At 41.9% G+C, this 185,300-nt stretch carries 137 protein-coding genes and 2 pseudogenes (1 of these 139 cut by a window edge); 83 read left to right on the top strand and 56 right to left on the bottom strand.

Features of this window, described 5'->3' with window-relative positions; translation table 11 throughout:
• Nucleotides 1-50 precede the first annotated feature (50 nt).
• The 6 genes and pseudogenes from RMZ95_RS01115 to RMZ95_RS01090 form a co-directional block, all read right to left on the bottom strand.
• A complete protein-coding gene (locus tag RMZ95_RS01115) occupies nt 51-209 on the bottom strand; it encodes a hypothetical protein (RefSeq protein WP_322685983.1) in 159 nt (52 codons plus the stop codon).
• Nucleotides 210-315: 106 nt separating this feature from the next.
• Nucleotides 316-483: pseudogene (locus RMZ95_RS01110) on the bottom strand (IS630 transposase-related protein); the annotation flags it as partial.
• Nucleotides 484-602: 119 nt separating this feature from the next.
• Nucleotides 603-1,844, bottom strand: coding sequence for a bifunctional phosphopantothenoylcysteine decarboxylase/phosphopantothenate--cysteine ligase CoaBC (coaBC, locus tag RMZ95_RS01105; protein WP_322685984.1), 1,242 nt, complete (start codon nt 1,842-1,844; stop codon nt 603-605).
• Between the two features lie 101 nt (nt 1,845-1,945).
• Complete coding sequence (locus RMZ95_RS01100) at nt 1,946-2,158, bottom strand: DUF2555 domain-containing protein (protein ID WP_094351471.1); 213 nt, start codon at nt 2,156-2,158, stop codon at nt 1,946-1,948.
• 155 nt (nt 2,159-2,313) lie between these two features.
• Nucleotides 2,314-2,919 carry an alpha/beta hydrolase gene (locus RMZ95_RS01095; RefSeq protein WP_409882124.1) on the bottom strand — a complete coding sequence of 202 codons (606 nt, stop codon included), beginning with the start codon at nt 2,917-2,919 and terminating at the stop codon, nt 2,314-2,316.
• 211 nt (nt 2,920-3,130) lie between these two features.
• On the bottom strand, nt 3,131-3,709 hold the full coding sequence (locus RMZ95_RS01090; protein ID WP_322685985.1) for a Uma2 family endonuclease: 579 nt from the start codon (nt 3,707-3,709) through the stop codon (nt 3,131-3,133).
• Between the two features lie 357 nt (nt 3,710-4,066).
• Between RMZ95_RS01090 and RMZ95_RS01085 the strand changes: the two genes are divergently transcribed.
• Both RMZ95_RS01085 and purH read left to right on the top strand, forming a co-directional pair.
• Nucleotides 4,067-4,936, top strand: a complete 870-nt coding sequence (locus RMZ95_RS01085) for a hypothetical protein (protein ID WP_322685986.1) — start codon at nt 4,067-4,069, stop codon at nt 4,934-4,936.
• A 162-nt stretch (nt 4,937-5,098) separates the two neighbouring features.
• Nucleotides 5,099-6,619: a bifunctional phosphoribosylaminoimidazolecarboxamide formyltransferase/IMP cyclohydrolase gene (gene purH / locus RMZ95_RS01080; RefSeq protein ID WP_322685987.1), complete on the top strand. Its 1,521-nt coding sequence runs from the start codon at nt 5,099-5,101 to the stop codon at nt 6,617-6,619.
• Between the two features lie 366 nt (nt 6,620-6,985).
• On the opposite strand, the gene RMZ95_RS01075 is transcribed toward purH, so the two are convergent.
• The 3 genes from RMZ95_RS01075 to RMZ95_RS01065 form a co-directional block, all read right to left on the bottom strand.
• Complete coding sequence (locus tag RMZ95_RS01075) at nt 6,986-7,486, bottom strand: PIN domain-containing protein (protein WP_322685988.1); 501 nt, start codon at nt 7,484-7,486, stop codon at nt 6,986-6,988.
• Between the two features lie 5 nt (nt 7,487-7,491).
• A complete protein-coding gene (locus RMZ95_RS01070) occupies nt 7,492-7,791 on the bottom strand; it encodes a hypothetical protein (protein ID WP_322685989.1) in 300 nt (99 codons plus the stop codon).
• Between the two features lie 105 nt (nt 7,792-7,896).
• On the bottom strand, nt 7,897-8,484 hold the full coding sequence (locus RMZ95_RS01065) for a DNA topology modulation protein (RefSeq protein ID WP_322685990.1): 588 nt from the start codon (nt 8,482-8,484) through the stop codon (nt 7,897-7,899).
• 129 nt (nt 8,485-8,613) lie between these two features.
• On the opposite strand from RMZ95_RS01065, the gene gatB reads away from it, so the two are divergent.
• The 5 genes from gatB (at nt 8,614) to RMZ95_RS01040 (ending at nt 17,223) form a co-directional block, all read left to right on the top strand.
• Nucleotides 8,614-10,089 carry an Asp-tRNA(Asn)/Glu-tRNA(Gln) amidotransferase subunit GatB gene (gene gatB / locus RMZ95_RS01060; protein ID WP_322685991.1) on the top strand — a complete coding sequence of 492 codons (1,476 nt, stop codon included), beginning with the start codon at nt 8,614-8,616 and terminating at the stop codon, nt 10,087-10,089.
• Nucleotides 10,090-10,765: 676 nt separating this feature from the next.
• Nucleotides 10,766-12,007 (top strand): bifunctional ornithine acetyltransferase/N-acetylglutamate synthase, encoded by a 1,242-nt coding sequence (gene argJ, locus RMZ95_RS01055; protein WP_322675482.1) that lies wholly within the window; start codon nt 10,766-10,768, stop codon nt 12,005-12,007.
• Between the two features lie 774 nt (nt 12,008-12,781).
• Nucleotides 12,782-14,164, top strand: a complete 1,383-nt coding sequence (locus RMZ95_RS01050) for a CmpA/NrtA family ABC transporter substrate-binding protein (RefSeq protein ID WP_322685992.1) — start codon at nt 12,782-12,784, stop codon at nt 14,162-14,164.
• 82 nt (nt 14,165-14,246) lie between these two features.
• Entirely contained in the window at nt 14,247-15,086 is an 840-nt protein-coding gene (ntrB, locus tag RMZ95_RS01045) for a nitrate ABC transporter permease (protein ID WP_322685993.1), read from the top strand.
• 130 nt (nt 15,087-15,216) lie between these two features.
• Complete coding sequence (locus RMZ95_RS01040; protein ID WP_322685999.1) at nt 15,217-17,223, top strand: nitrate ABC transporter ATP-binding protein; 2,007 nt, start codon at nt 15,217-15,219, stop codon at nt 17,221-17,223.
• Between the two features lie 343 nt (nt 17,224-17,566).
• Here RMZ95_RS01040 and RMZ95_RS01035 read toward each other — a convergent pair whose 3' ends face one another.
• Nucleotides 17,567-18,625, bottom strand: coding sequence for a serine/threonine-protein kinase (locus RMZ95_RS01035; RefSeq protein WP_322682966.1), 1,059 nt, complete (start codon nt 18,623-18,625; stop codon nt 17,567-17,569).
• A 125-nt stretch (nt 18,626-18,750) separates the two neighbouring features.
• A complete protein-coding gene (locus RMZ95_RS01030; RefSeq protein ID WP_322682965.1) occupies nt 18,751-19,644 on the bottom strand; it encodes an alpha/beta fold hydrolase in 894 nt (297 codons plus the stop codon).
• 186 nt (nt 19,645-19,830) lie between these two features.
• On the opposite strand from RMZ95_RS01030, the gene RMZ95_RS01025 reads away from it, so the two are divergent.
• Together RMZ95_RS01025 and RMZ95_RS01020 are read left to right on the top strand one after the other, a co-directional pair.
• Nucleotides 19,831-20,577, top strand: a complete 747-nt coding sequence (locus RMZ95_RS01025) for a Uma2 family endonuclease (protein WP_322682964.1) — start codon at nt 19,831-19,833, stop codon at nt 20,575-20,577.
• 137 nt (nt 20,578-20,714) lie between these two features.
• Complete coding sequence (locus tag RMZ95_RS01020) at nt 20,715-21,494, top strand: MBL fold metallo-hydrolase (protein WP_322674219.1); 780 nt, start codon at nt 20,715-20,717, stop codon at nt 21,492-21,494.
• 48 nt (nt 21,495-21,542) lie between these two features.
• Here RMZ95_RS01020 and RMZ95_RS01015 read toward each other — a convergent pair whose 3' ends face one another.
• Nucleotides 21,543-22,568, bottom strand: coding sequence for a mechanosensitive ion channel family protein (locus tag RMZ95_RS01015; RefSeq protein WP_322682963.1), 1,026 nt, complete (start codon nt 22,566-22,568; stop codon nt 21,543-21,545).
• A 113-nt stretch (nt 22,569-22,681) separates the two neighbouring features.
• Here RMZ95_RS01015 and RMZ95_RS01010 point away from each other — a divergent pair, with 113 nt between their 5' ends.
• Both RMZ95_RS01010 and RMZ95_RS01005 read left to right on the top strand, forming a co-directional pair.
• Entirely contained in the window at nt 22,682-23,599 is a 918-nt protein-coding gene (locus RMZ95_RS01010) for a histone deacetylase (RefSeq protein WP_322682962.1), read from the top strand.
• Between the two features lie 202 nt (nt 23,600-23,801).
• Complete coding sequence (locus RMZ95_RS01005; RefSeq protein WP_322682961.1) at nt 23,802-28,277, top strand: translation initiation factor IF-2 N-terminal domain-containing protein; 4,476 nt, start codon at nt 23,802-23,804, stop codon at nt 28,275-28,277.
• Between the two features lie 346 nt (nt 28,278-28,623).
• Here RMZ95_RS01005 and RMZ95_RS01000 read toward each other — a convergent pair whose 3' ends face one another.
• Nucleotides 28,624-28,998 (bottom strand): cytochrome c, encoded by a 375-nt coding sequence (locus RMZ95_RS01000; protein WP_322682960.1) that lies wholly within the window; start codon nt 28,996-28,998, stop codon nt 28,624-28,626.
• A gap of 209 nt (nt 28,999-29,207) precedes the next feature.
• Here RMZ95_RS01000 and petG point away from each other — a divergent pair, with 209 nt between their 5' ends.
• Nucleotides 29,208-29,321, top strand: a complete 114-nt coding sequence (gene petG, locus RMZ95_RS00995) for a cytochrome b6-f complex subunit V (protein ID WP_063721252.1) — start codon at nt 29,208-29,210, stop codon at nt 29,319-29,321.
• Between the two features lie 47 nt (nt 29,322-29,368).
• Here petG and rsmD read toward each other — a convergent pair whose 3' ends face one another.
• Both rsmD and hisH read right to left on the bottom strand, forming a co-directional pair.
• Complete coding sequence (rsmD, locus tag RMZ95_RS00990; RefSeq protein ID WP_322682959.1) at nt 29,369-29,959, bottom strand: 16S rRNA (guanine(966)-N(2))-methyltransferase RsmD; 591 nt, start codon at nt 29,957-29,959, stop codon at nt 29,369-29,371.
• A 105-nt stretch (nt 29,960-30,064) separates the two neighbouring features.
• Entirely contained in the window at nt 30,065-30,700 is a 636-nt protein-coding gene (gene hisH, locus RMZ95_RS00985; protein ID WP_322682958.1) for an imidazole glycerol phosphate synthase subunit HisH, read from the bottom strand.
• A 58-nt stretch (nt 30,701-30,758) separates the two neighbouring features.
• Here hisH and RMZ95_RS00980 point away from each other — a divergent pair, with 58 nt between their 5' ends.
• From RMZ95_RS00980 to RMZ95_RS00970, 3 genes are all read left to right on the top strand, one after another.
• A complete protein-coding gene (locus tag RMZ95_RS00980; protein ID WP_322682957.1) occupies nt 30,759-31,280 on the top strand; it encodes a peptidase C15 in 522 nt (173 codons plus the stop codon).
• 31 nt (nt 31,281-31,311) lie between these two features.
• On the top strand, nt 31,312-32,679 hold the full coding sequence (locus RMZ95_RS00975; protein WP_322682970.1) for a DUF3370 domain-containing protein: 1,368 nt from the start codon (nt 31,312-31,314) through the stop codon (nt 32,677-32,679).
• Nucleotides 32,680-32,850: 171 nt separating this feature from the next.
• The gene (locus tag RMZ95_RS00970) at nt 32,851-33,288 is read left to right on the top strand and encodes a response regulator (RefSeq protein ID WP_322674228.1); all 438 of its coding nucleotides are present in this window, start codon (nt 32,851-32,853) and stop codon (nt 33,286-33,288) included.
• A gap of 151 nt (nt 33,289-33,439) precedes the next feature.
• Here the strand turns inward: RMZ95_RS00970 and RMZ95_RS00965 are convergent, their stop codons facing one another.
• Nucleotides 33,440-34,771 carry a hypothetical protein gene (locus RMZ95_RS00965; protein ID WP_322682956.1) on the bottom strand — a complete coding sequence of 444 codons (1,332 nt, stop codon included), beginning with the start codon at nt 34,769-34,771 and terminating at the stop codon, nt 33,440-33,442.
• Nucleotides 34,772-35,285: 514 nt separating this feature from the next.
• On the opposite strand from RMZ95_RS00965, the gene RMZ95_RS00960 reads away from it, so the two are divergent.
• Complete coding sequence (locus RMZ95_RS00960) at nt 35,286-35,963, top strand: hypothetical protein (RefSeq protein ID WP_322682955.1); 678 nt, start codon at nt 35,286-35,288, stop codon at nt 35,961-35,963.
• A gap of 231 nt (nt 35,964-36,194) precedes the next feature.
• Here the strand turns inward: RMZ95_RS00960 and RMZ95_RS00955 are convergent, their stop codons facing one another.
• The 3 genes from RMZ95_RS00955 to hetZ form a co-directional block, all read right to left on the bottom strand.
• Nucleotides 36,195-38,498 (bottom strand): DUF3488 and DUF4129 domain-containing transglutaminase family protein, encoded by a 2,304-nt coding sequence (locus tag RMZ95_RS00955; RefSeq protein WP_322682954.1) that lies wholly within the window; start codon nt 38,496-38,498, stop codon nt 36,195-36,197.
• A gap of 355 nt (nt 38,499-38,853) precedes the next feature.
• Nucleotides 38,854-39,831: a PatU gene (locus tag RMZ95_RS00950; RefSeq protein WP_322682953.1), complete on the bottom strand. Its 978-nt coding sequence runs from the start codon at nt 39,829-39,831 to the stop codon at nt 38,854-38,856.
• Nucleotides 39,824-41,029 carry a heterocyst differentiation protein HetZ gene (gene hetZ, locus RMZ95_RS00945; protein ID WP_322682952.1) on the bottom strand — a complete coding sequence of 402 codons (1,206 nt, stop codon included), beginning with the start codon at nt 41,027-41,029 and terminating at the stop codon, nt 39,824-39,826. Before hetZ ends, RMZ95_RS00950 begins: the two co-directional genes overlap by 8 nt.
• A 205-nt stretch (nt 41,030-41,234) precedes the next feature.
• On the opposite strand from hetZ, the gene RMZ95_RS00940 reads away from it, so the two are divergent.
• Nucleotides 41,235-41,708 (top strand): hypothetical protein, encoded by a 474-nt coding sequence (locus RMZ95_RS00940; RefSeq protein ID WP_322682951.1) that lies wholly within the window; start codon nt 41,235-41,237, stop codon nt 41,706-41,708.
• Nucleotides 41,709-42,261: 553 nt separating this feature from the next.
• On the opposite strand, the gene sds is transcribed toward RMZ95_RS00940, so the two are convergent.
• On the bottom strand, nt 42,262-43,233 hold the full coding sequence (gene sds / locus RMZ95_RS00935) for a solanesyl diphosphate synthase (RefSeq protein WP_322682950.1): 972 nt from the start codon (nt 43,231-43,233) through the stop codon (nt 42,262-42,264).
• Nucleotides 43,234-44,200: 967 nt separating this feature from the next.
• On the opposite strand from sds, the gene RMZ95_RS00930 reads away from it, so the two are divergent.
• Complete coding sequence (locus RMZ95_RS00930; protein ID WP_322682971.1) at nt 44,201-44,353, top strand: hypothetical protein; 153 nt, start codon at nt 44,201-44,203, stop codon at nt 44,351-44,353.
• 72 nt (nt 44,354-44,425) lie between these two features.
• On the opposite strand, the gene murI is transcribed toward RMZ95_RS00930, so the two are convergent.
• The 4 genes from murI to RMZ95_RS00910 all read right to left on the bottom strand — a co-directional run bounded on the left by murI (nt 44,426) and on the right by RMZ95_RS00910 (nt 51,818).
• On the bottom strand, nt 44,426-45,292 hold the full coding sequence (gene murI / locus RMZ95_RS00925) for a glutamate racemase (protein ID WP_322682949.1): 867 nt from the start codon (nt 45,290-45,292) through the stop codon (nt 44,426-44,428).
• Nucleotides 45,293-45,421: 129 nt separating this feature from the next.
• Nucleotides 45,422-47,335, bottom strand: a complete 1,914-nt coding sequence (locus RMZ95_RS00920; RefSeq protein ID WP_322682948.1) for an N-acetylmuramoyl-L-alanine amidase — start codon at nt 47,333-47,335, stop codon at nt 45,422-45,424.
• 501 nt (nt 47,336-47,836) lie between these two features.
• A complete protein-coding gene (locus RMZ95_RS00915) occupies nt 47,837-49,711 on the bottom strand; it encodes an N-acetylmuramoyl-L-alanine amidase (RefSeq protein WP_322682947.1) in 1,875 nt (624 codons plus the stop codon).
• A gap of 628 nt (nt 49,712-50,339) precedes the next feature.
• Nucleotides 50,340-51,818: a cation:proton antiporter gene (locus RMZ95_RS00910; protein ID WP_322682946.1), complete on the bottom strand. Its 1,479-nt coding sequence runs from the start codon at nt 51,816-51,818 to the stop codon at nt 50,340-50,342.
• A 325-nt stretch (nt 51,819-52,143) separates the two neighbouring features.
• On the opposite strand from RMZ95_RS00910, the gene RMZ95_RS00905 reads away from it, so the two are divergent.
• A complete protein-coding gene (locus RMZ95_RS00905) occupies nt 52,144-52,887 on the top strand; it encodes an SIMPL domain-containing protein (protein ID WP_322682969.1) in 744 nt (247 codons plus the stop codon).
• Between the two features lie 138 nt (nt 52,888-53,025).
• Here the strand turns inward: RMZ95_RS00905 and RMZ95_RS00900 are convergent, their stop codons facing one another.
• Nucleotides 53,026-53,388, bottom strand: coding sequence for a single-stranded DNA-binding protein (locus RMZ95_RS00900; RefSeq protein ID WP_322682945.1), 363 nt, complete (start codon nt 53,386-53,388; stop codon nt 53,026-53,028).
• A gap of 375 nt (nt 53,389-53,763) precedes the next feature.
• On the opposite strand from RMZ95_RS00900, the gene RMZ95_RS00895 reads away from it, so the two are divergent.
• The 4 genes from RMZ95_RS00895 (at nt 53,764) to ribD (ending at nt 57,830) form a co-directional block, all read left to right on the top strand.
• Nucleotides 53,764-54,771, top strand: coding sequence for a rod shape-determining protein (locus RMZ95_RS00895; RefSeq protein WP_322674271.1), 1,008 nt, complete (start codon nt 53,764-53,766; stop codon nt 54,769-54,771).
• A 101-nt stretch (nt 54,772-54,872) separates the two neighbouring features.
• Nucleotides 54,873-55,667, top strand: a complete 795-nt coding sequence (mreC, locus tag RMZ95_RS00890) for a rod shape-determining protein MreC (RefSeq protein ID WP_322682944.1) — start codon at nt 54,873-54,875, stop codon at nt 55,665-55,667.
• Nucleotides 55,668-55,692: 25 nt separating this feature from the next.
• Entirely contained in the window at nt 55,693-56,310 is a 618-nt protein-coding gene (gene mreD, locus RMZ95_RS00885) for a rod shape-determining protein MreD (protein WP_322682943.1), read from the top strand.
• A 302-nt stretch (nt 56,311-56,612) separates the two neighbouring features.
• Nucleotides 56,613-57,830 carry a bifunctional diaminohydroxyphosphoribosylaminopyrimidine deaminase/5-amino-6-(5-phosphoribosylamino)uracil reductase RibD gene (gene ribD, locus RMZ95_RS00880; protein WP_322682942.1) on the top strand — a complete coding sequence of 406 codons (1,218 nt, stop codon included), beginning with the start codon at nt 56,613-56,615 and terminating at the stop codon, nt 57,828-57,830.
• Between the two features lie 130 nt (nt 57,831-57,960).
• On the opposite strand, the gene RMZ95_RS00875 is transcribed toward ribD, so the two are convergent.
• The 3 genes from RMZ95_RS00875 to RMZ95_RS00865 form a co-directional block, all read right to left on the bottom strand.
• Nucleotides 57,961-58,179 carry a hypothetical protein gene (locus RMZ95_RS00875; RefSeq protein ID WP_322674241.1) on the bottom strand — a complete coding sequence of 73 codons (219 nt, stop codon included), beginning with the start codon at nt 58,177-58,179 and terminating at the stop codon, nt 57,961-57,963.
• Between the two features lie 367 nt (nt 58,180-58,546).
• The gene (locus RMZ95_RS00870) at nt 58,547-60,361 is read right to left on the bottom strand and encodes a protein kinase domain-containing protein (RefSeq protein ID WP_322682941.1); all 1,815 of its coding nucleotides are present in this window, start codon (nt 60,359-60,361) and stop codon (nt 58,547-58,549) included.
• A gap of 270 nt (nt 60,362-60,631) precedes the next feature.
• Nucleotides 60,632-61,681 (bottom strand): hypothetical protein, encoded by a 1,050-nt coding sequence (locus RMZ95_RS00865; RefSeq protein ID WP_322682940.1) that lies wholly within the window; start codon nt 61,679-61,681, stop codon nt 60,632-60,634.
• A gap of 484 nt (nt 61,682-62,165) precedes the next feature.
• On the opposite strand from RMZ95_RS00865, the gene RMZ95_RS00860 reads away from it, so the two are divergent.
• From RMZ95_RS00860 to RMZ95_RS00820, 9 genes are all read left to right on the top strand, one after another.
• Nucleotides 62,166-64,094, top strand: coding sequence for an alpha-amylase family glycosyl hydrolase (locus RMZ95_RS00860; RefSeq protein ID WP_322682939.1), 1,929 nt, complete (start codon nt 62,166-62,168; stop codon nt 64,092-64,094).
• A gap of 154 nt (nt 64,095-64,248) precedes the next feature.
• Nucleotides 64,249-64,923, top strand: coding sequence for a hypothetical protein (locus RMZ95_RS00855; RefSeq protein ID WP_322682938.1), 675 nt, complete (start codon nt 64,249-64,251; stop codon nt 64,921-64,923).
• Between the two features lie 81 nt (nt 64,924-65,004).
• Complete coding sequence (locus RMZ95_RS00850) at nt 65,005-65,442, top strand: DUF29 domain-containing protein (RefSeq protein ID WP_322682937.1); 438 nt, start codon at nt 65,005-65,007, stop codon at nt 65,440-65,442.
• Nucleotides 65,443-65,723: 281 nt separating this feature from the next.
• Nucleotides 65,724-67,298, top strand: coding sequence for a type II CAAX endopeptidase family protein (locus RMZ95_RS00845; protein ID WP_322682936.1), 1,575 nt, complete (start codon nt 65,724-65,726; stop codon nt 67,296-67,298).
• Nucleotides 67,299-67,805: 507 nt separating this feature from the next.
• Nucleotides 67,806-67,931: a hypothetical protein gene (locus tag RMZ95_RS00840; RefSeq protein WP_322674248.1), complete on the top strand. Its 126-nt coding sequence runs from the start codon at nt 67,806-67,808 to the stop codon at nt 67,929-67,931.
• 144 nt (nt 67,932-68,075) lie between these two features.
• A complete protein-coding gene (locus RMZ95_RS00835; RefSeq protein ID WP_289798872.1) occupies nt 68,076-68,351 on the top strand; it encodes a TM2 domain-containing protein in 276 nt (91 codons plus the stop codon).
• Between the two features lie 179 nt (nt 68,352-68,530).
• Complete coding sequence (locus tag RMZ95_RS00830) at nt 68,531-68,791, top strand: hypothetical protein (RefSeq protein ID WP_322682935.1); 261 nt, start codon at nt 68,531-68,533, stop codon at nt 68,789-68,791.
• 159 nt (nt 68,792-68,950) lie between these two features.
• Complete coding sequence (locus RMZ95_RS00825; protein WP_322682934.1) at nt 68,951-71,440, top strand: heavy metal translocating P-type ATPase; 2,490 nt, start codon at nt 68,951-68,953, stop codon at nt 71,438-71,440.
• Nucleotides 71,441-71,694: 254 nt separating this feature from the next.
• Nucleotides 71,695-72,126: an FHA domain-containing protein gene (locus RMZ95_RS00820; RefSeq protein ID WP_322674251.1), complete on the top strand. Its 432-nt coding sequence runs from the start codon at nt 71,695-71,697 to the stop codon at nt 72,124-72,126.
• 80 nt (nt 72,127-72,206) lie between these two features.
• Here RMZ95_RS00820 and RMZ95_RS00815 read toward each other — a convergent pair whose 3' ends face one another.
• Nucleotides 72,207-72,554 (bottom strand): hypothetical protein, encoded by a 348-nt coding sequence (locus RMZ95_RS00815; protein ID WP_322665545.1) that lies wholly within the window; start codon nt 72,552-72,554, stop codon nt 72,207-72,209.
• 422 nt (nt 72,555-72,976) lie between these two features.
• Between RMZ95_RS00815 and RMZ95_RS00810 the strand changes: the two genes are divergently transcribed.
• A complete protein-coding gene (locus RMZ95_RS00810; RefSeq protein ID WP_322682933.1) occupies nt 72,977-73,897 on the top strand; it encodes a TIGR01777 family oxidoreductase in 921 nt (306 codons plus the stop codon).
• A gap of 149 nt (nt 73,898-74,046) precedes the next feature.
• Here RMZ95_RS00810 and RMZ95_RS00805 read toward each other — a convergent pair whose 3' ends face one another.
• The 3 genes from RMZ95_RS00805 to RMZ95_RS00795 form a co-directional block, all read right to left on the bottom strand.
• Nucleotides 74,047-74,292: a hypothetical protein gene (locus RMZ95_RS00805; protein WP_322682968.1), complete on the bottom strand. Its 246-nt coding sequence runs from the start codon at nt 74,290-74,292 to the stop codon at nt 74,047-74,049.
• Between the two features lie 149 nt (nt 74,293-74,441).
• Nucleotides 74,442-74,864 (bottom strand): hypothetical protein, encoded by a 423-nt coding sequence (locus tag RMZ95_RS00800; protein ID WP_322674253.1) that lies wholly within the window; start codon nt 74,862-74,864, stop codon nt 74,442-74,444.
• Between the two features lie 86 nt (nt 74,865-74,950).
• Nucleotides 74,951-75,307 carry an iron-sulfur cluster assembly accessory protein gene (locus RMZ95_RS00795; RefSeq protein ID WP_322665540.1) on the bottom strand — a complete coding sequence of 119 codons (357 nt, stop codon included), beginning with the start codon at nt 75,305-75,307 and terminating at the stop codon, nt 74,951-74,953.
• A 316-nt stretch (nt 75,308-75,623) separates the two neighbouring features.
• Here RMZ95_RS00795 and RMZ95_RS00790 point away from each other — a divergent pair, with 316 nt between their 5' ends.
• The 5 genes from RMZ95_RS00790 (at nt 75,624) to RMZ95_RS00770 (ending at nt 82,251) form a co-directional block, all read left to right on the top strand.
• Nucleotides 75,624-77,255 carry a DUF6930 domain-containing protein gene (locus tag RMZ95_RS00790; protein ID WP_322682932.1) on the top strand — a complete coding sequence of 544 codons (1,632 nt, stop codon included), beginning with the start codon at nt 75,624-75,626 and terminating at the stop codon, nt 77,253-77,255.
• A gap of 2,184 nt (nt 77,256-79,439) precedes the next feature.
• Nucleotides 79,440-79,616: a CopG family transcriptional regulator gene (locus RMZ95_RS00785; protein ID WP_322674255.1), complete on the top strand. Its 177-nt coding sequence runs from the start codon at nt 79,440-79,442 to the stop codon at nt 79,614-79,616.
• 276 nt (nt 79,617-79,892) lie between these two features.
• Nucleotides 79,893-81,332 (top strand): 9,9'-di-cis-zeta-carotene desaturase, encoded by a 1,440-nt coding sequence (zds, locus tag RMZ95_RS00780; protein WP_322682931.1) that lies wholly within the window; start codon nt 79,893-79,895, stop codon nt 81,330-81,332.
• A gap of 88 nt (nt 81,333-81,420) precedes the next feature.
• Nucleotides 81,421-81,864: an SRPBCC family protein gene (locus RMZ95_RS00775; protein WP_099100960.1), complete on the top strand. Its 444-nt coding sequence runs from the start codon at nt 81,421-81,423 to the stop codon at nt 81,862-81,864.
• A gap of 102 nt (nt 81,865-81,966) precedes the next feature.
• Nucleotides 81,967-82,251, top strand: a complete 285-nt coding sequence (locus RMZ95_RS00770; protein ID WP_322682930.1) for a hypothetical protein — start codon at nt 81,967-81,969, stop codon at nt 82,249-82,251.
• Here RMZ95_RS00770 and RMZ95_RS00765 read toward each other — a convergent pair.
• From RMZ95_RS00765 to RMZ95_RS00750, 4 genes are all read right to left on the bottom strand, one after another.
• Nucleotides 82,233-82,451, bottom strand: a complete 219-nt coding sequence (locus RMZ95_RS00765) for a type II toxin-antitoxin system HicB family antitoxin (protein WP_322682929.1) — start codon at nt 82,449-82,451, stop codon at nt 82,233-82,235. The genes RMZ95_RS00770 and RMZ95_RS00765 overlap by 19 nt on opposite strands.
• Nucleotides 82,452-82,508: 57 nt before the next feature.
• Nucleotides 82,509-82,745 (bottom strand): 2Fe-2S iron-sulfur cluster-binding protein, encoded by a 237-nt coding sequence (locus RMZ95_RS00760; RefSeq protein ID WP_322682928.1) that lies wholly within the window; start codon nt 82,743-82,745, stop codon nt 82,509-82,511.
• A gap of 145 nt (nt 82,746-82,890) precedes the next feature.
• Nucleotides 82,891-84,375 (bottom strand): cobyric acid synthase CobQ, encoded by a 1,485-nt coding sequence (gene cobQ / locus RMZ95_RS00755; RefSeq protein ID WP_322682927.1) that lies wholly within the window; start codon nt 84,373-84,375, stop codon nt 82,891-82,893.
• 319 nt (nt 84,376-84,694) lie between these two features.
• A complete protein-coding gene (locus tag RMZ95_RS00750; RefSeq protein ID WP_322682926.1) occupies nt 84,695-85,099 on the bottom strand; it encodes an Npun_F0494 family protein in 405 nt (134 codons plus the stop codon).
• 194 nt (nt 85,100-85,293) lie between these two features.
• On the opposite strand from RMZ95_RS00750, the gene RMZ95_RS00745 reads away from it, so the two are divergent.
• Nucleotides 85,294-85,731 carry a peroxiredoxin gene (locus RMZ95_RS00745; protein ID WP_289798885.1) on the top strand — a complete coding sequence of 146 codons (438 nt, stop codon included), beginning with the start codon at nt 85,294-85,296 and terminating at the stop codon, nt 85,729-85,731.
• A 77-nt stretch (nt 85,732-85,808) separates the two neighbouring features.
• On the opposite strand, the gene RMZ95_RS00740 is transcribed toward RMZ95_RS00745, so the two are convergent.
• From RMZ95_RS00740 to RMZ95_RS00715, 6 genes are all read right to left on the bottom strand, one after another.
• On the bottom strand, nt 85,809-86,207 hold the full coding sequence (locus tag RMZ95_RS00740; RefSeq protein WP_322674262.1) for a hypothetical protein: 399 nt from the start codon (nt 86,205-86,207) through the stop codon (nt 85,809-85,811).
• 39 nt (nt 86,208-86,246) lie between these two features.
• The gene (locus RMZ95_RS00735; protein WP_322674263.1) at nt 86,247-87,137 is read right to left on the bottom strand and encodes an ABC transporter permease; all 891 of its coding nucleotides are present in this window, start codon (nt 87,135-87,137) and stop codon (nt 86,247-86,249) included.
• Between the two features lie 158 nt (nt 87,138-87,295).
• Complete coding sequence (locus tag RMZ95_RS00730; protein WP_322682925.1) at nt 87,296-88,315, bottom strand: ABC transporter ATP-binding protein; 1,020 nt, start codon at nt 88,313-88,315, stop codon at nt 87,296-87,298.
• Nucleotides 88,316-88,450: 135 nt separating this feature from the next.
• Entirely contained in the window at nt 88,451-89,431 is a 981-nt protein-coding gene (locus RMZ95_RS00725; protein WP_322682924.1) for a choice-of-anchor A family protein, read from the bottom strand.
• 552 nt (nt 89,432-89,983) lie between these two features.
• Nucleotides 89,984-90,472: a DUF2059 domain-containing protein gene (locus RMZ95_RS00720; protein ID WP_322682923.1), complete on the bottom strand. Its 489-nt coding sequence runs from the start codon at nt 90,470-90,472 to the stop codon at nt 89,984-89,986.
• A gap of 121 nt (nt 90,473-90,593) precedes the next feature.
• A complete protein-coding gene (locus tag RMZ95_RS00715) occupies nt 90,594-92,075 on the bottom strand; it encodes an aminotransferase class I/II-fold pyridoxal phosphate-dependent enzyme (RefSeq protein WP_322682922.1) in 1,482 nt (493 codons plus the stop codon).
• Between the two features lie 260 nt (nt 92,076-92,335).
• On the opposite strand from RMZ95_RS00715, the gene RMZ95_RS00710 reads away from it, so the two are divergent.
• Complete coding sequence (locus RMZ95_RS00710) at nt 92,336-93,043, top strand: M15 family metallopeptidase (RefSeq protein WP_322682921.1); 708 nt, start codon at nt 92,336-92,338, stop codon at nt 93,041-93,043.
• Between the two features lie 205 nt (nt 93,044-93,248).
• Here RMZ95_RS00710 and RMZ95_RS00705 read toward each other — a convergent pair whose 3' ends face one another.
• Together RMZ95_RS00705 and RMZ95_RS00700 are read right to left on the bottom strand one after the other, a co-directional pair.
• Entirely contained in the window at nt 93,249-93,722 is a 474-nt protein-coding gene (locus tag RMZ95_RS00705) for a TspO/MBR family protein (RefSeq protein WP_322682920.1), read from the bottom strand.
• A 90-nt stretch (nt 93,723-93,812) separates the two neighbouring features.
• Nucleotides 93,813-94,286 carry a TspO/MBR family protein gene (locus tag RMZ95_RS00700; protein WP_322672498.1) on the bottom strand — a complete coding sequence of 158 codons (474 nt, stop codon included), beginning with the start codon at nt 94,284-94,286 and terminating at the stop codon, nt 93,813-93,815.
• Nucleotides 94,287-94,708: 422 nt separating this feature from the next.
• On the opposite strand from RMZ95_RS00700, the gene RMZ95_RS00695 reads away from it, so the two are divergent.
• Together RMZ95_RS00695 and RMZ95_RS00690 are read left to right on the top strand one after the other, a co-directional pair.
• The gene (locus tag RMZ95_RS00695; protein ID WP_322682919.1) at nt 94,709-95,287 is read left to right on the top strand and encodes a hypothetical protein; all 579 of its coding nucleotides are present in this window, start codon (nt 94,709-94,711) and stop codon (nt 95,285-95,287) included.
• A gap of 359 nt (nt 95,288-95,646) precedes the next feature.
• Nucleotides 95,647-98,370, top strand: a complete 2,724-nt coding sequence (locus RMZ95_RS00690) for a CHAT domain-containing protein (RefSeq protein ID WP_409882120.1) — start codon at nt 95,647-95,649, stop codon at nt 98,368-98,370.
• Nucleotides 98,371-98,483: 113 nt separating this feature from the next.
• Here RMZ95_RS00690 and RMZ95_RS00685 read toward each other — a convergent pair whose 3' ends face one another.
• A complete protein-coding gene (locus RMZ95_RS00685; protein ID WP_322682917.1) occupies nt 98,484-98,888 on the bottom strand; it encodes a four helix bundle protein in 405 nt (134 codons plus the stop codon).
• A gap of 179 nt (nt 98,889-99,067) precedes the next feature.
• Between RMZ95_RS00685 and RMZ95_RS00680 the strand changes: the two genes are divergently transcribed.
• The 19 genes from RMZ95_RS00680 (at nt 99,068) to RMZ95_RS00590 (ending at nt 152,441) form a co-directional block, all read left to right on the top strand.
• Complete coding sequence (locus RMZ95_RS00680) at nt 99,068-100,036, top strand: DUF1822 family protein (protein WP_322682916.1); 969 nt, start codon at nt 99,068-99,070, stop codon at nt 100,034-100,036.
• A 183-nt stretch (nt 100,037-100,219) separates the two neighbouring features.
• On the top strand, nt 100,220-102,562 hold the full coding sequence (locus tag RMZ95_RS00675) for a CHASE2 domain-containing protein (RefSeq protein WP_322682915.1): 2,343 nt from the start codon (nt 100,220-100,222) through the stop codon (nt 102,560-102,562).
• A 151-nt stretch (nt 102,563-102,713) separates the two neighbouring features.
• Entirely contained in the window at nt 102,714-103,517 is an 804-nt protein-coding gene (locus RMZ95_RS00670) for a DUF928 domain-containing protein (RefSeq protein WP_322682914.1), read from the top strand.
• A gap of 340 nt (nt 103,518-103,857) precedes the next feature.
• Nucleotides 103,858-104,640, top strand: a complete 783-nt coding sequence (locus RMZ95_RS00665) for a COP23 domain-containing protein (protein WP_322673541.1) — start codon at nt 103,858-103,860, stop codon at nt 104,638-104,640.
• A 391-nt stretch (nt 104,641-105,031) separates the two neighbouring features.
• Entirely contained in the window at nt 105,032-109,159 is a 4,128-nt protein-coding gene (locus tag RMZ95_RS00660; protein WP_322683102.1) for a choice-of-anchor I family protein, read from the top strand.
• 108 nt (nt 109,160-109,267) lie between these two features.
• A complete protein-coding gene (locus RMZ95_RS00655; RefSeq protein ID WP_322683103.1) occupies nt 109,268-114,718 on the top strand; it encodes a phytase in 5,451 nt (1,816 codons plus the stop codon).
• A 602-nt stretch (nt 114,719-115,320) separates the two neighbouring features.
• Nucleotides 115,321-120,093 (top strand): esterase-like activity of phytase family protein, encoded by a 4,773-nt coding sequence (locus tag RMZ95_RS00650; RefSeq protein WP_322683104.1) that lies wholly within the window; start codon nt 115,321-115,323, stop codon nt 120,091-120,093.
• Between the two features lie 340 nt (nt 120,094-120,433).
• Complete coding sequence (locus RMZ95_RS00645) at nt 120,434-123,109, top strand: alkaline phosphatase family protein (RefSeq protein WP_322683105.1); 2,676 nt, start codon at nt 120,434-120,436, stop codon at nt 123,107-123,109.
• Nucleotides 123,110-123,722: 613 nt separating this feature from the next.
• Nucleotides 123,723-125,750: a non-ribosomal peptide synthetase gene (locus tag RMZ95_RS00640; RefSeq protein ID WP_322683106.1), complete on the top strand. Its 2,028-nt coding sequence runs from the start codon at nt 123,723-123,725 to the stop codon at nt 125,748-125,750.
• A 3-nt stretch (nt 125,751-125,753) separates the two neighbouring features.
• Nucleotides 125,754-130,697 carry an aminotransferase class III-fold pyridoxal phosphate-dependent enzyme gene (locus RMZ95_RS00635; RefSeq protein WP_409882119.1) on the top strand — a complete coding sequence of 1,648 codons (4,944 nt, stop codon included), beginning with the start codon at nt 125,754-125,756 and terminating at the stop codon, nt 130,695-130,697.
• Nucleotides 130,698-130,779: 82 nt separating this feature from the next.
• A complete protein-coding gene (locus RMZ95_RS00630; protein ID WP_322683108.1) occupies nt 130,780-131,778 on the top strand; it encodes a cupin-like domain-containing protein in 999 nt (332 codons plus the stop codon).
• 240 nt (nt 131,779-132,018) lie between these two features.
• Nucleotides 132,019-133,161, top strand: a complete 1,143-nt coding sequence (locus RMZ95_RS00625) for an acyltransferase (RefSeq protein WP_322683109.1) — start codon at nt 132,019-132,021, stop codon at nt 133,159-133,161.
• Between the two features lie 66 nt (nt 133,162-133,227).
• Nucleotides 133,228-136,497, top strand: a complete 3,270-nt coding sequence (locus RMZ95_RS00620) for an amino acid adenylation domain-containing protein (protein ID WP_322683110.1) — start codon at nt 133,228-133,230, stop codon at nt 136,495-136,497.
• Nucleotides 136,494-140,786, top strand: a complete 4,293-nt coding sequence (locus tag RMZ95_RS00615) for an amino acid adenylation domain-containing protein (protein ID WP_322683111.1) — start codon at nt 136,494-136,496, stop codon at nt 140,784-140,786. The genes RMZ95_RS00620 and RMZ95_RS00615 overlap by 4 nt, the downstream gene beginning before the upstream one ends.
• A 268-nt stretch (nt 140,787-141,054) precedes the next feature.
• Nucleotides 141,055-143,334, top strand: coding sequence for a beta-propeller fold lactonase family protein (locus tag RMZ95_RS00610; RefSeq protein WP_409882118.1), 2,280 nt, complete (start codon nt 141,055-141,057; stop codon nt 143,332-143,334).
• A gap of 542 nt (nt 143,335-143,876) precedes the next feature.
• Complete coding sequence (locus RMZ95_RS00605; RefSeq protein WP_322683113.1) at nt 143,877-146,342, top strand: putative Ig domain-containing protein; 2,466 nt, start codon at nt 143,877-143,879, stop codon at nt 146,340-146,342.
• An 809-nt stretch (nt 146,343-147,151) separates the two neighbouring features.
• The gene (locus tag RMZ95_RS00600; protein ID WP_322683114.1) at nt 147,152-150,163 is read left to right on the top strand and encodes a peptidase domain-containing ABC transporter; all 3,012 of its coding nucleotides are present in this window, start codon (nt 147,152-147,154) and stop codon (nt 150,161-150,163) included.
• Between the two features lie 87 nt (nt 150,164-150,250).
• Nucleotides 150,251-151,834 (top strand): HlyD family efflux transporter periplasmic adaptor subunit, encoded by a 1,584-nt coding sequence (locus RMZ95_RS00595; protein WP_322673527.1) that lies wholly within the window; start codon nt 150,251-150,253, stop codon nt 151,832-151,834.
• Between the two features lie 109 nt (nt 151,835-151,943).
• Entirely contained in the window at nt 151,944-152,441 is a 498-nt protein-coding gene (locus RMZ95_RS00590; RefSeq protein ID WP_322683199.1) for a DUF427 domain-containing protein, read from the top strand.
• A 162-nt stretch (nt 152,442-152,603) separates the two neighbouring features.
• On the opposite strand, the gene RMZ95_RS00585 is transcribed toward RMZ95_RS00590, so the two are convergent.
• Complete coding sequence (locus RMZ95_RS00585) at nt 152,604-153,596, bottom strand: metal ABC transporter solute-binding protein, Zn/Mn family (protein WP_322683115.1); 993 nt, start codon at nt 153,594-153,596, stop codon at nt 152,604-152,606.
• Between the two features lie 772 nt (nt 153,597-154,368).
• Between RMZ95_RS00585 and RMZ95_RS00580 the strand changes: the two genes are divergently transcribed.
• The 6 genes from RMZ95_RS00580 to RMZ95_RS00555 all read left to right on the top strand — a co-directional run bounded on the left by RMZ95_RS00580 (nt 154,369) and on the right by RMZ95_RS00555 (nt 159,345).
• On the top strand, nt 154,369-154,704 hold the full coding sequence (locus tag RMZ95_RS00580) for a hypothetical protein (RefSeq protein ID WP_322673525.1): 336 nt from the start codon (nt 154,369-154,371) through the stop codon (nt 154,702-154,704).
• A gap of 324 nt (nt 154,705-155,028) precedes the next feature.
• Nucleotides 155,029-155,379 (top strand): YtxH domain-containing protein, encoded by a 351-nt coding sequence (locus RMZ95_RS00575; RefSeq protein WP_099101749.1) that lies wholly within the window; start codon nt 155,029-155,031, stop codon nt 155,377-155,379.
• A gap of 11 nt (nt 155,380-155,390) precedes the next feature.
• Nucleotides 155,391-155,930 (top strand): DUF948 domain-containing protein, encoded by a 540-nt coding sequence (locus RMZ95_RS00570; protein WP_322673524.1) that lies wholly within the window; start codon nt 155,391-155,393, stop codon nt 155,928-155,930.
• Between the two features lie 349 nt (nt 155,931-156,279).
• Nucleotides 156,280-157,089, top strand: a complete 810-nt coding sequence (locus tag RMZ95_RS00565) for a TPM domain-containing protein (protein ID WP_322673523.1) — start codon at nt 156,280-156,282, stop codon at nt 157,087-157,089.
• A gap of 109 nt (nt 157,090-157,198) precedes the next feature.
• The gene (locus tag RMZ95_RS00560; protein WP_322673522.1) at nt 157,199-157,828 is read left to right on the top strand and encodes a precorrin-8X methylmutase; all 630 of its coding nucleotides are present in this window, start codon (nt 157,199-157,201) and stop codon (nt 157,826-157,828) included.
• Between the two features lie 101 nt (nt 157,829-157,929).
• Complete coding sequence (locus RMZ95_RS00555; protein WP_322673521.1) at nt 157,930-159,345, top strand: right-handed parallel beta-helix repeat-containing protein; 1,416 nt, start codon at nt 157,930-157,932, stop codon at nt 159,343-159,345.
• A gap of 184 nt (nt 159,346-159,529) precedes the next feature.
• Here RMZ95_RS00555 and RMZ95_RS00550 read toward each other — a convergent pair whose 3' ends face one another.
• The 7 genes and pseudogenes from RMZ95_RS00550 to RMZ95_RS00520 form a co-directional block, all read right to left on the bottom strand.
• The gene (locus tag RMZ95_RS00550) at nt 159,530-160,216 is read right to left on the bottom strand and encodes a phosphate ABC transporter permease (protein WP_322673520.1); all 687 of its coding nucleotides are present in this window, start codon (nt 160,214-160,216) and stop codon (nt 159,530-159,532) included.
• 32 nt (nt 160,217-160,248) lie between these two features.
• Nucleotides 160,249-161,085, bottom strand: a complete 837-nt coding sequence (gene dapB / locus RMZ95_RS00545; RefSeq protein WP_322683116.1) for a 4-hydroxy-tetrahydrodipicolinate reductase — start codon at nt 161,083-161,085, stop codon at nt 160,249-160,251.
• 490 nt (nt 161,086-161,575) lie between these two features.
• Complete coding sequence (locus tag RMZ95_RS00540; protein ID WP_322683117.1) at nt 161,576-161,854, bottom strand: prevent-host-death protein; 279 nt, start codon at nt 161,852-161,854, stop codon at nt 161,576-161,578.
• A 170-nt stretch (nt 161,855-162,024) separates the two neighbouring features.
• Nucleotides 162,025-162,795, bottom strand: a complete 771-nt coding sequence (locus tag RMZ95_RS00535; protein WP_322683118.1) for an Rpn family recombination-promoting nuclease/putative transposase — start codon at nt 162,793-162,795, stop codon at nt 162,025-162,027.
• Nucleotides 162,796-163,033: 238 nt separating this feature from the next.
• Nucleotides 163,034-165,071 (bottom strand): annotated as a pseudogene (locus RMZ95_RS00530) (protein kinase domain-containing protein).
• 87 nt (nt 165,072-165,158) lie between these two features.
• Complete coding sequence (gene panB / locus RMZ95_RS00525) at nt 165,159-165,929, bottom strand: 3-methyl-2-oxobutanoate hydroxymethyltransferase (RefSeq protein ID WP_322683119.1); 771 nt, start codon at nt 165,927-165,929, stop codon at nt 165,159-165,161.
• Between the two features lie 94 nt (nt 165,930-166,023).
• Nucleotides 166,024-167,130 (bottom strand): two-component regulator propeller domain-containing protein, encoded by a 1,107-nt coding sequence (locus tag RMZ95_RS00520; RefSeq protein ID WP_322683120.1) that lies wholly within the window; start codon nt 167,128-167,130, stop codon nt 166,024-166,026.
• Nucleotides 167,131-168,006: 876 nt separating this feature from the next.
• Here RMZ95_RS00520 and RMZ95_RS00515 point away from each other — a divergent pair.
• The 5 genes from RMZ95_RS00515 to RMZ95_RS00495 all read left to right on the top strand — a co-directional run bounded on the left by RMZ95_RS00515 (nt 168,007) and on the right by RMZ95_RS00495 (nt 171,942).
• A complete protein-coding gene (locus RMZ95_RS00515) occupies nt 168,007-169,437 on the top strand; it encodes a form I ribulose bisphosphate carboxylase large subunit (protein ID WP_322683121.1) in 1,431 nt (476 codons plus the stop codon).
• Between the two features lie 137 nt (nt 169,438-169,574).
• Entirely contained in the window at nt 169,575-169,985 is a 411-nt protein-coding gene (gene rcbX / locus RMZ95_RS00510; protein ID WP_322683122.1) for a RuBisCO chaperone RbcX, read from the top strand.
• Nucleotides 169,986-170,030: 45 nt separating this feature from the next.
• Nucleotides 170,031-170,369, top strand: a complete 339-nt coding sequence (locus tag RMZ95_RS00505) for a ribulose bisphosphate carboxylase small subunit (RefSeq protein ID WP_322683123.1) — start codon at nt 170,031-170,033, stop codon at nt 170,367-170,369.
• Nucleotides 170,370-170,691: 322 nt separating this feature from the next.
• A complete protein-coding gene (gene psbP, locus RMZ95_RS00500; protein ID WP_322683124.1) occupies nt 170,692-171,237 on the top strand; it encodes a photosystem II reaction center PsbP in 546 nt (181 codons plus the stop codon).
• Nucleotides 171,238-171,345: 108 nt separating this feature from the next.
• Entirely contained in the window at nt 171,346-171,942 is a 597-nt protein-coding gene (locus tag RMZ95_RS00495; RefSeq protein ID WP_322683125.1) for a nucleoside triphosphate pyrophosphatase, read from the top strand.
• An 84-nt stretch (nt 171,943-172,026) separates the two neighbouring features.
• On the opposite strand, the gene RMZ95_RS00490 is transcribed toward RMZ95_RS00495, so the two are convergent.
• Nucleotides 172,027-172,254 carry a hypothetical protein gene (locus tag RMZ95_RS00490; protein WP_322683126.1) on the bottom strand — a complete coding sequence of 76 codons (228 nt, stop codon included), beginning with the start codon at nt 172,252-172,254 and terminating at the stop codon, nt 172,027-172,029.
• Between the two features lie 201 nt (nt 172,255-172,455).
• Between RMZ95_RS00490 and RMZ95_RS00485 the strand changes: the two genes are divergently transcribed.
• The 4 genes from RMZ95_RS00485 to RMZ95_RS00470 all read left to right on the top strand — a co-directional run bounded on the left by RMZ95_RS00485 (nt 172,456) and on the right by RMZ95_RS00470 (nt 177,595).
• Nucleotides 172,456-173,193, top strand: a complete 738-nt coding sequence (locus RMZ95_RS00485) for a phycocyanobilin:ferredoxin oxidoreductase (RefSeq protein WP_322673510.1) — start codon at nt 172,456-172,458, stop codon at nt 173,191-173,193.
• An 863-nt stretch (nt 173,194-174,056) separates the two neighbouring features.
• A complete protein-coding gene (locus RMZ95_RS00480) occupies nt 174,057-175,481 on the top strand; it encodes an HlyD family efflux transporter periplasmic adaptor subunit (protein WP_322673509.1) in 1,425 nt (474 codons plus the stop codon).
• Between the two features lie 123 nt (nt 175,482-175,604).
• Entirely contained in the window at nt 175,605-176,759 is a 1,155-nt protein-coding gene (devC, locus tag RMZ95_RS00475; RefSeq protein ID WP_322683200.1) for an ABC transporter permease DevC, read from the top strand.
• 128 nt (nt 176,760-176,887) lie between these two features.
• Nucleotides 176,888-177,595 (top strand): DevA family ABC transporter ATP-binding protein, encoded by a 708-nt coding sequence (locus tag RMZ95_RS00470; protein WP_322683127.1) that lies wholly within the window; start codon nt 176,888-176,890, stop codon nt 177,593-177,595.
• A gap of 10 nt (nt 177,596-177,605) precedes the next feature.
• Here RMZ95_RS00470 and RMZ95_RS00465 read toward each other — a convergent pair whose 3' ends face one another.
• Entirely contained in the window at nt 177,606-177,782 is a 177-nt protein-coding gene (locus tag RMZ95_RS00465; RefSeq protein ID WP_322673507.1) for a hypothetical protein, read from the bottom strand.
• 3 nt (nt 177,783-177,785) lie between these two features.
• The gene (locus RMZ95_RS00460; RefSeq protein ID WP_322673506.1) at nt 177,786-178,610 is read right to left on the bottom strand and encodes a hypothetical protein; all 825 of its coding nucleotides are present in this window, start codon (nt 178,608-178,610) and stop codon (nt 177,786-177,788) included.
• Between the two features lie 104 nt (nt 178,611-178,714).
• Here RMZ95_RS00460 and RMZ95_RS00455 point away from each other — a divergent pair, with 104 nt between their 5' ends.
• The 7 genes from RMZ95_RS00455 to recG form a co-directional block, all read left to right on the top strand.
• A complete protein-coding gene (locus RMZ95_RS00455; RefSeq protein ID WP_322673505.1) occupies nt 178,715-179,512 on the top strand; it encodes an HAD family hydrolase in 798 nt (265 codons plus the stop codon).
• A 50-nt stretch (nt 179,513-179,562) separates the two neighbouring features.
• Complete coding sequence (locus RMZ95_RS00450) at nt 179,563-180,303, top strand: Uma2 family endonuclease (protein ID WP_322683128.1); 741 nt, start codon at nt 179,563-179,565, stop codon at nt 180,301-180,303.
• A 360-nt stretch (nt 180,304-180,663) separates the two neighbouring features.
• A complete protein-coding gene (locus RMZ95_RS00445; protein WP_194042887.1) occupies nt 180,664-180,828 on the top strand; it encodes a hypothetical protein in 165 nt (54 codons plus the stop codon).
• 218 nt (nt 180,829-181,046) lie between these two features.
• On the top strand, nt 181,047-181,841 hold the full coding sequence (rpsB, locus tag RMZ95_RS00440) for a 30S ribosomal protein S2 (protein WP_322683129.1): 795 nt from the start codon (nt 181,047-181,049) through the stop codon (nt 181,839-181,841).
• Nucleotides 181,842-182,080: 239 nt separating this feature from the next.
• Complete coding sequence (tsf, locus tag RMZ95_RS00435) at nt 182,081-183,025, top strand: translation elongation factor Ts (protein WP_322683130.1); 945 nt, start codon at nt 182,081-182,083, stop codon at nt 183,023-183,025.
• A gap of 367 nt (nt 183,026-183,392) precedes the next feature.
• Entirely contained in the window at nt 183,393-184,253 is an 861-nt protein-coding gene (locus RMZ95_RS00430; RefSeq protein WP_322683131.1) for a hypothetical protein, read from the top strand.
• A 98-nt stretch (nt 184,254-184,351) separates the two neighbouring features.
• Nucleotides 184,352-185,300 carry the beginning of an ATP-dependent DNA helicase RecG gene (gene recG / locus RMZ95_RS00425; RefSeq protein ID WP_322683132.1) on the top strand. 1,595 nt of this gene lie beyond the right edge of the window, so only the first 949 of its 2,544 coding nucleotides appear in the window; the start codon lies at nt 184,352-184,354; its stop codon lies off the right edge, out of view.

The following is a 185,300-nucleotide window of genomic DNA, read 5'->3' as shown; positions in this document are numbered from 1 at the left end:
ATGCGATGGAAGCTGTGCTTCACACAGCGGCTTAACCGCCTTGGCGGTTGCTATATCACTGGTTTATTGGGAATATTTTGAATTGCCCATTTTATTCCTCTTTCTCTTAAATCAATATCTCCAGCTAAAACAACAATATCCGCATTTATATCAGGAGTATTAAAGGGTTTAAATTCAAGATGCAAATCACTTAATATGTGAATTTTCATGCTAATTCTATAATTGCATTGACAGAACGAAAGAAAATCATGATGCGTTTAAATCCCAATGCTATAGCAGCAGTCAGTAATTTTGCGACCATTACAAGAGTGGTTGATTTGGTAAGGCTTTATAATCTCCCGTGCTGACTTTTCGTTGAAGCCAAAGGTTGATTGTATTTCGACTGATTTGAAAAACTTGAGCCGCTTTACTCTTGTTCATCCCGTCTAACTCAATTGCCTGAATTACCTTCTGACGTAAGTCGTAACTGTAGGGTTTTGGCACGATCTGTTCTTGTACTGAATGTTTAGTCAGTATCCAATCGGACTTTAATCAGAGATTATACCGTTTGTCCTAACCATCTTGGCGGTTGCTATACCTCTACTTTCTGCAAAATTAAAAATCTAAAATTCGGTAATGACAAAATCAAATAATTGATGCGCCATTTCTAATTTAGAACAAGGTGCAATTTTTACCTGATTTCCTTGACTATCTAAAAATATCGCTTGATTATTATCGCTACCAAAACCACTATCAGCTCGATCGATAGGATTGGCAACAATAGCATCGAGTTTTTTATTGTGTAACTTTTCTAATGCAGGTTTGACAATATCGCCAGTTTGTGCAGCAAAACCAATTAATCTTTGATGCGGCTGTTTGAGTTGTGCTAACTGGGCAACTATATCCGGTACGGGTTCCAGGGGTAAGGCTTGGGGGAGCGATCGCTTGGGCAATTTCTCTGTACTATAATCTCGTGGCTTCACATCTGCCACGGCTGCTGACATCACAATTACATCAGCATTGGGTAAACATTCCACCATCACGTGCTGCATTTCGTCTGCACTAACAACGGGAATTGCTTGTACTCCCAATGGTACATCCCAATTAGCTGGGCCATGTACTAAGGTGACGTTTGCCCCTCGGTGAAATGCAGCTTGCGCTAAAGCCAATCCCATTTTACCTGTAGAAGGATTACCAATAAACCTCACCGGGTCAAGAAATTCTCGCGTTCCCCCAGCACTAATTAAGACTCGTTTACCTACTAAATCTCGTTTACCTTGAGTGTGTAACAGCGATTGGATGTGAGCCAAAATTTCTGGAGGTTCTGCTAATCTACCAGCACCGATGCGATCGCACGCTAACAATCCTGATGCTGTATTCATCCCATGATATCGGCTATCGATTAATAGCTGTTGCCAATTTCGCTGCACCGATCGCTGTTCCCACATATCAGTATTCATTGCGGGTGCTAACAGCACGGGACAAGTAGAAGCCAACACAGTATTTGTGAGTAAATTATCAGCCATCCCGTAGGCTAGCTTTGCTAATGTATTAGCTGTCAAAGGGGCAATTACCATAATATCTGCCCATTCACCCAACTCAATATGCAACGGACGAGAGTGAGTTGGTTGCCAAAAATCATCATCTGTGTAGGCGGGATGACGAGATAGGGTGGATATTGTCAGAGGCGTGATAAATTTTTGCGCCGAACGGGTGAGGATGACTCGGATTTCCACCCCAGTTTTAAACAGCGTCGAAACTAGTTCACAGATTTTGTAGGCGGCGATACCGCCACCTACACCAATGAGAACCCTGTTCAATTTTAGATTTTGGATTTTGGATTTTGGATTTAAAGGAGATTGCATTGGTACTTTCGGATTAAGCAAGTGAGACATTAACCCCTGATAATCTCTGATTGTAGCCAGTTGACCCCAATCTAAAATCTAAAATTTAAAATCCAAAATTGTTACGCTTCATCGTAGGGTTCCAAGTCTAAGAGGTAGATATAGGGTTCAACTAACTCTGGACGCTGAAATGCGATCGCTCGCAATAGATGCCAATCATTTAAACCCTCAAAAGCATTACTATAATTATCCAGTTCCAGACGTGTAGCTAGTTCTTCTACTTCTACTGCACTCATGGCAGCAATTTCTTTTTGGGAAATGCTTAGAGTTGTCATAATACTTGCCCCTCCCTTATGCAGCACTCGCCTTCAGCATGGGTTAAGTTGCGCTCTTTCGCAGCCACCCAATATATATTACTCATTAGAAGTCATTAAGTTCGTGAAAATTGTCAGAATTTGTACCAGAATTTATAAAAAATTCGTAATCCTGACTAAGCAATTGTATTTACAACGAAATTTCGTAGCACCTCTAACGTTTTTAGATCTATTTCATGCCCCATATCAAATTCGTGGTATTCTACCGCCACTCCAAGAGACTTGAGAGTTTCTCGTGCCTTCAAAGCAGCTTGCAGGGGCACAACTTCATCATATTTACCGTGAGTGATTAAAGTCGGCCCAATCCCACTTTTAGCTGCCGTTAGCGCGTCAGGATGTAAATACCCGCTCATGACAACTAAACCTGCTAAGGGCAATTTTGAGCCGACATCTAAAGTCATTGCTCCGCCTTGAGAAAATCCACTCAAAATGGTACGTGACAAAGGTATGCCAGTGGTACTTTCTAAAGATTCCAAGAAATCTGTTAGCAGTTGCCGACTTTCTGCCAAACCTTGATACATATTTTCCCCCCGCAGCTCATACCATGCCCTCCCTATCGGGGAATAGGGATAAGGATAAGGTGCATTGGGCAATACAAACTGGTAATCGGGTAAGTTGAGCAATGGTAACAAAGATGCTACATCCTCAGCATTAGCACCCCAACCATGCAAAGTGACAATTAAGCCTGCTGCGGGTTGAGAAGTTGCTGTGGGAACGGTAATGGCTTGTAAAGACAGAGGTTTACTCCTAAAATTCTACTTTTATACATAGATCCTATCTCTTTAAGCAGACTTAGTATTTAGTGGCATTTGCTGCTTTACATTAACTATTTGTTCTCTGCTTCATCTTCAAGTAGGATCGTATTGAGAAGATTCAGTTCGCTAGATGCCATAAAGTAGCGATCGCTAAAAACTGTTGATTCCTAATCAAATTTTAGGGAATTAATCCAGCTTGTTGAAAGATCGCGTGAGGGGTGATTTCCAATTCGGGTAGCAAATCATCAGTAATTATTTGATGAGATCGATAAGTAATCGGTAAGGAAGATGGCGCAAATCCAGTTACAGTTCTAGCTTTTGTATCAACCACCCAAACACGACAAACACCAGCTTTCAGATAATCAGTCGCAATTTCTGCAATTTCACCAAAAGTTTGACCAGGTGAAATGATTTCGATGATTAATTCAGGTGCGACAGGACAAGCTTCGTCTAACAGCCAATCAGCAGGAAGACGGTTATAAGAAATATAGGTCAGATCGGCCACAGGCATCCAATCTTGTTGATTTCGTGTTAGTTTAATTGCCCATTCAATTACAACCCGACCTTTTGCTTGTGCCCATGTAGACAGTAGTATAAATAAAGCACCAGTAGTCGAGCCATGAAAAAATTTTGGTGACATCTCATTATCTTTATATTTAGGTACAGCTTCACCATTAACAAACTCGTATGTAATATCTCCTTCGGGAAGTGCGAGAAATTCTTCTAGGGTGAGGCGTTGATTAGAAGACTGAACCATAAGTGTTATGTGGAAAAAGATGCTTACTTTTAGTTTAGGCGATCGCAAATATTAGAGACTAAGCCTACTTAGTCCTTATTTCCAGCATTTTCGACAGTGCTGACTTTGGAGGAATGTAAGCATATAAATTACACCAATCAATATAATGCAACAATTATTCATTACCAACAGAGCCAATTTTAACAATTTGTCAAGACAAGTATGTTTTACGTTTACAAGACTGACTTTTTCCAAGTTCTTACAAAAATAACTTGTTTTCATGCTAATGTATCTATTTCAAAAGATACAGGAGAAATTAATGAATATAATTTTACAAACATAACTAATATAATTTATAATTTTTTCTAAAAAACAGAAATGGATAAAAATAATTTTGAAGCATTTACTAACTTACCAGCATTGAAAAAAAATGCTATTCAAATCTGTGGTCAAGAATTTATTGATAGCTTGACTAAAAAAGGTATCTATGCAAAAGATAGTCAATTCTGGGCAGAGGTTAATAAAAAGCTAAATATTCCTGATGATGCTTATGAAAGCAAACAGGCTAGAGAACAAGCAGAACACGAACAAGTGCTATTGGAAAATAAAGCGAAAAAGCAAGCAGAAAATGAAAGATTGCTGGCAAATAAAAAAGAGGTACGCAGTGAAAATAGAAAAGATTGGAAAATTACTGTTTTTGAACTTACAGAATTAGATATTTTCGGCAAGAAGTTTATAGCAGAGTGTACTAAAGAACCAGACTTACAAGAAAAAACTTCGTTTTGTAATACTCAAGGAGATGCTTATAGTCAAGCTTGTAATCTTGTAGATAAATTTGAAATACAACAAGAAAACTTAAGTATTTTTATGGAGCATTACGCAGTAATGAAAGATTTATATCTCATGATTATATACCTTTCGAGTGGAGATCAACATAATCGCTACCTTAACAATAATCGTGAAAAGTCTAAAGAAAATTTTACTGGGGTTAGCTGTTGGAATGGATTTGAATTTAAAATAATTGATGAATTAGTGGCAGAGGGATTGTTAGAACTATCAGATAGCAAAACAACTCTGACAATGAATAAAAAAGGTATGAAATTTGCAAGAGAGGTTTTAAAAAAAAATAATATTAATGGAGCAGACAGACTTTTAGAACAGCGAGAATACCATGAAGAATATATTAATTATATAAGTGAATTAGATATTACGGAGGAGGAAGAAGAAGACGAAGAAGAGGAAGAATAGATGTAGAACTGGCATAATGCCTGCTATCTGTAGCAGTTTTAATTGACAAAAGTGATGCCATATAGTTATGAACGCTATTATCCTTAATGGTCTTGAAGTGAACCAAGGCTTATGCAAAACTTGAGATCCTTCGCTTCTAGCCTACTTTTAAGGAATCGATCAATGGCGCGTCTAGCCCTGCTGAGTGTATCTAACAAAACTGGTTTAATTGACCTCGCCCGTAGCTTGGTTGAAGAATTCGACTTTGATTTAATCAGCAGTGGGGGAACAGCCCAAGCACTCAAAGATGCTGGACTCCCAGTTACTAAGGTTGCTGATTATACAGGTTCGCCAGAAATTTTAGGTGGTCGAGTTAAAACGCTACATCCCCGAATTCATGGCGGAATTTTGGCACGGCGGGATATTCCTCAAGATATTACAGATTTGGAAAATAACCAAATTCGCCCGATTGATTTAGTGGTGGTGAATCTTTATCCTTTTGAGGAAACGATCGCTAAACCAGGGGTAACATTAGCCCAAGCTGTTGAACAAATTGATATCGGCGGGCCAGCAATGCTACGGGCATCATCGAAAAATTTCGCCCATTTGGCTGTATTATGCGATCCCGCACAGTATGACGAGTATTTAGAGGAATTGCGGCAAAATAACGCCGAAGCATCCCTAGAGTTTCGGCAAAAGGCGGCATTAAAAGGATTCTCGCACACTGCTAGCTACGATCGCGCGATCGCATCTTACCTAGCAGAAGCAGAGCAGTACACTCTTAGCGGCACACAATTGCAATCTCTGCGTTACGGCGAGAACCCTCATCAACCCGCCAGTTGGTATCAAACTGGTACTACCCCAACCGGATGGGCAGCTGCTACAAAATTGCAAGGCAAAGAACTTAGTTACAATAATTTAGTTGATTTAGAAGCTGCACGCCAAATTATTGCTGAATTCACTGATACCCCAGCTGCAACGATAATTAAACATACAAATCCCTGTGGTACGGCATTGGGAAATACTATTTCCGAAGCGTATCAAAAAGCTTTCAACGCCGATTCTACTTCTGCCTTTGGTGGAATTGTCGCACTCAACCGTCCGATTGATGCGGCTACAGCTAGCGAGTTAACTAAAACATTTTTAGAGTGTGTGGTTGCACCAAGTTGTGAAGCTGAAGCTCAAGAAATCCTAGCAAAGAAATCTAACGTGCGGGTTTTGACTCTAGCTGATTTGAGCAGTGGCCCTAAGGATACAGTGAAAGCGATCGCAGGTGGTTTTCTTGTCCAAACTAGCGATGATATAATTGCTGACACCAGTCAATGGCAAATAGTTACCGAACGTCAACCCACACCCGACGAATTAGCGGAATTGCTGTTTGCGTGGAAAGTTTGCAAACATGTTAAATCGAATGCCATCGTTGTCACAAGCGATCGCACTACACTAGGAGTAGGTGCTGGTCAAATGAACCGCGTTGGCTCAGTTAAAATAGCTCTAGAACAAGCTGGGGAAAAAGCCAAAGGTGCAACTCTCGCCAGCGATGGATTTTTCCCCTTTGATGATTCAGTCAAAACAGCCGCAGCCGCAGGAATTACAGCCATTGTCCAACCTGGGGGAAGTTTGCGCGATAAAGATTCTATCATTGCTGCCAACGAACTGGGCTTACTGATGGTATTAACTGGTGTACGTCACTTTTTACACTAAATCATTGCTTATTAGGTGTGCAGTTTACAAAGTGTCACACTAAATACTTTCTTTATAATTGAAGCAATGATATTATCTAATCGTGTGTGAGGAGCAAGTTAAAAATAAAAAGCGCCTGGGGTGGAAACACGGCAACACTCCCAAGCGCTTTTTAATTTGTCAGAAATTGGATTGCTTATGCAGTTTTGAAAATGTCACTCAATATACTTGCCATTTGATAGAAGTAGTGATATTATCTATTTGTGTGTGAGGAGCAAGTTAAGAATAAAAAATGTCTGGGGTGGAAACACGGCAACACTCCCAGGCATTTTTTAATTTCTATATAAAAATTATAGAAATTAACGCTTCCAAAATAATTTCATATTTTTACTTCCAGTTAAAGACACGAATATTGTTAAAGTTAATCACGTCGACTTCTACACTCGGAAGATAATTTGCTAGCTTGAAGTCATCAGTTAGGACAAGATACTTACCTTTAGATAAAGTTAGGATTCCACTGTCAGTAAGTCCAAATTTGATAAATTTTTCAGTATTAACAGCATCTAAACTCTTTATATAGTATTCATCCAACATATCAGCATTTTGAACAAATAGAGCAAATATTGTAAAGCACTGAGAACGTTCAGGTTCAACAAGTTTATCGACAAAGTTAGAGACTTCAGTCAAAATATTTGGGGTTGTTACAAGTTTCCGAAATTTGCTAATGATTCCTACCAGAAGATCGTAATCTTCTGGTAGGAATTGCTGCGTTCGATTAAATCGGGTTATTCTTTCTCGATTGACCGTCCCAACAAAGTAAAGAAGTAGGATATTTGTATCAATTAAAATTCCCTTTTGGTGATAACGACGAATTAGGGAATTAATCATATCTTTCATACTTGTCTAATTTTCATTGCTTCTACTTCGCCAGTTTGAGAATTCACTTTAAAAAGTTTATATTCTCGTTCATACAACACAGGGGTAGAAGCAAGAGAAGAAGGAATTAAGTCTTCCAATCGGCTTTTAGAAGCTTTTTTAGGAATATCAAACCCTAGAGTAATCAACCAGAAGCTTTTATCCTCAGAAAGTTCAACTTCTTCAAGTCTCAAATCTCCTAATGAAGAACCCATCATGTCTTGTATGGATTTTATGTATCCATAGGCAGCATTTACTGCTGTTTTGACATCAATCATAATTTTATTTGATCCCTGACATAAATTTGCCAATTTAATACCTTATTATAGTAATTTATCCTTGGGTACTGATAATTGGTTAGCACATAAATAGCAAGATCCACTCTACCTATAGCGTTTCTTTGCTAGTAAATGCAATATTCTTTCAGATAACTTTAATAAAAACCAATTGAGTAAATCTGAATTGTGGGAAATATTTTGCAAAAACTCTCTAACTTCTATTGGTTTGCAGAGAATAATAACTTGCTGGTTCGGTGTTACTTGACTAAGTTTTTCTAAAATTCCAGGGCGACGAGTAATTGGGTATGACCAGATATATTTGAGAAATTCCCAATTCAATCTTTCAAGACAATCTGATGCCATATCAGGTCTGGATTGTCCTGCATATATAAAGCGACGTTTAATTACTCGCGATAAACATAAAAGCCGGGGAAAGTCCAAAAAAATTACCGTATCTGCAACCGACAAACGAAGGTCGAGAGTACCGCCATAATTACCATCCATAATCCAAGATTCTCGTCGGGTTAGGTCTTGGATAATACTTTGCCATTCAGTTTTTGGAGTCTCAACCCAACCAGGATTCCAGTACCAAGCATCCAAGTGAATCACTTCTAAACTTAAGATGGTTCCCAATTCGCGGGCTAGGGTAGATTTACCAGCACCTCCAGAACCAATGATTAAGATTTTCTTCACTTTAGATGTGCATCTCCCTTTTCAAGCCCAAAAGGTAAGCATTGCTCACCCAAATAACCGTCTTCAGAGCAACTCAATACGCCGCTACAATAGTACCACTACAAGGATTATGCCCAAATTATTGATATTATGACCACTGCTACGACCGTAAAAACTGAGTATGAAGCGATTATTGGTTTAGAAACCCATTGTCAACTGAGTACCAATACCAAGATTTTCTCTAATAGCTCTACGGCATTCGGCTCTGACCCCAATACTAACATTGACCCAGTTTGTATGGGTTTACCTGGGGTTTTACCTGTACTCAATCAAAAAGTATTAGAATACGCCGTCAAAGCTGGTTTGGCACTAAATTGTCAAATCGCCAAGTATAGCAAATTTGACCGTAAGCAGTATTTTTATCCAGATTTACCGAAAAATTACCAAATTTCTCAATATGACCTACCGATCGCAGAACACGGTTGGTTAGAAATTGAGTTGGTAGATGCTGAGGGTAATCCGATTCGCAAACGCATTGGCATTACACGTCTGCACATGGAAGAAGATGCGGGAAAATTGGTACACGCAGGTAGCGATCGCCTCTCCGGTTCTTCCTATTCTCTGGTAGACTACAATCGCGCAGGTATCCCATTAGTAGAAATTGTTTCCGAACCCGATCTGCGTTCTGGACTAGAAGCGGCTGAATATGCCGAAGAATTGCGTCGGATTGTCCGGTATCTCGGCGTCAGTGACGGCAACATGGAACAAGGATCTCTGCGTTGCGATGTCAACATTTCCGTGCGTCCAGTAGGACGAAAGGAGTTTGGCACCAAGGTAGAAATTAAAAACATGAACTCCTTCAGCGCCATCCAACGGGCGATTGACTACGAAATTGAACGCCAAATCGCCGCCATCGAAGCAGGCGATCGCATTATCCAAGAAACTCGACTGTGGCAAGAAGGCGCTCAATGCACAAGTAGTATGCGCGTGAAAGAAGGTTCTAGTGATTACCGCTACTTCCCCGAACCAGATTTAGCACCAATCGAGGTGTCAAATGCACAATTAGAGCAATGGCGTAGCGAACTACCAGAATTACCAGCCCAAAAACGCCATCATTATGAAAATGAGTTGGGGCTTTCCCCTTACGATGCGCGAGTGTTAACAGAAGATCGTTCAATAGCCGAATATTTTGAAACTGCGATCGCATCTGGAGCAAATCCCAAAGCTGCTGCCAACTGGATTACTCAAGATATTGCCGCACACCTCAATAAGCAAAAACTCACTATTACTCAAATCGGGCTGACTCCAACCAATTTAGCAGATATTATCACTCGCATTGAAACGGGCAAAATTAGCAATGCTCAAGCTAAACAAAAGTTGCCAGATTTGCTTAGTGGTATTTCTCCTGAAAAAGCCTTTGCAGGTCAAGAGTTAATTACCGATCCTAGTGTACTGGAACCTATTGTCGATGAAGTCATAGCCGCCAATCCCAAAGAACTAGAAAAGTATCGCAACGGTAATATCAACCTCAAAGGCTTCTTTGTCGGACAAGTTCTCAAAAAGACAGACAAACGTGCCGATCCTAAGCTGACTAACGAATTGGTCGAGAAAAAACTGAACGCTTAGAGTTTCGGTCAAGCTAGCTTTGCTGGGTGAGGAAGTAGGAGGAGCAGAGGGGCAGGGGAGCAGGGGAGCAGGGGAGAAGAGTTTTCCCCTCAGCAAGAGCAGCACCCCGCCCCTCTGCCTCTTATGCCCAATCCCCCATGCCCAATTCCCAATTCCCCGACTAAGTATTTTCCCGGTCTTGCTTCACACAATCTTCATATAAAAGCTGGTGACAACCCTCATACGTAAAATGATATGCTGTGGTAAGTAGATGCACCCTGATGATCTGGAGAGCTGCCTAAGTAGCTCTCTTTTTTATTTTATTTTCGTGGTATTTACGGATAAATTTCAAAATTTTTAGAAATAGCCTCAATAAATAAGTATTAACCCTTAAAAAGTAAATGAGAGAGATTAGTAAGTAGATGTATCCTAACGATCTACAGAGCAACCCAAGTAACTCTCTTTTTTTTGTTTTAGTTTTTCGTCATAAGAAAGGTAAAAACAATTATGCCAATCGCCAACTGGTGCATTATTATTGCCATCAGCAAATAAACTCACAATAAAAAGGACTGGGGACTGGGGAAGTAGGGCAAAACTAATAACTCTTAACTCCTAACTCAGCACTGAGAACTTTTCCAAGGCACTTTTGTAAAGTACATATTGACCTATCTAACCTGATAGTTGTAAAGGAAGAATGATGGCAGATTGGCAAAAAATCACAGGTGGTATCACAGCACCAAGGGGGTATCAGGCGGCGGGAATTACCGCAGGGTTGAAACCTTCGGGGTTGCCAGATTTAGCTTTGATATTCTCAGAGGTGGAAGCGATCGCAGCTGGTGTATTTACCACCAGCCAAGTGAAAGCTGCCTGCGTAGAATATTGTCGCCAACGCTTGCAAGCCAAACAAAGCGCTCGTGCCATCCTCTGCAACGCTGGACAAGCAAACGCCGCGACAGGAACTCAAGGCAACCTTGATACCCTAGAATCTGCTCTAGCAGTAGCCCAAGCCCTGAACATCTCGTCTGAATCTGTGTTATTGGCTTCCACTGGTGTAATTGGTCAAAGAATTAAGATGGATGCTTTGCGAAGTGGAATTCCTAAAGTAGTAGCAGCACTATCAGCAACAGGTTCAGATGCTGCTGCTGGGGCGATTATTACTACAGACTTGGTAACAAAATCCATTGCTCTACAGACAACTATAAGCGATCGCCCGGTAAGAATTGGCGGCATTGCCAAAGGTTCCGGCATGATTCACCCCAATATGGCAACCATGCTGGCATTTGTGACTTGTGATGCCGTGGTTTCGCCTCATCTTTGGCAGCAGATGTTAGCCAGGGCAGCTGATAGAAGCTTTAATTCCATTACTGTGGATGGTGACACCAGCACCAATGACAGCTTAATTGCCTTGGCAAACGGTCAATCTCGCACCCCAGCAATTACAGAATGGGGCGCAGAAGCAGAGAAATTAGAGGCGATGTTAACAGCAGTTTGCCAGCATTTAGCCAAAGCGATCGCTCGTGATGGTGAAGGTGCAACCTGTCTAATAGAAGTAGAAGTAACAGGGGCCCATGATGAAATTTCAGCCCGACAAATAGCCAAAACCATCGCCGGTTCATCCTTAGTTAAATCTGCAATCTTTGGACGCGATCCAAATTGGGGACGCATCGCCGCCGCTGCCGGACGTGCAGGTGTACCCTTTGAGCAAGAAAACCTGCAAATTAAGCTAGGGAATTTCTTAATGTTAGAAAATGGACAACCTCTGCAATTTGACCGTGCAGCAGCAAGTGCTTATTTGAAAAAAGCATCAATGGGTGCTTATCTTCAAGAAGATACAGTGTCAATCTCCGTTAACGTTGGCAATGGTTATGGTGTAGGTAAAGCTTGGGGTTGTGATTTGAGTTATGACTACGTGAAAATTAACGCCGAATACACTACCTGAACTACTCCAATTGTTTGCCTTGTAGAGACGCGATTCATCGCGTCTTTAGCCAAGGATGTATTGCAATCATTAATTGAATTGGTATCAGAATAGTCTTACAGTCTCTTATGCTGTGGCTGGACGGGGAAAATGCCTAAGAAGCATATAGAACTTAGAAGGAAGAGATAGTTTCTTCGTGGTGTTTGAAAACGGCAGATAGTTGCGATCGCAAGATAATAAATACACCTATTTGGGGTATTTGCTTAGGTCTTCAACTTTCCCAGCCTTACCATCTTGCTCTCACCGCAGTGCGCTCCTAAATTATAGGGATAACATAATGGTTGTGATAAATAAAAACTTATATATGACAAATAACTATTAAAATTAAGTTACAAAAGAAGTGAAGACAGGAAATCATAAGGTAAACATAATACTCATCATAAATAAGAGTTTATATATTAGAAATTCTTCCTATAGTTAACTAAAATAGATAAACTTTTCCTTATACATCCAATCTAATATTTATTTAATAATCTCGACTCCAAGTTAACAATTTCGGCTTCAAAGGCTGTAAACTGATTTCAACAAGGTGAATGATACCTCTGCATCACACTAGAAAAGCAGAGCCAATAATTTAACCGAGTTTTTATATACCTAGCTATTTCATTGATGAGATGGCTGCGATCGCTTGGCAAAATATAGCTTGATTAATCATTAATAATGCAAGAAACCAAGATTTTTTGCCTAAATTGTCATAGCTATAAAAAATAACATTCACGTTTTCAGGAGATATTTATGACAGAATTTTTTAACCAAATTTCTCGCCGCAAATTCATCTTCACAGCCGGAGTATCTGCGAGTGCTGTATTGCTCAAAGGCTGTTTGGGTAATCCTCCTGAAAACCTGACTGGTGGAAGCTCTCAAGCACAGCCAACTGCTCAGTTGGTTGCTAATATTAGTCCCGAACAAACACCAGAAACTACTACAGTGAAGCTGGGATACATTCCCATTGTAGAAGCGGCTCCTTTAATTATTGCTAAAGAAAAAGGCTTTTTTGCCAAGTATGGGATGACTAATGTTGATCTTTCCAAACAAGCTTCTTGGGGTGCAGCCAGAGACAACGTAGAAATTGGTTCTGCTGGTGGTGGTATAGATGGCGGTCAATGGCAGATGCCAATGCCACATTTAATTACAGAAGGTTTAATTACCAAGGGGAATCAAAAAATTCCCATGTATGTATTATGTCAATTAATTACGCATGGAAATGGAATTGCGATCGCAAACAAGCACCAAGGCAAAGGTATTAGTTTACAACTCGCCAGCGCTAAGTCTTTGCTTAAGGAATTAAAATCTTCCACACCCTTCACAGCTGCATTTACCTTTCCCCATGTCAACCAAGATTTGTGGATTCGCTACTGGTTAGCAGCAGGCGGCTTAGACCCGGATGCAGATGTCAAATTGCTCACAGTACCAGCAGCGCAAACTGTGGCCAACATGAAAACAGGAACAATGGATGCCTTTAGTACAGGCGACCCCTGGCCATATCGTCTTGTTCAAGAAAAAATTGGCTATGTAGCAGCATTAACCGCAGAAATTTGGAAAAATCATCCTGAAGAATATGTTGCCATGAGAGGCGACTGGGTTGATAAAAATCCCAAGGCTACCAAAGCAATTTTAAAAGGAATCATGGAAGCCCAACAGTGGTTAGATAATTTTGACAACCGCAAAGAAGCGGCTGAAATTCTCGCTGGACGAAATTATTTCAACCTTTCTTCACCAGAAATTCTCGCAGATCCATACCAAGGCAAATATGACATGGGCGATGGTCGCAAAATTGATGATAAATCAATGGCTGCTTACTACTGGAAAGATGGAAAAGGTAATGTTTCTTATCCATATAAGAGTCACGATTTATGGTTCATCACTGAAAACGTTCGTTGGGGATTCTTGCCAAAAGATTACGTAGACAATAATGCTGCTAAGGCTAGAGAACTTATCAACAAAGTCAACCGTGAAGATATTTGGAAAGAAGCTGCCAAAGAAGCTGGTATTGCTACTGCTGATATTCCTACAAATACATCCCGTGGTGTAGAAGAGTTTTTTGATGGCATCAAATTTGACCCTGAAAAGCCAGAAGAATATTTAAAGAGTTTGAAAATCAAAAAGGTCAGTGTTTAGAGGCACGATTAACCTCTTGTAGAGACGCGATTCATCGCGTCTAAGACAAATAACAAATAAAATTTGCGGAGAATACAGCATCATGACACTCGCCCAAAAACGCCCTGCAAGCCCTAGATTGAATAATAGCTTTATCTCCAGCCTGAAAAAGCAATTTCCTGACCTGATACCACCAACGATCGCGATCGCCATCTTCCTGATTCTCTGGCAACTCTTCGCTTGGATTCCGGGAGCCACATTACCAGGGCCAATACAAGTTCTCCAAGACACTTGGGTTCTGATTTTCTGGCCATTTTATGACCGAGGTGGCATTGATAAAGGTCTATTTTGGCAGATTCTCGCTAGTCTGCAACGAGTTGCCATCAGTTATACCCTAGCTGCGATCGTTGGTATTGCCTTGGGCATTTTGATTGGGGTTAATAAAACCATGTCCAAAGCTTTAGACCCCATCTTTCAATTACTGCGGACAGTACCACCTCTAGCTTGGGTTCCGATTTCTTTAGCAGCTTTACGACAAAACGAACCCGCCGCCTTATTCGTAATTTTCATCACCGCCATTTGGCCAATTTTAATTAACACTGCTGTCGGCGTTACCCAAATTCCCCAAGATTACAACAACGTCGCCAAAGTTCTCCAACTTAGCCGCAAAGAATATTTCACCAATATCTTGATTCCTGCGGCATTACCCTACATCTTTACCGGGTTGAGAATTGCGATCGGTTTAGCTTGGTTAGCGATTATCGCCGCCGAAATCGTCATGTCCGGTATTGTCGGAATCGGCTTTTTTATCTGGGATGCCTATCAAAATAACAACGTCAGCGAAGTAATTTTAGCTCTAGTTTATATCGGGGTTGTTGGGTTGCTTCTAGATAAGGCGATGGGCTGGCTTCAAAACAAAATTTTACCAGCAGAACAGAAATAGTCATTAGTCATTGGTCATTGGTCATTGGTCATTAGTCATTAGTCATTTGTAAAAAACTAAAGACTAATGATCGCGTACCAAGGATCAAAGGAAAAATGACACATGACAAAGGACAAATGACAAAGGACAAATAAGTATGTTTGTAGCTGTCGATCAAATTGAAAAAGTTTTTGAATTAACTGGTGGTGGCAAATATATTGCCCTCAAAGGAATCGATCTCCAAATTAAAAAAGGAGAATTCATTTCTTTGATTGGTCACTCCGGTTGCGGTAAATCCACACTGTTAAATATGATTGCGGGTTTGGATTTGCCAACTGAAGGTATTGTCACTCTCGAAGGACAAAGAATCACCAAACCCGGCCCAGACAGGATGGTGGTGTTCCAAAATTATTCGCTATTACCTTGGCGGACAGTAAGAGAAAATATTGCCCTCGCTGTGGACTCAGTAATGAAAGGTTCACCCGCAGCCGAACGCCAAGCCATTGTCGAAAAACATATAAATATGGTGGGTTTGCGTCCCCATGCTGATAAACAACCGGGAATGTTATCAGGTGGACAAAAGCAGCGAGTTGCGATCGCCCGCGCCTTAGCGATTCGTCCTAAATTACTCTTGCTAGATGAACCATTTGGTGCATTAGATGCACTCACACGCGGCAATTTGCAAGAACAACTGATGCAAATCTGCGAAGAAAATGAAGTTACCGCCGTGATGGTGACACATGATGTCGATGAAGCAGTGCTGTTATCTGACAGAATCGTGATGTTAACCAACGGCCCCGAATCTAAAATCGGCGACATTTTAGAAGTAGATATTCCCAGACCCCGGAAGCGGATGGAAGTAGTAGAACATCCCAGCTACTACAGCTTGCGGAGTGAGATGATTTACTTCCTCAATCAGCAAAAACGCATCAAGAAAATTCGGGCGCGGAAAACTGCCGACATTGCCCGTCATGGATTAGAAAAAGTTAACCTAGAAATTGGCTTTTTACCTCTGACAGCTTGCGCCCCTTTAGCTGTTGCTAAAGAAAAAGGCTTCTTTCTCAAGCACGGTTTAGATGAAGTTAACCTGGTGCGCGAAAGTAGCTGGCGGGGTATAGAAGATGGCATAAGTGGTGGTTACTTGGATGCGGCTCAAATGCCTTCAGGGATGCCGATGTGGCTTTCTTTGGGAGGACATAATAACCAACCTCTACCCGTTGTCACTGCCCTTACCATGACTCGCAACGGTAACGCCATCACCTTGGCAAAACGCTTTTACGACCAAGGCGTGCAAACCTTATCAGATTTCAGAAATCACCTGATTCTCACCCACGAACAACGGCACACAATGGGCGTAGTGCATCCCGCATCGATGCACAACTTGCTGTTGCGTTACTGGCTAGCGGCTGGTGGAATTGACCCCGATAGCGATGTGGATATGAAGACCATTCCCCCAGCGCAGATGGTAGCTGACTTAAAAGCTGGAAGCATTGATGGTTACTGTGTAGGTGAACCTTGGAACTACCGCGCGGCTGTGGAAGGTGTCGGTTTTACCATCGCTACCGACTTAGAAGTTTGGCTGGGACACCCAGGTAAAGTTCTTGGTGTGCGGGAAGATTGGGCAGAAAATTATCCAAATACGCATATCGCCTTGACTAAAGCTTTGTTAGAAGCTTGTCAGTATTGTGCAAATCCCGAAAATACCGAAGAAATTCGGCAAATTTTAGCAGGGCGAGATTACGTCAGCACTGATTTAGAATACATTCAACTCGAAGATCCAGATAGTCTCACCTGTGACTTAGACCATCCGTTGCGGGATTATGCCCATCACCAGTTTTATTCTGAGTCCGCCATTAACCGCCCCAGCCGTACTGAGCAAATTTGGATTATGAGTCAATTGGCGCGTTGGGGTGATACTCCCTTCCCCAGAAATTGGGTAGAAGTTGTGGAACGGGTGTGTCGCGTGCGTGTTTTCAGTACCGCCGCACGGGAATTAGGTTTGGATATCAGCTATATTCGCCAACCGATCAAACTGTTCGATGGTACTCCCTTTAACGCCGACGATCCGATCGCTTATCTCAACAGCTTGAAAATTAAACGTGATTTTTCAGTCGCGGAAGTTGTTCTTGATGCACCCAGAAGGAGACTCGCCTCATAAAAAAATCGTGAGAGAAAGAGGGAGTGGGAGAAATAGGATATCATCCATGAACCTCTGAACTCCGTTAACGAGTATTTGAACTGGATGAATCCACCTTTTATCTCCGTTAATGAGTGTTTGAACTGGATGAATCCACCTTTTATCTCCGTTGACGAGTATTTGAACTGGATGAATCCACCTTTTATCTCCGTTGACGAGTATTTGATACTCATGCAAATTCCAGCAATTTTTACAAGCGTGGAATACACATAATTTTAGGGACACAATATATTGTGTCCCTATGCGTGTAGTCTATTCAATTGAAAACCGTTGTAACTCTAAGCCAGATGCAACCTAATGAATCTTAATTTCCGATTTTTTCTTGGCAATCAGAGCTTAAATTAAAACTTTGACATTCTCTAGCTTCCGACAATTGCCTAACTGTATTACCAGGCTGATAACTTATCAAAGTTCCTGCAACCGCAGTCAGTGTAACAAAAGTAGCTAGTCCCAACAAAGTGGCTCGTTTTCTAGGTTTGATTGTACTGATGAAATTATCTAACCCAGTCGCACTACCAACAACCTCAATTGTCCCAAGTGCTTTTAAAGCAATAGCTGCATTAGCATAGCGGCGTTTTCGGTTACGTTCCACCATTTTCATCAACCACCACCGGAAATTCGGACTAATTTGAGGAACTAATTGCTGGAAATTAAAGCGATAGTTATCATCAATTAATTTGCCAATCTCAACAGAACGGGTATTAGTAAGTAAGCAAATTAGTGTTGCTCCTAAACTATATAAATCTGATGCCTCTGTCAGAGAATGACCAAACTGTTCCTCTGGTGGCATAAAACCTGGAGTTCCGGCTATAAAGCTGCTCAGACCTACTTTCTCACTCTGTCTTCTAGCCAACCCAAAATCAACCAGGTAAGCATTTAGTTTTTCATCAACCAAAATATTCTCTGGCTTAATATCCCGATGAATAATTGGGGAAACTTGCTTTTGCAGATAAACCAAACTTTCTAAGATTGACAGAGCAATTTGCTTAATTTCTTCAGGATGAAAGCTGCGTTTTAATCCCAAGGATGGGGCATTTTTATATTCCTGCACCAGATAAAAAGCCCCTGGCATTTCAAAGCAATCTATATAGCGAGGAATGCGGGAATGATTGAGTTGTTGCAAGATTTCTATTTCGCGCTGATATGCTTTCACACCTGATAAATCAGCACCTGCACGAGCAAAACAAAACTCTTTAATTACCACCTGTTGATTAGATTTCAAAACATTAGCTAGATAAGTAATCCGTCCCCCTTCTCGGTTACGTCCTAGTTCGCTGATGACTTGATAGCCAAGTTCTGAAAAATCTGGATGGTGATTTAAGGGTATTACCCCTTTATCTCCATTACGCATATCAAGCTCCATTTCACATACCATACGAGTTTGATTATGTCAAGGCGCAATTAAAAGATTAAGATCCACTCACCCAGATTGTTAGCCCCATTTTTACCCTGCTTGGGCTAATACATATCGGCAGAAAGGCGAAATGATTACCTTTGCGCTAGCCAATCGACAATCTGGGCATTGACAACATCTGGAACCTCATCGTGAGGACAATGACCGGCATTGGGAATGGGAACAATTTTGATATCTTTGCCATTCTCCCGCGCCTTTTCGTAAATCTTGGCCCCGGTAATTGGTGTCCAGGGATCGTCAGCACCCCAAATTACTAACAAAGGACGTTCTACTTCGGGCAAAAGTTCCTCTGGGCTAGGGCCAGGAGGGGCTGTGAGAATAGATGCGAAGACTTGTTGCGCTCCTGGATCGCAAGAGGGAGTATAAAGTAAATCGACTAATTCATCGGTGACGGCTTCACGGTTCCGGTAAACTTGGTATAGAGTGCGGCGAATTTGAGCTTTTTGGCGGATGCGGTTATAGACAAAATTACCTGTAATTGGCGATCGCACAAACCGATTAAAAGCTGCCATCACCATCCGTAGCGGTGGGTTCAATTCGTGAGGACGATGGCTCAAACCACCCGCAGAGTTAATTAAAATACCACCAGCAGCAATTTCTGGATGTTCTACCAGTACAATCAAGCTCAAAAGTGCGCCGATGGAGTTGCCAATAAATACAGCAGGTTCGTGTATGTGTGCTGTGCAGAAATCTTTCAGCAGTTCCACCCAAACTTCCACACTGTAATCAATGGGCGCTTTATCGGAACCACCAAAACCCAAAAGGTCTATGGCAAATACCTGGTAGCCAGCATCAGCTAAAACCGGGATATTTTTGCGCCAGTGTCCAATGGAAGCGCCAAAGCCGTGAACCAGAACCAAAGGGCGTCCTGTACCCATGACAGTGTACTGAATTTTGTAACCCTGCCAAGTCCAAATAAATTTTTCAAAGGCGTCTTGAGTTGGAAGCTGTTGTGTAGTTACAGTCATTATTAAGATTAATAAAGTCTTTCTTCAAATATAGTAATTTTCTCTGACCTAAAATGAAGTTTCAACAAAATGCTATTTTAAAATCAGTTCCAGTTGAGTTAAAGTCTTTGCCCTATAACCTATTTTGAATTGGAGCGTACCCCTTTGGGGATCTTGCTACGCATAGCGTCTCGGAGAGAAGCGACCATGACCCTTTCTGCTAACCAACTCAAGACCGAAATTATCTACCCCAGTTCTGATGGTAAACCAATGGCAGAGAGCGATCCAGCACGGGATTATCTAATTTATGCTGTAGAAGCCTTAGACATTTATTTCCAAGACCGAAGTGATGTTTACGTATCAGGGAATCTATTTGTTTACTACAAAAAGGGCATTCCTAGCGCTGTGATAGCTCCTGATGTCTTTGTGGTATTTGAGGTAGACAAGAAAAAGCGCGTCAGCTACAAGGTTTGGGAAGAAGGGGGTAAAGTCCCTAATTTTATTTTGGAAATCACTTCTGCAAGCACCCAAGAAAACGATGAAGAGGATAAACCCAAGAAATATTCACTTTTAGGTGTGCAAGAGTATTTTCAGTATGACCCAACCGGAGATTACCTCAACCCACGACTAAAGGGTTCTTATTTATTGGAGGGCAAATATCAACCGATTACATCCAACTTTTTACCCGATGGTGTCTCGTCTATTCACAGTGAAGTATTGGGTTTAGACCTCAGATTGATTGACGGAGAATTGCGGTTTTTTAACCCCCAAACTGGGAGAAAATTGTTAAGTCATAAAGAAACAGAACAAGCGCGACAAGAAACAGAACAAGCGCGACAGGATGCAATACCTAGATTATTGGAGTTAGGCTTGAGTATAGAACAGATTGCCAGTACTCTTAGTTTATCGGTGGAAGATGTGTTACTTATTTTATCGTTGGATCTGGGGAGATGATCTTTAGAGCTATAGGTAAAAATTACTATAATTGAAATTACGATCGCTTTGTGGTGAGAACGCAGTAGTAACTTCAATGCCTGCAATAAAGCTGACATCATTGATAATGAAGGTAGGCGTTATCTTCACATAAGTTTATGTTTCTAACTTGGTTAGACAGCAACTCTTGGCTGCTGGAAATTGGCGGACAACGAATACTAATTGACCCTTGGCTGGTTGGTTCGTTGATTTTTAGCAATTTGGATTGGTTATTTAAAGGTTCGCGATCGCAAAATCGCCCAATCCCAGATAATATTGATTTGATCCTGTTATCTCAGGGTTTAGAAGACCATACTCACCCACCAACGCTCAAGCTGTTAGATCGCAGCATCAAGGTTGTAGCTTCTCCCAATGCAGCTAAGGTAGTACAGCAGTTAGATTACACCCAAGTAACAGTATTGGCTCATGGTGAAACTTTCACTTTAAATAATCAAGTAGAAATCAAGGCTTTCCCCGGCTCTCCAATTGGCCCGACTCTGGTAGAAAATAGTTATCTCCTCAAAGAATTGGAAAGTGGTTTAACTGTATACTACGAGCCTCACGGGTATCATTCTCCACAACTTCAGCAATCTGCACCTATCGATGTAGTGATTACGCCGTTTATTGATATGACGCTACCTTTGCTTGGGCCGATTATTAAAGGACAAAATAGTGCTTTAGAAGTCGTCAAATCATTACATCCTCAAGTAATAATACCTACTGCGGCTGGTGGGGATGTGTCCTTTGAGGGCTTGCTGATGAAACTCATTCAAACTAAAGGAAGTGCTGAGGAATTTTGTTCGTTATTAGAAAAGAACAATCTTTCGACGCGGGTATTTGAGCCAAAACCAGGCGATCGCTTTGAACTACCATTAGAAAAACGAGCATTGGCAATTTAAATTCGAGGACATACTGCTTGCCATGTTAGTTTAATAACATGGCAACTACTAATTTTTTTCCATAGCTGAATTATCTTGCATATAGACTTTTCTAATCGGAAAAGGAATTTGAATTCCTACTTGTTGATAGCGTTTGTGTAATTTTTTGACAAATAGATGTTTACCAATCCGCTGATCGAAATATTCACTTACCCGCATATAAAGCGTAAAATCTATACTAAAATCATTAAAAGTATGAAATCTGATATATGGTTCATTATCTTTTAATTCCGGTGCAATTTCTTGCATAACTTCTTTAGCAACTTCTACAGTAACTTTTTCAACCTTTTCCAAATCGCTATCATAACTTACGCCCACATCAATTGTTAAAGTAATTTCTTTTGCAGGTAAATGATAGTTGGTGAAAATTGCCGAAGACAGCTTAGAATTGGGAACAATGACTACATTATTGGAAATTTCTTTAATGGTCGTATTCCGCCAAGAAATATCTATAACATATCCCTCATGTCCAGCATCTAATTTTACATAGTCCCCGGTTCTAACTTGCTTAGAAATAACTAAGTAAAAACCAGAAAACAAATTTGCAAGTGTGTCTTGAAGTGCCAAACCAACTGCTAGACCACCAATACCTAAAGTTGTGACTATTGGTGTAATTTGAACGCCTACCGTTTGCAAGATGATTAATGTTCCTAAAACTAAAACAGTAATCTTAGCAAGGTTAGAAATTAGTGATGTGGGAATCCCTTCTGCTCTGCGAATATATAAATTCAGGAAACCAGCAGTCAATTTAGCCAAGACTAAAGTTATTGAATATAGAAATGCCATCGTCAGAATTTTTTGCAGTACGATGGCAACATTTGGCTTGAGGGGAGCGCTCAGAACTGCCCAAAAAAAACCGCCAATGACAAACCAAAGAAAAGTCATCCGGTGTAGAGAGTGAAATAGAATTTTACTCCCGGCAATTCGTTTATTAGTAACGAATGTTTCTAGTTTTTTAAAGATAACTTTTTCACCAATTATTCCAGCCAGAAAGCCAGATACAATAAACACTATCGGCGTAATCCATTCCATCATATAAATTTTAAATTTGGAGTTTTACATTTTAGGATAACAGCACTATTGCTGCAATTATGGCTAAATTTTACCTTGTTATTTGCCGGATTATCTGCTTGAGATTTTCTTTCCTTATGGACTTGCCAATTATTTACCACCCAGATTACATTGCTCCTCTACCTGAAGGACATCGTTTCCCGATGTCTAAGTTCCGACAACTCTACGAATTGCTGTTAGCTGATGGTGTAGCGAATCAAGAACAATTTCACACTCCTGAACGTCCGCTACTAGAATTGATAGAGTTAGTCCATACTCCAAGCTACGTTCAAGCTTATTGCGAAGGAACCCTAGACCCCAAAGCACAACGTCGCATTGGTTTACCTTGGAGTCCAGCACTAGCAAATCGTACTTGTGTAGCGGTAGGTGGTACGATACTGACTGCAAAACTGGCACTAAGTCAGGGTTTAGCCTGTAATACGGCTGGTGGAACTCACCATGCCTTTCCCAGTTATGGGTCTGGTTTTTGTATTTTCAACGATTTAGCGATCGCTTGTCGCGTTTTACAAAAATTCGGACTCGTCCAAAAAATCCTGATTGTCGATTTGGATGTGCATCAAGGAGACGGTACAGCTTTTATCTTCCAAGACGACGACAGCGTTTTTACTTTCTCCATGCACTGCGAAGTCAATTTCCCCGGTACGAAACAAAACAGCGATTTGGATGTTCCTTTGCCGATAGGAATGGAAGATGACGCTTATTTACAAACCTTGGCGAATTATTTATCAGATTTATTGTCTAAAGTCAAGCCAGACTTAGTATTTTATGATGCAGGCGTTGACCCTCATATAGGCGATCGCTTGGGCAAATTAGCCTTAACTGATGCTGGCATTTTTCGCAGAGAAATGCAGGTTCTGAGTACCTGTATGAGTAGCGGTTATCCAGTCGCCTGCGTTATTGGCGGCGGTTACGCTGATGATATGAAATCTTTAGTATGGCGGCATTCCCTGCTACATCGGGCTGCTAGTGAAGTTTACCGTCAGTATAAACTATAGTCATTTAGTGGGCAATACTAGCCAAAATCGTAAAGTTTTTAAACGCAGAGGAACGCAAAGTAAACGCAAAGGTACGCAGAGTATTGCCAAATTTAATTCGTAGCGAATAGGACTAAAATAAACTTTGCGCTCCTCTGCGCTTACCTCTGCGCCCCTTTGCGTTTAAATTTAAACCATATTTTGAAGGCATTGGCAGTACTGGATGAACAACGGCAAACTCAGAATATACGAACTAGCAAAAAAATTAAATTTAGATAGCAAAAAGCTATTAGTAATTTGTGAAAAACTCAAAATTGTAGTCAAAAGCCATACTAGTACAATCTCAGAATCAGATGGAGAACGCATTCGTCTAGCGGTAAATAAACTAACAGCAAAATCCTTAAAAACTAAAACAACCTCTGAAGATTGGGGCTATACATTTATAGCTTCAGCAATTGATAGCTTTATCCGCCATCTTGAAGGTGAGGCTGCCTTGAAATCATATTCCGATTTTAGGGAGCGGCGCGATCGCGCCAATCAGTTAATGTATGAATGTGTCGGTAAAAAGCCTTCTCTATTTTATGTGCGTCGCAAAGGTGCGGGGAAAGAAACAAGAGAGGAAATCTGGGATTTGACAATAGCAACAGACTCCGATGATTTTCCATTACCCGCAAGACTTGACAAGCTCAGAAAAACATTAGGATTTAGAGCAGCTGTACAAAAAGATGGACGCGACGGTATAAAAATACTTTCGGCTCAATTGTTACAACTCTCACGGGGACACGCCGACAGCTATGCTATAGCTTATCGCTTGCGTTTACTGGCTAATCATCAGCATCATCTCGATATTCCGCCAGCGACATTGAAGCGCATCGCTACCGCGCCAGTTTGTGGCGACCATATACCTACAGAAGATCAGCTAAAAGCTTGGAAAGCATTTTTGCAAATTGAAGAAAAAATCGCGAAAGCGCGTCAATTTTGTGTGCGTTACGTAAGTCATAACTATAACTTCAAAAGACGAATCAGTTTTGAAATTGATCTAAACTCAGCCACCCTTGACGGCTTTTATCAAAATTCCCTTGATGTCGAAAACTTTTGGGAACGAGCAAGACGCACAAAAAACGAAGATTTAAAGCTTTTTGAAACTGCTCCCGTCGGTAAAAATTGGATTAGCGGTCGTCAATTAGGGACTGTTGAGGAAATTGACCCCAACCGTTGTATTATCAGCCTCAGATTAGAACGCGACTTAGCTGAATTCATGGCAACAGAGCGTTATAAGTTGCCAGATACAGGATTTTTGTGTTTTGAAGCAGTTGGTGATATTCAGCAGATTCAGCGTAAGAAAAAAGCTTTAGATGATTTGAATAATGGTTATACTCAAAATCCCTATTTAGGCAACTTTTTATTCGATGCTTCTCAGGCTAGACAGATCAAAACAACTGTTGAACTTCAACCACAAGATTTATTATTATCTTCTGCAAATCCTGGTCAGAAAGCAGCAGTGGAGAAGGTACTTGCCGCAAAGGATCTTGTTCTCATCCAAGGGCCGCCAGGTACTGGGAAAACTACCGTAATTGCCGAGATTTGCTATCAAATTGCCCTGCGCGGTGGACGCACTCTAATTGCTTCTCAAGCCAATTTAGCAGTAGATAACGCCCTGAGTCGATTAGTTCACAACCCAGTAATTCGCGCTGTACGCAAGGGTAAAGCCGAAAAAGTTGGGGAAGAAGGACAGCCATTTTTAGAAGACAAAGTGATTGGCAGATGGCTAGAAAATACTGCAACTGACTGCGAAAATAATCTGACTCAACGGCTGGAAAATATTAAAATTTTCACTCAATTGCTGGCATCATCACAAAGATTTACCGCTTATTTACAAGCAGAGGAAGAATTTAATCAGCAACAAACTAAATTCAATGAAAATAAGATAAAACTAGAGGTAAACTTTCAAAATCAAGAAAAAGATTACAACGAAAATGTAGATAAACAGAACGAGGTTGAATCACTAATTGCCAAATTAGAAAATATATTAAAGACTTTACCAAATCTCAACTGGGAAGCTTCAGAAGTTACAGATTTATTGCCACTTCTTAAACCCTACACAGAAGGTAACAGTTTAGTAGAAGAGTTTTTAGCAAATGTTCGTCAAATCATCAAATATACTGATGAGCTTGGCTTTGTGCGTCCGGCGCTTGGTGCTTTTGGTTTAGCGGCTTGGTTGCATAAAACTGTAGCAATAGAAATTTCTGGATTTAAAGCTTCTTTAACTGATGCTCAAGAAGCAAGTAAAGCCATCTTAGAAGTTGCAGCATCAGTGGAGGTTGTCAAACAAAATTTCGCCTCGTTGAATCAGTTACAACCAGATTATCAGCAATATCATATCAAACTGCAAAATATACAGCAAACAATCCAGATATGGCAAAACCGCAAACGGGAAATAGATTACATTATTTCAGCTGTTAAGGAATGGAAATCTACAGCACCTTCTCATCTCTATCAAACTTTAAAAGAATGTCATCAATCAGGTTTACCACTCACAGAAAATTTAGTTGACTTACCGCTAGGTTTATTGATGTTTGCTAATACATTAAAACTACCAATAGTCCCGAAAAATTATAAAATAAATTTACCTGAATGGGAAGTATTAGCAAAGGCGATCGCTTATGAAATAGATGGAGGTTTTACTGACAGGCGGGGTAAACAGCATAATTTTAGCTATTTTTTACAAGAAAATTTTAGTCAAATTCCAATAGTGCTATCAAAGAGCGATCGCACTCAATGGCAAGAAACCTATCAACAGTTTAACAATTATCAGCTACTCAACCCCAAACAACGAAAATTACTGGTTGAGAATACCCAGGTTTTCTTAATTAGAATGCAACGGACTTATAGTACATCATGGGAATGGAATAATATCGACTCTACTCTCACTATTACACAAGAATTATTAGATATTATCCTTGCAAATGCGCGTCAATGCGTTTTAAAAGTCAAAACGGAAACAGAGCAACAACTTCAGCATCTACAAGGACAATTAAATGAACTTCAGAAAAATAAAGTTAGCCAACAGCAAATATCTATTACTCAAGCTGAGGTAGAAAAAGCACAGCAGGATGCTAATTTCCAACTTGGGCAAGTGATTAATATTTTGCAAGAACTGAATCAAAAAAATATCTCTTCTCAATTACGTATTTTAGTTGAAAAATATCTGGCAACACAATCAAATATTTGGGAGCAACCCCAAGAATTTGCAAATCAAGTAAATTACTGGGAAACTTCCATTAGTCAGCTTGAAACCTTAATCTCATTATTAGAACCTTTTGCCGTACTAGAGATAATTAAACATTCTCTAAATGAGCATTTATCAAAGTTACAAGAAGAAACTGAAACTTCTCTACAGCATCTACAAAAATTACAAACTAATTTACGTGAGGTAGAACAAAAATCACACCCACAGCCATCAGAAAACCTAAAACAAGAACGAAGCTGGTGGTTGACAAAATGGCAAACAATACCTGATAAGTTTAAACCAGAAATTTCTCAAGCAGACTTATTTAGTATAAAGTTTTTACGCAATATCAATACTAAGTTTAAATTTTGGCAGCAACAACTCCAGACAGACGAAACTTATCTCAATAAATATCAGAATTTTGTTCGAGATTGGATAGGAAAATTAAGAGAGCCAACTGAAGGTGACAGGGACGATTTAAGACGCATATATTTAGATAATGCTAATGTCGTCGGTATCACCTGTGTTCAAGCTGCAAATAGAGGTTTTTCAGAAGAATTCAAATCTTTTGATGTCGTTATCATTGATGAGGTTAGTAAGTGTACTCCACCAGAGTTACTAATCCCAGCTTTGAAAGGCAAAAAGCTAGTAATGGTAGGCGATCATCGCCAATTACCACCCATGCTTGATACTAGCACTTTAGAAGAAGTAGCTCAAACAATTGGCAATACACGAGACGAACTACAGTTTTTAGAAGAATCACTATTTAAAAGTCAGTTTGAATCTGCTGATGAAAGCATCAAACAAATGCTAACTACACAATATCGAATGCATCCATTTATTATGGGTGCAATCAATCAGTTTTATGACGGTAAACTAGAATCTGGTATTGTAGAGGCGGACACAAAACGCGCACATCATTTAGCAAGCGAAATTATCCAAGAATCTCAGCATCTTATTTGGGTAAAAACGCCTATAGAAAATAAGTTTTTAGAGCAACGAAACGGAACTTCTTACTTTAATATTCCAGAAGTTGATGCGATTGAACGTTTGTGTCATCAGTTTGAAAATACTTGGGTTTCTAAAGTTGCTAATGGTGAACCAAAAAAAGAAATTGCTGTAATTACATTTTATGGCGCTCAATTAAGAAAAATTGATGAACGTCTGCAATCTGAACTTTTTCCTTCGTTAGAAATTCGTACTGGTACAGTAGACAGATTTCAAGGTATGGAAAGACCTGTTGTAATTGTCAGTATGGTTCGCAATAATAACAAAGGAGATGTGGGATTTGCAAAGAAACCAGAACGAGTTAACGTTGCATTTTCTCGCGCTCAAGAACTATTAATAATTGTGGGCTGCCATAATTTATTTACCCATCAATCAGGTAAAGTCGGAAGTATGTATTCTGAAGTATCAAATATTGTTAGTCTTCACGAAGGTTTCGTTGATGTTTCTCGCCTCTTCAGCTAAATCTGTGGTGTGCTTACGCATAGCCAGCCGCAGGTATAGCGCGCGACAAAAAACCTAAATTTCATAAACTGTAACTTAGGCTAAGTATCTTAACGGAATTTGCTCCTAAACAGAACTTACGCAACTGGCACAGTGCGATCGCTAGCCAGTAGTACATAAGTATTTAATTACCCAGAATGTATTTGATATTTACAAGCTCAAGCACAATTTGCTTTTTAATTATTTAATTGAGCAACTAAAACGTCCAGATATTGCTGCCTTCTATGTAGTTTTTGGGTGCTCGGTGCGCTTCGCACACTATTGCTTGTGCCAGTTGCGTAAAGTTCTGAACCAAAAATTCTTAGGTCTACAAAGACTCTAAATAGTTCAAAAGATCCGCCATTTCTTGAGGACTAGGTTGGAATTTTGGCATTGGCGGTGTTTCGCCACTGATCACTTGGTGAATCAGCCCATACCGAGACTTGTGCTTTGAAACAGCTTGCAAACTGGGCCCCACTCGCCCGTCTGCTTCCAAGCCATGACAACCAGCACAGTTAATTTGAAATATCGCGTGTCCTTGAACTGAGTTTCCTGTTAGGGATAGAACACTCTTGACGTATGGATCGGAGGCTTGAACTAACTGAACACCAAAAAAGCCCAAAGGGACTCCTAGCAGTATAGTCAGCGTCAATAAAACGATCCGCTGAATCAAAATTTCAGGTTTGTTAATCTGGTTATCCAAAAGGTTTGCTGTGAAAGTCTAGGTGTGCTAAAAAGTTTTCATTTCCTACACATAGCTTAAAAGTTCTTGATTGTGTCTGCAAGCACAGAAGACTATTTTTTTGTGACCAGTCGCACTCCAAAGGGCTGTAGGGCGCAGGATTCATACGAAATTTGGTAAAATCAAAAACAGGCAACGAATATTTAATAATTACAAAGAGGAGATTTACAGTGGTTGAACCCCTGCTATCAGGTATTGTCCTTGGTCTAGTTTTCGTAACTCTCGCTGGACTTTTTTACGCTGCATATAAGCAATACAAGCGCCCCAATCAGCTGGGGGGATGAGGGAGTGCTGAGTTAGGAGTTAGGAGTTAGGAGTTAGGAGTTAGGAGTTAGGAGTCGTATTCTTCTTCATCTCCTTTATCTGCTCCTGATTCCTGATTCCGAATTCTGTAGAAAGTAAGTGATGTGTTGCCGTAAACTTTCTGGCGGCAAATTTCCCAAGCGGGAATCTCTGGCGGTGTCCAACCTTGTGAGGCGTGTTCAACTGCGATTTCACCGCTAGAATCTAAAAGTTGATAATGAGCGATCGCTTCTAATACTGGCTGATATAATCCACTGGCATAAGGTGGATCGAAGTAGATTCTATCAAACTGTTTACCTGATAAAATCTTTAACTGCTGGGTAATATCTCCCCGCAATACCCGAAATTCCTGGTCGGCATTAGTTAACTGCTGCCAATTTTGTTGGATGGTGGCACAGGCTCGGCTCGATTGTTCAATTCCCATTACTAGGCTGGCTCCTCTACACAAAGCCTCTGCGCCCATTGAACCAGTACCAGCGCATAAATCTAGCCAGCGACAAAGAGCAATTTCTCCTTGCCAAATATTAAATACTGCCTCCCTTACCCGCGCACTAGTGGGTCTAGTTTCTTTCCCTGGTAAAGTTTTTAACTGGCGATTACCGTAAATTCTCAGACTCATTAGTTATTAGTCATTAGTCATTAGTCATTGGTCATTAGTCAATGTTTAATGGTCGGTGGTGATTTTGATTTATTCACAAAGGACAAAGGACAAATGACAAAATAATTATGCAGGAATTTTTTCGCGGACTTGAGCAACGAAATTAGATAGGATTTGCAATCCGATATTAGAGGATTTTTCGGGGTGAAATTGTACTGCCATCAGGTTTTCTTGAGCGATCGCAGCTGTGACGGTTTGAGTGCCGTGAGTGATAGTTGCTGCACGGATTAGCGGGTCTATCGGGTCAACATAGTAGGAATGGACAAAATATACCCAAGGATCGGAGGGTAAATGCTCCCACAAAATACTTTTTGGTTGAGTGATTTCTAGTTGATTCCACCCCATATGAGGAATAGTGATGTCAGCTTCTGGACGAAACCGCCGCACTTTTCCTTTGATAATTCCTAGCCCTGGTTGAGTACCTTCGGCACTTGATTCAAAGAGAATTTGTAATCCTAAACAAATTCCCAAAAAAGGTTTACCAGATGCGATCGCTTCTTTAATAGGTTGTTCTAAACCACGCGATCGCAGGTGTTGCACTGCTGGATCGAATGCTCCCACTCCCGGTAGGACTATAGCATCTGCCTGCTCTAATTCCTTTGGAGAATAAGTAACATTCGGAGTTGCCCCAGCTTTTTCCAACCCTTTGCAAACTGAGTGCAAATTTCCCATCTCGTAATCTACGACCGCAATTACTGGCATTTACCTGCTCCTTCTAAATTTATTATGGAGGGTTTTTCTATTCTAAATAATATTTGTTATGAAGAAAAGAATTCTATTAACTTCTTTTGACATTTGGCTAAAAGATCAACAGTCAAATTCTTCTGATGATTTATTACTTGAAGTGAGCAAACTTGAGTTGATACCACATGACTTAACTTTTTTACGCCAGTTACCCGTAGATGTGCAACTTGCTAGTACTCAGGTAATGGAAAAAATCAAGGCAATCCAACCTGATTACATCATCTGTTGTGGCATGGCTGCAAGCCGTACACAATTAAGTGTGGAAGCAGTTGCTAGCTGTGGAGAAATTGTTTTGCAGACAGAAGTTGATTTAGAAAAATTAGTGGCGGGAGCAGCAAAAATTCAGATTAGCTATGACTGTGGAAAATTTGTCTGTGAAGGTCTTTACTATTCAGTGTTGGACTACTTAAGCCAAAATAAACTCACAGCACGTTGTATTTTTGTCCACGTTCCGGTTCTCAATCAAGAAAATTTGATGGGTATTATTGCCGATTTCGTATTAATTATTAACAAACTGGCACTTTCATCAAGTTGTTAATGTCTGTATGGTGAAAGAAATATCTAAGTATATGTTGCCATTGTTACTAATTTTTCCAATTGCCCAATCAACTCCTGCCAAGCTACCACCTGAAGAAGTCGTACAACCACAAGAAGTACGTCCTTTACCAGGTCAATTGGATACAGTGCCAACCTTTAACAGCAATAGTCCAGAATTGGTTTTGAAAGAAGGGATTTTACTTTCCACCTTTCCACCAGATGGGAAAAAAGTGCCAACAGCGCATCTGAATTTTCCGTTTCGAGGACGATTTGATATTTTTGCCCATCACGTTGCGAAGGCTGAACCAGCAGAGAATTTACGTTCTCTTTATTTAGGGATAATTTTGCATAACCCTGGTTCGGAACCAGTGAAAGTAAATATTTGGCAGGCGGCGAGTTATTTAAGTCAACCGGATGCACCATTTATTCAGTTACCATCTTTTAGCCAAAATCTTTTAGGTAAAATTTTTGCCGGGCCAGGCGATCGCGTCATGTCTGATGTGCTTCGGGGAGTACGACAAGAGATTTTTCCTGCCCAAATTGAGATTCCACCAAAGCAAAGTCGGATGTTACTCAATTTACCAATTCCTGTACAGGGATTGACACCACCTTTAAATGGTCGGTCTACATTCATACGACTGCAAAGTGATGGCACTGTCTATGCAGCTAGCCTAGCGATGTTTGCACGGGAGAATCCTGATGGCAGCGAGCGATCGCCTGCTTTAGAAGAGTGGCAGAATTTACTAGATAATGGTGATTTAGCTGGGCCACGAGATAAAATTCCTACTCCCTTAGAGGAAACTGGCAAACCAAGAATTTATGGGCGAGTTGCGGGAGTGGTTGGTGGTTCGCGATGGAGAGCCTTATTAGTAGATAATCCTAAAGCTAGATATCTAACCATTCCCCAGCCTGGTCAAGTGTTTTCCTACGCTTTGAATACCCTGCATGGCGGTACATTAGGAACTGGTCAAATTCAAAGTGCGCCTATGCTGGTGCGCTATCCTGACACCGCATATCGCGCTCATGGCAACTATGGAATTCAATATAATCTGAAGTTGCCGTTATACAACAATACTCAAAGTCCTCAAACTGTTAGTGTGTCGATACAAACACCACTCAAGGAAGATCGGTTAGTCAAACCAGGGTTACGCTTTCTGAGTACACCCGCTCCTCAAGTATTCTTTCGAGGGACAGTGCGAGTACGTTACAAAAATGACCAAAATCAGCCGCAAACTCAGTTTGTGCATTTAGTACAAAAAAGAGGTCAACCAGGGGAACCGTTAGTTTTATTAAAGATGAAAGCTGGCGATCGCTCTTTGGTAGAAGTAGACTTTCTTTATCCACCGGATGCTACACCACCGCAGGTATTAACAGTTTCAACTCAGGCTGAACCTCAGTAATGAGTCATGAGTAATGGGTAAGGACTTTTTTCTAATTACCTGTTACCAAAAAATAATTAAAGCCTGTTCTAGAGCTTTTCACCCCAAGTTTCTATATTTAGGGTGAATACTTATTCCGCTGCATACACTGCAATAGAAATAGCAGACTTTAGCAGGAAATAAAAGGACGGCATGGCAACAGATCAAAAAATGAATCAAGAAACTGAATTAAATTCGCTCCAGCCGCTTGTTGGAATCTTGATTTTACTGGTAGAGGATGAGCCAGATATTGCAGACTTACTCATCTTCATTTTGGAAGCAGCTGGTGCAGAGGTGATGGCTTTAACTGATGCAGAAGAAGCTCTTGCCTTAGTTGAATCGCTTCATCCCGATATTCTACTGTGCAATATGAAGTTGCCCGAACATGATGGAAATTGGTTAATTGAGCAAATTCGAGTGCATTCTCGCCAATTTTTAAGACAGTTGCCTGCGATCGCTATCACTTCTTATACACGGGAAGTCTCAAGCTATAAGGCTTTGAATGCTGGTTTTAATCGATTTCTAGTCAAGCTTGAGAGTCCAGAAGAAATTGTAGATGAGATTGTTCATTTGTTATCTACCGATCTGTAAATATAACTAGCCAGCCTCAATCTCGTTTTTGATACTGATTTCACACAATACTCTGTGGGAGCGCACAGCTAGCTATACACTCCTAAAAACGATTTTAAGAAAGGAAACCATAGAACCCTAAGTGAGTAGGGTAAAATGTTGGATATATTTGTTAGCTTCGTTGAAAACCCTTTGCTGGCTTTTGTTGCCCTTTACCCTTGGGCTTAGATTTGCTAACTTCTCCTAAAGCTTCCTGAAATAAGTTATGCAAATGTATGGGTACACTGGCAATGTCTGGCAACTCTGGCTCAATCGGTTTGTGGAATTCTTGCAAAAGTGTATCCAAGTCACTTTCAAGCCTAAATGGACGTTGCAAAAATGTTTGCAACAAATTTTCTAATTGAGTTGGATACTGTTGCGCCAATCGATGCCAAATAAAAGCATTAATACTTTTATCTTCGAGGTAGTAGCGAATTAGTTTTTCTGCCCCTTGAACACTTTGCCAGTCCTCTGCCGATAAGATTGCTTGTACTTTACTATAGGTTGGTAAAAACATTTGTCCCCAACGGGGATGAGAAAGAGCCGTTACCTGTTCTGCTTTCTTGAGTTCAGCAGGTAAATCAACCTTTGGCATCACCATTTTGCTCTTGCTGCTTTTGTTGTTAAACATCTCAGAGACTATGTTGGAATCTGCACCAAATTCTTGTGCAGCTGCTTTTATTTCCTCATCGCCAATTCCAGCTGCTTCTGCTACTTCTGCAAGAGATTTAGAAGTATCAATTCCTGCGGCTGCAAAGGTTTTTTCAGTAATTACTTCTTGAAGCTCCGCTATTTTTTTATTAAGCTGGTATCCAGGTAGCGTGAGTTCATCAGTGCCAAAAAAGTCCACAAACTGCTGATGATATTTTTCTACTGACTGCCAAGCTTCTTCTAGTAAGTCTGGAGCATCGCTGTAAAGATTACTTTTATAGTTTTCTTTGAAATTACCAATAGCTACAGCAAGTTTTGGTTTACCTAATTTACCCATTATTGTGTAGGGGCCAGAAAACATCCAGTAGCTATCGGTAACGGGAGAAATGCGAGTTAGCAAAATTTCTCCAACCTTCAACCGAGATATTGCCTGTAATGTTTGAGTATTGTTTGGCTTGACAATGTAGTGTTTATCTGTCAACCAGTTCCTCAATTCAAAACCATCAGGGAAAATATTAGTGATGGCAAATAAGCCAATAAAACTATGATGCCAACTATTGATTAGGCTGCGATCGCTTTCTGTTAAATCTGGATGGCTTTCGATAAACAACTCTAATGGTGACTTATCACCCACTTTACCGGCTGTTAAAAAGCTATCGATGGTTAAGTCTTGCTGCGTACTATCACCACTTCCACGACGCAACTGTTCTGCGGCATAAACTTCTAGTGCTTGTGCCAGTTCGCCTTCAGCATCAAGGACAAAATCAACTAAGGCTTGTTTTAATTCGTGCGATCGTTCTAATATGACATCCACAAGTTAATCTCTCGGTGCAACAGATGTAAATTATAGCCTTTGAGAGAATTTCAGCATCTAGCTATTGTTAGATTTATGGAAATGCACACTTAGCAGAATAGGTTTGATCGTGCAGGCATACTACATCTGACATCTGTCACAGCCAGGTTATTGGGATTAAATCCTTGGCGAAATCGGCAGTGTGGTGTTTGGACAGCGATCGCAGTTATGGTATTTTATTTGAGTTACTAGCGATCGCCACCTGTAGGATCTAGACTCAGACCGCAAGCTGTACTGTGGTGATATCAAAATCGCTATCGGTTGGTTTTAAAGAACAAGCTTACTTCTCCTATTTTAAATCTACTATGCTGCTTGAGAGTTAAGCTCCTAGCAAGTGATTGGCATCAAAGACGATGGGGTAAATCATCCCAGAACTCGGCATAAAAGGTTTAGCTCGTGGATCTTTGCGTAAAACAGGTTGGTTTTACTTTCAGCGTGGTGGACAATGACGCTAAATTTAATTGGAGTAATCAATATGAGGAATCTATCTAGACTTCTCCAAGATATTAAAGATAACCCAGTCATGTATTTAGATAAGCCATCAATTACTTGTCTTGATTCATTTTTAGTTGGGTATTTAAGCACTCGAAGTGAGATGGGATTAGATAGAGAAGGGTCTGGAATTGAGGGTTTTCAAGATTGGATACAAGAAAGAGAAAAAACTAATATTTCACAATCATGGGCTGGTATACTTCTATTTTTTGGTGGTAGTGAAAGAAGTGCTTTTTCTAATTTTTTTGAACTGTTTGAAATATTTTTGAAACGAAATGAGAGTTCACCAAATAAGGAAAATGGAAAAAGCCTTAACTCTTCTGGGAATGATTTGAGGTTTTCAGTACGCGCTCTCTATGAGCTTCTGGATAGTATCAATAAAAGACCTGGAATGTACTTAGGTACTAGCTCAATTACTAAGCTTGATATGCTTTTGCGGGGATATAGTCTGGCTCAAAGAGAAGTTGGCGTACCCCTAACTGAGCAGGAAAGAGAATTTGAAGGTTTTCAATCATGGGTTCAAGAAAAATATGGGATTAAGTCAGGTCAGTCATGGTCTAAGATAATCCTTTTCTATTCTGTAGACGAGCATGAGGCACTACAGAATTTTTTTGAATTGTTTGAAGAATACTTGAATAGGAACAAGAGTAAGAGTTTATAAGTAGACGAAAATAGTGGTTAAGAAGAGAGTATTAAGGTGTGTTAGCCTATGGTATAACACACGCTACTACTCTTATTTCCTATTTTGTAGGTAATCAATATGAATAATCTCTCTAGACTTCTCCAGAGATTAAAAATAACCCAATTATATACATAGATAAGCCATCAATTACTTGCCTTAATTTCTTTGTAGGGGGTATTTAAGTCAACTAAGTGATTTAGCATTGATGAGTTACTTTGCAGCTTTTTTCAAACCTTGCCATCTTTGTCGTAGTTGCTGCAAGTTGGGTGTATGACCGCCATAACGCCAGCCAACATAAGCTTGACAAATTTCATCTATGACCTCAGCAGTTGCTTTAGCATGATGCTGGTATGAGACTTTGGCATACTCTAAAGGTGTTTGTGCTGGATGTTTGCCTAAACCTTTTTGAGTTGTCCATTGCAGCATTTGTTGATAAAGACTCTCCATCGCTGGCAATTTCTTTAACCATCGGCGGTTGCGCCACTCTCGCCACTGACCCCAACCTAGCCAAGCGAAGAAAGCTGCTGTAGTTGACAAGATTAAGCCAGTTAATACACCAAACCAACCTTGAGAGAATAAAGCTAAAAACCAAGCGATCGCTCTAATCACCCATTTAAATATTGTCTCAAATACATTATTCAACAAACCTGTCACCGGAGAAGGTAGCCAGCCAGCAACCCAATGCCACAATTGGCGCAACACACTAAAAGTCTGAGTATCTTCAATTGATGGTGGTATCAGAGGATGATTGGGAATAGGGTCAAAAGCAAACCAACCATATTTCGGAAAATACACTTCCGTCATCGCATAAGCGTCAGTATTACGGACAACATATAGCCCTGTAAATGGATTAAATTCTCCTGCACTAAACCCTGCTACCAACCGCGCTGGAATGCCAATAGAACGTAGCATCATCGTGAGAACTGTAGAGAAGTGGTCTGGATAGCCTCCCTTTTGCTTAAACAAAAAAGTTTCTACCAAGTCTTCTTTTTCACTCAAATAAGGTAGTTCTAAGGGATTTTGGGGAACAGAGTAGCGTTGCTTTAAATATTGAGCTAAATAGAGAGCCTTTTCGTAGGGTGAATCCAGGCTTTTAGCAGACTTTGCGACTTTTTCTTGATTATAGTTAGCGAGGATTTCTTCGCTACGTTGCCGGACTTTTTCGGCAATTTCGGGAGGAATTTGTAGATAATGCTTTTTAATTTGTTCTGGATATTTAGTAGAAGCTCCACCTAATTTAGTGCGATCGCGGTATGGTACTTCAGAAACTACTGTGTAGGTGAGACCATGTGATAATTCTACAGGCGATCGCAATCCGTCTTCCTTATCAACAGCGATCACTGGTGCTGGAAAATAAACTTCCTTGGGATTAGCCATCGCTGGAATTAGGTTAGGCAAATCCGATACCACTGTATAAGTTTGTACGACCTCTTGGGTTTTAGCAGTGAGTACAGATGGGGGAATAAAAATTTGGTAAGACCAAGGCGATCGCCTGATAGTTGTAACATTTTCATTCCGAGAAACCTCCCATCCCTTACCTGTATAGCGATCGAATCCTAATACTCGCCAAAAACCCTCAGCTTGCGATCGCACCCGCATGACAACCTTGGGTTTCATCTCGCCCCGCAGGTTTTGATTCATTTGGCTATTAAAACCGTAATAAAAATTATTATCTAATTTACCTGGTTCACCTGTTTTATTTTGTCCTGTACCACCGCTACCACTGCCTTGATTCTCACCTTTACCTTGGCGGACATAACCGGGATTAATGATACTACGACCTGTGAAATTACTTTTTACTTGAATAGCAGAACTTACAGGAAAATTCCGTAATTGATAGCCGGGAAATCTGGGTAAAACAGCAAAAATTGCCAGCCCTAGACCGACAATTAGTAAAAAAGTTAGAATTAAAAATTTAAAATTAAGACTTGAAGAATTCTTTTGATTGAATTTTTCCTTTTGAGTTTTTAATGGCTGCAAACCCAAGCGCGAGCGGTAATCTAGTACTAAAGTTGGCAGAGCGATCGCTAAAAATAACAGCAGCACAGGTGCGAATGCTAAAGTTTGACTTAGGGTTGCCGCCACACCTAATAAAATCAGTCCGATCACAATCGAATAGCCCAAATTTTTCCGGCGGGGTGTATCAAAGCTATGCAACACCTGGAGTTGAATTAATAACTCTGCCAAACCCAACCGCGTATCGTTCAACTCTCCGACTAATCGCCCAAAGAAAGCACCCAGTGCTACTAACATTCCAATGGCGATGCAGAATTTAATTGCAACATTGCGATCGCGGCGACGATAATAACTCCAAATTGCACCCACAACACTCAGGGGTAACGCCCAAAAACTGAATGAAGTCTCAGCAGCAATATCCGTCGCCACAATTCCCAAAATAACCAACGCTAGCACCAGCACCCGCAATAAAATTGAATCTTCCACTTCAATCAAAGGCGACCCCTGCGGATTTTGCCGCCAGAAACTACCTACAGGGATACGCCAAAACCGATTCATCCTGGATAAGTTAAACATTTGAGTCTAGTAGAAGCAATGATGTAGATGCAAAAAACACAATGCGGGGGACGTAATTGCCTACCCTAGTACTGTGTCAAAAAAATTAATTATGGATAGGGGTAGAGATGGAGATACACGAGAAATGGGTGATACGGTGAATTGAGAAATAATCAAATACTTTCTCAATATCCCAATGTCCCCATATTCTCGCGTCCCTGTGTCTTTGTAATAACTGCTTCTCGTAGACACCCTAATGACCGCTTGTTGAAAAATAGGATGAGCTTCAAAACCAGGAAAATCCTCTTAATATATATCGGCGTTGATTGACATAGTGTGCTAGCGGTGGAAATTTAAACTAAATCGTGGGATTAATCACAAACAACAACGACTGTTCGTCTATTTCTGGAAATTCAACTTCTAGGGTATAAGTTGGGTTAAGTTGCTCGCAGCCTAACTCTACATTTAAGTATCCTGAAGTCGAAGATGTTGTCATTGCTAAAGTGCCACTTCCCCGCAGGGTCAAAGTTCCTTTAACAGGTAACTCAGCTTGAACAAGCAACTTCGTAAGTTTACCTAGAGGCTGGTATTCTACTCTGATGTTCAAAGCACCAACACTGGTTAGCCACTGTCTTTCTACTACCGGACTGGTTGCTGAAACTGGTAGAGTCAGATTTTCCAGCAGTTGTTTAGCTGCTAGCAACGACAAAGCCATCTGTTGACGCGGTTGTAAATCTGAGTAATCGCTCTGAATAGCGGGCATTGTCTCCAGAGTACTTGCAGACCGATAAGTGCTTCTTAGCACCAATCCAGCTATATCATTTAGTGCTTGAGACTCATTGGGAAAAAAGTTCTCCACCACTTGAACTAATTTTGCCCCCAATGGCACTGAAGATGTCACTAAAGCCTGACATTGTTCTAGCACTTGCTGGAAAACTTTTTCCGGTAAGCGAGTTGGCAAGGTCAACTTTGACTGTTGTACCATCCATCCCCAGCTAGGAACGAGTGTCATTGACGGTTCATCAACAAAATCAGGATATTCAATTAATTCTGTTTCCCAGGGAAACAACGGTGGATGTTCTTGGGCTTGAATTTGTAGCCGATGCTTAAGGACAGCTTGAAAACGATCTTGCACAGTAGGAATTTCTCCCAGTTGAAAGGTCTGGGGCGTTCCTCCCAATTTTGGCTGACTGCTTTTTGAAGCAGTGGCTTCCTTGAGGAGGTTTTTTACCCCGTCATTTTCCTCACATTCTACCGATTGCTCGTTATTTTTGACATCATCTGTCAATAACAAATCGAGACACTGGTGTTGTAAGGATTCTGAGTCACTATTCATGAGTAGATGCACCCGATCCGGAAACTAATGAGTTACGAATTTCCCAAGCTTGCTCAAGAATCTTAAACCATCGTTTTTGCAGTTGTGCCATTGACAACCCTAAAGTTTTTGCTATTTTTTCATCAGATTGTCCTTGTTGCTTCAACTCTAATAAAGACCGTTGCTTATTGTCCAGATGTGCTGTATATACTTGCCATTGCTGAGGAGTTAAGCCCAAATTTGTGTGCAGAGAAGCTTCCAGCCACTCGTGAACTAATTCCCAACGGTGCAACAGGGCGAACCGAATCAAATGATACTTAAAGCGCTGCTGCAAATAATCTCTCTGACGAGGAGTTAAACCTAAAATCGACTCAATTTCCTGTGCTGATAAATCCTGGAGGCGGAGAGAAAAGTAATCAGCGCAGTCAGATTGTTGTCGTTGTTCGAGATAATTCATTAATTCTGTAACGACAACGGAGCGCAAGGTGTCTTCTTCGGGTTCGGGTTCGGCTTGCGTTGCCATTGTGGAGCGCAATTGGTGAATTGCTGGTTCTTCCCAAGAACCGTCACCTTCATTATTGCTACCTTCTGCGGCTTGTTCTATATCTACGCTGGTTTCTGGGGGCTGCTGTTGGGAAAAAGTTTGTGCGCGCAAGATAATTAGCTGTTGCTGGCGACCTGGTAAGGGAATGCGTCGCTTGCCGTAGCGCTCGGTAAATGCCATATACTCAGACAATTCCAAGAGCGTCTGAGGGCGATAAGTAGCACCAAGTTGATTTTCTCGCCGGAAAGCGTTCAACGCCTCTAAATAAAAACTCTGGAGAAAATCTTCAATTATCGTCAGTCGCCCTTGATAGCTCAATTGTCTTTGAGGAGGATTAATATACCGATAAATAATTGCACTCAGAGTACTGTGTAATTCGACTCTGCCCCGATTTGAACCCAACTGATAGTACCTGAGACATTGTTGCAGCCGATGCCGAGCTAAGGTCATCGCCGAGCTTTCTACAGATCCAGAAGCTTGGATACGTTTACTCTCATGACAAATCCGGTAGACTTCGGTGGTAATACGTGTTGCGACATCATGGCAATTTTGTTCCGAAGCTTTGGTTGACTGCTGAAACTCCTTGGACAGGAGTTGAAAGATCGCCTCCACGCCTGTAGAATTTTCTCCCAGAATAGTTGCAGATGGAATAGTTGCGGTTGCGGCTGAATTCATAGTCTCGGTTTTCAAAAGACCCTAACTTAACTTAAATACAACCTGTAGGACTGTGGGTATTGGCTTTTTTGGTTTTACGTATAAGCTAAACGCAGGCCAATCCTATATTGAGGATGTAGCTGATTTTATTATTCCCAATTTTGATGGGATTGTTCACACTTGATAGATGTTATTGCCATTACCCAAGAGTCATATACAAGTCATTATGGATTTAGAAGCACAAATTCAATTGCTGATTGACAATGCACCCCGCGATGGTATGACACCACATCTTGTTGCAGCAATTGCTCCTGCCCTTAGAGCGATCGCTCAAAAATTACGCTACTCCCAGTACTATATTCTCCAAAATTCGGAGTCAAGCTGGGTTTTAACTACATTGAGCAATCGTGCTAACCCAGGATTGGAAAAACGTGTGATTTACGCTTTCCCTACCATACAGGATGTCTCTCTAATTTCCCCTGATGGGCTTGACCCTCAAATGCTAGCTAAAATTACTCCTGTCACCCATATTTTGTTCCAATTGGTGGCATTAGAACCCGTAGATAGTATCGTTTTTTTGGAGACGCCGGGTAAGACCACTCATACTGTCGAAGTTCGACGTACTGAACTAGAAAAACTTATGCAGAAACAGTTACGACAGAAGCGATCGCCTAAACAGATCCCCCCTGATATTGCATAGAAAAAATTTGGATGTGGGGTTTTTTAGATACAATCCCACATCCAAATTTTTAAATCTCAAATTTCTTTAAAAAAGTTTTTTAAATCAGTGAAAAAAGAAATTTTTTCTTTCCGTTACACCATACGATTGACTCAACTTTCGATGAAACCTAAAATTGATTAAAAAATAGTTATCAGTGAACATTTTCCCTTTTCAAATTTTAGTTTCCTAGTGAAGCAGAGTTTTATACTTAAGAACTTTCACATAAAAAATATCCCATTTTTGATTGTGAAGTACCCAGTAACCAAAAACGGGTAAGTCTTTAGAGTGAGCGCTCAGTCAAACACTATTCACTCCCCAAGTAGTAATTTATTTTTTGGAAATCCTTAAGAACCTCCAAATAAAAACCCCACTTTCTAGCTGTTCGATAAGTGGATTGAATTAAACATAAAACTGCTTTAGTGCATTAAAGCGTTAACACAACACAACATTTCAGGTTTTCGGTACGTTATGTAAGCCACAACACACCTACATCTAAATCCCCATTTTCTACCTGAGAACTTTGATAACTGATTTAATAGAGGCGACTCAGTGTGTACTCAGCGATGTTAATCAATGCCTGGTGTGATTCTGAGAATGGCAGAACTGCAAGATGTTCAATTGCCAACTTAGCATGATGAGCAGCTAACTCTCGCGCCTGCTGTATACCTTGACTATCTTGAATCAATGCTAGTGCTTGCTCTAAATCTCCTTCTTGAGCAAACTTTCGTTCAATCAGCACTTCCAAGGATGGTTTTTGGGCTAAAGCAAATAAAACAGGTGCAGTTAAATTACCACTTTTAAGATCCGACCCCACCGGTTTACCCAAAGTATCTGCTGTACTGGTGAAATCTAGAATGTCGTCAACAATTTGAAATGCTATACCAAAATGACGACCGTAGTTATACAGATGCTCAACAGTTTCTTGTGAGACTTCACTGAGTAACCCAGCAGCTTTAGAACTGTTAGCGATTAATGAAGCTGTTTTGTAATAACTCTTCTGGAGGTAAGTATCAATAGAAATGCCAGCATCAAAACGATTTAATCCCTGCTGGATCTCCCCAGTAGCCAAATCCATAATTACTTCTGAGAGGAGTTTTACCACCTCCAAATTGTCCAAGTTTGCTAAATACCAGGACGATTGAGCAAAAAGAAAATCTCCTGCTAATATGGCAATGCGATTACCGAACAAACTATGAACGGTAGGAACGCCTCGCCGCGTATCTGATTCATCTACCACATCGTCATGTACTAAGCTTGCTGTGTGAATCATTTCTGTAATCTCAGCTAGGCGGCGATGACGCGGTGTAATCTCTTGAGCTAACATTGTAGCCCGCGATATTAGCAGGACAATTGCTGGTCTGATACGCTTTCCCCCAGCTCCGAATAGATGTTCGGCTGCCATAAACAGGATGGGGTGGCGATTTCCAACTAGCTGCTTTAGGTTATCTGCTAGTAGTCGCAGGTCTGCTTCCACAGGGGTAAACAGGGAGGTGGCTGGGGTCATGGATGGGCGGACTCTGACTTAGGTTACGAAAGTTTACATATCCTATACTCATTTTAAGATAACCCTGTGCCAGCGCAAAGTTTTCATCAGGTAATCCCGTTTTTATGAGTCTATGGGTGATAATTAAGGTTGCCAAGATTTTTGTCAATAAGCAATTGTACTTAATTAGTGGCTGCTCAAACTTTAAACTAACTTAAAACAAGAATTCTCAGTACACGAAAAAAATGTTAGATTAAATTGTGTTAAGTAGTTTCTCATCTCACCTTTCTCGCCACAGTTCTGAAAATATTCAAGCAATATTACTTATTGACAAAAATGAAGTGATTTAAATTCGTCGCCAAGAGTAAGGCTAAATTTCTCCAGATTAAGGTGTAGCTCTTCAAAAAATTTGAAATTTAGCAGCCGAATAAGCTCAAAATTCAGGGTCGTTGTGTTACGCTAAAATATAGGAATTTTAAATTTTGTAAGATATTCGCAGCCCAAAAGTTAAGTCAGCTACTAGTTGATTTTACTTAATTGGTGCTGTGAGCCTAAAATAAATATTCGTCGGTTAGATTAAGGGAATAAATTCTTTAATTTTTCCTACGATGGGTAAAACTCCTGGTTTGGAGCTATGTGATATCCCTATGGGAAGCCGCTACACGTACTTAGCGCACGTAGAGCGCAAGCATTGCTCTTTATTGCAGCAGTTTAAGCAAAAATAAAGCAGATCGAGTAGACCGCTGAGAATCGTAGTTTTAGATTGCTAAACGGCAAGCTAACTGCTGTGGGATCTATGGTTTGCAAGAAGTCGCATTAGGTCATAAATTCTTTGTCCGTAGAGGATTTTATCTCTATAAGTAATTTTACCATAGGAAACTACAGTCATCAAGAATGTACTTGCTTGGCTGAGGTTCTACTAATTTTATGAAATTTTATATTCGTTTAGAAGGGTGCTAGTAGAACAATGATTTACGGAAGTATACCTATGATGATTTTTATTTTAGCCTCTGGATATTTGTTCACAGTCTACCTGTTATTAGCACTGGCGAAGCGAACGGGTACAAAGACTGTTCCTACAAGTTTCTCTTCATCTACCAAAGGAAAACATGAGCAGGAGATATCAGTTAATAGTCAATAGTCATTTGTCATTTGTCCTTAGTCCTTCGTCATTTGTTTCGATAAATGACTAAGGACTAGGGACTAATTAGTTTTATTGGAGTTGGGAAATAGCGATATCGGTGAAAGAAACCTCTTCAACCATTGGTGTATAGCCTAGCCACTGCACTCCTGACTGAGAAAACTGTTGCGGACAACCGCTGACGGCGAAGCGAGTTGGTAATGGTAGATGAGTATTTCTTAAGCCTAGTAAGTCTAGTTCTTGCGCACAAGCCGCCACAACATGAACAGCTGGATCGACCAACTGGACTTGAGAGGGGAGGAGCGATCGCAGTACTGGTGTAAGGTGGGGATAATGGGTACAGCCGTGAACTAGGGTGTCAATTTCCTGCTCTAATAAAGGCTCTAGGTAGGCTCGTGCGACTTGTGCAGTGTAAGGATCGTGAATGCGGTTTTGCTCAATCAATGGCACAAACTCTGGACATCCAACTTGCCAGACTTGGACATCGGGAGCAATTTCGAGAATAGCGTGCTTATAAGCATTACTTTTAGCTGTAGCTGGAGTGGCAATTACACCAATCCGCTTTCCTTGCTGCACCGCAGCTTTTGCACCCGGTAGGATTACTCCCAAAATGGGTATGCTAAATTCTTGACGCACGGTTTCTAGGGCTAAAGCAGAACTGGTGTTGCAAGCCATAATTACCATTTTTACTTGCTGCTGTTGAAGCCAGGTAATAATTTCACGTGTAAATCGTAAAATTTCTGCTTGTGAACGAATTCCGTAAGGAAGTCTAGCTGTATCCCCAAAGTAAACAATTGATTCATTGGGGAGTTGTCGATAGATTTGTCGCAGTACTGTCAGCCCACCCACACCACTATCAAAGATGCCAATTGGGGCACGTTGGGGTTCTTGCTCGGAAAAATCGTCAAGATTTCCTTCAAAAATGGAAGATGAATACACAGGCAGATATATATTTAGGTTTTGGGATTTAAAATACAGAATTTAGCAGACAATCTCTAATTTGACTACTAAATTCTGCGCGTCAAAGAAGTTTAAATACCACCTCTTTAATTAGTAATTTGTACTATATTACCTCTGCTGTAAGTATTTTAGAATGCCACGAGCGATCGCTTCTGCCATCCGATTTTGATATTCTGGTGTTCCCAATCTGGGATTATCCTCGTAACCAGTCATATAGCCTGTTTCTACCAAAATCGAAGGCATGGAGCTTTTCCTGAGAACATAGAATCTCGCTTTGCGAGTTCCCCGATCTTTAATAGTACCGATGTCCTGGAGAATGGTTTTACGAACTACTTCAGCCAGACCATAACCACTATCGAAATAATATACTTCTAACCCATTGACATCAGGGCGATTATCAACGGAATTAGCGTGAATACTGACAAACAAAGTCGCATTAACTCGCTTGGCAATATCTACCCGTCCCTGAAGTTCTACGAAAAAGTCGGCATCCCGGGTTAGTACCGCTTGTACACCATTTTGCTCTAAAATTGCTCCTACCCTTTTCCCAATAGGCAGAATCACATTCTTTTCTAAAAGTCCTCCCAATCCAGGGGCACCTGAGTCTTTTCCACCATGTCCTGGGTCAATAACTACTAGCAATTTCCCTCTGGGAACTGAGGGGCGTGGCTGTGGCTGGGAGATTGGACGGGGATTATCTATGGGATTTGGTAATTGTCCTTGGTCTGGTAATGGCAGAGGAGGTAAAGCAATGGGTGGTGTGATGCTGCTACTACGTCGTAATTCTAAAGCTAAAAGCTGGTCGCCAACTTGGTTGAGTTCCCCAATTTGTACTCCAGCGGCTGGTTGAACCAAGACGGTGACAGTGTTGGATTCTTGTGGTTGCAGGCGTACCCGCAAAATCGGGCTATTAGGATTAAAAGTCGGGCCTGTGACTTTCGGAGCTAACTTAGCATTGTTGATAGTGATGCGGAACAGACCAGAGGTTCTATCCCAGCCTCCTGTAGCAGACAAAGTTTGGTCGGCTCGAATCAGCAGTTGTGTACCATTATTAGCCAGTTGTACAGACTGAATGCTAGCAGGTGTGTTACTTGGTGCTATGGGACGTGGACTGTTACTTCCAGGCAACTGGGCAACTCCACGACTGGGTAGAACCACAAAACCACCAACACTGCTAGTGGTTGCTCGCCAATTTGGACTATTTTCATCTACTTGTAAAGTCAGGCGAACAACAGATGGACTAGTTTGCAGCTGGCTGAACTGGATACGGCTAACACCATAGCGATTAATTGACAAATCTCGCTGTTCTAAACTTGGTGATAGAGTTGCGCCAGTAATATCAATGTTAATTGCCTTTTGATCGTTGCTACGATTTACCTGAATCTGAGGATTACCACCATTGGTACGGACAAAAAAACCATCACCAGTGACTTGTAAGTTCTCAATTTGAGTAACTTTGGCGACAACCATTCTGTTGTTCAGCGCTCTGGTGTTCAGTGGATTTACAGAGCCGCTTGTTACCACATTATAAATATTCCTTGGGGGAAATGTTGGTGTAGATGTTCTGGGTGAAGTATCAGAGGCTATAGCTTGTTCTGGTTGCCCTTCAGTGTTTCTTGCAGGTACATTGTCCGCTTCTGGTCTAGGCAATTGCACTGTCCAGCGATCGCCAGTTGTACCCACAAATTGCACTCGTTTGGGGTCTAAACTATAACCAGGAGTTAGTTCAACCACTATGCGCGTTGTTTGTTCGTCAAACTGTCCAACACGGATTGAACGAATTGCACCGCCCACTTGTTGGGTTAGCTGCGGGCGGCCAAATGTGGTTCCTGGTAAATCAATTACTAGACGAGTCGGGTTAAATATTAATTGTGCTTGGGGTTGAACATCCCCTTGAGTATTAATTTCCAGCTTGTTTTGATTGACATCAAAACGCCAAGATTCAAGTCTCGCGGCCATTGCCGGCGACGATAGCATGAAGATGGTTCCAATAGTACTGGATAGTAACCAGCGTAATTTCACAGTCTTTTCTCCTGATTCACATTTATGGGAGCCGTCAACATCTCAACATATTGGCTAATCCTCACACCGTCACCGCGCACACTTGAGTTTTGCGCTGTTATTAAGACACAGCTAATGGCGTAAAATATAGCACGCTCCTCTGATTTTGCCATGCCACTAGCCTATATAAATTTGACTGCCAATTTTAGATTTTAGATTCCCGATTTTAGTTTTCTGCCAGACTAGGGTCTTGCTACACTACCACCTGTTGTAGGTGATACAAATCCAAAATAGTTTGACTGAGTGTAGCCGTACCTTCCAAAGAAGCAAGCTACACATAGCGTTCCGCAGGACAATCTAAAATCCAAAATTTGTTGAATTGCAAAGTATCAAATGACAATAACAAAGAAGCTACTCTTATTCCGCCGCAAGAATACTTAAATTGTTTTACTACTAAATTGGATAAAAATGGTAAAGATTAGATGTACTTACTCAACAATTTAGAAATTTAGACTAAATTACTTATCTTCTCTTTAGATACTGAAGAACCCCACGAGCGATCGCTTCTGCCATTTGATTTTGGTAAGCTGAGGTTCTGAGCCTAGCCATATCCTGTCGACCAGTCATATAACCCGTTTCCACGAGAATAGAGGGCATAGAACTTTTTCTGAGGACATAAAATCTGGCTCGCCGCACTCCCCTGTCTCTGACATTCAGGCTTTGGAGAATACTGTTATGGACAATGCGAGCTAGACCCAAACCACTGTCGTAATAATACGTTTCTAACCCATTAACATCGGGACGACTCGCACCTGCGGAATTAGCGTGGATGCTAACAAATACATCAGCATTAGCTCGCTCTGCTAATTGCACCCGTCCCGGAAGAGTAACAAAATAGTCAGAATCGCGCGTCATAATAACCTGTACGCCATTTTGCTGCAAAATCTCACCTAGCCTTTTACCAATAGGCAAGATAACATCTTTTTCGCGCGCCCCACCTATGCCAAGCGCTCCTGAGTCTTTACCACCATGTCCGGGGTCAATAATAACTACCACTCGCCCATTGGTAACTCGGCGCTGTGGTTGTATTAGGGGTCGCGGATTTGGATTGTTTGGGTCTGGGAATGGCCCGCGGTTCGGCGGTGGTAGCCCAGGTAAAGCATAGGGTGGTCTTCCGGGAAGGGTGACAACTCGCCGAGAACCTTGTATTGGTACCAAAAGCTGGTCGCCGATTTGCTGGGGTTGCCCAATTTGCACTCCTCCTGCGGGTTGAACCAAAACAACCACTGTATTGGATGCTTGAGGTTGCAGACGTACCCGAAGAATAGGGCTATTGGGAGCAAAAGTAGGCCCTATAACTCTGGGAGCTAACTTGGCATTGGTAATTGTGACTCGGAAAATACCTAAGGATCTATCCCAGGTTCCCGTAGCAGATAAAGGTTGGTTGCCTCTAATTAGCAATTGTTTGCCATTATCAGCAAGTTGCACAGATTCAATTGTTGCTGGCGAGTTATTGGTAGATGCTCTACTGGGAAAGGAAACGGCTTCTGACTGATTGTCCGAATTATTACTTCTAGGCAATCTGACAACCCGACTAGGTAAAACAATCAAACCACCATCGCTACTATTAGTTGCTCGCCAATCTGGGCTATTTTTATCTACTCGCAAAGTTAGGCGGACACCAGGAGGTTGGCTTTGCAATGAGGTGAATTCGACGCGGCTAATACCATGTTTGTTAACGGGTATATTACTCTGCTGCGTCAGACGTGGTGATAAAGATGCACCAGATATATCTAGAAAGATGGTAGCGCGATCGCGGCTACGAATTACCTGAATCGGAGGATTACCACCACTGGTACGAATGAACAACCCATCACCTGTTACCTGTAAGCTCTCAATTTGAGTTGCCCCTCGTGTAGTAGTAGCAACCCTTGAAATATTAGATTGACGTTCGGAGTCTGGGGTAACTACACTGTAAGCACTTCTAGGAGATGAAGCTACTTTTTCGACTTCTGGTTTCGGTAATTGCACCGTCCAGCGATCGCCAGTTGTACCAACAAATTTCACTCGTTTCGGGTCTAAACTGTAACCAGGAGTCAATTCGACAACTATGCGTGTTGTATCGATATCAAACTGTCCAACACGGATTGAGCGAATTCCACCACCCACCTGTTGAGTTAACTGCGGACGACCAAATGTAGTTCCCGGCAAATCAATTACCAGCCGAGTTGGGTTGAAAATTAGTTGTGCTTGGGGTTGAACTGCTCCCACAGTATTAATTTCCAGCCTGTTTTGATTGGCATCAAAGCGCCAAGATTCAAGTCTCGCGGCCATTGCTGGCGACGATAGCATGAAGATAGTTCCAATAGTGCTGGCTAGTAACCAATGTAATTTCACAGTCCTTTCTCCTAATTCACATTCATGGGAGCCGTCAATATCTCAACTCATTGGTAAATCATCACACCATCACCACTTAAACTTGACTTCTGAATCCCTTGTTTGATTTTTAAGCCAGTATTTAGACACACTTAAATCATCGATCGGGTTTCAAATTAAGTTTAAATCCCCATGCGAAACCTTCCACCTTTACAGGTGGAGAACTCTGACTCCCAATAAAGCTAGAAAACTGATAATTGATAGCTGTTTACTGATAAGTGTTTGTTCTTTGCTGCCATCGATGCACTGAATAAATAATTCCCATTACTGTCAAACGATCTAGCAAAATTATGGGTGTTACTCCCCAATTATCTGGAAAATATTCAGATAAAGGCTCACAAGCCCAGGGAGACTAGAAATTAAGTAACATTCTGAATGCTGGTAGAAATTATAAACAAATGATTATTCTACAATCACACGGGACGGAGATTTGAGGATAGAAGTTTCCACTGCACAATTGGAGCAGAGGGGCAGGGGAGCAGGAGAGCAGGGGAGCAGGAGGAGAATAACTCCTAACTCCTAACTCATTACTCATTACTCATTACTCAGAACTCCTAACGCCCCATTCCCCATTCCCCATTCCCAATAATTAACGATCGCCAGAATCTGGAGTTACTCCCAAATTGCTGCTGTCATTTGATGCTGGCACCCTCGACTGAGGTGGTTCAATTACCAACGAAGTCCCAGAGGAACCGTCTAAAATTAGTTGCTCTGAATTTCCGTCCACGGTTTTTGGATCTGGAAACACAAATCGTAACAATGGAGGAGCTAAAAAGGTTGTCAAGATAACCATCATGATAATTGCTGCTCCTAATGGTTTCGAGAGAGCGCCACTGGCAGCGCCGACACCAGCAAACACTAACCCAACCTCGCCTCTAGGAATCATCCCCACACCGATCGCTAAACGGTTGATTTCCGGTTGACCAAACACGCTTAAACCTGTGATTACTTTACCGAGAATGGCTACTGTAATCAGGAAAGTTGCCATAATTAGACCTTCACGATTGTCGGGAATTGCTGGGTTTAAAACTCCCAAATCGGTTTTTGCGCCAACAGTCACAAAGAAAATTGGCACTAACATATCGGCAATGGGACAGACTTGCCTTTGCAGTTCTTTACGCTTATCTGTTTCTTCTAGAACTAAACCAGCTGCAAAAGCTCCTAAAATTGCTTCTAACTGGATGACGGCGGCCAGGTATGCCATAGCAAAAGCGAAGACGAATGCTGGGATTACTAGTCCACCTCGTGTTTTGAGTTGATCGGCGATCGCTACAAAGGACTTATTGAAAACATTCCCTAGTAGGATTGCTCCCAAAATAAAACCAGTGGCACTGATAATCAAATAAATCACTTTGCTGACATCCACCACGCCGTCTTTAGCTAAACTGGCAACTACCGCTAAAACGATGATTCCTAGTACGTCATCAATTACCGCAGCACCCAAAATAATCTGCCCTTCTTTAGAATTGAGCCGCCCCAATTCTGACAGCACTTTGGATGTCATCCCAATACTAGTAGCAGTCAAAGCCGCCCCTGCAAAAATTGCAGGTATAGCGCTAATCCCAAACAAAGTCATTAGACCCACAGTCCCAGCAGCAAAGGGTACTGCTACCCCAACTACTGCGACAACAGTAGCTTGAATACCAACTGCCATTAAATCTTTTAAATTCGACTCCAAGCCGATTTCAAACAGCAAAATGATCACACCCAATTCTGCCAGAACGGAAATGACCTCGGACTGGGCTGCAAACACTGCTGGAGCGGCTTCAGGCGTTAAACCAGCAGTGGTTTGAAGGAAGGACACAATCAAAGAATTAGAACTGTCTGTGCCGCCTTCTGGAAACACTAAAAGATGGAAAACAGAGATGCCAACTACCACACCGCCAACGAGTTCGCCTAAAACAGGCGGCAAACCCACTTGGTTTGATAACTCTCCACCAACTTTGCTGGCGAGATAAATGACTACTAAGCTTAGTAGCACTGCTTCGACTACTATTGAACTGTCTGCGGCTTGTGTTGCGCTAGCCAGCAGAGGAAAAGAGAAGTTGATTGGTTCTAACAAATGCATTAGGTTCTCTGAAAATCCTTCTCTTTGATTTTGACGCGTTTCTGAAAAACATCCTATGGAGAAGCAATCCGAATTCAAAATGAATACGGCGTAAACGTTTCATTTAGGCTGTGCAGTACTAGTGTAATTTTTTTAGTTTCAAAAAATGTAACCATTTCAGCTTTTGACGATCGCAGTGTCAAAGTAAGAACATACGAATCGTATCTAGCGATCGCACTTAAGTTGTGAAAAACTTGTGGTGGCTGTTGGTTCTCAACGACCAGCAGCAGATTGCTATATACCTTTATTTAAAACATCTGTGGATACTTTGAGGAGTGCAAATATGATGACTAGAGCCGCTTTACCCGGTTCTCATTTTCCATCGGCAAACCTGTGGAAAATACTGCCTTTAGCAATGCTTGTATGTGCAACTTTTGCACTACCTGCATTCGCACAAGAAAAAGATAGATTGTCACGAACCCTTAGTGTCAGTGGTCGCGGAGTCGAAACAATTCCGACAACTCTGGCACAAGTTAGTTTAGGAGTGGAGATTCAGGGGAAAACAGCCCAAGAGGTACAGCAAGAAGCCGCTCAGAGGTCATCGGCAGTGGTTGCGTTTCTCAAGAGCAAAAATGTTGAAAAATTACAAACTACCGGTATTCGTCTCAATCCGGTTTACAGCTACACCAATAATGTGCAGCGAATTACAGGCTATGCTGCCACTAACACTGTGAGTTTTAGTATTCCTGTTGAGCAAGCTGGGACATTATTGGATGATGCAGTCAAAGCCGGTGCAACACAAATTAACGGCATTACTTTTGTTGCGAAAGATGAAGCGATCGCCGCGGCTCAAAAGCAAGCATTAAAAGAAGCTACTCAAGACGCGCGGCAGCAAGCTGATGCCGTTTTTAGTGCCTTGGGTTTTAAATCCAAAGAAATAGTCAGCATTCAAGTTAATAATGCCAGTGCGCCTCCACCACCACCAATGTTTTTACGGGCTGAGGCTGCCAAATCAGCTGATGCTTCCACGCCGATTGTTGGTGGTGAACAGCAAGTAGAAGCATCGGTGACGTTGCAAATTAGTTATTAGTCATTTGTCATTAGTCCTCTCTTACAAAGTTCTGATCGCCGGAAGCCGGCGCTCAGACTTTGCGCTTTGTCATTTGTAAAGGCAAAGGACTAATAATCAATGCCCACTTGCCCTGAGCGGAGCCGAAGGGATGCTCAATTAAAAATGTTCTGAAGACATATCTCCTGTACCGCCTTCTGCATCTCGCTTAGAGCCTAATAAATCAAGTTGATCTACTTGAATCACTGGTGACGATCGGTTTGCTCCTGTTTGGCGATCGCTCCATGTGTCAAACTTCAAAGAACCTTTGACAGCAATTTGCCTGCCTTTACGTACATAATTGCCTGCCACCTCCGCCGTTTTTCCCCATAGTTCCAAATTAAACCAGTCGGTATGTTCACCTTCTTTTGTGCGACGATTAACAGCTAGTGTTAATTTACACTTCACACTACCAGACTCAAAATACTTAATCTCCGGGTCGCCGCCTACACGACCAATGAGGGTGACAACATTGATACTCATCGTGTTACCTTTCAGTACAAACGTACTTAGCAATTTCGACTTTCATCATAGCGAATTGTGAAAGACTTGAAAATAATGTGTTAAACAGTTAACAATATAATTGACTTGAAAATTTATACACATTATTTGGAGTAAACACATAAAAGTATACGGATATACTAAGTTAACCAGAGAATATCAAAAAGTACGGCGCTTGAGACATACTAAATATTTCTGGGAATCATATAAAAATATTGTCTAGTTTACTCAACTTAGGATACAAACATAATCGAATCAAGCACGATTAACTCTTACCGTTGTAGTCAAAAAAAGTATCGCACATAGGGGGCTTACAGACGCGTGGGTATTTTTAGGAACTTTCGCACTTCATGGGATATGGGTATCGACCTTGGTACTGCAAACACCCTGGTTTATGTATCTGGTAAAGGTATTGTACTACAAGAACCTTCTGTAGTTGCTATCGATGTCAACGAAAAGGTTGCACTAGCAGTAGGAGAAGAAGCCAAAAAAATGCTCGGTCGCACGCCGGGAAATGTGATTGCTTTGCGTCCTTTGCGGGATGGTGTAATCGCTGACTTTGATATAGCCGAGCTGATGCTCAAAAGCTTTATTCAGCGTGTAAATGAAGGTAAATCTCTAATTCTACCCCGGATTGTCATTGGTATTCCCAGTGGCGTTACAGGAGTAGAAAGACGAGCGGTGATGGATGCAGCTCACCAAGCAGGAGCCAGAAAAGTCTATTTAATCGATGAACCTGTAGCTGCGGCTATTGGTGCAGGACTACCTGTTGCCGAAGCAACTGGCAACATGATCATCGATATTGGTGGTGGGACAACAGAAGTTGCAGTGCTGAGTCTTCAAGGTACGGTAATCAGCGAATCAGTACGCATTGCTGGAGATGAACTGACTGATGCGATCGTTCAGTATATTAAGAAAGTTCATAATTTAGTCATTGGTGAACGTACTGCCGAGGAAATCAAGATTCGGCTTGGTTCTGCCTATCCGACTAATGATGATAATGACGCCATGATGGAAGTCCGAGGCTTACACCTGCTTTCGGGTCTACCGCGAACTGTAACCATCAAAGCCCCAGAAATCCGTGAAAGTATGATGGAACCGCTATCAGTAATTATCGAAGCTGTGAAGCGGACACTAGAACGCACACCGCCAGAACTGGCAGCAGACATTATTGACAGAGGGATTATGTTAGCTGGTGGCGGTGCTTTGCTCAAAGGCATAGATACCCTTGTTAGCCATGAAACAGGGATTATTACCCACATTGCTGCCGATCCTTTGAGCTGTGTTGTGCTGGGAACAGGTCGTGTGTTAGAAAACTTTAAACAGTTGGAACGAGTTGTTATCGAAAGCTCTCGCAATATGTAACAAAAAAAATATCAGACTTGAGTTCTATTTGAGTTCTATTTGGGTTCTATATACATAGAATCCAAGTAGAACTTAATTTATATAAGTACATGTAGGTATATATGGTGACAATACGGCGTTGGTGGGATCGTAAAGGGTTGCAAATTGGCTTGTTAGCTTTAGTAGTTGGTAGTGCTTGGATATTGCGACAGACTCAAGGAGAACTAGTGCTTGAGACATATCAGGCAATTACCCGCCCATTAGAGATGTTGCAGTCAGGGCCAACTCCAGAAGAACGTCTTAGAGATGCCCGGATAATGGAATTGCAAACCCGTATAGTAGATTTGGAAAGTCAAAAGACAAAATTACAAGATTTATTAGGCTATGTGGAAAAAGAGCCACTAGCATCACGGCCAGTTCCAGCACGGGTGGTGGGACGTAGTGCTGACCAGTGGTGGCAACAAGTGACGCTGAATCGCGGTGCGAGTGCAGGGATTCAGGAAGGCTTCATAGTCAAAGCAGAAGGCGGATTGGTGGGTTTGGTGGAGAGCGTAACTCCTAATACTAGCCGCGTGTTGTTAATCAGTGACCTCAAGAGTCAAGTGGGTGTATCGATTAGTCGCACAGCAGCTAAAGGTGTTTTGCGAGGAGATTCTTCTGCTGAAGCTGTATTGGAGTTTTATGAAAAAGTTCCAAATGTCAAAGTAGGAGATTTAGTTTCCACATCTACTTATAGTCAGAAATTTCCCTCCGGTTTGGCAGTAGGACGAATTAAGTCGCTGGATTTAAAGAAACTCCCAGCATCAGTGGCAAAAATTGAGCTTTTTCCGCCAATCCGCTCTCTTGATTGGGTAGCTGTTTATCCCAAGCCAGAAAACCAAGAGTCGGCAAATCAAGTGCCGCAAAAGTCTAAGTAAATTCTTTGAAAAAATCACTAGAAAAATGAAGATTCCTGCATTTGGTGGTAGCAGGCAGAAAAAGCCAAAATCGTCAGAGCGAAAATCGAAATTCCGAATCCAGCCGCTTGCTCGTTGGCATCCCGGTATACGTCAGTTGTTTGGTTGGATAGTGACGGCTAGTTCTGTACTGTTATGTTTGCTATTATTACCAACCCGATTCCCAGGTATGGAATTGTTGGGAATTGGCCCTAACTGGTTATTAATTTGGGTGGTAGCTTGGAGTGTGAAGCGCACAGTGTTTGCCGGAGCATTAGCCGGTATAGTTCTGGGACTACTCCAAGATTCGATGACATCACCTAGCCCGACTCATGCCATCAGTTTAGGGATAGTGGGGGCTTTAACTGGTCTGCTCCAGAAACAGCGTTTTATCGAAGAAGATTTTATTTCGATTGCTGTAATTGTCTTTGTTTTGGCAGTTTTGGCAGAAACTATCTTTGGGTTGCAATTAACTTTGCTGGGCAATGAGCGTAAGGTGACAGATATTTGGACATATTATCAGCGCGTCGCTCTGGCCTCTGCCATTTTGAGTAGTCTGTGGGCGCCTGTCGTCTATTATCCGTTGAATCTTTGGTGGCAGCGGATGAAATTATTGGAGCAATAGAGACGCGATTAATCGCGTCTGTACAAGAATTAGGAGTTAGGAAGGGAATAGGTTACAGGTGACAGTAAAGAAAATTATCTTTTGTACCCTGTAACCTAAATCTTTATGAATTTGAGCAACCTCTGGCAATATGGATTCAAGTTACAGTGAACTGTAAGTCTGAATATTACAGACTCATGTAAGTTAAGACAGCCAATAATAGCGCCTAGATATTACTGTTTAATTATCAGGAGCAAAGCGCGATTCTCTTGTGGAGAGGCTGCGCGATCGCGTGCAGAATATTTACAGTGTTGCCTAAAATTATGGATAATTCCCCAGTAATCGCTCAAGCAGATGCATCCTTACCAAATTACACTCAGGAAAATACACCAATAGTGGAGTCAGCAGCTGGCTCGAATTCACCACCGAAGCAAAAAGTAGGAACTGACTTTGACTCTCGTATGATGCTGCGGTGTTTGGAACTTGCGCGTCGCGCTTTAGGGCGGACTTCGCCCAATCCGTTAGTGGGAGCGGTGATTGTCAAGGATGGCGAAATTGTCGGCGAAGGATTTCATCCTCGCGCAGGTGAGCCTCATGCAGAAGTGTTTGCCTTGAGGGCAGCAGGCGATCGCGCGCGTGGTGCAACAATCTACGTTAGCCTCGAACCTTGCAATCACTACGGACGTACTCCCCCTTGTTCGGAAGGATTGATTGAAGCCGGGGTGGCAAAAGTAGTAGTAGGTATGGTTGACCCCAATCCACTGGTAGCTGGAGGTGGCATCGCCCGTTTACGAGCGGCAGGAATTGAAGTATTGGTTGGAGTAGAAGAAGAAGCCTGTCGTCAGCTAAATGAAGCTTTTGTGCATCGCATTCTTTATAAGCGACCTTTGGGAATTTTAAAATATGCCATGACTTTAGATGGCAAAATTGCTACTACCTCTGGTCATAGCGCTTGGGTGACAAGTCAAGAAGCCCGCAGTGAAGTACATCTAGTGCGGGCGGCTTGTGATGCCATAATTGTCGGCGGTAATACAGTCCGACAAGATAATCCTTACTTAACCAGCCATCAGGTGGGGGCACATAATCCCCTACGAGTGGTGATGAGTCGCCATCTTAACTTACCGGGCAGTGCCCATCTGTGGCAAACCGCGGATGCTCCAACTTTGGTGTTGACACAGAAGGGTGCTAACCCCGATTTTCAAAACCTGTTGCTCAACCAGGGTGTGGAGGTGGTGGAATTAGCATCACTGACACCGGATAAGGCAATGGCGTACTTATATGAACGAGGTTTTTGTAGCGTGCTGTGGGAGTGTGGTGGTACTTTAGCTGCTAGTGCGATCGCTCAAGGAGCAGTGCAAAAAGTTTTGGCATTTATTGCCCCAAAGATCATTGGTGGTAGTATTGCTCCCACACCAGTGGGCGATTTAGGTTTTACTACCATGACTGAGGCGTTGTCTTTAGAACGTGTTCGTTGGCGTGTAGTAGGCTCTGACTGCTTAGTGGAAGGTTATCTTTCCCCAAAAGCTAATAGTCAACAGTAATAACACTTGACGATCGATCTATTTATTTATCTTGATTTTGCGTTGGCGTAGCCCGCACTTCTCTGCGAGACGCTGCGCGTAGCTTGCTTCCACGAAGTGGTACGACAAAGCTCAGTGACCGCCGTAGGCATCATGAACATTGGCGTTCATGGGCAAGATCGCGTATGAGGGCTAGTCGAGATTGAATGTAGTGGCTAAGAAAATCAGTTTCGTTAGAATCTAACAACACTTGCGTTTCGGTTTGTTTCACTAACCACTGCACCAAGCTAGCATCATCCAGTTGTAAAAGGAGCTTGGCTTGAGCGGTTTCAACCACTGACCAAAGCTGACGTATGATTGTAGGAGTCATCAGACCTCAATTGAATAATTTAGCTTTGCTGTCTTCAGATTACACAATTCCAATCGAACTTTACGACATGAATGTAGAAGCTGAGACAAGTATTATTAAAAACTTAATAATGGTATTTATAACTTTATGAAGATTAAGAATTGAAAATAAAGAATGGGGAATGGGAAACACAGATTTTTATGGATTTAGTTGCAAAATTTAGAAAACAAATGCACTAATTCTAAAAATTGGGTTTTTGTGTTTGGGAAGACTGAAATTATCTTGATTGTAGCCGAATAAAGTCAGTTTTTGAATCACTATGTTGAATACTGAGCCTGTCTTGTAGGATACAAAAATCTAACTTTTGAGAATAATGTTTGCCAGAAAGTTAACACTGTTTGGCTGTAGATGGATTTACAAAATCATGTAAATCTGCATCCCAAATGCTGATGTAAATAAAATCACATTGTTGGCGGATAATTTGACCCTTGACTGAGCCATTTTTAAAACTAAAATTATCAGATTGGCGCTGTTGTACCTGTTTGAGTCCCTGCTTAATTTCTTCAGTGGCTTGCCCTGCTAACATTCCATTCAAGGTAGTCTCCATTACTTCAGGATCTACCGATTGAGCAAAAGATACCTCAGTTTGACGCAGCGTTTTAGAATTGCGATCGAATAAGTAGCCAAGGTCAATTTTGTTTGGCACTAGTTTGTAAACGACAGCACGAGTTTTGCCCCATGCGCCTCTTAAATCTTGATTTGGTTTGCCGAGGGTAGCTTCTACGATGTTTCTTGTTGTACCTGTAGGGAATGCGGGAACGCTTTCTCTGCTGGCAGTGGCAGCTAATTTACTGCGCGGCTTATTTTGTGGTGTGGAACGAACTTCTGGTTTGGGAACTGCGCTTACCTCATCCTTTGGTTCTGGCTGTGGTGTGGATACTGCTATCGGTGCTGGAGTATCTGAAGTGACAGGCTCTTTTTCTGGCTGTGGTATGGGTACAACTGGGGAATTAGAGGTTGGTCGCCGTTGTGGTGGTGAGCTAGGGATAACTGGAACTGGAGACGTTTGGGAGGAAACGGGCGGTTCGGTAGATGCAGAAGTTGGAAAAGATTCTGGCGATGGCGTGGGATTTGTGCCAATGGTTGTTTCTGGTTGTTGCTGACGAATGATGCTAGGAATTGCTACTGCACCAATCAAGCCGCCTATGAACAAACTACCAACAATCACAGCAGATTTTTGCCAGTTTCTAGGATTGGAAGACCCTGGAATCGCAGAATTGTTTTGCGGAGAATATAATGGCTGAGTTTGTCGAGTCGATGTGGTGGGAGAAAAACTAACTCTAGAAGGATTTGCAGTTAACTCAGTAGGTATATTACTAGCAGATTGCAAGGCATATAGCATTTTACTGGCAGTGCTGTAGCGATCGCCAGCATGAGGCTTAATTGCCTGATTGAGTACCGCGGCCAATTGGGCAGAGACGTTAGGGACGTGCTGCTGCCAAAGTATTTCCCCAGTTTTTAGATCGGTTACTAGTTCTTGCGGGTGTTTGCCAGTCAGCAGATAAATTGCTGTTAAACCTAAACTGTAGATATCAGTGGCGTAAACTGGGCGACCAACGGCTTGTTCGCTAGGCATATATCCCGGCGTACCAATGACAAGCGATCGCGTGGGGTATCCTGGAGAATTCACTACCGAACGGATTGTTTCTTTGACTGCACCAAAATCAATCAAAACTGGCTCGTTATCAATAGAACGCAGAATAATGTTATCTGGCTTGATATCCCGGTGAATAATGCCTTTACTATGGACATAATCTAAAACCCAAAGCAGACTCAAGAGAATTCGCCGAACAGCAGTTTCACTCTCAAATCCTTTGGCTTCGACAATTTTTGTCAGAGTTTGACCGTGAATCCATTCTTGGACGAGGTAAAACTGTCCATTCTCAGAAAAGTAGGCGTAGAGTTTGGGAATTTGGTGACTACTTTCACCCAAATACTCCAAGGTTGCGGCTTCCCGTTCAAACCGTTGTTGGATAAGTTGGTAGGTTTGCGGGTCATTATTGGTTATCGGTTTTAGTTGCTTGATTACACAGCGGCGGCGAGAAGGCATGTGAACATCTTCTGCTAGAAAGGTTTCGCCAAACCCACCAGCGCCGATTACCTGGATAACTTGATAGCGATTGTTCAGCAGGGTTATTGTCATGAAAAATTATAAGCGTAGACACCCAGTGCGGAGCCTGAGACTTCTTGTCTTCTCCAAACTTGTCGTCAGACATCGCCCTTTCCAAATGTACATCACATAAGCGAAGGCAAGGCGAATATACTCTGGTGAAATTAAATATGCGTTATCCAGAATTCTTGTAGAGACGTAGCAGTGCTACGTCTCTTCATTCTTATGTCTAATGCCAGCCAATGCATTGGTATTGCAGAATCCTGCCAAATTTAATTCGCCACGAATGAATGAAATACTGTACTAAGTGAACTCTATAGTCTCAACAAACTCTAAAATACTTTCTTTGATGTCTTCAGCCTCTTCCTCAACAGAATCAGGAGTTTCGCCGTTAATAAAGCTGTGCTGACTACTAACTATATACAAAAATTCACCACTGATAAAGGTGAGCAACCCCCGGTACGCATCTAATCTGATCGCAGTTCCATTATTTTCTTGCTTAGAAATTGTCGAACCTTTGGGCATATCAATTAACACGTAGTAAGCGCCTCGCAAAGTATTTTCCAGATATTCGGTGTATTCCACAGAAGCATCTGGTACATTGGCAAAAATCGCTTGGGGTACATACTTGTCTACTAAAATTGTTTGTAAATATTCTTCTTGTCCAACAGACTCCAATTCCTCTAACTGTTCTAAGGGGAAAGGATAATAATCGATTCTCAGTAAAGTACCGATGTCATCAGAAAAGCCAACTACTCCTTCCTGGCTTTGAATTCTACCGCCTTGCTGCGGATCGACCGGAATCGGCACGGTAAAATTACCTAAAGGGGATTGATAGGTCTGTTCGCTAAAATCTTCGATGACTACTGTCTCATCTTCATCGTCTGCATATTCTTCATCTTCTGCTTCTTTAAAGGCTGCAATTACCTCCTTGATGATTTCCTCTGCTTCTTCATCCTCAAGTTCTAAAGCTGCTTGTAGCTTTTTCAGGTAGATTTGTTTCGATTTGGGGATGGCGAGGTCATCGTCTAAAAGCACTATTACCCCAGCTGCAAAACCATCTAGCACTAATTCGTCTGAGAGAGATACTTTGGCGGCATTAAACAAAGGCCCAATTCCCTCTTCTTCGGCAATGGAGATGAGTCTATCAACTATTTCTGCAATGTCATCTTCTGAGTATTCCTCGAAAACCTCGAATTCCCAGAGGATACCCGCTAAACTTTCTGCATCTACCTCTTCAATAAATGAATCAGCGATCGCAGTCACAGTTGCGATCGCCGCCACCGCTTCCTCTGGACTTAGTGATTCCTCTGATGTCTTTGGTGAGTTAAAAACCTTGTCATATTTAGTCATAATTGCTACCTAAATTAATTCCTTGATAGTAATAACAGATTGAAAGTGACAATGGTCAGTTTACCAATGGAGCGAATCTTCTAGAGAAAAAGTTGGCTGATACGTGGTTTACTCAGTATTACTCAGGTGGAACAACTAAACCTTATTGACAACTAATATCATCTAAGGAGTTGAGGTGTTCTAAAATCTTTTCTCGAATATACACCTAAGTACCAGACAAACTCAGTATTTACTACAGGTTAATTTAATTAAATATTGTAAATTTTTGTAACTCAGCAATTATCGTTAATAACTGCTATGTTGCTTGATTTTTATCCTCTAGCAAATGAATTATATCTACCGATAGAATTATAAACTAGCTAGCGATAGATACCTACACCGTAAGCAGGATGTCACAATACCGAAGTTTGTAGTGACACACAATACTCGAAACGTTGTACTGTTGGTTCTGCAAGTGTGAATTAGATGAAATTTTGAGTTTTTTATGGTACAAACCCCACCATCCCAGTTTTCACCGGATCAATATAAAGTAGATCCTGCAAAGGAAAATGTAGAAGCTCTTATACAAGAACCGCAGTTAGATATTGAGATTGCTCTAGAGTTCCTTTACACCAGAGATATTGAATTTCGTCAGGAAACAATTTATTTTCTCGTAGTCGATCGCTTTTATGATGGCGATCCAGATAACAGCGAAGGTGCAAACTCAGAACTTTACGATCCAACCAGACAGGATTGGGGTAAGTACTGGGGTGGCGACTTGCAAGGTGTCATCGATAAATTAGATTATCTCAAAAATATGGGAGTTACCGCTCTTTGGTTAACTCCCCTGTTCGAGCAGGTTGAGGAGTTATTTGTTGGTAATGCAGCAATACATGGCTATTGGACAAAAGACTTTAAACGGCTTAATCCTCGATACATTGCGGAGGGAGATAACCCTTCTTTAAACGCAACTCAAGAAGAAAAAAATACGACCTTCGATCGGTTAATTACAGAAATGCACAAGCGCAATATGAAGCTAGTGCTGGATATTGTCTGCAACCATAGCACACCTGATACTAGCGGTAGTAAAGGTGAATTATATGATGATGGTGTCAAAATTGCTGATTTCAATAATGATGTCAATAATTGGTATCACCACTATGGCGAAGTCCAAAATTGGGAAGACGATTGGCAAGTACAAAACTGTGAATTATCTGGTCTAGCAACCTTCAATGAAAATAATGCGGAATATCGGGAGTATATTAAGTCAGCAATTAAACAATGGCTAGACCGGGGTGTAGATGCACTGCGGGTGGATACTGTCAAGCACATGCCGATTTGGTTTTGGCAAGAATTCACTGGCGAGATGACCAATCACAAACCAGATGTATTCATTTTTGGTGAATGGATTTATAGTAATCCAAGTGACGATCGCTCAGTGGAATTTGTTAACCACTCAGGCATGACACTTCTAGACTTTGGCTTGTGCGTGGCAATTCGAGCTGCACTAGGACAAGGTTCAGAAAACGGATTCCAAACAATTCAATATATTTTTGACCAAGATCATCGCTACAACGGGGCAACAGAGCTAGTTACCTTCATTGATAACCATGATATGTGCCGTTTCCAATCGCTGAATCCCGATCCAGCGATGCTGAAGGTGGCGATCGCCTTAATTATGACCTGTCGCGGCATTCCCTGCATATATTACGGCACAGAACAGTATCTGCATAACGACACTGATGGCGGCAACGACCCGTACAACCGCCCAATGATGGAAAATTGGGATACTGAGAGTGAGATTTATCGTTGCATCAGACTGCTGTCTGGCTTACGGCGACTGAATCCAGCCGTATCAATGGGTAGCCACTGGCAAAAATACTTAACAGCGGATGTTTACTGCTATGTACGCCGTTATCGTGACTCTGTGTGTTTTGTCGCTTTAAATCGGGGAGGAGAAGTTACTTTACCAGAAGTAGAAACAGAATTGCCCGATGGCGAACATACCTGCGTGGTGACTCGCAACAAGTATGAGGTGAAAGAGGGCAAGATTTATGACCTAGTACTAGAAGAAAGGGGAGTGATTGTTTTCAGCCACGTTGGCGAACGGTTAAAAGCACAAACAATTGTCCGCGTCCAACTCAATGGCGTAGAGACTCAACCTGGTGAAATCATTGTGGTGACAGGAGATTGCCCAGAGTTAGGTAACTGGGATATTGGCAAAGCCTATCCTTTAGAGTACATCAACACCAATACTTGGTTTGCCGAAATTCCCTTTGATGAAAGTGCTGGTAAGCTAATTGCTTATAAATATGCCATGTGGCGGGAAGGGCGATCGCCTCTACGCGAAAATCTCGTAAATCGCCGCTGGGTGATTGCGAAAGAAGGTACTGTCAAATGGCGTGATACCTGGGCATCGGGAAGAGAATCTTAGAAATATAGAATAAGGTAGAGTGAAGAATCAAAATTTTGATTCTTCACTCTTCATTATTTTTGAATTTTAAGTAACAAAAAATACATAAATAAGCGTTTTGAACCGCAGTGTGCGCCATAGTGTAGTAGTTAGATGCTTTAGTAGTTTTGTACTGATGAGACTCTTCTCTTACTGCCTACGTTATGATGATGGCGCGGCTCCTAACCCATTTTGGGAACTTTGCACTCTCGCAATTTGCAAGCCTGTTATTCGACGAACGGCAAGCATTGGAGATTGGGTTGTAGGACTTGGTTCTACACAGTCACCTATTGGAAATATTACTGATTGCATTGTATATGCAATGCAGGTAACGGACAAAATGACATTGCGAAAATACGACGAGTTTTGCCGAGTTCATAGCCCTCATAAAATTCCAAAGTGGAACAGCGAAATATTTGAGTATCGTATTGGTGATTGCATCTATGATTACAGCCAAGGAGAACAACCAGTATTGCGACCAAGTGTTCATAACATCAGTAATCAAGAAACAGATTTAAGCGGTATAAATGTTTTGATGTCACGGCACTTCTACTACTTCGGTGACAAGGCTGTTCATTTACCTGCTTCGTTCACTGCACTTGTTCATAAAAACCAAGGGCACAAATCGACAGCAAATTATCCATACAAAGATGCATTTGTAACTTGGATCGATAATTTAGGGTATACGCCTAACCAATTACATGGTGAACCTCAACTCAAAAAGGAATTTATCTTCAACCCAGGTATCAGCGGTTACTGTGCCCAATGCAACCTGCAAGATGACGATGCTGATGAGAGGAGTAATTGCTAGATTACTTTTGTGAGATTATTTGTGGGTCAACATTGAGCAAAAATAGGCAAAATGTTGCTGAAAACAAAGGGGTAACTGTTGATGAGTAAAACGACACTCTACAATCAGGACTTTCTGGTGTGGACGCAGCAACAAGCTGAATGCCTGAAGAAAGGACGCTGGGCTGAGTTAGATGTTGAACATTTGGTAGAGGAACTAGAGGCTTTGGGTCGGAGCGAACAAAAGGAACTTGGAAGTTATTTACAAGTGCTTTTAATGCACTTACTCAAAAGCCAATATCAATCAGAGCGAAAAACCAAAAGTTGGATTAACACAATCTCAAACTGCCGAAACCAAATTCAAGATTGTTTAGAAGATACTCCCAGTTTGCAGCGCCTTCTAGAAGACTGGGAGTGGATACAGAAATATTATCGCCGCGCTTGTCGAGATGCCGCAAATGAGACTCAAAAGCCAATAGAAACTTTTCCGCTTGAGTGTCCTTTTACTATGGAACAAGTTCTTAATTCTGAATTCCTGTAAGTTAAACTGCTGAGACTCAGTAAGTAGGCATAATTAAACATAAAATAAAATCCTAGTTCGTAGTGAGTGATTCATCGCTCAAAACAAAGATTATCGGCTTCCTCAAGGTGGGAGAACACTACTGTAATTTAACATCGTGGGTGCATAGGCGAGCATTTACCGCAGGCATCGCACATTCATTGCAAACTTATAATATTGATGATATCTATCCACGTCTGACTTTTTATTGCGATAATTCCCAAGGGGGACGCGCTCTCCACTGGTCAGTTAAAGGGGGATAGATGACACTCAAGCGGTTGGTTTTATTTTTTGTGATGACGCCGATAGCAGTTCTGTTGGCAGTTTCGGCTTTATTTGGTAGTTGGCAAGAACCTCAATTTCAAAGTAGTTTGGAACTATACCAAACAAATATTGCTTTACAAGCTCAAGCTTGGCAATCAGAAGATAGCAGTGATGACAAACTTCAAGCGATTCGGGAAGCAATACTTGGTGAGCAACCTCTAGAAAGCGCTACAAAGCAGTATCAGGAGGCGCGTCAATCAGTTCAAGCTAATTTAGACAAAGTTAACAACAAACTTGCACAATTACGCTCTCAAGCTAAAATAACTCCCACGCCTCCGAAACCTCTACCGGATGCTCCTCCCACTATTGAAACGTCTAAACAGGGACAGCAACAGTTACAACAGTCTTTTAAGCAATTACAAAAATTACTGGCTGAATTAGACCTGCGCTTGGGAATTTTACAAGCACAGCAAGGACAGACGGATACAGCCTTTAAGACTTGGAGCGAATTACAACAACGCTCAGATATTAATTCAGGGTTTTGGGAAACCGCCGCTGTATTGACTGGACTGTGGAGCAATCCTCCTCGTATCCTCCCAAATGCTCAAGAACCAATTCAAAAGAATTTAGAAGGTTGGTTTCGCTCTACTGCTTTAGTTAAGTTATACCAACTCCAGCAACGACAAGATGCGTTATCAGCAGTAAAAGCCGCACAACAAGAATCTTCTGCTCAAGCAGTAATTAAATTGGCAGTTATTGGCACTATTCCCACCTTGGCAGCTTTAATTGGTTTAATACTGCTGATTTTATTATTTGCTCAACGCTTGTTGAAAAGAAAAGCCTCTTTATTAGCTCAAAATGCTGATATCCCCTGGTCAACTCCTTGGGGTGGTGAAACGGTTTTGCAGGTTTTTATCATTGGCTTTTTCTTTATGGGGCAAATTTTTGTGCCCTTAGTAATATCGTTGCTACCCATTCCGCGTCCGATTGTAGATGTGCGACTTCAGGCATTTTCTGTGTTAGTTAGTTACTTTTTAGTAGCATTAGGTGCGCTGTTAGTGCTGTATTTCTCTCTCAAGCGCTTTTTTCCACTACCGGAATTCTGGTTTCGCTTCCGTTTTCAAGATAACTGGTTTTTGTGGGGACTAGGAGGTTATTGCACGGCTTTACCTGTAGTTGTGGTGGTATCTTTGATTAATCAGCAGCTATGGCAAGGACAGGGTGGGAGTAATCCTCTGTTGCAATTAGCGCTGGAAAGTCAAGATGGTATCGCACTTGGTATATTTTTCTCCACAGCGGCGATCGCAGCTCCATTTTTTGAAGAAATCCTCTTTCGCGGTTTTTTGTTACCCTCTCTTACTCGTTACTTACCCGTGTGGGGAGCAATTCTGATCAGTAGTTTGTTGTTTGCGATCGCTCACCTCAGCTTATCGGAAATTCTCCCCCTGACCGCATTAGGCATTGTCTTAGGAGTAGTTTACACACGATCGCGCAATCTCCTCGCTCCTATGCTCCTCCACAGCCTTTGGAATAGTGGTACACTATTAAGTTTATTCGTTTTAGGTAGTAGTTAATACAGGTATAGTACTGTTGCCAAAAACAAAAATATCTGATTTTATCTCCTTAGATAGAGACAATTTACTAGTAATAATTGGTTACAAGCATAAATACTAGCTGAAAACCCAATTACGATAATGGCAAAAGCAAATTAAAGAATGCTATTAACATAGACAACAAACTATCTAGTTAAGCATTTATTCTCATTCAGGTAGATTTTAGCCATTTTTCGAGATGTTAATTGCCTTCTTGAACCATTTTTAGCTGTCATAAATTGGAATTCAATTCCGGTTTGCGCTCATGGAAGTGGGGATCGGTAACTAAAAAACGGTTATAAAGATATGGAAGCTGCCTTTTGCACTTCTAGATTCCCACTAGCCACGCAGTTGTCTTGCCATTGGTGCGATGTCTACGACGGGCTACGCCTACGCAAAAACATCCGGAAATAATACTGATGGACTTGTAAAAAGTGGTGTATGTAGCAGCTTTTGCTGATTATTTAAGATTGATTCTGCTCAAGATAAATGTCTGAGCTAAAAATCTGCAAAACTGCTGCACCAAGGTTTGCGATCGTCAAATCCAGCAAAAGTCATCAAGGAGCGCCAGTTCGGGCTATACCGCAAGACATCTTGGCGTCTCCTTTGGAATAGAAGCACGCTGATTTTAATTATTCATCTTGAGATTTACTCAGACTGAAAAAATTAAAAATCTATTTATTAAGTAAGTAAATGTATTTGCTTCCATTACAATAAAGACTTTATTTTTATACTCACTTATCAAGGAGCAGCACTTATATGGCAAATCTTAACCCCAGTCACCCTACCAAACAACTTCTAGCTGGTTACTGTGGCATTATCCTGGGAGCATTCGGGGTTCATAAGTTTATTCTAGGATACGCTTCGGAAGGCTTTATCATGTTAGTGATTTCTGTAGTTGGGGGTTCTTTTACCTACGGCGTTGCTTTGTTAGTTATGCAACTTGTAGGTCTAATTGAAGGCATGATTTACTTAAATAAATCCCCTGAAGGATTTGTAAATACCTATTTTGTGAATAAGCAGGGCTGGTTTTAGTGCAAGAATAACTTTCTTACTGGAAGCAGAGAATGATACTCCCTGCCAAGTTTAGGATTGCAGCAAAAGCGCAGGGATAAAGAGCAACCAAAGAAACATCCTTTTTCCCTTCCGCTTCACCTTTTACCTTTAACAAAAGTTATACAGCACTTTTACTTTCTATATTTATTTTTAATAATATGCTTATTTTCAAACCTAAACAGCTTAACTGGACAATGTTCTTCTTGTTAGGCTTAGGATATTTCAGCGTTATATCTCATTTAGAAATCAACTATTTCTTCAAAAACCTGATTGCGATCGCGCCAATACAAGTGGCAGCTGTTATTTATGTCACTTATCGACGTTGGAACTGTCAACCCCCCGTAGGGGAATTTAAAATTAAAAATTTAAAATTTAAAATTCAGAACCCTACAGAAAAATCTGAGAACTTGGAACGTTGAATTAAAATGCAGCGATAGTCTAGATGCTCAACGAAGTACGATAAATTAATAATTTTAATATGGTTGACATTGAGTCATAGTTCCATATTTAGCCTACGCTCGAATTAGAGACGCTTTTAGTCAGGCGTTGAATTTCTGTAGCGAATCTAAACACAAGCCATGCAACTCGTCCCGAAAACTAAGCCAGCCCTAGAACCTGACCCAATCCTAGAGAAGATTATTCTAGATGTTGGGGGTATGAAGTGTGCTGGGTGTGTGAACGCTGTAGAGCGACAGCTGACCCAACATCCAGGAGTCAAGAGTGCCTGTGTGAACCTGGCCACAGAGGTAGCAGTTGTAGAGTCAGAAGTTGGTGCAATAGATGTAGATGCACTGGCACAGCGATTAACAGCCGTTGGATTCCCGACTCAACCCCGAAAAGCTAATGGCACAGTAGCAGGCGAAATATCAACCTTACCAGATCCAGCAGAACGACAACGCCGAGAAATGCGTTCTTCTCTATGGCAGTTAGCGATCGCAGCGGTATTGCTGATATTGTCGGGAAGTGGACATTTTGGTAATCTTGGTAGCTCAGTGCTGCCAGTGCTAAATAACATCTGGTTTCACTGTGGACTGGCGACAGTAGCGCTGTTAATTCCCGGTCGCCCGATTTTAGTAGATGGCTGGCTGGGCTGGCGGCGAAATGCGCCTAACATGAACACCCTAGTGGGATTGGGAACGCTGACAGCCTACATTGCTAGTTTACTAGCGCTGCTTTTTCCCCAATTGGGTTGGGAGTGCTTCTTTGACGAACCAGTAATGATGCTGGGCTTTATTCTCTTAGGAAGGACATTAGAGCAACAAGCTAGAGGTCGAGCGGCTGCTGCATTTAGGAAATTGCTAGCACTCCAGCCACTCTTAGCGCGATTGATTGCCAACCCAGAGAAAGCTGGAATGGGTTCTTCTAGTGTTGAGATTCCTGCTGAACAGGTTCGTGTTGGTGAATGCTTACAAGTGCTGCCAGGTGATAAAATCCCCGTTGATGGTGAAGTGGTGGTTGGTCAAACAACGGTTGATGAATCGATGCTAACCGGGGAAGCAGTGCCAGTAATCAAAAAACCAGGAGATACAGTGACAGGAGGGACACTAAACCAGTCAGGAGCGATCGCTATTCAAGCAACCCGGATTGGAAGTGATACAACTCTAGCTCAAATTGTTGCCCTAGTAGAAGCCGCCCAAACTCGCAAAGCCCCAGTACAGAAATTAGCAGATACAGTAGCTGGTTACTTTACTTACGGGGTACTAACAGCATCTGTCTTAACATTTGGATTTTGGTACTTTTTCGGCACTCACATTTGGACTGATATCACCATGTCTGGTGGCATGGAAATGAGGAGCCACGCTCACCACTCCACTCCTCACTCTTCCCTGTTAATTAGTTTAAAACTAGCGATCGCAGTTATGGTAGTCGCCTGTCCCTGTGCTTTGGGACTTGCCACACCAACAGCCATTTTGGTTGGAACTGCTATGGGCGCAGAAAGAGGTTTGTTAATCAAAGGTGGCGATGTTTTAGAAAAAATACACCAGTTAAACACCGTAGTATTTGATAAAACTGGCACTCTCACCACAGGTAATCCCATAGTCACAGATTGTCTGTTAATTGAGGAATCGGGGACTAGGGACTGGGGACTGGAAAAGAATAATGCTCAATCCCTAATCCAACTAGCAGCAGCCGTAGAAAGCGGTACTCACCATCCCCTAGCAAAAGCGATTCAGCAAGAAGCACGGCGGCAACAGTTATCTATTCCAGAGGGTGTAGACTTTCACACGGAACCAGGGCTAGGGGTATCTGCTGTAGTAGAAGACACAGTTGTATTGTTGGGTAACTGGGAATGGTTGAGTTGGCACGGCATTGGCATTAACGAAACCGCACAACAATTAGCACAGGATTTAGCAACAAATGGTAAAACAGCCGTTTATGTAGCAATTGGGGGAACCTTAGCCGGACTAATTGGTGTTTCTGATACCCTTAGATCGGATGCTCGATCTACAGTAGACAAGTTGCGTCAAATGGGCTTACGGGTAATGTTGCTCAGTGGCGATCGCCAAGAAGCAGCTAGCGCCATAGCTAAACAACTAGGATTAGATAGCGCTGATGTAATCGCAGGTGTTCCCCCAGCTAAAAAAGCGGCGGCAATACAGTCTCTCCAGTTAGAAGGGACAAGGGGACAAGGGGGACAAGGAGACAAGGGGGACAAGGGGACGAAGAAAACTCTTCACTTCTCACTCAGCACTCAGCACTCAGTAGTCGCAATGGTAGGAGATGGAATCAACGACGCTCCAGCTTTATCTCAAGCTGATGTCGGGATTGCTTTACACTCCGGGACAGATGTGGCGATGGAAACTGCTGAAATTATTTTAATGCGCGATCGGCTAAACGATGTCGTCGAATCTATTCAGCTTAGTCGCGCCACATTCAACAAAATCCGCCAAAATTTATTCTGGGCTTTTGCATATAATACACTTGGCATTCCTTTAGCAGCAGGTGTTTTATTTCCTAGTCTGGGTTTTGTACTTAACCCATCTGGTGCTGCTGCATTAATGGCTTTTAGCTCTGTTAGCGTCGTCACCAACTCAATATTATTACGGCGATTCGCTCATCGCCCGTAGAATACTCCTTTACACGTCCAAATTGCCACCACAAATTTTGGATTGTCAAAACACAATTCAGGAGTCAGTCGTCGATTTAAGACACTTACCAAAGCTATCATAGCTACTGGAGTAGAACGGATATGTTCTACTCTTTCAAGGTATTATGCAATTTTAAAGCTTATTTAGATTAGCACCACAAACTTATGGTGCGCAAAAATGGCAAGATACGATACTAAACAAAGTTTAATCAATTACAGTTCCACGATTTGTCAATGGCAGCAGAAACCAATGAAAACCATCTACTAATTATTGAAGACGATCAAGGTCGCAAAGAATTTTCTCTAGAGCACCCCGTCTACTCTATTGGTAGAGACCGCGAATGTAATATCCGTTTGATGTCGCAGTTTGTCTCCCGCCGCCATGCCACATTAGTGAGATTGCCACGAGAGCATAATAGTCATAGCTACTATTACCGGATTGTAGATGGCGATGCCAAAGGTAAGCCTAGTTCCAATGGTTTGATGATTAATGGACGTAAAATACCAGCCCACGATCTCAGAAATGAAGACGAGATTGTTTTTGGGCCTCAAGTACGTGCCATTTATTACCTTTTAAGAAACACTCAGCGTTTAGGACAAACGGATTCGAGCGAGTACGACATTACACTAATAAACCCCGGTATGGCCGAGGATTTAGAGGATTAAGAGAGTGAATTATAACTACCAATCACAGTCTGATACTTCCACGGTTTGAAGCCGTGGAAGTATCAATTCAATCACCAAAACTATCCTGCAATACTTTCAATCAAATGCCAATGGCGGCTACTTTCAATAGCTTGCTTGATTAACTCAAACATTTGTCGGCAGTAATTATCTAGGTGAATTGGTAGTTCTTCATTTTTAATCACAATACTCATCCGAGTTTCTGTTTCAGTAGATTTTGATTTGTCAATCAGTACTTCTACTGTTATTAATTTAGGAAAAGGAACATTTCCAGGAACCTCACGACCGATAATATATTCGGCTGTGTGATATTGAATATCCAACTGACAGTCCTGTAGAAGTTCTACAAGTAACGGCACCAGATGGTCACTAGGAACAGAAACAATAAATGAACAGGTATAGCGAGCCATAATAGCCCCAAGCCTTGCAACACTCCGTCCATCCTATAATACCGAAGTATCTAAATATAAAGTCATTAAAAAATCAAAGTTTTTGAGAGCAGGTATTACCAGATATACAGTCAATGAAGAGGCAGGGGGCAGGAGGTAGGAGGTAAACGTCATAAATAATTTAGGCGTTCCGTGAGTGTCAGCTGAATGGGGTTTCAATAAGGACGCAGTATTTTTTGTGGCACTTTCCGCTCGAAATACATACTTTGTTCTTTCTTCTCTAAGACACGCTTCGCGAACATAAATAAATTTACTCGATCTAGAAGAAAGTGGTAGAGGGCAAAAAATGTGTTTTCTTCCTCCTGTCTCCTGCCTCCTGCCTTCTTTGGTAAGCTGAAAGTTTGATCGAAAACTTTACAATAAAGGTTTGGCTAAGGTAGAAAATGAAAGTCGCAATTACTGGAGCAACAGGATTTGTCGGTAGTCGTTTGGTACAACGATTACACAAAGAAGGTCATAAAATAGTAGCATTAACTCGAAATACCGCTTTTGCTCAAAAGGTTTTTCCATCTGAGGCTTTTCCTAATGTAGAAATTGTTGCTCATACACCAAATGCATCTGGTTCTTGGCAAAGTGTCATTGCTAGTTGTGATGGCGTAGTTAATTTGGCAGGAGAACCTATTGGTGAAGGACGCTGGACACCAGAACGGAAACAAGAAATCCTCAATAGCCGAAAGTTAGGTACACAAAAAATAGTTGAAGCAATAGCCAAGGCGAACCCTAAACCATCTGTGTTAATTAACGCTTCGGCTATTGGCTACTACGGCACCAGTGAAACGGCTACCTTTGATGAAACCAGTCTATCTGGTAACGATTTTCTTGCCCAAGTCTGCCAAGCCTGGGAAGCTGAAGCGAGGAAAGTAAAAGATGCTGGTGTGCGACTAGTAATTCTGCGTTTTGGAATTGTCCTCGGCAATGGTGGTGCTTTAGGTAAAATGATTCCGCCTTTCAAACTCTTTGCTGGCGGGCCTATTGGCAGTGGTCGTCAGTGGTTCTCATGGATTCACGTAGACGATTTAGTTAACCTGATTTTGCAAGCTTTAACTAAACCGGAAATAGAAGGCGTATATAATGCCACTGCCCCCAACCCAGTTAGGATGGCAGATTTAAGCCAAACTTTGGGACAAGTGATGAATCGCCCTTCTTGGTTGCCTGTTCCTGCTTTTGCGATCGAAGCTCTTTTAGGAGACGGGGCTATAGTAGTTTTAGAAGGTCAGCAAGTTATCCCAAAACGCACCGTGCAAACAGGCTTTGAGTACAAATATCCTAATTTGCAATCGGCATTAACACAAATTCTTAATTAAAAGGGAGTGGGGAGTGGGGAGTGGGGACTGGGGACAAGGGCACACGGGCAAAGAGGCTTAGGGGAAAGACTTACTGCAACTTCCTTCCCCTCTGCTCCCCTGCTTTTTTCCAGTCCCCAGTCCCTAATCCCCAGTACCCAGTTCCTTGACTATTGACTAGAAAGAAATTTTTTGGAAACCCAACTGATAATACCGCTGAGAATTGCACCGCCCATGAGAATGCCAATTGCGGGGTTAAACAAGGGTTGCCACAGTTGATGCCACAAATCCAAACCCAGGTTTACTCCAGCAGCATCACCGATCGCAGCGATCGCTAACCAGCCAAAGCCAAACAAAACTAAAAAAACATCTGCGACTAAAATTATGTTTAGCCAATTTAACAATTTATCTTTCATGATTGGAGTGGGTACTGGGCATTGGGCATTGGGCATTGGGCATTGGGAATTGGGCATTGGGAAGAGACAGCCTAGAGAGTTATTTCAATAAATTCTCCCTTCTCCTCGTTGTCCCTAACCCCCAGTTCCCAGTTCCCAGTCCCCATTTTTTACTTTTCAAACAGCCAATTTTTGACTTTTGTTAAACTCTGCCAATCTGGTTTTCTACTTAAACCGTCCTCAATACTATTTTTTATTTCATCACTCCATTCTTCGTTGACAAAAATTAACTGCTGTGCTATATCAATATGTTCTCGCAAGCCTTTTTGCTTTGTTTCCAGCATTGCTAAGGCAAGATTGATTCTAGCTTGGGGATCTTGTGGATTTAACTTGACTGCCTTCTGTCCGGCTTTGTAAGCCAAATTGGGTTTGTTATCGAGTAGATACAACCACGCTAAACAAACCCAAGCTGCACTAGTTTTAGGAGCGCGATCGCACACTTCTTTAAATACAGGGATTAAAGATTCTGCTGATTCTCCTGCTTTATAGCGTTCTAAACCTGTATCAAACAGGGATTCAACTGTTTGAGTCATAGTAAATTAATCATGAGTCATTAGTCATTGGTCAATTGTCATTTGTCTTTCGTCCAATAATCAGGGACAAATGACAACTGACAATATTACACCCCAAATGACTTGCCGCAACCACAAGTTTGATTAGCATTGGGGTTAGTAAATTGGAAACCACCGCCAATCATAGCATCGCTGTAATCGAGCATTAAACCGTAGAGATATAACAGACTCTTGCGATCGCTGACAATTTTGAAGCCATCATAATCAAAAACTTCATCATGAGGGGTTATTTTGCTGGTATCTTCAAAGTCCATCATGTAAGACATCCCAGAACACCCACCCTGACGCACCCCTACCCGTAAGCACAAGTCTGTGCCTTGCTTGTCCCGGAGAGATTTTACCTGGTGCAATGCGGCTTCGCTCAACAGAATTCCACGTTGTTGAGCTTCAATTGCTTGTGTCATCTGCTTTTCAACTCCTTAATTAGTATAAGCGTTACCCTATATCGGCTTGTAATGCTTCTGGGTTGCTCTTGGTGTTTTTGTATTCATTCTAGCGGCTTAGATGTTGCTAGATACCAAATTGTAAACACTCCGTCAAAAGTAGCCAAAGATTTTTATTCTAGAATTGAGAGACTCAATGTGTTTATACATTCGGTATTCTTAAAATTCCAGCCTTACGGCAGCAACAGAAGCAACCACCCTTCAGGTGCAGCCATAAAAATTTAATCCGAGGCTAGCTAGCCCCCAAGTTTACTTCCAAATTGCTTCTTTTGATTCTATGACAAGTTTTAATCGCTCTACCAGTCGTCGGTTGAAGAAATTAACTCAAATTCCTTCTGTATGGGAGGGCGATCGCCGTCCGTTGTCATCACCAAACCAGGTGTCAGACTCAGAGGCAAAGGGAGAATGCATTCTTTGGGTAGATTACTCCCAAGGTGTTGTTCGAGGAATGGACGTGGTAGCTTCTGATACCGGCCCAGAAGCAATAGTTCGCACCTTAATGCAAGCAATGGAGCATCCCCAGAGTCCGGCAAGACCTGCTAGACCCCAAAGAATTGTAGTCAAAGACCGCGAGATCCAATTTTACCTGCGGGGAGTGCTGCAAGATTTGGATATCGCCATTGACTACGCACCAGAACTGCCTTTAATTGACGAACTATTTCGGGGATTCGCCGACATCCTCGATAGTCAAACCCCCGATTTACCCCCACAGTATGCGCAAATCTTGCGAGAGAAAGCATTTGCAATTTGGCAAGCAGCACCTTGGGAATTTTTGCAAGAACAGCAAATTTTGTCAATCGAGATTAATAAGTGGGATGTTGGCACACTCTACGCCTCAGTTATGGGAATGCTGGGAATGGAGTATGGGATTTTGTTTTATCGCTCAGAAGACTCTTTAAAACAGTTTCGCGCCGCAGTTTTAACGGATGAAGAATCAACAGAGCATCTAGAAGAAGCGTTCCTTAAGCAAGATTGCCTGTTTCTCACTTTTGAGAGCGTTGACGAAACTGATGAAGATGACGATGAAGAAGATGATTTGGCGGATCTGCCATTATCAGAAATTGACCCGACTTTTGGTAATATCCACCCCTTAGAAGGACTACGGTCTGTTTTGTATGACGAAGAAGCATTGGTAATCTTGGTTGCGATCGAAAGCCTGAGCCGCTTTATTCGCGATCACCGTCGCCAACTTCATGAGGACATTTTCCCAACTCTAAGCCGTCGCTATCGTATTTCTCTACCGCAGTCGGAAGAATCAACTAAATCAGTGCCTGTAACAGTCTCTACCATGCCGCAGTTAGCAGCAGAATTAGAGGAAATGGCAGGCTTTGGTATTGATGACGAGGAGATTGACAACCTTGATTTCCAATCATTGCGAGATGACTTAATACCAGAAGATTCCTTCCTCAGCTTAGGTGTAGTGTCTTGGGAAATGTTGGAGTTTCTGCGAAAGGGGGTCAGCTACCACCAGGCTGGTGAAATCAAACAAGTAGGTGACGGTTTGCCGGTGATTTTAATTCAAACTTCCCGACCCAAGGCGAAGACTGTAATTGAAAGAATTGAAGCAGCAGGCGGACTGAGAGCAATTTGCTTTAATCCAGGTGCCGATCCTTTTGATGGCGATCGCTACGACCTGGGTTTATTGCAAACTCAAAATGGCGAATTGTTCCTATTCGGTGAATTTTTAGATGAAGATCCAATTCATGTCGAAGCCCGAAAAAAATGGAATCAGCGGTGTAAAAATACTAAGGGCTATTGTGGCTTAATCATTGCTAAAGGACTAACGGGAGCCTCCCGTGGCAATCCTCAGTTACGAGATATGATGGCTTTGTTTGAAGGGCGATCGCTTTCACCTAAAGATTTAGGTATTGGCACTCTCCAACTTATGCCCCAACTGAAATTTGAATAATTGCATGAATTGCCGCAATCCTCAATCTCAAATCATCGGTATGAGAAGTTAAGTTGATGTGTATTTGATTGATTAAAACTGCATTTGAGAGGAAAAAAGGGAAGGCTTTGCCTTTTAACGTTTACCCCTGTTCTCTTTATCAACGGAGTGTTGATTCACCAGTGCTGAGTACTGTCTTACCCCATAGCAAAACGTGGGGATGGAAGTAAGGGCGCATCATTGACAGCAGATTTCAAGGAAAGTGAGTTACACAAGCTAAGTCTGTTACCTAAATATAAAGCGTGTTTTACTCCTTAATTCAGAATTCTAAATTGAGGAGTAACTGTTTCAGGCAAGTAAAAAGCAATACAGTTCAGTTAAGAAAACTGCTTTGTTGGGTTGCGCTTTGCTTCACCCAACAAAGCTATGAAAGTGTTGGGTTTCGTTCCTCAGCCCAACTTACACAACTTAAGGTTTTTGGCGTTAACTGAACTGTATTGAAGTAAAAAAGACTCAGGGTTTTCACTTTTGTATATACCCCAATACAATTCAGAATGGGCAACCAAACCCAGATGTAGACAGGCGTTTTGTCGCGTCTTGAAAGACCAATTGTCTACACCAATAACCCTTAACTAAATCCTATTGGTATATAACCCATCTCTGGTAGGTAGTCTTTTAAGTAGAGGCAGAGTATTTCCGGTTCTACTCAGTCTTCGCGATCTGCGTACCTATCAGCGTGCGGCACTTTTTCATGAATATTCATGTATATGTCAATACGAATACGCGACCAATCTTGAGAAGCTAACTTTACCTAAATTTCATGAAGTACCTGTATTTTCATAGTTTTCTAGTTATTTTATCTCAAGCTTTTAAGTATAAATAACTACAATAGCCGAAGAATTTATCTACAAAGACTGCTTGAATCAAACCTTACTGATGCACTGAGATATTGGAATCTTTTTTTAATAAGCTTTTGAGTTTAGCCTTCTGTTATATATCAATATCATTAAGCAAAAGTTCAGATAATATGTTTTTCTTTGTAATTTTTTTATAAAGGAGGAAAAATAGCTTTGCTAGTGTCTAAATGAAGATTATTTAAAGCGCGTAAATAATAGCTATAATAAACACATTGCCGAAACAATTAAAATATACGATTCTTTTTATGGGTATACTTACCAGATAAAAATAGTTGTAATAAAAATTTTATTGGCAGTAATTTATATCTTGACTTAGATATGAGGAAAAACTTTTATGTCAAATTTCTAACGCCCTACTTGGCTAAAAATGATTTATATAACTTCCAGATAGATGAAGACGAAAAATCGTCAAAATATTGCTGCTTTCAAAGCAAGCTATATCGCTAGAAAGAAGATAAAAAAGATGCAATACTTTATTGCATTCTGACGATAATTTATTGTAGAAGTATGAAACAAAACTAAAATATTATCGGCAGCAGTCAAATAACATCACATATATTCTGGATGAATTCGTCTGTGTGAAATTACAGATGTTGCTGTCAAAAATTACCAAGATAATTGGCAATTTAGACTCAGTAGACTGAGCGTTGTCCCTTTTTTTCGGGCTACTATATTGGCAGTGAAAAGCAATCAGCTTGATCGAAGTAAGCCAAAATTGATAACAGTTCAAGTAGCTCTTAAGTTCTTGGTTACAGTCTGGTTAGATATAGGTGTTTGTTTTAAGGCGATCGCTTATTTGTCTACTTTCTAAGGCCCTATTAACGCTCTATACACACCACTTCAAACCTCCTGTAAATCAGCATTTCAGCATCATAATGATTCTGAAGCTTTATTTTTTGATGTTCTAGCAGATATTCTCTCCAACTGGGTTTGACGAACTTAGTTAAGAGAGAAGGTCAAATGCTTTCAATGGAGAATAACTTTGGAAATCTTCATTGAGTTAACAGTAGGTATCTGGAATTCCTTTATAAAATTTCATTGTTAGGGTTTACTCATGCTGTTAGTGGGGTTATTATCTTCAAAAGCAACGATGTGCTATTTATGCTGTCACAATAGTAACAAATAAAGTGTAGTATTTTGATTTTTTTAGAAAATGATCGATCCTTTGACAAAACAAACATTCTTAATATTAATGGTATTACTTGTTTCGTGAGACAAACTCTGATAACCTTATCGGTTCCCTCTTTAATTTAGACTCTTTCGACCATCTAAATATACAGCAGATAGCATGATAATGACAAATAAAAAATGGGCAGTTAAACGCATAACAGTTAATCTTGCAACGCAGGAAGCGGAAAAACTAGAAAAATATTGCCAACAAACAGGTAGACCTGCAACTGATGTGATTCGTGAACTGATTAGAAGTTTGCCTGTTTCCGACGACGGTAAAGATGCAAACAACTAAGAAGTGACTTTCACAACTTATCCAGAAAACTGCTTTGCCACCAAAAAAATATCTCTGATACTTTTGAGAGTCCGCTGCTATGGACAAAAGTTTGTCTAGATGATACAGACGCGTTTTTATCGCGTCTGGTCATTTACCGGGACTAAAAGAAGTAATCAAAGAGTTTTTAGTATCGATATTGGCAAGCATTAATATGCTGCTGGAGTTGATATTAAGTAGCAAATTCCGACACCAACCCAGTTACAATCTGTAAAGAAACTGAAAAGGAACGACGGAATGCGTGTTGCAATCGTAGGTGCGGGACTGGCTGGGCTAGCAACCGCAGTGGATCTAGCTGATGCTGGTTGTGAAATAGAGATTTTTGAATCTCGTCCGTTTGTCGGCGGTAAAGTTGGCAGTTGGGTTGATGGAGATGGCAACCATCTAGAAATGGGGTTGCATGTATTTTTCGGGTGCTACTACCAACTATTTGACTTAATGAAAAAAGTGGGGGTGTTAGAAAACTTACGCCTCAAGGAACATACCCACACTTTTATTAATAAAGGGGGGCGCACTGGTGCTTTAGATTTTCGTTTTCTTACAGGTGCGCCTTTCAATGGGTTAAAGGCATTTTTCACTACTTCCCAACTATCGTTGCAGGATAAATTGCAAAATGCGATCGCTTTGGGTACTAGTCCGGTAGTTCGCGGATTGGTAGACTTTAACGGGGCGATGAAAACTATCCGCAATTTAGATAAAGTTAGCTTTGCCGATTGGTTTCGCAGTCATGGTGGAAGTAATGGCAGCATCAAGCGGATGTGGAACCCCATTGCCTACGCATTGGGATTTATTGATTGCGAAAATATGTCTGCCCGTTGTATGTTAACTATATTCCAGCTATTTGCAGTTAGAACTGAAGCTTCAGTTTTGCGAATGCTGGAAGGTTCTCCAGCTGAATATTTACACAAACCAATTCTGGAATATTTAGAAGCTAGAGGCACCAAAATTTACACGCGCCGACAAGTTCGGGAAATTCAGTTTGCTGAGTCAGCCGAACAAACCTGTGTCACTGGTATAGTAGTTGCCCAAGGTGATGCAGTAGAAACGATCGCAGCTGATGCTTACGTTTTTGCCTGTGATGTTCCAGGAATTCAACGCATCCTACCCCAGGAGTGGCGTAAGTGGTCAGAATTTGACAATATTTACAAACTGGATGCAGTGCCAGTGGCTACAGTGCAGTTACGCTTTGATGGTTGGGTAACAGAACTGAACGATGGAGAGCAACGTAAACAGTTAAACCATGCGGCTGGAATCGATAATTTACTTTACACAGCCGATGCTGACTTTTCTTGTTTTGCCGATTTAGCGTTGACTAGCCCTGCTGATTATTATCGCCCAGGACAGGGGTCTTTATTACAGTTAGTGCTGACACCGGGAGATCCGTTTATTGCCCAAAGTAATGAAGCGATCGCACAACATGTTCTCAAGCAAGTCCATGAACTGTTTCCTTCGTCGCGGGAGCTAAATATGACTTGGTACAGTGTGGTAAAGCTTGCTCAGTCTCTCTACCGAGAAGCGCCAGGAATGGATGCGTACCGTCCCAACCAAAAAACACCAGTAGATAATTTCTTCCTTGCCGGGAGTTATACTCAGCAAGACTACATCGACAGCATGGAAGGTGCTACTATTTCTGGACGACGTGCGGCAAAAGTGATTTTGGAAAGTTTGAAGAAATAACGTAGACACCCAGTGGCTTGCCGCAGGCTACTTCAAAGAGTGCAAAGAACGCGATCGCAAAGCATCTCCTAGAGAAGGAAAAAGAGAAATGCCAGACTGGTTAGAGCATACTGTGCAGGTAGAAGTAGAGGCTCCCATAGATTTAGTATGGAGCCTCTGGTCTGATTTAGAGCAAATGCCCCGGTGGATGAAGTGGATTGATTCGGTGAAAATTCCGCCAGATAATCCAGATATATCTCTTTGGAAATTAAAAACTGGCAGTCTAGAATTTTCTTGGCAATCCCGAATTCTCAAAGTTATTCCTAATCAAATTATCCAATGGGAATCTGTTGATGGTTTGCCGAATCAGGGAGCGATTCGCTTTTACGATCGCCACAATAGTAGCATTGTGAAAATGACTATTTCCTATGCTATCCCCGGCATTCTTGGCAAAATTATGGATAACTTGTTTTTGGGGCGGATAGTTGAATCAACTATTCAAGCTGATTTGGAAAGGTTTAAAGAATACGCGCTGAATGTTAAAGCTAATTGATATAGATAGCAAAAACAGGCAGTAGGAAACAATGTGTATATGACACTTCTTAGAAAAGGTTATAATTTTTTATGAGTTTATTGTAAATTTTGTGAGAATTGAATGCGTCACATTAATTTGAACGTCATCAATAAATCTGGTGAAGTAAAGACACTTTTTTCAAAAGGAGTACTTTGCTCTAAAGCTGATGCAGGAACTTACGATTTTTATATTGGTGGTAAATGCATAGTTTATCCACTCGGTAGGATTGCAACTATTCTGAAAGAGACTTCATCTCATGACGTTGTTGTTCAGTTTGATAATGGTGATATAGAAATTGTGAATTTGCATAATCTTTTTAGTGAAAGTCTTTTTGGTAGTTCAATTCCTTATAATCCAGCCTCATAAGATGGTTCTGGAAGTGAATCGCCTACAGCTTCGTAAGCAATAATTAGAGACTCTAAAGCTTCAATCCCATTTGCCACAGCTAACTCGTAAGTATCCCCATGAGTCCGCCAGCGTTGTCCTGGAAAATCAGGGAATGCTACTAAAAAGCAATCATCTTCCTCAGACCATTGAATAAGCATTTGGTATTTAAGTTTACTCATCTTGTTTCTTTTCCTCTACTTCCTCATCTGATATTTTGAACTTAGAGGATTAAAAAACTACCAAGTTGGATCGCTAAACAAATTAATCGTCAATTCCTCGCGTGGCGGTACTTCGGTAATACAAGCGCGAACAATCTCTCCATCCTCTAATTCGACGGTGCAAGCGTGACAAGATCCCATGAGACAACCGGTGGGAATAAACACCCCAGCCCGGTCTGCTACATCTAAGAGGGCTTCTCCCACTTCGGCATCTACTGTGACATCATCTGGTAAAAAGCGGACACGAACAATCATCAATATTACGCATTTAATAGAGTTGTCATTTGTCAGTTGTCATTTGTCCTTTGTAAATGACCAATACTTCTCTACGAGAGGCTGCGCCAACGACTACGCTCAGTACAAGTGACCAATGACTAATGACATTTCAACGCATTTTAGCTTAAGACAAAAACAGACTTAAGTCTAAATGGCTTTCAACTTCAATGGCTAGAGAGTCCAAAATTTGCTCTCGCTGTTCTCGGTAGTTAGCAACACCGGTGGGCAAAGATTTTAAACCTCGCTGTTGACGGAGGCGATTTAACCAAGCCCGTCGCCAAGGGCCATTGTCAAAAAGCCCGTGGAGGTAACTTCCCCACACTGATTGACAACTATCTACTAACCCTAAATTAATATCGTCAAATAGGGCATGGTAGGATTGAATATCTATGCCTTGCTGTTCGATACGCGATCGCCCTTGGTGAATTTCAAAGCCATTAACTGGCAAGCCTTGTTGGGGATAATTTGAGCTAACTTGGCGCTGACGGGCGATTTTTTGTCCTGTAATTACAGTTCTGATTGGTAAAAGATTTAACCCTTGAAATCTGCCCGCTTGTCCCTCTATCCCTTCTGGGTCGGCGATGATTTGACCGAGCATTTGATAGCCACCGCAGATACCTAAAACCGTTCCACCAGAAGCAGCGTAGTTTTGGATAGCTTCTGCCATACCGCTTTTTTGCAACAGTAGCAAGTCAGCAATTGTGGTCTTTGTACCTGGGATAATTACGGCATCAGGATGTCCTAAATCTTGCTTAGGACTTAAGTATTTAATTGAAACTGTACTTTCTGATTCCAGTGGGTCAAAGTCGGTGAAATTGGCAATTCTTGGTAAGCGGATGACAGCAATGTTGAGGTCAGTTTGGGCTTTATTTGACGACGATTGACGTTCTAGCAAGTCAAGTGAATCCTCGGCTGGAAACATTTGTTGCAAGTAGGGTATAACACCGATAACGGGGATACCTGTCCGTTCTTCTAACCATTTTATCCCCGGATCTAAGAGCGATCGCTGCCCTCGAAACTTATTGATTACTATACCTTTAATTAAGGCGCGTTCATCTGGTTCCAATAACTCTAAGGTACCAACAACATGGGCAAAAGCACCACCCCGGTCAATATCAACTACTAACATGGTTGGTGCATTTAAATGTTTTGCTACCCGCATATTAGTTAAGTCGCGGTGCTTGAGGTTAATTTCCGCAGGGCTACCAGCACCTTCACAAACCACCATGTCAAATTCTGTTCCTAAATGCTGTAGCGATTCTTCAATTGTCCGCCACCCCAGTTCAAAATATTGCTCGTAGTAATCTGAGGCACTCACTTTGCCTACAGACCTCCCTTTAATAATTACTTGAGAAGTCATATCCCCTTGAGGTTTGAGTAAAATTGGGTTCATTTCTACCCAAGGCACGACTCCCGCAGCCCAAGCTTGCACTGCTTGAGCATAGCCAATTTCTCCACCACTGGCAGTAACATAAGCATTTAAAGCCATATTTTGACCTTTAAAGGGAGCCACTCGCCAACCACGCCGCGATAAAATACGACAAATAGATGTAGTTAAAAGTGATTTCCCTGCATGGGATGTTGTCCCCACCACCATAATTGATTTCATAGTTGCTATCACTTAGTTTTTCAAGATACAGAGTTAATTCTTAGGAGCGAACAACAAGGCAGCAAGGGGAGTGGAAAAGCAGGGGAGCAGGGGAGCAGAGGAGAAAGTTGCAGTAAGTTTTTTCCCTCTGCCCCTTTGCACCTCTGGCTTTTGTGCCCAATGCCCAATACCCAATACCCAATGCCCAATGCCCAATGCCCACTATAACCATCACAAATTGTAGTTGGATGGTTATGGTAAAGACTTCATGAATAGATATGATGTTTCCGTGTATATTGTTCCCTTTGATTCCCTAATCCTAACTCTTGGATTTTTTATTCTAAAAAGGTATCCGTAACCAACGAATCATTGCATCATAGAAGCGATCGCGCCATGAAGGAGTACGCCAATTTTTTCCCTGATACTGCTCCACTAACTGGCGTCCCAAGGGAGTGAGACGAAAACTATCTGTAATTCCCTGACCATCAACTTCTCGGCGCAATACACCTACTTGAATCAACCAGCCCAAAGCGTCATCACAGGCTAATTCTGATAAAGGGCGTTTAGTATAGCCCTGCTTGAGTCCATTTTCCAGAGCGATCGCAGTTACTGATACACTCTGGTGTCCCATCACTTCAAATAAAGATACATTAAAAGGCGAACACACTAGCGATCGCTCGGCTCTTTCTACTGTGCTTTGAGGATAGACAAAAATATTTGGGTTTTGGGAATCAACAGCAGCCATTGTGTATTGGTAGAAATTTTTCTTCTAACAAAGATTAATTTAAGAATATATTTTTTCTTGTACCAAATACCTCATTAAACCAAAATTAGTTACCTAAAGTGTATTTATCCGATTTTTTAGTAATTATATTTAAACATTATAAATTAATGTAAAATTTCAAGTGCATCAACAATCTGAAACAGGAAAGGTTAATTATGCCTCTAGCAGTTGGTACGGATGCACCTGCATTTACCGCCAAAGATACAAACGGCAACACAGTCTCGCTATCTGATTTTGCCGGGAAAACGGTTGTTTTGTATTTTTACCCCAAAGATGACACGCCAGGCTGCACCAAACAAGCCTGTAGTTTTCGGGATGCCCAGTCTCAATATCAAGGTAAAGATATTGTCATCTTGGGAGTCAGTGCAGATGATGAAGTCTCCCATCAGGCATTCACCCAAAAATATAATTTGAATTTTCCCCTACTGGCTGACAGCGACAAATCCCTCATCAAGGCTTTCGATGTGGATGGCGGCGGTTATGCCAAACGCGTCACCTACGTAATTGACCCCAGCGGTAAAATTACCCATGTTGACGCTAATGTAAATACCAGCAACCATGCTAGCGATATTTTAGCTGCGCTTGGGTTGTAGTTTTTTACCCGATCATTCAGGTTTTTTTTATAGTTTCAACCCCAAGCCTCTAGAAGCTTGGGGTTCTTTGTTTGAATTCAGTTACCTGATGGTGTCACCGATGGCGATGTAACTGATGGTAGTATAATCGTTGGCAAATTATTGGGGGTTGGTTGCTGTTGTTGACCTTGAATTAGTTTTTGTTGCCTTGCTTTAAAGGCTGCTGCTGCTGAGTTTAGTTCTTCGTTCTGTTGGTTAGAATCCCAGTTGAGATTCCCGAAATTTGCCCGATGAATCAGATCGAACATATTAAAATTGTCTGAGTTGGAACGGGCGAAAGGATCGGTATTTTGGTCTGTTGTACTATTGCTGGGGAAAGCATCCGTTGGGCTGCTGATTTGAGCGGAACTTGGTTGAGCCATGAGCAAGGAAGCAAAGCTAATTCCTGCTGCCGTAGCTAGAAAGAGTCTAGTAATTTGTAAAAATGGTTTTTTCATGGGTTTTGACCCTAAATAAAATTGATCTATTTTATCTTTTTAAGCCAGAGTCCGCCGCAGTTGGGGTTGAATACTCAGCAACGCGACTAGGGCAAAGCCAAACAACACCAGCAATGCTCCCCCAAAGGTAACATCGCCCCAAGGAGCCTGCATCACTATACTACTTAGTCCCCAATTACTGTGGAAATAGAGATAGCGAATTGGTTCGATCGCATAGCTGAGAGGATTGAGGGTAGCTACAACCTGCAACCACTTAGGCATGAAGGATAGGGGTGCTAAAGCAGTACTGGCAAACAATAGTGGTAGGTTAGTGACGAAAATCACTGCAATCAATTCAATGTGTCCGGGTAGAGCAAAAGCTAAACCGAGGGAGATGGCTGTTACACCCAAAGCTAAGAGCAAAACAATTAGAGCGATCGCACTTAAACCAGCTACATCTGGAAGTCCTGCGCCCAAAAATGCTGCTGCTGCAACAATTACGGCTGCTTGCAACAAACTTTGGCTGATGATAAAAATGGCTGAGGCAAAAACAATGGAAAACCGCGATGCTAAGGGTGCTACTAGCAAACGATTCAAAAAGCCGAACTCGCGGTCAAACATTACGGGTAAACCAGCATTCAGCGCCCCAGCAAAGGCTGTAAACACAATGATGCCAGCAGCTAAAAATTGTCCGTAATTTGTTGCTGTATTACCAAATATACCCTTGGGGGCATTTTGGAACAAAGCGCCAAATAGCACTAACCACATTACTGGCTGAATAATTCCAGCAACCAAAGATGAGGGACGGCGTTGCAACTGAATGAACAAGCGACGAGTTAAAGCCAACGTCTCTTGTACCAATTCACCGAAAAAGTTAGGTGCAGTATTAACATCTGCTTGCGGCGATGCTAGCGGCTGCCAATTGATATCAGATTTAGGAGTAACACTCATAGCAATTTTGGATTTTGGATTTTGGATTTTGGATTTTGGATTTTGGATTTTAGATTGGGCATTGGGCATTGGGCATTGAGCATTGGTCAATATTCTTCTTCCCCTGCTTCCCCTGCTTCCCCTGCTCCCCCTGCTCCTCCTGCCCCATGCCCCATTCGCTATCTCATATTCTGCTTCTTCTCAGCTTTGGGATCGCGGGTGGCGACGGCTGCGAGTTCTGCATCCAACAAGGTGCGTCCTGTAGCAGCGAGATAAACGTCATCAAGGCTGGGGCGAGATTGGGCGATGCCAAATATGGGCAAGCCAGCGGTGTTCAGCGCTTGCTGTATGTTAATGAGAACATCATTTTGAGGTGTCACTACCAAGTTGAGCGAATTACCTTGAGCGCTGTTGATGATGACTTCTTGGATAAAGGGTAAAGGTTTCAGGAGGTTTTTAGCTTTTTCAGCTTCTTCAATGGGGGAAAACTCGCGGATTCGCAAGGTGATGCGATCGCCCCCTACTCGATCTTTCAATTGCGAAGGTGTATCACTGGCAATTACAATGCCGCGATCTATAATTGCCACGCGATCGGCTAAAGCGTCAATTTCTTCTAAGTAATGGCTGGTAATTACTACCGTCGTCCCAGAGGCGCGTAATTTTTTCAGGAAATCCCACACCACAAAACGAGTTTCTATGTCAAGCCCTACAGTTGGCTCGTCCAACACCAAAACATCTGGTGCATGGAGCAAGCCGGCAGCCAAGTCTAGGCGCTTACGTAAACCGCCTGAGTAGGTTCCTGTCTTTTTGTTGGCGTATTCTTGCAAACCGAGTAAGTCTAATACCGTCTCAATCCGCTGTTTGGCTATTGCGTTTGGAAGGTGATAAAGTGCTGCTTGCAATTGCAGCAGTTCTTTTCCAGTCAACACCTTATCTATAGCGACTTCCTGAGCTACGTAGCCTAGTCGTTGTCTTGCCACTTTCGGATTATCTAACACAGAGATGCCAGATACTTCGATAATGCCTGCATCCGGTGTGGTTAGCGTACACAAAGCACGCAAGGTTGTAGTTTTCCCCGCACCGTTGGGGCCAAGTAAACCAAAAATTTCTCCTGATTCTACCTGAAAAGAAACATCCTGGACGGCAACCACTGTACCGTAACGTTTTTGCAGATTTTGAATTAAAACGGCGGGAGCCATGACAGCCGATCCCCAACTATACAAATCTCAATAAAGTCTATCTTTATTGTAGAAGGTAGAGAGCAAGTAAATAGCGCATGAGCGAAAATCTGTAAACAAATTCCCGTTATGCGCTATGCTGCCAAAAATTTTTAATTATTCTAAACAAGTTGCTTGATTGCGTTTGTAGCGAAACAAACCAAATACGACAGCAACTAATCCTAAACCTGGAAGATTTCCAGGCTCTGGAACTTTACGAATGGGAGGCTTAGGCGGAGTGTAGTACTTTATTGGCACATCTGGCAGATCGCCATTAAATAGATAATTGTGAGACTCGCCATTTCCTGTCAAAGAAGCTACCACGACATTGCCGTTAATTTGACCGTTATTGAAATTGAAATTAGCCAAAGGCGCAAGAATACTACCTTGGATACCAATTCCACTAGCAGTTATATTTGTCGCTTCATAAAAGTTGTAAATTACCTTTTGTTTATCTGCGCCAATGATATTAAACCCAAAGTTTTGCAGCGACACATCCTTACCGCTGATATTGACAACGATAGTTGAATTTGCGTCCCCCTTAATTTCAAAATAGTTTGTCTTGGAGACAGATGAGCCTGCAAGATTAAAAACATTGAAAGCAGTACTACTGCCACTAAGGTTAATAGCACCCCAAGGTTGAACTGTTGTGTTACCAGTAGGAGTCAAGGTTGCCAAATATTCAGATAGTCCTCGCAGTTGTTTCCCTGCTTCATTGAAGTTGATGGGATTTCCCTGGCTGAGAGTTCCTTGGGGAAATCCCACATTGCTGGATACATTGGCACTGCCTCCATAGACAGCATTACCGTGGTAGACTTGACCGTTGCTCAGAGTTAAATTCTGTCCAGCAACTACTACGTTGCCGCTATTACCAGAAAGTCTGCTTCCAAGTCCGCCGACAAAATTGATGTTACCGCCAGCAGCAACTTTTCCTTCGATATCTGTATATTTTTGAGAGATATCTCCCAAAACAAATACATTGTAATCAGAGGCAGCGCCTAACTCAATTGCATTCGCTCTTGCTGAAAAACCCAGCGCTAGAGTGACTACAATCGGAACTGTTACTAACCCCCAAATATAATAGGTTTTTGATTTCATCTTCTAGTTTAGGAATCATCAAGACGATCCTATGGGTATAAATCAAAGATTGCACTAGTTAGCTAGCTATTTTTATTGAAGTTTCACATTAGTATAACTACTATATACTTTTATCCAAATTATCTGCTCAACCGCATATTTACTGTTGATTGCATGAATTAAATTTTTATCAACAATAATTCAGGAGTTAGGAGTGAGGACGTTATTTCAAAACTTTCAAAGTTTTGAGGCTAGTATGATTGTAACCACTGATAAATCCCCCCATCACCTGGATGTGTTGCAGGTAATCAAGAAATCAAGAATGGATTTATTGATGACTTCTCCCGGCATTAACAAGGGAATTCGTGGAGGATAGGGATCTTTATTGTAGAAGGTGGAGAGCAGAGTTGATCTGAGTTTAAAGTTGCTCGATCGAGGAAGTAAACAATAGGCAGAGGGAGAGTAAGGGAGCAAAAAGAATCTTTTTCCTTTCCTGCTTTTTGGCAGGATTGGTAATTGAGCAAAATCTAAAAACTACCCATTCCTAAATTCCAGTTAATATCATAGACCGCTTTATCGATTAGGGCGGATATATCCTTCTGCTTCCAATTTTTTTAAGGCACTTTGGGCTGCTACTTTTCCATATCTTATACCAATAGCAGTAGATTCCTGACTGATTTGGGGAATAACGGTAATTGTTTTTTGTCCTAAAGGTGTCTGATAAAATGCAATGATTTGTTTGATTTCCTCATTAGTAAAGTATTTATTATAAATAGGAATAATCTCATTGACAATATCATCTATCTTGAGTTCAGCAGCAAAAGTATCCCAAAATTTTTGAGGAACTTGAGGGTATTCGGACTTGAAATCATTTAATAGTTGAGTGATGATCTGTGTAGAAAGATTTTTCGCACCAGTTATCTCTAACAATTTCTTGACATTATTAGTTTTTTCTATTTCTTGAGCATTAGTACTTGGTGCAATAGTATTAGTTTGATTTTGAGCAAAAGCAGCTCTATTGAAGGTGGTTACTAAAGAAAGTACAACTGCTGGTACGAACAAAAATTTTATCTTCATTGATTTCAATTTATTTTTAAGAGAAGATTATTTAGGTAACTTTGACAAAAGAGGAACCATTGTGAGTAACGATCTCAAATTATTATCCTTAAATTTACCATATAAGTCATTCTTTTACTACCTTTAGGGTGCGTAAACTACTATTAGCACAACCACTAATTAATCCTCCCATTGCCTGGATTTGTTGCAGATAGTCAAGGACGGGTTTGGTGATGACTTCTCCCGGCATTAACACAGGAATTCCTGGGGGATAGGGACAGACGATTTCAGCACAAATGCGTTTATTGGTTTGTGTCAAAGGTAGTATTTCACTGACAGCAAAAAAAGCTTCACGGGGAGAAAGTTGGAAAGCATAATCTAGTGTTTTGTCTAAATTTAGCCAAACCTGGTTTTTAACAGTCAAGTTGCTTCGGCGATATTCTTTGGCGAGGGTAGTGAAAGCTTGCACTAATTGTTCAATATCGGCTGGGGTGTTGCCCAAACTAATGATAAAGGTGAGATGTTGTAGTGAGGCAAATTCAGCAGTGACAGCAAATTTTTCATCTAGAATTTCATCTGCTTCAAATCCGGTTAAACCTAAACTAGAAACAGTGACAGTTAGTCGCGTTTTGTCTAAAGTTACAAAGCCGGGAGATCCTCCCAACCCCCCTTTTAAAGGGGGGCTTAAAACTGATAATCCAGGAATTTGACTGATTTTTGTTCTAGCTTCTTCAGCAAGTTGCAAAGTGCGAGACATCAACATTTTTCCGTGGAGTGCCATTTGCTGACGCGCTGCATCTAAAGAAGCTAAAAGTAAATAACTAGGACTGGTAGATTGTACGAGTTGCAAAGCTTTACTGATGCGATCGCCATCTATCCTATTACCCTGAATATGCAGCATCGATGCTTGTGTCATCGCACCGAGTACCTTGTGGATGGATTGTACAGTTAAATCAGCACCTACGGCTAAAGCTGGAGTGGGTAATTCTGAATGAAAGGCAAAGTGTGCGCCGTGTGCCTCATCTACGAGTAGAGGGACATTATATTGATGTGTAATATTGGCGATCGCATTCAAATCTCCACAAACACCGTAATATGTTGGATAAACGATTAATACTGCTTTGGCATCTGGATGTTGTTGGAGTGCAGATTGTACAGCATTGGGCGTGATGCTGTGGGCAATATCTAAAACTGGATGGTATTCAGGATTGATGAAAATTGGTATTGCACCAGAGAGAATTAAACCAGCGATCGCCGAAGAATGTACATTCCGAGGCAAAATAATTTTATCGCCTGTGCCACAGGTAGCCAGAATTGCCGCTTCAATTCCACAGGTAGAACCATTGACAAGGAACCATGTTTGCGAAGCACCAAATGCCTCAGCCGCCAGTTGTTGTGCTTCTTGAATAACGCCTTGGGGTGCAAAAAGATTATCTAAATCTGCTAATTCGGTTAAATCAGTGCGAAAGACAGCTTTACCAAGTAAATCAACCAAAGGTTGAGAAATTCCCTCACCTAGTTTATGTCCTGGAGTGTAAAAAGGCGCATGAGGTCTTGCTGCATTAGCTTTTAAGGCATCTAATAAAGGTATTTGGTTTTGATTGAGCATTTTTGGGAAAACGAACCGTTAATGATAGAATCTTAAATCTGCTAGGGCATATTGAATACTCCGAAATAACAAATGAGTACTCCGAAATAACAAATGAGTACTCCGAAATAACAAATGAGTACTCCGAAATAACAAATTGTTCAGGGTTGATAAAAATTGGTATTGCACGCAGAGCCGCAAAGGATACAGAGGAAGAAGAGAATCGTTATGCACAATGCTATGCTTGCGTTAAAATGCGTAAGTCCTGTGTATCTGACTAGATGAGACCTTATCATCAAATCCCAATTTTTGAGTGTGGTGAACCGCTAGTAGCGATTCCTTTAGAATTGTTTGCGGTGGAATCTCCCCATCCTTATGAAAAGTTAGGTGCGCCTTATGGCGATCGCTCTCCTTATTATCTCCGTCAAAGCGTTATTGAAAATTTGATTCAAGCGCAAAATTACCTGGAATTGTTGCGTCAGAAGTGGCGGATTCAAATTTTTGATGCCTATCGCCCAGTAGCAGTCCAGCAGTTTATGGTAGATTACAGCTTCGCCCAAGCAGTGCGGGATAGAGGACTAACTAATGTAGAGTTATCAGCAAACCAACGCCAAGAGATTTGGGAAGCGGTTTATGCAATTTGGGCTGCACCGAGTTTAGATGCAAAAACTCCGCCTCCTCATAGTACTGGTGGGGCAGTAGATGTAACGCTGGTAGATGATACAGGGCAAATAGTAAATATGGGTTCGCCAATTGATGAAATGTCAGAGCGATCGCATCCCGATTATTATGCCAATAGCGATCGCTTAGAAACGCAAAAGTATCATGTTCATCGTCAACTATTGCGAGATGTAATGTTAAAAGCCGGTTTTCAACGCAATCCTAGAGAGTGGTGGCATTTTTCTGTTGGCGATCAAATGTGGGCTTGGCTAAATAATCAATCTAATCCAGCCAATCCTGTCACCGCACGTTATGGACGGCTTATATAGATGCGTTATCACAAAAGAATTCAGAAGTCAGAATTCAGAATTCAGAATTGAATTGGAGTCTGACTGGCAGACTTACTCAATCTAATGCTGAATAAATGGTGATACTAAATGCGAAATCTTGCTTACGGAATCCATAAGGAATAAATAAGCGTTCATCCTACACTTTCTTCTTCTGACTACTGAATTCAGACTTCTGGATTCTTCTTCAAGCATCTTGAGGATTCAGTTCTTTTAACTCGTCGGTGGTGTAAGTACCAATGGGAGTCCAAACTAGATAGGGAACGAGTAACAACGCCGCTATTAGAGAAATCGGTAAAACGCAGATTGCCAAGACAACGCCTGAAATCAAACCGATTAGCCCAAGAACTTCCCCAATTTTGAGACTGCGAAACCTCAACATTGTAGGTATGTAGGCGACGGTGATAATTTCCACCAAGAGGTACAAAGCCATTAGTAGCCAAGTAATTATGCCTCCGGGATTTTTTTCCCAGACAAAATAAGCTGAAGCTGCACCGCAAATAAAAATCACAGTCCAGATAATTGGAATCAGCGGCTCAAAAACTAGCCAGCGAGGGCGACTTAAGTTTGCAAACCATTTAACATCACGTGGCGTGATGAAGAAACTACCAAGGGCGACGAAGAAAGTTACAGCCCCAATTATTATCCAAGATGGAATCATAATGCACTCTTGCTTTGTGTATTTTGTCAATTCATACACTGCAAGTTTGACAATTTAGACTAGATGTTTAATCATTCTCTGGTGCGATTCTTAGGCATCTTGAGGATTGAGACTCATCATCTGCCAAGTGGTATAAGTACCAATGGGACTCCAGAGTAAATAAGGAACTAGTAATAGTGCTGCCCAACCAGAAAAACCTAAGACTGCAAGTATCAATAAAATATCAATAATCAAACCTGTGCCACCGAGAATTGTACCCACTTTCAGACTGCGAAGCTTAAACATTACAGGCGTATAGGCAATGGTAACAATTTCTAATAGCAGATATAAACCCATGATTAACCAGGTTGAGGTGCTTCCTGGGTCTTTTTCCCAGACAATATAAGCTGACCAAGCACCGCAAATAAATATTACAGTCCAAATAATCGGAATTGCACCCTCAAAAGTTAGCCATCTCGGTCGTTGTAAACGCTTGAACCATTGGCGATCGCTAGGCGTAATCACGTTCGCTGCTAAAGCAACCAAGAAAGCCACGCCCCCAATCACCATCCAAGATTTAATCATGCCCGTTAGTCCTTTACAAGCGCTATTTATCGCTTAATACCACTCTTTATAGTCTGATTTTGTCAATTTAATTGCTAATTACTCATCATCCCTGAGTTTGAAACCTTCACATCATTTGGCTGGATTTTAAATTATAGGCATTGGGAATTGGGAATTGGAAATGGGGCATCGCTACCGTTTTGAAGGCGATCGCTTTATGCAACAACTCTATTTTTTTTGGTGAGGTGCGGCTCGTTCTAACTAAGAGCCTCTAATAACTAGATAAGTTGGCATAATAAAACCAAACTATGTAAATAAATATAAACTAAGCTACAACCCTCTTCCCTTCGACTTTCTGCCTTATCTTTTTTACGCCTACCTACTTACTTTGAGGTTGATTGTGGGGCAAGCTATATTTAATCAGTCCCAGTCCAACGTTTGATATGAGTAATTTCGCCGAAACTGTAAAGCATTTTTACTCTCAAGGCTACCCAAGAGTTTACGATCAGGGTCAGTTATTAAATATTGAATCACTTAGGATGTTCCAACCTACGTCTTTTCATGTTCATGGGCTAGCTCTTCCAAGAGTAGAAAATCTTAATCAAGAAGAGTTTGGTTGCGTTGATGACTACGACAAATGGGTACGTCAGGTAAGGTTTAGTTTTCATCTCGAAGGTATTGAAAGATGGCTTTACGATATGCAGGACTCTTCAGCACTAATAGCACCAGATAGTTTCTGGGAAGCCTATAACTTCTATAAGAATACGATTGAGGCAGCAGATATTGGAAGCGTTTTTGGTTTAAGAATCACGATTCAAGGAGAAGATACACTAGCCGTTCGGGTAATAACAGATGGTTCAGATGGATGGCTTGAAGTCTTTGATAGATTGGGAAATAACCTTGGAGCGGCACGGACTCTTGGTTGTCGCGTTCCTCCTGGTAGTGGGATTGCTTGGCGAGCAACTAATGTCATTCGTGAGTATGTTCGCAAAAAACCTCGGTTTCCACCAGAACTTTCCTAGATCAATTAAATAGTAAGTAAACTTACTCACACCTTTCTATAATTCTTGCAGCTCTAAGAGCCACACCCAAATAATTTTTACTCATCACTATTTCAGTGAGTTTTTGATTAAGGTTAGCGATCGCTTTTTAACTACAACAGATTACATGATGAGGTAGAGATAATCGTAGGGGTACAATATGTTCTGCCTCTACCCGTGTACTTCATTTACTTTGTTAATCAAGTTTCACAGCGATCGCTATAAATAAGAAAATTGTGGAAGCTCAAAGATTGATCGGGAATAGAGATGGTAACATTAGCCTGTTAGCCTAATAGTTCATCCTATGTGTTTCTGGTTATCACCTACCTCTCGTCATGCTTATGGCTAAAACAACTAGGATTTTTGGCGCAAATTCTCTAAAGTTTAAAAGCAGGGGTCGAGAAACGGCAAGGACGCGCTGGCTCACCCCCCTAACTCACTTTTTACGTTTACCTTTGTACTTCCTGGTCGCTTTGCTATGCATTGTCGGTTCACCAGTGCTAGCAAAAGTTCCTGGCTCAATCAATTCTTTATCCCAACTGCCAATAAATAGTATAGTATCGCTGGCTGTGCCCACTGATGCCGCCTCACTCTTACAGCAGGGCAAAGTTTTATACAGTAATGGCAACTTTGCCAAAGCTGTAGAAGTTTTACAACAGGCTGTCCAAATATATAAGCAGCAAGGGGAGAGCCTTGCACTAGCAGTCACATTGGGTAATCTTTCCCTAGCTTACCACCAACTCGGTGCATGGAGTCAGGCGCAGCAGGCGATTACAGAAAGCTTAAATTTACTCCAAGAACCGGATAAAAACCAAAATCTGCAAATATTTGCCCAATCACTAGATATTCAAGGTCGTCTGCAATTGGCAATGGGAAAGTCCGAAGCGGCTTTGGCAACTTGGCAGCAAACAGAAGAAATTTACAAACAAGCAGATAATCAAAGTGGCGTGGTGCGATCGCTAATCAATCAAGCACAAGCTTGGCGCACTCAAGGATTTTACCCGCGGGCGATCAAAACCCTCGATCGAATAAGTCAGACGTTAAAATCTCAACCAGATTCTCTAGAAAAGACAGTGAGTTTGCGATCGCTCGGTGATGCCCTTTTGGTATTGGGCGATTTGAAAAAGTCACGCCAAGCATTAGAAGAAAGTCTGATAATTGCTCAAAATCTCCAATCAAGCGCTGATATTGGGGCTAGTCTGTTCAGCTTGGGGAATAATGCCCGCAAACAAAATCAAAAGGAACAGGCGATCGCCTATTATCAAAAAACAGTCGCAGTATCTCCCTCACCCCTCACAAAAGTTCAAGCACAACTCAATCACCTGGGACTACTGATCGAAGATAAAGAATGGGCAAAGGTGCAAACTCTTTTGCCGTCGATTGAGTCCCAACTCAGGCAACTCCCTCTCAGCCGTGCGAGTATTTACGCTCATGTTAACTTTTCACAAAGTTTGGCAAAAGTCAAGAGTGGTGTCTTACAAGCATCGAGTCATAGTTTTTACTCAGGATTAAGTACAAAAGATTCAGCAAAATTACTCGCTAGTGCCATCCAGCAATCCCGCAGCTTAGAAGACAAGCGGGCAGAGGCTTATGCTCTAAAGAGTTTAGGCGGCTTGTACGAAGAAACCAGACAGTGGTCAGAAGCGCAAGACTTGACCCGGCAAGGATTAGCTTTGGCACAGAGTAGCAATGCACCAGAAATTACCTATAGCTTGGAGTGGCAGTTAGGTAGATTGCTTTGGGCACAAAAAGATATTAATGGTGCGATCGCCGCTTATGATGCTGCTGTAGACACTCTTGAATCTCTCCGCAGAGATTTAGTAGTCAATAAAGATGTAGTAAACCAGGATGTACAATTTGATTTCCGGGACAGTGTAGAACCCGTCTACCGCCAGTCAGTAGAGTTACTGCTGCAATCTCAAAAAGGAAAACCAAATGAAAAAATATTGGATAAAGCACGCCAACGGATTGAAGCACTCCAACTAGCAGAATTAGACGACTTCTTTCAGGAAGCTTGTCTGCAAGGTCAAAAAGTAGCCCTCGATCGAGTCGTAGACAAAGATAATTCCAAGGCTGCCATCCTTTATCCAATTATTCTTCGTGACGAACTCCAGGTAATTGTCAAAATTCCCAAACAATCTCTGCAAAGCTATAGTACCAAGATTTCCCAAGGGGAAGTAGAGCAACTCTTAATAAAACTGCGAAGAAATCTTGTCGATCCAACTGCTACTAAGATCGTCCAAACCCAATCGCAACAAGTTTACAGTTGGCTGCTTAAACCCATTGAGTCACAATTGCAGCAAAGTGGCGTCGATACGTTAGTGTTCGTCCTAGATGGGCCATTACGCAATTTACCAATGGCAGCTCTCTACGATGGTAAACAATATTTAGTAGAGAAGTATGCGATCGCCCTGAGCGTCGGTCTACAACTTCTCGACCCGAAACCGCTAATTAAACAGCAGCTCAGAGCGCTAACAGCAGGACTGACTCAGCCGCCGCCAGGATTTCCCAAGTTTGCACCATTGCTGGCGATCAAATCTGAATTTGACGGTATTACGAAAGCAGGAGTTTCGACAACTAGCCTATTGGATGGGGATTTTAAGAAAAAGAATTTGGAAAGTGAAATTGATGCTGCTTCATTCAACATAGTGCATTTGGCAACCCACGGTCAGTTTAGCTCCCGCCTCGAAGACACTTTTATTTTAGATTTCGATGGTCAGATAAATGTCAAAGATTTTGATACTCTCTTCCACAGCCAGGGTAAAACCGTAGTAGAATTATTGGTTTTGAGTGCTTGCCAGACAGCAACAGGAGACAGCCGTGCAGCACTGGGTCTTGCAGGAGCAGCTGTCCGAGCTGGGGCACGTAGTACCATCGCTTCTTTGTGGCAAATTGATGATGAATCAACAGCGATGTTTGTTAGTGCCTTCTATCGAGAACTCAAGAGTGGCAAAATCACCAAAGCCGAAGCAGTCCATCGTGCCCAACTACAACTGCTGAAACATCCCAATTACAGAGCGCCAAGCTTTTGGTCTGCTTATGTATTGATTGGTAATTGGTTGTGATTTGAGGATTGGGGACTGGGGATTGGGGATTGGGGACTGGGGACTGGGGATTGGGGACTGGGGATTGGGGACTCGTTCATCTAGCTCAAAACCTCAAATCTCCCAATCACTAATCACCAATTACCTAATCTAGTGCCATACTCTTCTTTACCTTGTTGTTGGGAACGAATGAAACGACAGTAACCGTTAAGACCTTTTTCAATCTGGTCTTTAAGTTGACTAACCCAGTGTAATTGTTCTGTATTGCAGTACCTCAGGCTTTCAGCAATAATGAAAGCACTTTTAGTCTCAGTTAATGAACCACGAGCAATGTACATAAAACGCAATCTATCTAGATAATGAGAACGTCCGTAGCTCTCAGCTATGTTCAGTAAAACACTACAAGCCGATCTTCGTAATTGATCGCTCAAATTGTAACGCTCAAAAGTTGGCAACCTATCTGCTAGTCGATAAGCTGCTTTTAGTAGCTTGACGCTATCTTGATAGAAGTCTAAAGACTCAAAACCTCTATCTCCCATATCATCTTAATAATATACAAACAATCCCTCAATTTTATGAGATATTTTTACCTAATCCCCAGTCCCCAGTCCCCAGTCCCCAATCCCAATTATCTTTTTTCAGTATTCAGTTTTGTGGCATAAATTTATTGAATGCGGGTGATATATACATAGCAGCATTGAACCCTAGAAATTGACTTATGAATAACTCCACCTATCAGCTAGATGATTTCGCTTTAACATTGCCAATTTCCCAAACAGCCCGCGTAACAGCCCAGCAATTTGCTAACCAGCAACCAAATCTTGAAAAAGCAGAGCAAGTCCGGCTGAATACTTTAGCTGTATGGGTGGTGAATGACTACTTGCAGATGATGGATATTCCTACCGATCTTCAAGCTAGTGACAGTTGGAACCCAATTGTGCGCCTTTGTGGGGATGTCGCTGATTTAGAACTGCCCTCAATTGGCCGTCTGGAGTGTCGCCCTGTCCATCTGCATCAGGAGATATGTTTTATTCCTCCAGAAACTTGGGAAGAACGGGTGGGTTATTTAATAGTTCAATTTGATGAATCGCTCGAAGAAGCAAGGCTGCTTGGTTTTATCCCTAGTGTAGCAACCCAAACAGTTCCTTTAGCGCAACTGCAACCATTGGAAGCGTTTATCGATCGCATCTGGGAACTGCGTCAATCCCCAGCTAATTCATTAGTGAATTTGAGCCAATGGTTTGCTGGTATATTTGAGACTGGTTGGGAAACTATTGAATCGCTGTGGAATGTGCCGGAACTTATGCCAAATTATGCCTTTCGCAGTGTTGAAACTTTAGAATTAGATACCCTCAAACAACCAGAATCAATTACTAAACGGGCAAAAGTGATTGATTTAGGTATCCAAATCCACAACCAACCTGTGATGTTGATTGTAGAAATCAGCCCCGAAAAAGATCGACAAACTAGTATTCATCTCCAATTGCACGCCACTGGAAATCAAATTTACTTGCCACCAGGAGTTCATCTCACTGTTATAGATAGTTCAGGAGCAATATTTCTTGACGCTCAATCGAGAAAATCAGACAACTACATTCAGTTGCAGTTTCGTGGTGAACCTACAGAGCAATTTAGTGTTAGGGTCGCCTTGGATAATACCAGTATTACCGAATATTTCCGAATTTGAAATATGTAACTATCTTCCTTGTTTGTCAGTAATTTATTAAGTGATAATTCATTAATTGAAAATTAAAAATTAAAAATCCAAGCTAGTTTTTGGGGATTTTGAAAAAAATCTGTAGATACTTGTGAAGCTTGCGATCGGACATTAGAACAGGGCACGATCTTGCATGGGGAAATAGCGACGGTTATGGGTAAATTAGTGGCGATCAAATTTGGAGAGGGTAGTTTTGAGCAGGGGTTTGCTGTCACCCTCCAAATTGGTGAAGAACACGAGCGTGCTACAACCGAAATCACTGGGAGGCTCCCTTCATTCCCGGAAATGCCGCTCTATTATAGTCATTGGCAGTCTAGTTATCGGCAGATAGGTAATCGTTATCGCCTCCATGCTGACAAAATGCAAGTGACGAATGTATCGATGGTGCAAGACTGCGAAAACGCTTCTCATATTTTGCGGGCACGCTTTAATACCTGGCTGCGAGCAGAGGAATTTCGCCCTTTGAGGGAAAAATGGTTAGAAAGATTATCATCCAGCGACGAAGTACGGGTAATTTTGCAAACAGAAAATAGCCAATTGCAGCTATTACCCTGGCATCTGTGGGAGTTATTAGAACGCTATCCCAAAGCTGAAATTGCCCTTTCTTCACCATCTTACGATCGCATTCACAAGCCACGCACTCTCAATCAATTAGTCAATATTTTGGCAATTGTAGGCAATAGTAAAGGGATTGACACCCAAGCCGATCGAGCTTTACTGCAACAGTGTAGTAACGCACAGGTGAGCTTTTTGGTAGAACCACAACGTAAGGACTTGACTGAGCATCTCTGGGGAAAAAACTGGGATATTCTCTTCTTTGCCGGACACAGTTCCAGTCAAGGAAATGGCGAAAGCGGACGAATTTATCTGAATAGAACTGATAGTCTTACCATTGGCGAGTTAAAGTACGCTCTCAAAAAAGCCATTGAAAATGGTTTGCAATTAGCTATATTTAACTCCTGTGATGGCTTGGGATTGGCGCGAGAATTAGCTGATTTGCAAATTCCTCAAATAATTGTCATGCGCGAACCCGTCCCAGACCAGGTTGCGAAGGAGTTTTTAAAATATTTTCTCGAAGGCTTTGCCGGTGGCGAGTCTTTATATCAAGCGGTACGCCAAGCACGGGAACGCTTGCAAGGACTTGAGGATAGATTTCCTTGTGCAACTTGGCTACCAGTGATTTGCCAAAATCCGGCGCAGATACCACCGACTTGGGATGAATTAAGGTCTACAAAATCTGAAGATGAAGAGCCAGCAAGTTTACCTTTGTCTAACAAACGCAGATTTAAGAGAACTGTGTTATCCAGCTTGGCAGTTACAGCCTTGGTTTGTGGCGTGAGATTGGTGGGATTGCTAGAAAATCCAGAGATTCAAGCCTTTGATTTAATGATGCGATCGCGCCCCACAGAAGGACTCGATCCTCGACTGTTGATTATCACAATTGACGATGAGGATTTAGCAATTCAAAGACAAAATGGCGAGTCCTTAATTGGAGCTTCTATTTCTGAAAAATCTCTGAATAAACTCTTAGCAAAACTGAATCAATACCAACCCCGCGCGATCGGCTTAGATGTCTACCGTGATTTTCAGGCCAAAGAGCCAGATTTAATTACTCGTCTCCAGCAAACTCAGAACTTGGTTGGCATATGCAAAGGGAGCGATCGCACAGGAAATATCAAAGGCATTAAGCCGCCACCAGAAATCCCTCCAGCAAATCTGGGATTCAGTGACTTTATTCACGATCGCGATGGAGTTATTCGTCGGCATCTTCTGTTCATGAATCAGGAGACCACATCATCGTGTTTTACTCCATATTCCTTCAGTTTACAACTAGCATCCCTTTATCTGCACCCTTTAGGAATTCAAACAAAGTTCACCCCTGAAGGAAATTTGCAGTTGGGTAAGACTATTTTTGAGAATCTGAAGTCTCGTACTGGTGGCTATCAAAATATTGATGCTAATGGCGGTCAAATCTTACTCAACTATCGTTCTTCAAAAGAAATAGCCGAACAGGTAACGCTAACGCAATTTTTATCTAGTCCAATTAACCCCAACGCCATCAAAAACCGGATTGTTTTGATTGGTGTGACTGCAAAGGGGGATTCTCCAGACACTTGGTCTACACCTTATGGCATTCCTTTAGACGAGCAAATGCCAGGAGTACTGGTACAAGCTCACATGGTCAGCCAGATCCTTGGTGCAGTCCAGGATGGGCGGCCGTTGCTGCGAGCTTGGTCATGGTGGGCAGAGGTAATCTGGATTTGGGGCTGGTCTTTGATTGGGGGAGTCCTAGCTTGGCGCAGGTTTTCTTTACCCTGGTTGGCGTTGGCAATGGGTGTTGCTTCTAGCGTTTTGTATGTAGTTTGCTTTGGTCTGTTAATTTCAGGTGCTTGGGTGCCTTTCGTACCGTCGGCTTTATCGTTGTTAGCTATGGGAGTTTTAATGTCAATTTATAGTAATTCAAAAACAAAAGTGCGGGCAGGGAATGGGGAATAGGAGCAGGGGAGCAGAGGAGATGAGGGGACAAGGGGACAAGGGGACAAGGAGATAAACAAAACTCCTAACTCCTCACTCAGCACTCCTAACGCCCAGTGCCCAATCTAAAATCTAAAATCTAAAATCTAAAATCCTATGAGGTCAGGTTTCTATGAATTCAAATTCACAACCGATAAAGCTGTTTTTAGTAGTAGCTTTTAGCTGTACAAGTTTATCAGTTAGTCTGACTCCAGTACTGGCGAAACCAACCCCTAATCGCTCTGATGCTAAAACAATCCTTGCTCAAGCTAAAACCTTTAATCAACCTCCAATTCCAGCTGGCTCCCCTCCTGGAGGTCGCGTTCGTGGTGGAGCGAAGCGCACCGGGCCGGAGGGATGTCCACTTACTAAACCTGACCTGACTGCTTTAGTCCCCTTTACTCAGGAAGCTAACTCAGTGATTAATGTCTGGGGACAAACAACAGTAGAACATCCAAGTTGGTTTTTCTATGTGCCATATACCAAAGATTTGCCCTATACAGTTGAATTTGTGTTGCAAGATCCAGATGCTAACGAGGTATACAAAAAAGCGATCGCTCTACCGGATAAGCCCGGAGTCATCCGCGTTTCTTTGCCTAGCACTGCTCCCACTTTAGCAGTAGGCCAACAATACCGCTGGTTTTTCACAATTAACTGTGACAAGCAACAGAATGCTCCCCCAAGTTTTGTTGAAGGGGTAATAAAACGAGTTAACCTCAGTCAACCAACAGTCAAACAACTAGAAACGGCAGAACCTCTAAAGCGCTATGCTATCTATGCCCAAAATGGGATATGGTACGAGGCACTGACAACGTTGGCTCAACTGCGTCAAAAAAATCCTCAAGATGCAGCCCTGAAAGCAGAGTGGCGAAATTTGTTAAGCAGTATCCGTTTAGATGATGTTGCCGGAGAACCCATTCTTCCAGGAACACCTTAAACTAGGAAAAAATTTTTAATATAGCAAGGGACTGGGGACTGGGTGAAAAGCCTTTTTGTGTCTAAGTTTTATCGTCTGTTGATGTCCTAACCACCTTGACTGTTGCTATACAAATAAAATTTTCAAGTATTTAAATGACTCAGTTTAAGCAAATAAGTGCTACAAGCGTTACGTCTATTAAGGAGTGGGGCATCATACAGAAATTCAAGTACAGCTGAAAAAGCTAATCGCCGGAAAAAAGGCACAAGAGGAAAAAAATAGGTTTTTGCTGAATCAAAAGCCAGAATTATTCGTCACTTAAACTATCAATTCCCTATTTATTTCTACTGGAGGATGATTTATGTCATCACAAATGCTGCGGTTGATATCTTTGGGCAGTCTTGGCTTATCTTTGTGTCTGGGCAATTCGGCAGCAATGGCGCAATATGATTCTAATGGCGATGGTGTAGTAGTACCAACAGTACCATCAGGTGGCACATCAGCACCAGTTCCAATAGACACATCGACAGGTGTACCACCTTCACCTTCTGCTGATGGTACAACTCGGTTTACCTGTCAGACTTATAATGGACAGTATACTGTCATGTACCAGCCACAAAGTCAACCAGGACAATTCTTTGCTTGGGCAGCACCTGCGGCTTTAGGTGGTGGTTGGGACGCACAAAGGCGTTGTACAGCAATTGCCAGTCGCTTGGAACTTTATCGCCCAGATGGTTTACAAGAACTTCAGACATCCGTAGAGAATAACGAAAATACTGTCTGCGTCACAACTGAAGCTAATCCAACCTGTAGAATTGTGCTGACAGTCCCCCGTGGAAAAGATCCTGTTGTTATCCGCAATAGCATTTTCCAAAACTTGACTACTGCTGACAGCGGACAACAAACGATCGCCGTTAACACTTATGGCGATCGCACTAGTGGAGGCAACGAATTATATAATTTAGGACGCACACTTCTAGGCGGTGGCAATAATCGGGTTAGTTCATCTAGAAGTGGGATTAATCTGAAACCTTTCCTCGATCGTCAAGATGGTGGTACTGGAAACAATTTGCGGAGTGGAGTAGCAATTCGTCGTCAGTCTCAACCTAACGGTGTTCGTTTAAGCCCTGGTAAATTCCGGTAAGCAAGAGTGGCTTTTAATACAAAATGACTTTCAAATAAAAAATATCCAACTACTTATTGTGGGGCGGACATCTTGTCCGCCTTTTTTTATGGGCATAAAATTGCTGTCTCCTGGACTTCTTCGAGATGTCGAGGATCTAAATCCAGCTGTATATTATTTATTCTTTTAACCTTTTGCTAGCAGTTTCTTAACGTTGCTGAGATAACTTGAGGTTGCTGAATATGAATTAATACTAGTAAACCCTGTAGCTTTTTTGACTGCAAAATATTTTTTTTAAATAGTGATATTGCGATTGTCAATGTGACTTGATTATGGTGGCAAATTATTACTGAACATCAGCTTTTCAGGTAATTTTCAAACAATACAAAATAAATTGAAGGAGACGTTATTAATGGCTTTGACACAAGGCGATATTGCTTTTATCTCTTTCAATGCTGATAACGATATTGCAACCAACAATAACCCCAGTATTTTGCAGAAAATTGGCAGCTTCACCAGTACTAATGGAGCCGAAATATCCGCCTTTGATTCTGGAAGCGATCGCTTATTTGTGGTTGCTGGCAGCATAGTTGAAATTTATCATGTCAGCAATACAGGCACGCTAACCTCGACTGGTTCTTTGGTAACAGGATTTACGCCTCCCGTCGGGACACAAGCCATTCCCAACAGTGTTGCGGTGAAAAATGGTATTGTCGCAGTCGCTTACGCCATTCAAAACACCAGCACAAACGCCCAGCAGACAGGACAGGTGAGTTTTTACAATGCCGCCAATGGCAACTTTTTGAACTCGGTGGCGGTGGGTGCATTACCCGATATGCTCACCTTTACGCCCGATGGCACGAAGGTATTAGTGGCAAATGAGGGAGAACCCAACAGCTACGGGCAACCAAATTCAGTAGATCCTGAAGGTTCAGTCAGTATTATTAATATTGCTGATGGTGTGGCGAATGCAACCGTTGCCCAAGCCTCGTTTACAAGCTTCAATAGCCAGATCGCCACACTCAAAGCCGCAGGTGTACGGATTACTGGCCCCGGTTCGACGGTGGCACAAGACTTAGAACCAGAGTATATTGCTGTATCTCCAGACAATCAAACTGCACGAATTACCTTGCAAGAAAATAATGCGATCGCTATTCTGGATATTGCTAGCGCCACGATCACCAATATTTTGCCCCTTGGTGCGAAAAATTACAATCTTCCAGGTAATGGATTAGATGCTAGCGATCGCGATGGTAAAATCAATATTCAGAATTGGCCGGTGGTTGGGTTATATCAACCCGATGCGATCGCTAGCTTTACAGCCAACGGACAGACTTACTACATCACCGCCAATGAAGGAGATTCCCGCGACTACACTGGTTTTAGCGAGGAAATCCGGGTTGGCGCAAATGGATATGTTTTAGATCCAACAGTTTTTCCCAATGCGGCTACCCTAAAGCAAAATACCAACCTGGGACGGTTAACCGTTACAAATGCCACAGGAGACACTGACGGAGACGGAGATTTTGACCGCATCGAAGCATTTGGGGGACGTTCCTTTTCAATTTGGAATGCTAGCGGCAATCAGATATTCGACAGTGGCGACCAATTTGAACAAATTACTGCAACCAAAGTACCAACTCTGTTTAACTCAGATGGCGCGGCTGATACTTTTGACACCCGCAGCGATAACAAAGGGCCTGAACCCGAAGGCGTGGCGATCGGAGTCATCAACAACCGCACTTATGCTTTTATTGGTTTAGAACGCACTGGCGATGTCATCGTTTACGAAGTGACCAATCCCAACAAGCCAACCTTCGTTCAATATATCAACACCCCGGAAGATGTTGCGATCGAAGGGCTAACCTTTGTCTCGGCGGCTGATAGTCCTACTGGGAAGCCTTTGTTAGTTACTACAGCCGAAGTCAGCAAGACGGTTGCGGTATTTGAAGTAACTCCATCCGTTCGGATTAGCGACATTCAGGGAACGGGGCATATCTCATCCTTTAGAAATCAGACTGTCAGCAATGTAGCGGGAATTGTTACGGTTAAAGCAAGTAACGGTTTTTACTTGCAAGACCCCACTCCAGACAGCGACGATAGCACTTCCGAAGGTATTTTCGTCTTCACCTCATCAGCACCAACCGTATCCGTCGGCGATTCGGTATTAGTCAGTGGAACAGTTACAGAGTTTCGTCCCGGCAACGATGCTAATAATTTAACCAAAACACAAATCACCACTCCTACAATTGTTACCGTTTCTAGTGGCAACGATCTACCCACTGCTACAATCCTTGGTAATGGTGGCAGAACTATCCCGACAACGGTAATCGATAACGACACGATCGCTAATATCGAAACTGGAACAACCACCTTCGATCCTGCCCAGGATGGCATCGACTTCTATGAAAGCTTAGAAGGAATGCTGGTACAGGTGAATAACCCAATCGCCACTTCACCCACTGCAAACTTTGGTACATCAGAAGAAATTTGGGTATTAGCAGACAATGGCGCAAATGCCACAGGGCGAACGGTTCGCGGTGGTAGCCTGATTAGTGCTTCAGACTTCAATCCTGAGCGGATTCAAATTGACGATCTCAACAATGGCTTAACACTGCCTGAAGTTAATGTTGGTACGCAACTTAGTAATATTGTCGGTGTCGTTGACTACAGCTTTAACAACTATGAAGTTTTAGTATCGGCTGCTCCCACAGTAGTACAGAACAGTAACATTCAAAAAGAAATCACTAGCCTAACTTCTACCACCAACCAACTGACGCTCGCTACCTACAACGTCGAAAACCTCGATCCAGGCGACGATCCAACCAAATTTAACAACCTGGCTAATCGCATTGTTAATAATCTCAAATCACCAGATATCATTAGTCTCGAAGAAATTCAGGACAATAACGGTGCAACAAATGATAGCGTCGTTGATGCCAGCACTACCTTCCAAAAGTTAATTGATACAATTACTGCTGCTGGTGGCCCGACGTATCAATATCGCCAAATTAACCCAGTAGACGATACGAACGGCGGTGAACCTGGTGGAAATATCCGGGTAGGTTTCTTGTTTAATCCTAATCGTGTCAGCTTTGTAGATCGCCCTGGTGGTAGTTCCACCACCAGCACCACAGTTACCAATGTCTCTGGTGTTCCTACAGTTTCTTATAGTCCTGGTTTAATCGACCCCACCAACTCCGCCTTTACTAGCAGTCGTAAGCCGTTAGTTGGTGAATTTACTTTCAACGGTGAAACTGTTTATGTAATTGGCAACCACTTTAATTCTAAAGGTGGCGACCAGCCATTATTTGGGCCGAATCAACCACCAACCCTCAGTAGTGAAATCCAACGCCAGCAACAAGCTACCCTGGTGAAGAACTTTGTCAGCAATATTTTAGCGATCGCCCCCAATGCCAATGTCGTAGTGGCGGGTGACTTAAATGACTTTGAATTTTCCAACCCCGTCAACACCCTAGAAAGTGCTGGACTGACTTCCTTAATTGAAACTCTGCCGCAAAATGAGCGTTACACCTACAACTTTGAAGGTAACGCCCAAACCCTTGACCACGTTTTAGTTAGTAACAACTTGCTCAACAACCTGGATGGATATGATGTAGTTCACATCAACTCAGAGTTTACCGATCAGGATAGCGATCATGACCCTAGCGTGGCTCGGTTTAATCTCCCTAAAAACAATGCTCCCACAGTAGTACAAACGATTGACGACCAAATCATTTCTACTAATAAAGCTTTTTCTTTCAATATCAGTAACAAATTTGCTGATGTAGATCCAGGTGACACCCTGACTTACAGTGCTACAGGTTTACCCACTGGTTCTAGTATCGTTGCCAACACAGGTGTAATATCCGGTACTATCTCCCAAATCGGCATTTTCGCAGTTACAGTTACTGCTACCGATCGTAAAGGCGCTAATGTTAGCGATACCTTTGACTTGACTGTTGCTAATAACAAGGCGACATCTGGCAACGACATCATCTTTGTCAGCGAACTTACTGGTTTGAACAAATACATAGTCAATGCTCTGGCTGGGAGCGATCGCGTCATCGGCACTAATACCAGTGAATTAATCGACGGTGGAGCAGGCAATGATTACCTGGATGGCAAGGGAGGCATAGATGTACTCCTTGGTGGCGATGGCAATGACACCATCTTAGGTGGACTTGGCAGCGACGGACTTTCTGCGGGTAATGGCAATGACCGCCTGATTGGTTGGGGCGGTGGCACAAACGAAATTGACCTCCTCAACGGCGAACAAGGTGCAGATACTTACCTTTTAGGTGATGCAACTTCAGCTTTCTATACCAGTTCTCGCAACAATGATTATGCCGATATTCTCAACTTTCAAGCAAGCGATCTAATTCAGCTTCAAGGAGTTGCTAACAATTACTCGCTAGGGTCAGTGAGATCGGCTGTAGGCATTTTCACCAACAATGGAACGGAATTAATTGCTGTTGTGGAAAACGGGTTAAACCGCAATACCAATTTGACAACAGATACTCGTTTCGTCTTTATTTAACGCAGATTTAATCGAACTCCGATTTCTCTGTGTACTCTGCGCCTCTGCCGTTCCCTATTTCTAATTTTCAAAACAGTCTCATGTCTAGAATCTATCTCAGAATTAAACATGCTAACTACTAATACAATTCGCTTTTCTCAATTCAACGCTTCTTTAAATCGTAATGCCAAAGGTCAGTTAGTCAGCGATTTGTCTACCCCTGACAACGCTCAAGCAAAGGCAGTTGCAGAAATCATCCAGCGTAATAACCCGGATGTGTTGCTAATTAACGAGTTTGACTACTCCCCGGAGGCAGTTCAACTATTCCGGCAAAATTACCTAGCCGTCAGCCAGAATGGTACAACACCCGTTGACTACCCTTACTTCTACATCGCTCCTTCTAATACAGGTATTGCCTCTGGTTTTGACTTGAACAACAATGGCACAGCAGTTACAACCCCAGGCGAATCAGGATATGGCGATGATGCTTTCGGATTCGGGAATTTCCCTGGTCAATACGGAATATTGCTGTTGTCCAAATATCCCATTGACACTGCCAACATCCGCACCTTTCAAAATTTTCTATGGAAGGATATGCCCAATGCTTTGCTTCCTGACGATCCGACAACACCACAGCCAAATGATTGGTATTCTCAGGAGGAATTGGCAGTTCTACGCCTTTCTTCTAAAAGTCACTGGGATATACCCATCCAGGTAAACGGTGAAACAATTCACATCCTCGCCAGCCACCCCACACCGCCAACTTTTGATGGCACGGAAGACCGCAACGGTAAGCGCAACCACGACGAGATCCGCTTTTGGGCAGACTATATTACCCCTGGTAATGGTAATTACATTTACGATGATGAGGGTAAAACTGGCGGTATTGCTGCTGGATCGAGCTTTGTGATTGTGGGCGATCAAAATGCAGATCCGTTGGATGGTGATAGTTTTGACAACGCTATTCGCCAACTATTGCAAAATCCCAATATCAATACTAATGTTATTCCCACCAGCCTGGGTGGTCGCCAACAAGCAGGCTTACAAGCTGGTGCAAACATTAGCCAAAATGGTAATCCTAGCTTTGACACCGCAGACTTTGCTGATAACACTCCCGGAAACCTGCGGACTGACTATGTGCTGCCCTCAGCTAACCTGACAATTGCCAACTCAGGAGTATTTTGGCCTCTAAATACTGATTCAACGTTTCCTTTGGTAGGTACTTTTCCCTTTCCCAGTTCTGACCATCGCTTGGTGTTCGCAGATGTGCAAACCGGAGCAACAGAACCAGGTAAAACCATTCCCAATGTAAGATTTGTGGGGCAGAGTACTTTTGCCACAGGGTTTATTCCTGCTGGTGTAGCGGGAACGGTGAATGGGGTACAAACTCCACTAGGCGGACTTTCTGGTGTCACCTACGATGCTGTGAATAACCGCTACTATGCAATCTCAGACGATCGCTCCCAAGTTGCCCTTGCCCGTTTTTATACCTTTACTGCCAGCGATTCCTGGGTGAATTTTACTAATGTCACAACCCTGAAAGATACCAACGGCAACTTTTTTGCAACCAACAGCCTTGACCCAGAAGGTATCGCTTTAACTAACAATGGTACAGTCTTTATCTCTTCCGAGGGCGAAGTTAATCCTGGTGCTGGTCGCGTTAGCAATCCCTTTATTAAAGAGTTTTCGCTAACTACAGGGCAAGAAACAGGCTCGCTATTTGTCCCCAGGAAATTCCTACCAGTAGTTGAAGATACCAACAGTAACGGTATTATCGATGCAGATGATACGCAGACATCAGGTGTTTACAATAACTTAGCCTTTGAAAGCCTCACCATTACACCCGACCAGAAAACCTTATTCACCGCCACTGAAAACGCGCTGTCCCAAGATGGATTAAAAGCTTCACTCACCAGTGGCAGCCGTTCCCGAATTCTGCAATACAATCTGGTTACTGGACAGCCAGAAAAAGAATACCTCTATATTACTGATGCAATTCCCGAACCACCCAATCCCAGCACAGGTTCTGCTGACAATGGTTTAGCGGATTTATTAGCAATAGATAATCGTGGCACATTACTAGCGTTAGAACGTTCCTTTGCCCAAGGTGTAGGTAACACGATCAAAATCTACGAAGTTTCTTTGCAAGGTGCAACTGACATTAGCTTCTACGATTCTCTCAACAATCTGAGTACTGAACAACTAGCAGCTATCCAACCCGCCCAAAAACGACTGCTGTTGAATTTAACTGACCTGAATCTGCCTACTGATGCAAACCACCCGATTACAGGAGTGGATAATATAGAAGGTCTTGCCTTCGGCCCCAAACTAGCAGATGGACGTCAGTCCATTGTGCTGGTAAGTGATAACAACTTTAACCAAAGCCAATTTACCCAGATCCTCACTTTAAATGCAGACTTAGTTCCCACTGCTGCACCCAGATTAGAAACTCGTCCCGATTTATTTGATGATGAAGATCCAGCACTGCCTGCTGTAGATCAAAATGCTGATGCTGATGACCCTGCCATCTATGTTAATGCCACAAATGCTTCCGAGAGCCTAGTATTAACCTCAGTCAAAAATGCTGGACTGCGGGTTTATGACTTGTCTGGTAATTTATTGCAAACAGTTAATCCCGGTGGCATTCGCTACAACAACATTGACCTGCAATACGGTTTTAAATTAGGCAATCAATCTGTTGATATTGCCGTAGCTAGCGATCGCAACAATGATAAACTAGCAATCTTCAAAATCAACCCCAACCCCACCACCCCCGGACAATACTTGGAAGATATCACCGATAGTAATATTGGTACTATCTTTCAAACATCACCTTTTGAACCTCCCTATTCTGCATCAACCCGCAGTTCTTACGGAGTTACCTTATACCGTAGCCCCATAACTAATGATTACTATGTCTTTACCAGTCGGCGAGAAACTGGAGATATAGCTCAGTTCAAATTGATTGACAAAGGGAATAGCAAAATTGGCGCTGAACTGGTGCGGGAGTTTACCATCCCCTCGCCTACCACAGAAGGGCGTTCTCCCCAAACAGAGGGTATGGTGGTTGACCAAGAAACCGGCTTTCTCTACATAGCCCAAGAAGATGTGGGCATCTGGAAATTCCAGGCAGAACCGGACGGTGGCACAACAGGCAAGCCGATCGATCGCGTCCGTTTTGAGGGTGGTTCTCACCTTACCGATGATGCCGAAGGGTTGACTATTTATTATGGCAAAAACGGCACAGGCTACTTGTTAGCATCCAGCCAAGGCGATAGCACCTTTGTTGCTTACACACGTGAAGGTAACAACGAATATGTGGGTAACTTTGCCATTGGTAACAATGGGTCAATTGACAGCGTGCAAGAGTCAGATGGGGCTGATGTAATTAATGTGCCACTGGGGCCTAACTTTCCATTTGGTTTATTTGTCACCCAAGACGGCTCTAATGAACCTGCCAAGACAATCGATGGCGAAAACGTCAGTTCTAACTTTAAACTGGTGCCTTGGGAAAATATTGCCAATGCCTTCCCCAATTCTCTAAATATCGATACCACTAGTTACAATCCTCGCAATCCTGTTGCCCAACCCAAGCTGACTATCTATGAATTTGAAAACCTACCGAAGTTAGGCATGACATCTAAAAATCAAGATATTTTCTTGGGTGGTTTTTCTGGGTTGTATTTCCAAGGGTTTGCAGCAAATGGCAACCTGAAATTTGTTACCAACACAGATCGTGGCCCCAATGGAGAACCTGATGGTGTCAAAAGACCATTTTTATTACCCGACTTCCAACCAGAAATAGTCAGCTTTGAACTTAACCGCACCACAGGTGAAATCAGCATTACCAACAGAACAGAACTATTTCGCCAAGATGGAACGACCCCATTAACGGGACTACCTAACTTGCAAGCTGTAGGAAACGGTTTAGCTTACACAGATGAAATTGCCGTTGACTTAAACAACAATGTTCTACCTAACGATCCTTTGGGTGCTGATTTAGAAGGCATTGTCGTTGCCCAAAATGGAGATTACTGGTTGGTGGATGAGTACCGTCCGGCAATTTACCACTTTGACACTAATGGTAAACTGATTGATCGCTTTATCCCTCAAGGAACTGCCACAGCACCCAACCCAGATCGACCAGCTGGAACTTTTGGCACTGAGGTATTGCCAGCAGTTTATGCTCAACGTCGCAATAATCGAGGATTTGAAGCAGTCGCACTAGAAGGTAATAAATTATATGCCTTTATTCAGAGTCCAATTGATAATCCAGATGTCGCCAATGATGCGACTTCCAAAGGTTCTCTCAACCTGCGAATTCTAGAGTTTGATATTGTCAGCAAGCAGGTAACAGGAGAGTATTTATATCGCCTAGAAGGTTTACCAGGAACCGATAAGATTGGCGATGCAGTTTCTTTGGGTAACGGCAAATTTGCAGTAGTTGAACGAGATGATAATGGTACATCTGCTGGCAATAAACTAATTTACCAAATTGATTTAGCTGGGGCAACTAACATCAACAACCCTGCTAACTTTACCTTGCCAGTTGATAAAACTATTGAACAACTGACCTCTGCGGAGTTAGCTACTGTCAATATTATCCCTGTCAGCAAGAGTTTGATTGCTAATGCTGCTCAGTTAGGCTACACCGGGGTGGAAAAATTAGAAGGTCTAGCATTGGTAGCACCCAATACTCTAGCTTTGATTAACGATAACGACTTTAACATTACAGGTAATACGGCTGCTGAAAAACTTGGTATTCTCGAATTACCCAATAATCTGACAACTGTACAACCTACTTTTCCCAACGGTTTTGGTTCTAGCAACAGCGATACTGTCAATCTTGAGCCAAGACAATTCTTTAGTGCAGGTGACGGAGCAGACTTTATAGAAGGTGCTGAAGGTAACACAATTCTGGCTGGAAAGGGTGATGACACAGTGCTTGCAGGGAATAACTCTTCAGTTTCCGGGGAAGATGGTAGCGATCGCATATTTATTGGTCAAAATGGCCCGACTCAAAATACTAGTGCCGATGGTGGCAGTGGTGATGATGTTATTACTGTGGTAGAAGCCAGTGGTAGTAATAATTTGTTTGGGGCGACAGGTAATGATAATCTCACAGTAATTGAAGGTTTTCGTCAATCATTATTCGGTGGCTCAGGTAACGACATTCTCACAAGTAACGGTAGCAATAACCGTCTCTACGGTGGTTCTGGAGATGACAAACTCTCCTCTAATGTCAATGATTCCCTGTTTGGTGGCGATGGTGATGATGTGCTATTTGCTGGTCAAGGGGGTAGTAATAGCATCACTGGTGGTACTGGTGCTGACCAATTCTGGATTGCTAACGCCAGTCTGCCAACGAGCAAGAACATTGTCACTGATTTTACAGTTGGCATTGATAAAATCGGGCTGGGCGGTATTGGTGTTACTCAATTTAGTGGGCTAACACTATTGCAACACGGTAATGATACCATCGTGAAAATCGGAAATACTGAGTTAGCTTCATTGCTAGGAATTACATCAACTAAGCTCACAGCAAATGACTTTGTTTTCTCTGTCAGTGTTGTAGCTTAATTTGTTCGCCTCTTGTGATTGTTACAGCTTCATTAAACAGCAAAAGTTAATGAAGCTGTACTCAATCATTATTGCAAAAGCAATTAAAGAGAAGGATTATAAAGCAATACAGTTGAGATAAGACCAAAACACTTGTAGAGACGGCGATTTATCGCGTCTCAAAACCCACGATTTTGTACAAGTAGCCCAAACCGTATTGGATTATAAAGAACTTATTATCTGACGAAAGTTACAAAAGAGATATCATTTCAATGTATAAAAAATAATTTTTAACATCACCAAAAATATGCAAAAAATTGTTAATTGCATATTAGGTACAAGATTGCAATACAAGGTTTCTTAACCAGTTCACAATTTATTCACAACTTTTGCTATGTATCTTAATTAATATCCAATTTACATTGTTAATTAAGATACTAAAAGCTTCTAGGGAAATGACAATTGTAGTAGTGGTTGACATTTAATAGTTCAGACTCAAAAAGCTGACAAGTTAATTACATCTTTGAAGCCTAAAACTATTAGTTTTTCTTCACCATATTACTTTTTTGATTTCACTAGAGCCAAGACCATCTCAACAATTAAGCACAGGGAGATTCTCTTTCATGGCTAAGAACGTCATCATTATGATTGGGGATGGTATGGGCTGGCAAATGGCTCGTGCTGCGTCCATCTACAAAGAGATTCAAAATGGTAAGACAGGCGCTAATCTGAGTGATTTTTATACACAAGGTAAGGGGCAAGGACTCAACTTTCAAACACTCCAAGGCTACGGTTTGGCAACCACCTATGGGACAACGATCGCTGATAGTGATGGAGTTTTTAGTACTGCTAATTCAGCCCTTGACGGGACTAATCCGATCACAGGAGAGAGCCAGGTTCGCCCTGGTTTCACCTTCGATCCAACTTTTAACCCAGGTAATACCCCAACAGGTGGTGCAAAAGTCAGTGATGGTGCTGTTGGAAACTTAGTAGGTTATGACCCTACCAAAGGTGGTGTTAATCCTTGGACTCCCGGTAACGATCCTGAATATATTAAGTACAGCTATCCTGACTCTGCAAACACCGCTACAACTCTGTACACTGGCGTTAAAAGCTACAACAACGCTGTTGGCGTTGATATTTTCGAGAATCCTCTAGAAACAATTCTCAAAACTGCAAACGAAGTTGGTAAATCTACTGGTTTGGTAACTTCAGTTCCCATTGACCACGCCACACCTGCTGCTGCTGCTGCCAACGTTAACCGTCGCAGCAAGTATGATGCTGACTATCCAGCATTAGACAACATCCTGCAACAGCAACTCCGTGTCTATCAACCAACAGTATTACTTGGTGGTGGACACCCACTCTCTGCTCCTGGAGATTTACTACCAAACGGGGTTGAGCCGAATACAAGCAATGAATTCATTCGTCAATCAACCTACACAGAACTTAGCACTAAACCAACTAATAACATTTACGATTACACCTTTTTAGAGCGGGGTGAAAATGCTGCCCAGAAACTAGCTGAAACTGCGGCGACAATCGATCCAGAAAAAGGCGATCGCCTCTTCGGTTTATACGGTGCGCGCGGTCAAAATGGTAACTTACCTGTAAGCTCTGCCAACGGCGACTACAGCACCACTGGTTTAGATATGTTCAGCGTTTTCACTAACCAAGGTGATAACACCAAAGTGGACACCACACGTCCACTGCTTCCCGGAGAGACGGATGCATCTTTCATCGCCAAAGAGGTTAACGAAAACCCAACTCTCAAAGACTTGACAAGTGCTGCATTAGATGTATTAGGTAAAGATCCTGATGGTTTCTGGTTAATGGTTGAAGGTGGCGATATCGATTGGTCTGCCCATGATAACAATATAGACAACTTGATCGGCACCACCTTGGACTTCGATAAAGCAGTTGGATCTACGATTAACTGGATCGATAACAATGGTGGTTGGGATGAAAACTTACTAATCGTCACTGCTGACCACGATCACTACCTGACTCTCGACGGTAATTTTCCGACTTTAGTAAAAAATCAAGGTGCTGAAGCATTAACTAATTTGGATACTCCAGCAGAAGTTGGACATTACTGGGGGTCAGATCCCAATGTCAAGTATGGTTGGGGAACTCACACCAACCGTCCTGTACCTGTTTACTACCAAGGTGCTGGTTCTGAAGTGTTAAATAGCTTGGTAGGTAAAGGTTATAACGCCTACGGTTCTGAGATTCCAGGAATTGCGGGTTTAAACGATCAAACCCACATCTATCAGACGATGTTTGCTTCAATAGTGCCAAAAGTTGAGTTAGTAGGCTTTGCCTCTTTGCCTGCTGATACCTTTAGTGATGGGCCAACTTCTGGTGCAGACATTTCAGCCAATGGCAGAACCGGGCCTTTCCCAGGACAGCCAATTCAAGGCTTTAGCGGTGTTCAATTTGCTAACACCAACTCTTTCTACTTCCTGTCAGACAATGGTTACGGTAGCAAAGACAATAGTGCAGATTTCCTACTGCGAATCAATCGTCTAGACCCAAATTTTAAGGGAACAGAAAATGGAGATGGCAGGGTTAAAGTTTTAGACTACATTCAATTGTCTGACCCTAACAATAAAGTTCCTTTTGAAATAGTTAATGAGGGAACTACTGGAAGATTACTGACTGGTGCAGACTTTGATGTAGAGTCATTCGTCTTTGATAAAGACGGGACAATCTGGGTGGGAGACGAGTTTGGCCCTTACCTATTACATTTTGATGCCACTGGTAAGTTATTAGAAGCTCCCATCGCTACACCCGATCAATTCAAAACTTTAAATGGAGAAGCACCTAAAGTTATTGGTCACAGAGGTGCAAGCGGCTATCGTCCAGAACATACCTTAGAGTCTTATAAGCAAGCAATTGAGCGAGGCGCTGACTTTATTGAGCCTGACTTAGTAGTTACAAAAGATGGTGTGTTAATTGCTCGCCATGAGCCAGCTTTAGCAGTTTTAAACGCTGATGGTACTGTCAATTTTAACAATACAACCACAGATGTTTACAAACATCCAGAGTTTGCCGATCGCAAGAAAACGGTAAGTTTAGATGGAAACACACTTACAGGTTGGTTTGCTGAAGACTTCACCTTAGCTGAAATCAAGACTTTACGCGCAGAAGAACGTCTACCTTTCCGCGATCATTCCTTTGACGATCAATTTGAAATTCCTACCTTCACGGAAATCATCAATTTAGTTAAGGATGTAGAAGCGACAACAGGTAAAAAGATTGGCATCTACCCAGAAACTAAGCATCCAACTTATTTGGCCAATGAAGCCACTTATGTAGGCACTACAGAAAAAGTTAACAGAAACATCAGTCAGTTACTAATTGATGCGCTCAAAGCAAATAACTTCACTGACCCCAGTCGCATCTTCATCCAGTCCTTTGAAGTGGGCAACCTCAAAGAACTACATGATACCATCATGCCTGCGGCTGGAGTGGATATTCCACTAGTTCAATTGCTAGATGCAAGTGACATTGATATCAACGGCAAAATCATCGAAAGTCAGCCTTATGACCTGAAGGTAAGTGGTGACACTCGCACTTATGGCGACTTGCGAACTCCAGAAGGCTTGGCTGAAGTTGCCACCTACGCTGATGGCATTGGCCCTTGGAAGCGGATGATTGTTAGCGTCAAAGGTATTGATGCTAATGGTGATGGCAAAGCCGATGATGTGAATGGGGATGGAGCAATCAATGATGCTGATAAGACAACATTACCTCTTTCTACCTTAATTCAAGATGCTCACAACGCCGGGTTGCAGGTTCATCCTTACACCTTCCGGGCGGAAGATCAATACTTAGCGGCAGATTACAAGGGCCAGCTAGCACTAGAAATTCAGCAGTTCTATCAATTAGGTGTAGACGCGCTATTTAGTGATTTCCCAGATATCGCGGATGAAGTACGCGATCGCCTCAGAGACGATCCTCAGTACAATGTAGTGCGATCGCCACAAAACCCTGATGTGCTTTCAGGTGATGCCTTTGCTAACTTGGCTGGTTCTAAGGGTTTTGAAGGTGGAGCAATTAACGCCAGCAAAACCAAGCTTTACTTCCTCTTAGAAGGTACAGTTCAGGGCGATACCCCTGGTGCTTTGCGGATTAACGAATTTGACCTTGCTAGCCACAAGTACACTGATAAAAAGCTGTACTACAGATTGGATAATCCGTCAAATTCCATTGGAGATTTAGCAGTTATCAATGATAATGAATACCTAGTCATCGAACGGGATAACAATCAAGGGGCTGCGGCTAAATTTAAGAGGATCTACAAAATAGACTTGTCTAAAACAGATTCTAATGGCTATGTAGCGAAAGAAGAAGTTGCAGACTTGTTAAATATCCAAGACCCCAACGACCTGAATGGGGATGGTAAGACCACCTTCGACTTCCCATTCCAAACCATTGAAAATGTTCTAGTTGTTGACAAAAATACCATTTTGGTAGCTAATGACAACAATTATCCCTTCTCTACAGGTCGTCCTGGAAACGATCCTCAAAATCCAGTTATAGACAACAATGAGATTCTACAACTGAAACTGGAGAAGCCCCTTAATCTTGCTCCTGGCTTAGGTCAACCTCAAGCTGAAGAAATTAATTTTGGCTCCACTACCAGCGATGATATTACCGTTCAGCCAAATCAAACCTTATTCACAGGTGACGGAGCAGACTTTGTAGAGGGTACTAAAGGTAACACAATTCAGACTGGAAACGGTGAAGACACGGTGTTAGTCGGCAGTGACTCTTCAGTGTCCACAGGAGAGGGTAACGATCGGATATTTATTGGTCAAAACGGCCCGGTTCAAAATATTACTGCTGATGGTGGCAATGGTAATGATGTTATTACCGTAGTGGAAGCTAGTGGAAGTAATAATTTACTTGGGGCGACAGGTGATGATACTCTCTCTGTAGTTGAAGGTTCTCGTCAATCATTATTTGGTGGCTCAGGTAACGATACCCTTAGCAGTAGCGGTAGCAATAACCGTCTCAACGGTGGTTCTGGAGATGACAAACTCTTCTCCAATTCCAATGATTCCCTGTCTGGTGGCGCTGGCGATGATGTGTTATTTGCTGGTCAACAGGGCGGTAATCGCCTCAGTGGTGGTACTGGTGTCGATCAGTTCTGGATTGCTAATGCCAGTCTGCCAACTAGCAAAAATATTGTGACTGATTTTGCGATCGCCATTGATAAAATCGGGCTTGGCGGTGTTGGTATCGCACAATTTAGTGCTTTAGCACTGTTGCAACAGGGTAGTGACACTATCGTGAAAACCGGAAATACAGAGTTGGTTTCATTGCTGGGAATTGCAGCAACTAGCCTTACAGCAAATGATTTCGTTTTTTCTGCTAGTGTGGTTTAGCCGAAAGATAATTACAGTTTAGATTCAACATTCAAAATTTGTTCAGATCCCCGACTTCTTGAAGAAGTCGGGGATCTTTTTGTGCAAAACCTTAACTTGTTTATAACTTTCCTTAAACATTGAACAACTATCTTTTGAAACAGTAAGTAACCAAAGTTAAGTTCATTTAATTGTCTGCACTAATTTGTGTAGACACCTAGCATTTTGTAGCCAAATACTACTTAGGTTTTTGTAGCCAAGAATTTTTGCTTGAGTTGAGTGTAATTCATCACTCAATCTATAGAGACACAATTGTTGCGATTAATTAATAGTAGCTCACAATACTTAAGGAGTAGTCGGCATGACTGATACAAATGGGAACGGTAGAAATGTCATTATTTTTGTTGCAGATGGATTGCGTAACGGTTCTGTAAACCCAATTGATACCCCGACTTTATATAGTATCCGTCAGCAGGGAGTTACTTTCGCCAATAGTCATTCGCTGTTTCCCACGTTCACCACCCCAAATGCTTCTGCGATCGCCACGGGGCATTACCTTGGTGATACAGGTGACTTTAGCAACACTATTTACACTGGTTTTCTTAGTCCTAATGCCAATGGTAGTGTCACCCCATTTATCGAAAATGATGCAGTTCTGGGAGATATCGATGAAAAATTTCCCGGTAACAACTTTTTAGATGAAGAGTCACTCTTAGCTTATGCGCGATCGCAGGGTTTCAACACAGCAGCAGTTGGTAAATTAGGGCCTGTTGCGATCCAAGATGTTACCCAAGTTAACCGAGAAGGTGGTACTACAGGTACTATTCCTACTCTCGATACAATAATTATTGATGACAGTACTAATGGTGCAACACCACCTAGCACAACTGCTGGTTCACCTTCTGCTGTTCCACTCGATCCAGATATTGTTGCTCGTTTAGAAGCCGCTGGTCTAGATGTAAAACCGACAACGCGAGTCCAACCAGCTGGTAATAATACAACTCCTGGCACCCTGAATGCCAATGTGGCTCAACAACAATACTTTGCAGATGCCACTACCAAGGTAATTTTACCCAAGTTTCAGGAAGATGGTAAACCATTTGCATTGGTCTACTGGTCAAGAGATCCCGATGGTAGTCAACACAATCAAGGTGATAGCTTAAACACCTTGACACCAGGTATCAATGGTGCAACTTCAAAAGCTGGGGTCAAAAATGCTGATGATAATTTAAAGCAACTTCTTGACTATCTCAAAAGTACAGGTTTGGACAAGACTACTGATGTCTTTATTACTTCCGACCACGGTTTTTCTACCATCAGCAAACAAGCTATTGATAGCCAAGGGACAAAAACTACAAGTTATGCTGCCACCCAAACATACGAGGGCGTAAACCCAGGATTTTTACCAGCAGGCTTTGTTGCAATTGATTTGGCTCACGATCTAGGTCTACCCTTATACGATCCTAACCCTACAACTCTCCCCCCAGACCTCAACAAGATCCAGTATGCAACTGTTGATGCCACAAAAGGTCAACGTCCTATTTCTGGGAATGGTGTAATTGGTGGAACAGGTGAGGTAATTAATGGCCAACTTGACCCAGGTACAAAGATAGTTGTAGCTGCTAACGGTGGTTCAGACTTGATTTATCTGCCCAATGGCAATGCTGATTTAGCCAAACAGGTAGTGAATTTGCTCTCGCAAAAGGACTACATCAGTGGTATTTTTGTAGACGATGCTTATGGAACTATTCCAGGTGCTTTACCACTGAGTGCGATCGGGCTAAAAGGTGATGCTAAAACACCGGTTCCATCTATAGTTATCAACTTCAAAAGCTTTAGCAGCGACCCAAATAACCCAAACAACCCTCAAGCTCAGGTAGAAATTGCTGATACAACTTTGCAGCAAGGGCAGGGGATGCATGGCAGCTTTGGTCGAGGTGATACTTTCAATAATATGGAGGCTATTGGCCCTGACTTTAAACAAGGTTATGTGGACTATGCGCCCGTCAGTAATGCTGATGTAACGCCTACACTTGCTCGTATTCTGGGGTTAAACATTCCCAGTAATGGCGATTTGAAAGGTCGTGCCATTACAGAAGCACTGGTGGGAGGCCCGGATACAGTTCTCTCCACAAAAGAAGTCTTGACTTCAGAAGAAACGACTAATAATCAAGCAACAATTCTGGATTCTCAGAGTGTAGGCAATACTCATTACTTTACAGCCGCAGGGTTTGATGGTCGCACTGTTGGACTAACAACACTAGACCTTCAATTCGGTTCTAGCAGTAGTGATGATGTCACCCTTAAGCCAAATCAAACCTTATTAACAGGTGACGGAGCAGACTTTGTAGCAGGTAATAAAGGTAACAAAATTCTGACTGGAAAGGGTGATGACACGGTGGTAGTTGGTAGTAACTCCTCTGTGTCCACTGGGGATGGTAACGATCGAGTCTTGATTGGCGCAAATAGCCCTGCTAACAATACTAGTGCTGATGGTGGCAATGGTAATGATGAAGTTACCGTTGCCGAAGCTAGTGGTAGTAATAATTTGTTTGGAGGCGCAGGTGCTGATACTTTGACGGTAGTTGAAGGTACTCGTCAATTATCCTTTGGTGGCTCAGGCAATGACACCCTCAAGAGCGAAGGTAGCAATAACCGTCTGTATGGTGGTTCTGGAGATGATAAACTCCTCTCCGGTGTAAATGATTCGCTGTTTGGTGGCGATAGTGATGATGTGTTATTTGCTGGACAAAGTGGTGGTAATAGCTTGAGTGGTGGTGCTGGTGCTGACCAGTTCTGGATTGCTAACGCCAGTCTGCCATCTAGTAAGAACATCGTGACTGATTTTGCGATCGGTATTGATAAAATTGGGCTGGGCGGGATTGGCGTCACTCAGTTTAGTGCCCTAACCCTATTGCAACAGGGTGCTGACACTATCGTAAAAACCGGAAATACAGAGTTGGTTTCATTACTACAAATTACTTCAACTAACCTGACAGCAAATGATTTCGTTTTCTCTGCTAGTGTTGTGGCTTAGTGTGTTGGCCTAGTGCAGCACAGCAGAAATAACTATCAGTTGAAACAGCGGTTTTCAATTACGTAGACTACAGCAAATAGTTGGTTATTGTGGGGTGGGTATTGTAATGCTCACCCTATTTTCGTTTCGCTGGAGTCCAACCACCTCGAAGAGTTTACATTACTTATCAGTTGCTAAAATCGCAGTATTCTTTGTTCCTCAAGGTATTAATTCTTCTTGTTATCTCAAAATAAGCCTGCGTACAGTTAATATTCCCATTGCAAACATCCCTAAAGTTTTAATTTTCAATGAAGATGTACTGGAAATAACTGCGATTTGGAGGAAATAGGTCAGAATGAGAGAACTAAATCTTAGAGTCAGTGCCCTTTCACACAAATATTGTAGGATTGCGGCATAATTTTTTGTCAAATTAGTCTTTTGATATAAATTTAAAGCTAACAATCTAACCATAAAATCTACGTGAAAACACTAATACTTAAACATATAAAAACGCTTTTACACTATTTATTTTATCTGTTTATGTAAAGACGAAAAATAAACATCTCATTTTAAATTTAAATACACCCAATTCCTTGTTAATCATTGATATAAATATTTTTGCTTTAAGTTATAAATGAAACTAATAACTAATTCATTGGCTCAAAATAAAAATGAATTACTGATGACTAATGGTCAAGCTTCATCATCAGAAAACAACTTAGAACGAGATAATTTAACATTACCTATTTTGAAAGAATCTGAAAATAACCTACTAATAGAGTGGAATCATACTCAAACTGATTATCCTCAACAAGCGTCTATTCATCAGTTGTTTGAAGCACAAGTCGAAAAAAACCCTGATGCTGTAGCACTAACTTTTAATAATCAGCATTTCACTTATAGAGATTTGAATAATCGTGCTAATCAATTAGCAAAACATCTACGATCGCTAGGAGTAGGAACAGAAATTCTTGTAGGAATTTGCATAGAGCGCTCCTTAGAAATGGTTGTAGCACTCTTAGCTATCCTTAAAGCAGGTGGAGCTTATGTACCATTAGATCCAGGGTACCCACAAGAACGTTTAGCTTTCATGCTGTCAGATACTCAGGTATCTGTACTATTAACTCAAAAAGAACTAGTTACCAAATTACCTACTCACACAGCATTTGTAATTTGCCTAGATGCAGATTGGAACACAATCGCCCAAAATAGCAAAGATAACTTAAGCACTAGTGTCACTGCTGATAACTTGGCTTATGTTATGTATACATCAGGTTCTACAGGTACACCCAAAGGTGTTAGCGTTATCCATCGTGGTGTAGTTAGGTTAGTCAAAGAAACTAATTATGCTCAACTCACACCTGAAGAAGTAATTCTGCAACTTGCTCCTATTTCCTTCGATGCTTCCACTTTTGAAATTTGGGGTTGTTTACTTAATGGTGGGCGACTAGTAATTTACCCTCCTAATACACCATCTTTAGAAGAATTAGGGCAGATTATTCAGCAATACCAAGTTACTACTCTTTGGCTGACTGCCGGTTTATTTCACCTGATAGTAGATGAAAAAATTGATGCTTTAAAATCCTTACGTCAACTTTTAGCAGGTGGTGATGTCTTATCTGTTCCCCATGTGCAGAAGTTTCTCCAAACAGTAGAGAACTGTCAACTAATTAATGGTTATGGCCCAACTGAGAATACAACTTTTACCTGCTGCCATCCGATAACAGCCCCACTACAACCAGATGTTTCGATTCCTATTGGTCGTCCAATTGCTAACACCCAAGTTTATATATTAGATAAAAACCTCCAACTAGTATCAATTGGAGAAGCTGGTGAATTGTACATTGGTGGTGATGGATTAGCTAGAGGCTATTTAAACCGCCCAGACCTAACTGCCGAAAAATTCATTTCTCACTCATTTGATAACAATTTAGCAACGCGTCTTTACAAAACTGGAGATTTAGCTCGTTATCTTCCAGATGGCAATATCGAGTTCTTAGGTCGGATTGACAATCAGGTAAAAATTCGCGGTTTCCGAATTGAACTAGGGGAAATTGAGCGAGAAATTGCACAACATCCTGATGTTCGGGAAATTGTTGTTTTAGCTCGTCAAGATGAAGCAAGTGAAAAACAGTTAACGGCTTATATTGTTCCTCACTATAACAGTGGATATACGCACAATAAATTACGTGGTTTCTTACAACAGCGACTACCTAATTATATGGTGCCATCGGCATTTGTGATGTTAGAATCACTCCCTTTGACTGCAAATGGCAAAGTAGATAGACATAAATTGCCAGCATCAAGTAGAGAACGTCCGCAACTTGAACAAGCGTACATTGCTCCGCAAAGCGATTTAGAACGTCTGCTTGCAGGTATTTTATCCGAACTGCTCAAAATCGATCGCGTTGGGATTGATGATAATTTCTTTGATTTGGGAGCAACTTCAATCTCAATTCTCCAAGTTGCTGCGCGAATAAAACAGGAACTTGGTATTGAGCTACCTGCTGTAAAGCTATTTCAGTATTCAACAATTGGCTCTTTAGCAAACTATTTGGATTCAAACCAGAACAGCCAACCGTCTTCTGACAAGCTGCAAAATCGTGCCCAACGCCAACAAGCAGCTCGTGCTCGTCGCCGTAATCATCAACAAGGTGTTTAAGCAATGGTAAATATGCAAGCATCCGATAACCAAGATCCTAGTGATGGTGTTGCCATTATTGGCATGGTAGGAAGATTTCCTGGCGCTGGAAATGTCGATGAATTTTGGCGCAATCTGTGCGAGGGATTAGAATCAACGACTTTCTTTGAAGATGAAGAATTAGATCCTAGTATCGATCCGAACCTTTGCAAAGATCCTAGCTATGTAAAAGCTAGAGGAATAATTCCTGGGGGCGAAACCTTTGATGCCGCTTTCTTTGGCATTAATCCACTTGAAGCTGTGGTTATGGACCCACAAGCTAGAGTATTTCTAGAGTTGGTTTATGAAGCCCTAGAAAATGCTGGTTATGAATCAGAGTCTTTTGAGGGTTTGATAGGTTTATACGCTGGTTGTGGTCAAAATACTTATTTTGCTAACCATATTGCTGGTCGTATGGAAATTGTCGATCGCATCGGTGAATTCCAAACGATGTTAGCTAATGAAAAAGACTTTTTAACCACCCGTGCGGCTTACAAACTCAACCTCAAAGGCCCAGCTGTCAGCGTCAATACAGCCTGTTCCACTTCTTTGGTAGCAGTCATTCAGGCTTGTCAAGCCTTAACCAGTTATCAGTGCGATTTGGCTTTGTCTGGTGGTGTATCTATGACTACACCCCAAAACAGCGGTTATGTGGCACAAGAAGGCAGTATGCTCTCTGGAGATGGGCATTGCCGTCCTTTTGATGCCAGCGCTCAGGGCACAATGTTCAATAATGGCGCAGGAGTAGTTGTCCTCAAGCGTTTAGAAGATGCACTCCATGATGGCGATCGCATCTATGCTGTAATTCGAGGTTCTGGTATCAATAATGACGGCGCTGATAAGGTGAGCTTTACCGCTCCCAGCGTAGACGGACAAGCAGAGGCGATTGCAATGGCGCAAGCTTACGCTAATTTTCACCCAGAAACCATTTCTTATATTGAAGCTCACGGCACAGCTACACCTTTAGGCGATCCGATTGAAATTGAAGCGCTGACGCAAGCATTTCGGGTACATACAGATGCTAAACAATTTTGTGCGATCGGCTCTCTTAAAAGCAATGTCGGACATTTAGTTGCGGCGGCTGGAGTAGCAGGGTTAATTAAAACCGCTCTCGCTCTGCATTATAAAAAGATTCCACCTAGTTTAAATTTTGAGGCTCCCAATCCCAAGATTGACCTTGCCAACAGCCCCTTCTATGTAAATACCAAACTAGCTGAGTGGTCAGAAGGTGAAACTCCGCGACGAGCAGGTGTGAGTTCTTTTGGTGTTGGTGGGACTAATGCTCATCTTGTGCTAGAAGAAGCACCACAAATCCAAAGTTCTGGATCTTCTCGCCCACAGCAGCTATTGTTGCTCTCGGCAAAAACTAGTCAAGCTTTAGAGGCTGCAACCGCGAATTTACAGCAGCATTTACAATACAATGCCGAAATTAACTTAGCTGATGTAGCTTATACCCTACAGCGAGGACGCAAATCTTTTAACTACCGACGCAGTGTAGTTTGTCACGATCTTACAGATGCGATCGCAGCCCTGCAATCTTTAGATCCAAATCAAGTAAATACCCGTCACATAGAAATCCGCAATCCAGCCGTTGTCTTCATGTTCCCCGGACAAGGATCGCAATATGTGAACATGGGACTGAATCTCTACAACCGCGAACCTGTATTCCAGGAAGCAGTAGATGAATGTGCTGAAATGCTTAAGCCTTTGCTGGGCAAGGATTTACGAGAAATCATCTATCCAGCACCGAGCGATGCTTACGGCGAGCTACGCCTACGCGAAACTGCGGCTATCTTATTGCAACAAACCTGCTTTACCCAACCAGCACTATTCGTCATTGAATACGCTTTAGCGCAACTATGGCAAAGTTGGGGAGTCAAGCCCCAAGCCATGATTGGTCACAGTATTGGCGAATTTGTCGCCGCCTGTATCGCAGGTGTATTCACCTTAGAAGATGCGCTGATGTTGGTTGCAACTCGCGGTCGCTTAATGTGGGAGTTACCGACAGGGGCTATGCTCTCAGTGCGCTTACCAGCCAAAGAGGTAGAGCCGCGATTGAGTGCAGAACTAGCGATCGCTGCAATTAATGGCCCTTCCCTATGTGTAGTTTCTGGCCCCACAGAGGCGATCGCATCTCTTCAAAAACAATTAGAAAGCGAAGAAGTTATCTGTCGCCATTTACACACTTCCCACGCTTTCCACTCCCCAATGATGGATAGCATCATAGCCCCTTTTGCTGAGGTAGTTAGGAAAGTTAAATTATCGCCACCCCAAATTCCTTTTGTATCCACAGTTACCGCCGACTGGATTACAACCCAGCAAGCAACCGATCCGATGTATTGGGCTACACATCTACGTCAGACTGTGCGATTTGCAGAGGGCGTACAAACTCTATGGCAGCAGCCAGAACGCCTACTGTTAGAGGTGGGGCCGCGAATCACAACTACGACTTTAGCCCGCCAACAAGCAAAAGATATTAAACAACAGATTGCGATTCCTTCTTTAGGTGATAACGCCGAGAACGAAGCCGAATGGACGGCATTACTCAAGGCAGTAGGACAACTGTGGTTAGCAGGAGTATCTATTGACTGGAGCAACTTCTATCAAAGGGAAACGCGACAACGAATTCCTCTACCTACTTATCCTTTTGAACGCCAACGCTTTTGGATCGATCCTCCACCTCATCCCAATCGTGCAGCAACTCCCAAACTTTTAAATCCTCAATTATTAGAAAAGACCCAAATTATGACAACATCTCCTCAGCAAAAACTTATTCCTCTGCTCAAACAAATTATCGAAGAAACTTCAGGATTGGAAATTGCTAGTGTTGACGACTCGATAACATTTTTAGAAATGGGATTAGATTCCTTATCTCTGACACAAGTCGGGCTAGCGTTAAAGAAAAAATTTCAAGTCAAAGTCACACTTAGGCAGTTACTAGAAATTTACCCCAATTTAGGAACACTGGCTGACTTTATCAATTCAGCCTTGTCTCCCGAAACTTTATCCGCATTAGGATTAACAGAAACCGTTGCAGATATCGTTCCAGAAGTACCCTTGTCAGAACCTACACCTACAAGCACTTTGGTAGTTCATGAAGTTCATACAAATGGATCGAATGGATCTGCACCTAAGATTTCCCTACAACCTGCTGCATCTAGTAACGTCCTAGAAAGTGTGATTAATCAGCAGCTACAAATTATGAGCCAGCAATTGGCACTATTGGGTAATAGCAGTCAATCTGTAACAATTCCAGTTGTACCTGCGGCAACATCTCAAAATAATGGTGTCAAGCCACAAAATGCTGTATCTGTCCCCTCAACCCAAACCAGCAAAGAATCAGCATCAGTAGAAACAGAGTCAAATGGTGCGAAAAAGGCATTTGGTGCGGCTGCTCGAATTGAAAAGACCCAGACTAAAACTTTGACAGTGCAACAACGCACTCATCTAGACAAAATTATCCAAAGATATACAAAACGGACTCAAAAATCCAAAGAATATACTCAAACTCATCGCCCTTATTTGGCAGACCCAAGAACTGTTTCCGGATTTAACCCGACGATGAAAGAGATGGTTTACCCCATCGTAGCGTCTCGTTCTTCAGGTTCTAAACTTTGGGATGTTGATGGTAATGAATACGTCGATTTAAGCAATGGCTTTGGCTTGAATTTGTTTGGTTGGTCGCCACCTTTCATTACTGAGGCAATTGAAGCACAACTCAAACTCGGCATGGAAATTGGGCCGCAAACTCCCTTAGTTGGAGAAGTGGCAAAGCTGATGTGTGAGTTGACCAACTTTGACCGAGCAGCCTTTTGCAACACAGGTTCGGAAGCGGTGTTGGGAGCGATGCGGATGGCACGCACCATCACAGGGCGTAACTTGATTGCCATCTTTTCTGGAGCTTATCACGGTATCTTGGATGAAGTAATTGTTCGGGGTACAAAGAAACTCCGGTCAATTCCTGCTGCTCCTGGTATCCCACCCGAAATGGTAGAGAACATTTTGGTAGTGGACTACGATTCACCTGAGTCTCTAGAAATCCTCAGAAGTCGGGCTGATGAGTTAGCAGCAGTGATGGTGGAATCTGTGCAAAGCCGTCGCCCTGAATACCAGCCTAAAGAATTCCTCCAGCAATTGCGTGATTTCACGGAAGAAGCTGGTATTGCCCTGATTTTTGATGAAATCGTTACCGGATTTAGAATTCATCCAGGTGGCGCTCAAGCGCATTTCGGTATCAAGGCGGACATAGCAACCTACGGTAAGATTGTGGGCGGTGGGCTACCAATTGGAGTCATTGCTGGTAAATCACAATATATGGATGCTTTAGATGGTGGGTTTTGGCAGTTTGGCGATGACTCCGTTCCAGAAGTAGGCGTGACTTACTTCGCCGGCACTTTCGTCCGCCATCCTTTAGCACTAGCAGCCGCTAAAGCAGTACTTCAGCATTTAAAACAGAATGGCCCCAGCTTGCAGCAAAATCTCAATGCCAGAACCGATAAGTTTGTAGCGGAACTTATGGGCTATTTCCAGCAAGTTCAGGCTCCGTTTACAGCTTATAATTTCGGCTCCCTCTTCATGGTGAAGTCTTTACCAGAGTTTCCCTACGGAGATTTACTGTTTTACTTGCTGCGGGATAAGGGAGTGCATACTTGGGATCACCGTCCTTGCTTCTTGACGACAGCCCATTCCGAAGCCGATCTAGCTTTCGTAATGGCAGCCTTTAAAGAAAGTATTGCCGAAATGCAGTCTGCTGGCTTTTTGTCTGCACCACCCATAGAAGTAACAAACCGCGAAACCAATAACAGTTTACGTAATCGTCCTCCACAACCTGATGCCAAATTAGGACGAGATCCTCAAGGAAATCCAGCCTGGTATATTCCCGATATTGAGCGTCCTGGGAAATATTTACAAGTCGCAAGTGTTTCCTGAAGTACTTTAAAAAATCAAGTGCATAGAAAGTGTAGTAAGCGTTAGTAATTTTTGCAAATAGTAAATACTCATCCATTTTTGTATGTCAGTTGATAATCTACTTGAACCGAGTTCTATTAAGTCCGATCCGAAGCTTCCCGAACAAATCATTGAAACTGATGTTTCAAACTTCCGGGAAAACTTCAACTCTTCTCACTTCATGTTTTCGCACAACCTTGCAGGACATCCTTTATTTGAGATCCCCCGCTTAGTTGAGCTTGCAAATACCATGCTAAGTCAGGGTAGAACAAATAAAATCCAGTCTTATATCAGCAAAGTCCCTGTTGAGCAAAAGTGGAATCAGCGACCTGGAATCAAGCAAATTAACGAGGCGATCGCACATATTGGGGAATCGGATTCTTGGGTCATGCTTGAAGATGTTCAAGTAGACCCAGAATATGCTGCCTTGGTTAACCAGATTATAACTGAACTCGAAACTCTTACAGGTAAACCCCTTCGGCAGCAGATGACGTGGCTAGGTGCTTACATCTTTATTGGTTCCCCAAATTCTATTACACCTTACCATATCGATAGTGAGTTGAATTTCCTGTTTCAAATTCAGGGCGAGAAAGATATGAGCCTCTTCAATCAAAGCGATCGTTCTGTACTGAGCGAAGAGGAGATCGAAAAATTTTATGTAGGCGACCTGAACGTAGCAAATTATAAAGAGGAAAATCAGAGTAAAGCAAGAGTTTACCATTTGCAACCAGGTAAGGGACTCCATCATCCGATATTGGCACCCCATTGGGCCAAAAATAGTAATAATGTCTCTGTAGCTTTGAGTATTCTCTTTTATCTGCGACCTTACGATCTCAAAGCCAGAATATATCAAGTCAACAGCTACTTACGCAGACTGGGATTAAAACCCACTCCACCAGATCAATCTGCTTTGAAAGATCGGCTCAAAATTTTTGCTCTCGGTCTTCTATCGGATCGCCAACCGAAAAGTAAATTTATGATCCTGCGCTCTGGTGTATTAAAACTAAAATCTATTGAGGGAAAGTTAAAGCAATTTATCAACAAGATTGGGAAAAAACTCTAATCTTTCTCAAATGACTAATTATTAATTAGTCTTAATACTGAATCGGTGTTCTATAGCAATTCTAAATCATTTGTAAAAGTTTCTCTTTTAGATGTTTTGCGTAGCTTTATTTTATACAGAATCAGTGCTTTTGACATTCTTTATTTAACCAAAATAAATCAACTACGCATCTAATTTTAAAAAGAATTTTTACAATTTTAATTGGATTGCTATAGATAGAAACTAAAACCAAAAACCTCAATGTATAAACACATCAAATCGCTCACTTCTTTACGCGGTATTGCAGCCTTGGTTGTTGTTATACACCATTTTTCTTACTACGGTTTACCGAAAACAGGTTCAACTTTATCAGCCTATACTAATTTTTTCCAAAATGGATATTTATGGGTTGATTTTTTCTTTATTCTGAGTGGTTTTATCATGACCCACGTTTATGTCGATACTTTTTGTTTAAAAGTCAGTTTAAAGAACTATCGTTCATATTTATTCTCGCGTTTTGCGAGAATTTATCCTCTGCATATATTTATTATTTTTCTATTTGTTGGATTAGAGGTTGTAAAATTATTTTTCCTAAACACTTCTGCTTTTACTGGTAAATTTAACTTAACGGCTCTTTTTTCCAATATTTTTCTTCTCCAAGCATTTGACATAAAGTGCCCACCTTTATTATGGTGTAATACTTATTGGAATGAGCCAGCTTGGTCAATAAGTGTAGAGTTTTTTATTTACTGCATATTTCCAATTTTATTATTAATTTTATTAAAAAATAAATTCAAAACTGATTTGATAATTTATAGTTCCACTCTCTTTTGCATATTACTACTAATCACCTTTACCCGTGGAAATTTAGATACTATTATTGGCATACCTTCAATAGCTAGATGTGGGCTAGAATGCATCCTTGGTATTATAACTTACAAAATTTATCATAGAGGTAATTATAAAAAGCATTTTAATCTTAATTTCCTGGCAATTATAGCTATAACTTGGATAATTTTGATTATGCATTATTACTGGCATAATTTTCGTAACATTCATGATTGGTTAATTTTACCAGCTTTTTCTCTACTGATTTTATCTGTATCTATCAACAACAAAAGTGTTATATCAAAGTTTCTCAATTCACAGTTAATGCTATATATCGGCACTATCTCTTACTCAATTTATATGGTTCATTGGTTTGTTCAAGAATTGTTAAAACTTTTCTGGCTTTATAAATTTCACGATGTTTTTGGCAAAGAATTCACAGAATATCAATCGTTGACATCTTTAGGAGTATTTCTTATGATTGTTTTATTGGCTGCATCATTGACATATAGATATGTAGAAGTCCCTGCACGTAATTATTTAAAATATACAATCTTAGCTAAACAAGGTATTTAAAGTCAGTAATCTAAAAAAGATTGAGATTTATCCACATTCAATAAACTGAGAAAATAATAGAGTTTTATGACCTTATCACCTGTAGATTACCAATCGACATTAACTGCGGTTGATTTTGATCCATTTGCAGATGGAGAATTACTTCTAACCGCCCCCGCTACAGAATCACAAAAAGAAATTTGGGCTTCTGTGCAAATGGGCGATGCTGCTAATTGTGCTTATAATGAGTCTCAATCTCTGCGACTAAAAGGCGAACTTGATGTCAAACTTTTCCAATCTGCGGTGGAAAAGTTAGTACAACGTCATGAAGCACTACGGACAACTTTTAGTACCGATGGCAATACACTCTGCATTGTTGCTTCTCGGCAAATTGAAATTCCTATTATTGAACTGTCTAACCTAGAAGCACAGGAAAAACAGGAAAAATTAGCTAGTATCTTGCGACAAGAGGTAGAGCAACCTTTTGATTTGGAACATGGGCCTCTCTTTCGGGCAAAAATTGTCAAATTGCAGCCGCAGGAGCATCTAGCTATTTTGACAGCCCATCATATTATTTGTGATGGTTGGTCTTGGGCTGTGCTGATGCCAGATTTGGGTAAATTTTATTCTGGCTTGCAACAGGGTATTGTTCCTGAATTAGAAGAACCAGACTACTTAAGTGAATATGCGATTTTGCAGGAAGAAGAGGCGGATAGTCCAGAAGCGATCGCCACAGAACAATACTGGTTACAACAATTCGCTGACTCTGTACCTGTACTGGATTTCCCTAGCGATCGCCCCCGTCCCCCACTCAGAACCTTTAACGCCGCCCGCGAAGATTGGCATTTAAATTCCGAATTAGTTGCCAACCTGAAACAACTAGGAACAAAACTCGGTTGTAGCTTTATGAATACGATCCTGGGAGGATTCGAGGTCTGGCTGCACCGTCTGACAGGACAAAACGATTTAGTTGTAGGTATTCCAGCCGCCGGACAAGCTGCTTTAGGACAATATAATCTCGTAGGTCACTGTGTTAATTTACTACCATTGCGTAGCCAGATTAATGGCGAAAAATCTTTCAGCGACTACTTGCAAACGCGGCGTTCGGCTGTCTTAGATGCTTATGACCATCAACAATTTACCTTTGGCAGTCTGGTCAAAAAATTAGTATTGCCACGGGATTCCAGCCGTATTCCCTTAGTACCAATTATATTTAATGTCGATCAAGCCTTAGACAGCGATCGACTTCCGTTTGTTAATTTAGAAGTAGAATTTTTCTCCAATCCCCGCGCCTTCGAGAATTTTGAACTGTTTATCAATGCTACGGAATCGCATGGTGAACTTATTCTGGAATGCCAGTACAACACTAATTTATTTGACGCTGATACTATCCGCCGCCGGATGGCAGAGTTTGAAACTTTGTTATTTGGTATAGTTGCTAACCCTAATCAAATTATTGCTAAATTGCCAATTTTGCCAGCAGTCGAGCAACAGTTATTAGCAACATGGAACAATACTCAAACAGCTTATCCCCAAAATATCTGCATTCACCAGCTGTTTGAAACTCAAGTGGAAAAGACTCCAGATGCGATCGCTGTAGTTTTTGAAGATGAACAAATTAGCTACCGCGAACTGAATCAGCGGGCCAATCAACTAGCCCATTATCTCCAAAGCTTAGGAGTCGGGCCAGAAGTTCTGGTTGGTCTATGTGTCGAGCGCAGCTTGGAAATGGTTGTAGGAGTTTTAGGCATTCTCAAAGCCGGGGGAGCTTATGTACCATTAGATTATGCTTATCCTCAAGAACGTTTAGCTTTCATGCTGCAAGATGCTCAGGTGTCAGTGCTATTAACGCAGCAGAAGCTAAAATCAGGACTACCCAACCATCAAGCAGAGATTGTTTGCCTGGATACCAACTGGCAATCTATAAATAATTATGGGTTAGATAACCCGACAGATAACGTCACTGCCAATAACTTAGCCTACGTCATCTATACATCTGGCTCGACAGGTCAACCGAAAGGCGTTCAAATTCAACATCAGAGTGCTGTTAATCTCCTTCAGGCGATCGCTAAAGAACCCGGTTTAACTGCTGAGGATACTCTCCTCTCTGTTACTAGCCTATCCTTTGATATTGCCGTTTCAGAAATTTTTCTACCCCTGTCTGTAGGTGCGAAGTTAGTGTTGGTAAGCCGTGAAGTTGCGGCTGACGGGACACAACTGTTAAAAACGCTAACCTCCTCCGGGGCAACCTTTATGCAACCGACACCAGTTACTTGGCGGTTATTACTGGCAGCCGGATGGCAAGGTAGTCCTCAACTCAAGATGATTTCCACAGGTGAAGCCTTACCTAGAGACCTCGCAAATCAATTATTACCGAAGGGAGCTTGTTTGTGGAACCTTTACGGCCCTACAGAAACAACGATTTGGTCAACAGGTTACAAGGTGACAACGGCAAATAAAGCAATAGGCATTGGTTACCCTCTAGCTAATACGCAAATCTACATTTTAGACTCCCATTTACAACCCGTTCCCATTGGTATATCAGGTGAGTTGTATATTGGTGGCGAAGGACTAGCAAGAGGATATCTAAATCGTCCCGAACTAACTGCTGAAAGATTTATTTCTAATCCCTTCAGTTCAAACCCGAAATCGCGCTTATACAAAACTGGAGATTTGGCTCGTTATTTACCAGATGGACATATTGAATACTTGGGTCGTATCGACTATCAGGTAAAACTGCGTGGTTTCCGCATAGAATTGGGTGAAATTGAAACCGCACTCCTGCAACATCCAGGAGTAAAAGAAGCTGTTGTAATTGTTCGAGAAGACATTCCTAATGAGACTAGTTTAGTCGGTTATATTGTTGCCGAAACAGGTCAAGATAGCTTGGAAGTGATTTCGCAATTGCGTCGATTCTTGAAACAACAACTTCCTGATTTTATGGTGCCAACGATTTTTATGGCACTAGAAGCTATGCCGTTAACCCCCAATGGCAAAGTCGATCGCAAGGCATTGCCAAAGCCTGATGCTTCCCGCCCGGAACTGGAGGCAAATTATGTAGCACCTCGCACTCCCATTGAACAGCAGATTGCAGATATCTGGGCGCAGGTTCTTAATGTCAAACAGGTTGGGATTAACGACAACTTTTTTGAATTGGGTGGATATTCTCTACTAGGAATTCAAGTGATTTCTCGAATGCGCCAAGCGTTGCAAGCAGAAATTTTGATGTCCAATTTATTTGAATTACCAACGGTAGCAGATTTGGCTGAACGAGTGGAAACTCTGCGGTGGGCAGCCCAAGGCGTTCAAGCTGCTGAGAGTGCAACAGCTGATGATTACGAGGAAGGTGAGCTATGAAAACATTAGATGAACTACTATCTGAGCTGCGTCAGCGCGATGTCAAACTTTGGCTAGAGGGCGAACGCTTACGCTATCGGGCGGCAAAAGATAGTTTCACACCAGAATTGCTAACCGAGTTAAAAACTCAAAAAGCCGAAATCATCAACTTTCTCCGACAAATTAACACAGCCGCCAGTTCCCAGATTCCCCCAATTGTCGCTTGTGAACGGAATGGTAACTTGCCGCTTTCCTTTGGTCAGCAACGGATATGGTTCCTCCATCAGTTTGAACCTGATAGTTCCTCAAATAATATGCCAGTTGTCGTGCGTTTTACGGGGAACCTTAATGTTGCTGTCTTAGAGGAAAGTTTAAGAGAAGTCGTCCGTCGCCATGAAGTTCTGCGGACAACTTTTCCAGCAGTGAATGGAAAGCCCACTCAAGTCATTGCCACCGATGTTTCCTTGACATTGCCAATAATTGACTTGCGGCAAGTACCAGATGAACAGCGAGAAGCAGAAGCTCACCTACTGGCAACTAAAGAAGCTCATCAACCCTTCGATTTAGGCAACGGGCCAATTTTGCGAGTGTTACTGCTGCGATTGAGCGATCGCGAACATCTGCTAATTTGGAATATGCACTGCATAGTTTGTGATGGTGCTTCATCCGATCTGTTTTATCAAGACCTGATTACCATCTATAAAGCATCATCAGCAGGTCAGGTTTCTCCTTTAACTCCCTTACCAGTGCAGTATGCTGATTTTACCAATTGGCAATATCAATGGCTCCAGGGAGAAGTTTTAGAGTCACAGGTAAACTACTGGAAGCAAAAGCTAGAAGGCAATTTACCGATCGTTGAGTTACCTTACGATCGCCCCCGTCCTCAAGGAGTGCAAACCTATCGAGGCGATCGCGCGGCCCTCCTGCTATCAAAGACGCTGAACCATGCCCTAACAGACATGAGTCAAAAATGGGGTGTCACCCTGTTCATGACTCTACTGGCAGCATTTGAGCTATTGCTCTACCGTTATTCTGGACAAGAAGACCTACTAATTAACTTTGCAAGTGCAGGTCGAGGACAAGTTGAAACTGAGGGGCTGATTGGATTTTTTTCTAATACTCTTGTACTGCGGAGTAACTTTGCAGGAAATCCAACTTTCCGAGAATTATTAGAGCGAGTGCGTAAGGATTGTTTAGAAGCTTATACCCATCAAGACCTACCCTTTGAGAAGCTAATTGAAGAACTTAAACCAGAACAGCGAAGTCGCAATAGTTCACCCCTGTTCCAGGTAAAATTTTCCCTCAATCCTCCTTGGTCGAATGGTCGTGGCATGGCATCAGTGCAACTACCTGATTTGACTATCACTTCTTTATTTGGCTACATCTATCATGGCAAAACCAAATACGATCTGACGTTGGTCTTGCGGGAACAGGATAATGGTCTAGGCATGGTATTTGATTACAATGCCGAGATGTTTGATGCCAGTACCATAGAGCGGATGTTGGGACACTTCAAAACTTTACTCGAAGGTATTGTTGCTAATCCCGATCGCCCGATTGCTGAATTACCCCTGTTGACAGCACCCGAACAACATCAATTGTTAGTTGAGTGGAATAGCAAACTAGCTGATTATCCTCAGCATACTTGTATCCATCAGTGGTTTGAAAATCAAGCTAAAGCCACTCCAAATAATATTGCAGTCAGTTTTGAAAATCAGCAACTAACTTATCAGGAACTCAACCACCGTGCAAATCAACTAGCCTACTATTTGCAAACTTTAGGGGTAGAATCGGGGGTACTCATCGGTCTTTATCTAGAGCCTTCCCTGGAGATGATTGTGGGGCTGTTGGGTATTTTGAAAGTCGGTGGAACTTACGTACCCATCGCTCCGACATCTGGGCAAGATGGTCTGGCTGTCATTTTAGAAGATGCCCAAATATCTTTGGTGTTAACCCAAAGCTCATTAGTTGAGAAGTTCTCTAAGCATCAGGCACAAGCTATCTGTTTGGATAGTGATTGGGAAGTTATTGCCGTACACGTGACTGAAAATCCAGAAAGTTATGGCACAGATCGGACTCTCGCCTGTGTAATGTATGTGTCCGGCTGCAATGGAAAACCCAACGGTATAGCTATTACCCACCATAATCTTGTCACCCACAGCTTGGCAATTAGCGAAACTTGGGAGTTGACTCAGAGCGATCGCCTACTACTCATACCTAATATCAGTTGCGATACTTTCATTGAATCACTCTTTCCCACTTGGATTACTGGTGCTACTGCAATTCTCCAATCTCAGGAGATGCAATCGACGACGCAGTTTTTCCCATTCATTGCTCAACAACAAATTACTGTTGTTAATCTAGCCACGTCTTTTTGGTATGAGTTAGTCAAGGAGCTATCTGTGTCTCCCCAAAGCTTACCAGCCAACTTGCGCTTAGTCATAGTTGGTGGTGAAAAAGTCTCACAGCAAGCTTATCTAACTTGGGTAGAAAAAGTTGGCAAGCAATTACGCTGGCTGAATGCTTATGGATCGCTAGAAACAACCTTAACCGCCACGGTTTACGACCCGGAAACTGCCACTGAAGACAGCACTCGGTCAGAAATTCCTATAGGAAAAGCGATCGCTAATACTCAAATCTACATCCTCGATCGGCGATCGCAACTCCTCCCTATTGGTGTAACTGGTGAAATCTACATCAGCGGTATCGGTGTTACCCAAGGCTACTTTAATCGTCCCGAATTAACATCTGAGAAATTTATCCCCAATCCCTTTAGCAGCGAATCTGGAGCATACCTTTACAGAACTGGTGACTTAGGACGCTACTTAAGTGACGGCAACATTGAGTTTGTGGGTCGCTTAGACAATCAGATAAAAATTCGCGGCTTTCGTATTGAGTTGGCTGAAATTGAAACAACTTTGGGTCAATATCCAGGCATACAAAAAACTGTGGTGATTGCCAAAGAAGATGTTCTTGGGGATAAAAGTTTAGTTGCTTATGTTGTTCCCAAACAAGGAGAAACTTTTGCGAGCGAGCAACTGCTGACTTTTCTCCTGCAAAAGTTACCTGAACCTTTGTTGCCTTCTGCCTTTTTCATCGTCGATTCTCTACCATTAAATGTTAATCGGGAAGTCGATCGCCAAGCCTTCTCTGCGCTGAATCCAACTAATTCTAAAATAGGAAAAATATTTGCCACAGCAGAAGATCCATTACAACTTCAATTAACTAAAATCTGGGAAAACCTTTTAGGTATTCATCCCATTGGCATAAAAGACAACTTTTTTGATTTGGGTGGAAACTCCCTACTTGCAGTACACCTGTTTTCTCAGATTGAAAAGACATTTGGTTTAAATCTGCCCTTAGCTATTCTTTTACAATCTTCAACCATTGAGCAATTAACTAATTTTATTCGCCAGCAAGGGTTTTTGCCGGAAAGCCATAATCAGGTTGAGAGTAATACTAGTAACAACTCAGAAAAATCGATGCCTTGGTCATCACTAGTACCAATGCAGCCCAACGGTTCTAAGCCACCTCTGTTTTGCATCCATGCAATTGGTTTAAGTGTTCTCTACTACCGAGATTTATCACTTCATTTAGGTGAAAATCAGCCATTTTATGCACTACAAGCACGAGGATTAAACGGCAAAGAAGCTCCCTTTACCAAGCTTGCACAAATGGCGGCTCATTACATCAAAGAAATACAAACTATTCAACCTGAAGGCCCTTATTTTTTGGGTGGCTCCTCCTTTGGCGGACTAGTAGCTTGGGAAATGGCTCAACAACTCGTAAAGCAAGGTCAAAAAGTAGCTTTGTTAGCTTTATTTGATACCACTGGCCCAAATTATATTAAACAAGCGCCATTAGAAAAGCGAGTTTCTCAGCATTGGGACAACCTGACAAAACTTGGGACTAATTACGTACTTGAGCAAATAAGAAATAAAAGTTCTTGGCTGAAGTATAAACTTCAAGAGAAGTTCCGAAAATTTATCTTTAAATTTTCCTTAAGAATCTGGCGGACTGTACCTTATAACTACCGGAAATTAACAATCGAAGAGGCCAATAAACAGGCAGCTAGAGAATACGTTCTAAAAGCTTATCCAGGTCGAGTCACTGTATTCCGAGCAGATGAGCGCAATGCATTGGAAAAACGGGAGGTTGACCCCAAAATGGGTTGGAGTGAAATGGTCTTAGGAGATTTGGATATTCAAAATGTCCCAGGAAACCACGACTCTATTTTTAGAGAACCCCATGCCCGAACTCTAGCTGAAAAGATGAGGGCTTGTATAGATCGAGCTATTGTAGACATCTAAAATTCATCTAATTTGCAGAAATGGTTATAACTTTCAACCTCATCTCGCTTCCGGGATGGGGTTGTTTTATTTGTGGGGAATAACTTTAACTATCTATGTATAAATTCAATCGCCACTCAAGCCCTGACATCAGTCATAATCTGGAAAATACCTAGTATATCTACTGAGGCTTGAATAAAAATCAGACAATAAGCTATATAGTACATTCTTCTCTTTTACTAGAAAAGAATATTACTTTTACAAACTATTTTGCAATCTCAAGGGAAATATGACGCAGAAAATCTTGAATTTTGTAGAAGTTCAAAAAGATAATACAAATGGTGTCGATGGGCTTGGTGGTGCTAAATCCCTCACCGTCAGCCCCGATGGAAAATTCCTCTATGCTGCTGGATATGATGACTCGGCTGTAGCTGTGTTTGAGCGAGATACAACCACAGGCGCACTAAGTTTTGTAGAAGTTCAACAAGATAATACAAATGGTGTCGATGGACTTGCTGGTGCTGAATCCCTCACCGTCAGTCCCGATGGAAAATTCCTCTATGCTGCTGGATATGATGACTCGGCTGTAGCTGTGTTTGAGCGGGATACAACCACAGGCGCGCTGAGTTTTGTAGAAGTTCAACAAGATGATACAAATGGTGTCGATGGACTTGGTGGTGCTGAATTCCTCACAGTCAGCCCCGATGGAAAATTTCTCTATGCTGCTGGATATGATGACTCGGCTGTAGCTGTGTTTGAGCGAGATACAACCACAGGCGCGCTGAGTTTTGTAGAAGTTCAAAAAGATGATACAAATGGCGTAGATGGACTTGCTGGTGCTAAATCTCTCACAGTCAGCCCCGATGGAAAATTTCTCTATGCTGCTGGATATGATGACTCGGCTGTAGCTGTGTTTGAGCGGGATACAACCACAGGCAAACTAAGTTTTGTGGAAGTTCAACAAGATAATACAAATGGTGTCGATGGGCTTGGTGGTGCTAAATCCCTCACCGTCAGCCCCGATGGAAAATTCCTCTATGCTGCTGGATATGATGACTCGGCTGTAGCTGTGTTTGAACGGGATACAACCACAGGCAAACTAAGTTTTGTTGAAGTTCAAAAAGATGATACAGATGGTGTCGATGGACTTGGTGGTGCGGCTTCTGTAACTCTCAGCTCCGATGGCAAATACCTTTATACTGCTGGATATGATGACTCGGCGGTGGCGCTGTTTAGTACGCCTTTCAATCATGCGCCAGAGGTGGCAAATGAAATTCTTGACCAAGAAACCACCGAAGATAGTGTCTTCAATTTCACCCTTCCAGTTGACACCTTTAGCGATGCAGATGTTGAAGATACCCTGACTTACACTGCAACTCTAGAAAATGATGACCTACTGCCTACTTGGTTAAAGTTCGATCCTGCTACCCTTACCTTCAGTGGGACTCCGACAAAAAAGGATGTAGGTAATCTAAACATCAAAGTCACTGCTAAAGATATTGCTGGAGAGGAAGCTAGTGATATATTTACACTTGGAGTTGCCGATAAAAATACTCCTACTACTCTATTCACATTAATTACAGGCGATATCTTTAGTGTCAAGACTAAGCTGAAGACTAAAGGCAATAAAGCAAAAATCTCCATCAAAATTAAAACCAGCACTTTTAAACAGGTGAATGAACTGTGTGTATTTAATGTTGATGATGATGAAGGTAAGATTGATGGCATAGCTCCTGGTGCAGAAGGCTATACAAAAGCTGCTCTTTTACGCTCCAAGGTGATTTTCTTCTCCCTTGCTAATATGCCCAAGGGTTTCAAGCATGACGATGTGAATAACGTCTTAGAATTTGACTCTAATACCAAACTCCGATTCTATAGCGTATCCAACAGTACTACTCAGGCTGTACTGTCTGGAAAAGCCTCTTTTTCAAGTGTCGTTTTTTCCTCAGCCACAAATACCAACACACAAGAGGAAGGGTTTTCTCTCAACTTCCAAGATTTCGCTGTAACGGTTCAGGCAACAAATCAAGAAATATCTTTGGGTACAAATTTGCAAGGCAAAAAGGAAGGCGAACTGATTGATTTACGGGGTGTAGGACAATCGGTAAAGGCTGACTTTAAGGTTTATAGAGAAGCTGCATTGAATAACTTTGTCGGTTTTTATCAGGTGGCTGATGAGAATGGTGGCATTGACACCAATAGCGATGGTAAAGCAGATATTCTCGTTGGACAAGCAGGTTATGCCGAAGCCGCTGTGCGTAAACGTGTTACAGGCGTTGACTTGACGGTAAGCAATCAAGGTTCGGCAACATCTACCAGCACTTTCGGAACTGATTCGCTATTTGCACCCTTTATTATTATCAATGGTAAAGCGGATAAGTTTCTTGATAATAATGCCAATAACGATCCGAAGATTTACTTCTCATTTTTGGGTGCTAACTCAGATAAGGTAGATCACATTCGACTGTTGGGAAATAACACCTTTGGTTTTGAAGATTTAGCCAATGGTGGTGATAAAGATTACAACGATATGATTGTACAAATAAATTTGAGTGTCAATCTTGCCTAGAGCGAAGGCGAGTAATTACTTAGAAAAATAATACAACCTCATCCCGGTTGCGGGGTGAGGTTTTTTTCTGCATGGCGATTACATGGACTCATATATGTATAAATGCGATCGCCAATAAAACCTTTGCATCAGTCCTAAACCTGTGCATCAGCGTGTTATAGGCATTTTTTGACGGTGAATAACCAAAAGACAGTTAATTACACCGCAACTTTCAAAGCTGATTCTCTGTTTGCGCCATTTATTATTATTGATGGTATGGTAATATCGAGCCGAAAGTTTAGGCAGTATATTTACTGAAGTTTACCATTAGCTTTTTATATTTATATTAGGATTCCGATTTAATTTTTGAAAACATCCTGAGACTGAAAAGCCGATTTTATCAGGATTTTATCTAAAATCTTGTTCAGATATCAAATATGATTCTTATATCAGTTTAATAATTGACTCCTTGGCTATGCCAAAAAAATCCTGCTTCTAGGTGATTTCCAGGATATAGCACACAACGGCTGCAACGAAAAAACTATTAATTAATAAGAGTAATTATGTCAGACACCATCTCGATGGCGATCGCAAAAGAGCCAACTCAAGACTTGTATGAGCAAATACCTGCTACTCACTTAGTTTTCATCGACTCACAGGTTGAGAACTACCAAAGTCTGGTAGCAGGTGTATTGCCGAACACCTCTGTTGTAGTCTTAGATCCTGACCAGAATGGCATTGAACAAATTAGCCAAGTGCTGGCAACTCATCGGGAAATCAATACCCTACACATTGTTTCTCACGGCGCACCAGGGCAAGTTTATCTGGGGAACAGTCAACTCAGCTACCAAACCCTTAACCATTATGCTCGGCAACTCATGGACTGGGCAAATGTTTTGAGTGCAGATGCACAACTGCTGTTGTATGGTTGCGAAGTCGGGCAAACAGAGCAAGGTAAAGCATTTGTACAGCGCCTGAGTGAATTCACAGGTGCAGTAGTAGCGGCGTCTGATAACTTAACGGGGAGTACTGCATTAGGTGGTGACTGGGAACTGGAAGTTTCTACGAGGGCAATTGTTCCTACTCTGGCGTTTCAGCCAGAAGTAATGGCAGTTTACGCTTCAGTACTAACTGCTCCACTCTTGTCCAAGGCGATCGCAGACCAAAAAGCCACCCCAGGTATTCTCTTCAGCTTCGCTGTACCAGATGACATTTTCACCGATCCAGATGTCGGAGATAGCCTTACCTACACTGCAACTCTGGACAACGATACGCCTTTGCCGACAGGGTTGAAGTTCGATGCTGCTACCAAGACTTTCAGTGGTACTCCCGATAATGGGGACGTAGGTAGTCTAAACATCAAAGTTACCGCTAAGGATGTTGGTGGAGAAACAGCCAGTGATGTGTTTAAACTCACTGTTGATACTCCTCCAGTCTTGTCCAAGGCGATCGTAGACCAACAAGCCACTCAAGGTATTCTCTTCAGCTTCACTGTACCAGATGACACTTTTACTGACCCAGATGTCGGAAATACCCTTACCTACACTGCAACTCTGCCCGACGATACGCCTTTGCCGACAGGGTTGAAGTTCGATGCTGCTACTAGGACTTTCAGTGGCACTCCTGAAAATCAAGACGTAGGTAGTATAAACATCAAAGTTACCGCTCAAGATTTTGCAGGAGAGCAAGCCAGTGATGTGTTTAAAATCACGATTAATAATGTCAACGATCCTCCAGTCTTAGTAAAAGAAATTGCAGACCAACAAGTTACCGAAGACACACTTTTCAACTTCACTCTCCCAGCTGACACCTTTAGCGATGTGGATGCTGGAGACATCCTCACCTACACTGCAACCCTGGAAAATGATGAGCTACTACCCACTTGGTTGAACTTCAATCCTACTACCTTTACCTTCAGTGGTACTCCTGAGAATGAGGACGTAGGTAGTTTGAATATCAAAGTCACAGCTAAGGATATTGCTGGAGAGGAAGCCAGTGATGTGTTTCAACTTACGGTTGCTGACAATACTCCTGTAGTGACAATTACAGGTGATATCTTTAGTGTCAAGACTAAGCTGAACATTAAAGATGATAAAGCAAAACTCTCAGTCAAGATTAAAAACAACACCTCTAAAGAGGTGAATGAACTAAATGTATTTACTGTTGACGATGAAGAAGGTAGGATTAACGGCATAGCTCCTGGTGCAGAAGGCTATACACAAGCGGCTCTTTTGCGTTCAAAGGTGGTTTTCTCCACTCTTGCCAATTTGCCTAATGGTTTTAATCCCGCCGACCTGAAAAACATATTAGAATTCAACTCTGATACTAAACTCAGATTTTATCTAGTATCCAACAGTACTACTCAAGCTGTAGTGTCTGGAAAAACCCCCTTCTCAAGTGTGCTTTTTTCCTCAGGTACAAATAACAACATAGAAGCTCAAGGATTTTCTCTTAATTTTCAGAATTTGGTAGTGGATATTCAGCCAACCAATCAAGAGGTATCTTTAGGTACTGGTCTGCAAGGCGAATATCAAGGCGAACTGATTGATTTACGGAGTGTGACACAATCGGTAACAGCTGAGTTTCAAGTCAACAGAGAGGCATCTTACAATAACTTTGTCGGCTTTTATCAGGTGGCTGATGAAAATGGTGGTATTGACACCAATGGCGATGGTACGGCAGATATTCTCGTTGGCCAGGCTGGCTACGCCGAAGCTGCTGTGCGTGGGCGTGTTGCAGGCATTGACTTGACGGTAGGCAACCAAGGCAGTGCAAATTACACTGGCACTTTCGAGCCGAATTCTTTGTTTGCACCATTTATTATTGTGGATGGCAGACCCGATACGATTCTCAATGGCAATAGCAATAAGAATGTTTACTTCACATTTTTAGGTGCTAATTCAGATAAGGTAGATCACATTCGACTATTGGGAAATAACACCTTTGGTTTTGAGGATTTACCAAATGGTGGTGACAAAGATTACAACGATGTGATTGTGCAGGTCAATTTGAGTGCCAATCTTGCCTAGTATTGAAGGCGAGTAATTACTTAGAAAAATAAAACAACCTCATCCCGGTTGCGGCATGAGGTTGTTTTATGCGTAGTGATTAAATGGACTCGCTATTAATTAAACTAGTAAATTTACTGAAGGCAGTTATTGTCTTTCCTTCATAAATTTAATAGTTGATTCCTCTAGGGTGAAAAAATCTTCCGCTTTACTTTTCAAGTTAATTTTTATTAAATTAAGCTAGCAAAAAAGTGATGGAGAATTATTTCATAATTAGGTATAGGTGATGTTTAACAAGGAAAACTCCTGTTTTTTCGCCATAAATGATATTGTCAATCCCTGTATTCGAGAATTTGTAAAAAATAATTCAGAAATTTAAAGTTTTTTTTATTACATAATTCTTAATTAGGGTATTTACTTAGAAAAGCATCTGTGATATTTTCATGTTGACTATCATAAAGTGAAATATACAGCGCTAAATTTAACAACCACGTTTATGTATTTTGATTTGATGATAAGTATCCATCTTGCATAGTTGCAATAAAGATTGATTTTATTTGTATAAATTATGTAGCGTTAACCAAGTGATAACTTGTCCTCGATCTATTTATAGTATGCTTTATTTTGAAAAACGCATAACAATCGTCCCCGTGTGATATAAATACAGGTCTGCAATTAGACGAACTTGCCCTCTGTGCTTTTACACATTTAAACACCTGAATTCCACAGAAGTCTTGTCACTGCTGGCATAAAACCAAACACTGCCACTGTTAGTAAAAGAGATACTCCCTAATATTTTCGACTTAATTCCTCACTTTAACTTGTTTTATATGACTTATATTAAGAACACTTTTCCCGAATTTCTCACCACCCTAGAAGGGTTTGAGAAATTGCCAGATGGAGCGATCGCTAATTTATCAGAACAACTGCAAGCCTGGCGCTATCGCATAGGCCAGAAAATCATCGGTAAAGAAAGTCTCCCGGAAAACATCACCATCATTTATGAGGGACAAGTGCGGCTGTTGGGATACGATCCCCAGACGCAATTGCCAATCACCCTAAAATTACTACAACCGGGGGAAATTATCGGTGAAATTGGTTTGTTACGCGATGTCGCCTGTGAAACAGCGATCGCTTCTACCGAAGTAGTATGTTTAACCTTGAGTGCATCAGCATATTTTAGCTTCCTAGCTTCATACCCAGCTTTTGCCGAAGCTCGGAAGAACCGCAGTTATTTGGTAGAAGTTTTCGATATTCTCGCTTCCTATTGGCAAAAACAAGCGATCGCCACTTTAAATTTCAGAGAATTGGCAGAAAAAGCCTTACCCCAAGCGAAAATATATTATCTACCTTCAGGAAAAACTCCATTTAACCAACTGGATAGCAAAAGCGTTTGGTTTGTGAGTGGCGGTGGTACAGTCACGAATTTTTCACCTAGCGATCGCCTAGAACCAGACGATGACAGAGACAAAATTCAGGTCATCGGTCAAAACCCCGCACGGTTGCTTGGTATACATCCGTCAGATTTGATCTTAGAAGATAGTCATGAAATAGAACTTGCAATAACTGAAACTAGAGTAGATAGAGATAGCGCTGACGACCTAGATATTATTCCCTACGCATCAGACGAAATAGTTCCACAGCCAGCCCCCCAAAACTCAAAGAATGCGTCAAAACAAAAATATCCATTTTTTGGCGGTAAAGGAGAACTAAATTCAGCCTTCGCCTGCTTCCAAATGATCGCGAAGCACCTAGAAATGCCGTTTCGTCGCGAGGTGGTTCGCCGCATCTTAACTGAGCAAATCAAACGTCAAGGGACTATATCGTTTCAAGTTACTGCTTACCTGGCAGAGTTAATTGGACTGAAGGCGCAGTTGATAGAGTTACCAGTCGCTTCAGTCACGCGCATTCCGACACCTGCGCTGATTCGCTACGGTGATAATTTTGCCGTTTTATATGAAGTAGATGCCAATACCGTGGTTGTGGGTGTTCCATCCAAAGGAATTGTGCGCTGCAAACCCGCTCAATTGGTTGAACAATTAGATGTCGATCCAACTGACTTTCCGCCCAAAGTTCGGGTATTACTGCTGACTGCGACCAACCAAACACCCCAAGAACGTTTTAGTTTACGGTGGTTTCTGCCCTACTTGTCAAAGCACCGTCGAGTCCTAATAGAGGTCTTTATCGCTTCCTTTTTCGTGCAGTTGGCAGCGTTGGCAAATCCTTTAGTCGTTCAGTTAATTATCGACAAAGTTATCACTCAAAATAGTATTGGTACACTACATATTTTGGGGGTTTTGCTCTTAGTTGTCGGGCTATTTGAAGCAGTATTGACTACCTTACGAACCTACTTATTTGTCGATACCACTAACCGGATCGATATGGGTTTAGGGTCGCAAATTATTGACCACTTACTACGTTTACCACTGCGCTACTTTGAACGCCGACCGGTGGGCGAACTTTCCACTCGCATCAACGAACTAGAAAATATCCGCCAATTCTTGACTGGTACTGCTTTAACAGTCGGATTAGATGCTTTGTTTTCGCTGGTCTATATCGGTGTAATGCTGATTTACAGTTGGCAACTCACCTTAGTAGGCTTAAGCACAATTCCAATATTTGTGATTATCACTTTAGTTGCTTCTCCCACCATTAGCAGACAGTTACGTGGTAAAGCCGAACGCAACGCCGAAACTCAATCTTATTTAGTGGAGGTGATGTCAGGAATTCAAACAGTAAAAGCGCAAAATATCGAATTGCGATCGCGCTTTTCCTGGCAAGAACGTTACGCCCGGTTTGTCGCTGCTGGTTTTAAAACCGTTGTTACTTCTACCCTCGCTAACTCTACCAGCAACTTTCTCAACAAACTCAGCAGCTTACTAGTTTTGTGGGTAGGAGCTTATTTAGTACTGCAACAAGAATTAACTTTAGGCGAATTAATTGCCTTTAGGATTATATCGGGTTACGTCACCAGCCCAATATTACGTTTAGCTCAACTCTGGCAAAGCTTCCAAGAAACTGCCTTGTCTCTAGAGCGTTTAAGCGATATTGTCGATACCCCACAAGAAGGAGAAACAGACCGCTACAATATACCTTTACCTACGATTAAGGGAGCAGTGAAATATGAAAATGTTTCCTTCCGTTTTGGCACAAGCGGCCCTCTGCAACTTTCTAATGTCAACCTGGAATTTGAGCCAGGTAAATTTATCGGCATCGTCGGGCAAAGTGGGTCTGGTAAAAGTACGATGATGAAATTACTGCTGAGACTTTACGAAACGGAGTCTGGCAGAATTTTGATTGATGGTTATGATATTGCCAAAGTGGAACTTTATTCGTTGCGACGACAAATTGGCGTAGTTCCCCAAGAAACATTATTGTTTGACGGCAGCGTTCAAGAAAATATTGCCCTAACCAATCCCGATGCCACAACCGAAGAAATTATCGAAGCGGCTCAGGTTGCGTGCGCCCACGAGTTTATCATGAACTTACCCAACGGTTACAACACACGGGTGGGAGAACGGGGTTCTGCACTTTCAGGTGGACAACGACAAAGAATTGCGATCGCTCGTTCAGTTTTACAACGACCAAAATTATTAGTTTTAGACGAAGCAACTAGCGCATTAGATTATCCCACAGAACGGCAAATATGTCTCAACTTAGCCAAAGCATTCAAAGGCGATACAGTATTTTTTATTACCCACCGACTGAATACTGTCAGTAATGCAGATATGATTGTTGTGATGGATAATAGCAGAGTTATAGAACAAGGTAGCCATCAAGAATTAATGGCTACTAAGGGTCATTATTATTACCTGTATCAGCAACAAGATGTAAACTTGTAATTAGTCATTCTTGAGGGCAAAGGTTTTTGGCATCGGGAAACATTGCCCAACCCACAAAAAATTCAAAATCCAAAACCCAAAATCGTTATGACTCAACTTAATGGGAATCACCTCAACGGCAATCACAAAAACGGCAATCACAAAAATGGAGTGAAGCACGATTCACAGATACTGACAAAACAACAAAAAGCTGCTCAAGAGTCTTTAACTAGCTTAAACAATCTGGAATTTGAGCAATCTATTGTCTTGCGCCAATCTCCCATTTGGTCGCGTACAATCATGATTACACTAGTGGGGCTAGCCTGCTTTGGTATTGGTTGGACTTATTTTGCAAAAATTGAGCAAGTAGTGCCAGCAACCGGGCAATTAAAACCCCAAGGAACAGTCAAAGAAGTTCAAGCTCCTGTGAGTGGAGTGGTGAAAACAGTTAATGTAAAAGATGGACAAGAAGTGAAGCCAGGTGATTTACTGCTAACTTTTGATTCCATAGCCTCTGTTGCCGAATTAAATTCTTTGAATAAAATTCGCCTTGCATTAATGAAAGAAAATCAAATTTATCGGCGATTGATGAATGCAAGTACTGCCAATGGCTCGGAAATGTTATATTTGCGCAGTAACTTGCCACAAGAAACTGCTTTTCTGTTGAAAAGTCGGGCAGCATTAGTAGCAGAAAATGAATTATTCCGCACTCAATTAAAAAATTCTGGTCAAGATTCTAGAGTAGGGATTGATGAACAACAACTTCTACGAGTTGCCAAACAAGAATTAGACTCTCGGTCTTCCGCAGCGCGATTAGAAGTAGAAAAGACAAAAAAACAACTGCTTCAAAATCAAATTAAGCTGGAAGATAGTAAATCAAGTTTAGCCATTCAAGAGGGGATTTTAAATAAGCTGAAGATATTAGCAGAAGAAGGTGGAATTTCTCAACTTCAGTATCTCAATCAGCAACAAGAAGTTCAAAACCGCACGGCAGAAGTAGCGCAACTAGGTGAAGAACTAAAACGCCTTCAGTTTGATATAGAAAAAGGACAACAAGAGTTAAGCAATACGGTGGCTGTTTCTGATAAAAACATTTTGGATAAGATAGCCCAGAACAAACAGCAGATTGCTACAATCGATAGCCAATTCATGAAAGTTGTGCTGGAAAATGAGCAGCGTTTGGCAGATGTCAATAGTAAAATATCTCAATCACAGTTAAACGTTAAATATCAAGAACTCCGCGCACCTGTAGCTGGAACAATTTTCGATTTGCAAGCAAAAAATCCCGGATTTGTCGCAACTCCAACTACAAAACTGTTGCAAATTGTCCCCAAAGAAAACTATATTGCTGAAGTTTTTATCACTAACAAAGATATTGGATTTGTGCGAAAAGGTATGAAAGTAGATGTCAGAATTGACTCCTTTCCTTACAGCGAGTTTGGCGATATTAAGGGAAAAGTGACTGAGATAGCTTCAGACGCATTACCGCCAGACCAAACCCATCAGTTTTACAGGTTTCCGGCAAAAGTCTCATTAGACAAACAATCCCTAGTGATTAAGGATAAAAAAGTTAACTTGCAATCAGGTATGTCTATCAGTGCCAATATAAAAGTGCGCGAAGAACGGACTGTGCTTAGTTTATTCACTGAAATGTTTACCAAGCAAGTTGATGCTCTTAAACAGGTACGATGAAGAGGGTTAAGTTAAAAAATCGCAGTGACTTCACAAGGAGAGTTGCTGCTTTACTAAGTACATTAGTACTAAGTAATTTTTCCTCTCTCAGCACTCAATACTCTTGATGATGGTTAATTCTCAACGCATCGAACCCGCTCCCGGACAAGAATCAGTTTGGGATTATCCCCGTCCTCCTCTTTTGGAGGACACAACCAAACATATCCAAATAATCTTTAACGGAGTAGTAATTGTAGATACTCACAGCGCCAAACGTGTTTTAGAAACCAGTCATCCTCCTTCTTACTACATTCCCCCAGCGGATATCAAAATGGAATATCTACAGATGACTCCACAATCTAGCTTTTGTGAGTGGAAAGGAAGTGCTAGTTACTACACAATCCGAGTTGGGGATAAAGAAGTCCATAATGCTGCCTGGTTCTACCCCAAACCCACACCAGCCTTTGAATCTATGAAGGACTATGTAGCTTTTTATGCTCATTTAATGGATAAATGCTACGTTAATGACGAAGAGGTTCAACCACAACCAGGTAACTTCTATGGCGGTTGGATAACCAGTGATATTGTTGGGCCATTTAAAGGCGCTCCTGGTACTTGGGGATGGTGAGTCAATTTTGGATTTTAGATTTTGGACTTGTCGTAAGGTTCAGTCTAACGATTTTAAATTTTAAATAATAAAATCTATCAATGTAGGTTGGGTTGAACGGCAGTTCAACCCAACTTACTACTAATAAACTGAGTTTTTCGGATTACTAAATTGATGTTCTGGCTACCTAGAAGCTTTTCTTTCAAACATCAAATACGTGCCTCCTAATCCTTCCACAATTGTGCGTGTATTGGCAATCATCATTTTCTGATAAGTGTCCGCGTCGCTTCCTGGTTCACCAAGTCCCTCAGCGTACAGCTTTCTGTCAGAAATGTTCACTTCAGCTTCTGTGGCTACAGATTGAATCAAATTAGGATTAATTTCCACTTCAGCAAAAATTGTTGATACTTTAGCCCGTTTGATGTTTGTAGCTAACTTATTGACTCGTTCGGTTGTCAGCTTTTCTTTAGTACTAATACTTTGCAATCCTCCTGTCAATGAAATACGGTATGCTTTGGCGTAATAACTCAGTGCATCAGAGGTTGTAACCAACTTACGTTCTTTGGTAGGAATACTGGCAATTCTTGACTTAATCCAGCTATCTAGTTGAGTAAGTTCATTGGTAATTTTTTTAGTATTACTGCTATAAGCCTCTGCATCACTAGATTGTAATTTTCTCAAATTACTATTAATTACCTCCACCATTCTGATAGCATTTTTGGTATTGTGCCAAACATGAGGATCGGTTACATTCTTACCATCTACCTGAAATTTTTGTGGCTTAGGTACTGCCAGTTGAGCGACGGCTATTTTTGGTGTAGGGTTTTTAGTCGCTTTAATTAACTCGATCAGATTTGGTTCCAAATTGTAACCATTATAAAGAATAAGATTAGCTTGTTCAATGGCTTTACGATCTTCCGGTTTTGGTTTATAAAATTGGGGGTTGGTAGAAGGGGAAATTAAGCAGGTGAGGTTAACTGTATTTCCAGCAACCTGCCTGGTTAAGTCACACAGTACGCTTGTAGTCGCTACAACTTGGGGAAGATTCTCATTTATCTGGGTGTTAGTCTGAGTGAATGTAGTTCTTACAGCTTGATTTCCACACCCAACAAATCCAATTGTCAAAGCAGCAAGAATAGTTGGGAAGAAATTATTCAATGGTGATTTTTTTGACATCCTCAACTCCTACTGGATGTATAAAAAAAGATAATCATTATTGGTAAAGTATTAGTAAAATACCAAAGGAAAGTCTTCAGCGGGGAAGAGATTAAGGGCTGAGGGGAAAGCCTTCGGCAAAGAAAGGGGTAAAGGTTAAGGGAAGAGGAATTAATAGACTTTCTCCTTTATCACTTATCTGTTTCCCAAGTCCACACCCAGCAATTTTTGGTTGGCGATCCACTAGTGAGGTTTTTACAGGCAAAATATTAGTTAACTGCACACGACAGACTGGAAAACAGGTAAAGGTAGGAGCACAATAATAAAGGCAATGCTGGGGAGTCTCCAAGGAGTGTAGTGTAGTTCTCTCACCATCTGTTGAAGGGTCTATACCATTGTGCTTACATCCCACAAAGCTCGCAAATTGACTAGGATTATCAGGTTAAGGAGTGGGAAGTAGTAATGATGGGGCTTATGGAGCATACGGGTTGATTTCGCAAACCGAGTTGTGAATCTAAGGCAATTGTAGCTGTGGTTTTGCGAGGTGTAGACATATCATTGTTACAAAATTGGCAAATTGGCGATTTTTTAGCTATCAGCCTTTGTTAGACTAATTTTCACGTAGTCAAGTCTTTCAATATCGCTTAGAGCATCATCTAACTACTTTTTATTGTCAGAATCCAGGATGTACTTTGTGCCATCAATTTTATCCTCTAGTTTCTTCATCATTAAATAAGAGCAAAATCAAGTATATAGAACAATTCCTCAAAGCTAATATTGGTCAAGATAAACAATGGTAATTTTAGTTGTCATAATTAACACCCTGATTTCACTGGTACTACTCTATGTGGCTTGGCGGGTGTGGCAACTTAAGCAGCAGTTAGCATATATAGCAGATAGGTTAACCGCCTATGAAAGTTGTACTAATGCAGCACTGAATAAAGCACCCGAAAATATTTATCTCAGCCAACAGAATATTTATAACTTACGGCAGAGAAATCAAGCACTACAAATACAAATTCAACAAGTGCGGCAAATTATCAGTCTACTTTTGCTAGGACGGCAAATCTGGCAGCGTTATTTTCTGAAGCTAGAGTTAATATCTCGGAAAAGAACAGTTGCAAAATGAGTTATGTCAGATTCACACGAACATTTATTGAAAGCGGCGGGAAACTCTATCTCGCAAGTGGCGTGGAGAGGGATAGCCGCCCCGCCGCTTGGGGCATTGGGCATTGGGCATTGAAGACTCTTCCCCATGCCCCATGCCCAAAAACTCCATCCCGCAAGTGGTGTGGAGTTTTAAATTATAAGTAATTAATAGTTTTGATATTAATGAATAAAAGCAACATTTCTGGCTGATATTTTGTCACCATAGATTAACTGAATAAAATCGGTTGAGTCTTACAAGGAGAGAAAACCCACCTAAAATGGGTGTAAGGAGAGAAACAATAACATGTCTAATAACCGTTCTGGAGTATTTTTTGGCGGTTTGATGCTGGGAGCTACAATCGGTGCTTTGACTGGTTTACTCGTGGCTCCACGCACAGGGCGCGAAACGCGTAAAATTTTGAAAAAATCTGCTAATGCTATCCCAGAATTGGCAGAAGATTTATCAATGAGTGTGCAAATTCAGGCAGATCGTCTCTCTGCTAGCGCACTACGAAATTGGGATGAGACTTTAGATCGATTACGGGAAGCGATCGCAGCAGGTGTAGATGCCAGCCAGCGAGAAAGCCAAGTCTTGAAGCGACAAACATCTGTTGAAGACTCAGATTCGCTTCCCCAGCCATTAGAACGCTCATAAATGACATAACCGTGATTGAACCCCTGTTTTGGTTGGGACTTTCCTTACTTTTAGTCGCTACAAGCTTGACTGCGGTTTTAGTGGCGGCGATACCGGCTTTGCAGGAGTTAGCACGCGCGGCTCGCAGTGCAGAAAAGCTATTTGATACTCTCTCGCGGGAGTTACCACCCACTTTAGAAGCTATCCGCGTAACTGGCTTAGAAATCACTGACTTAACTGATGATGTCAGTGAAGGCGTAAAAAGTGCTAGTCAAGTCGCGAAGCAAGTTGACCAAAGTCTTGATACTGCAAGAAAACAGGCTCAAAATCTGCAAGTAGGTACGCGCAGCATTTTTATTGGCGCGAAAGCTGCTTGGAAAAACTTCACGCGCCAAAAACCCGTAAGGCGGACGAGCGATCGCTTACCAACCAATGAAAAACCACCACTAACGTTGCGAGAACGAGAAGTGTTAAGGCAAGAAAATCGCCGAATCAAAGCAGAAGTGTACCGTGCTAATGACGGTTATAACGATGCCACTAGCTGGGAAAACAATTTTGATGACGAAGATTGAATTAGGGCATAGGGCATTGGGCATAGGGCATTAGGCATTGGTATTTGAAAACTTTTTCCTAGTCCCTAGAGCGTGTTTTCAAACCCCAAATTAGACTTAATTGTAGGTTGGGTTTTGTTCCTCAACCCAACATTGACATTGTTTTGTTGGGTTGCTCTTCCCTACAGGGACACTACGCGAACGGTTAACCGAATCTACGTTTCCTGCCCCATGCCCAATACTCAAAAACCTTTTGCTTTGATCCCCTAGATTAGAGTAAAGTAAACAAGTGTAAAGGACTATCATTTTTCTAGTACTCTTTTAAAACAACTTGTTCGCTTTTACCGTTAATATTTGTATAAAAACGTCCATGCAATCTTGTTTTTGGCGACGAATTCTAGTATCTATTGCAGTATTTTTCCTGGCTGGGTCAATTTGGGTGATGCATTCTCCCCCAGCATTGGCTTATGACAATCCTGAGTTACTTCCTGACACCTTTACCCCAGTTGTAGATTTAGCTAAATCTCTGCCTGTACTGCAAGAAGAAAAGCTTGTCAAAGATTTAGAGCAGTTTGAAGCCGACACGGGCTGGAAATTGCGAGTCTTAACCCAATATGACCGCACCCCAGGTCGCGCGGTGATCAAATATTGGGGTTTGGATGACAAAAGTATTCTACTCGTTGCCGATTCTCGCGGCGGTAACATCCTCAGTTTTAGCGTCGGCGATGCTGTTTATAAACTTTTACCCCGGACTTTTTGGATAGAACTGCAAACTCGCTTCGGTAATTTGTATTTTGTCCGCGAGCAAGGCGAAGACCAAGCCATTCTCCAAGCCTTAGAATCGGTTAAAGGCTGTTTGCTCAAAGGGGGTTGCAATGTTGTCCCCGGATTACCACGAGAGCAGTGGATTCTCACCTTGATTACCTCAGTTATTGGTGGGGTGATTTGTGGGTTTGCAGCTCAACCCCGCCAAAAAGGACAAGTTTTTGCTTGGCAATGGGCTTTAATTTTCTCACCTTTATGGGGAATCTTGTTTATTGCCTTCGGCATTGGGCCAGTTGTGACACGTACAAGCGACTGGTTGCCTTTAGTTCGCAATATCTCTGGGTTTCTCATTGGCGTCTTGGTTGCCTACCTATCTCCTATTTTCAGCCGGTCTTCTTCTAGTAATGAGTTATGAGTGAGTAGTTAGGAATGAGTAGTTTAATTAACTTATAACTCTTAACTCCTAACTCTTAACTCTCTGAAGCTGATAAGCTGAAAGCTAATATTTGAGAAGCTCAACAAAAATGGAATGGCACGTAACTGATGCTCAAAGTTTAGCAATCATTGATAGTGAAATTGGCGATCATGTCTTTTCACCCGCAGAGTATGAGATTGTGCGTCGGGTAATCTACGCCACGGCTGACTTTGAGTATAAGTCTTTGATTCGCTTTTCTGAGCGTGCCTTGCAAGCTGGAGCAGCAGCGCTAGCCGCACGTACCACGATTGTGGTAGATGTCCCGATGGTACAAGTAGGTATTGCCTACGATATTCAAAATACCTTTGCGAATCCAGTGTATTGCAGCATGGAAGCTCTCACACGCCCTCAAAAAGAAAAGACTCGCGCAGCGTGGGGAATAGAAACCTTAGCAAAGCGTTATCCAGAGGGAATTTTTGTGGTGGGTCAAGCACAAACGGCCCTGACTGCACTGCTGGATTTAATTGAACTTGAGGAAATTAGACCTGCTTTAACGATCGCAACTCCAGTGGGATTTGTAAATGTTGATGAAGCTAAGGAGCGTTTACAAGACTCTCTAGTACCTCACATTATAATTGACGGCCGCAAAGGAAATGCAGTTGTAGCAGCTGCGATCGTTGATGGGTTGGTAGACTTAGCTTGGCAAGCCTATGGACAAGATGGAAATCGGGGGAGCTAGGAAAGTCGGCTCTATTATATTTTGTATCCAAAAGAGTATTCATCAATCATTGAATATCCTGATATTTTTCTGAAGTCGTGCCGTTCAAGGAGCCTTTTCTTGTGGTAATTCAAGGTTTCAATTTAAGTGCATATCTTACAATTCCTGTGGTATTAAGTCTTTTGGCTGATGGAGAGGGAATAAAAGTATCTTTAGTTAAAAACGTTCGTCAGGTATCTACTAACAAGGAAATTATTTTATCCAACCGTCAGCTAATCAGTATTAGGGCAACTCCAAAAACATACTATGTTAGTGGTGTTGGAAATGACACAAATAGCGGACTCTCTATTTCATCCGCCTTTAGAACAATTCAAAAGGCAGCAAATCTGACTAACCCTGGCGATACAGTATTGATTATGAACGGAGTGTACACAAATTTAAGAAAAGCTGGTAGTGCAGTAAGTATTAGACGTTCTGGAACTGCAAATGCATGGATTAAGTATAAAGCATATCCCGGTCATTTCCCAAAAATTCAGCACAATACATGGAACGGTATCTCGATTTCAAATGGAGCTTCATATATCGAGATAAATGGGCTGGAGGTAATAGGAAATAATGCCAATATAACCCTTGATTATGCGATGAGTCAGAAGACTAACAAACAAAACCCGCTAACAAATGGAAACTGCATCAGTGTGGATGGACGAACAAATGGTCATAGTCACCATATACGTATTGTCAACAACAAAGTACATAAGTGTGGAGGAGCAGGCATTTCCGCTATTCAATCGGACTATGTGACAATAGATAATAACGAAGTGTTCGATAATGCCTGGTATAGCGTTTATGGTAACAGTGGCATTTCAATTTTGAATAGTTGGAACTCTGACAATAAGCGGGGATACAAGATGTTTGTTACTAACAACAAAACCTACAACAATCGTATGTACATCCCTTGGATTGCAGTCGGAAAGATCACAGACGGTAATGGTATTATTATCGATAGTTCTAGAAACGATCAAAATAACTCCAAATTGGATGCATATAAAGGATACACTTTAGTTCAAAATAATCTTGCATTTAATAATGGTGGATCGGGTATTCATGCATTTTTAAGCGAGCATGTTGATATTGTAAATAACACAGCTGTTTTAAATAATCAAAGTCCAGAACTTAATGGCGGGCAAATATTTGCTTATACATCATCTGATGTCAGAATTCTTAGGAACATTCTTTATGCTTTCCCTGGAAAAAATATTAATAATAAGACTAAAAATAAAAACGCTGTTTATGATTATAATATTTACATGAATAGCTCTAAAATAAATGTTAAAGGGCCTCACGATATTGTTGCAGGCTCACAATTTTTAAGCAAGTATCCCACTCTAAAAAAAATATCTGGCAATTGGAAATCGCGGTTAGATAGACAAAATCCGCCGACACGGCCTTATGTAGAATCTAAGTCGGCAGGTTTTGCCTGTGGGACAGTGACTTATCGCTTGCAAGGAAAACTCATCAAAGTGGGATGCTCTCGTTAGCAATCAGGCAGGAAAGATTTATCCCGAATTTAAATGCTCTAACCTCTTGGACAACCATTGAGAATTTTTGCGGTTGAGAGCAACCTGCCGAGATATTGGCGATATTTAGCTCGTAATCTCGTAATTATTAAATGATTTGAACCCTACGTAGATGCAAGGTGTAGGTCGTCTAGTAATCACTTCTTCAATCCTCTACTCTACGACGCCGCCGACGCGGCTTTTGTTGTTGGTCTTCACGCAAGCGACGACCGACTTCGTTAAAGAAATCCCGACGCAGATAAGGATAATCGCTAACCCACAGGTCACGATTGGGAAAGTATATATCGCTAAATTCATCAATACTGCTCAAATCTGGGCGATTTGACATCACTACCATTTCTGCAATTTGACCGCGAGTAATAACTTTGTGGGCAGGACGTAATGGCGCTACAAACTCAATGCTAAATCCTGTGTCATCACCTACCTCTAAATTTATCTGTTTTTCTCGGTTTTCTACAATCACCAATTCGCCTTTGTTGTTGACTGTTTCGGTTTTACCTATCAACTGGTCTGTAATCCACCAATCTAGGACTCGACCACGGAAAAAGCCGCCGTACTTATAACGACGGCATTGTAAATTCCGCATACTTGCTTGAAACACTGGATACCACAACCAAAAAAAAGCGCTAATTACCCCTAGTACAAATACTATTGAAGCAAACTCAAGCTTGAAAATAACTGTTACAAGCAAAATAACAACTACCGCAACTACAGAAATTAACAGCCGTTGCAAAAAATTTGAGAATTTCCCCCAGTAGTACTTGTACTGCAAACCAGTGGCAATTAGGGGGACAACTTGTTCAAATTTCTGGCGAGTCAGTGGTACTAACATGAGTGCTAAGTAATGAATGCCCAATAGTGAGTTTAAAGTATCTTTTCTAATCCATATACTAACGACTTTAGCGCTAAGACTTTGCGAATCGCTAGTAGCACTCCTGGCATATAACAAGCGCGATCGCTCGTATCATGTCGTAAAGTATAAATCTGCCCTGCTGCGCCAAAAATCACTTCCTGATGGGCAATCAATCCCGGCAAGCGGACGCTATGAATTCTAATTCCTTCATCTGCGATACTGCCCCTGGCTCCTGGTAATTTCTCCGTTTCTTCTACAACAGCAGAATTAAAAGTTTTACCGAATTCTCCTAATAACTGCGCCGTTTGAATAGCAGTACCACTGGGTGCATCAGCTTTTTGGTTGTGATGCAGTTCGATAATTTCCACATGGTCAAAATATTTGGAGGCTGCGATCGCAGCTTGTTGCAACAGTACCATGCCAATGGAAAAATTAGGAATAATTAGGCAACCAGTGCTAGCTTTGTCGGCAAAATCTGCCAAATCTTGAATTTGTTCTGGACTTAACCCAGTAGTGCCGACTACAGGACGAATACCGTAAGCGATCGCACTGCGAATATTGTCATAAACTGAATCGGGATGGGTAAAGTCTACAATCACCCCTGGAGGAGACTGTCTGTCACCAGCCACATATCCCAACATCGGTTCTAATTGATTGGTAATTGGCACTTCCAGAGGTTCGCTTAAACCCGCCAACTCTCCGGCATCTTTATCTTGATGTTCTAAACTGTAGTCAATTGCACCCACTAGGTTTAAATCAGGCGCTTGTGCCACCGCCTTAACCACTTCACGGCCCATTTTGCCAGCAGCACCGTTGACAATAACCGGGATAGGAGCTTGATTCGTCATAGGTCGAGAAATACTTTTTGAGTCAACAAAGGAATTGTAAAGACTTTCGCGATCTAGTAGCTAGCTTCTCAAATCTCTGGCTTAATTCCACCTACCCTGAATTGTGCAGCTAATCGCTTAGTTTTTCTACTCCCCAAAACATCGGTTCTCGTTTTCATTGCACTATCCACCCAGTAACCCGTTTTATTTGCCGATCGTACTGTTTTGATAAGTATTCCTTATAAAATATATCAGCCTTTGTTTGTCAAGTCTAGTTTACCATTTGTAATATTATTGTTATATTTATTTACATAGCTTAGTAAAGCCCTAGAGTAAACCGCATAGCTAAAATTGCACCTTGTCTATTACCTATATAGTTTTGGTTGCGTTGGGTGTTAACTAAGAAAAACAGACTTCGGTTTTGCAATATCCCATCGACATTTGGACTTCTCCCATTTACCTCGGCTATCAAGTCGGGGTTTTTTATGTTCTCGATTATTTCCTTATTTCTTTAACTTTCCTCAGCAAATGGAATAGGGCGATCGCTACATCGTGCAGGAGTTTCTAAAATATAATTTTCTTCAGCACAGATTTGACGTAATTCTGCAAAAGCGTCTGCGAAGGAAGAGACTTTTTGTTGCTGATGCCAAGCAAGGAAGGCTTGAAAAAGTTTAGGTTCTACGATCGCAGCAACTAATTTGTCCTGCTTGAAGATTAATTGAGGTTCTGATGCGATCGCATCAATCACCTCTAGCAGTTTTTGTTGTGCTTCGTCAAGTTTCCAGTTCATTTGTTTTAAATGTTGGACTGCTGATTATAACTTAACGTAACTTTAGATATCGCTTGGCATAAACCCAGATAATCTTGATTAATGTGCGATCGCCGCAATTATTCCGGCGTTAGCAAAGCTTAACGTACCCCTACGGGGAAGCAAGCTACGCGTAGCGTCTCGCAGAGAAGTTATCGCTTTTGCTGTTCTACTTGCTGGACTTGTGCAACATCTAAATCCAAGGCCTGCGCTATCTGTTCTACAGTTAAACCCAATGCTAAAAGTTTAGGTACAGCTTCTAATTTTGCTTCTAAACGTCCTTCTTGGTAAACCCGCGTTTGCTTTAAATCGCTTAAGCCAAACATTGCTTCTATCTCCTTGCGACTCATTTTGGGAAATTTATAAACTAGGATTGTCTCAATCAATTCTAATAATTGTTTTTGTGGAAGTTGCAAATTTAATGCTTGCTGGGTGCGGTTGATTAATTCCTTGGCGCTGTTAATGGCTGTATCTTCGTCTTCAATTACTAATTTTATCGTAGCAATGCCTATTGGTAAGGATGCAGTTGAGCCTAATTCATCTAAGTAAATTCTACTGATACGCTGGCTGTGGAAGAATTCTATGAAATCTTCTTTCTCACCTATATCTATATCTCTGCTGGGATAAATCACCACTCCTCGCCAAGGATTTTTGCGTCTATTTTGGCGTAAGTATAAAGAAATTTCTGATACTAAGCGTAAGTAAATCTCTATGTCTGGTTGAAATTGAACCTCGACAAAATAAATCGGCACTTCTCGATCTTGGATGGGCAGAAATACACCATCAATTCTGAAAGCTGTTTGTTTGACTTCAACTGAAGAAAATTGGTAGAGATTCGCTGTCTCGCCTGAGTTGCCAATCAGTTCAAAGAAGATATGGGGAAATTCTTGAAACAGACGATAAAAGATGCTGTCAGTTTTCACACTTATATTTGCTCAATTAAAGTCAATATCACCAAAGTCTTGTAATTGAATAAGCATCAAATGCTGTATGTGCACTAACAATTGGAATATTCTCTACTATACGATTGAGAGCGTGTTTAACTTCGCCAACAAATGCGTCTCCTATATCGAGGCTAATATGAGCCAACCATATTGATTTTAGTTTAGGTTACTTCTTCTGTATTCAGATAAATACTCAAAACAGCGATCGCAGCACTCACTACTTTAGCCGCCAAATTTTGATGGTCTTGTCATCACTACCACTAACAAGGGTTTTGCCATCTGGGCTAAAGGCGACGGAAATAACCCCCTGAGAATGCCTATTGAGAGTGCGGATTTCTTCTCCTGTTGCCAGATTCCACAATTTGATGGTGTTGTCAGCACTACCACTGGCAAGGGTTTTGCCATCTCGGCTGATGGCGACGGAAAAAACCCCGTCAGAATGCCCTGTTAGGGTGCGGATTTCTTCTCCTGTTGCCAACCACTGGCAAGGGTTTTGCCATCTCGGCTGATGGCAACGCAAATAACCCCGTCAGAATGCCTATTGAGGGTGCGGATTAGCTCTCCCGTTGCCAGATTCCACAGTCTGATGGTGTTGTCAAGACTACCACTGGCAAGGGTGTTGCCATCTGGGCTGATGGCGACGGAATAAACAAAGCTAGAATGTCCGGTGTTCGCGTAGCGTTCCGAAGGAAGGGTGCGGATTTGCTCTTTGGTTGCCAGATTCCACAGTTTGATGGTGTTGTCAGCAATACTAGCAAGGGTTTTGCCATCTGGGCTGATGGCGACGGAATAAACCGAGTTAGAGTGCCTTGTGAGAGTGCCTATTTGTTCTCCGGTTGCCAGATTCCACAGTTTTATGGTGGTGTCAAAACTACCACTAGCAAGGGTTTTGCCATCTGGGCTGATGGCGACGGAATAAATCAAGCCAGAATGCCCTGTAAGGGTGCGGATTAGCTCTCCTCTTGGGATATTCCACAGTTTGATGGTACTGTCAGCACTACCACTTGCAAGGGTTTTGCCATCTGGACTAATGGCAACAGAATAAACCCCGCCAGAATGCCTTGTGAGAGTTCTTTGTAATAAAACTCCGCTTGGTATGCTGGCAATTATAGATATCGGATTAGTTGGAAACAAGCCATAGCGAACAGAACCATAGATTTGAGTTTCAACTATTGTAATAGCAGCACCCACCAATAATCTTGTTCTCCAATTAATATTTTGTCTAGATGGCTTTTGTAGCGGTACTTTTGGCTTTACTGGTGCTGGTGATGTTCCAGTTTGATGCTGATGAAGCAATGTAGCAGGGAATGATGATGCTGGTTGATTTTCAACTACTGGCTGAGTTGGGTGTACTGTTGAAAGTGATGGTGACGGTGAACTAAAATCCTGTAAAACTTCCTCAGCAGATTGGTAACGTTGCTGATAATCTTTTTGCAGTAACTTATCAAGAATCTTCTCTAATTCGCTGCTTTGTGGTTGTTGCAAATGCTGCCGCCAAGAAGAAACCCACCCATAACCTTGTTGTTCCCACATTATCCAAGGGTGAATTCCACTCAGTAAGTGAAAGCAAGTTGCACCAACACTATATAAATCACTTGCTGGATAAGCTTTACCATCCTGTATTTGTTCTAATGGCGCATAACCAGGGGAACCAATTCTTGTTACTGGGTTAGTGATAACTGTCATGGTGAGTTGCTTGGAAATCCCAAAATCTATCAACACTAACTTGCCGTCAGTGCTGCGACGAATGATATTTTCTGGTTTGATATCGCGGTGAATAACTTTGTGCTGATGAACCTTTTTCAGGATATTTAATAAATCAAGCAAAACTTCCCAGATTTTTTCTTCGTTGAAAGTTCCCTGTTGTTTTAATTCAGCTAATAAATTCTGCCCGTTGATAAACTGCTGCACTAAATACAGATTATTTTCTTCTTCAAAGTACGCCAACAGCGTCGGAATTTGCGGATGTTCTCCTAGTTGTTGCAGTCGCCTTGCTTCTTGCTCAAATAGTTCTGTGGCTTTGTTTATTGCCGCAGTTCCCTGTACTCGCGGCGCAAATTGCTTGATAACACAATATTCATTCAGCTTGTCTAAATCTTCTGCTAAATAGGTTTTAGCAAATCCCCCACTTCCTAGTAATTGAATTGGGCGATAGGGTTTCTCAACACTACCAATCCTGTGCCGCAATTAGAGCAAAACATTGTGCGATCTGGATTGGGCGGATTGTGGCAAGCTGGATTTAGCCAGCAGATCATAACTGTGCATCTATAAGCAAATGTAATTATTATCCCTTAGCTACAAGTTATTCCTTGGAGAAATTGCAAAAGATTAGATAAATTCAGTTATGGAAACTTCCTTTCTCTCACTTCCACAGCATAATCTTGTACAGCTTTGGTAATCGTCTCGCGCAAATTCGTGTAAACTTTGGCGAATGGTGGATGCTTCTGGGCAAGTCCGAGGATATCTGAGGTAACTAAAACTTGTCCATCGCAGTGAATTCCCGCACCGATACCAATTGTGGGAATACTTAATTTTTGTGAAATCTGCATTGCTAAATCTGCGGGGATATGCTCTAACACGAGAGAAAATACACCCGCTTGTTCGAGAGCGATCGCTTCAAGTAAAATTCTCTCACTGGCTTCTTGTGTTTTACCTTGTTGTCGCAAACCCAGTTGATGTATCGATTGTGGTGTCAAACCCACATGACCCATTACCGGAATTCCGGCTTCTACTAAACGAGCCACAGTTTCGGCCATTGCTGGATAGCCACCTTCTAATTTTACCGCTTGAGCGCCCGTTTCCTTTAGTACCCGCCCAGCTGAGTGCATCGCTTGTTGGAGACTTTCTTGATACGTTAGAAATGGTAAATCTACAACTACTAATGCCCGTTTAACCCCACGACGCACAGCTTTGGCGTGATATATAATCTCATCCAAAGTTATCGGCAGTGTTGTTTCATACCCAAGAACTACTGCCATAGAATCACCCACAAGGATTAAGTCTACACCAGCTGCGTCCAGGAGTTGAGCGATCGCATAATCCCAGGCAGTCAACGCCACAATTGAACGTCCCTGTTGTTTCCATTGAATTAATTGCTGGGTAGTGATTGCCATTGCCAATTTTAGATTTTAGATTTTAGATTTTGGATTTTTTGTCCTTTGTCTTCTGTCCTTAGCAAATGACTAATGACAAAGGACAAATGACTAATCATTTAACGGCGCGACTGAAAGCAATATGGGGTTTTGCACTGTCCGTTTTGGGCATTAACCACGCTAGACCTTCACTAGTACCAATCCATAATTTATTGCCGATGTCAGGTGCAAGGGTAAGAACCCGACTAGAAGGAAGTCCAGCAACTTCTCCATCTAATACGGCACCTGTATTTGGATCTAATCGTAACAAACCATTATTAGTTCCGACCCAGACACTACCATCTTTAGCAAAACGTATCGCCGTTACATCACGCCCACGCAAGCGGGTTACAGACCTCAACACTGCACCAGTTTTTGGGTTAATAACTAGCAAATTATTCGGCATTCCTGCCCAAATTAACCCTTCTGGACTAATAGCTAAAGCTTGTACAGTTGTCCCTGGTAAATCGGCTATTCGCTTCATAACCACAGCACTAGCAGTATTTACCCGTACCAATCCATCCAGAGTACCAACCCACAATTGACCTTCAGCATCTAAAGTCAGGGCATTAGCACTGACACCAGGCAGATTTTTTAATGTTGTCATAATCAAGCCTTGGTCGGGACTAATGAGAGCTAAACCGCTATCGGTTCCAGTCCACAAATAACCCCGTTTGTCAAGTAACAGTGACAACACGCGTTTAGAAGGCAAAAATAAATTTTGTGCGGTGATTTCGTTAGTGCGGGGGTCAACTCGAACTAGTCCCTCATAACTTCCTACCCACAAACGTCCTACTTTGTCTTGGGCTAAAGCACCAATGGCAACATTCGGTAAGCTAACACGAGAAATAATCTTGCCGGTTTTAGGATCGATCCGCGATAATCCCCGCCAAGAACCTACCCAAAGATTACCTGTAACATCTCCCAATAAATTACCAACACGATAATCAGTTTTTGGCGAATTTTCTTCAACTCCCCGCTCATTAGGCAAAGATTCTACTCGCGGTGGCGGTGCGGAAGCTGGGTAAGCGGGGGTTACATCAGATGAATTAATGTCAGGGGTTTTTTGCGCCCATCCCATATTTGGCAAAGCTATCAACCCCAGCAAGATAGAAGTAATTAATAAACTAGTACGCTTGTAAAACAATACCACGGTGACATTTCCTTTGGAGACAGTACCCATAGCATTTACCTAAACTGGCTTTGGGTTAATTTCAGTGTTCCCCTAGCTGGGATTTTTTAAACATTGGGGATTGGGGATTAGGGATTGGGGACTGGGGACTGGGGACTGGGGACTGGGGACTGGGGATTGGGGACTGGGGATTGGGGATTGGGGACTGGGGACTGGGAACTAGGAAATAAATATTTAGGAATACTTTCTCATTACCCAATACCCAGTCCCCAAATATCATTAATGACATTTTGTAAAGTATTTGTAACAAAAAGTTTAAATCTTTATGTAATAACAAAATTAAATAGATAAGTTAAAAACTTTCAAAGAATAACTTATCGAATTCTTGATATATTGTGAAACAAGTTACAAATTACGTGGTGTGCAATTCTTTTATCTTTTGCTCACCACTCTGCTAAATCTCTGTCAAGTAAATTCTTTTCTGGTGTCTTTTCCATCAAAGGGAAAGATATAAGGAGTGTAAAGGCGGGAATGTGTGCCAGCCAGCCCAATCCCCTAAATACCCGAATTTATGGGGGAATTATCTAAATCAAGCCGCAAAGTGCGGAAGTTTTGGTGAAATTGAGAAGAGAAGGTTTAGTTGGGTGCGAAGAAGAGGTAAAAAAGAATTTTGATTTTTAGCAAGAGGGAACAGTAGAAGCGCTAGGTCGTGTACCCCTAGAAGGGGAAAACACTGGTGAGGAGGGCTACCACCGCTATCCATTGTGTCCGCCGCAAAAAAACTGCTAACCTTTGCCAAAGGCAACTCCTAACAAAAAATTTTTCCGATCTTCCCCTCGCTCAAGGGGGGCAAGAGCGGGGTGAGGGGAAGTTGCACAAAACGTGATTTGATAATTAAAAAGAGTGATTTCAGGGAAGGATAAAATTATGTCTTACGCTCAAACGAAGACTCAGAGCAAATCTGGGTATCAAGCCGGGGTTAAAGATTACAGACTAACTTATTACACACCGGATTACACACCAAAAGATACCGATCTTCTAGCTGCGTTCCGTATGACACCTCAGCCTGGTGTTCCTCCCGAAGAAGCAGGTGCGGCTGTTGCGGCTGAATCCTCCACAGGTACTTGGACAACTGTGTGGACAGATTTGCTCACCGACCTCGATCGCTACAAAGGTCGTTGCTATGACATCGAACCAGTTCCCGGCGAAGACAACCAATATATTGCCTACGTTGCCTATCCTTTGGACTTGTTTGAAGAAGGCTCTGTAACCAACGTATTGACCTCAATCGTCGGTAACGTATTTGGTTTCAAAGCTCTGCGTGCATTACGTCTAGAAGATATCCGCTTTCCAGTAGCTTATATCAAGACCTTCCAAGGGCCTCCTCACGGTATCCAAGTTGAGCGCGACAAGTTAAACAAATACGGTCGTCCTTTGCTGGGTTGTACCATTAAGCCCAAATTGGGTCTTTCCGCTAAGAACTACGGACGCGCTGTATACGAGTGCTTACGCGGTGGTTTGGACTTCACCAAAGACGACGAAAACATCAACTCCGCACCATTCCAAAGATGGCGCGATCGCTTCTTGTTCGTAGCTGAAGCTATCAACAAAGCCCAAGCAGAAACCGGTGAAATTAAAGGTCACTACCTAAACGTTACCGCTCCTACCTGTGAAGAAATGCTGAAGCGGGCTGAGTACGCTAAAGAACTCAAACAGCCCATCATCATGCATGATTACCTCACCGCAGGTTTCACCGCTAACACCACATTGGCTCGTTGGTGTCGCGATAACGGTATCTTGCTGCACATTCACCGTGCGATGCACGCCGTAATTGACCGTCAAAAGAATCACGGTATCCACTTCCGTGTATTGGCTAAAGCCCTACGTTTGTCTGGTGGCGACCACATCCACACTGGTACAGTCGTTGGTAAGTTGGAAGGTGAGCGCGGGATCACAATGGGCTTCGTTGACCTGTTGCGTGAAAACTACATTGAGCAAGACAAGTCTCGTGGTATTTACTTTACCCAAGACTGGGCTTCTCTACCTGGTGTAATGGCAGTTGCTTCTGGTGGTATCCACGTATGGCACATGCCTGCGCTGGTAGAAATCTTTGGTGATGACTCCGTACTACAATTCGGTGGTGGTACTCTGGGACACCCTTGGGGTAACGCTCCTGGTGCAACCGCTAACCGCGTCGCCTTAGAAGCTGTTGTTCAAGCTCGTAACGAAGGCCGCAACTTGGCTCGTGAAGGTAACGATATCATCCGCGAAGCTGCCAAGTGGTCTCCTGAACTGGCTGTTGCTTGCGAACTGTGGAAAGAAATCAAGTTCGAGTTTGAAGCAATGGATACCGTCTGATCTGGGTTAACAGTTAAGAGTTAAGAGTTAGAAGTAGAGACGCGATTCATCGCGTCTGTACAAGAGTTAGGATTTGCTTTGCATTAATTCATAACTCGTAACTCATAACTCATAACTCTTCACGGCTGGGGTCAAGCATGAATCTTAAGCAAATTGCGAAGGACACAGCCAAAACTCTCCAAAGCTATCTGACTTATCAGGCTCTAAGGACAGTATTGGCACAGCTAGGCGAAACTAATCCGCCATTAGAACTTTGGTTGCATAACTTTTCGTCTGGCAAAATTCAAAATGGTGAGTCATTCATTGAGCAACTGTTGCGAGAAAAACCAGATTTGGCTTTGCGAATCATGACTGTCAGAGAACACATTGCCGAAGAAATTGCAGAATTTTTACCGGAAATGGTTCGCACTGGCATTCAGCAAGGCAACATGGAGCAACGTCGCCAGCATTTAGAACGCATCACACAAGTAGTAGACACATCTAACCCCAGTCTGCAACCAGAACAGCAAGCAACTTCAGATCCGAATTTGGATAACTCATCCAATTAGTTCAGCCAACCCAGTAGTAAAAATCGCAACCCATTATCAAAAGCTATGCAAACTTTACCAAAAGAGCGTCGTTACGAAACCCTTTCTTATCTTCCCCCTCTGTCTGATGCTCAAATCGCTAAACAAGTCCAGTACATCTTGAATCAAGGTTACATTCCTGCGATCGAGTTTAACGAAACTTCTGAGCCAACAGAATTATATTGGACACTGTGGAAACTACCTTTGTTCGGTGCTAAATCTACTCAAGAAGTATTGAGCGAAGTTCAAGGATGCCGTTCTCAATTTAACAACAGCTATATCCGTGTTGTGGGTTTTGACAACATCAAGCAGTGCCAAGTTCTTAGCTTTATTGTTCACAAACCCAACAAAGGCAATAGATACTAAGTCTAGTTAGTTGGAATTAATCATGGGATAGTTGAAGTAATTTGTCTATCCCTGTATAGGAGAGGTAGAATTATCTGCCTCTCCTTTTTTATAATTAGGCGTTACTGAACATAGAGCTTCATGATGATAAAACTCATTATGAAGCTCTATGTTTGCTTTCCACTATCAGCAAACTGGAAAGACTAATATGATTGGGAACTTTAAGCACTGATACCTCACCATCTAATGTATTTATTATCCGAAGCGTCCCGGTTGATGGGAGAATAAAGACGAGAAATGATGCAAGCCTTGTGTTATCTCCAGCCCAAAGGAATCTATATAAATGTGGAAACGAATTGTATTAATTTTGCTATTAGTGTTGAGCTTCAGTCTGAGTAATTCGGATGTAGCGGTTGCGGCTGGACTTAAAAGCTTTGTAGACAGTGGTGATGGCTATCAGTTTTTATATCCTAACGGCTGGCTGCCAGTTAAAGTTGCCGATGGGCCAGATGTGGTTTTCCACGATTTGATTGAGGTGTCTGAAAATGTTTCGGTTGTGATTAGCCCAGTTCCAGAAGGCAAAACTTTGTCAGAATTGGGAACCCCAACAGAAGTAGGATACAAATTAGGAAAAGCAGCTCTCGCGCCTCCTGACTCTGGTCGTTCGGCTGAATTAGTCAATGCTGCCCAGCGAGAAGTAGACGGTAAAACATACTACCTTTTAGAGTATGAGGTTAAACTCCCCAATCAACAGGAACGACACAACATCGCCAGCGTTGCTGTGAGCCGTGGTAAACTTTTTACCTTCAACGCCTCAATTCCTGAAAAACGCTGGCAAAAAGTTAAACGAATGATTGATGAGGTTGTTAATTCTTTTTCTGTTTATTAATTAGGGAGTAGGGAATGGGGAATGGGGAATGGGGAATAAAAAAGAAACTTAATTACAATGCCCAATGCCCAATGCCCAATGCCCAATTAATAATTTTTCTAAAATCTCATGAAAATTCCACCTTTTGTACTTGCTTCAGCTTCTCCAGCCCGACGCCGCTTACTGCAAACTGTTGGTATTGAACCAATAGTTCAACCTAGTGACTTTGATGAGTCGCAAATTGAACTAAGTGAACCAGCAGAATTGGTTAAAACTCTTGCCCAGTATAAAGCGGAAACTGTAGCCCCACAGTTTAAATCAGCTTTGGTTATGGGTTGTGATTCAGTTTTGTCCATCAATGGTGAAATTTACGGCAAACCGGCAGACTTCTCTGAAGCGATCGCTCGTTGGCAGATAATGCAAGGTAACTTTGGCGACTTGTACACAGGTCACGCCTTAATTGACCATCAGCAAAACCGTACTTTAGTCAAGTCTCAAGTCACAAGAGTTTACTTTGCTCAAATGAGCGAAAAAGCAATTAAAGCTTATGTTGCTACAGGTGAACCTCTCAAGTGTGCTGGTGCTTTTGCCATTGAGGGTTTTGGTAGTTTCTTTGTAGAAAAAATTGAAGGCTGCCACAGCAATGTAATTGGACTCAGTTTACCTCTGCTGCGGCAGATGTTAAGTGAATTGGGATACAATGTCACTGATTTCTGGCAGCAATAGTCATTTGTCATTTGTCATTTGTCATTTGTCTTTTGCCCAAAGTGAATAACCAATGCCCAGTGCCCAATGCCCAATGACCTATAACTAATAACTAAATTGCCTGATATTGAGTATTGCTTCGCCATGATCTGGAATCCAGGCTAGCCACTCATCTGCTGAAACCGGACACAATAAAAGTGCTTCGTCAAAACTAAAGGGGTTGGGAAGTTGCAAAAGGTTTACCCAAGTAGAAGCTCTTAACTGCTGCAAACCTTCCAGATTCTGTCTTTTTGGTTGCACAGCAAAATCTGGTCTACGAGAATCTAGTTTCATAGCTTTCTATTAGCCTTTACGAATGGGCTAATCCAAAATTAATTCTGTAACCTAGACTACAAAATAAATAATCCTTCTGAAAAGTATCTGTCTTATAAATTTACGTTGGCTGGGTGTAAGTGTTTGCTTATATTGCAGACCACAACAGGTATGGCACGACAGGTTGTAGACTGGCCACTAGATCGCATTCCCAACTAGAATATGTCATTTACTTCTATGCCCTCGCTGCGTGAGCAACAACATCCCCTAATTCGTCAGCTAGCTGATTGTATTGAGGCAGCTTGGCATCAGCACCTGGATTTATCCCCTTACCATTTGCCTAATGAGTTGGGGTATGTGGAAGGTAGACTAGAAGGCGAAAAACTGACGATTGAAAACCGTTGCTATCAAACGCCCCAGTTTCGGAAAATGCACTTGGAACTGGCAAAAATCGGAAATATGCTGGATATTTTGCACTGCGTTATGTTTCCTCGCCCAGAATACAACCTGCCGATGTTTGGTTGCGATTTAGTTGGGGGTAGAGGTCAAATTAGTGCAGCGATCGCAGACCTTTCTCCTATTCAAGCAGAACGCACCTTACCAGAATCTTATACTTCGGCGCTGACACAGCTAACAGTGCTTAACTTTTCCCAACCCCGTGAATTACCAGAATGGGGAAATATTTTTTCTGATTTTTGCATCTTTGTCCGCCCCAGTTCCCCTGAAGAAGAAACAATGTTTCTCTCGCGGGTGCGAGAATTTTTAGACATTCATTGCATCCAAGCGATCGCGTCACATCCTGTTTCAGTTGAACAAGTCACCCAAAATCTTGCCGGACAACACAACTACTGCACTAAACAGCAGCAAAACGATAAAACCCGCCGCGTACTTGAAAAAGCCTTTGGCCCAGCTTGGGCAGAAAATTATATGACCACAGTTTTATTCGACCTGCCAACTTAATCATCTCCTCCATCACCCTCATCTCTCCCATCTGTAGGCTCTGCTACGTTTTCAGCTAATGGATAAATGTAGAATTCATTCAACGAGAGTTTTATGGAGTTCCAAAACAGCAACAAGGAGAATAGTAAGGTCTTTGAAGCGAATATCACAAAATGGTTTGTTGTCTTGGTAGGTGCAAACAACTAGAGACAGCTAACTCATTGACCAGAAAGTTAAGGAAACTCTGATGTGATGTTAGGAATGCTCAAATTGACAGACATTTTTTAGTTAGTTAATCGTTGATTGACTTAAGGAAGACTAACTTTTTTAGCAAGATTGTGTCCAACAAAGGCAACAGTCTATTTTTGATATTTCTTTTCAATTTTGTGACCAACTATAGCCGTAGTAAATGTAGCAGTAAAGTAGCGCATCATACCAATTTAGAATTTTTTATAGAGACCTGATATATCGCGTCTCTATATCTAAATTCATACTGCTTGTGAATTCAGCTAACTTCCATTGCACTCATGTCTCAATAATACTCAGAGTTATTAAATAGTCAGCTACTATAGCGTTTCTGGGTTTCAATACAGACCTAACCCCCAGCCCCTTCCCTACGAGGGAAGGGGAGTAAGTAAGCTTCAAAGCCTCTCTCCTTTTAGGAGAGAGGTTTGGAGAGAGAGCAAAGTGTATTGCATACATAATGAGCGGCTATAGAAAACACCATTTTGTAAAGCCATAGTGTTGAACGTTCATCACACAATGGATTTTTAAGCCATACCCAGCTTGAAACCACTGTTGTTTGTCCTAACAGCTGGCTGTTGATTAAAAACCTTTTTATTTTTACTTCCATCAGCACAATTCAGGTAAATGGGCAACATACTATGTCAAGGGTGACTGAAAAGCCGAAACCAAGTGAACAGACACTAAATCATGAACAACCTAAGATTTGGTGGGGTATCGCTGTAGCCGTGCCAGTAGTAATCGCCGCTGGCATACTAGGTACGGCTAAAATCGAGCAGTTAAGAAAACTAACTACATCCGCACCCGTAATGCCATCTACCAATAGCATTAGTGCTGTAGGGCGTTTGGAACCACGAGGCGAAGTTGTTAAATTGTCCGCCCCATCATCAGGATTAGCGCCATCGTCACGAATTCAGCAACTTCTAGTGAGAGAGGGTGAACGGGTAAAGCAAGGTCAAATTGTGGCAATTTTGGACAACCGCGATACCCAAGTAGCCGGACTACAAGAGGCAAAAGCGAAAGTCCAAGAAGCCAGTGCGAATTTAGCGCAAGTCAGGGCTGGCTCTCCAAGAGATATTCAAGCTCAAAGAGCAGTTATTGCTCGCCTACAAGCGCAGTTAATTGGGGAAAGGAATGCAGGGCAAGCAACGATCGCGCGGATTGCAGCTCAGTTAAGTGGTGATAAACTTGTCCAACAAGCAACCGTGAATCGCCTAGAAGCTGAACTTAGTGGGCAAAGAGATGCTCTAAGAGCAACGCTTGCACGTATTCAAGCCGAACAGCGCAATGCTCAAGTCGATGCCGGACGCTATGATTATTTATACAAAGAAGGTGCTATTTCTCAGCAAGAGCGGGACAGAAGACGCTTGAGTGCAGTAACTTCTAATCAACAGGTGGCTGAAAGCCAAGCTACCCTAAAGCAGACATTGGCAACTTTGCGACAGCAACTTGCCGAAGCCAGAGCTACCCAAATACAAAATTTAGCAACTTTGCAACAGCAGTTAATCGAAGCCAGAGTTAATCGTGATAAAACTTTAGCAACTTTGCAAAGACAAATCGATGAAGAAAAGGCCAAACTAAGCAGAATTTTAGATGTTAGTCCTACCGATGTGCAAGTAGCGCAAGCCCAAGTTAGCAATGCGATCGCAAATGTCAGAAAAGCCGAAGCAGAACTGAGGTTAAGCTACGTTCAAGCACCAATCGCTGGAGAAATTTTAAAGGTTTACGCCAAATCAGGCGAAGCGATCGGCGCAAATGGCATTGCTGAACTTGGCCAAACTAACCAAATGTTTGTAATTGCTGAAGTCGCTGAAGACAGCATTGGTAAAGTGCGTCTTGGTCAAAATGCTACTATCACCAGTGATAACGGCGCATTTAACGGTGAATTAAAAGGAACTGTCACTGAAATTGGCAGAAAAATTGGTAAAAAAGATGTACTGAATACAGATCCAGCCGCAGATGTGGATGCCAGAGTAGTAGAAGTTAAAATTGCTCTGTCTCCAGAAGATAGCCAAAAAGTTTCTGGTTTAACTTACGCCAAAGTTCTTGTGGATATTAATAACTAATTAAGTTATAGGTGAGCAGCAATACCAATGTACAACTTGATATTTTGGATTGAAAATGCTCTTAATTACGAATTACGAATTACGAATTACGAATTATCTGAACTCTGCTTGGATGCCTATAAAATGAATCAAAAAATACCTCTGTCATGGCTACAACTGACAAGGGAAAAAACTCGCCTAGCTGTGGCATTAGCAGGAATTGCTTTTGCCGATATTTTAATGTTTATGCAACTCGGCTTTCGAGATGCTCTGTATTATAGTAACGTTAGATTCCATAACAGTTTGCAAGGCGATATTGTTTTAATTAATAGTCAATCTAACGCTATATTGGCGATGAGAAGCTTTTCTCAGCGACGGTTATATAAAGCTTTAGAATTACCCGCAGTTCAATCTGTACATCCGATCTATTTGGACTTTACAATCTGGAAAAATCCTGTAACCGGGCGTCCTCGGAGTATCCTAATTTTTGGAATGAACCCAGAAACTAACCTAGTTAATTTACCTGGAGTTCAGGAAAATTTAGATAAACTTAAACTACCTGATGTAGTTCTCTTTGACCGTTCTTCTAGGGTAGAGTATGGGCCGATCGCTGCTAATTATGACCAAGGAAAGCCTGTAACGGCAGAAGTACGAAGGCGGCGAATTAAAGTAGAAGGACTATTTACGTTAGGTGCATCATTTGGTGCAGATGGTAATTTAATTACAAGCGATCTCAACTTTCTGCGAATATTCAGCAATCGCCAAAAAGGATTAATTGATATTGGGCTAATTAGATTAAAACCGGGAGCCGACGCTAATGTTGTTGCCCAAGAATTACGAAAGTATTTACCTAATGAAGTAAATGTTTTAACTAAACAAGAATTTATTGATTTTGAGCGGAGTTACTGGGCGAATAGTACAGCTATTGGCTTTATTTTCACATTAGGGACTGTCATGGGTTTCATTGTGGGAACTGTGATTGTTTATCAAATTCTTTATACAGAAGTTGCAGACCACTTAGCTGAGTATGCTACTCTCAAGGCGATAGGTTACACACAAAACTATTTATTGACAGTCATTCTTCAAGAAGCCTTATTATTAGCAGTTTTAGGCTATTTACCTGGAATAGTTTTTGCCTTATTTATGTATAGCAGCGCCAGAAATGCAACACTTTTACCAGTTTTTATGAGTTTTGAACGAGCGGTAATGGTATTAATTTTGACTATGCTAATGTGCATTATTTCTGGTGCGATCGCAGTTAGAAAATTACGCTCTGCCGATCCAGCAGATATCTTTTAATTAATACAATGTTAATTAAAAAATATGAATAATAATTTTGGCTTATGATAAAAAACAAGCAAATTTAATTTTTGAAAGTCACTACAGTTAAAGTTTGGAACTACTAATTTATAAATAACAAAAATATCATGGAAAAAGAACCTGTAATCGCCATTAAAAATCTCAATCACTTCTATGGCAAAGGCGCACTGAGAAAACAGATATTATTTGACATCAACCTAGACATTTATCCAGGTGAGATTGTGATTATGACCGGGCCATCAGGTTCAGGTAAAACAACATTACTGAGCTTAATTGGTGGTTTACGGTCTGTACAAGAAGGAAGTTTAAAATTTTTAGGTGAAGAACTTATTGGCGTTAGTCAAAACAAATTAGTGCAGATGCGACGCAACATTGGTTATATTTTCCAAGCTCACAATTTGCTAGGATTCTTGACAGCCAAGCAAAATGTGCAAATGGCAGTGGAATTGAACGATAATATTTCTCAAACAGAAGCAGTGGCTAAATCAAAAGCTATGCTGGCATCTGTCGGTCTAGAAGAACGAGTTGATTACTACCCAGACAATCTTTCTGGTGGACAAAAACAAAGAATTGCGATCGCCCGCGCCTTGGTGAATCGTCCCCCCTTGGTTCTAGCAGACGAACCAACAGCAGCATTAGACAAACAATCAGGACGCGATGTCGTGGAAATAATGCAGAGTCTAGCCAAAAATCAGGGAACTACAATCTTGTTAGTTACGCACGACAACCGCATTTTAGACATAGCCGATCGCATCGTCGAAATGGAAGATGGTCTTTTAACCCGTAATTCCCCCAATACAGTTATTCAGTCATGATTTTTAGTCATTAGTCATTTGTCCTTTGTCCTTTGTGAATGACCAATACAACTTTTGGAGAGGCTACGCCAGCGACTACGCGGTAGTTGAATCTCGACTTCGCTCGATTACCGCGCAGTTGAAACTCTGTACAAGTGACCAATAACCAATAACCAATGACCAATGACCAATGACCAATGACAACCATAATTTATTGTCTAGCCGAGCCTGATTTTTTAATTCCAGATGACTTTGGTGGAGTTGGAGTATTTGGTTGGCGAGTAGTACGGAAAGTTACATTCACCCCTTCATTCGATTGTTCTAGCACTAGTAGAGGCGTAGGTTTAGCCTTTTGATCCCAATGCATGGTAGCAATCCGACCTTGAATTATTGGTTGCCAACTATCTTCGTCTTCTATCGGGCTTAGGTAAGTTTCTATACAATCAATAATTTGACTAATAGTCGCAGAAGTTGCTTGCGTCGGTAACTTCATTAACTTGATTTGAATCCGAAACAGCACCCGTTTAGCAGAATTCCCCGGACTACCAGTCTCATACTCGACATCAAAAATTTCATCTACTTGCCGTCCAGCACTATTAGCAATTCCAACCGATCCTTGTTGGGCTTGACTTGGACGCAGGGCTTGAGAAATTTTTTCTTTGATCTGAATCTTTATTTGATTAAGAATTGCAAAATGAAACACCTCCTCTGACATCCGCATTCGCAGATAATCCAGGTTAAAATCCCGTGAGTTCACCAAATCGGGATTAGTTTCCATTTTGCGAATTGTTTCCAGCGCCAGCTTAAACTTTTTCTCTAGTTCTCGCGCGCGGAATTGTTCAAACTTAAGTTTTTTCTCCAGCCTATCCTTCTGGAGTTTAATATACACAATCAAAGCAATCACCACTAAAGCCAGTCCTCCAGAAGTTACCAACAATAATGGTGGTATTTGAGGATTACTTGCTGGTACTTCCTGGGATGCCTTTTTAGTAGCCTTTTTCCCAGAGGATTGGGCAAGAAACATTGAAGTGGACATGGTGGGAAACTGAAAAACTTGACTCCTGATGTTTAGGATGCCCAAATCTTCAAGGTCATCTTGCTGTATGATTAATATTTTTTACAGCATTTTACAAACCGTATATGTCCAGACATTTGAGCCTCGCTCCCCTATCTGAGGTTTCATCTACAAGCTTGAGCAAGATTCGTCTGATAGCCACAGATATGGATGGCACCCTGACTAGACGAGGAAAATTTACTCCCGTACTGCTACAAGCTTTAGAGGATTTAGCCGCAGCTGACATTCAAGTGCTAATTGTCACCGGACGTTCTGCTGGGTGGGTAAGTGGATTGAGTAGTTTGATGCCAGTGGCAGGTGCGATGGCAGAAAATGGCGGTTTGTACTTTCCACCTGGAAATCAGAAACCAATAGTCTTAACACCCATTCCTGATTTAGCTCAACATCGCCAGCACTTGGCTATGACTTTTGAGAATTTACAAACTAAATTTCCCCAAATCCAAGAATCTGCTGATAATCGCTTTCGCATCACCGACTGGACTTTTGATGTAGCTGGTTTGTGTGAAGATGAACTACAAACCCTAGATAATCTCTGTCAACAAATGGGCTGGGGATTTACCTATAGCAACGTGCAGTGTCACATTAAACCCCAAGGACAAGATAAAGCTGTGGGATTGTTGCAAGTATTGCGCGAATATTTGCCCCAGTATTCATCAGAACAAATTGTCACTGTCGGCGATAGTCCTAATGATGAAAGTTTATTCGATCGACGTTATTTTCCTGTTTCTGTAGGCGTGGCAAACGTGTTGGAATATGCAGATAAATTGCAACATCAGCCGGCTTATATGACCGCAGCTGCCGAAGGGGAAGGATTTTGTGAGTTATCTAGTTATATTTTGAAAAGCTTGCACATCTCAACTTAGAGAGAAGTAGAGTTGTTCTACAATAATCTTGTAGCACTGATTTTACAACCATGACGGCTACTTTACCTGCTAGTGTCGAATCAGAAATCTTCTACCCCAGTGCTGATGGTCAACCAGTGGCAGAAACTTACGACCACCTTTATGCCTTACTAACTACCTTAGAAGTCCTGAAACAGTATTTGGCAAATCGTCAGGCAACAGTATTAGGAAATCAATTCCTTTACTATGCACAGGGCTTTCCTAAGTTGCGGGTAGCCCCAGATGTGATGGTCATTTTTGATGTTGCACCCGGTGGTCGAGACAACTATAAAATTTGGGAAGAGGGTCAAGTACCCAGAGTTATTTTTGAAATGACATCCTTTGGTACTAAAGGACAAGACGAAATCTTCAAAAAGACCCTCTATGAGCAGTTGGGTGTCAAGGAATACTGGCTATTTGATCCTAAAGGCGAGTGGGTGGAACAACAGCTACGTGGCTATCGTCTGCGGGGAGAAATCTACGAACCTATAGAGGATGGACGCAGTGAACCATTACAACTGCGTTTGGTGATTGAGGGAAGGCTAATTGGGTTTTATCGAGAAGATACTGGGGAAAAATTACTCATCCCTAATGAACTGGCAGAGGCTTTGGGGCAGGAAGTTTTAGCAAGGCAGCAGGCAGAAGAACTGGTAGAACAGGAACGCCAACGAGCAGAACAAGAACGCCAACGAGCAGAACAAGCAGAATTGCAGATAGAACAGTTAAAGGCAAGGTTGCGATCGCTCAATATAGACCCCGATACTATTCAGTAATATACAGGGTGTAATTCTAGAAGTTGCTGTAGCTACAGGACTTGTTACAAACAAGTAGACAATTTGTTACCTGTGTCTTTGCCACATTTATTACCTGAGACAGAATACAATAGATGAATCTCTAGCGCGTTTCTCTCTAGTAAGTCTCAACAATACTGATTTTATTGAGAAGACTGTTTTATACAGTCATTCCCAAGCAAAACTGAATCAAAGGATAAATAAACCGCCAGCCCTCTAAGCACCCAGAGACGCTAAGAGATTAACAGATACTTCAAGCACAGGTTAGCGTTTTATTTCCTACTTCCACTAGAAAGTCCAAGATCAATAAGAATTTACCTTTAAATACTGAGGTATAAAATTATGCAAGAAATTGAAAGATTCTTTGGCAACTTGTTCAGTGGCATAATCAACCGCTTTAAATATTCTGCGATGGACGCTGCCGATCGCAAAATGAGAGAAACTATCGACGACCAGATTGAACAACGGCGGCAAAAACCTAAACCCGAAGATCGAGAAGACCGCTAGTAGACCTTTAAAACAGCAAGATTTTCATTAATAGTGCTGCCCAATTGTTGAGTAGGCAGCACTATTTTTTTGACCTCACTCGGTCAAGCAACTACAACTCTTCGGAATATGTTAACCTAGTATGGTTAACTAATCTCGCACATCTAAGAATTCGGGTGTTTCCCGATTGGGAAATACACTTGGATGGAGGTTTAACCCGAATCGGAGTTGAAAATTATATGCCAGTAGTTTCATTGGCTCAAATGATGGAGTCAGGGGTTCACTTTGGGCATCAGACCCGGCGTTGGAACCCAAAAATGTCTCCTTACATTTATACTTCCCGCAATGGCGTGCATATTATCGACTTGGTGCAAACTGCCCAGTTGATGGATAATGCTTACAACTACATGCGATCGCACGCAGAACAAGGGAAGAAATTTCTTTTTGTCGGCACCAAGCGTCAAGCAGCTGGAATTATTGCCCAAGAAGCTAGCCGTTGTGGTTCTCACTACATTAACCAACGCTGGTTGGGCGGAATGTTGACCAACTGGGCAACCATCAAGACACGGGTTGACCGTCTAAAAGATTTAGAACGCCGTGAAGAAACTGGCGCACTAGATTTATTGCCGAAAAAAGAAGCATCAATGCTACGTCGGGAAATGACGAAGCTTCAGAAATACTTGGGCGGCATTAAAACAATGCGAAAAGTGCCCGATATCGTGGTAATCGTAGACCAACGCCGGGAATATAACGCAGTTCAAGAATGCCAAAAGCTGAATATTCCCATTGTGTCCATGTTGGATACAAACTGTGACCCCGATGTAGTAGATATCCCCATCCCAGCAAACGACGATGCTATCAGGTCAATTAAGCTGATAGTCGGAAAATTGGCAGATGCCATTTATGAAGGTCGTCATGGTCAGCTGGATGTTGAGGATGATTACGAAGATTACGACGGTAGTGAGTATGACGATGACTACGAAGAAAACGAATATACTGATGCCGTAATTCCCGACGAGGAAACAGAAGAATAGTGCTGAGTCAAGAGTGCTAAGTCCTGAGTAAGATAGAAAGACTCAGCAAATTGAATAGTGCTGAGTCTTGATTTTTGAAGTTGTAAAGTTGTGATTTGTCAATGAAGAATAAAATTGATAACTGAACACTCAAAACTCAGCACGGGCTAAACGCCGAGCTAACGCTAACAAAACTCAGTACTCAGTACTAAATCAGGTGAGTGATTACAACTCAAGGTCAAGTTAGGAATTGAGAGAACATGGCGGAAATATCTGCAAAACTCGTCCAAGAGCTACGCCAAAAAACTGGTGCTGGCATGATGGACTGCAAAAAGGCGCTGATAGAGACTGATGGCAATATAGAAGAAGCCATAGACTGGCTACGGAAAAAGGGCATCTCTAAAGCGGGGGGAAAAAGCGATCGCATTGCGGCGGAAGGTCTAGTAGACACTTACATTCAGCCCGAAGGTCGAGTGGGTGTACTCATAGAAGTCAACTGCCAAACCGACTTTGTTGCTCGTAACGAGGCTTTTAAAGCTTTAGTTAAGAATCTAGCAAAGCAAGCAGCGACAGCTGATAGTGTTGAGTCTTTGCTGGCTCAACCCTATATTGAAAATGAAAGTGCGACTGTAGAAGAATCCATCAAGCAAACTATTGCCACCCTTGGTGAAAATATCCAAGTGCGCCGCTTTGTTAATTTTGCAATAGCAGAAGGCACACAAGGCGTAGTAGACAGCTACATTCACACTGGCGGTCGAGTTGGTGTATTAGTAGAACTGGGTTCCCAAACTGAATCAGTGGCTACTAATTCAGAGTTCCAAACCTTGGCACGGAACACTGCAATGCAAGTTGCAGCTTGTCCCAATGTCGAGTATGTGAGCGTAGACCAAATCCCCGCCGAAATTGCCCAAAAGGAAAAAGACATTGAAATGGGCAAGGATGATTTGGCGAACAAGCCTGAAAACATCAAAGAAAAGATTGTTCAGGGACGGATTGAAAAACGCCTGAAAGAATTGACTTTGCTCGATCAGCCTTACATTCGCGATCAGAGTATTTCCGTAGAAGACTTGATAAAACAAGTCAAGACTCAATTAGGTGAAGAGATTCAAGTGAATCGCTTTGTCCGTTATATACTGGGCGAAGGCATTGAAAAGCAAGAAATCAGCTTTGCTGATGAAGTCGCTGCACAAATGGGCACTAAGTAATATTAGTTAGGAGTTAGGAGTTAGGAGTTAATAGGAAGTTAACTTCATAATTCATAACTTATAATTCTTAATTCCTAACTGCTTAAAGTACAGGTCAAGCAAATAGCCTGACCTGTCTTTTATTTAGTAAGAGACTTACAAATAAAAAAATATCCTAACTCCTGTGGGGTGGGCGACACGATAGCCCAGTCGATATGGCGGGCAAGATGCCCACCCCACAATATTGGATAATTTATTTCTTGGAGTTCCCTAAAAGACAGAAAATATCGCATTTAATTTAAAATATAAAATCCTCTGGAAAGTTATCCTAAAATAAATTTGTACATTTGTACTATGTAATGGTTCAGATGGGCAAGAGCGAAAAAATATGGCAAGAGCAATCGAGCGAATTGAGCAGGATATTGCAGCACTCCAAGAAGCGATCCGGGCGATCGCGATCGAACTACAAAGCGCTTATGCTAGTTATCTAAATACCTTGGGGCTAGCTGTACGCAAACAGTTGATTCTCGCAAGTTACCACCTCTGCACTCAAGGATATCCCGAAAACTTTTTGCATTTGTCATTGAATCAGCGCCAACAATTGCAACAAGCCATACGCAAGTTGGGTGAACTCGCAGCTGAACAATTGCTCATTTATCTTACAAGTGAAGAATCAGGGAAAGATGAGGTAGATGAGATGGATGAGGGAGATGAAATGGATGAGGTGGATGAAGAAATAATACCTTCTTCATCTTCACTATTTCTGGATACTTCTAATTCTCAGTATCTCACTGCCAACACCTCCGATCCTATAGAACTGGCAAAATGGCAACAAAAATTAGAAGAGGTTGCGCAAGATATACTGAAAAAACTTTCGCACGATGCTAATCTTTTGTTACAAAAAGCTGGAGTATTGCCGAAAAAATTACCAGAACCGATTTTAGCAGCAGCGGCGGCAGCATCAGAAGCATCTGCTGAGGTCATGCCAGGGCCACCCAATTTATTAAACTTAGTAATTGAAATTGAAAATGAGCAACAGTCAGAAGATTCTGGACTGACTCAAATTATGGCTATTAACCTGCGGCTAGGAGAAATTGAATTTGCTGATGTGACACTTTCCTCCGATCGCAAGCGAATCCGTAGTATTTTAGTTCAGCTAAATAAACTAGGACGAGAGTATAAAAAGAGATATAAAGAAAAAGCGATCGCTGAAGCTGAAGCTGCATGGCGCGCTAGTTGGTTTGAATAAAGTTATGAGTTATGAATTATGAGTTATGAGTTATTTATTCTTAACTCCTAACTCCTAACTCCTCACTCCTAACTCCTCACTCCTAACTCTGCTGACCAATGACTAATGAAAAACCAGATTGGATACGATTGCACAAAGCCTTGGCAATAGAAGCTGAACGTGGCTTTACAGACTTGATGGGCAGAGAATATCGTTTCAGTGAATTTCTGAGCCTAACTTTGGGCAAATTCCCAACAGGCTTACCCCATACTGAACGCCGCCGTTGGCAAGGATTAGCGGTGCAATTTGCTAGTTATCCACATTTAGCACTGGAAGAAAGGCAGCATTTAGTAGCAGAGACTCGTAGGTATCTTTCCCAACTACAGCAAGAGGAGCAGCGGAAGGACGGGGAGCATACTTCGACTGCGCTCAGTAACCAGGGGAGCGGGGGAGCAGAGGAGCAAGGGAGAATTTATAAATCCAAAACTCAAAATCGTTCGACTGAGCGTAGCCGAAGTCCAAAATCTCCAATCGTTACTGAGGTGAGTCGGAGACTTGCACCAAAAGTTGAACAAAAACTCAGTGATTTACCAGAAATAGGTTTTAAAAAAGCTGATAATTTGGCACGGCTTGGTTTACATACCGTCCGCGACTTGCTTTTCTACTATCCTCGTGACCATATTGATTATGCCCGTCAGGTAAATATCCGCGAGTTACAGGCAGGTGAGACGGTGACAATAGTGGCTACAGTGAAGCGTTGCAACTGCTTTTCTAGCCCTAAAAATCAGAAATTATCAATTTTAGAACTGGTAGTAAAAGATAATAGCGGTCAAATCAAAATTGGTCGTTTTTACGCAGGTACGCGCTTTAGCAGTCGCGCTTGGCAAGAAAGTTTAAAACGCCGTTATCCAGTAGGTAGCATTCTGGCAGCCTGTGGATTGGTGAAAGAAAGTAAATACGGCTTGACACTAGATAATCCAGAACTAGAGGTTTTGGCAAGTCCAGGAGATACGATTGAGTCGTTGAATATTGGACGGGTAGTACCAATTTATGGACTGACTGAGGGCG

This window comes from Nostoc sp. DedQUE07 (assembly GCF_034530975.2).
In the GTDB taxonomy this organism is placed as follows: Bacteria; Cyanobacteriota; Cyanobacteriia; order Cyanobacteriales; family Nostocaceae; genus Nostoc.
This window is presented reverse-complemented; position numbering and strand designations above follow the sequence as displayed.

What these genes read in the sequence shown, in the direction of transcription:
- RMZ95_RS01115 (WP_322685983.1), bottom strand. Translation starts at nt 209, where the DNA reads ATGAAAATTCACATATTAAGTGATTTGCATCTTGAATTTAAACCCTTT.
- coaBC (WP_322685984.1), bottom strand. Translation starts at nt 1,844, where the DNA reads ATGCAATCTCCTTTAAATCCAAAATCCAAAATCCAAAATCTAAAATTG.
- RMZ95_RS01100 (WP_094351471.1), bottom strand. Translation starts at nt 2,158, where the DNA reads ATGACAACTCTAAGCATTTCCCAAAAAGAAATTGCTGCCATGAGTGCA.
- RMZ95_RS01090 (WP_322685985.1), bottom strand. Translation starts at nt 3,709, where the DNA reads ATGGTTCAGTCTTCTAATCAACGCCTCACCCTAGAAGAATTTCTCGCA.
- RMZ95_RS01085 (WP_322685986.1), top strand. Translation starts at nt 4,067, where the DNA reads ATGGATAAAAATAATTTTGAAGCATTTACTAACTTACCAGCATTGAAA.
- purH (WP_322685987.1), top strand. Translation starts at nt 5,099, where the DNA reads ATGGCGCGTCTAGCCCTGCTGAGTGTATCTAACAAAACTGGTTTAATT.
- RMZ95_RS01075 (WP_322685988.1), bottom strand. Translation starts at nt 7,486, where the DNA reads ATGATTAATTCCCTAATTCGTCGTTATCACCAAAAGGGAATTTTAATT.
- RMZ95_RS01070 (WP_322685989.1), bottom strand. Translation starts at nt 7,791, where the DNA reads ATGATTGATGTCAAAACAGCAGTAAATGCTGCCTATGGATACATAAAA.
- gatB (WP_322685991.1), top strand. Translation starts at nt 8,614, where the DNA reads ATGACCACTGCTACGACCGTAAAAACTGAGTATGAAGCGATTATTGGT.
- argJ (WP_322675482.1), top strand. Translation starts at nt 10,766, where the DNA reads ATGGCAGATTGGCAAAAAATCACAGGTGGTATCACAGCACCAAGGGGG.
- RMZ95_RS01050 (WP_322685992.1), top strand. Translation starts at nt 12,782, where the DNA reads ATGACAGAATTTTTTAACCAAATTTCTCGCCGCAAATTCATCTTCACA.
- ntrB (WP_322685993.1), top strand. Translation starts at nt 14,247, where the DNA reads ATGACACTCGCCCAAAAACGCCCTGCAAGCCCTAGATTGAATAATAGC.
- RMZ95_RS01035 (WP_322682966.1), bottom strand. Translation starts at nt 18,625, where the DNA reads ATGGAGCTTGATATGCGTAATGGAGATAAAGGGGTAATACCCTTAAAT.
- RMZ95_RS01030 (WP_322682965.1), bottom strand. Translation starts at nt 19,644, where the DNA reads ATGACTGTAACTACACAACAGCTTCCAACTCAAGACGCCTTTGAAAAA.
- RMZ95_RS01025 (WP_322682964.1), top strand. Translation starts at nt 19,831, where the DNA reads ATGACCCTTTCTGCTAACCAACTCAAGACCGAAATTATCTACCCCAGT.
- RMZ95_RS01020 (WP_322674219.1), top strand. Translation starts at nt 20,715, where the DNA reads ATGTTTCTAACTTGGTTAGACAGCAACTCTTGGCTGCTGGAAATTGGC.
- RMZ95_RS01015 (WP_322682963.1), bottom strand. Translation starts at nt 22,568, where the DNA reads ATGATGGAATGGATTACGCCGATAGTGTTTATTGTATCTGGCTTTCTG.
- RMZ95_RS01010 (WP_322682962.1), top strand. Translation starts at nt 22,682, where the DNA reads ATGGACTTGCCAATTATTTACCACCCAGATTACATTGCTCCTCTACCT.
- RMZ95_RS01005 (WP_322682961.1), top strand. Translation starts at nt 23,802, where the DNA reads ATGAACAACGGCAAACTCAGAATATACGAACTAGCAAAAAAATTAAAT.
- rsmD (WP_322682959.1), bottom strand. Translation starts at nt 29,959, where the DNA reads ATGAGTCTGAGAATTTACGGTAATCGCCAGTTAAAAACTTTACCAGGG.
- hisH (WP_322682958.1), bottom strand. Translation starts at nt 30,700, where the DNA reads ATGCCAGTAATTGCGGTCGTAGATTACGAGATGGGAAATTTGCACTCA.
- RMZ95_RS00980 (WP_322682957.1), top strand. Translation starts at nt 30,759, where the DNA reads ATGAAGAAAAGAATTCTATTAACTTCTTTTGACATTTGGCTAAAAGAT.
- RMZ95_RS00975 (WP_322682970.1), top strand. Translation starts at nt 31,312, where the DNA reads ATGTTGCCATTGTTACTAATTTTTCCAATTGCCCAATCAACTCCTGCC.
- RMZ95_RS00970 (WP_322674228.1), top strand. Translation starts at nt 32,851, where the DNA reads ATGGCAACAGATCAAAAAATGAATCAAGAAACTGAATTAAATTCGCTC.
- RMZ95_RS00960 (WP_322682955.1), top strand. Translation starts at nt 35,286, where the DNA reads ATGAGGAATCTATCTAGACTTCTCCAAGATATTAAAGATAACCCAGTC.
- RMZ95_RS00955 (WP_322682954.1), bottom strand. Translation starts at nt 38,498, where the DNA reads ATGAATCGGTTTTGGCGTATCCCTGTAGGTAGTTTCTGGCGGCAAAAT.
- RMZ95_RS00950 (WP_322682953.1), bottom strand. Translation starts at nt 39,831, where the DNA reads ATGAATAGTGACTCAGAATCCTTACAACACCAGTGTCTCGATTTGTTA.
- hetZ (WP_322682952.1), bottom strand. Translation starts at nt 41,029, where the DNA reads ATGAATTCAGCCGCAACCGCAACTATTCCATCTGCAACTATTCTGGGA.
- RMZ95_RS00940 (WP_322682951.1), top strand. Translation starts at nt 41,235, where the DNA reads ATGGATTTAGAAGCACAAATTCAATTGCTGATTGACAATGCACCCCGC.
- sds (WP_322682950.1), bottom strand. Translation starts at nt 43,233, where the DNA reads ATGACCCCAGCCACCTCCCTGTTTACCCCTGTGGAAGCAGACCTGCGA.
- RMZ95_RS00930 (WP_322682971.1), top strand. Translation starts at nt 44,201, where the DNA reads ATGATGATTTTTATTTTAGCCTCTGGATATTTGTTCACAGTCTACCTG.
- RMZ95_RS00910 (WP_322682946.1), bottom strand. Translation starts at nt 51,818, where the DNA reads ATGCATTTGTTAGAACCAATCAACTTCTCTTTTCCTCTGCTGGCTAGC.
- RMZ95_RS00905 (WP_322682969.1), top strand. Translation starts at nt 52,144, where the DNA reads ATGACTAGAGCCGCTTTACCCGGTTCTCATTTTCCATCGGCAAACCTG.
- RMZ95_RS00900 (WP_322682945.1), bottom strand. Translation starts at nt 53,388, where the DNA reads ATGAGTATCAATGTTGTCACCCTCATTGGTCGTGTAGGCGGCGACCCG.
- RMZ95_RS00895 (WP_322674271.1), top strand. Translation starts at nt 53,764, where the DNA reads ATGGGTATCGACCTTGGTACTGCAAACACCCTGGTTTATGTATCTGGT.
- mreC (WP_322682944.1), top strand. Translation starts at nt 54,873, where the DNA reads ATGGTGACAATACGGCGTTGGTGGGATCGTAAAGGGTTGCAAATTGGC.
- mreD (WP_322682943.1), top strand. Translation starts at nt 55,693, where the DNA reads ATGAAGATTCCTGCATTTGGTGGTAGCAGGCAGAAAAAGCCAAAATCG.
- ribD (WP_322682942.1), top strand. Translation starts at nt 56,613, where the DNA reads ATGGATAATTCCCCAGTAATCGCTCAAGCAGATGCATCCTTACCAAAT.
- RMZ95_RS00875 (WP_322674241.1), bottom strand. Translation starts at nt 58,179, where the DNA reads ATGACTCCTACAATCATACGTCAGCTTTGGTCAGTGGTTGAAACCGCT.
- RMZ95_RS00870 (WP_322682941.1), bottom strand. Translation starts at nt 60,361, where the DNA reads ATGACAATAACCCTGCTGAACAATCGCTATCAAGTTATCCAGGTAATC.
- RMZ95_RS00865 (WP_322682940.1), bottom strand. Translation starts at nt 61,681, where the DNA reads ATGACTAAATATGACAAGGTTTTTAACTCACCAAAGACATCAGAGGAA.
- RMZ95_RS00860 (WP_322682939.1), top strand. Translation starts at nt 62,166, where the DNA reads ATGGTACAAACCCCACCATCCCAGTTTTCACCGGATCAATATAAAGTA.
- RMZ95_RS00855 (WP_322682938.1), top strand. Translation starts at nt 64,249, where the DNA reads ATGAGACTCTTCTCTTACTGCCTACGTTATGATGATGGCGCGGCTCCT.
- RMZ95_RS00850 (WP_322682937.1), top strand. Translation starts at nt 65,005, where the DNA reads ATGAGTAAAACGACACTCTACAATCAGGACTTTCTGGTGTGGACGCAG.
- RMZ95_RS00845 (WP_322682936.1), top strand. Translation starts at nt 65,724, where the DNA reads ATGACACTCAAGCGGTTGGTTTTATTTTTTGTGATGACGCCGATAGCA.
- RMZ95_RS00840 (WP_322674248.1), top strand. Translation starts at nt 67,806, where the DNA reads ATGTCTGAGCTAAAAATCTGCAAAACTGCTGCACCAAGGTTTGCGATC.
- RMZ95_RS00835 (WP_289798872.1), top strand. Translation starts at nt 68,076, where the DNA reads ATGGCAAATCTTAACCCCAGTCACCCTACCAAACAACTTCTAGCTGGT.
- RMZ95_RS00830 (WP_322682935.1), top strand. Translation starts at nt 68,531, where the DNA reads ATGCTTATTTTCAAACCTAAACAGCTTAACTGGACAATGTTCTTCTTG.
- RMZ95_RS00825 (WP_322682934.1), top strand. Translation starts at nt 68,951, where the DNA reads ATGCAACTCGTCCCGAAAACTAAGCCAGCCCTAGAACCTGACCCAATC.
- RMZ95_RS00820 (WP_322674251.1), top strand. Translation starts at nt 71,695, where the DNA reads ATGGCAGCAGAAACCAATGAAAACCATCTACTAATTATTGAAGACGAT.
- RMZ95_RS00815 (WP_322665545.1), bottom strand. Translation starts at nt 72,554, where the DNA reads ATGGCTCGCTATACCTGTTCATTTATTGTTTCTGTTCCTAGTGACCAT.
- RMZ95_RS00810 (WP_322682933.1), top strand. Translation starts at nt 72,977, where the DNA reads ATGAAAGTCGCAATTACTGGAGCAACAGGATTTGTCGGTAGTCGTTTG.
- RMZ95_RS00805 (WP_322682968.1), bottom strand. Translation starts at nt 74,292, where the DNA reads ATGAAAGATAAATTGTTAAATTGGCTAAACATAATTTTAGTCGCAGAT.
- RMZ95_RS00800 (WP_322674253.1), bottom strand. Translation starts at nt 74,864, where the DNA reads ATGACTCAAACAGTTGAATCCCTGTTTGATACAGGTTTAGAACGCTAT.
- RMZ95_RS00795 (WP_322665540.1), bottom strand. Translation starts at nt 75,307, where the DNA reads ATGACACAAGCAATTGAAGCTCAACAACGTGGAATTCTGTTGAGCGAA.
- RMZ95_RS00790 (WP_322682932.1), top strand. Translation starts at nt 75,624, where the DNA reads ATGACAAGTTTTAATCGCTCTACCAGTCGTCGGTTGAAGAAATTAACT.
- RMZ95_RS00785 (WP_322674255.1), top strand. Translation starts at nt 79,440, where the DNA reads ATGATAATGACAAATAAAAAATGGGCAGTTAAACGCATAACAGTTAAT.
- zds (WP_322682931.1), top strand. Translation starts at nt 79,893, where the DNA reads ATGCGTGTTGCAATCGTAGGTGCGGGACTGGCTGGGCTAGCAACCGCA.
- RMZ95_RS00775 (WP_099100960.1), top strand. Translation starts at nt 81,421, where the DNA reads ATGCCAGACTGGTTAGAGCATACTGTGCAGGTAGAAGTAGAGGCTCCC.
- RMZ95_RS00770 (WP_322682930.1), top strand. Translation starts at nt 81,967, where the DNA reads ATGCGTCACATTAATTTGAACGTCATCAATAAATCTGGTGAAGTAAAG.
- RMZ95_RS00765 (WP_322682929.1), bottom strand. Translation starts at nt 82,451, where the DNA reads ATGAGTAAACTTAAATACCAAATGCTTATTCAATGGTCTGAGGAAGAT.
- RMZ95_RS00760 (WP_322682928.1), bottom strand. Translation starts at nt 82,745, where the DNA reads ATGATTGTTCGTGTCCGCTTTTTACCAGATGATGTCACAGTAGATGCC.
- cobQ (WP_322682927.1), bottom strand. Translation starts at nt 84,375, where the DNA reads ATGAAATCAATTATGGTGGTGGGGACAACATCCCATGCAGGGAAATCA.
- RMZ95_RS00750 (WP_322682926.1), bottom strand. Translation starts at nt 85,099, where the DNA reads ATGGCTGCTGTTGATTCCCAAAACCCAAATATTTTTGTCTATCCTCAA.
- RMZ95_RS00745 (WP_289798885.1), top strand. Translation starts at nt 85,294, where the DNA reads ATGCCTCTAGCAGTTGGTACGGATGCACCTGCATTTACCGCCAAAGAT.
- RMZ95_RS00740 (WP_322674262.1), bottom strand. Translation starts at nt 86,207, where the DNA reads ATGAAAAAACCATTTTTACAAATTACTAGACTCTTTCTAGCTACGGCA.
- RMZ95_RS00735 (WP_322674263.1), bottom strand. Translation starts at nt 87,137, where the DNA reads ATGAGTGTTACTCCTAAATCTGATATCAATTGGCAGCCGCTAGCATCG.
- RMZ95_RS00730 (WP_322682925.1), bottom strand. Translation starts at nt 88,315, where the DNA reads ATGGCTCCCGCCGTTTTAATTCAAAATCTGCAAAAACGTTACGGTACA.
- RMZ95_RS00725 (WP_322682924.1), bottom strand. Translation starts at nt 89,431, where the DNA reads ATGAAATCAAAAACCTATTATATTTGGGGGTTAGTAACAGTTCCGATT.
- RMZ95_RS00715 (WP_322682922.1), bottom strand. Translation starts at nt 92,075, where the DNA reads ATGCTCAATCAAAACCAAATACCTTTATTAGATGCCTTAAAAGCTAAT.
- RMZ95_RS00710 (WP_322682921.1), top strand. Translation starts at nt 92,336, where the DNA reads ATGAGACCTTATCATCAAATCCCAATTTTTGAGTGTGGTGAACCGCTA.
- RMZ95_RS00705 (WP_322682920.1), bottom strand. Translation starts at nt 93,722, where the DNA reads ATGATTCCATCTTGGATAATAATTGGGGCTGTAACTTTCTTCGTCGCC.
- RMZ95_RS00700 (WP_322672498.1), bottom strand. Translation starts at nt 94,286, where the DNA reads ATGATTAAATCTTGGATGGTGATTGGGGGCGTGGCTTTCTTGGTTGCT.
- RMZ95_RS00695 (WP_322682919.1), top strand. Translation starts at nt 94,709, where the DNA reads ATGAGTAATTTCGCCGAAACTGTAAAGCATTTTTACTCTCAAGGCTAC.
- RMZ95_RS00690 (WP_409882120.1), top strand. Translation starts at nt 95,647, where the DNA reads ATGGCTAAAACAACTAGGATTTTTGGCGCAAATTCTCTAAAGTTTAAA.
- RMZ95_RS00685 (WP_322682917.1), bottom strand. Translation starts at nt 98,888, where the DNA reads ATGGGAGATAGAGGTTTTGAGTCTTTAGACTTCTATCAAGATAGCGTC.
- RMZ95_RS00680 (WP_322682916.1), top strand. Translation starts at nt 99,068, where the DNA reads ATGAATAACTCCACCTATCAGCTAGATGATTTCGCTTTAACATTGCCA.
- RMZ95_RS00675 (WP_322682915.1), top strand. Translation starts at nt 100,220, where the DNA reads ATGGGTAAATTAGTGGCGATCAAATTTGGAGAGGGTAGTTTTGAGCAG.
- RMZ95_RS00670 (WP_322682914.1), top strand. Translation starts at nt 102,714, where the DNA reads ATGAATTCAAATTCACAACCGATAAAGCTGTTTTTAGTAGTAGCTTTT.
- RMZ95_RS00665 (WP_322673541.1), top strand. Translation starts at nt 103,858, where the DNA reads ATGTCATCACAAATGCTGCGGTTGATATCTTTGGGCAGTCTTGGCTTA.
- RMZ95_RS00660 (WP_322683102.1), top strand. Translation starts at nt 105,032, where the DNA reads ATGGCTTTGACACAAGGCGATATTGCTTTTATCTCTTTCAATGCTGAT.
- RMZ95_RS00655 (WP_322683103.1), top strand. Translation starts at nt 109,268, where the DNA reads ATGCTAACTACTAATACAATTCGCTTTTCTCAATTCAACGCTTCTTTA.
- RMZ95_RS00650 (WP_322683104.1), top strand. Translation starts at nt 115,321, where the DNA reads ATGGCTAAGAACGTCATCATTATGATTGGGGATGGTATGGGCTGGCAA.
- RMZ95_RS00645 (WP_322683105.1), top strand. Translation starts at nt 120,434, where the DNA reads ATGACTGATACAAATGGGAACGGTAGAAATGTCATTATTTTTGTTGCA.
- RMZ95_RS00640 (WP_322683106.1), top strand. Translation starts at nt 123,723, where the DNA reads ATGAAACTAATAACTAATTCATTGGCTCAAAATAAAAATGAATTACTG.
- RMZ95_RS00635 (WP_409882119.1), top strand. Translation starts at nt 125,754, where the DNA reads ATGGTAAATATGCAAGCATCCGATAACCAAGATCCTAGTGATGGTGTT.
- RMZ95_RS00630 (WP_322683108.1), top strand. Translation starts at nt 130,780, where the DNA reads ATGTCAGTTGATAATCTACTTGAACCGAGTTCTATTAAGTCCGATCCG.
- RMZ95_RS00625 (WP_322683109.1), top strand. Translation starts at nt 132,019, where the DNA reads ATGTATAAACACATCAAATCGCTCACTTCTTTACGCGGTATTGCAGCC.
- RMZ95_RS00620 (WP_322683110.1), top strand. Translation starts at nt 133,228, where the DNA reads ATGACCTTATCACCTGTAGATTACCAATCGACATTAACTGCGGTTGAT.
- RMZ95_RS00615 (WP_322683111.1), top strand. Translation starts at nt 136,494, where the DNA reads ATGAAAACATTAGATGAACTACTATCTGAGCTGCGTCAGCGCGATGTC.
- RMZ95_RS00610 (WP_409882118.1), top strand. Translation starts at nt 141,055, where the DNA reads ATGACGCAGAAAATCTTGAATTTTGTAGAAGTTCAAAAAGATAATACA.
- RMZ95_RS00605 (WP_322683113.1), top strand. Translation starts at nt 143,877, where the DNA reads ATGTCAGACACCATCTCGATGGCGATCGCAAAAGAGCCAACTCAAGAC.
- RMZ95_RS00600 (WP_322683114.1), top strand. Translation starts at nt 147,152, where the DNA reads ATGACTTATATTAAGAACACTTTTCCCGAATTTCTCACCACCCTAGAA.
- RMZ95_RS00595 (WP_322673527.1), top strand. Translation starts at nt 150,251, where the DNA reads ATGACTCAACTTAATGGGAATCACCTCAACGGCAATCACAAAAACGGC.
- RMZ95_RS00590 (WP_322683199.1), top strand. Translation starts at nt 151,944, where the DNA reads ATGGTTAATTCTCAACGCATCGAACCCGCTCCCGGACAAGAATCAGTT.
- RMZ95_RS00585 (WP_322683115.1), bottom strand. Translation starts at nt 153,596, where the DNA reads ATGTCAAAAAAATCACCATTGAATAATTTCTTCCCAACTATTCTTGCT.
- RMZ95_RS00580 (WP_322673525.1), top strand. Translation starts at nt 154,369, where the DNA reads ATGGTAATTTTAGTTGTCATAATTAACACCCTGATTTCACTGGTACTA.
- RMZ95_RS00575 (WP_099101749.1), top strand. Translation starts at nt 155,029, where the DNA reads ATGTCTAATAACCGTTCTGGAGTATTTTTTGGCGGTTTGATGCTGGGA.
- RMZ95_RS00565 (WP_322673523.1), top strand. Translation starts at nt 156,280, where the DNA reads ATGCAATCTTGTTTTTGGCGACGAATTCTAGTATCTATTGCAGTATTT.
- RMZ95_RS00560 (WP_322673522.1), top strand. Translation starts at nt 157,199, where the DNA reads ATGGAATGGCACGTAACTGATGCTCAAAGTTTAGCAATCATTGATAGT.
- RMZ95_RS00550 (WP_322673520.1), bottom strand. Translation starts at nt 160,216, where the DNA reads ATGTTAGTACCACTGACTCGCCAGAAATTTGAACAAGTTGTCCCCCTA.
- dapB (WP_322683116.1), bottom strand. Translation starts at nt 161,085, where the DNA reads ATGACGAATCAAGCTCCTATCCCGGTTATTGTCAACGGTGCTGCTGGC.
- RMZ95_RS00540 (WP_322683117.1), bottom strand. Translation starts at nt 161,854, where the DNA reads ATGAACTGGAAACTTGACGAAGCACAACAAAAACTGCTAGAGGTGATT.
- panB (WP_322683119.1), bottom strand. Translation starts at nt 165,929, where the DNA reads ATGGCAATCACTACCCAGCAATTAATTCAATGGAAACAACAGGGACGT.
- RMZ95_RS00520 (WP_322683120.1), bottom strand. Translation starts at nt 167,130, where the DNA reads ATGGGTACTGTCTCCAAAGGAAATGTCACCGTGGTATTGTTTTACAAG.
- RMZ95_RS00515 (WP_322683121.1), top strand. Translation starts at nt 168,007, where the DNA reads ATGTCTTACGCTCAAACGAAGACTCAGAGCAAATCTGGGTATCAAGCC.
- rcbX (WP_322683122.1), top strand. Translation starts at nt 169,575, where the DNA reads ATGAATCTTAAGCAAATTGCGAAGGACACAGCCAAAACTCTCCAAAGC.
- RMZ95_RS00505 (WP_322683123.1), top strand. Translation starts at nt 170,031, where the DNA reads ATGCAAACTTTACCAAAAGAGCGTCGTTACGAAACCCTTTCTTATCTT.
- psbP (WP_322683124.1), top strand. Translation starts at nt 170,692, where the DNA reads ATGTGGAAACGAATTGTATTAATTTTGCTATTAGTGTTGAGCTTCAGT.
- RMZ95_RS00495 (WP_322683125.1), top strand. Translation starts at nt 171,346, where the DNA reads ATGAAAATTCCACCTTTTGTACTTGCTTCAGCTTCTCCAGCCCGACGC.
- RMZ95_RS00490 (WP_322683126.1), bottom strand. Translation starts at nt 172,254, where the DNA reads ATGAAACTAGATTCTCGTAGACCAGATTTTGCTGTGCAACCAAAAAGA.
- RMZ95_RS00485 (WP_322673510.1), top strand. Translation starts at nt 172,456, where the DNA reads ATGTCATTTACTTCTATGCCCTCGCTGCGTGAGCAACAACATCCCCTA.
- RMZ95_RS00480 (WP_322673509.1), top strand. Translation starts at nt 174,057, where the DNA reads ATGTCAAGGGTGACTGAAAAGCCGAAACCAAGTGAACAGACACTAAAT.
- devC (WP_322683200.1), top strand. Translation starts at nt 175,605, where the DNA reads ATGAATCAAAAAATACCTCTGTCATGGCTACAACTGACAAGGGAAAAA.
- RMZ95_RS00470 (WP_322683127.1), top strand. Translation starts at nt 176,888, where the DNA reads ATGGAAAAAGAACCTGTAATCGCCATTAAAAATCTCAATCACTTCTAT.
- RMZ95_RS00465 (WP_322673507.1), bottom strand. Translation starts at nt 177,782, where the DNA reads ATGGTTGTCATTGGTCATTGGTCATTGGTCATTGGTTATTGGTTATTG.
- RMZ95_RS00460 (WP_322673506.1), bottom strand. Translation starts at nt 178,610, where the DNA reads ATGTCCACTTCAATGTTTCTTGCCCAATCCTCTGGGAAAAAGGCTACT.
- RMZ95_RS00455 (WP_322673505.1), top strand. Translation starts at nt 178,715, where the DNA reads ATGTCCAGACATTTGAGCCTCGCTCCCCTATCTGAGGTTTCATCTACA.
- RMZ95_RS00450 (WP_322683128.1), top strand. Translation starts at nt 179,563, where the DNA reads ATGACGGCTACTTTACCTGCTAGTGTCGAATCAGAAATCTTCTACCCC.
- RMZ95_RS00445 (WP_194042887.1), top strand. Translation starts at nt 180,664, where the DNA reads ATGCAAGAAATTGAAAGATTCTTTGGCAACTTGTTCAGTGGCATAATC.
- rpsB (WP_322683129.1), top strand. Translation starts at nt 181,047, where the DNA reads ATGCCAGTAGTTTCATTGGCTCAAATGATGGAGTCAGGGGTTCACTTT.
- tsf (WP_322683130.1), top strand. Translation starts at nt 182,081, where the DNA reads ATGGCGGAAATATCTGCAAAACTCGTCCAAGAGCTACGCCAAAAAACT.
- RMZ95_RS00430 (WP_322683131.1), top strand. Translation starts at nt 183,393, where the DNA reads ATGGCAAGAGCAATCGAGCGAATTGAGCAGGATATTGCAGCACTCCAA.